Below are 230,686 nucleotides of genomic sequence, written 5' to 3' on the forward strand. Positions count from 1 at the left end.
GAAACGCCCAGCCGCAGCGCCTCCGCTTTGTCCTCGGGTTCATCCGACGTCGTCAGGATAAAAACTTTTATGTCTTTCCATCGCGCATTCGCTCTGATCCAGCGCAGCAACTCGAAGCCGTTCATCTTGGGCATGTTCAGGTCGAGCAAAATAAAATCGGGAATCTCGGGAGAAACACCCGCCGGCTCGCCACTGAGCAGGCGCATGGCCTCTTCACCATTTTTTGCGACCTGCAGCCGGTAGAGGATGTGGCGCTTGTCGAGCGTCCTCTTCACTTCGATCTGGTCGAGCGTATCGTCTTCGACGAGCATGATGTTGATGACTCGTTTCATAGTGATTTTGGCCAGGTGAATGAAAATGTAGAACCCATTCCCGGTTCGGAATACATATGCACCTCCAGTTTCCGGTCGTGGAGGATTTTCTTCACAATGGCCAGCCCAACGCCGGTGCTTTCAAAAGCGTCTTTCTCTTTCAGGGTTTGAAACATCTCAAAAATTTTCTCGTGATACATGACTTCGATACCCGGGCCGTCATCGCTGACAAAAAACTCGTAAAGGTCTCCCCTGCTTTTGCAATACACGTTCACCTCGCCCACCGCTTTGTCGTGATGCCTGAAGGCGTTTCCGATAAGATTGGTGAAGATCTGAAGCAGCGGCAGGCGCTCCGTATATAACAGGGGCAGATCCGGAGCGGTGATCAGCGTGATCCCAAGCCTGGGCGGTATGCTGTATTCCATGACTTCGCTGATCAACTCCCGGATGTTTACGTGCTCCCTGATCTTCTCTTCCTTGCCCACCCGGGCATACGTCAAAATTCCCTTGATCAGATTTTCCGCCCGGGCCACTCTCCCTTTGATGATGGCCAGGTATTCATTCACTTTTGGCGGCAGATCAAAACGGTGATCCTCTTCAATCCAGGTCACCACGTTGTCGATCCCCCGCAGCGGCCCCTTGATATCGTGCGACACCGTGTGTGCAAACTGGTCGAGCTCATCCTTCTGTTTTTTTAACAGCGAAATGTTCAGGTCGAGAATGCCAGCCATCTCGTTCAAAGCCCTGCCGAGCTGGCTCAGTTCACTATTCCCTTCTTCGCTGACATGGACCTGGTAGTCGCCGGCGGCGATGGCGTTGGCCATCGTGACCATCTTCACGATCCGCGAAGAAATATAATACGCGATAAACAAGGCGATCATCGTACCGGCCACCACGGAAATTACCGTGAGATAGAACGAAACGTTCTCGGTATAACGAAGCGAGGCCGTCATGATCTCCTTGCGCGAGTCGCGAAAACCGTATTCGAAATTTGTGAAGTCCGAAAATTTCTTTTGAAGACTCCGCTGCACGTCTTTCTCCAAACCACTGCCCAGCTTGGTGCGATAGATCCGGTCAAAAACATCGCGATCGCTAACCGAGGCCGTGGCTTGTTTTTTCGCATCCAAAAGCGGCATCGCGAACTCATCGATCCAATAGCCCTGAAGCAATTTGATATCATCGAGCAAGATGCGTTGGTCGGACGCTGTATTCACCATAGAAATCAATTCGTTCAAGATCTTTTCATTCTCCAGGATGGCTGAATCATACGTCTGAATAAAAAAAGGATCATCGGTGAGCAGGTAGCCGCGAAGGCCGCTGACCATGTAAAGAAAATTTCGCTGAAACCGGTGACTGTTTCGCAAAATGATGGACGAGCGTGAAAACGCTTCATTGTTTTCGGCGATCAACTTCGACTGCTTGTAGTTGATGTAGGTAGTGATGGAAAACAACAGCAGGATAGAGAAAAAACTGATCAGTATGATATTCGAAATCTTCATGTTGTCAAGGCAAGAATACATGCCGCACCACAGAAGATCCTCGCCTTAGGGCGAATGGATCTCCGGGACGCTGGGCTATGGCAAAGTCTCATGCGGATTGTAAATTAGTTCCATTCAGACTGCCTGCAGACCCTAGACCTTCATTTTAATGTGGATTTAATGTGGTTTTAATCCCGTGGATGCGAGATGGGTGAAGCGTGACACGTGATCGCTAGATATTCTCATGCACCCATTGCACTTCTCCCTTTGCCGAGATGCGATCGAGGGAATAAAAGCGGCTGAAGATTCTTCGTGGTATGTCGTAGGGCATGCTTTCGTCGCCGTAGGGTCCGGCCACGCCGAGCATCCAATTGTTTTCGGTTGCCCAGTGGTTGCCGGTCATCCGGTATTTGAAGACATAGTAGGTTTGGTCTTCCAATTCCTCCAAAGCCACCGTGGTATAGAGTTCTATCTCGTGTGGGGCCTGACCCAGTTCGGTTGGGAATTCCAACCAGGTCACCAAAAAACTTTCGGCACCTTTTTCGATCGTAAAGAATTCCACCGGAAAAAGATCGGATTGGTTATAGGCCTCGAGCACACGATACACCGCATGTCGTAAAGAAGGATCTTTGGCCATGAACAAGATCTCGGTCCGGGTAACAGACTCCCTCGCGGCCAGCTTCCGGATGAGCGGTCCCACCACCGCATATTTCAAGGTGATCATCCGCTGGAGCCTCCACCGCAGATAATAGTAGGCTCCCAACAGAATGGCTCCTGCAAAAAGGATCAACACGAACACACTGATCAGGATCGTTTTCATAAAAAAACCGGATTATACTCGCTACGATGTGATGGTGGAGAAAGCACAAGATCTGCTGTGCGCTCTGAACGATCGTCAACCTGGATAGTACGGTGGGAGTTGAAAAGCTAGAATGCTGAAAAAAAAGAATGGTGTGCAGGACAAGGACATCAAAAAATGATACTGTCAACCCCGACGTGTATCGAACAGTACTGTAAAGATACCGAAACAAAAATCGTTGTTCACCATACTTCAGGATATATTACCCGTCGTTGAACGATTGTAAAGGCGCCTGCTGTGGGAACCCTTTAGATGGGGCAACGTCGTTATTCGCAGAGGTTACAAAGGCACGATGAAAGTCACTAGTTTGGGCTGGTCATTGCGGCACCGGTCGGGAATTGAAGCCTTATCGTAGTTCCTTCGTTGACCTTGCTGCGGGCAAAGATGTGCCCACCTGCGCTTTCCACCTGAACCTTGGCCAGGTAGAGCCCCAGACCTTTGCCGGAAAAACGGGTATTGAGCCTGGAAAATGGTTTGAATAACTTATCACGGTGCGCCTCGGAGTCAAAACCAATGCCGTTGTCGGTGATCTCGAGAATACACTCGGTCTCGTTCACCTCCGAACGCAAGAAGATATGTGGTGTCTTGGACACGTCTTTATACTTAATGCTGTTGCTGATGATGTTGTGCAGGATGGAATGGGCAAAAGCATCGTTCACGGCAATTTCGTGCTGCGGATTTATTTGATTGGAGATAACGATCCCCTGGCTATCCAGATCCTGCTGCAACTGACTCAACACTTTCCGCATAATATCCGACGCCTTTAACTTCTTGTTGTTATCCGCATTTTGATATTTTACCTGGACCACGGAGACGAGATCGCGAATGACCTCATCCAAATCCAGGATAGAACTCCCGATGAGGGTCATCACCTTTTCTTTTTCCAATGGGTCGGTCTCTGGAAACTGAAGCAGCTGAAGCAAGCCGAGGATCCGCGCCACGGGGCCGCGCAAATTGTGTGCAGCCATAAACGCAAATTGTTCCAATTGCAGGTATTGCTTTTCCAATTCCTGGCTCGCCTGGAGAATGTCGGCGGTCTTTTCTTTTACTTTTTTCTCCAGGTCCGACTTGGCCATCTGCAACAAGTGATACTGACTTTCGATGGTCCTTTTCTGTTCCTCCAACTGGTTATTCTGAAGGGAGATGAATTCATTTTGCGCGGAAATTTCTTCCAGCTGACCGAGTATCTCGCGGTTCTTTTCTTCGAGGTCGGCAATGAGGCCTTTGTTGACGTGCTCCTTTTTCCCGACCGATCGCTTCAAAAAAAGTGCACTGCCCGTGATGATGATGAAGCCGATCAACACCCTCATCTTCGTTAAGGCATACCCGCTTTCGCTCAGGCCTTTTTGATGGTAGCCCACGCCAAAGAAATTGTGAACGAGATCAAAACAGGTTAAGGCGAGAAAAGGACCGGCAAGCGAGAACAACATGAGAAAAGTGTCTTCCAATCGGAACAACAGAAAGGGCACCACCGAAGACGCCATGATCGAGAACTGTATGCCGATGTAGTGGGAGGTCTGGAAATCTATTCCCGACGATTTGTTGTAGATCGAAAAGATCAAGGCCTGCAAAGGCATGTTCCAACTGAGCAACACCCGGCTGAACGTTGTGTATCCCAGCCCGTTCACCAGAACGGGAATCAAAAACAAGAACGGCTGCAAAAGTATGGGCAGTGTGATCCGGGACCATCCCTGATCATAGACATTCGCAAAAATGTAGATCAAGGGCAATGTGGACATCAGCATACTCACTTTGTTCGAAAGTATGATATCCTCCTCGTCGTCTGCGTTGTCTAAATGACGCGTTCCTATCCGGGTGATTGCCCTCAATACTTTAAATTCCATTTCCGCTAACCATTAAGTCTCGTTATCCGAATTCAAATCGCTGTTGGCCTTATAATTTACGACTTATTTATTTGCCGATAAATATTAAGTTTTCCGCAAAAAACGGGTGAAAATTAGCAGCGAAACGCGGTCCGCTGCAAACCCGACAGATGCTATGCCTGCGGCGCCCAACCTAAATCAAGCTTGTCTGAAGAACAGCAGCTCCCGGCAGGGCACACTGCACCCCTCCATTTGAACAAAGCATAAAAGTTTTAGAAGCGCTTCACCGCGGCGTCATAGCAACACCGGGTAAGAAGTCTGGTTTGATCAAAGCCCTGCATTGCCTTTGCTCACGCGGCCGAAGAGCCGTTGAACCATTCCCCGCCACATGCCAAAGGCATCGGTGTTTGAATTTCCGGGGCGGCTTGTCGTCTGGTGCACTACAGCATCGGGCATCAACCTGGGGTCCACCAATCCGTTCATGGTGAACATAGATGCCTTCCGTTCGATATCATTTCGGGTTGACATAGAAATCGCGTTTTTGTATGAACAACTATACATGTTGCTGACAAATGTATTACAACCCGGGCTATTGGACAGAGGGATGTACGTTAATCCGCGATTCTGCTGATGCAACGCGTGTCGTCCGCGGATTTCCACAATCGATTGTGTTTGTCGTGGCAATTTGTTCTCCATAAAAAAAGCAGCAGGAAATTCCTGCTGCTTTTTCTATAGCGTTGTGTCGCCGTTAGGCTTTCTTGTCCAATTCGATTTTGATGTTCAGTTCCACTTCGTCGCTCACGACCATCTCTCCTGTGGGAGTGGTGTTGGCCCAGGTCAAGCCGAAGTCTTTGCGGCTGATCGTTCCGGTGAATTTAAAACCCGACTTGAATCCGCGTCCGGTGTTCACCGTGGCGCCGCCGCTAACCTCAAACTCAACCGGCTTTGTCACGCCGTGCATCGTCAGGTCGCCTTTCAGTTTATACTTGGCACCGCTTTTTACGAGGTTGCCTTTGAAGGTGATGTCGGGATATTTGGCAGCGTCAAAAAAATCGGGCGACTTTAAGTGGCCATCGCGGCGTTCATTTTCGGTGTCGATCGAAGCCGTTTTTGCGGAAAAAGTTATTTCGGCGCCGTCGAAGTTTTCATTCCTAGACACCAGGGCTCCGCTGTACTCATTGAATTTCCCCTCTGTCTCGGCAACCGCCATGTGGGTTACGCTGAAACCAATTTTGGAGTGGCCGTTGTCGATCGTCCAGGTGGTCTGGGCAAACATGAACGTTGTGGAAAAAAGCGAAGCAAAAAGAATAATAGATTTTTTCATAGATTGATTTTTAATGTGTAAATGTAACACGAAGACTTCTGAAAGTTTGCGCGGGCAATGATCGTTAACTTTTCGTTAACAAATTCGATGCGCACCTCCGGGAGAATTCCTTTCCAAGTCAGTTTGCTTTTATACACGGTGACTGGCGTGAATTTTTCTTTTGATTTTATTCATGCGTACGACCACGCAACAATCGTTTGATCGCAACACCTTGGGCGCTGTGTGCGCGCACTTCAAAAATTCTAAAAAGCACCGATTCGTCGAATTTTTTCCCGGATCGATCTAATGTCAGCCTCAAACCGGGGCTTCCTTCCATATATTGTGTAAATTCGACACATTGATAAGCGGGCTATGCCCTCACCCCTATGAAACGACTTCTCATACTCCCCGCCCTTTTGTGGGCTTTGGTTTCGGTTGGACAAACCTGGACCGAAAAAAAGAACGACGGATTTTCCCTGGTCACTAACCCGAAAGGACAAACCCTGGGATATGCTTTAAACTCCGGAGTGAAGCTGCTGACCGTCGATGGGTTAGCGTTCAAGGATCTGAATAAAAACAATGTGCTCGACAAATACGAAGACTGGCGGCTACCGGCCGATGTTCGCGCAAAGGACCTTGCTGCAAAAATGTCGGTAGAACAAATCGCCGGGTTGATGCTCTACAGCGGGCACCAGTCCATCCCTGCACAGTCGAGTGGTTTCAGAGCCGGAACGTATAATGGCAAACCCCTCGCCGAGAGCGGGCTGCTGTCGTCCGACATTACGGACCAGCAAAAAACTTTTCTCACCACCGACAACCTAAGGCACATCCTGATCACTTCCGTGGAAAGCCCCGAGGTTGCCGCCAGGTGGAACAACAACGTACAATCCTTCGTCGAGGGCATGGGTCTTGGCATTCCCGCCAACACCAGTTCAGATCCGCGTCACGGCGCCGTGGCCAACACGGAATATAATCTTGGTAGCGGGGGCAAGATCTCCATGTGGCCGATATCGCTTGGGCTGGCAGCCACATTCGATCCCGCACTGGTTCAAAAATTTGGTTCCATCGCCGCCAAAGAATACCGGGCACTGGGCATCGCGACAGCGTTGTCGCCACAAATCGATCTGGGTACCGAACCCCGCTGGAACCGCATCAACGGAACCTTCGGAGAAGACCCTACCCTCTCGGCCGATATGGCGCGAGCCTATGTCGATGGGTTCCAGACCTCTTCGGGAAGTGCAGAAATAAAAGATGGCTGGGGATACCAAAGCGTGAACGCCATGGTGAAACATTGGCCCGGTGGCGGACCGGAAGAAGGTGGACGCGATGGCCATTTTGCCTATGGAAAGTTTGCCGTATATCCCGGAAAGAATTTTGAAACACACCTCGTCCCTTTCGTGAAGGGAGCGTTCAATCTATCGGGTAAAACAAAAATGGCTTCCGCCGTCATGCCCTATTACACGATTTCTTATGATCAGGATCATGTCAACCACGAAAATGTCGGCAACGGATTTTCGAAATACCTGATCACCGATTTGTTGAGAAAGAAATACAACTACGACGGCGTGGTGTGTACCGATTGGCTGATCACGGGCGACGAAGGAAAAACACCCGACATCTTTGCCGGCAAATCCTGGGGTGTTGAGTCGCTCACCGTGGCACAGCGCCATTACAAAGTGATCATGGCCGGTGTGGATCAGTTTGGAGGAAACAACGCCGTTGGCCCGGTGCTGGAAGCTTACCAGATGGGCGTGAAAGAACATGGTGAACCGTTCATGCGCAAACGCTTTGAAGAATCGGCCGTGCGACTGTTGAAGAATATCTTCAACGTTGGGCTCTTTGAAAATCCATACCTGGATCCGCAGCTGTCAAAAAGCGTGGTCGGCAGTCCGGAGTACATGACGGCAGGGTATGAAGCCCAACTGAAATCGCTCATCTTATTGAAAAACAAAGGACACGTCTTGCCTCTGAAAAAGAACACGGCCGTATATATCCCGAAACGTACGGTCCCCGCCGGACGCGATTGGTTTGGGAACGTTACGCCGGAGAAGATCGAATACCCGGTGAGTATGGACATGGCAAAAAAATACTTTACTGTTATCGATGATCCTGCAAAAGCCGACGTCGCCATCGTCTTTGTGAAGAGTCCGGAAGGTGGTGTGGGCTACAACAAAGCTGATCGCGAAAATGGCGGCAATGGCTATGTGCCCATCAGCCTTCAATATGGCCCCTACACTTCCACCGCCTCGCGTGAAAAAAGTATTGCCGCCGGCGACCCGGTGATCGATCCTACCATCACCAATCGTTCCTATAAAGGAAAAGCATCCACGGCCACCAACATCACCGATCTCAAATCCATTCTGGACACGAAGACGGCGATGAACAACAAACCGGTCATCGTTGTGGTGGATGGCAACAAGCCGATGGTGTTTCAGGAATTCGAACCCCAGGTCGATGGTATTGTCTACGGCTTTGGCGTGATGAACCAGGCGATCCTCGACCTGTTGACAGGCGCCGCCGAACCCTCGGGGTTGCTTCCCGTGCAAATGCCGCTGAACATGGAGACGGTGGAACAACAACAGGAAGACGTGCCTCATGACATGAAAGTGCATGTCGATAGCGAAGGAAACGCCTATGACTTTGCGTATGGATTAAACTGGAAAGGTGTGATCGACGACAAGCGCACCGCGCACTACAAAAAGAAAACACTCAAGCCCTAACTCACGACACCGCTTTCCGAACGGTTTTCAAAAGCGACGCATCATTTGATTTTTTGATGACGATGGCATCGCATTGATTGAATTTTGCAAAGGCCTGCAGTGCATCGCACACCTTGGCGACCATCGGTTTGGTGAGCTTGAGCGGTTCGAAGTGCAGGTTGTGGATGGTCAATGTCCGCTGCTTTCGGTCGGCCTTTGAGTCCATGCGGGCCACAAAGGTGTCGCCGATCAAGATCGGCAGCGAAAAGTAGCCATACTTGCGCTTGGGGGCGGGCACAAAGCATTCGACCTGGTAGTCGAAGTCAAAAAAATCTCTCAGGCGATGCCGGAAAACATTTAACACATCGAACGGGGAGAGAATGAACGCTTCGCCGGACACGGTGATCTTCTTCTTTTTATACTCTGGAAGCATGTAGAGGGGTCCTTTCAGACCGGCGATCTCTACGCGGCAAATCTCGCCGGTTTCAACAAGTTTCTCCAATTCCGTCTTGATGGAGTGTTTCACAAACCGGGCGCTCCAGGCGATCTCTTTGGCATAGGCAATGCCCAACGCTTTCAACACACGCAAGATGATGTGGCGGGCAAATTCTTCGGCGGTGGGCAGGGACATGTCCACGTCGGGCGGGAGGATGTTTTCGGGCAGGTCATATACTTTCTGAAAATTATCTTTGCGGGTGGTCACCAGTCGCCCGTCGAGGTGAAGGCGTTCGAGGGCGAGCTTCGAAGGACGCCAATCCCACCAGCCCGAACTTTTGGTGACGCGGTCATTCTCAAAATCGCGCGCCATGAGCGGCCCCTCCCGCGAGATCCGGTCGAGCACTTTCTTCATCAGGTTGACTTCTGTTGTGGTCAACTCTTTTCTCCGGGCCGCAAAACTTTCCTTCACCGGCAGCGAAAAACGGAAGTCGCGCATGGGGATGTAGCCGGTGGCAAACGTCCAGAATTCGAAGATCCGTCCGTCGGCCTGAAGTTGGTCGAGCCACTCCGGTTTGTAGTCGGGCACCCGCGACACAATGCTGTGATGATGGGCCCGCTCAACCACATAGTTGGTGTCGATCTGAACAAAGCCAAGGTGGTCGATAAGCTTAAAGACCGCCTCCTTGCCTTTGCCAAACTGCGCGCGCTTTGATAGTCCCGTGGCGTGAAGAATGATTTTCCGGGCTTGGGATGGGGTGAGGATGACTTTGTCCATGCGATGAATTAACAACTTTTTGGATGGGCGCGACAGGCCGCGACTAATAATTCAAATTTTAATAACGTGTAGGGTGGAAAATAGGATTTACTTTTTACAGAAAATAATATCGCTCCTTATTCCATAGGGATTTTAAAAATACGTGCAGCATCCCTCGTCAGGATTGGGCTTTATAGGGAAAATAGACATAGAAGTTTGCTCCCTTTCCTTGTTCGCTGGTGGCCGTTATGAACCCGCGGTGATTTTCGATGATCTTTTTGCAAAGCGCTAAACCGATGCCCGTGCCGGCATAGTCCTGCGTGTCTTGCAGGCGTTGAAACATGGTGAATATCAAATCCGCATACTTCGGCTCAAATCCGATCCCGTTGTCGGCGACCAGGATCTCCACGTACCGCTCTTCCGGGAGATGATCGGGACCGCCAACGATCTGTTCCTGGTTGACGAATTTGGATTGAATTTGAATAACGGGATCACTATCCGTAAACTTTAACGCATTGCTCACCAGATTCGAGAACAATTGTTCAAGCTGTTGATAATCCCCCTGGATGACCGGCAACTTGCCGACGTGTACGGTGGCATTTTTTTCCGCGATCAGCAGTTCGAAGTCGGCCTGGACTTGCACCATGATCTCGTTCAAGTCCACATCGACAAATCCTGCATTGTCTCTCGACAAACGGCTATAGTTCAGCACGGATTTGATGAGGTTGGTCATCCGCTCGGCCGCCCGGTTTATTTTTTCAAAATAGCGACTCACCACGGCGGAGTCGCCGGCATTTTTTTGAATGATCTCGGTGAAGGTCCTGATCTTTCGCAAAGGCTCCTGCAGATCGTGGGACGTGACATAGGCAAACTGTTCCAGTTCCCGGTTCCGGATCTCCAACTCGTTGGCATAGGCAACCAGCCGGTCCTCTGCCATTTTCTTCTCGGTCAAATCGCGGGTCACTTTCGAAAATCCGATCAATTCACCCGACTTGTTGTGCAGCGCCGTGATCACGGTGTTGCCCCAAAAGGTAGATCCGTTTTTTCTCACACGCCATCCTTCATGGTTTGCCTTGCCGTGTGTTTTAGCATGCTCCAGCAGCGTCTCCGGCAATTTTCGCTTTCGGTCCTCGGGGGTGTAGAATACATTAAAATTCGTTCCAATGATCTCACTGGAATATCCCTTGATGACCTGGGCACCGGTATTCCAATTCACAATGTTACCCGACGGGTCAAGAAAAATGATGGCATAATCCTGAACCTCGGCGATCATTTGGTGATAGCGCTGTTCGCTCAGCGACAATTCAGTATTCAGGGCCCTCAGTTGTTCGGTGACTTGGTTTTGCTGGTCCTCCGCGATTTTTCGTTCCGTCAGGTCGCGTGTCACTTTTGAGTATCCGATCACGACACCGTCATCGTCGTGCAGTGCGGTGATGGTGATGCTTCCCCAAAATCTTGTCCCGTCCTTTCTCTTCCGCCACCCCTCCTGTGCGGCTCGGCCATTTTCCCGGGCAAGCCCCAATAAGGTTTCCGGAAGATTATTCTCGATGTCTTCGGGTAAATAGAAGGTGCTAAAATGTTTTCCGACGATCTCCGCCTCCTTGTATTGTTTGATCTTCTCAGCGCCCCGATTCCAATTTTGAATGATACCGTCCACATCCAGGAGAATGATGGCATAGTCTTCCACTTCGGCGATCATTTTATGATACCGCTCCTCGCTCTTTCTCAACTTCTCGATCACCTGTTCAAGGTTCGTTCCCACAGAAGACGTTTTTGGGGTGCTCATCATCCGGCTCGCTTGCTAAAAACCTGTAACAATTTTTCGGTCAACAGCGTCAACCCGGGGGGTTTGACGATGAAGTCCTTTGCTCCAAGGGCTTTACTCTTCTCAATCATCTTTTCATCCGAGGAGGTGGAGTACATAAACACGTCGGCATGCTTCAAATGGTCTAGCTTTTGGATCTCCTGCAAGCATTCTATACCATTCATCTTCGGCATGTTCACATCGATGAAAATATAGTCGGGGATCAGAGGCTTTTTTGCCTTCAATTTCTCTAATGCTAAAATACCGTTGCTCGCCATGATGCATTGGATGTCGCGGTTTATATCCTCCAAGGCCATGGAAAAAATTTCCTGATCGTCCTGGTCATCATCAATAAGCAAGCAAACTATCATTTTGTTCAACTTGTACGGTTAAGAGTTTAAGTTACGCTATTTTGAAGTACATCGCTTTAACAAATCCTCCTTTCAGGCCCTTCGGCGGATGCCCGGCTAAAAATCCTTTTGAGACCAACCTAATCCAACAGGAGGCAAGACCGAGAACCATCCGCTCCACTGGCAGGGTGGCGTTTTTCTTCTAAAAATCTCGCAACATATTGAAAATAAGCGACTTATAAACAATTCATTTTTCCGTAAAATGGATCAGACATGCCGATCCGGAGGGATCGGCTCGTTTTGTATGATCAGAAATGCGCCGGGCTTTTTTATCTTTATACAGATCTATTTCCCAACCCATCCTCCTATCCCATGAAATGCAAGATGATATCGCTCTTACTCGTTGTGGTCTCCCTCGTCCCGGTTGCCGCCCAAAAGAAGTGGCCCATTAAGCCGACCTACGACGACGCCAGCGCCTTCACCAACGGCGTGGCGCACGTCACGCTGCGCGACAGTTTGTTGTTTATCGACAAGACCGGAAAGATCTTGCGCGGCTATCGCAAGAACGATGTCGGCCGATTTTCCGACGGCCTGGCCGCCATCAAAATGCCCGACAGTAAATATGGCTATCTCGATCTCACCGGCCAACTGGCCATCAAGCCCCGGTTCTCCTACGCCCACGACTTTGTGGATGGCGTGGCCACCGTAGTGGACAAGAACCTGATGGGATTGATCGACAAAACAGGAGCCTATGTTTTCCCCCTCAAATATTTTTCATTGCTCGATGTCTCCGAAGGACTGATCGCCGCCCAGAGCGCCACCACCAAGAAGTGGGGCTACATCGACAAGACCGGGAAAGAAGTCATCCCCTTCCTCTACGACAACCTGAAGAATGCTCCTGGTGCAGAGCCCTTCTCCGACGGCCTCGCCGCGGTGTACCTCCACGACAAGGCAGGCTATATCGACAAGACCGGGAAGACGGTGATCCCCCACACGTTCAACCAGGGAAACCCCTTCGAAGGAGGTTATGCCACCGTGTACGATGGCAGCAGCACACCGAAGACGATCGACAAAACCGGAAAATTTGTAACGTCTCCACCGGCCGCCGACAAACCTGCATCCCAACCCAAGACCGATCCGCGCTTTCCCGGCGCCCAGGAGGTGGGTGAAGCATCGGAAGGATTGATGCCTGCGAAGCGAAATGGGAAGTGGGGGTATGTGAGCGTGGAGTAGTACTCCGCGGTGGCTATTCAAATTTGCTATGGGCCCTTATGACCATCGTTGTCCTTCGTGAAGGTCATGGTTCCCACTTGGACTGGGATGGCGTCGCACTTTTATTTACAGAATCCTTCTGAATTAACGAAATTCCTCGTAACTTGGAGTTGGACTACGCACCTTATGCATTTTTTCGACTCTACTCAAAAGTCCTACACAACAATCACCTTGATGAAAAGAACAATTCTTCTGGTCGATGACGATCCATTTTTTCGGTTCATGCACGAGCGTTTATTGTTGGCGGTTAGACCCGATTTTGAAATCCGCATGGCCGAAGACGGCTCCCAAGCCCTCCAGGACATCCACGCCTGCATCGCGGGCGAACGCAATCTACCCGACTATATTCTCCTGGACTCGGAGATGCCGGGCATGAATGGACAAGAATTTCTGGAAGCTTTCCGGACGCTGATTTTCCCCGGAAAGGAACGCATCCAGATCGTCCTGGTCAGCACCTCGGCCGATCCCATTCCACTGGACGGTTATGAAAAATACAAGATCATGTCTTTCACCAAACCGATCCGCATCGACCAATTGAAGGAAATCATTTTTCCGGAGCCGATGGTTCAAGCGCTGAAAAAACATTAGTAGATCAATTCTCTTGACCGGGCGTGTTCATGCCCGCATATCTTTCCCACCCTTCGTTTGCCAGCACCATCGCTTAAAAAATCACCTCGATAGGATCGCCGAGTTTTTTCTCTGTAGGATCGATCCACCGGTTGGACGTGTAATCGTAGTAGCTGTAGGTGCCACCGGAGTTGGCCTGGGATGAGGCATACAGGGCGACGTAAAGCTTGGTATTTCGGGGAGGAGCTACGGGGTAGGAACTGGCCGATACTTGAAATCCCTTGAGGCTACCGCAGCAACCTTGCGATCCGCCTTGAAAATCGTAGTGCTCATTCGACACATTGGAACTGTCGTTGACATACAGACGGATGAGATAAAAATCAACCGCCGGGTTCAGGGTTCCTGTGGCCGTGACGAAGTACCCGTCGGAAGTGACTTTGATATCGGAGGCTGCTATGGTCGGAAATTGCACCAGCGTAATGCCCGTCACCACGGCAGGCTCGTTGCCGCCGGCGAGGAGTTGGTTGAATTGCTTTTTCACGCTATAGCCTTCGCGTTCAAACGTCATGGTATAGGTCCCAACGGGAACATTTTTCATTTCAAATCTACCCGAAGCTTCCGTGGTCGACGTGGCAACGTTTTCACCCACGGTCACTTTCGCATTGCCGTTGTCGCGCTGCGGATTGCCTTTCTCATCGATCAGTTTTACAAAGCCAATCACATCGCCCCGAAGGGACACCGTCTTTTCTTTTTCACAGCCCGGCATGGCAAACGCGGCAAGGGCCAGAAACAGGACGAAGGGTATGGATATTTTTTTCATGTTGTCAGTCTTCATTTTCTCAGGGAACCAGTATTTTGATAGCAGACGACCCCTTCGGACCGACGCTCGTAAAGATCCTGGTGCCGGTGTCCATGTCGATGTAATTCTGTGCTTCGTCGGCGCAGGGATAGGCTACAACATAGAGGTCTGTGCCCGACGGGAATACATTGGTATTCAATGTAAAACTCGTGCGCGCATAGCCGCTGCTGATATCGAAAGGCGTGGTCATGGTCTCGCGATAGCGGGTTGGCGATACATCGGGCGCGTCGCTGAGATAAAAGCGCATGAACCCTGACCGGATCACCGGGTTATCGGGGGAATCGAACTGCACGGTTGCGTCCAGCCACACGTTATTGTATTTGATGACATTCAGCTTAAAGTCGGTGATCTCCACTGCGGGAAGCTTGTAGAGGACGAACGACGTCACCAGCGGTTCATCGCCCCCGACGAAGGCGAGACCCTGCACCCGACTCGTGCCATAGCCCGCGCGTTCAAAAACCAGGTTGTAGGTACCCATGCGAAGATTGTCGATCTGAAAATTTCCCGCCGCGTCGGTTTGCAGGGTTCGCAACGGTTCGGTTCCCTCCACGGTGATGTTCACAAAGCCGTCGCCGTTACTTCCGTAGTAAGGGCTGTCATAGCACGCCACCGTGCCCTTCAACACGCCTGTACCACCAATCTCGACGATCTCTTTCTCGCGGCAGGCCGCAAACAAAAGAAGGAGGGTAAAAAGAATATAGGAATAGTTCGATTTCATAACGGAGGATTAGGGTACGAGGATTTCGGCCGTGGCCGATGCAGGGCCAAGCGTGGTGTAAGTACGCTTTAGGGTCTGCGCATCGTAAGTGCCGTAGTCGTTGTAGGCCAAGCCATAAACCCGGACATAAATGGTTGAGCCACTGGGAAAGTAAATGGACGAGGGATAATAACTTTGCATAGAGGTTTCGCCACTGTTCACCTGCACGGGAAACGACATGGCTTGCATGTAATTCGTGGAGCTCACATCGGGTGAAGTACTCATAAAGGCAATGCCCTCGATGGGATAGTAATTGCCTCCTAGTATGGGATAAGGATAATCGTGATATACTGTAGCAATCACGGTGAGCTCTCCGCCGAACATCGACAGGGCCACGGCCTCAAAGCGCGTCGTCGACACTTCGCGCAGGTACGTGTACACGGGGTAAGCGTTACTGCCTCCCAGGAGTTGATAGGGTTGCGTTACCACCGTTGCATACCCATTTCTGCTGCATTCGAAATGATAGGTTCCCGTGGTGGCTTGCAAACTGCAAAGGCCGTCGGCATCGGTCACCGCGTCGGCCACGGGGGTGGCGCCTGCCTTCATCGCCACGGATGTTCCACCAAGGGCGTCGGAGCTATAGTTTCCGAATTGATCATATAGCGAAACACTCGCCTTCACGTTGACCGGGAGCTTCACCATACGCTCTTCTCTTTCATCCTTGCACGCGGCCATCCATCCCAATAGACAGATGCCGTATAGTATTTTTCGCTTCATGATGCGACTGGTTTTGGTTCTCTTAAAATGCAATCAAAGACACGCCCGCCGGCAGCGGAAATAGGGCCCGGCGCATAGCAGGCTGGATTAGGTTGGTCGGCAAGGCCGAAAGGGCAGGCGGAGCAATACAAAGCGGGGGCTGCTATGCGCCTTAGTCCCGGAAAAATAAGCTTCTGCATACAAAAACGAACCTCATAGCGCCAAATACAACTTACTGCTATCGATATGGATGGAGAGGACATCCAACAATTCAAATCGCGCCCAAAGGTAGAATTATTTTATAAACTCACAGGCAGGGGGTTTGAATAAATATAAGGTTCTCCAAAAGGCCGGGAATATTTAGCCCGGTTGAGTTGTCTAATGGAAAATGGGCCTTAAATTCTGCGGTCAGGCTACCCAAAGTCACATCGTGGCACTTGCGGCAAAAGACGCCTGGGCATTAAGGGATCATTATTTGAAACGGCGACCATCACAAGAAATAATCAGGCGAGGGCAATATGGTAATTCCACCGCTGGCCGAAAAAATGGAGCAACGCAAAGGAGACATTCAACTGATCGAAGAAGCAAGAAATGGCGACATGACAGCTTTTCGAACCCTCGTTGAACGACACGAAGCCCGTGTGGCCGGTGTCGTGAAAGGGATCCTGGGCGACACCCCCGAGTCGGCCGACGTGGGACAGGAAGTGTTCATCCGGCTTTTTGAATCGCTGGAAAAATTCAGAGGCGACGCATCGCTTTCAACCTACGTCACCCGGATTGCCATCAACTTATCGCTCAACGAAAGCAAGAAGCGAAAGAGGAAATTCAAATTGTTTGGTCCGTTGAAAGAAGGTGAAAACAGCCAAGCGGAAGAATCTGCGACGGACCTGAAGGAAATGCTCTATCACGAACTTCAACAACTGGACCCCGAGTTTCAGGCGGTGGTCACGCTGAGAATGATCGAAGGCTATTCCATCCAGGAAACGGCGGCCGTATTGGAGATCCCGGTCGGTACGGTGATGTCGAGACTTTACCGGGCGCAAAAAAAATTGAAACAAGTCATTGCCAGAAAGGAAGGTTATGAATAAACAAGAAACGGAAGACCTCTATATTTTATCGCTCGACCAGAAGCTGGCTCCCGCCGATGAAGACCGGTTGCTGACCGCCCTTCGGGAACATCCCGATTGGGCCCGTTCGCTGGCGCAATATAAAACCACCCGGGATGTTCTTCGCGCGAGCAGTCCCGCCACGTTCGGGCCATACTTTGCCTCCCGGCTGATGCACAAACTTCAGAACACCGGCGCCGTCATCGACCGGCAGCTCTTTGGCATGTTCAAGAAATTTCAACTCGCCGCCGTCGGTGTGGTGGTGGCGTTGCTCATTTTGAACGTGGCCCTTTCGGAACAGAGCAGCTGGAAATCGGTGCTGGGCATTGAAGAGGAAACCAGCACGCCACCGGAACAACAAGTGCCCTTCGATTTTTATGAAACATTAAATGATCTATAAATGACAACTGAACGTATGAAATCCATTGGCATTTTGATTGCCACCCTCATCATCGGCGTCTTCTTTGGCCTACTTGTGCCGGGCCTCTTCCACAAATTCGACCGGCGACAAGGCATGGGACGCGGTGGCCCCATGCCCGAACGAAAGGGTGATTGGTTTGTCCAAACACTCAACAAGGTTGTGCAACCCACCAGCGAGCAACAAGACAAATTCAAACCCATAGCCGACTGGGCTGCCGCGCGGCTCGACTCTATCGAACAATCGGCAAACGCCGAGGCCAAGCGCGTATTGGACTCTGTGAAAACGCAACTTCATCCCATCGTCACGGAGGAGCAGTGGAGCCGGCTCGAGAAATTCGATGAGCATGCAAAAGAAAGATGGCATGGACACGGCCCCCGCGGTGGAAGAGGAAGGAGAAATTAGAAACCTTTCAGAAATCCTGTGGGCCTATAAATTCCGTTCACTTATGACTCCTTCTCAAAATCCGATCAAGATCCTATTCATCGCGTCGGTTCTCCTGTTGGTGTACACCATCACGTCCCTCATCATCAACACCAACAGAGCGATGGAAAAAACCGCCGACTTTATGAGCCGGAAGTTCAGCGGCGTACTGGTGGAAGTTAAAGGACTGCGCCGGGGGAGCTCTACCTTAGCCATTAAGCAATATCAAACGGGTGAAATTTTTGAATATGAGCTGGACATCGGGAAATTCATCCACGAAAATAACATTGGAGCTCGCGACTCCATCAGCAAAGAAGCGCATAGCGGTGTGGTGACTTTTTATAAAGCGGATGAACACGGAGTATATGCGAAGTGCTGTGAGCTTCAGTATTAGTAAATTATTGCAGCTTTCGTTGTTACTCACGTTGCAGAAGTTTTCTCCACAACGAAGGGCAAGGTAACATGGCTCACCATCCAGCTCTTTCAACCAATCGCTTGCGATAGTTGTCGACTCTAATCCTCTCTTCCACTTCTATCAAGGTCATCAGTGCTAAACTCACGTCTGCCCCCGATATTTTTTCACCTCCTGTTATTCTATTCCCGTCTATGGCAATCGGATCTTCCACCGTCACGAGACCCATTTCCACCAATGACGGAAGGGACGGGATGGCGGTAGTCACCTTATAGCCCTTTAACGCACCGGAAGATGCCAACAACACGGCACCGAGGGAAACCGCCACGACAAATTTTGCGTGTTTGGATTGCTCCTGCAGAAACCCGTTGTAGGCTCCCCTCTCGATGGCCCCGTTGATGCCTTTTCCTCCGGGCACAAAAAGTATGTCGAGTAAGGGGCATTCATCGAATGAAAAATCAGCGTTTACCGATAACCCGCCGGAAGTTCTCAAGCACTGCGTGTTTTCGGAAATCGTATAAATCACAAATTTGCTGGTCCGCCCAAAGATCTCATAAGGCCCGACAATATCCTGCATATTGAAATCAGGAAATAGAACCAATCCTATTGTTGTTTTCTTTTCCACCCTATCGCTATCCATTAGCTTACTTAGAAATCTCATCTCTTCGCTGTTGCATTTCCCTCCATGTCGTGAGAATAAATCCCTCTTTCTCACAAAACGATTTCAATCCAAGGTCCGTCATGGCAAGCAAATCTGCCCGGCGCGTATGACCGGAGTCGCTTATATTTTTGAAGGTATCTTTTGCATCGGAGCAATGCAGCAGTATGACCGTGATGCCCGGTTTTGTCGACTGCAGCAATTCCTTGTATTTGTCGCGTTTGAATTTGCGAAGGTTCTCATCAGTAGGTTCGACGCCGGGCGGGAATTCCCAATCGTAGCTTGAGATATATAGATCGTCGGCCACCGCCAGGCCACCTTGCCAAAGTTTTTCGCCGGCCTTTTGAATCGCCTTTAAGAAAAAGGAGTTGTCCGGTGCCTGAGCATCCCCTGCCGTTAGCTTCTTCAATCCCTGCAGTGGGCCGGAATGGATCTGTTCCAGCAACAAGGTGTTGTGCCCGGCCGGCAACAAAATGGGAATATGTTCTTCGATGCCGATCTTACTGTAACGCTCAAGATATTCCGGCGTAGACCACAATGTTCCCATATGCGTATCCAAGTGCGTAGGCGCAAACCCCATCCTTCTTGCTCTCGACAATTGCGCCCGTATTTCCATCTCGATCTCATCGGCAGAAGCATGCGCCACCACGTCGGGCACGTTATTCCATAGTGCACCTTCCGTATCCACCAGTCCCGGTGTTGCTTTTATTCCGGACAACGGGCTCCAACGATACGTTGTCCATTCCGAGGTGTGGGTCAAGTGCAGTCCCGCATCCCATCCGGGATGTTGTTTGATCTCGCTGACAATGCCGGGCACCCAAGGGCAAGGCATCATCACACTCATCGAAGTTGCCAGGTTCTTCTCCAGCGCTTGCACCGCACCCTGATTCGACTCATACGACATCCCCACATCGTCAACATGAAAAATAATTACCCGGTCATTCTCCTTCCAACCCAACCTCTCCGCATACGTTTGAACAGATTGACCCTGGACACTGGTCACGACCCATGTCAACACGATCATTACGACCTGATGTGATCGGCGCGTCAAAAAGGCACGCGTTATTTTTATTATTTGTTTCATGTAATAAAGCTTAACTTCGATGCAAGTAAACGCCAGTTTCAGACCTTATCAATAAGTCAAAAAAATATGACTACCACCGCGAACAACACCTTGGCCGAATGCCCGAAAGAGTATTTATTAAAATTGCTGACCGGAAAATGGAAGCCTTGTATTTTTCGCTACGCGACAGAAGGCCCCGTGCGGTTCGGACAAATGGTGAAGCTGCTTCCCGAAGCAACCCGCCAAGGATTAACCAACGCGCTTCGCGAGTTGGAGGAGAGCAATATCCTCGAACGAAAAGTGATCAAACTAAAGCCCCTGCACGTCGAATATCACCTGACCGAATTGGGCTTGGAATTTATTCCGATCTTCAAAGCGGTAGAGGCACTGCATCTCTTGCCGGTCAGGAAAAACCAACCGCAGCATTCATAGGCTTGCCGTTTGTCGCGTTTCTCACGAACAAAATTTTTCACACATCGTCCCCACACGCAGAAATCCCACAACATCAGTCGCTATTTTTGTAGGCTTAAAATATAACTACAACATGAAAAAACTCTTAACCTTAACCCTTGTCGCCCTGCTGGGCCTGACGGCACAAGCGCAGAAATTGACCGACGACAAAGTGCCCGCTGCTGTAAAAGCGTCCCTGACCAAGCGTTTCCCCGCAGCCAAGCAAGTGGCTTGGGAAAAAGAAGATGAAAAAGCCTACGAGGCGAAATTCATGGTGGACAACAACAAGCAATCGGCCAACTTCGATGAGAACGGCACTTGGCTCTCCACCGAAACAAACATCAAGAAGACCGACCTCCCCGCCGCCATTCAGTCGTCCCTTTCCAAAAACTTCGCCGGCTACGAGATTGACGATCCTGAAAAAGTCGAGTCGCCCGAGGGCGTGTTATACAAAATGAAATTGAAGAAAGAAGGAAAAAAACTGGAAGTGGTCTTCCTGCCCGATGGCACGGTGAAAAAACAAAAGGAACACAAGTCTGGTGATAAGGATAAGAATAAGGATAAAGACAAAGCTAAGGGGAAAGACAAGGTCGACGATAGCGACTAGACGTACGGCCAACGCAAATGCGATCACTCCCAAACGATTTTGCAAGTTGTCCTGTACAGGTCAACTAAATGACTAGTTTGACAATAGTAGTGATCCTTATTCGCGTATCTGCCACAAATACGATCCACAAATACCAAAAATAGATCTGTTTTAACTCCTTCAATCGGCAAGTTTATAACTTTAGGATCCCCTACGTTTGGATAAATGACTATACTCAACGTATCGATTTGAATCTTCCCTTCGACCATATCTAGATTCCACTTAGACTCCGTAAAACTTTGGATTGAATCACTTTCATAGTACCAACCATTATGTGCTTGGTTGGTGACGCCAATACTCTTCTCCTTATTATTTACCCCAAAAGCCATCGCTTGACCGTATCGAAAGCCCCTTAGATTCTTCGACGCCACGCCCTTCTTAGCTTGGATATATACGGAAGAGTCAAAGCTTGCCTGCACACAAAGATCCACAAGATCATTCATAACTACCTCAAAGAAGAACGGCTGTTTTTTTAGTCTAATAACATTGTTGTCGACCACGCATGTATCACCATCCTGAACGATTGATACCTTAAACCTTATACGGGCATTGGTTTGTGCCAACAAACTGAGGTTAAATAAAAATAGAATGACTATCGCCGTTAACTTAATCATATCCTTTTTAATAGCGTCACAGAGATCAACGAACTAAATGTAGCAAGTGATATTTGTCTCGATCTATTTCTGGCTCCGGCTCATAACTGATCCGGGATGCTTCATAAAAGAAGTTAGGGTAAAAAGTTAAGATGAAAAACCAAAGTCCCCCATTTTTAATTTTTTACTTTTTTCACGATCTTCACTACTGACATCGCCCACCAAAATGACCCTCACTCGACTTACACGGTGTATTTGGCTCCTGACCCCCCTGCTATTCGCCGCCTGCACACCTCTTCGCGAGATCGGTCAACCCATGGCACATGCTACCTATCGCGATACCCCTGCATCCCTTGCCGGCCAATACACAAACAAAACACCCGACATCTACGCACCCTTGCTGTGGGAAATTGTCGCCCCCTATCAAGGTTCACTGCGCAAAGGCGACACGCGGGCGACCGTGACGTGGGACAGTTTATACATCGACGTCAATCCCACCAGCAAGGATGAGATCACGTTTAACCTCTGTGACGAGCGGGGCCCAGTGCGTTCGAAGACGATCCATGGGAAATATAAGCACGGTTATTTTTATTCCCGACAAAAGATGGTCCTCGTTCCGTTTTTTCCTTTGTTCTTTCACTACAACTTCCAGCGGTTCCGTGTCGGGCCGGCCGATAACAGTTTGGTCGTACATGAAAGGCGCAATTCGATTTCGCTGTTCTTTCTTATTCACGTGAGCAAGGATAATTGGAAGGGGCAAATGGAATTTGCGAGTAGGAAGTAGATTACTCTTCACTTTACCCTTTTAAGCGTCGCCTTTGAATACAATTCAAAATCTTTCCCAGGCTCAGCAAGTTCAAATGTTTCGATGAACTCGTTCTCACTTATCACCTGGTACGTTTCCTTTGCCCGAAATCCAGCGGGTATGTTTTCGATGCTCTCCGATAGGAACACTATGGTCTTTCCATCGGGTGAGATGGATTCGTTCTTAAATTGATTCACAAATCCTTCCATGTGAAATTGCCGCAACACGAAGCTCTTTCGGCCCTTATCATAGCTGATGAATCCATGATCTTCATGAACTTCCCCTTTTGGATTATCTTTTGAAGGCGGGTAAGTCGATTTGTTCTTTACTTCAATGAATTTTTTATTAAGCACCAACTCATAACTGCGCTCGTAGGTTCCTTTTCCCGGCTGGCCTTCGGACGTTCCACGCCATTTGCCGATCATGAACTTCAGTGGAAGCCAAACGCTGTCCTGTTTGTTTTGCGCCATCGATAGGATCGGCGCAAAGAATAGAAGTGCGATAAATTTCTTCATACTATTCAATCCGATTTCCATACAATTTCATACTAAGAAAACTCAATTGCAAACAAACCACCGCGCAGCAGCCTTTTGAAGTTCGCTGCCATCAATAGCGTTGTCAGCGGCCCAGGCGATAATCCCATCAGGGCGGATCAATGCTGCGCTTAGCGCAAATCGATCTTTTGCAGTGCCTGCGATATACTTGATCCGGTCGCCATACTCACTCGCCAAATCTTTAAGCGAAGCATTCCCATCAAAATCAAGCAGCACCCCTTGCCCATCGTGCATGAACTCTCCGATGCTTGCACCGTCATCGAACTCAAAGTTGGGAACGCTGTGGCCTACTAATGAGTGGCTGCCACCGAGATCGTAATGTGTGTGAACACCCCACACGCGTCCAGCAAAATAGGTGGCACCATCGCGTGTGTTGATCAGGTCGCGGACAATGGCGTTCAGCGCGCGGGCATGAGGGTCGGGTTTCATGATGGCGACCTGGGCACGGGACCAATCCAGCACTTGCGCGCCAATGGGATACCGTTCGGTATAATAACTGTCCAGCAAACCTTCCGGCGCTTTCTCGTGGATGGTGGCGGCGAGCTTCCAGCCCAGGTTCATGGCATCGCCCAGGCCAAGGTTGAGTCCCTGACCTCCCAAGGGTGCGTGAATGTGTGCAGCATCGCCGGCTAAAAGGATCCGTCCGTTGCGGTAGGTTGTGGCTTGCCGCGAGCGGTCGGTCCAGGTGGTGGCGATATGGAGGGTGTTGATCGTGACGTCGGTGTTCGAGACGCGGCGCAGCACCTGTTGCACGTGTTCACGCGTGATGGGCTTCCCTGAACTGTGAAATGCGCCGCCATCAAAATCCTGGATCATCACGTAGCCGGGTTGGGATTGCAAGTACATGCCGGTAGCCGTCACGTTTCGGCCTGGGTTGAGCTTCTCCGGGTCGGCCATGTCGAGCTGCGTAGTGTAGCCGGTAAATTCCGGTTCTGTGCCGGCAAAATCAAAGCCGGCCACCTTGCGAACCACGCTGCGGCTTCCGTCGCACCCCACGAGCCACTGGCTTTGAAAAGTTTGGTCACTCGTCTGCACCGTTACTCCATTCCCGGTTTGATGAAAGTCCGTGATCGCAACTCCGCGCTTGATCGCTACACCCAAGATTTCTGCACGGCGGGCCAGCACCGTTTCAAGTTCCTCCATTTCAGAAATTAAACTGGCGTCGGTTGAGCTTGGCAGGCGATACGTCCACTGAGATGGGTCAACATGGCCTTCCAGAAAGGGAATGCCGGCGAAGTGCCCTACCTGACGCTGCGCTCCTTGTTTGGCATTTTGGTGTGGGTTTTTAAGACGCTTATGTACTTCCAGTTCTTTTAACAGCCCACGGCGGTAAAGCGCTTCAATCGTCGGCGCCGAAAGTCCCCGGATCCCGAAAGGAAGTCGTTTTAAAGGTGAGTAAGGATCCTCTGCTTTTTCCAGTACCAGGACGGAACAGTTGGCCAAGGCCAGTTCGCAGGCGAGGAACAGTCCGACAGGCCCTGCGCCGGAAATGATTACATCGTGAATAAAATGATCGTGTGTGGATTTTTTGCTTTCAAGTGTCTCTTTCATATCGAATGATTGAAACACAAAATTCCGGAACGCTTTTGCGTTAGGCTTGTACAAACGCGACAAAATCGCTGCTCACCGCCTGTTTCCTTTTCTTTGCTTTTCGCGCGAAGGCTGCCGGCGTGGTGCCGCTGTAACGTTTGAATTCTTTGCTGAGGTGGGACTGATCTGTGTAGCCTAACTCATGCGCTATCCCGGCAAGGCTGGAATCTGGCTCATGCCATAGTCGGTTTCGCACCTGCTCAAAGCGCATGAGAGCAGACACGTCTTTCACCGTATGGCCAGAAGATTGCTTGAACTTCCTTTCTAATGTACGAACCGTTGCATGTGCCGCCGCCGCTACCTGACTCACCGGCAGGGTGCCGTTGGCTTCGCGCATGGCAACGCCCGCTTTGAAGAGCATACTGTCTACAGCCACCTGCGACCGTGCATTCAAGAAATACGCTTTAACCTGTGCCACCGCCTCCTCTATCTTGCCCGCTTCCATCCATGTATTCAACGCGGGTTGAAGCTGCGCGATGGGATGCTCAAAGGTGTGCACGCCGACTTTACCCGACGGCAGTCCGAGCAAATCGAACACGGTCCAAGGGAAGCACCGGATACCGATGATCTCTAAACGGTTTTTTGAGTAAAAGAGAACCGGCTGATCGAGCAGCCCCACCATGAACGGTGATGGCAGGGGCTGCAAGCCTCCCTCGTGCGCAATGCTGCAGGGGCTTCCGAAATGAAAAATAATTTCAGCGTAGCCATCCGGCACTACCTCAAAACTTGATTGCTGTTCTCCATAGTCTCTCCGGTCATACCAAAAGCATTTTATGGTATCCTGTAGCGCTTCGGAAGGTTCAAATTCTTGGTGCATTTTGAAAGATAGCCATTAGGGTTGTATTGCTACTGCTCGGTAGGCGCCTTACCAAACCGCTTCTTAAAAGAATGCGAGAAATGAGAAAGACTTTCAAATCCCAAGTCGAGATAGATGGCCGAGGGTTTCTTGTGCTTTTTCTCTATGAGATGCCGGGCCTCCGTCAACCGTTTTTCTTGCAGCCATTGCCGGGGGGATCCACCGAATGTTTTTTGAAAGTCACGCTTGAACCCGGCGAGGCTTCTTCCCGTGAGCCGCGCAAATTCTTCAACGGGAACATTGAAATGAAAATTGCTGAGCATGAATCTTTCAAGATCCATCTTATGAGGCTCGGAAAAGTCGAACAGTAATTCCTTGAGTTCGGGCTTGGTATACAGAAGCAATTGTACAGCCTCCTTTACTTTTAACAGGCCCAGCGCACGCGTTATCTTTTCTTCCGGATGCCGCACATAGGGAATCACGGATTGAAAAAACGCCCGCAGAAAATCGTTTCCGGGAATGAGGATGTTGGGTGTACCGTTGTATTTCTGTCCGATCTCTATGCGTTCTTCCAGCGCAATCGTCCTGAGCAGGTCGTCTTTCAGGCGAATGACAATGGTCTGGTAATCCTCACCATTGACGGGTGTCTTCGTGATCTCTCCCAATTGATTTTTTCGGATCAGCAACATCTCACCCTGTCCCATGGAGATCCTTTGGCCAGCCGTTTCCAACGTAAAAATACCGGAAACCTGCAAGACCAGGGTATTGTGCTCCAGGAATGCTACTTTCTCCTTTCGCACGGACGAGTGATACGAGAAAAAGATAATCCCCGGAAGTATTTCGTTTGGATTTGTCACTGCGTAAAGGTATGAAAAATGGATTTTCGGCCAAGTCGCACTACCGCTGCAGGTATGTACCGCCGACGATCGCCCCCAACGAAAAATGCGTGTTCAAGGCATTCATCTCTTCCCGCGTGAAGACGATCTCCATGGCCTGTATATTTTCCGGCAGTCGCGATCTCCGGCTCATGCTTACCAAGGGCATGAAATCATCACCCTGTGCATTCACCCATGCGATCGCCAGTTGTGTCGGCGTATGTCCTTTTTTTGTTGCCATTTCTTTTAACACTTCGACTTTCGCCAGGTTCTTTATCAGATTGTCACCTTGAAAACGCGAGAAGTGGTTGTGGTAGTCATTCGCGGCCAGGGGTGCTTTCATCTCACCGGTCAGTAAGCCCTCGGCCGTATTGGCAAAGGCTACAACCCCTATACCCAGTTCTTTGGCAGCAGGAAGCAGGTCGCGCTCTATTTGGCGATCGGCCAACGAATAGCCTATTTCCAATGCCGTTACCGGGTGCACGCTATGCGCCTTGCGAAGTTGATCGGCTGTGATCTCAGACACGCCGAGGTAACGGACCTTTCCTTCTTTGATCAGGTCGGCGACCGTTCCGATCACATCCTCCACCGGAACACTATTATCCAGTCTGCACGGCTGATAAAGATCAATGGTATCTGTACCCAAACGTACCAACGAATAGTTGATGAAGTTCTTGATGGCCATCGGACGGAGGTCCAACCCAAGCCAATGACCGCCGTAGAAGATCGCACCAAACTTGACGCTGATGAAGGCATCGTCTCTTCTGCCTTTGATGGCTTTGCCTACCAGCAATTCGTTATGGCCACTGCCGTAAAAATCTCCGGTATTCAGGAAATTGATGCCGCTGTCCAATGCCATCTGAATGGTCGCAATGCTTTCGCTTTCGTCATTCACCGGGCCTCCCCAAACGGAAGACATGCGCATGCAGCCCAGGCCGAGCTTCGATACGAGCGGACCATTTTTACCGAGAGCTATTTTTGTTATCGTTGTTGTCGTTGTCATAGCAAATATTTTATTGATTAACGACACAAAGATCTGCGTTGTGCTCCGAAGTTCATTTCTCTCATGGCTCAATTTACTTGTCTAGGTGGCTCACCCTTTCCCATCCTAATTTGGACGGCGCAGGCACCTTTGTGAGATTTGATCGTGAGTTGTTGCCCGAACGAATACCTGAATACCTACTGAGACTCGTATCGGTGCCAAGCAACGGTCTTTCCTAGAAGAGAAATGCCCATGAAGCCACGTAAATAAAACTTATCTTTCTCCACCCATGCTTTGCATTCATACGTTTTGCCACTCGGCGGGTCGTAGATATTGCCATCTACATATTCTTTACCATCCCATTTAAGTCCGGTCAAACTTACGATACCGAGGATTTGTCTCGACCGAAGCTTTTCATCTGGATTTTGCAAGTCTTTCTTTGAAGTCTTTCCGTCTGGCTCAACCACTTTGTTCCCCCACAACAGTTTTCCTTTGTACTCCTCCCCCTCTTTGAAAATCTCCATGCGAACGTCCTTTTCATCGGATTCCCAGGTCCCCATAATGGCCTTCTGATTTACTTGTGCGCTCGCACCAATGGCGGCAACAAGCAACAAGAAAAATGTAAGATTTAGTGCTTTCATAGTATCGCGTTTTTGTTTGCACAAAAGTGGAACCGCTGCTGCGCAAACTTTAACACCAAAGGCAGGAGGATAAACACAAATCACAGAAATGTTGCATCATCATGAAAAAGGAGGCCGGGCAAGTCTCCTTAACGCATCGGTTCAATTTATCTCGCGATACTCTTGTGGCGTCATCCCTGTTTTTGATTTGAACAGGCGACTGAAATAATGTGGATAATTGAATCCCAACTTATAGGCTATTCCACTGATCGAATCGTTGTCGCTTAATAAAAGTGTTTTTGCCTTTTCAACGACGAAATTACTGATGTGGTCTTTGGCACTATACCCTGTTTCTTTTTTTAGCAGGTCACTCAGGTAATTTGCCGATAGATGGATATGCTCAGCAAAAAAGTCTATCGAAGGGGTGCCCGTCTCTGTAAACCTTCCGGAATTATAGTATTCCTTCAACAATCGTTCAAACTGACTTACGACATCCTTGTTTTGTGCTGAACGCGTATTGAATTGGCGTTCATAGAACCGCTGACTGTAGTTGAGGAGTAGCTCAAGCGTTGACACAATCACGCGCTGGCTGTGGTTGTCAATCCGTTCCTTGATCTCCTTATCGATCAAATTGATGCAATCCGTAAGGATCTTTTGCTCGGCATCGGAAAGGTGAAGGGCCTCGTGAACATCATACGAAAAGAAATGATAGTGATCGATGTTCTGCCCAAGCGTCGTATTGCGGATCAGGTCTGGATGAAAGAAAAGCATCCATCCATTGACTTCTCCTTGTGATTGTTCCTTGGTTTTCATCAATACCTGATGGGGGGCCGTGAAGATCAACACGCCTTCACCAAAGTCGTAGCTGTTTCGTCCATATTCCAGTCCGCAACTCGCATCCTTTAATGCAATGGAATATAAGTCAGAGGTTGCTTTTACGCCTACCCATTCCTTCCCAATGACCCACTTGGACACATCCAATATTGAAATAAGGGGATGCGTTGGCTTGGCAAGTCCAAAAGCCTGATGCAATTGGGTTATTGAAGTTACTCTCACAATGTCTTTCATCTCTATCCTTTATTTTGGATATGGAAGTCAATTTGGACTAAACTACCAAGTCCTATTCAATTTAATTCTTATATCGACAGATAAAAGTATGCGATCTTGTCAAGCTGGGATAACATAAATCACCCTTATTTGAACACTTTTTACGGCTATGGTATCTTCGGGAAAAGTGTATAAGTATCCCGAATTTGTGTTCATGCAGGCGAATGGATCATGCCAATTTTGGCGTAAGTATTCAAACCAAAAGAAACATGAAAAAGGTCATCTTAATTACAGGAGCAAGCTCCGGAATGGGAAAAGAAACCGCTAAAACCCTTATCCAGGAAGGTCATTCGGTCTACACAGCCGCCAGGAGAATTGATCAAATGCAGGACTTAAAAGCCTTGGGCGGATTTCCGGTGCCAATGGATGTCACGAATATCGAAGACATCCGAAGTGTAGTAGACCTGATCATAAAGAAAGAAGGTAAAATAGATGTGCTCTGGAACAATGCGGGATACGGCCTGTATGGTTCTGTCGAGGATGTCGCACTGGACGAGGCCAGAAGGCAGTTGGAGGTTAACGTGATCGGCATGGCGGCAGTAACACAGGTTGTGGTTCCGTATATGCGTAAAGCGAAGGCAGGCACGATCATCAATACGTCGTCTATGGGTGGTAAAATGTATTTTCCGATGGGCGCATGGTATCATGCCAGCAAGCATGCCGTTGAAGGATTGAGTGACTGCCTGCGGCTGGAATTAAAGCCATTCAATATTAAGGTAGTCGTTCTTGAGCCAGGATTTATCGCCACGGAATTTGGTCATGTTTTGGTAGACGGCATATCAAAATATGCGACAAAAAGCGCTTACTCGGCTATGATCAATAAGATCATTGAAGGCACTAAAAAAGCCGCTGAGAAAGGTGGTTCCTCAAGCCCCTCTGTTATTGCAAACACCGTCTCAAAAATTGTCAGCAGTAAAAAACCAAAGACACGGTACCGGGTCGGAAAATTTGCCAAGCCTATGGTTTGGATGAGAATCTACCTGGGAGACAGACTCTTTGATGGAATTGTCATGAGCCAGATGTAAAAAAGCCACTGCCTACTCAACCGTATGCACTTCACTCACTTGAATGATAGGCTGAATGTTGGTGTAGTTTGGAACATCTGCTCTAAGTTTTTCTGAGTTTGGTCCCACCGCGTTTCGCATCGATGACATCGTCTCAAAATAAAAGTAGCCGATAGCTAAATACGGGGCCGGCGCATCCGGCCCTCCTCCAGCGATTCCTTTGTCGATGGACAATGCCTTTAAGGAATTGCCAAATAAACTTGCAGCCAAGGGCATATGCTTGCTGGCATAATAATCCATGTCGAATGTTTTGCCTTCGCCGTTTGGGTAGAAGATGGCTACCTTGATCATGCCCTTTTTTATTTTGGTGGTCTCCGTCGATTTAGTTTGCTGACAACCCACTAAAAGTCCGAGGACGGCCACGAGGATGCTGATTTTTGCTTTCATGTCAGTTGATTTTTTAAAACGCTTTTGTCATGATGAAAAGCCTTAATTTAGGATTAACAAAAGGACTATGAACTATACGTGGACAGATTTTGATAACGGAAAATCCATTCGCCAAACTGGATCAGAAGGCGGAACCATCCTACGGGACGAAGAAAATACATTTGGCGCTCGCGTGACATTAGAAGGTAAAGGCGATGTTGCCCCATTTTCCATCACGATTGGAATTTATGGGCTGCTGTTCCACACCGAATTCTTTTTGGATCTGGCCCAAGCACAAAAGTGTTTCGATTTGTTCAAGCGCAAAATAGAAGACATCATCCATCACTATTCTATTAGTGAGGACAGACGGGAAGCCGAGTGGAATAAAAAGCATGACAAATTAATAGAGGAAATACTACACGTTGACTAACAACAGATGATGCCTGGACGCATTATCCTTCCCGATAAAAAAAGCCATCAAACCTGAATTTGATGGCTTCATTGATTTTAACATACCGGCTTCACGGTACCATTATTCGAGCCCCTGCCATGCGCACGACCCAACTCATCCCTTCTGATTTTCTGACTTTAACGATTTGTAATAATTCATGGCAGCTATGGCTCCCAGCATAATGACTATCCCGACAACCTGTAACGGGCCTATGGACTCCTTCAGCACCAGGCTTGCACAGATAATGGCCACCGGAAGCTCCACCGTCATGAGAATGGAACTAACGCCTGCCCCAATCTTCGGGATGCTGGCCGCAAACAATGCCGTCGGGATCGTTGTTCCGATCACGGCAAAGAATACTGCCCACAGCAGGAACTCACTGTCAAAATGATTGCCCGCAAGGATGGTCTTGCAGTTTATCAGAAAAATAGTGCAAGCTGAACCTATCATGATCAACGTGCTTTTTGATTGCCATCGCGCGCCGGTATCAATTCTTCCATTCGCTACGATGTAGGAGGCATATGTCAGCGAAGAAAGTAATGCCAGTACAGCGCCTTTTATAGAAAAGGAACGCTCTTCCGGAGAAAAAATATTTCCGGCGATCACCGTACCGATGAGAATAAGGACAACCGTGAACAGTTCGACAGCGGATGGCCGTTTTTTAAATAGGATCCATTCCAACAGCAGGCTGAACCAGGTAAACTGCATCAGGATGATAATGGATAGCGAAGCTGAAATATAGTGTACAGACTCGTAGTAGAGGAAATTTGTCAGCCCAATGGAACTTCCTGTTAACAACAATGAAAAGAGAAGTTTCCGGGTGAGCCTTTCTTTATATTTTTCCCGCGTAACCAACGTGCAAATACCGAGAAGGAGTGCTGCCAGCGCGGCCTGTGCAAAGGATATTTCAGCGGCATTATAGCCTTGGGCGTACGACAGCTTTACAAAGGAGGACATGGTGCCATACAAGGTTGCACCAAACAGTACCATGACGACATGCGTCAAATTCTTCATGTTAAGATTGTTTAATGATGATTAAGAAAATACCTGTGACAGGCTAAACAACCTTAAATGCTAATATTAAAATATGGCGAAGCAGTCCCGCAAGAATGTGGGGACTGACTAATATAAGAATCCGGTTATTTAGCTTTTTAAGCTACCGGAGGAGGGGTGTTTGAAGAAAATCGACGATACATAAAATGCGTATTCTGATTGAATGACCCACGAATTTAGAAAAAATTATAAATGCCCCCTAATTGTCCTTTAAAGATACCCATAAACCCCGCTTGAATCAGGTCAAAACGCCCAAATTATATGCTTTCCAATTTGTAGCGGCTTGGAATGTCTCCCTTTTCGTCACTATCTTTCGCGCATGATGAGAAGGGCCGTCATTCTGGTAATCCTGTGTAGCATGATGCTGCATTGTGCCAGCCGTGTAGGGTTCCTTTCCTATCTCTACAGCCAACGGCACGAGATCGCCTACCGGTTGGGTCTTATTGCAGAGATCCCCATCGCCCTTTGCAGCAGTGACTATGATTTTAACGATGGCCTGACCGTCCACTCCAACGATGAGGATGGGGCCAGCCAGCGTACATTACCCATCGCTTTAGAGATCAAATTATTCTTTGTTTCCCATAGCATTCAAGTTCCCCACTTGAATGAGATCCGCATCGACAGGGCACACGCTCCACGCTGGAGCAAACCGCTCAATGGCTGTCTGCGATCTGTCTTTCATCCCCCGGCACACCTGTCTTAATCCAAGCGAATCTGCTTGCCTGTTTCTCCCGTCGTCTACCGGCAGGGTGATCAGCTGCTAATTGTATTTCAAATTCTACGTTTCATTTCAATCGTACATGAAAAAAATCTATATCATGCTATGGCTTTGCCTATGCTATACCGCTGTCTTCAGCCAACAGATCCTCCAGGGAAAAATCTATGATGCTGAAACCAAAGAGCCCGCCGTGGGCGCTACGGTGCAGCTTGCCAGTGACCTCCATATAGGCACCATCACCAATGCCGAAGGATTCTTTCAACTCAGCAGCGCGGAGCAGCATCCGGTTTTAAAGATCTCGATGGTGGGTTACGAAAGCCAACAGGTGGAAACCACAAACGAACCCCTTCGCATTTCGCTGGTGCCACGGACGGAACAAATGCAGGCGGTAGTGGTGACCGCCAACCGGGAAGCCAGCCTGCGCACCGAAACGCCCGTGGCCATTTCCAAACTCTCTGCCAAACTCATCGACGAAACCAAGCCCACTCAACTTTATGAAGCGCTCAACAAAGTGCCCGGTGTATTGATGGTGAACCTCAACAACGAACAACACTTCATGGCTATACGCCAACCGATGACCACGAATGGCTACTTCCTTTACCTGGAGGACGGCGTACCGATCCGGCCACTGGGCGTATTCAATCACAACGCATTGCTCGAGATCAATCAGTTTGCCCTCAGTTCCGTAGAGGTCGTGAAGGGCCCCGTCTCTTCGATCTATGGGGCCGAGGCTATTGGCGGCGCTGTTAATTTTATCATGCAACGTCCCCCGGTAGTACCTACCGCTAAAGTGGGGATCCAATTCGACAATTTTGGATTTCGTAGAGTACAGTTCGGCGCGGGTGCCCGAACCGGAAAATTCGGATTTTACATCGGGGGCTTGAGAAGTGAGCAGACCAACTCCTGGATGGCAAATTCGGATTATGATAAGACGACGGTGAATGCCCGGCTGGAGTATCACTTTACGCCGACTACTCGGTTGATCGGGAATATTATCTATGGCAAATATTTCTCCAATACGGCCGGAAGTGTAGACAGCGTGGCGTTCTACAGTCGCCAATACGTGAGCACTACAGATTTTACCTATCGCAAATCGGAAGCCTCGCGTTCCCGCCTCACCCTGGAGCACGATTGGCGTAAGGGGTCAAAAACTTTTGTTACCTTATTCAACAGGACCAATGAGCACGGGCAGAATCCTGCCTATGGCATTCGTTGGAATCCTACGCCCAGTGCCACTAACGATCCCACTACTGCAAGAGGCGAGATCAACTCCAATAATTTTACAAGCTATGGGGTCCTGGCCCAGCACAGCCAACAGTTTTCTTTTTTGGATTCCCGTCTGATCGCGGGAGGCATGTATGACTATTCTCCTAACAACTACTGGTCCTATCAGATCGATCTCCATGCACAACTTCGTCCCGATGGAAAATCCGTAGAGAAATACACCATCAACCAGGAGCGACCCGACATCAAGCTGGCCGACTACGACGCCAAGATCCGGAACGCCGCGGGCTACCTGCAATATGATTTTTCGCCGCTGAAAGACCTCCGATTCTCCACGGGTGTTCGCTACGACCGGATGTCGTTCACGTACGACAACTACCTGGATCAGTCCAGCGGCAGCAAGGCCTACAGCAAGTTTACACCCAAGGTTGGGTTGACCTATGACCTTGGCAAAGACAAAGGCCTCTATGCCAACTACGCCCAAGGATTCTCACCGCCGGCATTGACCGCCATCTTTCGCAGGAAGCCCAATAGTGATCCGGCGGAATTCTATTACAATTTGAAACCCGCCCAATTCCAGAACTATGAAATTGGTGGCTGGGCCGCCTTCTGGAAAAACAAAGGCTACCTCGATGTGGCGCTTTACCAAATGTATGGCACCAATGAACTGTTGAGTATTCGTCAGGCAGATAATTCAACCGACTACCAGTCGGCTGGAAAAACGTTACACCGCGGTATCGAATTGGGGTTGACGGTTAAACCCACGCAGGAATTTTTCTTCCGTTTTGGGGGCACCACGGCCTTGCACCGTTTTGAAGATTTTCAGATCAGCAACAAATCGACCGATCAATACCAAAACCTGAGCGGCTTTGACATGCCGGCGGCGCCGCGCTGGACCTGGAACACGGAGTTTTATTATTATCCCCGGTTTGTCAAGAACCTGCGCACCTCTGTGGAGTGGCAACATGTTGGAAGCTATTTTCAGAACCAGATCAACACGGTGCGCTATGAGGCGTATAACGTGATCAACTATCGCATCGGGTATCAGTGGAAGGGAATAGAAGTCTACAGCAACGTACTCAACGTAGCCGACGCGCTCTACTCGGCCAACGCCACGCGGGGGAACAACGCCACCGACCGCACGACCTACACCCCGGCGGCACCGCGCACGTTTGTGTTTGGCATTCAATACAACTTTACTGGCAAAAAATAATCCTGCTCTAACGTGATATGGAAAATAAATCAATAGCAACCTTCCAAACCGTGGAATCAACGGATGTTAAACCGGATGCGGCTGCCGCACCGGGCAAACTTTCCGGAATGCTCAAACGAAACATCTTCAAGTGGCACCGAACCATTGGATTGATCACCCTTGTCCCGGTCATTTTCTGGACGCTCTCCGGGCTTATGCATCCTTTCCTTTCGCATTGGTTCAAACCCGTCATCGCCCGGGAATTCATGGAACCCAAAGTGCTTGACAGAAGTCAGGTTCAGCTTTCCTTGCAAGAGGTGTTGAAGAAAAATGACATCGCCGACTTTAAGAACTTCCGGTTGGTGGTCTTTGATGCGCAGACCTTCTACCAGGTAAAATCAATCGATGGCAGCCTGCGCTATTACAATGCCGCTACCGGCGACCGGTTGAAAGACGGAGACGTGAAGTACGCGGAATTCATGGCACGCTACTTCCTGGACGATCAGAAAAGCAAGATCAAGTCCATTACCCTGCAAACGGAATTTGACCAGCAATACAAATACATCAACCGCTACCTCCCCGTTTGGAAAATCAGTTTTGACCGGCCCGATGCTATGGATGTATACATCGAAACTTCGTCGAGCCGGATGGGAACTTTTAATACCGGTGCGCGCAAGGCGTTTCTATGGGTATTTGATAATTTTCACAACTGGTCCTTTTTGGAACGGATCACGAACAATACGTTACGGATCAGCATCATGGTGTTACTACTCGGCATCATCCTCACTTCGGCCGTCAGCGGGATCGTGATCTATGGCCTTTTCTGGAAGCGGTTCAAAAAGTTGAACAACACAAACGAAAAGAAGGGACTCCGGAAATATCACCGGCAAATTGGGATTGCTACAGCCTTCATTGCGTTGACCTTTACCATGAGCGGGGCGTTTCATGCCACCCGGAAGCTGGAGCCCAACGTGTTGCCTGAAATGGTGTATGAACCCATCATCCGAACCAGCGAGCTAAACACAGCTTCGCTTTCCTTGAATGTCGATTGGGAGCGCTTGTACAATCTCTCTGTCGTGCGAAAAAGCAAGCATGACTACTTCCAGGTATTTTATATCAAGACCGAAGACGAACCGCCCCAAACCCTCTACATCGATGCGGCGGATGGGCATGTTCTGGAAAACGGCGATCTGGTGTATGCCAAGTTCCTAGGCAAGAAATTCCTGGAGGTGCTTAGCCAGAAGACCAGCATGACGGCAGCCTGCTGTGAAGAGATGGGCGCTGGAAACGCAAGTGCTGGTGAAGATGCCACACTTTTAAAGGCCGAACTCGTTCCCAAGTTTGAAAACCGTGAATATGGATTTGTTTTTAAACGTCTTCCGGTGGTAAGACTGGCCTACGATACTCCCGATGATCAGACGCTTTATGTAGAAACGGCTACCTCGCGGTTGGCCGCCACCATCAATGGAACGGACCGGGTGGAAGGCTATTCTTTTGCGATCTTTCACAAATATCTGCTGATGGATTGGGCGGGTAAAAATGTTCGTGATGTTACGATGATGCTATCGGCTTTTGGGCTGCTCACGGTATGCGTTTTGGGGTTGCTTGTCTTTCTGAAAAAAGCATAATGGACTCCATCGATAAAAAAACAAAAAGCATCCCGCTTCTGCGGGATGCTTTTTTCCGTGCATGCGACGAAAAGGCACGGGAGCTAAGAAAGTAAAGTGTTCTTTCCTTACACGCTCTTCACTTGGGGCGAACACACTTCATAAAGCGTATAATGATCAGGCAGGCTAATACCGAGCGCGCGTTCATAAAGCGCCACCATCTCTTTAAAGTCCTTGCAAAGGGTCTCCTTTGTTTTTCTCATGTCTTCCCTCACCCGGGCTCCCTCCGAAACTGACAGCCCTGCTTCCTGGGAAAACAAGTCATTAAGAATATTCCAGTTGGTTTGTATCCGTGCATACAAAGCCTGGTATCGAACGGAGTCCCATTGATCCATTTTTAATTCCGTTGCTTCGATTTTTTGATAAGTCTTTCCCCGGTGGCTTATCTCGAGAGCCGTACCGGATTGCTCTGCTTTTGAACCCGGCGGGGTTACGTCATGGCCCGTTATGCGCAAGGCCATTTCGCGAAATTGATCCACTAGCTTTAATCCTGAGCTAATGAGCGTAATGATACTGATCGGATCCATACATGTAATTGGTTTGTGTTTCGACAATATCTTTTTGTGGCAGGTTATTCAAACGAAAAAACCCATCCAACTGCCATGTAGGCAATACGGATGGGCTCCACATCTAAGTTATGTTATTTTTGCATCTCGGCAATCCATTGACCTGTTTATTTGCAGACTTCGTTGTCGAAGGAATTTAGCCCGACAAGAATTCGCAACATTTGTCACCGTGATAAAAGTTTGAACGCCAATCTTCGGCATTCCCCAACGGTCCTCGCTGAATTTCCTTTGTCAGCGTCTGTAGTATCTCCCCTATTATCGGGATCGCGATAGAAATTATTATAAGTTGATCAATCAAAATCCAGGTAATCGTTGAAGAATGGCAACAGATCGTTTAGCACTCTTCCGTCGCGCGCCCAGATCTTGTTGGTGTGGTCCCCGATGTATTCTTCGGCATAGTGGGTAATCCCCAGGTTCTCCAATCGCTGGCTTAACATTCCAATTTGAACCGGAAACCTCGGTGCGTCATTTCTGCCCCAGTCCATTTTGATGGCGGTGAGTTTGCGCAGGTTGTCGGCGTATTTCTCGATCATGTAGACGGGCATGTTGGCTTCCCATTTTTCGAAGACGGGTTGGTTGATGATCATTTTGTCGCCCTCGTAGGTGAAGGGGAAGTCGCAGTAGAAGGGTGGTTTGTTGGGATTGGGCGACCATGCTCTTCCCACGGCTACCAGCACTTTTGGATAATAGGTCTTCTTTAACTCGTCATGGGTCTTGACGGCCTGGACGTCACGATAAGAAGTGCTATTCGGGCCAAATTCTTTTACCATGGCGAGGAGTCCCGGGCTCATCGCATAGACGCTGCTGAAGACGTCGGGATGCAACATAGCGATCTTAAACGCGCCGTAGCCGCCCATGGAATGTCCGGCAATGCCGCGGCTTTCGCGCCGGGCCATCGTTCTGAAATTCTTGTCGACATAGGCCACCAACTCTTTCGATGTGAATTCGTCCCAGTTGCCGGTCAGGGAGGAGTTGCTGTAGAAGCTGCCTTCGAAAAGCGTGTATTGATCGGGTTGAACCAGGATGAACGGGCGGATCTTTTTGCTGCGGATGCCTTCGTCCAGGATCTCTTTCATGGTGGAGAAAATGCTGTCCTTGCCCATGAAGCCGTGCAAGTAGTAAATGACCGGGTAGCGCTCGCTGCTCCCCTCATAGTTGGGTGGAAGATAAACGGACACCTTCCGATTTGGATTTTCACCGCCTGTGTTTTGTAAGGACTTCGCGTTTATGAAAAAGCTTTTGACCTTTCCGGTGACGGCCTGGCCATTCGAATAATGAAATGCGATAAGGCAAAACGCCAGGAGGATGTACTGCTTCATTTTGAATATTTTTTTTTGGAGTCAAATAAAAAAAGAGGGGAATAGCTTCAAGTTCGACTGTTTAAACAAAATGCGGTACAGCATCGCATTCGATCGAATATGTTGAAATTTATGCAATTCTGCAAGGAGAGTTTGAGGGGCGGTTCCCTCGTCGTTGCTGGTGATCTCAACCACAACATTTCCGGCGACGTCTCGCCGTTGTTGGTGTTCTTCACCAACAACACTTCCGGCGATGTCTCGCCGTTGTTGGTGTTCTTCACTAACAACACTTCCGGCGATGTCTCGCCGTTGCTGGTGTTCTTCACCAACAACACTTCCGGCGATGTCTCGCCGTTGTTGGTGTTCTTCACCAACAACGTTTCCGGCGACGTGCCCTATTTATGTCTGTCCTTACTGACGTTTGGCCAACAATAATACATTCCCTCGCATCACTTGTTGGTGAAGAACACCAACAAGGGCGGCGGGCGAGCCGCATAAATCAATGTGCGTTATCACACACAACACAGTGCTTGAAATTGATATTAATTTAACTTAAACTTGTTATGAAAGCTTCTTAACATGAAAACTGTCCACCACGGTGATGAAGAACTCCTGAAACGATTGCACCTGGGCGATAGTGAGGCTTTTGAAGAAATTTTCTCACGCTTCTGGGAGCGCCTTTATCACGTCGCGCGGGCCCGGATAAATTCAGAAGAAGAGGCCGAAGAAATTGTTCAGGACATTTTTGCAAGCCTTTGGAAGAATCATCGAACGGTGTTGATCGCGGATTTGCCCAGCTATCTTTTTGCTGCCGTCCGCCGGGGTGTGATCAGCAAGATCCGCACCCGGCTGGTTCATCAGAAATACCAGGAATACTATCTGAAATTCTTTCCGTGCTATTCCAGGACCACCGAAGAAGCCCTTGATTTTGAGGAACTGAGTCTTGTCATTGAAAATGCCCTCCAGCAGTTGCCGGAGAAGTCACAACAGGTATTCCGGCTTAATCGCCTCCTCGGCCGCTCCATTGCCGAGATCGCCGAAACTTTGAAAATGCCCCGCAGAACCATCGAGCATCATCTTACCCTTTCCATCCGGGAACTTCGCCTGCGTTTAAAGGACTATATGCCGCTTCTCGTCATGAGCCTGCTCCTGCAGTAGATGTCATTTTCGGCCGCTCCGATTCGCGAGCAAAAAATAATTTCAAAAAACTTCCAAATTCTTTGCGGAAAAACCGGGGCAACGCGTCTTTGTATTGACCTAAATCATACGAACCCATGTCGCCTCAGGAAATTGACAAGATCCTACAACGTTATCTGAACTATGAATCCACGCCAGAGGAGCAGCAACTGGTGGAGCGCTGGTTCGATGCCATAGGAGAAGAAAAAACAGAGCTTGAACCCGCCACCCGGGAGGCCATCCAAAAAAGACTCTGGTCGTCCCTCAATGTTGAGAAGTCAAAGCGGCAAGGTTATACTAAATATGTCCGCGTGGCGGCTTCGATCGTCTTGTTAGCCGTTAGTACATTTTACCTCTACCGATATTTCACCCCTAACCTTCCTCACGAGCAAACGATGGCGGATGCCAACGCACCTGTCGTCGTCACCTCTGGCGACCTCGAGAAACGAGTGGAACTAAGCGATGGCAGCGTGGTGACATTAAAGCCGCGCAGTGAGCTCCGTTTCCCATCTGTGTTTGGGACCCAGCGGGAGGTGAATCTCTCCGGGGAGGCCCTCTTTGAAGTGGCGCGGAATGTGCAACGTCCTTTTTTAGTGCACGCCAATGAAGTGACCACCCGAGTGCTGGGCACGAGCTTCCTCATCAAAGCCTACGCGCTGGAACAAGACATCACCGTGACGGTGAAGACCGGGAAGGTTTCCGTCTACACGGAACATGCCAGCAACAAAACCGACCAGCGGCAGGAGATCATCCTCACGCCAAATCAACAGATCGTTTATCATAGGAATGAAGATCAGACCGTAAAAATGCTGGTGAGCGATCCCCAGGTGATCACACCGCAATCTTCACAGCGAACGAGCTACACCAACGTACCCGTGCCGGAGATCTTTCACGCGCTGGAGGAACGGTATGGCATTCCCATTCAATTTGATCCGAAGGTGTTGTCAGGTTGCACGATCACCTATGCCGATCTGACGGAAGAAGGATTGTATGAACAAATCGAGATCATCTGTAACGCGCTTGGCGCGCGATATGAAAAGTCAGCGTCTTCCATTGTCATTGAGGCGGAAGGCTGTAAATGAAATGATGAACCTAAACCAAGAATCGCCTATGAAGTAAGACCCTTACAAAAAAAATGAGGCCGACGGTGTTACGAGCACCATCAGCCCTTTCCTGCGCCGGGATCGGAATCCCGGAACAGCTTTGTCTTTGCCCTTTTACAAACAAAAACATCCCAATTTATGAATAAACCTAAACCTATTCAACATGGATTGCTTTTTCTTATGAAAGTAACAATGTTCTCCATATTGATCTCATCCTTTTCCCTCGCTATGGCCACGGCCCATACCAGCGCAGGTCAGGAGACGCTGGAGCGCAAAGTGACGATTGATGTGAAGAACTCCGAGTTTCAAGACGTGCTCGTATACCTGGCGAAACAGGCAAGAGTCAAATTTGTCTACAGTCCCCAGATCGTTAAGAAAGAGAAAAAGGTCACGCTGGCTCTCAACGAAGTGTCGCTGGCCGACGCGCTGTCGGCCTTGTTGGGCGGCAGCTATCGCTATCGCGTGATCGGCAAACAGATTGTTTTAGTTCCGCATCCGCCCGCCAGTGCTGAAGAAGAGGATGCTACGAAAAAATTTGCTTATGCCTTCAAGGTCTCCGGTGTGGTCACGGATGGTGTCGGCGCAGTGTTGCCCGGCGTAAACGTCATGATCAAGGGAACCACGGTGGGAACAACGACCGATTCGAAAGGCGCTTACAACATTGACGCCATCAGCGGCGATGCGACCCTGGTCTTTTCTTTTATTGGATTTGCTACCCGGGAAGTACCCGTCAACAATCAAAGTACACTCGATGTCATCCTGAGCGAAGATACCCAATCATTGAATGAAGTTGTGGTCACCGCCTTGGGTCTCACGCGCGACAAGGCAGCGCTGCCTTATGCCGTTACGGAAGTGCCCGGCGAGAACCTGACGAAAGCCAGGGAAAACAACCTCGGTAGCGCACTGTCGGGTCGTATTGCCGGTGTGAATGCGACGAGCACGGCTACAGGCCCCGGCGGTTCAAGCCGTGTCATCATCCGCGGCAATGGTTCGCTTGGGGGAAACAACCAGCCGCTCTATGTGGTCAATGGCATTCCCATTAACAACACTACTTACAGCACCGTCAGCACCTATGGCGGAACCGACAAAGGCGATGGACTGAACAGCATCAACCCCGACGACATCGCATCGATCTCGGTGTTGAAAGGAGGAACGGCCGCAGCCCTGTATGGTTCGCGCGCAGCAAACGGTGTGATCATCATCACCACCAAGTCGGGCAAAGCACAGGAAGGTATCGGCGTTGACTTCAGCTCTACCTACACGATGGAGAGTCCGCTCAAAGCCACCGACTGGCAGTATGCCTATGGCTCGGGCTCGCGTGGACTAAAGCCCACATCGCAAGCCGACGCCATTGCCAATGGAAGAATGTCGTGGGGTGCACCGATGGACGGCACCTCGGTGATCCAGCCCGATGGTGTTTCGCGTCCCTATTCACCTCAAAAAAATAACATCAAGAATTTCTATGATGTGGGAAGCACCTTCTCCAACACGCTTGCGCTGAGCGGAGGAACAGAAGCCGCCAGCTTCAGGTTCTCGGCAGCCAACATGGACAACAAGGGGATCATCCCGAATTCCACCCTCAACCGAAAAACATTCAACCTGAGCGTCAACTCCACGCTTGCCAAGAAGGTTGTGCTTCAAGCCAATGTGCAGTACAGCATCGAGCTCAACAAAAACCGCACGTCGATTTCCGATTTCACCAGCAACCCGAATGCCTCTGTTGGGGTGATGGCCACGAGCCTGGATGTGCGCACGTTGGCCCCGGGCTATGATGCCGATGGCTATGAGACGCCGTGGAACGATTATGTGTTCGTGACCAATCCGTATTTCGCCGTCACCAAAGTAAAAAATCAAGACCAACGTCACCGGCTGATCTCGTCCTTTAGCACGCGCTATAATATCACCGACTGGTTGTATGTGCGCGGCCGGTTGGGAATTGATTACTACAACATCGACGGCTATAGCGTCAACCCAACGGGCTTGCTCTGGAACCCGAAAGGCGATTATGAAACCACGCAGAACCAGGCATCCGAAACCAATGCCGAAGTGTTGATGGGCTTCGACAAAACCTTTGGCAAGTTCTCGGTCACAGCGCTGGCCGGCGGAAATAAAATGCACAACGAGGTATCGTCCGGTGGACTGGAGAGTGGCCAGCTGATCGTTCCGTTCAAATATTTCATCGGCAACGGAAGCAACCAGGTGTTCAAAACACCCGTGTTCAAAGAGTCGGCGATCAACTCCATCTTCGCGTCCGTCGACATCGGGTTCAACCATTACCTCTACCTCAGTCTCACCGGCCGCAAAGATTGGTTCTCTACTTTGTCGATGGCCAACAACAGCAAGTTCTATCCTTCGGCCGGACTTAGCTTTGTGTTCTCCGACGCCTGGACCACCAAGCCCGGCTGGTTGTCGTTGGGAAAAGTACGTGCATCGCTCGCGCAAGTGGGTGGCGGCGCGCCCGATCCCTATGGACTGGGGTTGAGCTATACGGCGCAATCGGTGAACCACCTCGGTCAGCCGTTGATGGCCATCACCGGGACCACGATCCCGAACAAAGACCTCAAGCCTTACACCTCCACCACGGCGGAAGCGGGTATCGAGACGCGGATGTTCAATAACCGCGTAGGCGTAGACCTCACCTTCTACAGAAGAACAACGACCAACGATATCGTGAATGCTTCGGTGGCTACCTCATCCAGTTATGAGAGCGTGTTACTCAACGTGGGCGAAATGCGCAACCAGGGAATTGAATTGTTGCTGACCGGCACACCCGTGACGCTTTCCAACGGGTTCACCTGGGATGTGAGCTTTAACATGGCCTACAACAACAACAAGGTCATCAAGATCGCCGACGGTCTCACCAGCCTGGCCATTCCCGGAGCGATTCCCCGCACAGAGAATGCCTATATCTACCACTACGAAGGACAGTCGTTCGGCATGATCGCCGGCAACAAAATGATGCGCGATGCCCAGGGCAACATTGTTTATAACAATGCCAACGGCATTCCCCTGCAAAGTGACATCACACCCCTCGGCCGCGGCGTGCCGCCCCTCACCATGGGGTTGAACAACAGCGTGAGCTATAAGAATTTCAATCTGAGTTTCCTCTTCGACGGCAAGTTTGGTTCGAAGATCTATTCTTCAGCGAATGCCTACGGTGCATACTTTGGTTTATCAAAGGTCACGGCAGATAATCACATCCGTGAAAACGGAGTTGCTGTACATGGTGTAGATCAGAACGGAGCGGAATATGATGCCGTCGTTCCTGCACAGGAATATTACCAGGGCATTGCTTACTCGATCACGGATCAGTTTGTCTATGATGCCAGCTTTATCAAGCTGCGTCAGCTCACATTCGGTTACTCCGTGCCCCGTCCGTTGCTCGCGAAGACACCTTTCCAGGCGCTGAGCTTATCGTTTGTGGCGCGGAATCTCCTGTTGATCTACAGCAATGTGCCGAACATCGATCCGGAGTCCAACTACAGCAACGGCAACGGACAAGGCCTCGAAAACTTCGGGATACCGACCACCCGGAGCTATGGTTTCAATCTATCGGTAAGATTCTAGCGTATGGAAGTAACCACCTTAATCAGAGAACGAATCATGAAGACTATAAAACAGAAATTAACCCGACTGATCCTCCAAGGCAGCTTGATCATGATCTTACTGGCCTCCGCTTGCGACAGCGGCTTTGAAGAAATGAACCAGAATCCCAACGCGTTTACGGAGCCTGTGATCGGCAGCTTGTTTTCTTACAACCTCATCCGCACCGCCGGTTCCAGCGACGACAACACGTTATACCCGAACGACAAACTCGCAGGAGCCATGATGCAGATCTTTGCTTCGCTGAATCCGTACCAATGGACCGGCGACAAGTACCTGAAAAAAGCAGGCTATACCGACGGCCTTTTCAACGCGGTGTTCGGCGTCGAGCTGAAGGAGAACGTACAGATCCTGACGCTCACGAAAGACGATCCGGAAATGGTGAACTACTACAACATCGCTCGCATCTGGCATGTCTACATCATGCACCGGGCAACCGACATGTATGGCGACGTTCCGTATTTTGAAGCGGGCCAAGGCTACACCGAAGGCAACTACAAGCCAAAGTTCGACAAACAGGAAGACATCTATGCCGACATGTTGAAGGAACTCGACGAAGCGGCGAAGAACCTTAATCCTTCGAAGCCATCTTTCGGATCGGCCGACTATCTCTACAGCGGCGACGTGGGCAAATGGAAGACCTTCGCCTATTCCATGATGCTGCGCCTCGGCCTTCGTCTCACCAAAGTTGATCTTGCCTTGTCCGAAACCTGGGTGAAGAAAGCGATCGCCGGCGGCGTCATGCAAAGCAACGCCGACATTGCCCGGTTGAATCACTCCAGCGGCGGCGAACTGAACTACTATTGGGATGGGCGCGAGCTCCAGGGCGGCGAAGGCGTGCCTCCTTCGGAAGAAGGCCGGGGCTATGGCAAGATGGCGCAAACTTTTGTGTCGCACTTGAAAAATACAGCAGACCCCAGGCTTCCGTTCTACATCACCCTCTGGCCCGGCAATGCTGATCCTTCCCTGCTTCCGACCAGCACCAATCCTGCAGATCAAAAAGGACTGCCCTCCGGCTACGACGCCTCGTCCATTAAATCCATCATCCCCGACTGGACAGACGACTCTTATGCCGAATACTCCGAGATCAATTTGCATACGGTAGCCCACGACGCCACGCCAAGCATTTTCCTCAGCTACAACGAAGTGAAACTATACCTGGCCGAAGCCGCACTCCGCGGCTGGGACAGCGGCGATCCCAAGACGTACTATGAAGAAGCCGTTAACGCGTCGATGAAGATGGGACCGCTTTATCCCGGATCGTTTAGTATTCCACAGGCCGCCATCGATCAATACCTCGCCGACAACCCGTACACCGGCGGCACTTTCGAAGCGCAAATGGAACAGATCCACACGCAATTCTGGGTATCCCAATTCATGAACAACATGGAGATCTTTGCCAACTGGAGACGCACGGGCTATCCCAAGCTGACCCCGACAAATTATCCAGGCAACGAAACCGGCGGAACCATCCCGCGCCGCATCCCCTACCCTCAATCGGAAGCCAGCATCAACACAGAAAACTACAAAGCCGCCATCGACTCTCAAGGCCCGGATCTATGGACCACCCGGATCTGGTGGGATAAGGAATAGCAGGAGCCTCTCTTGCAGTTTAGGGTGAACTGCCCGCCCGATCGATATATCGGAGCGGGCGGTTTTTTTTGTTGATTATGGGAAGCCGCCGTTGTTGGTGTTCTTCACCAACAACATTTCCGGCGATGTCATTTATTTTATGCCTGCCCTTGCTGGCTTCTTTCTACAAACCATGCGCTCCCTCGCGTCGCTTGTTGGTGAAGAACACCAACAAGGGCTAAGGATAAGATCACGGCTTATCCCTATAAACCATCCCATATTTCTTCTCCGTCAACGCATACGCTTCGTCACTTCTTTCTTTGGCCGGCATTCCGGCCGGCGTGCCATTCTCTATAAAATATTCTTCAAATCCCGCGGGTGAATATTGAAAAACCATGCGCAGGTTTTCTGTGCCGGTGTTGTCAAGGCCATGCCAGATACCTCTGGGAACAAATACAACATCTCCGGTCTTTACGGCAATGGTCTCTTCATCCAATGTCAGCGTGCCCTCTCCTTTGTGGATAAAAATAAGTTCATCATTATTCAGATGTTTATGAACACGCATCTTGCGCCCGGGGTCCATGTCTTCAACGCAAAATGAAATACCCTCTATGCCTTGCTTCGCTTTGGATATTTTTATAGTGATCGGCACTTTGCGTCTCGTTAAAATATGGGTTCCTTCGTCTTCCCGTACGACAATACCTTTGTCGCCACTGGACGTTGGCCTTGCAAAACTGAGTTTTGGGAGCTGGGCAAAGAAAGCAGTACAAAATCCTACTACTCCTACCCGGAGAAATTTTCGACGAGGTTGTTGGATGTGGTTCATGGTACGCTTGTTGAATAAACAAGGTAATCAATTATATCGGCAAGTTTACCGGCTCGCTTCTTCACCCACGCCGTTGTTGGCGTTCTCTTCATGCACCACATTGCTCCACGCCGTTGTTGGTGTTCTTCACCAACAACATTTTGGCGATGTCTCTCCAATTTATGTCTGCCCTTGTTGCGCCTCACCTATAAACAACGCATTCCCCCGCATCGCTTGTTGGTGAAGAACACCAACAAGGGCGGCGGGTCGGCAGCGAAATTTAACGACTATGAAAAACACCCAACGCGTATAGATCATTAACATCGGTTCCAAAAAAATCCAGCCAACCTTGTTCAGCCACTTTAATGGTGCATGGCCCATACGTGAAGATCTTGATTTTCCGGTCTCGCGATTCCTTCTCCAAAATCCCCAATACCGTCTGCAGCATCTTACCTTCAAAAGGCGTATACAAAAAAAATACCGTGCCTTCCGAATAGTCAACTTCACGTGCATCTGCATGGATGAAGGTGACGTTTGATAGGTTCAGCTGGCTAGCACATGCGCTGGCATACTGGCAAAACGCGGGCTCAAATTCAACGCCCCTCGCCGGAACGCCGCTGAGAAGATTTACCAGGATGGCTACCTGGCCTAAGCCCGAGCCCAGATCAAAAAAAACATCTTCTTTTGTGAACGTAGATTTTTCCGCCAACTCCAGGATGATCCGGGCGGGTGTCTTTTGATAATGCACCATTTCCGGTTCCAGGTGCTTGGTCGGTTCAGGCATAGGAAGAAACGTCGATAGCCCATTGAGAAAAATATCGAGGTTATCGTAGCCAATCGCCTCCCGTTGTCCCACGGGATTCAAATCAGATTCGACGTATTCGTGAATCAGGTTTCTGAAATCATTTTCAGTATATCTTTTGCTCCGGATGTTTTCGCGGAGCCTTTCAAACAAGGCAACATTCGTTTTCTCCAGGCGAGACCTGACGTTCTCGGCGCCTTGTTTCAGTACAGTCAGTTGATCCGGGTCGTCTGTTTTTTGCAGCATTAATTCAAGCTGACCGAGAACCTGGCACTCGATGAATTCGATCGCGTCCATTCTGTCTTTAAAGTTGTCCTCGCTGAAGAGGGCTGGATTTTTTCCGATGGCCTCCAGGCACGTCTTCATTTCGGAGATGCCCGTGGGGGATGGAAGGCGAAGGTTGCCGAGGTCCAATCCGTTTGTGGCCAACTTATGCGTCGGTTCGATGTTCTGTTTTTCTTTCGCGCTAAGTTTGCCTTTTCCGACGTCCCAGTCAACCCATTGAGATGATTTCATTCCAACGCGGTTATCCCTGCATTGAACATGCCCGCAGGTCCGGGATTGGCAAAGATGCTTATTCCGTTCTCAGGCTTTTGACGGGGTTCATGATCGCGGCTTTGATGGAATGGTACGATACGGTAACGAGCGCGATCAATACGGTGACCGCCCCCGCGGTGGCGAACATCCACCAGTCCAGGTCGATCTTGTAGGCAAAATCCTGCAGCCAGCGGTTCGAGCTCCACCAGGCTATGGGCATCGCCAGCACGATGGCCACGAGGACCAGTTTGATGAAGTCGCTGGAAAGGAGTTGCACGATGCTGGCCATGTTGGCACCGAGCACTTTGCGGATGCCGATCTCTTTTGTGCGTTGCTCGGCCGCGTAGGTGGCCAGACCAAAGAGGCCCAGGCACGATACGATCACGGCCAGCGCGGAGAAGAACAAAATGATGGTGCCGCTGTTTTGTTGCGTGCGATACTGTGCGTCGAGGGCCTGGTCCATGAACTGGTATTGGAGGGCAGCCTGGTCTTCATGTGTTTTGTAGATCTTCTCGACGCTGGCTACGGCCTCATGCGTTTGCCCAGGTTGCGTTCTCACAAAAACGCCAGAATAATCCCGGTTCGCCCAATAGCGGAAAATAAAGGGTTCGATGGCTTCCGTCATGGGGCGGAAATGAAAGTCTTTCACCACGCCCACCACGGTGCCTTCTGTGCCCCAGAGGGTAACCTGTTTGCCGATGGCTTGCGCGGCGGTCCATCCCATCCGGCGTGCAGCCGTCTCGTTGAGCATGTACCCACTCGAATCGGATCTACCCGGCACGAAATTTCTGCCCGTAGCCAGCGTCATGCCCATGGTGCGCAGGAAATCGGCGTCGGTATTGACTTGTGTGATCAGAAACTTATCGTCGGCCGGCTGTCCCTCCCAGGCTATCGACCACGTGGAATTGGTGACATCGACCATGTTGTTGGTTGCCGGAGCCACTGAGACAATGCCGGGTTGATTTTCCAATTCATTCTTAAACGTCAGCGCCTTGCCGTTGAGTTTATTTTTAAGCCGGATGTACAACAATTGTTCGCGGTCAAATCCGAGCTGCTTGTCCTGGATAAAACGGAGTTGTCTGTAGATCACGATCGAGGCGATCACCAGCATCACAGCAAACATAAATTGCCCGACCACGAGCGTGCGCCGGAACGTGATGCCTGAACGGACTTTCAAAAAGCCTTTCAACACCTTGACCGGAGAAAAACTCGAGAGGAAGAAGGCGGGGTAAAGCCCGGCCAATAAACTGATGACTACCGTGGCCAGCAGCACGGCCACCAGGAACCCGGTCTTTTCAAAGGGTACGTAGAGTGATTTACCGGAGATCTCGTTCAGCAAGGGCAAGAAGAGTTGCAGCACGGCCAGTGCCACCACCACGGCCAGCGCGGTGAGCAAGAACGACTCCACCAGAAACTGCGCGACGAGTTGCTTATACATCGCACCGATCACTTTGCGTACGCCCACTTCCTTGGCGCGATGCGTGGCCCGCGCCGTGGACAAGTTCACAAAATTGAACAGCGCGATGAGCAACACCATCAGGCCGACGGCAAAAAAGATGCGCACATACACGATGTCGCTCGTCAGCGCGTCGTCGCTGTTGAAATCAAAGTGGGAGTGCAGGTAGATGTCTTTCATGGGCTGCAGCAAGAGCGTGCGGGCTTCGTCTTTTGAACCGATGTCGGAATAGCGGTCGATATAGGTTTTTAGCTTGTGATCGAATGCTACCGGGTCGGCCGACGGGTATAATAACAGATAGGTATAGTACGAGTTGTTGTCCCATTTGAAATAATCATACTTCTCCACCGTCAACATCGATAGCAACACACCATAACGGATGTGGGAGTTTGCGGGAGGATCGTCAACAATGCCGGTCAGTGTCAGGGTATAGTTCCCGCCGTAGCTGGTCATGCTGATGGTCGTTCCCAGGAGGTTGGGTTTGGTTGGCCAGTCCGGCCCCAGCAATTGGGACGCTACCGACCGGGTGAGCACGATCTCGTCGGGCCGGAGCAATGCCTGGGCGGGGTTGCCCTTTAGCAATTTGAAATCAAACATCGAAAAAAAACTATTGTCCACCAGGCGGATGTCGGCGGGCTCCAGGTGTGTTTGTCCCACCTCCAGTATGCCCATGGTCCTGCCCAGCCGGCAGCTCTGCTGCACTTCTGGAAAATCCGTTTTCATTGCCGGGCCTAGCGGGCCGGGGGTACAGGCCACGTCATAGAGCACGCCCGCTTGTTTTTGTTTTTCGATTACGCGATAGAGATTGGGCAGGTTCCGGTGGAACTTATCAAAACTGAATTCATCATGGATGAAAAGCCCAATGCCCAAACAACAGGCCAAGCCTGTGGCCAATCCCGTGATGTTGATAAGCGAATAGGCTTTACCGTTGACAAGATTTCTCCATCCGTAGCGAAAGTAGCTCTTATACATAAATCCCGGTGTTAGGTGATGCTATGTGACCGCTTTTTTGACATGAAGAATTGTGCCAAGATGTAAAACGCCGAAAGCCGTCTGTCTCCACAGCCGGAGCCACTGCGGGTTGTCCGCGGTCGGACGGAATCGTCTGAATATGATCAGGCGAATGTCTTCCATCCTGCTCCTTCACAAAACGGCTAAGACATTATGTATGGATTTGGGTGGTCGATGAGTATTGTCATCAGCGGATCGCCGGTGCGTGCCGGTCACTCCAACAGCCGGACCACTTTTATGAACCTCGCTTTGTAGTGGGAGCCTAATGTTGTCTCGTTCACACCCCATGACTTCCCGGAAGAAGAATGTATAAACTTGATGGTGTCGGAGGCTTGTATGACGATGCCGACGTGACCTACTTTTCGCACTTTTTTATTGGTGCCTGTAAATAGAATCAGATCGCCGGGCATGGCGTTTTTGAGGTCTACTGTTTTACCCACGTTCGTGAAAGCAATAGAGCTCCGCGGAACGGTAATATTAAAATGATGGAATACATACTGAACAAACCCGGAACAGTCGAATCCTTTTTTCGGGTCGGAGCAGGCGTATTTATAAGGCGTTCCTTTTAAGGTCTGTGCAAAGGTGATAAGTTCCTCCGCCTTGCTCTTTACCATGTCACTTTCAGCAGGCTTACCGAACGGAACTCGCACCGTGTCGGCGATTTTATAGTGATCTCTCGTTGCCAGTGATATGGGGTGATGGAATCGATTCTTTACCGGGGGAAGGAAAGAGAAAACGGGGAGAAAAATATGTATTACCAGAACTTTGAGCATCAACAAATTTAACAGATCATGCTCAATTACACATCATCGCTTGCGAAGCATCATGCGGCCGGCAAAGTGTCATTCAACAAAAAATAACTTTTATCCGCATTAGATGCCGTTTATCGGTCATTCATGAAGGGAAAAGAAATTTCTTTGTCAGACAAATAATTCAGTATCTCCAACATTTTTTTCTACTGGGAGGCATTTTGGTTCGATAACCTGGCTTTCACCCGGTTATTTCGCTTCGTGAAATTCCCCAAAATGCCAGAGCACGCCCGAGGGGTCGTGCATAAAGCATTCTCTTCCCCAGCTTTCTTCCCGGACGGGAGTCAGCTTTACATTTTTATATTTCTGATGGAGCCCCAGGCTTTGCAATTCTTTCCAGTAGCGATGCACATCGTCCACTTCGAGAAACAGCATCAAATTGTTTATCCAGTCTTCGACATAAGCGTTCTGCAAATAGAATCCCAACGTGTCCGTAACCCGGAAGTAAGACATGGTTTTATCGATTGGGGACTCTTCAAATCCCAGTTCTTTATAGAATTGCCTCGACTCCTCGAAGTTCTTTGCGCCGATAAAGGCCCGGATCGATTTTGCTGCGTGTTTCATGTGGTTATGGCTACTTCTTTTTATTCTTACCAGCCAATTTAGGATATTTTCAGTTCCCGCCTGTCGTTGACCTTGCGCTTCCCTGAAAATGTAGACTTCCATCCCTGATTCCCGCCGGGTCTTTCAAGAAAAAGTTGGATATTCGTTCGAAGAAATAAACTTATCCCTACCAAACAGGCCCAGGCCATGGCAGTTAAAGATCAACGGGTGAAATCCTCTTTCCATTATTTTTTTGTCTTTCTTGGGATCATCACCTGTTTCAGTTGCACCTATCATCCCAAACAGAAGCGGCTGGGCGAGTCCAGGAACAGCGACAAACTAATTCTCAGGACCTTCTACAAAAAGCCAAATGATACCATTGCCTTCCGCCGGATCCTGGCCAGCGACACGGAGATCGTGCTGCAAAGCGGACAACTCTACATCGACGAATATGCGTTGACGCATCAACGCTTTGGCTCGATCCTAAAATTCAAAAACAGACCCAACGTCATCGACTCCCTGTCGCTGCTCTATGAAAAAGAAGGATGGGTCCCAAAACTGGGAAAAGAAAGGGATGTCATGTTCATTCAAATCGTTCCAGACTCCACCATGACCAATCTGGAAGCATTCGGATTCGTGGACTTGAGACAAACCGTAGAGGACAAAATTGATGAGGCCTTGAAGCGCGGAAATCTTGGGGAATGGTTTGCGGGAGATATGGGGGCCGGCGGAAATATGTTGTTCTTTATCGACGACTGGGACAGTGCCACTGAACTGGTGCTGGAAGTATTGAATGACGAAGGATTGCTGGGACACGTATTGGTCACAAAACGGATTATGACGGGGGAGAATGATTGGAATTATGAGATCGTTTATCCGGTGGAGTTTGAGGGGGTATTTAATTCGATGTGATGGTCAGGAGCCAGAATCCAGGAGCCAGGAGCCAGAATTCAGTAGCCAGTAGCCAGTAGTCAGTAATCAGTAATCAGTAATCAGTAATCAGTAGCAGTAATTAGTAGCCAATATCCTGATAGTCGGTGGTCTATCGTCTTTCGGGCAATTGATTTGTGTCATCGTGAAAAAAGTTTGGGTAAAAGGTAAAGTCTGTTCTAAAAGTAAATTCTGTTCTATACTTCGTCGTTCCGGGTTTGTAGCATTACGTGGTCAAAAAAAACAAATGCCATGAAATGGATTACGCGTGAACGTCCGAAGATTGATCGCATTGCCTGTCCTTGGCTGATCAAGAATTTTGTTGACCGGGAGGCTGAATTCATTTATGTTCCTAAGGAGCAGGTGTTCAGCAAGGCAAAAGAACTGGAGGCTATCCCGTATGACATTCCTGGCGCGGAATATTCGCATGAGGGGGACTTCTGCACTTTTGATTACATCGTCAAGAAGCATCACCTTGCCGATCCGGCCATCGATCAGTTGGCGGTGATCGTGCGCGGGGCGGATACCGATAGCTTTGAACTGGCGCCACAGGCTGCCGGGCTTTGGGCTATTTCTGCGGGGCTGTCTTATAATGTTAAAGACGACCAGGAGCAACTTGTGATCGGGATGAAAATCTATGACGCGCTGTACAGTTGGGCAAAGTACGTGCAGGGTGAGAAACATAACTGGAGCCCAGCGCTTTAAAGTATGCCATCCCCGCACACGTTAAAGCAAAGCATTGCAAATCCAGTGCGGAACTTGGGCCGTCCCGTTGCTTTACCCAATTGACCGTAGCCGTAAAAAAAAGGATTGTAGCGCCCTGACACCGTGAGAACTTTTACTGAATTGACCTAACTTAGCGAAACCCACCATTTCTCTCCCAAATTGACTTGTATTTTACACAAAAAAACCGATGAAAATATTTTGGTTCGCCATCGGGTTATTGACCGCTACCACCGCAAACAGTCAGACCCTTCATGAGTTATTGAAACAAGCTGAAGCCAACTACCCGTTGCTAAAGGCAAAATCGCTTGAAGTACAAGCCGGTCAAAATAATATCGCCACGGTAAAAAGTTCTGCGCTCCCATCATTGGATGCGGCCTACCAGGTGAACTATGCCACGTATAACAACATCACCGGCATGGCGATGCCGCAGTATTTTGTACCCATCAGTGGGCCGCCGTCATCTGACAATACTTCGAGTGGCGTGTTTGGCAGCGTGGGTAGTCTGCTGTTAAAATGGGAACCCTTTACGTTTGGTCAGCGGAGTTCACGTATCGACTTGGCAAAAACGGGTGTCCAATACAACGAAGCCGATGCACGCAACGAAATATTCAAACATCAGGTAACGGTCATTAACACCTATCTCGATGTGCTCATGGCGCACGAACTCATGAAGGTTTATTCAAAAAACCTGGAGCGTTCAAAAGAGAATCTACGGGCTGTGCGTACCCTTACCGTGAGCGGCTTGCATCCCGGTGTGGATACAGCCCTGTTTCATGGAGAAGTGTCGCGCGCCCGGATCGAGTTGCTCAATCATCAGAAATATCTTGAAACACAACAAGCTACCTTGTCGGAACTACTGGCCAGTGATGCCCCTGGCTATACACCCGACAGCAGTTATTTTCACAAGCTCCCTTCACATTCCGGGGACACGTTGGCTTCAGGTCATCCCTTACTGAGTCTTTCCGAGAGTAAGCTCCAGATCCGGCGTCAGCAACAAACATCCATCCGGCGAACGCTCAATCCCAACCTCTCCGTATGGGCCACCGGCTATGCGCGTGGTTCCGGTATTCGCTACGATGGTGTTGTCAACTCAAGTGATGGCCTGTCTTTTAGCCGGTATAATTATGGTGCCGGTCTCCAGCTTAGTGTGCCGTTGCTCCGCTTTCTTGAAGTCCGGCCCCAGCTTCGTCAGCAAAGCGCTTTGATCAGCGCAGAAGAAGAGCGGCTCAGCCAGGTGAAACTCGAACTGAACAAACAAAACAAAGTCGCAGACCTCACCTTCCGGAACGCGCTGGAAGTGGCAAAGGAAAGCCCGGTGTTTTATCGGTCGGCCGAATTCTCTTTCCGCGCTTTGACCACCCGCTACAACTCGGGACTCACCAACTATGCCGATCTGATCCAGGCGCAATACAGTTTGGTGAAAGCCGAAACAGAGCTGAAACAATCTTACCTGGAAGCCTGGAAGGCACTCTTATACAAAGCAGCGGTTCAGGGTGACATCGCTATATTTTTAAATCAAGTCCAGTAAGCCGTATGAATTTAATCCAAGGTGCTTTACGCAAACCCATCACCGTCATCGTGGCGATCATTGCTATCCTCGTCTTCTCAACCGTCGCCATCCGGAATTCAAAGGTCGATATTTTTCCAACATTGGGGCTGCCCACCATCTACGTAGCCCAAACCTATGGCGGGCTTTCTCCACAACAGATGGAAGGCTTTATTACGTCGTACTATGAATACCACTTTTTATATATCACCGGGATCAAGTATGTGGAGAGCAAATCCGTTCAAGGGGTGGCGTTGATCAAGTTGCAATTTCACGAGGGAACGGATATGGCCACGGCGATGGCGGAGACGGTGTCGTATGTGAACCGTTCCCGTTCGTTCATGCCGCCGGGAACACTCCCGCCTTTTATTATGCGCTATGATGCGGGGTCGGTCCCGGTAGGTCAATTGGTGTTTAGCAGCGAGACAAGATCATTGAATGAAATTCAGGACCTGGCCTTGTTCAAAGTGCGACCGATGTTCGCTTCCCTGCCGGGTGTGTCCGCGCCGCCACCGTTTGGCGGAAACCAGCGAACCGTTTTGATAAAAGCCGACCCGGAAAGAATGAGAAGCTATGGCCTCAGCCCGGACGACCTGGTTACCGCCATTGCCAAAAACAACACCATCTCCCCTGCTGGAAATATTCGCGTGGGCGACTTTGCATTGATCACCCCTTCCAACAGTGTAGTCGACAATTTTAAAGAACTCGAGTCCATCCCGCTCAAACCGGGAACCGGTGCATCGGTCTATGTACGCGATGTGGCCAGTGTCGAGAATGGAGCGGACATCACGTCAGGATATGCGCTCATCAATGGAAAACGTTCCGTCTACATCCCTGTCACCAAAAGAGCGGATGCGTCGACATGGGATGTCGTGCAAAACATAAAGAAGGCTTTGCCCGAAATGCAGGCGGCGGTTCCCGGCGACATCAAAGTATCGTATGAATTGGATCAATCCGGATACGTCATCAATTCTCTCCGAAGCCTTATGTTTGAAGGAGGACTGGGTGCCCTCCTGACGGGGTTAATGGTATTGTTATTTTTAGGCGACCGGCGCAGCGCGATCGTTGTTGTGCTTACCATACCCCTCGCGTTGCTTTCCGCGGTGGTGTTCCTACACCTCTTTAAACAGTCTATCAATATTATGACGCTGGGCGGTCTGGCGCTGGCTGTGGGCATACTGGTTGACGAGGCTACCGTTACGGTTGAGAATATTCATCATCACCAGGAAACTGGAAAGTCCAAGGCCCGGGCCATCATCGATGCCTGTAAAGAGATCGCATGGCCCAAGTTTTTGATCCTGCTCTGTATCCTTGCTGTATTTGTGCCTGCGCTCTTTATGGCAGGTGTTCCGAAGGCGATGTTCCTTCCCCTCTCCATGGCTGTGGGCTTTGCCATGATCGCTTCCTTTCTGCTGTCACAAACTTTTGTTCCCGTAGTTTCCAACTGGCTATTGAAAGCGGGGACCAACTCCAGTAACTCCAGGTTTGAACGGTTTAAGGTATGGTATGTCCGTTTCACCCGCGAGCAATATGAGCGTTCAAAAATTCTGGCGCCCATATTTTTAATCCTGGCGCTGGCAACTGCCTTGGTTTGCTATCAATTTATCGGCACCGAAATATTTCCCAAAGTGGACGCAGGACAATTTCAAGTCCGCCTGCGGTTGCCCACCGGCACGCGCATTGAGCGCACAGAGACGGCCACTAAGCATGTATTGAAAATTATTGACCGGATCGCGGGAAAAGACAACATCGAGATCACTTCTTCCTTTGCCGGGTTACAGCCCCAAACCTATGCCATCAACTCGATTTTCCTGTGGACCAGTGGCCCGCATGAAGCGCTGCTGAAAGTGAAGTTCAAAACCACCTCGGGTATTCGCCTGGAAAAGTTCAAGGAACAACTTCGCGACAGCTTAAAAAAAGAAATACCTGCCGCGCTTATTTCATTTGAGCCGGCCGACCTGGTGGACCAAGTCATGAGCCTGGGCACAACCACGCCAATAGAAATCGCCGTGCAGGGCAAGAACCTTGCAGAGGGCCGCGCCTATGCAGAAAAGGTCAAGAAGGAGTTAGAGAAAATTCCATACCTGCGAGATATACAGTATGGTCTTCCCTTGGATTATCCCAGTCTGCAGATCAACTATGATCGCGTGCGCGCCGGGCAGATGGGCGTGTCGGTAGAGCAGGCTGCCAAATCGGTGCAAGCCGGAACGTCTTCCAGCCGTTTGACCCAACCCATGTACTGGCTCGACAAAGCGGCCGGTAATGCTTACCAGGTACAAGTGGAATATCCTCAATTCAGAATGAACAGCCCTGACCAAGTTGAGCAGATCCCCATCGATAGCAAAGGCGACCAGAACATTTACCTGCGCGACGTGGCCGACTGGAAGAAAACAAACACCATCGGGGAATACGACCGCCTCAATCAGCAACGCTACATTACGGTGACGGCCAACCTAAACCAAAAAGATCTGGGGTCCGCGGTCAAAGATGCCAACCAGGCCATAAAGAATATTGGCGAGATCCCCCAGGGCATGAAGATCTACCTTCGCGGGCAGGCTGAAATGCTGAACCAAACCCTGCGCGAGCTGGGCATCGGATTGCTCCTAGCTGTCGGTATCATCTTCTTATTGCTGGCCACCAACTTTCAATCTTTTGGTCTCTCGTGGTCGATACTCGCCACGGTGCCGGCGGTCATTGCCGGATCATTTCTGCTTTTGCTGGCGACGGGGAAGACGCTCAACATTCAGTCGTTCATGGGAACGATCATGGCGATCGGTGTTGCCGTCGCCAATGCAATACTTCTTATTACAAACGCCGAATCGCTGCGAAGGCAGCCTATGGCCGGCGTGAACGTAGGACTGGAAGCTGCCCGGAATCGCCTGCGTCCGATTCTGATGACCAGCATCGCCATGATCGCCGGGATGATCCCGATGGCCGTCGGCTTGGGAGAAGGAGCAGAACAAACCTCGCCCCTTGGAATTGCCGTGATCGGAGGTTTGCTTTTTTCCACAGTGACCACATTGTTTGTTTTACCCGTCGTGTATAATCAGATCTCAGGAAACAAACCCTACATCAGTGCATCCCTTGATCCGGATGACGAGGCCAGTAAAAATTTCGGACAATAGTTTTAACTTCAATTGAACAGCTACATGAAATCCTTTGTAATCGTTTTGCCCTTTGCTATACTGCTCTCGTCATGCGGAAAACCTCATGGAACGCCATCTACCGCGAGTGAAGTAAAAAAAATAGACACACTCCACGTGTTGTCTTTGAAAAAAGGAAAAGTGGAGCGGCAAACATCCTTGCCTGGTGAACTCCTGGCCTTTGAGCATGTGGAGATCCATCCGAAAGTAAACGGTTATATCAAGCAATTGAAAGTGGACATTGGCTCGACGGTAAAGAAGGGACAGGTATTGGCCATCATCGATGCGCCCGAAATCCAATCGCGACTGGGAGAAGCCAACGGAAAACTTCAGGCGTCGAAAGCAAAGTTTCAAACCAGCCTGGAGACCTACAACCGCATAAAAGATGCCGCAAGAACAGAAGGCGTGGTTTCTCCCAATGAATTGCAAAAAGCAAGAAATCAGATGCTAACCGATAGCGCGGACTATAGCGCCGCCCGCTTTTCGGCGGCATCCTTCCAGCAGGTCGGGAACTACCTGGCCATTACGGCACCTTTCAACGGCATCATCACGCAACGCAATGTCAACGAGGGTGCCTATGTCGGCTCGCCAAATGAAAAACCCATTCTTGTCATTGAGGATAATTCGAAGCTAAGATTGCGCGTGGCCGTGCCGGAGGCGATGACCGGCGTCTTGCTGAAAGACAACCAAGTGAAGTTCTCTGCCAAAAGTAATCCCAACCAGCTCTTTGATGCCACCCTGATGCGGAAGGCAGGAAGCATCGATGCCGCCACGCGAACTGAGATCTGGGAGTTTGAGGCCAAGAATGAAAAGAACCTCCTGAAGCCGGGCTCCTTTACCAACGTGGTCATGAACATTTATCGCGGAGAAGATTCATACCTGGTCCCGTTCTCGGCCGTCGTGACGACGCTGGAGAAAAAGTTTGTGATCAAAGTATCAAAAGACTCTACGCATTGGATAGACGTTTCGCAGGGGTTGAACCTGCCGGACAAAACCGAGATCTTTGGCAATCTCAAAGAAGGTGACACGCTGGTCGTTAAGGGAAATGAAGAGCTGAAGGCAAAAGAGCGGGTGGCTGTGAAATTTGACAAATAAATCCAGTTTCTCTCCAGAATGTCGGCGTAGCTTAACTTCAACAAAGGATCTATGAAAACCGTCGGATTTCTCTGTCTCGGATTTTTCCTCTTCGCCGCAGCACGGGCCCAGGTACAAACCATTGTGTTCGTCTGTGAGCACGGATCGGCCAAGAGTGTCATTGCAGCAACTTATTTTAACAAGCTCGCCAAAGAAAAAAATATACCTTGGCAAGCCGTGTCGCGCGGCACGCATCCGGATTCTGAGATTTCGCCAAAGACGAAAAAACTCCTCCTCGAAGATGATCTGCTGGATACGTCCTTCATTCCTAAAAAGCTGACCCAGGACGATGTAGATACCACCCGGCAAGTCATCCTTTTTTGCAGCCTGCCGCAAACTATTCAAGGGAAGGGAAAGACCAGCCATTGGGAAGTAAATGCCGTGAACGATGACTTTCAAAAACTCCGGAGCGATATCGTCTCCAGGATCGCGCCGCTCGTAGACTCGCTGGCGAAACATTAAGCTATTCGCAGGTGATTTATCCTGTTTTTTTTGAAGATTGTACCCGTGAAGGCATTCTCAATACATATCTTATGCACGCTTTTGGTTCTAACCGTCAGCATCTCGTTGCAAGCCCAAGACTTCGGTTGGATAAAGGGAGTTGTCAAAGAAAACAATAAGCCCGTTGAGTTTGCTAACGTATTCTTAACACTCCCGCGGGACACCACGAAGATTGTCCTCGGCGTTGTGACCGATAGCGACGGAAGGTTCCTTCTGGATAACGTGCCGCCTGAAGACTATACGCTCAACATCCGGATGATCGGCTTCACGCTGAAACAACTCCCCATTTCTATTCGCCCGGGAGCACAAAACATTGATCTCCATGAAATAGCCATCGAAGCCGATGTCCATCAGTTAAATGCTGTTGAAGTGACCGCCATGCGTGATCTCATTCAGCGAACGGAGGAAGGCTATGTGGTAAAGGCCTCCGAAAACATCACACAGATTGGCGGGTCGGCTGCCGACCTGTTAAAAAACATGCCGGGTGTATTGGTGAATTCCGACGGTGACGTGACCATTCGTGGCAAAACTCCGTTGACACTAATCAATGGTCGTATTTCCGGCATCGCCGGGATCGACCGCAGCGCACAGTTGGAAAGAATTCCCGCCAGCAGCATCGAGCGTATCGAGATCATCAACAATCCGTCGGCTAAATATGATGCCGATGCCGAGGGGGGTATCATCAACATTGTCTTAAAGAAAAATGAAGATCGCGGTACGAACGGAGCGTTCGCTGTCGGCATGGGACGGGGCAGCCGCTACCGGCTCAACGCGTCCATGCTTTTAAATCATAAAACCCGAAAATGGAATGTTGGTGCGGCCTATGACAACTGGTATACCACACGCACCCGGCGGGTAACGGGTGATCGCATCAACTATGATTTGTCCGATGAGCATTTTCTTGCCCAAAGAAGGTTTGACGAGCGCCTGATCTTCTATCAAAACGCAAAGACCACCGTCGACTTCACCCCCAACGAGAAAAACAGTTTTAATTTTGAAGCGCTCTGGGCCTTTCCTGGCGAAAACAATAACGAGACATTAAAGAACACCTATACAACTTCCGAAAACGAATTTACAAGCCGAAACCAGCGTCATTCCAACGAGATCCGGAGAAGTCATGCCCTGGAACTCTCTCTCCTCTATACCCGGCATTTTGACAACCCCGCAAAATTGCTTTCTGTCAACGTCAGCAACACGTTCAACATCGAGAAAGAAAACACGGACATCGACACACAGCCGCTTACGGAACAGGACGATGCATCGGGTGACATTTCACTACAACGAACGCACGTGTACCAGAAAACCAACCTCGCCAATATAGCCCTTGACTATGCGCAGCCTATCGCAAAAAATGGCACACTGGAAATGGGTTATAAAAGCATCTTCCGTTATCTGAATTCAGATTTTATAAGAGCAAATTTTACGAACGAGGAATACATCACAGACCCATTGAATAGTAACATCTTTGACTTCCATGAGCAAATCCACGCTGTCTATACACAGTTTACAGGATGGACTGGCGAAAAAGAAGCACCTTTGTGGAAATACAATGCAGGGCTTCGCGCAGAGAAGGTTTGGAACAATGGAAAGACGCGCGATGACTCCGAGGCCTTTAAAAATGAGTACTTCAACTTATTTCCCTCGGCCAATCTTTTTTACTATACACCCCAGCGAAACTACTTCAAGCTGAGCTACACCCGAAGGATTGCACGACCCGGCCTGGGCCAATTGAATCCCTTTACCGATATCACGGATTCCTTAAATCAACATTCCGGGAATTCCAGGTTAAAACCTGAAATCATTCATGCCTTTGAGTTGGGTTATAATTATACGTTGCCGAAAGCATCGCTGTCGCTATCGGCGTTCTATCGACTGAGAAAGAACGCTATATTCTCCTATACGATACTGGACGAAAACGGCGTGGCCCTTTCCTTGCCGATGAATTTTGGCACGGCTTCTACCCTTGGCATGGAAGCGATCGCGTCTTACAATCCATTTTCCTTCTGGAGTATGAATCTCAGTCTCTCCGCCTATCAGACGCATATCGACAATACCGAATCGGGCGCGGAGTTATCCACCAACCTCGTAAGCTGGTATTCAAAACTCATTCAAAATTTCACGCTCTTCAAGGAAAGCAAGCTACAAGTCATTGGGAACTACACGTCACCTTCCGCCGTTCCACAGGGCAAGTCGATCGCAGTCTATTTTGTGGACATTGGATTTCAACAACGCATCATGAAGGGGAAGGGAAGATTGGGGCTCGTCGTCACGGACGTTTTCAACACACAGCAATACGGATTTATCACCTCCGACTACAATTTCGAGTCTAACCGACACGTCAAGATAGATACCCGGGCTGTTTTGATAACCTTTGGATATACGTTTGGCACTTCATTCAAAGAAAATTTAATGGATAATAAATTTGAGAATGATTAGGCGATCCGGCAATCGCGATAGTGGCTGGCAATGGTCACGAAAAATTATAATTTCTAAAAAAGCTTCCGCAATTCCATCATGGCCTGATGCGACGTGTTCAGCCGAATGAGTCCTCGCCGGGGACGGTCGAGGTCCAGGGTGATATAGACGACCACCGAGGTGAGCACACAAAAGCCGACGGCAACAAACCAATCCAAGCGTTCTTTCCCTGCAGACGAATAGCCCAGGTAGAAAGCCGTCGCCAGAGACAGCACGAACAACATCGTTACAATGGAGTCGGGGACTCGGGCAAGCTCCGCCATCAGCCGAGTGGTGCTGATATCGAGCATGTCGTTCAAGGCGGGGATCATTTGCAGGGTGGCGGCATAGCGGTCGGGTTGGTGCGACAATTTTGCGGCGCGGGCCCATAACTGCGTTCCATAGGTGTCGGCTTCGCTTTTGGCTTTCTCTGCTTCTACAATATCCTGGCCGACTTCAAAATAACGTATGCGCGCTTCTAAATAGTGATGGAAGTCGTTCCGGAAAGCGGTGCGCTCCTCTTCCGGATAGAGGTCGGCGCGCAGGATGGCTGTGCCGATAGCGTTGGCTTCGTCAACGATATTTTCTCTCCGGGTATCATACCGGCTCGCGCTCATGCCGAAGGTGAAGGCTAACAGAAACGCCAGCAAGCCGAGCATGGCCGAGATCGTGGTTCCCATTGCACTCCCTTCGCGCTCAGCATTCGTCTTCATGCGTTTCAACCCCACTTTCCAGCCCGCGTAGATGCACACCAACATGAGCACCAGTAGGATTGTTACCAGCACTTCTGCCGCGGTCTCATAGATAAATGATCGGTGGAGCATATCCGTAATATATAAATCTAATAAAATAGCCGACTGAATCCCAATGACAATGGGTTTCACTCCAAGGGAGCGGATACCGCTCACCGGCAGATGACATGGAATATTTCATTCGCAGTTGCATGGAAGTGTAAATTTTCTGCTCTATCTTTCATCACCCCCGCAACTGTAAAATCAGCGGCGCCCACATAGGCGGCGACTGGTATTCAATCTTTTATCAATGAATCTTCGCCTCCAAAATTTTTCTGGCCATTTGTCGGACACTGCCAAATCGTGAACTTATCATAGCTCAGTTCAAACTGAGGTACTGAATAATCAGCACGCATGCGGTCGATCCGATAGCCGGCCAACGTGGATAACCGAATCTTTGTTTACACCTATGACGTTAACATCGCCAAAAAAGAAATTCCTGCTCCTTGTTATTTTGTTCCTCTCCTGCCTGCTTTGCAAGGCGCAGCCCACCAACGGTTATGTGATCTCCTGGCAGGACGACACCCTACAAGTTAAAATCTTTTACATCGATATCCTCAATCTGCAGCAGGTATTGCGGGTTGAGTCTCCCCGGGGTGGCATAGAGCTTCTCTATCCGGAGGACATCAAGGGGTTTGCGTTGTACAAAAATACGAACCTCAAGCTCATCGATTTTTCCAACTACGCGCTCGATAAGATCTATCCGAAGGAGCCTCAAAGGGGACTCCTCGCCGGGGAGCTTTCTTCCTTGAGCCGCCCAAGCAAACTTGATCTGTTTGACTCTTTAAGCGCACAGCGGGGCTATGTAAGTTTTACAAGCCTCGGGATAGACAAAGACTTCTCCTTCTTTGCCAAGGAAGCTTTTGGAGCGCGGGATGGCATTCAGGTTTATGACTACTTTTATTTTGAAGTGCCAACGTCCAATCAAAGTCCCCTACCGATAAAATGGTTACACCGCGATCTCCTCACGTTTAAAGATGGTCGCTATGTACCCTACCCCGTGGGTGCTGGCGCGCGAAAATACAGAAAGTGGCTTGGCAACCTGGTCTCTGATTACGCCTTGTTATCGACGTTGGTGAAACGTAAAGAGTTTCCCCTGTCCTATAAATTCATTATCGATTCCTATCACGAATGGAAGTTCCAAAAATCCGCAACACCGCTTGCCGCCTCCGACACGCTTGTCGCGATGAGAGGGATCTTTGATGCTAAAAAGTATTACAAGCCCCGGAATTTCTTTTGGCCAACCTTCGCCGGTACGGGTTTGATATTGTTCCCAGGGATGATCTATGGGGTGTCGAAAGTGAACAAAGCTTTAAGGCATATAAATGAGATTCCCGTTCCCAATGTAAACCCCACCTATGCGCAGGACGAGCGATACAAATTGGGTTACCGGGTGATGGCCACGACAAAAAATCAGCGGGCGGTTGACCGGGGTGTTGTGCTGGGCACCTTACTTTGCGCGGCGATCTTGGTGCCCCTTGCCCTTTAAAAATTGCCTGCCAACTTGTTCCTGCAAAGGGCCACCGGAATGGTTAACATGTTCTATCGATCATCATTCCTTGATCGCGAATGATAGCCTTAAACCCCGGGTCATGGTTCGAACCATTGCCAGATCCAAATACACCTGCATCCCGCTTCATTCAGCATTTTTCACAACGTTAATTAACGGTTAAATATGCCCTTGCCGCGCTGCAAATCGCGGTGTCGCTCGAAAAGCTTTGTTCAACATCACATTTTCTCTAAATTCATTTGGCTCCACCAGGTTGTTGAAATGCACGCGTAAAAATGTTGTCTCCCGGTCGTATCTGTAAAATCAAACAATCCCCCTATGTCCCCCAAATCGCTAACGCAAGATGTGGAGTCAAGTTATTCGTCGCTGGAAGTTCTCAACCAGTTGAAACTGATCCTCTCTCATGAATTGTTCAACAATTCCGCGGTACTTTCCAATTTTTTAAAGTATATCGTTGAAGAAACGCTGGCCGGCAATCTCAAATCGCTAAAGGAATATACGATTGGCGTGAATGGCCTTGGCAAAAAGGCCGACTTCAATCCACAGATCGATGCCATCGTGCGCATCCACGCCGGTCGCTTACGGCGGCTGCTGGCGGAATACTATAATGGACCGGGCGCTCAGGACAGGATCTTGATCGAGGTGGTCAAAGGTTCCTACGTCCCGGTTTTCAGTCAGCGACATTCCAGGGAAGACTTACCCATGATCCTCTCGCCTTCCTTGAATGAGATCCGGCACATCACCCTTTCGAAAGTCTCTGTAGCGATCCTGCCTTTCCGCAATCTGTGCCCTACCAGCGATCACCAATATTTCGCCGATGCACTGGGTGAAGAATTTACGCGCGTCTTTAGTGCGTCGCAGGAGTTTTCGGTGATCGGCCATCACTCCACCTTGAAACACGCGGAGCTGCATACCGATCTGCATACCATCGGCTTAAAGCTTCATGCGCAATACATCATCACCGGTACGGTGATGAAAGACGAAAACCATTTTCGCATCACGGTCGGGTTGCTGGAGACCGATCTTCGGACACAGTTGTGGTCGAAAGTCTTTGAATATGAAACCAAAGTAGGATTCCTGCAGGTTCAGGATGAAACGATCCAGGATGTTTATACCGCGTTGGGTGGGCCGTTCGGTTTTATTGTCCGCCACAGTGCGCTCACATCAAAAACGATCTCCGAAGACTCCATCGCGTTCGATGCTGCGCTTTACAATTATCAATTTCAAACCAACTTCTCTTTTTTCAGCTATGCCAAGACGCGCAAAGTATTGGAGGTCATCCTGCAAAGCAATCCCCAATTCCCGACAGCCCTCGGCATGCTGTCGGAGCTCTATCTCTGGGGTCACATGTTAGGATACCCCACGGTGGAAGACCCGGTCTCGACAAGCTTGCGCCTGGCACACAAAGCCCGGAATATTGACCCGCTCTCTAAGTACGCCTGCTTTTCTTTTTTATGGGCTTCCTTATATACGAAAGGGAACGAGAGCATTCAACACGAGATCGATCAACTCCTGAATCAAAATCCTCCTGCCACCCTGGACGCCGCCAAGTTCGCCACGCTGTTGGTTTGGGGTGGTCATTACGACGGCGCCGAGACGTTATTGGAACAAGCGATCAGGCTTCACCCCCACTATCCGTGGAGTTTTGACCTGGCCTTGGGCCTGCTCTGCTTCAAGGATGGCCGCTATGCCGAAGCCCTGGAAATCATCGACCGGATCAGCGTCACCGACGTTTACCTGGTAGACTTGTTAGAGATCGTTTTGTTAACCAAATCCGGATCGCCCAAGGAAGCCAAATTTTATCTGAACACCTTGGAAGAAAACTATTCTTTCATTGCCTCACACTTAAAAACATACCTCAGCAACTTCTTGCTCGACAAAGCCCTGGTCGACGAAATCCTCGAGGGCGTCCGCGAAGCCCACGAAGCTATCCGGTAGGTCTCCTCCGCTTAACGGTTAAGTAACCGTATAACCCTTGCCCTACGGATGTTCTGACTATACCTTTAAGTATAATCCTCAAGGTATTGCAAACGCTATATCCATTCCCCCCGGGAGTTCTTAGTCGCCAGGCTAAACTTCGTCTGATCTTCAAAAACATCTGCCTTCTTGTTTTTGCCCTGCTATCGTGGCAGGCGGCTGTCGCCCAATCGAGTGCTACGGCGCAAGACACGGTTTCCAAATTCGACAAGTTCAACAAAAAGGCGGAGGCGCTTTTCAAGATCATTCCCGTGCCCATCATCACGTATTCATCCGAAGCGGGTAACATCTTTGGGTTGGCAAAATTCAATCTCTTTCATCTTTCAAAAAAAGACACGATCTCCCGGCCCTCTAAACTCTCGGAAGTGGTAAGTTTTTCGACCAAGGGAAGAGTGAACGTCTCCATCTCGAACGATTTGATCTTTCGTGAAAACAAATACATGATCTTGAGCTATTTCAACTACAAGAAACAACCCGAATACCTGTTGGGGATCGGCAACGATGTATCCATTCACAACGCCGAACAGGTAACGATCGACCGGATCAAATTTTTTTCAACGGCCATGATCCGGGTAAAGAAATTCGTCTACGCGGGCATTGCCCTGGATGTGGCCGATTATTTCAAAGTCGAGACCGACAGCAACAGCTTTCTGATTCGCGACGAGGTGACGGGCCTTCACGGGGGAACCGATGTTGGTATTGGCGGAGCGTTTGCTTTGGACAGCCGCGATAACCGCTACAATGCCTACAAAGGCGAGCTCCTGTTGGCCACCGTTTTGTTTTATCCCGAATGGCTGGGCAGCTCCTTTCAATTTGCGCGCATAGAAGTAGACGCCCGTAAATATTACAACCCGTGGTTCAGACATGTCATCGCCGTCCAGGCCACGACCCTGTACACCACGGGTGACGTACCTTTTTATGATCTCGCGCAACTGGGCGGCGAAGACAAAATGCGCGGCTACTACAAAGGCGCGCTGCGCGACAAGATCTTGTTCGATGCCCAAATAGAGTATCGCATGCCGGTGTGGAACATCTTTGGTATCACTACCTGGATCGGAACAGGCCGTGTGGCCGATCAATACAAAAACCTCTCGCTCGATGGTTTCAGACTCTCGTTTGGCGGAGGCATACGGGTCCGTGTCGACACGAAGAACAACACCAACCTCAGGTTCGACATGGGTTTTGGCCCCGGGGGCGTGAGCGGTTTCTATTTCAACTTCGCCGAAGCTTTTTAAGATCTGCCACTACCAGGGCGTACGACTTATGTCGGGCTTACGATTTTATTTCGGATGGCATTCACTTTTTCGCTCAGTTCTTTTACCACCGCATCGTTCATGATCTCCAGCCCTTTGTTGGATGCGATCTTCTCTTCGACATTCAATTTTTGATACACCCCTATCAATTCTTCAAACGCATTGGCATAGTAAGGATAGTTCGGATTTTTATCGGGATCGTTCGGGTCGCTGTAGGTTTTCAGGAAATTATAGATATTCTGCACGTTGGCCCGTTGATTCAATGCGACTTTGAACAAAGGAACCAAAATCACCGTCCGGGCATCGCCGGGAAGCATGTCTTTCGGGTAAGACTCCAGTGTACCCAGCACCAGGTGAAGGTTTTCGATCTGATAAGCGGCCATGGCGATGCCGGCCAGCTTTTCCTTGTCCGTTCCCTGCAGCTGGCTTGTCGATTTTTGTAATAGATCGGTGACGACGCTTTTCACAGAGTCATTTTGGGCGATGTTGTCATTGTAGCGTTTCATTAAAAATTCCAGGACCCTCTTTTCGCCACCGATCGCTTTGCTCAATTCGTGAGCTGCCCCGAAGTATTCTTTTGTTGTCTTCGCTTGCTTATAGGCAATGCTATAGTTCAAGTCCGACAGGTATACGCCCAGGTTCGCAGCGGCTTTCACTTCGTTGCCGGTGTACTGCACGAAGCTCTTGGGGTCGCTCATCAGCTTCGGATTGAATTCGGCTGCCGTAAACTGGATTTGGGCAGCGACTTCCGCCGGCGCCATCAGGTTGTTAAAGAACATTTTTCGTTGCGCATCAAACGCCGTTGAGGTTTCGCTCGTGTCGGCGGTCACGGTCGCGCTCTCCGTCGTCTCTGTGCTCTTTTTGCAGGATACAGCTACTGATCCCAGCAGCAGAATAAATATTATCTTTTTCATATTGGGTTGGTTTAATGATTTATTTATATGACACTATTCCTTTTCGCTAAATTTGACGATTTCGGCCAAGTCGGATTTCTCACTGTTCCCATCGTCCATCCACGATTCGTAAAGTTTATATCCCAGCGACAAGATGACCGCGCCCAGAAACAGGCCCAGAAATCCAGTGGCTATAAAACCGCCAATAGCGCCGAGGAACACGACCAGCAAGGGAACGGGTGCTCCACGTCCCAGCAGGATGGGTTTTAAAATATTATCGGAGACCAGCGTCATAACACCCCAGATCGCGAACAGAATGCCCGTGGTCAGGTCGGCCGTATTGAACACATAGATGATCATGGGGATCATCACCGGGCCAACCCCAATTTGAATGACGGCAAAGATCAAACAAAACAACGTCCACAGCCCTGCTGCCGGAATGCCGGCCACTACGAATCCGATTCCCGATAAAAGTGTCTGAATGATCGCCACACCCAAAATGCCTTTCACCACGCTGCGGATAGTGGCTTCCGAGATGGCGACCAGTTCTTCTCCCTGCTTGCCCGCCAGCCTGACAAAGATCCGCTTCAAGGTATGACCGCCCTCCTTCGCATAGGCGAGAAACACACCGGCGATGATAATGGAAATCAAAAACGACAAAATGCCCGCACCTGTTTTCGCAATGAACGAAAGCGCAACGACACCGATCTTTTTGAACCCTTCAGGATGTTTGCTCACCGACGCCTGCAGGTTCTCGGAAGTCTCTTGCCAAACATTGACGAAAGGTTGTGCGAAAGCCGGCATTGCCTTGGCACGCTCACCGGGTGGTGGAATGGGGCTGCGTCCTTCGTTGATCATGGCCTTCAATTCGCGCATGCCGTCGATCAATGATCCCGACAGCAGGATGGTGGGCACGAGCAGGATCGCCAGAAAAACAATCGTGATCAGCGTGCTGGCCAACTTTCCGCGGCCTCCTAACTTCGTTTTCAATTTTGCAAACATGGGATAGACCGTGATGGCGATAATAAGTCCCCAAACGATCGGCATAAGGAAAGGCGACAGGATCCTGACACACCAGCCCAGAATAAACGCGAGCACGCCCAACTGAAGGACGACCTGGACGATGTATTTAATATCCTTTTTTGCTGATGTATTGTCCATTGGATTCGCGATGGTTTATGCCGGTTCTATAGTCATTCCGGAAAAGACGCGGTCAGCGCTCATCCTCAGTTCTTCACCAGCGCAGCCGGCGGGGGTGCTTTCTTATTTGCCTTGGGTTTGTCGGCCAGTGATTTGTAAAAAAACAAACGGATGATTTCGCCGTCAGTTAACGTAACCGATGCGCTCATGCCGTTGCTGATGTCGCGCAACTCTTCCTTTAACACGCCTTCGGAATTCTGATAGGCCGAACTTACTTTTTTGTCGAACTCGTCATAGCTGCCATCCATTTTTTGAACCTGGAGCCGGCCGGTTAATTTTCCACCCGACACATCAACCTTGCCCATAAAACACTGTGAATAGTCAGGGCTTCGAAGCGTGATGATCACATCTTGTGTGCCATCGGGAACAGCATTGGCCCCTCGCTCTTTGAACAGGGTGTACCATTCCTTAAAGCAATCGCCACTCGCGGCAGGTTTAGTGGGTTTGGATTGTGCAAATAAGCCAAGAGAGCAGAGGCTGATAAGAATAGCGAAGATTGATTTCATAACATTTACGTTTAATTGATGTTTGTAAAAATTTGATTTCAAGACAGGGTCTGACTACCAACCTCCACCCAACGCTTTATATAGACGCACAGTAGAGATCAATTGATTTTGCAAAGCGATCGATTTTTCAAGCTGAGCGTTATACAATTCCCGTTCAGAATCCAGCACTTGCAAAAATGATGTGTACCCATTATCGTAAAGCGCTTTTGAAAGCATCAACGACTTCTCGGTGGCAGCCACTTGCGTGAGCCGTGCATTGAATTCGTTGCGATAGGTTCGGATCTGCGCCAGCGAATTCTCCACTTCTGAAAACGCATTGAGGATCGTCTTTTCATAAGCGTAGCTCATTTGCTTTGCTACGGCCCGCTCGGCTTCCACCCGGCGTTTATTTTGTCCGAAGTGGAATATCGGGCCTGTTAATTGTCCCGCTACCGACCCGATAAAAGCATCGGATTGAAACAGGTTAGAGATCTCCGGGCTGGCCACCCCCAGGAATCCCGTTAAGTTCAACGAAGGAAAACGCAACGCCACCGCGACACCAACTTTTTCTGTTTGCGCGATCAATTGTTGTTCGGCCGACCGGATGTCGGGTCTTCGTTCCAGCAATTGCGAAGGGAGCCCGCTGGGGATCTCTGCCGGCAACTGTTGGGCGTCGTTCAACAGGCCGCGTGCAATGGGTGAATACGGTTGTCCCATCAAAACATTGATCGCATTTTCGGTTTCAATCAGGAAACGTTCGATGGCGTATAATTGAGCTTCGGCGGAAGCCGCCAGTTGCTCGGCCTGTAATTTATCCAACTCGGCCACTTCACCGTTTTGAAAACGGAGCGTGATAATATTGAGGTAGGCCCTCCGGCTCTCTACAGTTTTTTGGGTGATGACCAGCCGCTCATCCAATCCCCGCAGTTGAAAATACAATTCAGCAACCTGTGCCACCATGCTGATGTAAAACGATTTCCGGTTTTCATCCGACGCCAACAAATCGGCGAATGCCGCACGGTTGGCATGACGGAGTTTCCCCCATAAATCGATTTCCCACGACACATTGCCCAGCAACGAATAGGAATTCGTATTGAAGATCACACCCGCGCCCTCCGAAAGGTTACCAAAATTATTGACGCGCGCTCTCGCAGAATAATCCAGGAATGGCCAAAGGTTGGCCTTGTTAAAACCGAGTATGGCTTTTGACTGTTCCATACGCGCCACCGCGATCTTCAAATCCAAATTCTGTTCGATGGCCGTTTTGATCAACGATTGAAGAACCGAATCCTGGTACACATCCCACCATTTTAAGTTGGTGATGGAATCCGTCTGCACAGCACTCTGCACATAGGCCGCCGGTTTTTTCGAATCAGGCCTTGTATATTTTGGCCCCACGGCGCAGGCTGCCAAGGTCATCAAGAGAACTGCGATGAAAATATTCTTTTTCATATCAATGCGCAGGTTCCGGGGGTGACACAGACGACTCGGTATCTTTCTTCTTTGCTCCGATGCTTTCGATGAACACAAACAAAGCCGGAACAATGATCACCCCGATGATGGTGGCGAGCAACGTGCCCATGAACACGGCCATGCCCATCACTTTCCGGGCCTCGGCACCTGCACCCGCGGCGGTGAGCAGGGGAACGGTGCCCAACATAAAAGCAAAGGAAGTCATCAGGATCGGACGGAGCCGGAGCTTGGCTGCCTCAAGCGCCGATTCATACAGAGGCTTGCCTTGTTCGTAGAGCATCTTGGCAAACTCCACGATGAGGATGGCATTTTTCGCCGTCAATCCGATCAGCATCACCAACCCGATCTGGGCAAAAACATTGTTCACATAAGTCGGGCTCCAAAGTCCGCCCAACCACAAGCCAAAGAAGGCTCCAAAAATGGCCGCTGGCACGCCCAACAGTACGCTGAACGGCAGCTTCCAACTTTCATACTGCGCCGCCAGGATCAGGAACACAAAGACCAGTGCCATCAGGAACATGGTGCCCCCCGTTCCCTCAGCAGCCTTTTCCTGATAGGACATGTTGCTCCAGGCAATGCCCAGTTCTTTTGGCAAAGTCGCGGCTACTTCCTCCAGGGCATGCAGCGCGTCACCAGAACTGTAGCCTGGCGCAGGCGCGCCGGAAATTTCTGCTGCACGATACATATTGAACCGATTGGTATAAGAAGGTCCGGTGATGTCGACCACACTCGCCAATGTGTTTAAAGGAATGATAGTGCCCGCGCGACTTCGAACATAATAGCGCGCGATGTCCTCGGGCTTGAGCCGGTCCTGGGCTTCGGCCTGTACAAATACTTTATACTGCCGGCCGAACCGGTTGAAGTCATTGATGTAGCTGCTCCCCAGGTAAGTGGAGACGGTGGAATTTATTTCCGCCAGGTCGATATTCAGCTTCTCGGCTTTGTCGTAGTCGATGACGATTTGTTTCTGGGGTACATTCGACCGGAACAACGTATAGACATTTCCAATTTCGGGTCGCTTCCGCACTTCGGTAATAAAGTTCCGGGCTTGCTCATCCAAATACTGCGGCGTGCTGCCCGACCGGTCCAGAAGTTGCAGCGTAAATCCCGACGAAGTTCCCAGACCTTCGATGGCAGGCGGGCCGAACGCAAACACGGTGGCTTCCGAAATCGTATTGCGAACCGCCAGGTTAACGTGTTGGATCATGTCTTTGGCCGTTTCTTTCCGCTCGTCCCAAGGCTCGAGCGAAACAAACACAAAGGCGTTGTTGGGTGAAAAAGAAGACGTGAGCATGCTGTAGCCAATGATCACGGTGGTGTAGCCAACGCCCTCGGTCTCGCTCACGATCTTTTCTACTTTGCGGGCCACGTCATCGGTGCGCTCCAACGACGCCGCATCGGGGAGCTGCACGTTGACCATGAAATAGCCTTCATCCTCCTCGGGCACAAACCCACCTGGTATTCGCTTGCCCAACAGCGCCGTGACGCCGATAATGACGCCGATGATGATGATCGACCGAATAGATTTCCGCGCGACAACGCCGGCCACGCCCGTATAGCCCAGGGTGAACCTATCGAAGACGCGATTGAATCCATCGAAGAACCGCTGCAGCCACCCGGTTGATTTTTTCTTGTGTTTCAAAAGGATCGCGCTCAAGGCGGGACTAAGCGTGAGGGCATTGAAGGCGGAGAACAACACGGAGATGGCGATGGTGATGGCAAACTGTTGGTACAACCTTCCGGTGATACCCCCGGCAAAGGCTACCGGCACAAACACAGCAGCCAAGATCAACGCGATGGCCACGACCGGTCCGCCCACTTCCTTCATAGCTTTTTGTGTGGCTTCCTTCGGGTTCATACCATGTTCAATGTTGTGCATCACGGCCTCCACCACCACGATGGCATCGTCCACCACCAAACCAATGGCCAACACCAAGCCCAACAGCGAAAGCACGTTGACCGAAAACCCCAGCAAGGGAAAAATGATAAACGTTCCGATCAACGACACGGGAACGGTAAGGAGGGGAATGAGCGTGGCGCGCCAGTCTTGCAGGAAGAGGAACACCACCAGGATCACCAGCACGACCGCTTCGAACAGCGTGTGTATAATTTCTTCGATACCCACCGAAACGGCTTCCGTCGTGTTGAGCGAGATATCGTACTTCAAATCTTCCGGAAAACGCTTTTCCAATTCCGCCATGGTCTTCTTCACCAGGTCGGCCACTTCCAGCGCATTGGATCCCGGCATTTGATAGACCGCCAGGGTGCTGGCCGTTTTTCGATTGAGCCGGCTAAAGGAATTATAATTCTCCATGCTCAACTCGATGCGGGCGATGTCTTTCAGCCGGATGATCGAACCCTTCTCATCCGACTTCACAATGATGTTTCCAAATTCCTCCTCGGTGACCAACCGCTCCTGCAGCAGCACGCTGTAGGTGTATTCGACGCCTTTTGGCGTGGGTGGCGCACCAAATTTTCCACCCGGTGCAATGGCATTCTGCTTCTTCACCGCATTCACCACGTCGTTGACAGTGAGGTCGAGTTTGGTCAGTTGGTCGGGTTGAAGCCAGATACGCATGGAGTAGTCCGAACCTCCCAAAAGCATGACATTGCCCACGCCCTTCAAGCGCGCGATCTGATCGAAGATGTTGATGTTGACAAAATTGTTCAGGAACAAACCGTCGTAGGTCGAGTCGGGCGACGACAGCGATACCAGCACGATGGGAAAGCCCGACGATTTTTTTGTGGTCACGCCAAAGGCTTTTACTTCCGTTGGCATCTTGGCGTTGGCCTGCGACACTCGGTTTTGGGTGAGCATGTTGGCATTGTCCAGGTTCGTGCCTACTTCGAACGACACTTGCAGCGTGAGCGATCCGTCGGTGGCGTTGATGGATCGCATGTACAGCATCTCCTCCACACCATTCACTTGCTGCTCGATCGGTGTGGCCACGGCTTGCTCTACGTTCACGGCATTGGCACCATTGAACGTGGTCGTTACCTGAACCATGGGCGGTGTGATTTCGGGGTACTTGGATATGGGAATACTCCCCAGGGTGATCAATCCCATGATGACCATCAGAATGGAGATTACCATTGCTACAATCGGCCTTCGGATAAAAAATTCGCTCATAGAAAAGGGAGGAGTTTAATTTTATAGCTTAACCTATTTTTTAGGAGTGTCCTCCCGCCATTTCATTTCCACTTCTTCAATTTTCGAGTTGGGTGTCAGGCTCATCGTTCCAACCACCGCCACTTTATCGCCCGCCTTTAGTCCCTTCGTGATGATATAGGCGTCGTCGACCTTCTGCCCCACTTCGACGATCCTCGTTTTCAATGCACTCGAGTCCGTCACAACAAACACCTGCGAAAGATTTTGCAATTGAAGCACCGCGCGTTGCGGCACCAGGATCGCTTGTGGGGACGTGCTGAGGAGCACGCGGGCTTTTACAAACAGGCCGGGGCGCAGCAACGCATCGGGATTCGGAAAGACAGCTTCGATGGTGAGCGTTCCGGTTTTCGGATCGATTTCACGGTTGGCAAAATTCACTTCGCCTTTGTGGGGGTAAGGGGAGCCATCGGCCAGGATGAGTTGGACATTTTTTCTGGCGGCAGCCAACTCCTCTTTCGACATTTTGGCGATCCGGAGATATTCGCGTTCGCTGATTTGAAAACGAACGCGAACCGAACCAACGCTCGAGATGGTCGCCAGCACCGAGGTTGATCCCGCACGGCTCACATAGTCGCCCACGCGCACATTCGAAATACCAATAATGCCATCGAAGGGTGCGTATACCCGTGTATAGCCATATTCAATCTTTGCATTGCTCAGCGACGCTTCGGAGGCGCTCACCTGCGCTTGTGCCGCCTCAAACGACGCGGTGGCATTATCAAGGTCTTTCTTGCTGAGGGCGTTGAGCTCGGTGAGCGGCTTCACGCGGCCGAGTTCGTTTTGAGAGCGAACCAACTCGGTTTTCGATCGCGCGAGTTCGCTGGCTTCGCGGTCGACGCGTGTTTTGTATTGAACATCGTCGACGACATAGAGCAGGTCGCCCTTCTTTACGGCCGATCCCTCCTTAAAATTGACCGACGTCACCCACCCCTCGACGCGGGCGCGAATTTCGACGTCGGATAGTCCATACGTCTGCGCCACAAAGTCTTCATACAGCGGCACATCTTCAACAACAGCCTTCACCACGTTCACTTTGATCGGTGGCAAGGTTACCGCCGCTTTTTCCTTGCACCCGGCAAACACAGAAGCCAACAGAAAAAGCCATACTTTCTTCTTCGCGCTCAAGGTGGTTGCGTAAAATTTCATAGACTTAGGGTTTGACACATGGATACGTCTCATAGAATGGGTTCATCCTTTACTCTTTTTTTTCGTTTGACCGGTTTGCTATGCCAAAAATTTTAAGATCTCGTTTTCAAGTTCCCGTTGCAAATCTTCATACTCGCTCAGCCTCGCATCATTTTTATTGCCGTTTTTTATTTCCAGGATTTTGCTCGTGCACAGGATATGTTCTATGCAAACTTCACGGAACGATTCGTTACTCAAGAATAGCGCATGAATCCTGTCCTCACGATCGGGAAATAGTTGAATGATCGAATCTAGTTTTTGAGCCAATCCTTTTTTGATTTTAAATAAAGGTATACCCACCTCTCGGGCACGGCAAGGGTTATACGGTTACTTAACGGTTAAGCGACGCTTCGCAAATCTGGCTTTCGCGATCGTTGCCCCGCCCGCACCAGCGTGCGCGAGATCGACTGTTGGGCGACCCTGCCAACACATCTTCATCAAACGCTATGACGCCTTTGTACCCTTTGATTTTTCCTGTGCTTCATCAATGACCTGGAGAATGCTGTGGGGAGTGTTTAACGGTTAAACGATTCCCTTGTAACCGTTTAACCCTCCATTCTGTAGGTTGAAGGCGGGGAGCAGCCTAGATTTATGATCGTTATAAATCAAAAAAAGCTACCTGTCACCATAGACCATTTTTCCCATGTCAAAAAAATTAATCTTCTTCATACTTGCTCTTTGCGCCTTGCTGCAGGGGCATGCCGCTTATGCTCAAAAAATAAGAGTGAATCTATACGGCGCCTACGTCTTCGACGACAAATTCGATTCCTACTATAGCAGCTCCAGCTACTATGAGGGCAAGATAAAAGGTGGATTTCAGTGGGGCGGTGGCATCGAATATTCGCTGCGGCCGGAATATGGCGTGGAGTTGTTATATCTACGCCAAAGCACACACGCACCGACCTCTTACGCTACCTCCGTCGTAACCTCGAACGAAACTAATTTTGACCTGGGCCTGAACTACATCATGCTGGCCGGCTCGCGTCGCGCACTCAGCAGCAACGACAAGTTCGAAGGTTTTGGTGGGCTGATGTTGGGGATGGTCATTGCAGACCTCAAGGATCCGGACTCGGGCCGCTCAGCTAGCGCGACAAAATTCGCCTGGGGACTGCGTCTGGGTGGCATCGCGTGGGCCTCTGAAGCGGTGGGCATCAAGCTGCAGGCGCAACTTCTTTCGGCCGTGCAATCCGCAGGCGGCGGCTTCTATTTTGGAACCGGTGGCGGCGGCGCAGGGGTTTCCACTTACTCCACCATCTATCAGTTCAGTCTCGGCGGAGGTCTGGTGTTTAAGGTGGGCGCGAAAGAGTAGCAACGTATTCAATATAGATGGACTACAGTCGTAGCCCTGCAGACGTTGTTACGTCTTCAGATTTTATCTGTTCGAAATAGATACTCTATACTCACAATGAAAAAATCAAATCACATGAAAAAGCTCCTGGCGATTGTCGCGCTCATGACGCTCAGTTGTTTTGTATTTGCACAAAGCAACAAAGAAGAAGTTGATCTGTTTCAGTCCGTGTTTGGCATGGAAAAGAAAGCAGTAGTGGCCGAATTTATTAAATTGGAAGGTGCTCAGAAAGACGCCTTTTGGACTGCCTATGACAGCTACGAAGCCGAGCGCAAAGCACTCGGCCAAAAGCGGATTGCGCTCCTGAACAAGTACGCCGCCAACTATGCCACGCTCGACGACGCCGGCACGGATGAAATCGTGAAGGAGATGATCTCCCTGCAAACGCAGACGGACAAGTTGATTGTTGACTACTACAAAAAAATCAAAAAAGATTCCGGCGTAAAGGCAGCTGCCCAGTTCTATCAATTGGAAGGCTATATCCTCAGTAAAATTCGCGCCACCATCATGGAAAATATTCCGCTCATTGGTGAAATGGATAAGAAATGAAGCGATCATCCTTACACATGAGCCGACCGCTAACCCACACGCTTGCTTGCGTGGGACTCTTTATATCCCTCATCGCACCTGCACAGCAACAATTGCCCTCAAACCGTGTTAAGCCGGCAACAATGTACCATGGCGGCGACACCGTGCGTTCGCCGCGACTTGGGTTGCAAACGCAGATCCCTCCAGGATGGAGTGGCGTTTTGCCTCGCGACACGGAAATCTTTCTGCTCATGCCCGAAAGCAACACCGTGGGGGAGATCTATGTGGCCGTGAACGAAAATATGGATCTTGAAAGACAAAAAAAGCGCTGGGAAGCCGGCACGGAACTATCGCCAGGGCTGAGGCTGCAACCGGAGAATGGCATCACCAACCGTGGAACGGACGTCATCACGGTGGTTGGCAAAGTCACGGGAGCCAACGCCAACCAGCAGGCAAGAATTTATGCCGAAGCAAAATGCAGCCCCGTTGGATTCTGCGTGACCTACTTGGCTACTTCAGACGCCGCTCATATTGAAAATGTAAAAATTGCCCTGCAGACCTTTGTCGACAACACGGTATTTCAACAACCGTCCAACGAGTCGCCCTATGCTCGTTTCAACTGGAAGAAATTTTTGGATGGAAAAATATTGCTGGCCATGGGATATGACGCCAACAGCAAACGCATCGATGAAGTGGATTTGTGTGCGGACGGTTCTTTCCGTTCGGATATCACGCGCACCGGAATTTTCAAGGGACAGGCCAAAGGGTATCAGGGTAAAAAACGCGGTTCATGGCATGTAGCCAGCCACGGCGAAAAAGCGGTCATCACCTTTACCTTCGAAAAAAAACTTCCCGACGTCGACATCGAACTGGAGGCCCGAGACGAAGAGATCTACATCAAAGGTACCCGGTATTTTGTGGGTGAAAGCGAGCGATGCAAATAAACGAAACGTCTCGAAAGCGCTAATGACGTCGTGGTCGCCTCGACCAGTTTAGCTGACCCGCTGCCCTGAAAGAATATCACTTCGATCTATTTAAAATTTCCCAATACTGCAATTCCATTTCAGTTTACGGCTCGTAATTGGTCACTCCAATGTTAGCGACCAACGATATCATTATGCGCCAGGAATTTTTAGAGACACTGCTGAACGCACAAAAAATTACTGTAACACCCCTTCGCCTGTACGTGTTACACTGCATTTTGGGATATGCCGGGGCCTTCACCATCGAGCAGGTGAAGACCGATCTGCAGAGAGCCGTTGAAGTCGATCGTGCCACGCTGTCGAATATGCTCATCCTTTTCAGCCGGCGGGGTTTGATCACCAAACTCCGGATGGGAACCGTACCGGGAATGCGAGGTCCCGGAAGGCCGGTTATCAGATACGTAGGACCACAACAGCCATTCTAGGTTTTCCCTGATCTCCTGAATCAAAATCTCACGACTACTTCCTGCGACAATTCAGACCTCACACCCGACGGCATGATCAATTGGATCCTATACACATAGCTATTGTTGATCTTGAGATTCTTATCGGTGTACACTTCTATATTTCCCTCGATCACGGTGTAGAGCTTTAGCGGGTCATCGTTTATTTTACGATAAACAACACACTTGATCGCCGGTTCCTGGTTCTTCCACAACAGCGCTATTGACTTCTTCTCTTTATCCGGCTCAGCCTTCACGGAGACCGCCCGCCGGATACCCGATTCAAAAAATATCTCCTTCGAAAGTGTGCCGTTTTTGTTCCCTGCGCTGTCGTATACGGTCAATCGATACGCGTAGGTTTTACCCTGCTCTAAAGACTCATCTTTGAATTTCTCTATGGAAACGGGAGGCTTCCAGGTTTGAATAACCCGCTCCAGTCGCTCATCCTTTTCCACGCGGCTTAGTTCATGATAGGCCACATCCTCGCTCGCGCTGTTTTGCCACGCCAGCACGATCGAATCCTTGAAAACATCTGTCTTTAAAAATACCGGTGCGGTTGGAGCAATATCGTCCGGACGGTAGAGCAGCACCGGGTTTGAGTAGTTGGAGGTGTTATAGTTCTTGTCTACCGCGATGATGGAGTAGTATATTTTTTTGTTCAGAACATGAATATTGACGGTGTCGATAAAAGCGGATCTACCCAGGATTTGTTGGGTTACTTCCACCCATTCCTCGTGCGCAGCATTGCGACGGAACACGCGGTAACCCAGAAGGTCCTTATCCTTATTGGCAGCCCAGGACAGGCGAACCACTCCGTTGTTATCCATCGTACCGGTAGGCGTAGCCGGAACGAGCGGCGGCGTGTCGTCGGCAATTTGAACGAGGTATGGAAATGAACGTGCCACTTCTGCACCCTTACTGTCCACCGCGCGCAAAATGTAGTAGGTATTATAATGGGGCGTGGTCTCCACGGCTCCCCGGACATTTCTCGCAAAAGGCTTCTTCGCCTGTTCCACAAAAGGCCCTTCAGGACGGCCGGCACTGCTGATCAAAAAGCCTTCGATTTGTTTTTCAAACGCCGGGGGAAATTCCCAGGCGATCCTGACACTATTTCCACCGATAACCTTTCCTTCGCGTATGATCAGCAACCCGGTGAGATCTTCCCTTCCTGTTCCGCTCACCACATTCGAATACGGCCCCGTTTTTGCAAAGGGGCTTACGCCCTTGATCCGATAATGAACCGGCACACCATTCACCGCCAGCGAATCCACATAATAGGCTTCGTGGACATTCTGCTTCTCGCTCATCGAGACATAGGGGATATCCGAAAGCTTTGTAAAATTCTTTCCATCGGACGAACGTTCCACATAGTAGGCAGAATAAACACCCCTATGAAGCAAGGTTGCCCAACGGAGGGTGACTTTCCGGTCGTTGAATTGGGCCTTGAGATCTTTTATCGGGGGCAAAGGCTTCGGTTCGGCAACGCTAACAACGGTCACCGCAGGCTCCACGGGAAAGTTCGCCTGTTGCCCAGCCTGTTTGACTCTATAGATGTATCGCTTTCCCTGCTGTGCTGTTTTATCTTTCCAAAAGAGTCCAGCCGCTTCGGCCACCTCGGTGGAGAGATCGCACATCAGCAAGGAGAGCCCAAAGCGGTTTTCCAGTTCCCTGTTTTTTGACAATATCGCGGACCTATTTCCTGGTGTGGCAGCGGTATTGAATTCAGAGCCATAGATCAGTTCGCTGAGCACGCCCACCTCCTCTACCGTTTCAGCCCGTTTTTCCATGACATCTTGTGGAAGAGGCTTCAGTGGCAAAGGGGTCAAGACCACTTTCGAATTCGATTCCATTTCGCCATCGGCTCGCATCGTGAATCGTTCAATCGTATAGCCACTCAGATTACCCGTTTGCCAGACCGCCACATTGACCGGGGCCCACCTCAGCCAAACGCCGTCCGGCTGGGGTTTCGACAGGACGATGATGGAATTCTTGCGCTGCGCGGAAAGCGTTCCGGTTATCAAAAAACAAATGGCGGCAAGGGATGCAATGGTCTTCATCGGTTCAAAACTTTATAGAAACTTGATTTTGATAAGAAGGTGTCTGTGCGCCGGGTAACGTGTATGACACATTTACGGGATAGTTGCCCTCCAGCAAATCCGTATAACCCGTGGCCGCCAGCAGTCTTTTAACACCCTCGGGTCGCGCACTCCAATTGTCCAGGTATTTAGCCGACGCTGCATCGACCAGGTCCTGATAGTCTCCATAGCAATAGAAGGACAGATAGTAGGCCATTAAGACGGAACTTCGCTTGCCCGGAGCGGTGCCGGCAGCGATGTCGTTGTCGGTGAGGCGGAAGCTTTCAATGCTATTGCTGATGTCCACGCCCTTCAAAGGTTTTATGCCCAGCACCTCAGGTTTTCTCCAGTGAATGCTCACATCGGGATCGTAGGGATAGAGGTCATACAGCAACGGCGAAATGATATTTTTGAACCATTCATTTTCGGGGGAGGCCACAAATTGAACCAGGGCTGGAGAGGTTTCCTTTTCAGTGAGTTCAAATTCGTCGAAAGCCTCTTCCGTGTCCACCCGCTTTCCGATCACGGCCACATGGCCAAGGGCCACATCAAATTGATCTCGCCCCCGACCCAGGCTCTCCCATTTTTCGCCAAACGTTCCAAACTGGCTGGAACGAAATGCCGACGTGTAAATATCCTTGTCTACATTCTGCGAAAGTGTGCCCTCCAGCGCGTTTGAGTTTACGGTCACTTCATTGTCCTTGCCACCATCAAGACGCACTTCACTGCGCTGGACGTTCTGATCGATGGCATTCACGGACTGGGGTCGTTTAATAAATCTGATGGTATAGATGGACTTTTTTTCAAGCTGCGGAAAATCGAAGTCCACCCGGGCATCGGGGGCGTTGTAAATAATCGGAATTTCACTAATGCTGCCGCCGGCTTTTTTGAACTGTGCAACATAATTCCATTGTGTTGTTTCGTCGGCAGCTTTGAAGAGGTATTCCTGTCCTACGTTCAACTTCACATAGCCTTTTCCGGATTCATTCACATGAAGGTTGTACTGGTTCTTGATCGGATAGCTGAACGCCACGTTTTCGTCGGGAATAAAGTTGGGCGCCTCGCCGGTGGTGAAATGGGTCTCCTTGGTTTCGTAAATGATCTGGTCATTGATGTCTTTCATCACCTCCCAAATGCCGCGGTCGTTTTTCTTTTCCCAATGAATTTTCACCCGCGCGTCCAAGGTGCTTAGCGGCGGCAAAATCTCGTGCGTTTTAAGGATGGCCACATCGTTTGCTGCGTTCCACTGAAGTTTGCTATCGACAACGACGCCGTTGCTGGTCAGTGTGAACTCATCGAGTTGGATGCGGTATGCATTCAGGTTGTTGTTGAGGTCCATCATACTGAAATCCGTGTTGATGGCCGTGTTGAATGAAACCTGTGGCGCGGCAAAGACATTGACGTCGATTCCATTGTTGTCGGGTTTAATGTCGGCAATGACCACCACATCTTCAATCTCTGCGCCGGGGTTCACCATCTCACATTGCTCGCCAATGGTGAAATCGAGGTTAAACTTGCCTTTCACCAATCCCCCTAAAACGGAATAGTTACCGGCAAGCATCCCTCGCATCCATGTGGGATTGGGTAATGTGGCTTGCAGCAACGCGGCTACGCCCAGGCTGATGATGTCGAACGATTTTTTCTTAACCCGGATGCCCACTTTTCCAATGAGGAATACATAGGCCTGACCGGAGGCATACCATCCACCGATACCGATGCGGCCATCGTGACCTTCGCATTGCGTATTTCCATAATTGCGCAGCATGATGTCCGCGCCCGCTCCCACAGCGAGCATAACATAGAAAGGCCGGAGCTTGTCTTTTGAATCAAATGCGATCTTGAAATGAAGACCGAATGCAAATCCTTTCCCGCCGGCAGCCGCCAGGTCGTCGCGCATCAGCCGAAGGTCAATATCTTTAAATATTTCGCGTACCTCGGGCGGGGGCAACGGCAGGTTTTCTATTTTCGTGCCCACCATAAAATAGGTCTCCACCGTGGCGATACCCAAAATATTCAGGCCAAACATTTGCGTTGGGCGTCCGATGTACGTGTACCAATCGTGTGGATCGATGTGGATCACGGCCTCCCCTACCAAACCATTTTCACCGACGCCCTGCAAGATGCCAAAGAGATTGATATACGTTCTCATGTTGGCATGAAACACATTGTTGTCGTTGTCGAACAGCATGCTCATGGTGGCCATGACGGGAACCTTGGGAACATTTCCGTCTTTTACCCTTCCGCGACCATTGATCGCCGTGAGAAAAAATGCCGAGCCATTGAACTGAACATACTTCAGGCCGCCCCCCTGATTGAACATCACTTCCAGCATAACATCGGCATTGATGGCATTTTCAATCGCGACTACCAAGGTAACACCCGCCAGAAATCCCAGTCCCGCTGTGCCATCCGGAATATACACCAGTGCTTCTTCCGAATTTCCCGTGCCCAGCGTGCTGGCTTTTTCTTCGCTCATTTTCGAAAAATCCGGAACCATCGGCTGTTGCCGCACCATGTGATAGGAGGCTCCCCCCATGATGCCCGTGAGAAACAACGGCCCAACGATCATGATGCGGCCCAAGGGAACGTAAGCATCAACGTGCCAATAGCGATACGAATCTTTGCTCCCAAAATAGGCGTTCACCTTAACACCATTTTCCAGGATCTTCTTGATCGTGAAGGCCAGATTGCCGTGAAACCCATCGCCATAAACGGGATCGTCGTCGAAGATGCTGAGTTTGCCCTTGAGCGTAAAGGCTTGCGTTTTACAGTCGAGCGAAATTTCACTCACCACAACCTTGTCGAATTTCCAGTGCTCCGATTTTCGGGTCACTACCTGCTCGCCCACCTGGATCGCATCCGAGGTCTCTTCCAATTTGGCGATGACATCGAGATGGGTGGATCCTGCAAAACCTTTGTCATCCGAGTTCATAAAGTTCAGCATCACCGTAAAGCCAAGCGCCACCTGCCCAGGGAGAATTTTGAATGTGATCGTGTTGATCTGTACCGGAAAACCCGAAGACGACGACTGGCCGCTGCCCACCGTTGAAAAATTGCCGCTCACCACATAGGGCTTCCGGGTGATCAATCCCAGATTTTCGAAACGGATCTCCTTCACTTTCATTTTTCCGTCCAAACTGAGCTTTCCGTTTAGCAACGCAGAAGCCGCAATCCCTCCATTGCCTTTTTTCTCAAGACCGATGATGGAGCCTTTACTAAGGGTGATCTCCCCGCCGAACGGCGTACCGAATTTCTTATCCTCCGATGTAGCCACGCTAAAGCGATAGTTCATGCCCTCGTTATCCTGCTCCACCATAGCGCTATAGCCCATGGGATTCTCGCCCAGAAAGGGAAGACTTACCTCGCCCGACATCGCACCACCGGTAAGTCTGTTAAGCTGGATTTTCACCGAAAGCTCCTCAATGGACAGCGGCCATCCCCCGGCGGAGCCTTCCTTGAGGTTGAGGAGATTGGACACAGAAAATAATCCAGACACACCCAGGTCATCGATCAGAAGATTGCGGGCTTCGATCTTCAGGTCCTTTCCCGATGTTGTGCTATCGGAAAAACCTTTGATGCGCACGGCCAGATCCTGCAGGTAAAATCCACGCCAGAGATTGATGTTATCGCCAAACGTTTGCTGGTAGCCTTGTGGAAATATAAAACCACTGGGATTGATCAGGTCGCTGTAGTCCACCACGGCATTTCTCACTTCGAAAGAGACGTCGTCCAATCCCCTGATGGTAAAGGGTGTGATGTTTACCGTCGCCATGATATTATTGAGGTCATGGGTATTGATCTCGAAACTTGCCGTTACGGTGGTGGCACCCTTGGCCAGGTCTTTATCCGGTTTCAGCAGGCCATCCGAAAAAACAAAATTTCCTTTCAGGTTAATGGCTTTGAAACCACTGCAATCAAATTCAACATAATTGTGACCGTCGGCAGGTAGCTCCAGTGTGAGGTTGTCGTTGATGCGAATGCGTTGTGGTGTAACCAGGACGAGTTTGATCTGGGAAGTAGCTTTTAACCCACCCTTGCCAAAGCCGATGTTCTTTGCGGCGAAGGCGAGGGGATCGTTCGTACCGGGAATGATGACGGAGGCATAGGCACTGAAAAACCAGGAGCGGCGGTCTACCCGCTGTGCACTGTCGATCACGATGATGGTAGTGCCCGAACAGCCCTGGGGCGAAATCCCGATAGGTAGGGTTGACAAGGATTGTTGTTCTAACCGGTCGGTGATCTTACAACTATCGGCAACATTCTTACACCGGGAGAGAACATATTTCTGAAAAGGGGAAACTACTTCATACCCGCGGTCAGGGATCTGGCCAAAAGCCACTAGCGATAGCGTTGTAATCGTCAACAGGAGAGCAGTAGTCCTGACGTAGAGATTCTTTTTTGCTAACATGATAATAGACCGGTTTAAGTTCATTAGTCAAAATAGACTTAATACCAGATTATCAGAAACTCAAAACCTCGCCCAAAATTATTTTCCATACATGGGCGCTGTTTATAAAATCGGGCTTCGTTTTCGGTTTCGGAGTGGGGATACTTTTATAGGATGCTTCATTGACCTTCAATGACATGCCTTAAGACGCATGTCGGAAGCGCTGATGGGCTTTACAAAAAACGATATGGTCACTATCAACAAATCTCTAAAGTGTCTCGGGTTATTCATTTCATTTTGTCTGATCTCAGCCAACAGCCGGGCTCAATATGCAGTGGAGATACACGTAGAAAACGCCTTCATAAACAACTATCATGGCGATGGCTACGGTCCTAGAATACGGATCTACCATGATGACTGGAAAGATGATTCGGACCACGCTCCCTGGCTTGAGGACAATTGTATTAAACTACCCAACACGGCGACCGGATTGGTAAGCGTTCAAAAAAACTTTTCTTTTTTTGTGACCTCCAGCGCGTTTGACCTTATCGTGGTCACACATGAAGAGCATCAGGCCGGGCACTATCGCTCAGAAGATTGTACCGCGACCGGTTCCGACGATTTTCAGGCCAGTACTAAGAAGGCGATCAACTTGAACGATTATACCCCCGGAGTCTTTTCTCCCATATTCTATGTCGCCACCCTCAGCGGGCCATCTACCGTGGATACGTACATGCAAATCCGCTATACCCCCGTTAAACCCCAGCGGCCGACAGGAACTTCTCAAGAATGTTCAGATGGTCCTTTTACGTTAACAACTCCCAAGCCCACAACGGGTATGACCAATACCACAGGGCTGTCTTATGAATGGGAATTTAATATACCTGCAAACGACCCAACTAATCCGGGTTACGCTAATTGTGAATCGGACTGTCGCATGGCCTTTCAAGATTGCAATATGCATGGTAGACCGACTTGCGACAGTGACAAACACACTTGCGAGACGAATTGTACCACACAATATCCAACTCCTCCTCCCATCTGGAAGCCCCTCTCTGGAACAATTTCCGGCCAGGACATCACGTTCAACCCCATGTCTGCAATCTTCAAAGGAAGACTTACCAGTACAACGACAGTGAATTTCCGCGTTCGTGCGGTAGGCCCCCAACTGACAGGGGCTTTTAGCGATGCCAGTTCATTTAGTTTTATGCCACCGCCACCAAATGCGAACCCGCCAGTAGCCATAGAGACTTCATGTTCATTGCGTGGGACTGTCTCGGGAAATGGAAATGGAAACGGAGGAACAGGGAAGATCCTAGTAACCGGAGTTACCAGTCAGTTTTCAATCTACAAATTCGTTCTAAAAAAAGGCCCGGACGTTACGTTAGAATGCAATCCCAACGTTAGCAATAGTTGCCTTAAACAAGGTGATGTTTCAGGCACTCATTCAGGAGCCAGCTTTGAAATTTCAGGGTTGACGCCGGCCAGCTATACACTTTTTCTCCTTAATGATGCCGGTACGCAAGGTTTCTGTCCGCGCAAAGTAGGATCGGTAACCGTGGATCCCGTCGAAAACCTTGGGATAAAAAATTTCAACTACACCACGCTTCCTTGTCACAATATCCCCACCGGGAGCGGCACGCTTACGTTGACCGGCGGTCGACCGCCAACATTGACTTACGATCTCCTGGAATTGACAAACAACAAATCGTTTAACTCCAATATAACCTTTGGAAACGCCGGCGTCTCATTTGCTCAACTACCGGCAGGAAGCTATCGCCTGACAGCAGCCGATCAGTGCACGCCATCCGTTGTGAAGCCATTTGTTTTGATCCAGCCCATAGCCATACAGGAAGTTGAATTTCAGCTTTCAGATGCCACCTGCAGCACACCCGCCGACGGCATCGCTTCTATTAAAATCGCGCGGTCAACCGGCGCTTTCGATCAATCGCTATCGCCTCTATTGCATTACCAGCTTTTTAAGAGTGGTGTCCTCTTCGATGAGCAACAGATTGCCGATGACCATTTTATGTGGAGCAATCTTCCACCCGATCCAAATTATAAGCTTTATGTAAAAGAGGCGGGCGGAATGGACTGCAATGCCCTGATCAAGAATTTTGCCATTGGCGGCCCACCATCGCTGGGCTTTTCAACACTCGATATCATCGACGTTACGTGCTTTGGAGCAACAGACGGGATCGTCAACTTAACGGGCGCCGGGGGAAATGGGAGCTACACTTTCCAACTGATTCCTGCAACTGGAGGAACATCATTATCCAGCCTGACAGGAAATTTTACCGACCTGGTGCCAGGAGACTATGACGCAACGGTGATGAACAATTCCACCTGTCGGGATGAATTCGTTCAGCGCATCACCGTGAACAGCCCCACCAGCATCACGGCCCAAATCACCAAGCAAGACATTACCTGTGCCGGCCTGACCGACGGCAAAGTGTTTTCAACCGTCTTGGGAGGCACATCGGGCATTACCGGATATTCCTACATCTGGGAAACCCGAATTGGTAACTCATGGTCACCACTCAGCATAACGCTTCCCACACTGACGCAGCAGCCTCAGGGTGATTACCGGCTAAAAATAAAAGACAATCATCTCTGCGACGGAATCTCAAACGAAGTCACCGTGGTTGAGCCCCTGCCCGTAGACATTGTCTCCGTTCAGATCCACGATGTCGTCTGCTTTGGAGGAACCGGATCGATCGACGTTGTTGCCGAAGGTGGCGTAGCGCCCTATTCTTTTGAATATGCCCAAGACGGCAACGCTTTCTTCTCAGCCACCAGCCTTTCGCCACTGTTGCCGGGCTCCTATGCCGTTCGCGCGAAAGACCATAACGGTTGTAGCGCAGATGATCCGGAGATGCATCTCCTCACCGCCCCACCCGCAAGCCTGACCTTCCAGGAAAAACTCTCTGACTTTAACAGCTTCAACATCTCTTGCTTCGGGGGAAGCAATGGATCGGCATACATCACCGCTACTGGCGGCAACGGCAATCACTATACGGGGTACAGCTATGCAGCAGACAACAACCCTTTCCAGACCGAGCCAACGCTGACGGGAATAAACGCCGGAACACACACCATCAGGGTAAAAGACGGCCGGGGCTGCGTCGTCTCGAAAACCCTTGCCTTCATACAGACTACGGCAAAGCTTTTTGCGACACTCACCTCAAAACAGGATGTGACCTGCATGGGCGACGAAACCGGCATACTCTCCGTAGGCGGATCGGGTGGCCTCCCACCATACCAGTTCAGCCTAAACGGAGGTCCCTTCCAGACGAGCGGCACGTTCACAAAACTACAGGCATCGACGTATAGCATTACCGTGATGGATCAAAATGGGTGCGACAATGCCTCATCCCAAGAGATCACCAGCATCAATCCCGAAATTCAAATCGAAACGATCGTCAAAGAGGTCAGTTGCTTCGGCGGCTCCGATGGGACCATCACAACCCTCGTGCTAGGCGGCGTGCCCCCGTTGCGCTATGGGTGGGTACCGGCGACTGTAAACGCCACATCTTCCGTGCTGGATGGGATCAAAGCCGGCAGTTACACGGTGACGGTATCCGACCAGGCTGGATGTTCACGTGAACACACCGCCACCGTGCAGCAGCCCAACGAAGCACTTGCTATGAAGCTTATCACTATTCCGGTGTGTTACCAAAAAAATAATGGCTCCATTACGGCCCAGGTTTCGGGTGGCACGGCGCCGTACCAATACGCTATCGGTGACCCCTTGCATTATCAGACTGACCCGGGCTTTAAAGAAGACGTGGGAGACTATGTAGTTACCGCGCAAGACAGCAAGGGCTGTCTTATTTCCTTGTCAGCGACCATTACTCAGCGGAACGATAAGCCCGAGGCCAATTTCCTGGTGGCTACAAAACGCAACGCCCTGGATACGCTGGTCGTCACCGAAATCAGCGTGCCCATACCCGATTCCTCGGTGTGGCAATTCGACCCTCAAGCCATTGTGGTGTCCCAGGATCCGAAGTCGCCCGAACTGCGATTCACCGAGCCGGGCACCTACACCGTGAGCATGACCAGCTATTTCACCGGATGCGATTACACCGTCACCAAAACCATCACCGTCAACCCTTACGACCCGGACATCGAAAAAGAAAGAGTGCCCGGATACAAGCCCATTGAAAGTGTGGCGATAGCTCCCAATCCCTCCGGTGGTGAATTCAACGTAGAGGCTAAGCTGAATAAAAAGTATGACCTCGCGGTAAAAGTCTACGACATGCTGGGGATTCTTCATTATGAAAGAACCTGGTCATTAGTCGACAGTCTGTCCGAAAAAATTAGGCTCAATAATCCCGTGGATGGAGTATATGTGGTGAGGCTCATCACGGAGTCTGATGCCAGGGACGTGCGACTGATCATTCATCCTTAGCGTTATTTCCTTTGACCCGATATATTCAAGAATCAAAGTTGGAAACCGTTTTAACGAAGTCCTCATGAAATATTCCAAGGGACAAAAGTCTAACCTACTTTTTGACAGGAGGACGTCCTCCGGAAAAACATCAGTCTTTCCGATAGCAATTTTTATTTTGATGGGACTTGTCACTGCGCTGCCATCCTGGAGTCAGGTCTTTCCCGTGCAGTCCACCACGCAGCTGATCCCACCCTACTCGGTCTATCTTTCCGACTACGCCGAACCAGGGAACGAAAAATTGCGCGTCATCCTGGTGCAACATGATCTTACACAACCTTCCTATGCACTCCGCCTGGTGATGAGCGTCGAGTTGAATGGGCAACTGATCCTGCGCACAGCACGCACCTTCAATCCACCGCCGATTCATTTGAACGCAGGAATACCGACCGTCATTTCCGGCGCCGACCTTTCTCCGTATCTCGACAGCCGCAATATCGACTTCATCGGCTATAACCGAGCGGAATATGAACGGACTCGCGCCTTGCCCGAGGGAAGCTACCAGATCACCTTCACCGCCTATGACTACCGGCGGCAAGACGTGCAGGTGAGCAACGCCGGCACCAGCTTCTATTACCTGGCCAAAAGCGAACCACCCCTGGTCAATTATCCATCCTGTGGCTCGGCCATACCGCTGCGAACACCACAGCAGGTCATCTTCTCCTGGCTCGCCCGCAATACTTCCTCTCCCAACTCCGCCGGCAACACGCAATATGAGTTCGCGCTCTACGAAACACGCCCGCCGGGACGTAACCCCAACGACGTGGTGCTCAGTACGCCGCCGGTCTTTAAGACCACCACAGAACTGACGCAACTTATTTACGGCCCCGGCGAACCTATGTTGCTGGACGGCATGACCTATGTGTGGCGCGTTCGCGCGATCGACCCCAAAGGCACCGATTCCTTTCGGAACAATGGCTACTCAGAGGCGTGCACTTTTACTTATGGCGGCGTCAATCCCGACATCAACATCGGTGTCATAAAGAATCTCCAGGCACAAGGCGAAACCGAGCACCGCGCAAAGATCTGGTGGGAAAAAGCCGGGGTAGACGCCTACCGGGTTCACTATCGAAAATCGAGCGGCGAGTGGGAATGGTTTTATAGCGACGTGACCACGGAGTCGCTAACAGCATCAACGGAAGGCTTTATCAAACTCTTCGACCTGGAAGCCGAAGTCGAATATGAAACCCGCATCCAGGCAAAAAAGGATGGCTTCTTCGGTCCGTATAGCGACGTGGTAAAATTCAAAATGCCGCCGCGACGCATCGCACATTGTGGCGAGGAGAATAACACGACAACTGCTGACCAAAGTCGCCCGCTGCTCTCCGCCATCCCGAACATGGCCATCGACGTCGACGGCATCGACATGATGCTGACCGTCGTGGAACCTCTGGGCAATGGCTGGTTCAAGGGCGTGGGCGAAGTGACCATCCCTTACCTGGGTGGTGCCTACGGAGTGAAGTTCGACAAACTGTTCATCGACGCCGACCGCATTGCCGGCAACGGCCGTGTCGACTTCATCACCCGCGGTGTAGCCCTCATGCTCCAGCAGCAGGCACAGAACCAAAAGAAAAATGAACAAGAGAAAGTGCAGCAACAAAACCGTGCCGCCTGGAACGGCACGGACTTTTATGAAAAAATATTTCAGTACGATGCGCTCGACATCGAAACCATCACCGTCGATAACGCCAGCTATATCAACATCACCGACGCGCAAGGCAACGTAACGGCCAACGCCGAATTGATGCAAGTGCTCAATTCAGCGCCCACAAAAGCCATTATCATAGAAGACAAAAAGGGCGATCAGTGGGTGGTGCAGAAGGATAAGGCCACGGGGCAGACGAAAGTGATGAAGGTGGAAGGAGGCGGTCTGGGCTCCAATGCTATGGTGAGCGGCGAAGCGCTGGATATTTTGAAGAAGGCCTTAAAGGCCCTGAGGCAGACCTATTCCGATGCAGCCATCAACGACCTGAAAGAAAATATCGACGCCTTGAATAAAGACTTGCAGACCGCCATTCAAAAGCACAATGATCAAATTGTCACCAACCTGACCGCGTCAGGTCAGCCGGACGGACCGTCCATATTCTCGAAGTACGATCTTCTCGAAGCGAAAGATGCGTCGGAAAACAGTGCCTTTGAAAATCAATCCGCTGTCCTCAAAGACAAAGAATTGGAATTCAACGAGGCTACGCTCATTCAATTTGTGGCCCGCGACCTCGACACCAAAGACGACTATAAAATGATTGGCCATGAACTGCGCATCGACAACCAATCGGTTTCCGACTATGCGGCTGCGCAAAAAGCGCAAAACACACCCGAGAGCCAGATCACCGACAAAGTGAAAACCGAAATCGTGGCCCTCCTGCGTCAGATCTTCATCACCTATAGCAATTCTCAAAAATGAAAGCACGTGCATTACTCTTCTTGCTTTGGGTGTTCATCCTACCCTGCTTAGCATCTCCGCCCGAAGAAGCCATGGTCAATCAGGCCCTCTTCAAGTACAATGCCCTTGAGAAATACAATGCTTCCAATGAGCGGATCGGACAGGATTCCAAAAATGAATACATCATTTTACTAGATCCCGACTGGCACCTCAGTCCCGACTGGATCGAAGAGCAGGGCAAAACTCAAAAAGTGCTCGCCGGCCGCTACGAGGCGCTCAGCAAGATGCTGAAAGATTTCAATGACCTGCGCAAAGACGATCTGCGATTCTATGTCGTCGTCGTGAACGACTACCAGATGCTGTTGAATGAAACCATCGACATCAGCAAACTGCCCGCACGCGTCACCAACCTCAGTCAACTGGTACAGCTGCCCGACGTGAACGCTCAATACGACCGGTGCAAAAAAGAGATCGCCCGCATTCCGGCCGGTATCGCCAACGCCATGCTCAAGGCTGGGTACACCAACCGCGTCATCTATTTCTTCAGCCTCATCCGTCTCTTCAAGCTGGACAAAAAAGAAAGGACCTACCGCTACGACAATCTGACCCTTCTAGGCGACGACCTCAAGTCGGCAGAGTCCAAGCTGAGGGAGAGCGCCAAGAAAACCTTCACAAAGACCAGCAACTCCGGCGAATTTGTGCAAGGCGCCGTGACCAGCCTCATCAACGCCATTCACGTGGTCGTTGATGAGGCCGACGACAGCCAACCCGCCGTGGACTGCAGCAACAGCACGGAAGATCTGGTAAACAAGACCAAAGACCTTCGCACAAAACACTACGCCACCGCCGTCACCGAAACGGCCACCCTATTGGACGTAAAAGCAACGGCCCATCAAAAAGGATCAAAGTATCTTCTGGTGGACGAACCGGCCGGGTTTGCCGCCGAAGACCTCTTCACCACCACCATCCTCCCCGACAAACTCACCCTGCTGGCCAACGGCAACTCCGACTACAAAGTCTACGTCGTCTTCAAGGCCATCGACTTCCTCATGCCTGGTGCCGACTGGAAAACCTTCGCGCTGGACGTGGCCGCCAAATCCGTCACCACCAAAACGCCGAACACGATCGTGGTCGTGGTGCCCTACTACAAACTTTCTTGTCTCGCCAAAACTTGGATCGTCACCAGCCAGAGCACCGGTCTTTTTATGCCTGGTGTGTTTTGTGCCGACCAAAGTCTGCAGGCCTTAATGAATGCTGCTATGATCGGGCCGGGCAATACTTGGGAAGCGAATTTTAACCAGGCGTTTAGCTACATACCGAAGAAGTATTATCTGTTCAAATACGCCGTCTCCTATGATTTCATCGTCAAGCGTTTTGAGCCAGTCGTAAGCACGGGCGCCGGTCATAAGGAAATATGCGATCTGCAGATCCTAGTGGATAACCGGCTGCGGAAAAACATCGAGGCCAAGGCGGCGATCAAAAAACAGTTCGACGCCAAAGAACAGCTGCCGGATGTGCTGAAAGAAAACTACGCGATCCTCAGAAACCTGCCCTCCGAGCCCGGCACCGCCTACTTGCTGAAACACGGTATAAAAGAGAGTGCACTGATCAAAACACGGGGATCGGGGTCTACTTTGAACAGCATCGCGGGCGAACAATTTGTGAAATGGTTCGTTGCTGGTCAGGCTGCTCAAGCAGAAGGCACCGCGTGGGCCAGCGTAGCCAACAATCTCGACGCCAGTGTAGACTCGCCAGCAGACGCCGTGTTCGTTACGGGCGTCAATCCTGTGAAGCTCGAAAAATACTACGACGCCCTCGACAACCTGGGCATGGCTCTGAACTTCGCGGAGTTGGATTGGATAACGGATGGTGCGGGTTTTCTAGTAGCATCGTACTACCGGGATACCAATACCAAGGTTGTTTATGCCAGCAGCCTAGCCATACCCGTTGGCGCGATAGTCATTCGGACGGTGGCCAAGCGGTTGAAAATTTTAAAGAAGACCACTCAGGGCTGGGAGTTGGTGGAAGATGCCGTTTCCGTTCTCGAGAACTTAAAAAGCCGGTTGCACGCGAAAGGGTGGAGCAACGATTTGGTGAGCGAATTTGAAAAGGACTTTGTAGGAAATGCAGAAATGCTCGCTAAATTTGGTGAGCATGAGGGGTTGGTTGATGCGTGGGAAGTGTTGAATATTAACAATGTCCTCCGGAAAAATCCCTCGGACTTGGAAAAACTCTCTAACTTCATAAAGGAAGCTGGAGCAGAAAAAACAAAGTTAATCGAGAGCTTCAAGAACACGCCCGATGCCCGTAATTGGGTTGACATGAAGATACCTGAACGCGAACTGGATAATATTTATAGTAGTTTCAAGAATGAACCTCCATTTGACCTAGATGCATGGACACCCAAACACAAGGCAGAGCGCTGGGCACAGTACAAAGAAGAAAAAGGCAATACTGGGTTAGACTTCAAATCATGGAGCAATGTTTATGACGGGAATATTAAGAAGGCCTCGGCTGCCAAGAAAGGTGTCGATGACTATTTTGCCTCGGTTGGTTGGGGGAGACGAGAAGTTACAATAGATGTCAATGGACAAATGAGACGTCTTGATATCGCTGACGAAGGTGATTTGAAAGGGATAGAATTTAAGGAATATTCCGAGGGGAAAGTATATGCCACTGAAATGGTTCGAAAAGAAGTTGAACTTGATAGTCTGCTTGTTGACACAGGCGGTTGGGAACTGGAATGGATATTTAAAAACTGCGAACCGAGTGGCCCACTAAAGAAGCTATTAGAAGAAGCTGGCATAAAAGTTACGTTGATCAATTAAAAAATATGGACAGGACAGAAAAAGAAAGACGAAAAGAGGATTTTGAATCGTGGATTACATTTATGCCCGATAAAATTATCGTACTGAAGGAAGCGCTTCCCTTTGAAATTTCTAAGAATCTGGATTATTCATCCTCGTCTCTCGATCTTATTGAAAGATACCTACTTGATAAATATACGAGGGAGGATTTTAGCAAAAATGAAAACAAATATTTTTTGGATCAGTTGGCCAGCTATTTAGGAACAACATGCAAGAGAAATTGGCAAAATTCATTTTGGGATATAGAATTGGACGATGAACAACAGGCATTTTTCGGCGTCCCTATTCTTAAAATAAAAGAGAGTCCACTCCCTCCATTTAGCCCGTATCATACTTTAACAGCTCTATTCAGCAGAAAGCGCGGCAATTTTCTAAGTACGATATTAGAGAGCACTAAGAAAATGCTAGAGAGGGAACGCTAAAATATGGATATACACTCAAACTTAGTCCCCATTCTACAGCAAATCAACTTTGCCTCCCGATACAAGTCATTGTGTGAAAGATACTCTGATTTCAATGCTCGAATGAAAGAATATGATCGCGATAGAATTCAAGCTTTTTATGATGGAAAAGGTCTGAAGGTATCCTTTGTTGAAGGAGAACGATTTTTCAAAGTTTTGGACACCGTTGGGAAGTTTAAAATCCAATTCAATACAATACCCGAAAATGGGTTTCTTCAATTTGTACTGGATGTTAAGAATGGAAAAGAGAGATATAATTTAGGGTGGGGAATGTGGGAGTCCATTACCCGAGAATTGTTAAATATAGAATCCCGGAAACCAAAATTCGGCTCCTATGAAGAACTCAATGAAATTTTAAAAGAAGCATTTTCCATCTACGAAGACTTTAAGCATGGACTTTTAAAACTAGAGGAGAGCCAGACACAACGTTGACTTTAGAAAAACCTGAATCAAATAGAGCTCCTATGACATAGATCGGCATACACATCTCGCCATGAAAAAAAGAGAGAACAATAAAATTTTGACCCCCGCTAGTGTATAAAAAAATTTACAGCTCGGATCATCTGCATGGCACACTCAGGAAAGCATTATATGCTCGATTTTTGAAAGGATACTACACGTCTTCGAAACGGAATAAACGAAATTACTAAAACCTATAGTACATCGCTCACGCATCTAAGAGCGCATTAGCTGATCTCCAGCTGATTAACGATGCATCCCCAAAAAAAGGGATTACTTTATTTCCATCGGTTTTTGCAAACATCTCCGGCCGAGCAAACACGTCTATTTCTCAGGTCATCCGATTCCACAAAAAAATCTATAAAAAATCACCACTGCAATTCTGTTGCAGTAGCAAGAGGCATATTTGTTTATAACGGTTAGCGACAGACAGGCCACCCGTTAAAATTTCTTTTTCATTTCCAACGAAACAACAATAAGCTATGTCATCCATCACCACCAGCTTCCCAGCCAAATCCGTTACGGGTTTGCTCTTTCTCCCTCTTCTCATTTTCGGCTCGTGTAAAAAAGATGATCCGCAACCACAAGACGTCATCTCACCCGAAATCTCCCTAGTCGGTGTCACCGACCAGTCGTCTGTTTGGAATACCGTACCCTTGACGTTAGACGCCGCCGATGCGACAGGCATTGCCAAAGTCGAGATCTATGTCGATGGTGTCCTTGTCTCAACGCTCACGGCACCTCCTTATGCGCTATCCTGGAATTCTAATGACGTCACGGATGGCGCACACAGTATCAGGGGGGTTGCTTACGACAATTCTGGCAACAAATCGGAAAAAGTAGTCTCAGTGACCGTAAAAAATATCCTGGTAAGCATAAACATAGCTGCCGATCAGCTTTCAACTGACATCAAAATAAGGGAACGGGGGTTTGTGTTCCTATCAGACGAAAATGGGAAGGTAATTTCCGTCTCGGAATACAAAAACAGTGACAAGGTGACACTCAAAAATCCGGATTTCAATGGCGAATATTTTTATTTGACGGAGGTATCTAAAGACACGTTTGGCATCTCACTGGCCACCTTTGCCCAAATAGAAAGAGGTAAAAATTGGGTCCTTATCAATCCCCTACCAGATAATTATGCTGAGAGCGCTACATTAAACTTCTTAAATGCAAAACCGAGCCCTACATATTATTACGACGCAGCTCCCAACGGCAATGTAACCTATACTATTGATGAAGATCACATCACCTCGATGGCTTCTCTTCGCAAAAGTCCCACCGATCTTTTCGTGACGCTATACGACCGCGATAAAGGAACCCCTCTCAAGTACTTCTTCTATTCCGGTATCACCGCTGGCGCAAACACAATAGATTTGGCTCAGGTCACGAAGGACTTCTCTACTCAAGATTTCACTTTCTCGGACGAATTTGATTGGTCATCCTTACGCATTTATGGATTACCAGACGCCAATAATTTTGATGAATATTATTCCCTTAGCCGATATTATTATGTCCGGGATCTTCCGAACCAACAGCAATCCCAAAAGCTATATTTTCCAGGCTCCACCTTTCCAACGTATTACTCTGAATATTACGCCAATAGTAAAAATACTTTCTATGAAAAAGGAAGTACTCACGACCTGCTCAAACTGGACCTAATTAAGAACGACATATCGTTTACTTTTAATGAAAATAAACTGACGTATTCAGCCAGCGGGGATTTTGACTTCTTTACCATCTTAGTCGGTCCAACAGACTCACCTTGGCAGTTTGCTCTTCCCGAGCGAAACGGCGTTCTTCCAATGTTCGACATCCCCGCAATTTTAAAAAGCTATCCAATTCCAGCCATCGATATCCCTTTTGCCCACATCGTTCAGGATTATGAGAATATGACTGGTTATGAAGACCTGAAGAGTTTTATCAGAAAGTCGGGCCGAAGTTTATCCGAGTTGTATGGTGTTGGAATAAACCATACATCTATTCTCTATTTGAAGCCCACCACCGGTGGAAGACTCAGACCTCATCGCCCCTTTACCCGGTGGAATTTTGAAAAACACCGTCAGGAGTTGCCTCTATAGCCATGTCCGGCGTCCGCGTTATGTTGCCATTCCGCAGACGCCGGAAATTTCAATTACCCTTTAACTGCATCCCCGCTAGCATCATTCTTACAATCGTTTCATGAGATGAACCATCTATTGCTCACGTTGTCCTTTATTGCACTCCCCTATACCCAGCTCATCGCACAGAATCTGGAAGAACTGGGATTAAAGAAGGGTGTGAAGATCAACGGCTCCGTTAACATCAATACCATTGGCTACATCGCCCGGGGCATCGAACAACGGCGGGACCCGCTTAACTGGTTTGCCGCGGGCAATCTGAACGTAAATTTATTTGGCTACAATGCGCCTTTCTCGTTCAGTTATAGCAACGTGAATAAAAGCTATAGTCAGCCGTTCAACCAATTCAGTTTTACGCCACAATACAAATGGGTCAAAGCCTATGTCGGATACAACGCTATGACCTTTTCGTCCTACACCCTGGCGGGCCATGTGTTTCTGGGAGGTGGGATGGAACTCACCCCTGGCAAGTGGCGAATTGCAGCGATGTATGGAAGATTAAAAAAAGCGGTGCTCTTTAACCCGGAAGACACCTTGCAAAATAGCAACGCCGCCTACAAACGGATGGGATATGGGGTGAAAATAGGATATGAAAGCAACGGCGATGCGATCACCGCGAATATCTTCACAGCAAAAGACGATGTCCACTCTCTACCGTACGTATTGCCCGGCAGCCAGCTTACCCCCAAGCAAAATGTGGCCATGAGCCTGAGCGTTCGAAAGAAATTCCTAAAGCGCTTCTTCGTGGAAAGTGAATATGCCATTTCCGTCCTCAACAACAATACAAAGGCCAACGGCGAAGGCGATACGATCGCCATCACCCCCACGCACAACCTCGTCAAAGGATTGCTTCCCGAAAACGCCATTAGTCGTTATTACGACGCTGTCAGAGCAAGCGCCGGCTATCAGGGGAATTGGTTTGTCATTCAGCTTCGCTACGAGCGGATCGCTCCGGAGTATCAGACATTGGGCGCCTATTATTTTAACAATGATATGCGCAACATCACCATCGCCCCGGCTTTTCGCTTACTGCAAAACAGGCTGAACCTGGGATTCAATGCAGGGGTTCAGGAAAATAACCTGGATAAAAGCAGGGCATCAGTCACCAAGCGCGTTGCAGGAGCCCTCAACGCTACGTACGCACCCTCCGACCAGTGGAATTTTGGGGTGAACTATTCCAACTTCTCATCCTATACCAACCTGAGACCACGGCAAGATCCTTTTTATCAAAATACCATGGACACGCTAAACTTCTACCAGGTTAGTCAAACCATGAGCGGCACAGTGATGCGAAATCTCGGAGACAAGGAAAAACCGCGAAGCGTAACACTCTCCGGCAGCTACCAAAAAGCGAACGACCGGCCAAGCCATGACCATGGGCAGCAATCCGATTTTGTGACGCTGAATGTCGCCTATAACCACTCGATTGTTGCCTCAAACACCATACTGTCGGTAGCCGCCAACGCCTTTGCCAATCGTGTAGCGGGCATGCGGAGCAATTACTTTGGGCCAACGCTAAGCATCACGAAAGCCATGCTGGAGAAAACGCTCAGGGGCTCCTGGGCTTGCGCTTATAATCAAACTTCAGGCAACACCGATATCAGCCCCATTCTCAACAATCGAATCAGTCTGAATTATTCACCCGTCGCGGAGAAGCTGGATAGCAAAAGTGCCCATTCATTTTCGTTGGGCATAAACATCTTGAATCGGTTGAAAAGCGTTGAACAACAGCCCGTGTATGCGGAGTTGACTTGCACCATCAATTATTCGTACTCTTTTTGAAATTGTTCCTTGTTGACCCACTCTGCTTTGACAGCGAGGCCTTGCGCAGGCAACAAATACATCAGACGCAAAAGTCGGCTACTTCTCAAATTCCCGATAGGCGCCGAACGTCGCGAGCCGGTCTTCGCCCAGCGATGCAGGGATCGGCAAACAGGGATCGTGGAGCTTTTCGCATAGTTGGTTCCAAAGATTGGTGCGGGTGTAGGTTTGATGCACCTTTTGAAAGGGAATGGACAACAACAATTCCTTGGCTGTTTTGAACTGGCCCTGGTCGATGAGCAGCTGCACGCGACGTTCAAGTACCCACTCGTCTTGCAGGGCATCCACTTTTGCCAGCCATGCTGCCCGCTCCGACAGCGTTTGTTTTCCGAGGCTGCGCAGCGCCTTGTCGCGTTCGATCACGACCTGCGGATGGAGTTGCAGCCACGGTTCACGAACAGACCGCAACGCTGCCGCCGCACCTTCATTGTCGCCTTCCGATCGCAGTATTCGCGCCAGCAATACGTTGGCCACGCCCAGGCTGCAGGCTGTCAGTTGCTTTTTTGCATTCTGAATGTCGCCGCTACCAGCCAGCCACGCGCCATAGTGAAATTTCCACAACGAGGTTTGCTCACCCTTGCTCTTTGCGATGGCCCACTCGAACGCGGGTTGCATGGCCTCCATGCCCGACGGCGCCCAGATGTTTTCGTCTATGGCGGGCGGCGCAGGAACCTCGCCTTTTTTTGTGAAGGCTTTCGACAATTCCAACCACGGTTTTGTCCCTGCATCTACTCGCCATCCAAACCACGGAATGGACGACAACGCACGGAGTTTATGGCCGGGCACTTTCAACGCATAGATGTCCACCGGCATATTCGTGGGCATCCAGTATTCGGTGTGCGTTCGCGTTTCGCCGGGTTTCAATTCAAGTTTGATGGATTGATCGCCAATGGGTCCACCTTGGATCTCCACATAAGGTTTGGTCGCGGCCGTGCTGAGCGTAGCCCATGCGCTGTCGGCCCCTACACCATAGCTCCACAATTTTATTCCGGGCGCTACGGTCCTGTCGGCAAAGTGATACAATCCCGACTTGAGCGAAGGTGTAAAAACGCCAAATGCGTTCACGTCGCTGGTCTTCCAAAAATATCCGGTCATCTCCCGGATGTCGGCTTCGCGTCGCGGGCCTTGCGTGACCCAGTCGAGGGTATCGACGGTCGATGCATGCGAGAGTACGCGTCCTTTTGGAAAATGATATTCGGTGTCGGGCGCTGAGGGCAGCGCGGCGTTCGACCACGACATCCACGGATAAGGTTTTGTGCCGGGATTTCGAAAGACGACCCGTTGTGTAAGAAAATTATCGTCGGGACCCAGCGAATACTCCACAACCCATTGCATGCCGAACCGGCGCTCGCGTTCACCACACGTTACATAAGTGCGCCCGGCGGCTTTGTCGATCTTGTAGGGTACGAAGTCGTTCTGGGTTGGCGAGTGGGATATGGGGAAACTCACTTCGATCCCTCCGGCCACAAAATAGAAACGGGGCAATATGCGCACCGGTTTTACAACGTTCGGCACATACAACGCTTCAGTTCCGGAAGGTTTATGGATCAACGACATCACTTTGCCGCCCAGGTCGGGACAGATCGTGACTTTGATGTGGCTGTTTTCCAACACCACAAATTGATAGGGCTTCAACACCGGGCGGTTTGATGTCTCGACATAGCTCACGTACGGATAAACGCCGTTTGGATCCAGGGCCGTAGGCACCGAACCGGCGGGCACCAGGCTGTGTGTGAGAATGTAATCCCGGTACGTGACGGTGGTGACGCTGTCCTTCTTTGCGCCCGCGACTTGGGCAGCGGCGAACTGCGCGAAGGTGAGCAGGAAGATCAGCGTCGGTATAAAGGTCTTAAAGTCGAGCATTTTTTGAAGTGTTAATGATTTTTTAGTTGATGAAGGCCGGCGAAGCACGTTGCGCCGAGGAGATGCTCACGCAACGTTGTGGATGACGGGAGCCTGGTTTTCTTCCATGGCGTCCTATTCCAATTGAAGTATCCCAAAGGATGAGGGGATGTGGAAATCGGGCGTGGCCGATGCCGGCGTAACCCAACTGATCCATTGCATCGCCTCTTTCTCCAGATCGATCTCCATACATCTACCACGGTACAAGCCACAATGCAACATGCCATTGGCCAGCAGCCCCAGATCGGCAAGTGATTGCAGACTGATCCTGCCCGTAACCACATAGCCGTCTTCATCCTGGCGGGCACTCGCCCGCAGTTGACCCGAAGGCCACTGCCAGTGACTGTCAAATTTCCGGTAGTAGCTGGCGCGGTAATCGTACACGCGGGCCAGCGCGTCTATTTCGAGGCCATAGTAGGTCGACAACGTGGTGTCGGTGCAGAGAAAAATTTCCACGCGATCACCATGGAGGACTTCCGACTTTTCATTCTTGTTCACATAGGTTTTGATGTCTCGGTCTTGTACTCTGAATTGCCAATACAATCCCTGGTCGTCGTGCAGCGCCCGAAAGGTTATCGCAGCCGGAGGTTTCCCCGGTTCCCACGGAAAGACAAAGTCCTCCAACGCGTTGGCTTGCGCCCACGACGCCGAATCATGTGCGATAACTTCCGCTGGGGTGTAATGCCCCATGCGTCGAACAATATATGTTTTAGGGGTCGTCGATTGCAAAGCAGTTTGTTTTTTGCGCAATTTATTGGAATTCCGACAACAATACGTTGTCTTGCTGTCCCATGCTTTTGAAATATTCATCGTGAAAATGACCGAGACAATAAAAAGGATCCCGGACGAGCTGATGCTCCGTCACTCCTTTTTTTTGAAAGCCAAAAGTGGCCCGCTATTTTGCGTGACGACGATCAGATCGCCGTTTTTTTGTTTCACCTTGCAGATACGCCGGGCGTCATGCTCCACCCAAAACCCACTGCGTTGGGGCGTCAGGGGTTGGAGTCTCCCGTTTCCATCTCCCAATAAGACCAACCCTACACTCGCGTCGTGTTGGCCCTCTACAGGCTCGATGGTGAAATCATTGCCTACGATCAAAAGATCGTCTTGACCATCTTGGTTGATATCGCTCACGAGGATATCCTTCACGGGCGCTTGCTGTACTACGGCCGGCAGTGGTATAAGCTTAAATTCAAAGTTCCCTACGTTCTCCAGGATCAGGCTTTGTTGCTGATAGGCTCGCACGGTTAGTTTCACCTGCTCTTTCACCGGGGCGATCACATCGTCAAGAGATGCCCTGGCAAAGGCCTCGAAGGTTTGGTATCGCTTTTTGAACATCGGCACCTGTCGAACTACATCGAACCAGGATGACGTTGGGTATTCCACTTCGCCTGCATAGTAAGCCGGAAGGGCGTCCCACCGGTTGTTGTTATCAAAGTCGCCTGCGTAAATGGAAAAGGGTTTGTCTTTGGTGAATCGATAGCGGGAATTTAGGCCAACATTTCCAGCAACCAGATCCATGTCGCCGTCGCGATCGATGTCCAATGCTGCCAACGTGTTCCACAGGCCATTAGAAAATGTCAACGACTCGGGTTGTAGCTGCTTTAAATTTCCTTTTTCATTTTTGAAAACCGTGATGGGCATATACTCTCCTAACAGGATCAAGTCGTGCCACCCATCCTGATCCAAATCTACCCATGCCGCATCGGTTACCATGCCGATGCTTTGCAAACCCGGCGCGACTTGATTGGTGACGTCGGAAAATTTTGCATGGTTATTTCGCAGCAGATAGCTCACGCCGGATTTTGGAAATTCCAGCGATATCAGGCGGCCTGCGCGAAAAATATCGAGGTCACCATCTTTGTCAAAATCAAAGGGGACGACACATGATCCGCTGTGGCGCATGGCGGGCAGGCGCGTTGTGTCCGATCTATAGTTGCCCTTGCCATCGTTGAGCATCAATCGGTCTTGAAAAAAGGGCGAGTTGTCGTAATGCTCATTGGAGCCGCTCACGATATACAAGTCATCATCGCCGTCTTGGTCGGCGTCGAAGAAAGCCGCCCCCGTGTCTTCTTCATTTTTATCTTTTGCTGAAGGAACGGGTTTCCCTGTAAACGTCCCATCCGTATGTTGGAGAAAAAGATTCCCTGCAAATTGATAGGAACCGCCCACAAAAAAGTCATCGAGACCATCCTTATTCACATCAGCCACCGCCAGGCAGGGGCCTTGCTGCGATAGCTTGTGTGGAAGCAAAGGCTCCACATCATAGTCCATATAAAATTTTTCGCGGTCGATGTGTTTCAGGTGGCTGGAGCTGTCTGCTCTTTGCAGCAGTGGTTGGATCGTGCTCTCGTTGCGAAATGTCCCCGTTCCGCTTTCAGTATATTTTAATGTCAGCGTCTGGTTTGCCTTCAGGTTTCGCATCACCTGGCTTCTGCCATCGGGCCAAATAATTTCCAGCGAGTCGATGACCGCGTGTTCTCCAAGGCCAAAATGAAGTGTGTAGTCAACAGATGATTGATAGCCACGGGTCACGGACATGTGCTGCCTTTGCAACTGTCCGTTTGTGTAGAGGGTAAGGGTGCTGCCCAGTCCCTTGGTGTTGCCCTGGGAGCCGCTCAATTTAATTTTCAGAAAGTGCGCGTTTTGAATGGTGTTTCGCATAATGAAAGCCGGTGCGTTGATGTTGTTCACCACGATGTCCAAATCTCCATCCAAATCCAAATCACCTAGCGCCGCGCCATTGGAAAGTGACTCATTTGTTCCCAACCACATCGCCGACTTGTCTTCAAACGAGTTGGCTCCGGTATTTTTAAAAAGATAATTGTTCTTTTTTATGGAAGGCATGTTCTTAGCGCCTTCCCGCATGCTGCGGTCTGTTTCCAACGGCGTGCTTTTTGTTGCCGTTTGATTGTTGTGGATAATAAAATCCATATCGGTGATGTCGCGCAGGTAGCCGTTGGTGATGAACAGATCTTGCCATCCATCCTGGTCAAAATCTGCGAACAGCGGCGCCCAACTCCAGTCCGTGCTGTGCACCCCGGCTTGTTGCCCGATCTCTGCAAAGACAGGAGTATTTGACTCATCTTTCCCCAGATTCACCTGCAACATGTTGCGCATATACTGAGGGTGATAGCCCGCGCGGGTCATGGCTTCAAAGGTGTTGGGGTTGGCCGGACCGGCCATCTTTTTCCGCTGCACCGCATCCGCCGGCAGCATGTCTACCACCATCACGTCGGGCAAGCCGTCGTTGTTAAAATCGCTCACATCGTTTCCCATCGAGAACTGGCTGTGGTGTCTGAAATATTTCCGCGCCGATTCGGTGAACGTACCGTCGTGGTTGTTGATGTACAGGTGATCGTTGGCCAGAAAATCGTTCGACACCAATATATCTTCCCAACCATCGCCGTTGAGATCGTGAACGGCCAGTCCCAACCCGAATCCGTCGTGAAGAATACCCGACGCCTGGGAAACATCCACAAATTTACCATCCTGATTTTGCAGCAGCTTATCGACCGACGCTCCTCTGCCGTTGTCGATGACGGGGGTAACCTTGTTGGGATTGCGCACGGTGTTGGTGCTGGTCATGAGATAAGCATCCAGATCACCATCTTTGTCGTAGTCGAAGAACGCTGCTTGATTGGTGTAGGTCGTGTCGGCCAATCCCCACGATTGTGCTTCTTCCCGAAACCTCATATTGCCCTGGTTGATGTAGAGTTGATTGGCCCGTTTGGAGGCTGGATAGTTGCCGGACTTGCAAACATAAATATCCAACAGACCGTCGGCATTGATGTCCACCAGTGTAACACCCGTGCTCCATCCTTGCTTCCGGATGCCGGCAGCTTGCGTAACGTCTTCAAATTTCAGATCGCCTTTGTTCAGATAAAGCCGGTCACCGACCCGGTTGCCCGTGAAATAAAGATCCGGCAGTGAATCGTTGTTGAGATCGCCAATGGCCACACCCCCACCGTTGTAGACATAATAAAAATCCACAATGTTAAAGGTGTCGTCCTCGGCAATTGTGTTATTGAAATCCACTCCGGAGTCAGCAGGGTCCACGAAGGTGAACAACGTTTCTGGTTTGGGTTGGCGGCAGGCCATGAGGGATAAAAGTCCCGCAAATAAATAGAAGGCTTGTGATGCGGAGTATCTCCTGGCGTTTATCATGGACAAAGATCTTAATAAAAAACAAAAGGGCCAGCCTAAACCGGCCGGCCACTTTCATTTGGGTTAAACAATTGTTCTTATTGCCACTGCGGATTCTGCGTCACGTTCTTATTGCCCAGAATTTCCTTCAACGGGATCGGCAACACATAATCTTTTGCCTTGGGTGTACGTCCTACGTTGTAGAGCGTTGAATAATGGGTGATGTAGTCGCCAAGGTAATCGGGTGTACCACCAAAGGTGCTTTTGCGTCGCAGCTCGGGATAAAGTACCTGTTCGAACACAAACTCCTGCATGCGTTCGGCCACGATGGCGTCGCGCATATCACTTTGACTCAGTGCCCCGACCGGCGCCAGCCCCGCGCGATCACGCACGGCGTTGATGCCTGTGGTGGCATCGCCCGTCTGGCTTTCGTTGCACGCTTCAGAGTGCCCCAAGAGCACATCTGCGAGACGCAGATAGATCGTGTTCTTTTCCGTGGTGGTCCACGAACCGCCTACCTTCATCTCGGTGATCTTGCCCGACCATGCTTTTCCAAAAACAAGCTCGGTCGGATTTTCAGGATTTGCGTTGGGATCCACAATGCCACCAAAGCGCGACAGGTTATAGGCCGCAGTCTTGCTCCAGCGCACGATAGGGTAAGCGCCGGCGGCGGTCTTCCCTGTGCGGGCCGTGGGATACGATTCAACGAATGTGCCCGCGATCCGCTTGTCGCCGTCGTCGTATGCTGCTCTGAAATCCTGTGTAGCGCTCAACCAGCTCCAGCCTGCACCACCGTCATCGGTTGGCAAATCTTCGGGATTGAAGTGGGCGGAGTGATTGCTGTATTCGTTGGCGTTTGCCTTCGCAGAAACCTGTCCTTCAAAAATTCGCTCGCCCATGTTCTCGTGATCGGTGTCGAAATTATAGCTGAAGTCGCTGAACAAGGTGAGACCACTGTTTTGGATGATGTCTTCGGCCGTGACTTTGGCCTCTGCCCATTTTTTATCCCACAGCTGGGCCTTCATCAATAAAGTCTTCGCGGCCCATTTGTTGGCTCTTCCCAGGTCGGCGCCGGTGTAGGCGTTGGGCAGCACGGCAATAGCCGCTGCACAATCGGCATAGATCAGATCGATGATGGCGCGTGTGCCCCCGCTGTTGGATGCCAGGTTGCTCAAATCCTTGGTGCCTTCAATGGTGAGCGGTGCGTTGTCGAAATAACTCAACAAACCGTAGTAGTAAAACGCTCTCAGGAAATACGCTTCACCTTTCAGGCGCGCGATAAGCTCAGCGTTGGCCGGATCGACAATGGTTTCTGCCACGGCCAAAATTTCGTTGGCCCGGTTGATCGACCGGTAGCTTTGGCCCCAATAGGCTTCGATCACGTCGTCTTGTGCCGTTACGTTGCCCAGGTTGTATTGCAGGGGTTGTTTTTCCCAACCCACCTGAAAGCCCACGAGGCATTCGAACACATAGCGGTTGTAGAAGTAATTGAACCAGTCCGAATTGCCCATGGTCAAATCATCATAGATGGCATTGACCCCAAGCTTCAATTCGTTGGCCGATTTGTAAAAGCTATTCGGACTGATATAATCCGGCGTCTCGTCCAGGTCCGAGCAGCTCATCCCCACTAGCAACAGGGAGGTCATGATCGAGAGGAGAAGTTTTTTTCTAACTATTTTTTTCATGGTCATTTTCATTTTAAAGTTATTCACTTGCACTCCCATTAAAAACCGACGTTAAGACCCGCGGTGAATTGGCGCGAGCGCGGATAAGCATCGTAGTCATCGCCGCGGTTCAGGTTGTTTTGTCCCTGGTTGTTCACTTCAGGATCAAAGCCCGTGTATTTGGTGATGATGAAGAGGTTTTGTGCACTCACATAAACACGCGCCTTGCGAATAAATTTCGGCACAGGTAAGTTGTAGCCCAGCGAAACATTTTGCAGGCGGATGAAGGATCCGTCTTCAATAAAGAAAGAAGACCGGCGGTAGGACGCGAAGTCACGCTTGGCATCCACAGCGGGACGCGGCGCGTTGGTGTGTTGCGGCGTCCACGAATCGGTGAGGATGTTGGCGATCTCATTGATCTTTTGCGCGCCGTCACCAATCTCGGATTGTTGCAGGTTGCGCACGTCGTTGCCCTGCACACCGCGGAAGAACACGGAAAAGTCAAATCCCTTAAAGCGCACCGTAGAGTTCAGACCCCAGGTGTATTTGGGATTGGGATTGCCCATGATGGAATAGTCGTCGGCCGTGTAGCTGCCGTCTTTGTTTTTGTCTTCATATACCGGAGCTCCCGTTTCGCTCACGCCGATAAATTTATAGCCTTTCCACACGCCAATGGCATTGCCCGCTTCCACCCAGCTTCCGTCCACGCCAAGGTGGCCGCTGGTGCTGGTGGCATAGAAGGGAGCGCTTTCGCCAAGGTCTTCAATTTTGTTTCTCAGGATCGATACGTTGGCAGCGACATCCCAGGTGAGTGCACCCTGGTTGATGACTTTGGTGTCGACCGAAAGTTCAAAGCCTTTGTTGCTGAGGGAACCGGTGTTCTTCAACAAGGTGCTGAAGCCCGTGCTTTGCGGAATGGATACATAGAGCAACAGGTCGGTCGTGAGGTTGTTGAAATAGTCCACGGTCACATTGAGCCGGTTTCCGAGGAAGCTCATGTCGATCCCGGAGTTGAACATGCGGGTTTGTTCCCATTTCAAATCGGCGTTGGGCATGCGGGTGGCCGCATAGCCAGAGACCAGCACGCCGTTGAAGATGTAGTTACGCGGGCTTAGGTCGGACGTTGACTGATAGGCCGGGATTTGCGAATTACCCGTAATACCATAGCTCAACCGAACTTTAAGGTCATCGAAGATGCGGGACAGGCCGGCGCTCTCAAAAAACTTTTCGTTTACCACACGCCATCCCAAAGCAGCCGAAGGGAACGTTGCCCACTTGTTGTTGGGACCGAACTTGGTGGAACCGTCGCGGCGGGCCGTCAACGTCAGCAAAAAGCGGTTCTGGAAATTATAGTTGATTCTTCCCAGGTATGACCGCAGTCCCCAATCTACGCGCGTCGAGTTTCCGATCTGCGGCAAGGTTCCGTTTTGAAAATTCAGCGACTTGAAATCGTCTGAATCAAGTCCGCGAATGGCCTGTGAAGCCGATTGGTTGTCTTCCCGCTGCGTGGTATAACCCAGCGTTACTTCCAGTGAATGACCTTCCGCGATCGTCCGGGAATAGGTGAGGATGTTTTCGTTCAGCAGGTTGACGAGGTTGCGGTCAAAGCGTTGTAGCTCGCGGCCGTTCTGGCGCCCGAGGCGTGTCTTGCTGTTGTAGAACGTATTGCGCGTGGCGTTGAGGATATCCAGACCAAGACTGGTTCTGAACTTGAGGTCTTTCGTGATGTTGAAGGTCAATGCCGTGGTACCAAAGAAGCGATTGGTCGCATCCTTGTCGACACCTTCCTTGGCTTCCGCTACGGGGTTTATGGTGAAGCGACCATCATAGAGCGGGTAGTTGTAGTTCCCGTTGTTGTCGTATACCGGAACCGTTGGATCAAGTCCCAGCGCGGTGATGATGATACCGCCGGGACCACCGCGATCGGTGGGAACGTTGTTGGACGTGGTGCGGGCAAACGACCAGCTGTTGCTCAGCGTAGCCTTGCCGTTGAACAGGTTGTTGTCCAGGTTCAGGCGAAGGCCATAGCGTTTGAAATCGGTGTTGATGATGAGCCCCTCATTGTCCATATAATTACCCGACACGGCATATTTCGCATTGGCATTTCCACCCGAGATCGAGAGCTGGTTGTTCCAGATGCTTCCGGTGCGCGTGATCTCTTTCATCCAGTTGGTGCCGTTGCCAAAGCCCTGGATCTGGGCGTCGGTGTAGCGGGGATTTCCGCCTTGGCTCACATCGAGCGTGTTGAGGTATCTTCCGTAGTCGGAAGCCGGCATCATGTCGATGTTGTGTGAGATGCTTTGTGAGGAAATGGAAGTTTCAAAGTTCACGTTGGTCTGGCCGTCTTTTCCACGCTTGGTGGTGACGAGCACCACGCCGTTGGCTCCGCGTGAACCATAAATGGAGGTCGCCGACGCATCTTTCAAAACTTCGATCGACTCGATGTCGCTGGGGTTAAGCGATGCCAACGCATTCTTGGCCTGGCGGTCGCCGCCAGTGCCATAAGCGGCGTTGTCGGGATAGATCGGGAGGCCGTCAATAACATAGAGTGGCTCGCTGCCGCTGATGAGTGAGTTCGCACCCCGAACACGCACGGACAAACCGCCGCCGGGTGCAGACGAAGCTTGTGTTACCTGAACACCAGCCGCCCGGGCCTGCAGACCCTGCTCCACCGACATAACGGGCATGTCTTTGAACGCGTCGCTCTTCACGGAAGAAACCGATCCGGTGAGATCGCTCTTCTTTACAGTGCCATAGCCCACGATCACCACCTCCTCCAGGCTTTTAATATCCTCTTCCAGATTTACATCGATCGTCGAACGGTTGCCTACGACAACGTCCTGATTTTTGAAACCGATAAAACTGAAGGTGAGAACAACATCCGCCTGATTCACCTCGATTTGGAACACCCCGCGTGAATCAGTAGTTGTTCCTTGCGCAGTCCCCTTAACTAAGACGTTTACGCCAGGAAGGGGGTCGCCTTGCGTTGTCGTTACTTTGCCGGAGAGTTTTGTTTGCGCAAAGGCCTGCGTTGCCAGCAGGATGCCCAAAAAGACCACCAGTAATTTTGTGAGTGACTTGTAGTTGTCTTCCATAGAAGTTTAGGTGAAATTATAAACACACAAATTTTACGGAATCGATTGCAAAATTGATGGACTATACACGGTTAAAACTGGATTATTCTCCTGCTGGGATTCATTGTTGGCACATCAAAGTGGGCTAATCCGCTAAAAAAAGGGGTTATTTTGAATTTTAAGTCTAACCGTCAAACCTCAAATAAGTAAAATTGTCCAGTCCGGAGCGTGCAGGAGCATTCTCTTTCCCGACCACCACTGCACGAGAATGCGGAGTTGAGCCGATCATAATAAAATCCATGAAAAAGACCGGATTCTCCATTCAAACGGTTGCGGCATTGGCATACTTTTGCTGAAATCACATCCCCCATGATGAACCCAAAAAGGAATTTAAGTCTCGCATTTTTCTTATTCGCGGCGGTGGCGACAGCCCTGGCACAAATCGAATCAGAAGCCATTGTCATTCAAACCGCCCACACGAGCCTGGTCTTCCAGGTGAACAAAGAGGGGACCCTCGTACAATCGTATTTCGGAAAAAGACTGCCCGCCGATCAAATCAAAAACATCCAGATCACCCCACAAGAAGCGTACTCCACCTACGGCAAAGCCTTTGTCTTTGAACCTGCTTTTCAGGCGGTGCATGCCGACGGCAACCTCACTACCGAACTGAAGTACGTTAAAAAGGAAATCAGCACGCTGGATAAAAACACCACGCTCACCCGAATCCAACTGAAGGATGCATTCTATGATCTGACGGTTCTCCTTTGTATAAAAGCCTACGCAGCCGAAGACATCGTGGAGCAATGGACCGAGATCACGCACGGTGAAAAGAAAGACATCACACTGAACGATTTTGCTTCGTCACAACTTTCCGTCAAAGCTTCGTCCTATTGGCTTACCAGTTTTTATGGCGGCTGGGCTTCGGAGATGAACATGAACGAAGAAAAGCTTTCCGAGGGTCGCAAAGTCCTCGAATCGAAACTTGGCGTTCGGTCCAACCAATTCTCGCATCCTTGTTTTTTATTGGGTATTGAAGGAGCAGCCACCGAAACCGAGGGGAATGTGATCGGTGGCACGTTGGCGTGGCCGGGAAGCTGGCGGTTATCGTTTGAGGTTGATCCAACAAAAAATTTGCGCATCCTCTCCGGCATTAACCCCTTTGCTTCACCATACACTTTGAAACCCAAGGAAGTATTCAAAACTCCGGGTATGCTTTTCACCTTTAGCGATGCCGGGAAAGGCGAGATCTCGCGGCGCTTTCACGCGTGGGCACGAACCTATGGCATGTATAAGAGCGAAAGACCGCACATGACACTGCTGAACAACTGGGAGGCTACCTACTTTGATTTCAACGAAACGGTATTGAAGCAGATCATCGCCGATGGCGCCGACATGGGCTTTGACCTGTTCCTGCTCGACGATGGATGGTTCGCCAACAAATACCCCCGGAACAACGACGATGCTGGGCTGGGTGATTGGGATGTGAACATCAAGAAATTGCCACACGGCATCGGCGAATTGGTTACCGCCGCCGAAGCGAAGAAAATCAAATTCGGGATCTGGATCGAACCCGAAATGGTCAACCCCAAAAGTGAGTTGTACGAGAAACATCCGGACTGGGTGATCACGGCTCCACACCGTCCGCTAGACCCCAGCCGAAACCAACTCGTGCTGGACCTCTCCAATCCTAAAGTGCAAGATCACGTCTTTTCGGTCGTCGACAGGATATTGACTGAAAATCCCCATGTGGCCTACATGAAGTGGGATTGCAACCGCTACATGACCAACGTCGGGTCGTCGTATCTGCCGCCGGAGAAACAATCGCACCTGTTCATTCAATATACTCAAGGGCTGCTGGACGTTTTGAAACGCGTGCGGCAAAAGTATCCCGAGGTTGTGCTTATGGCGTGTTCCGGTGGTGGCGCCCGAATGGACTATGCGACCCTGCCTTTCTTTGACGAGTACTGGATCAGCGACAATACCGACGCCCTCGACCGCATCTTCATTCAGTGGGGAACGAGCTACTTCTTCCCTCCCATCGGGTTGGCCAGCCATGTGTCGGTGGTTCCAAACCACATTACAAAGCGTATCACGCCGTTGAAGTTCAGATTCGACGTTGCCATGTCGGCAAAGCTCGGAATGGATCTGCAACCGAAAGACATGAGCCCGGAAGAAAAAGAGTTCTCCCAGAACGCCATTCAAATCTACAAAGGCATCAAACACATTGTCCAATTTGGGGATCTGTACCGATTGTTATCGCCCTATGAAAGCAACCGGGTCGCTTTGCAATACGTGACGCCCGATAAAAAGGAAGCACTTGTTTTTTCTTACCTCAAGAAAAAAGAAATCATGGGCGACGACCAGGTCTTGTACCTGCAGGGTCTTGATCCCAACCTGGAATATACGTTCATGGAAGTCAATAAAGCACCAGGCAAAACATCACACGCCACGGGTTTGGAAGGAAAAAAATTTACGGGAGCGTTTTTGATGACCTATGGCGCACGCTACCTCATGTCGGAAGAATTTGAAAGCATCGTATTTCAACTCTCGTCAAAATGACATCGGATTCTCCACGCATGAGTGATCTAAAAAAAAATCGGATCTCCTACAAACCCTGGGGAACGCACGATGACAAAAGCGTTTTCCTTTTCAGGCTGGAAAGTGCCAGCGGTGCATTTGTTGAAATTACAAACTACGGTGCCACGGTGGTTTCGATTGTTGTTCCAGACCGGAACGGGAAGTTGGAGAATGTCGTGATCGGCTTTCCCTCCTTGGAGGGTTATGTGGACGACCGGTGTTATATCGGCTCTACCATCGGGCGCTATGCCAACCGGATCGGCGGTGCCGCTTTCACACTCGATGGAGTGGTGTATGACCTGGATAAAAACGACAATCAAAACAACAATCACGGCGGTCTCAGCGGCTTTCATGCAAAGGTGTTTGATTTTCAGATGGGCACCGATTCCCTTTCGCTTTCGTTGACCAGCGCCGATGGCGAAGGGGGTTTTCCCGGGCGGGTCGATTTCCGGGTCACGTATTCCTGGAGCGATGATCATGAACTGGGCATCCGGTTCAATGCCACGTCGGATAAGAAGACGGTGCTCAACTTTACCAATCATGCCTACTTCAACTTGGCGCCCGGTCATGGCGACATCCTCGAACATGAACTTACCCTTCATGCCGATAAAATGCTGGAGACCGACCGCTACTATATTCCAACCGGTGTTATCGCTCATGTCGCGGGAGAAGATTTCCATCAAACCCGCATCCGCAACCGGGTGAAGTTTTCCGGGCCATCCCAAACCGGCGTGAATCGCTATTTCCTCTTGAAGAATGATGGCCAAACCGGCATGCGACGCGCGGGCCTATTAAAGGAGAACTCTTCCGGCAGGAGTCTCGAGATCTTTACCACCTATCCCGGCGTTCAACTTTACACGGGCGACTACCTGGACTCAAAACACCTCAGCAGTCGGTTCAAGCAAATCCATCCGTTTGATGGTTTATGTCTGGAATGCCAGCACTATCCCGACGCCCCCAATCACGACAATTTTCCCAGTACAATCCTCGAGCCCGGACAGACTTACGACGAGAGGATTGTCTACAAGTTTGGCATCAGGGCGTAGACCGATTTCAAAAAATATTGTACGGCAATCAATGCCGCATCATTTCCATTTCAAATTGTTCGAGCGTTTTTCCTTTTGTTTCAGGAACAAACTTCAAAAGGATAAAAAAGTAGATAAGGCAAACAGAAGAGAACAGGAAGAATGTCTGCGGAGCATCCAGGCGATCGATGAGCACCGGGAACCCGTAGGCCAGCGAAAAGCAAGCAACCCAAAGCATACCGGTGGCGATAGAGACGGCTCGCGTCCGGACCTTGGTGGGGAAAATTTCGGAGATCAGCACCCACGTCACCGGCGCCAGTGTGGCGGCATAGGTGGCGATGAAGGCCAACACAAAGAACGAAAGTAAGTATCCATCCAGTAGCTTATAGTGGAAGCAAATGCCTACCAGGAACAGCCACAATGCCATGAGGAAGGAACCTGCCAACATCAGTTTTTTCCTGCCCAACTTGTCCACTAACATCATGGCCACCACGGTGAAAATTAAATTAATGGCACCGATCATGATTTGTTGAAACAATTGATCCTTCACGTTCATCCCGGCCTTTTCAAAAATGATCGGTGCGTAAAAAAAGACAGCGTTTGCTCCAGAAATTTGTTGAAAGACAGCGAGTGTGATCCCGAGCAAGACAATAAACGCAATGCCAGGGGCCAACAAGTCCGAAAATTTTCCTTTCACTTCCCGCTGCATACGCGATTGAATGAGCGTCACTTCTTCCGTGGTGTCTCCACCGGAAATCTTTGCCAAAATGGTCTTTGCCTTCTCGATATGACCTTTGCTCACCAGCCACCGCGGGCTTTCCGGAACCATAAAAACAAACACAAAAAACAGCAAGGAAGGAATGGCTCCCGAGGCAAACATCCATCGCCAGTTGTTTTCGACGTCGGCCAGAATATAATTGGAGAAGTAGGCCAGCAAAATGCCCAAAACAATAGTGAGTTGATTGATGGAAACCATCCGACCGCGGATGGCGGCGGGACTTACTTCGGCGATATACACCGGCGAAAGCATCGAAGCCGCGCCCACGCCAATGCCGGCAATGATTCGCCATACAATCAGAGCCGAGTGCGTGGAAGACCAGCCCATAAAGATGGAGGATACCATAAAGATGCCCGCGGCAATGATGAGGGGAAGCTTGCGACCGAAACGCTCGGCAAAGGGCCCCGTTAACAAAGTTCCAATGATGCAGCCCACATACAACGAACTGCCGGTCCACCCCAACTGCGCTTTGCTCAAATGATAGTACGGTTCAATAAAGGGAATCGTACCTGAAAAAATAGCGATGTCAAATCCAAAAAGGAGACCTCCGAACGCTGCGACGGAGCTGATAAGAAAAACATACGATCTCTGAGCCATAAACCTGTATCTATACAAAACAAAGGTGCTGTAAAATGAAAATTCAGAAATGGAGAATCGACTGAAAAGAATGGACTATTCCGTTTTCGGAAAGCGCTGGCTGTATCCTCAGCGTTTTTTATGGCGATACTCCACCGGCGACAGCCCCATCACTTTCGTGAACAACCGCGAGAAATAGTAGGGATCTTCAATGCCCAATTTAGAGGAGATCTCGTTGATACGCAGGGAGGTGAACTGAAGGTACTGACAAGCATGCTGGATCTTTAAATGATTAAAATAAATAATGGGCGAATAGCCGGTCTTGCGTTTGAAAATGTTGGAGTAATGTGACAGGGAAAGATTGACCGACGCCGCAAGCGCCTCCAGCTTGATGGGCGTGTCGAGGTGATCTTGCATGTATTCTATGGAGAGGTCCACCACATCCTTCTCCACCGCATGCTGGGCCGACGCGAACTTATCGGAGAAGGTTAGCGTCGTTAAGAAATATTGAAAGCTAGTGCTGGCGAAAAACAAGTTGTCCAGGCTATAGCCAGACTCGAGGTTCCGGTAGATCATGTCAAAGATCTTGATCCGCTCTTCCAGGAAGATATTATCGTTGACAAAACTTTTGAACTGCTTTGTCAACAAGTTCACAAAATAAGCACTCTGAAGTCCCTTGAAGTGCGCCCAATAGATAGTCCACGGATTTTTGTCGTCGGCTCCGTATTTGTGGGGCATCTCGGCGGGAATGATCAGGACCTCGTTGGGGTTGATGTTCACATTTCCGGAAGGCAATTCCACCCACCCTTTTCCTTCCAGGCAATAGATGAGAATGTGCGCCGATATTCCCGAAGGTCGCTCGCGGTAGTGAAACTGGGCCCGCGGGTAAAAGCCAATGTCGGTCAGGTAGAGACTATTGATGGGCAATGTATAGCCACACACCTCCAATATTTTTTTGGGCAGGACAATGGCACGTTGTCCTTCAAAACCTTCGCGTTTTCGTATGGCTTGCATCTTGGCCATAAAAATAGAATAATCCATCAAAAGAGAAAATTAATCCATTAGCAACAATTTGAAGGCAGGTAACTTTGCTAAAACATTCGTTAGAAATGAAAAGCAAAAGCACTGTTGTGGTTTGGGAGGAGAAGGTCTCGATTCCGACCTATGGTATCGGAAAACCAGAAAAAAATCCAATTTTCTCCGAAAAGCGTGTTTATCAGGGAAGCAGCGGTGTCGTCTATCCCAATCCTGTCATTGAAAAGATACTCGACGAAAAGACGGACAAACGCTATCACGCCGTCTTCCTCGAAAATCCATACATCAAAATCATGATCCTTCCCGAGATCGGGGGAAGAGTGCAGATGGCGTATGACAAAATAAGACAGCGGCATTTCGTTTACTACAACCAGGTGATCAAACCAGCGTTGGTGGGTCTGACAGGGCCTTGGATCTCCGGTGGAATTGAATTCAACTGGCCACAACACCACCGCCCCAGCACGTTCGATCCCATCGACTTCACCATCGAAGAACATGACGACGGAAGCAAAACCATTTGGGTGAGTGAAGTAGAAAAAATGTTTCACACCAAAGGGATGGCAGGGTTCAGACTTTACCCCGATAAAGATTACTTAGAGATCAACGTGAAGCTCTATAACCGGACACCGTTTCCCCAGACTTTTCTCTGGTGGGCCAACCCCGCCCTGAAAGTGAACGACGACTATCAATCTGTATTTCCACCGGACGTGCGGGCTGTCTTTGATCATGGAAGAAGAGATGTCTCCGAATTCCCGATTGCCCGAGGTGAGTATTATAAGGTTGATTATTCCGCCGGGGTAGACATCTCGCGCTATAAAAATATTCCTGTGCCCACATCTTACATGGCACAACAGTCCAACTACGATTTTGTAGGAGGCTATGAGCACGACACCCACGCCGGAATTTTACACGTGGCCAATCACCACGTGTCTCCCGGAAAAAAACAATGGACCTGGGGCAATGGCGAGTTCGGCTTTGCGTGGGATCGCAACCTGACCGATGAAGACGGGCCTTATGTTGAAATTATGACCGGTGTCTTCACCGACAATCAACCCGATTTCTCCTGGATACTCCCCGACGAGGAGCGAGCGTTCACACAATACTTCATGCCGTATAGTGAATTGGGCGTAGTCAAAAATGCCACCCGGGACGCACTCGTCAATGTGGAAGTTCAAGGTGATCACGTCAATCTTAAATTCTACGCCACGGCTGCTTATGAAAAAGCGTTGGTGACCCTGCGAACCGATACGACGGAGCTTTATACCGAAGTGATCGACATTTCGCCTGAACGACCGTATCAACATCATGTTCTTCTACCCCACCCGGTTGCCACAGAAGACCTCATCGCTTCCCTGCGCGATGCATCGGGTAAAGTGTTGGTGCACTATCGATCCGAAAAGGAAATTTCAAAACCGATTCCCGAACCGGCGAAGGCTGCTGCTGATCCGGAACGCATTGCCAGCATCGAAGAACTTTTTTTAACGGGTCTTCACATCGAGCAATATCGTCATGCCACGTTCCTGGCGACAGACTATTACCTGGAAGCCCTGCGCCGCGAACCAACGGATATCCGTAACAACCAGGCGATGGGCCTTTGGTTTATGCGGCGGGGACAATTTGTAAAAGCCGAATCACACTTCAGACGCGCCATCGCCACGCTCACCGAACGAAACGCCAATCCTTATGATGGCGAACCTTATTTCAACCTGGGCCTTTGTCTTTTTTTCCAGGATCGCCATGAGGAAGCCTATGCCGCCCTTTTTAAGTCGGCCTGGAATGCACCGGTTCAGGCGGGGGCATATCTTAACCTTGCAAGGATTGCCACGCTAAAGGGAAACTTTGAAGAAGCGCTGGAGTTCATCGACAAATCGCTGAACCGAAATTACACCAGTCAAACGGCCCGTCATCTGAAGGTAATCATCCTTCGCAAACTCAACCGACTGAAGGATGCACAAGTTCTCATCGATCAATCGCTGGCGCTCGATAAATTCAACTTTGGAATTTTATTCGAGTCATTCCTCATTTTAAATACATCGACCTCGAATAAAAACGAAAATCCACTCGATGGCTTGAAGACCTTGGCGCGCGACAATGCGCATACGTACACGGAATATGCCTTCGACTACGCACACGCTGGGCAATACACGGAAGCGATCCAACTCCTGGACGTTTGCAAGATCGACGACGATGCGTACCCCATGATGGACTATTATAAAGGCTATTTTGCCTCTAAAAATAATAAACCGGCCCTTGCCCATCAGTACTACCAGCAAGGTGCGCGCCGGAAACCCGACTATTGTTTTCCGAATCGCGTGGAAGATGTGTTGGTACTACAAGAGGTGATGCACGCGAATCCCATCGACTCCAAAGCGCCGTACTATCTGGGCAATTTCTGGTATGCGCACAAGCAGTACGCGGAGGCGATTCAATGTTGGGAAATCTCTGCAACACTAAATCCTGATTTTCCCACCGTCAACCGGAACCTGGCGCTTGCCTATCACAACAAACAAAACAATCCCGCCAAGGCGTTGCAATTCTTAGAACGGGCGTTTGCCCTGAATACTCAAGACGCTCGTGTCTTCATGGAGCTGGATCAGCTTTACAAAAAATTAAACAAGCCACACGAGGAGCGTCTTTCACGACTCGAAGCGCATCTCACTTTGACCGAGGACCGCGATGATCTCTACCTGGAACGCATCACGTTATACAATCTTTTGAATGATCATGAGAAAGCGTTAAGTCTTTTAGCGTCACGACAGTTTCATCCGTGGGAAGGAGGCGAAGGCAAAGTGGTTGGACAATATCTTATCTCGAATATTGCTCTGGCAAAAAAATTCCTGGACGGGGGTCAACCCCAAAAAGCTCTGAAACATTTGGAAGCCGCCTCGCACTACCCACACTTTCTTGGCGAAGGAAAAATCTACGGCACCCAGGAAAATGACATCAACTATCTCAAGGGTTGCGCCTACGAAGCCTTGAACGATGTCACGCTCGCAAAAGATTACTTTCAAAAAGCCAGCGTAGGACTGAGCGAGCCCGGCCAAGCCATTTACTACAACGACCAACAACCTGACAAGATCTTTTACCAGGGACTGGCACATAAAAAACTCGGCAATCTGACAAGGGCTGAGCAAATCTTTAATAACCTGATCGCGTTTGGATCTTCGCACATGGACGACACCATCAAGTTGGATTATTTCGCCGTGTCACTTCCCGATCTGGCTGTGTTCGACCAGGACCTTGATCTACAGAATAAAATTCATTGCCATTATATTATGGGACTCGGCTATTTGGGCCTAGGGAAGGATACGTTGGCGCGGGAACATTTTGAAGAGGCATTGAGATATAATCGGAATCACGCAGGGGCGATGGTTCATAAGGGGATGATTGTTCGGGAATCAGACGGGCGTCAGGAGCCAGGAGCCAGAAGCCAGGAGCCAGTAGTTAGTAGCCAGTAGCCAGTAGTTAGTATCCAGTAGTACTATTGGATATCGGCTCGTTGTTCCTGATTTTGAATAACCAAGGAAAGTCCTGTATCTTTCTTGCCCCTAACGATATCGCGGGGTAAGTTTATGAAATGGATAACCCGAGAGCGTCCGAAGATCGATCGTATTGCTTGTCCCTGGTTGATCAGACGGTTTGTAGATGTGAACGCAGAAATTATCTACGTTCCTTTTGAGCAGGTTATCGAGAAGGCGAAGGAATTGGATGCAGTGCCATTTGATTTGCCCGGGGTGGAGTATACGCATTATGGGGATCAGTGTACGTTTGATTTTATCATTCAGAAACACAAGCTTGATGACCCTGCTTTGAAGGTATTGGCGGCAATTGTGCGGGGTGCGGATACGGATCGGCATGATCTTGCTGCCCAGGCTTCCGGATTGTGGGCTATTTCGGCCGGGCTCTCATACAACATTACCGATGATCAGCAACTGTTGGAAAAAGGGATGTTGATCTATGATGCCTTGTACAGTTGGGCCAAACATTTGCAAAATGAAAAGCATACACAAGGTCCTATCGAGAACATGCTCCTCGATGTGTATAAAAAATTTCTTACGCAGAAATCCGGCAAAGCTCCCGCGTGGGCGAAGGAGCTTAAAGAAATCATCCAGGATCAGATCGATACCAACCTTGCCCTGAGTCTGAAGGAAATTTCACAAAGCCTGAATGTACATCCCTCCTATTTGTCGCGCGAGTTCTCGAAATATTTTGACGATCTGTCGTTCGGTGATTACATCCGGAAGCTGCGCATTGAAAAAGCGATGACTTTGCTCCAGGATCCCAAGCATTCCCTTGCTGACATCGCGTATCTCACTGGTTTTTCGGATCAAAGCCACTTTGCCCGGATTTTTAAGAAAACTACGGGGCAAAGCCCGCTGTCCTATCGAAAATCGCAGGTCAAAAAGTAAAAATACTCCCAAAAGTAAATTTCGTTCTATACTTCCTTCCGGCGATTGGATAACCTTGCCATGGTGTGATCCTGTCTTTTAATTTTGGTTTATACCGTGGTGCGTCATGCTTTTTTGCTGCACACCAAATTATCTTAAATCCAATAGTTGCTCATGACACCCGCATATTCTTTAAAAGATCTGATTATCTACTTCCTAAAACTTGGAACCTGGGGCTTCGGCGGTCCGGTAGCGTTGGTAGGCTATATGCACCGCGACCTGGTGGAAGATAAAAAATGGATCGGTGAAGACGACTACAAAGAAGGCCTTGCGCTTTCGCAACTGGCTCCCGGTCCATTGGCCGCACAGCTTGCCATATACATTGGCTATGTTCACTATCATCTACTGGGTGCAACGCTTGCCGGATTTGCTTTTGTGTTGCCGTCGTTTCTGATGGTGCTCGGCATTGGGTACGCTTATGTTTCCTTCGGTGGACTGCCCTGGATGCAGGCGATCTTCTATGGCGTAGGTTCCGCTGTGATCGGCATCATTGCCATCGGCAGTTATAAACTCACCACGAAAAGCATCGGGAAAGACAAATTGCTGTGGGTGATATTCATTGTTCTGACGATCATCACGTTTGTTAAGGAAGAAGAAATACTCTGGCTTATGCTGTTGGCCGGTGTTGCCGTTTGGTTTGCCAAAGCGCCGCCGAAGTGGCTTGGGTCAGTTCAAGCCATAACCCCCGTTTTCTTTCTGCAACTACAACCCGTCGTCGTGGAATCCCGGCTTTGGCAGATTGCGTGGTTCTTTACAAAAGCAGGCGCCTTTGTCTTCGGCAGTGGTCTGGCGATCGTTCCCTTTCTGTATGGCGGACTAGTAAAAGAATATCAGTGGCTCTGCGAACAACAATTTCTCGACGCGGTTGCTGTGGCTATGATCACTCCGGGACCCATCGTGATCACCGTAGGATTCATTGGCTACCTTGTCGCCGGCGTTCCCGGTGCAAGCGTTGCCGCGCTGGCTACTTTTGTCCCTTGTTATTTGTTCACCGTCATTCCTGCACCCTACTTCAAGAAGTACGGAAAACATCCTGGCATCAAAGCCTTTGTCGACGGCGTAACGGCGGCGGCCATTGGCGCAATTGCCGGGGCTGTTTTAGTGCTGGGAAAAAGGACGTTGAGCGATTTGCCGACGGTGCTCATCGCTTTGACCGTGGCCGTCGTGTTGTTCCGCTTCAAGAAAATTCCCGAACCCCTTATCATCATCATCGCTGCCGCTATTGGCATCCTTCTAAAAATAGTATTATGAACAGAAAAGATTTCGTGAAGACTTCGGCCATCCTGGGTGGGGCCAGTCTATTGCCCGCAAACAACGCGTTCTCGCAAAGCCTTCAGCAAAGCGGATTGGATAAACTTACCGACAAGGACGGCAACTTTGCCCTGCAACCGCTTCCCTATAACGAAAGCTTCCTCGAACCGCACATGGACCAGGAGACGCTGCACCTGCACTATACTTTCCATCATGGCGATGCGGTGAAGGCTGCGAACAAAGACCTGCAAATGATCAAAAAGTCAATCGATGAGAACAATCTCGATACCGTGGACTATTGGACAAAGAAATTATCGTTTCACTTGTCTTCTCATATTCTGCATACCATTTTCTGGACGAACCTCAACAATAAAAAAACGGACCCGTCCGGCGCCTTGTTGAAGCAGATCGAAAAGGATTTTGGTTCTTATGATAAACTTAAAGTTCTGATCAGCAAAACCGCCAAGGGAGTCGATGGCAACGGGTGGGGCATTCTGGGCTACCAACCCTACACGCAAAAGCTCACCGTGCTCCAATGTGAAAATCATGAAAAACTCACGCAGTGGGGAGTTATTCCCATTCTTGTTATTGATGTGTGGGAGCATTCCTATTATCTGAAATACCGGAACAGGAGAGCAGAATTTGTTGACAATCTGTTTCCCATCATCCATTGGGACAATGCTGCCGAACGATTCAATCTTGCACTTAAACTGGGTTGAGCGGTCGCCGAATTCCCCGTGATCAGAGGGTTAATCAACGGAAACTTGTAAATCTTCAAGAAAAGGTTCGATATTCGAACAGGATCTATTGATCCATCATATCCTATTTTAAAGATTCAGTTTCTATGCTCTTCACTATGCGTTTCAATCGATCCCGGAAACTATTTACAGGGCTTCTCTTTTTTATTTTACCGCTATCAAAAACCCCGGTGTTTGGACAAACTTCTAAACCTCAAATACTGGAGGAGGGTTATATTTTCGATCAGGCTGAATTTAAATCTTGTCATGCGTCAACCCTGGTGCCATTGGCCAATGGAAAATTGGTGGCGGCCTGGTTTGGTGGCACGCAAGAGGGAAGTCCCGATGTGTGCATTTGGATGTCGGTAAAAGAAAACGCAGGCTGGACGAAACCCGTGCGCGTTGCCGAGGGCTTTCAGGCTGACGGCAAACCATCTCCTTGCTGGAATCCCGTGCTCTTTCAAAGCAAAAATGGAAAGCTCTATCTCCACTACAAAGTTGGACCCAATCCCCGCGAATGGTGGGCGATGTATAAAGTCTCCAGCGACCTTGGAAAAACATGGTCGAAGCCAACACCGCTGCCCAAGGGAATGTTAGGGCCAATAAAAAACAAAGCCGTGCCACTAAGCGACGGCAACATTCTTTATCCTTCCAGTACGGAAAGCATCGATGAAAAAAAATGGGCCATTCATCTCGAGCAGTCCGACCCTGCACTGAACCATTGGAAAAAGATCGCCATAGATTGCGATACGTTCAACGCCATCCAACCCTCCCTTCTTTTTTATCCGGGACACAAGATGCAGCTGCTGGCCCGAAGCAAGGAGAATGTGATTGTGCAGAGCTGGTCGGAAGACGATGGAAAAACATGGTCACGCGTTACGGCAACAAATTTGCCCAACCCCAATTCCGGCATCGACGCCGTGAGCAAGCCCGATCGCTCCTTGCAATTGTTGGTTTACAATCCTTTGGCCGCTGGAAAAGAATGGTGGGAAGGTCGTTCCGTATTAACGCTGGCCGCATCGGCTGACGGCGTGCAATGGACAGACCTCTATACGCTGGAAGAACATCAAAAAGGAGAGTACAGTTATCCCGCGATCATTTATGACGATCAAGGCAACATTCACATCACCTATACGGCCGATCGCTCCAAGATCAGGTACGTGAAACTGAAACTGTAGCCTTCTGCCAATCGACAGGAATAAAACTTGCCTGTATGACTAAGCGACAGTCTGTTTCGCCAACGGGAAATCCGGGTGAGTCTTCAGATTTTCGATCTGGCGTTGGTGGCGATTCAAATGAAATCGCAAAAACTCCAGCCGCTGCACCACGTTGAGCGGTCCCGAAATGATATGTGGGTAAATGATTTGCTCCAGGTCATACCCATCCATTTCATCACACAGCGATTCAAGCAGGTTCTGACAATTGGCGAGTGCTTCAATCCAGTAGTCTACCGATCCACCCCACCGGGGTTTGGCTATTTCGGGAACTTGTTCTTTTTCCTTCCAGGTCATTTCAATGATCTTTTCGATGGGAAGACCGTGATGGATCGCTACCCCGGACCAGATGGGTTTCTTCTTTCGAATTCCATCCAGCGTTTTCCACATGCCATTGATCCCTCCCATTTCAGCCCAGACCAAATGTTCGACATTGTCGACAACCGACCAAATGTCGGCCGAGGGTTTGAATTGTGATTGCTCGTAGGTCAGGCCGGATGCGGCCTGGATGAATTGATGGCGAGCGAGAGCCACGGAATTTAGGAGGGATTGACGCTTATCCATTGGGTAGTGATTTAGTCTGGCGTTAAGTGTTCGAGAACCGATCCCATTCCTCCAGCCGTGTCTAAAGCCTCAAAACCTTCGCGCTCCTTTACTGGCGCCCGAACTGCGCTTATGTCAATTTAATAAAAAAAGACTGTAGTCAAAGCCACGAGAGACCCTAGCGAGCATCCTAATCCTGCAAACATTGACGAGACTTGGCCAATCAAGCCCAAGAATTCGTTACACTATCCTCCAATGCTCGTGGACAATTGAAACATGGGCAGGTACATGGCCAGCAAAATGAATCCCACGACACCGCCCAAAAAAATGATCATGGCCGGCTCGAGAAAGGTATTCAACAGGCCGGTTTGATGATCTACTTCCACGCTGTATTGTTTTGCCAGCTTGTCAAAAAATGTATCCAACTTATTCACTTCTTCCCCCACTTTGATCAGGGAGATCATTTTTCTGTTGAAGACCGGGAAATTACTCATCGAAATGTGAAGCGGCGAACCATTCATAACATCGGACGCCAGCGGGCTCAACGTAATTTGCAAGGGATAAAATGTTACCATCTGGCTGATCAAATCCAACGAACGGATTAAAGGGACCTTAGACCCCAACAGCAAGCTCATGGAACTGCAAAACCGGGCGAGCTGAATGGAATAGATGATCTTGCCGATGACGGGAATATGGCGGACCACCCGGGAAGAATTTTTTCGCAGCCACGGTGTATTTCTGCTTCGGTAAAGCATTACGGCTGCAAGAGCACAAACCGACGTTAGCCATATGAAATTAGACTGAACGGCTTCCGAAAATTGGATGATCAAATGCGTCAGGTAGGGAAGCTCTCCCCCAAACCGTTTGAATACATCACTAAACATGGGCACGATAAACAAAAGCATAAATCCCACGGCGCCGATTGACGTGAACAAGATGATGATCGGATAGGAAAGCGCGCCCACAAACTGCCGGCGTTGCTTTAGCTTGTTCGAATAAAAATGATAGAGTTGATCCAACACCAAATGGATCTTTCCCGTCTCTTCTCCTATCTGGACACTGTAATATTCGTAGGGCGTGAAATAAGTTGTTTTCTGTAAGGCTTCCCATAAAGAATCGCCGTTGATCAGGTTTTCGATGATGCTCCGCATGATCTCGGCATGCTTAGGTTTTGTCTGCTCCGCTTCGATCAGCTCCAATGCCGATCGAATGTCGAGACCGGCCACCAACAGTGTGGACAGCTCCAGGTAAAAAGCTTCTTTATCTTTATCCTTGAATTTAACCGGGAACAGCTTGATGTCTTTTTCCAGCAAGGCCTTAAAGTCTATCGAAGAGGATTGCATCTTCTTCTTTTTCCGTTTCTCGATTTCTTCGATGCGAATGCTCATGGTATTGAATCAGGCTTTATAAATCTCACTAAAGACGCCGCGTCATAGCGTTTCAAAATGTGGTAGCGAATCGATTGATTTGCGATTTGTCCTTCCAGCACAACTTCATCCAGCGCCGCGCCACGTTCCGCCTGCACTTTGCCTTGGAACATGAAAGCTTGTTCCGATACACGGTAGTGAAACGTATCGATAACGCTGTTCTGTTGCCGGACAACGTAATTCCGGTAGATCCCATACCTGATGGTCACCTCCGTTTGCAAACATTGCAAGCCTGAGTCGGATTTCAGCACCTCGTCGGCATTACGGATGTCTGCCTCCAGCCTGTCGTTGAGCGCGATGATCTCCTCCAGGGCGCTGTATTTCCGGGTGAGGGACATTTGATAGGTATTGACCGTAAGATAGGCAAAGTAGATGGCCGTTACCACCATGCTGCTGAGGACCATGACCACCAGCATTTCGATGAGCGAAAAGGATGGGATCTTACGGAGCAACATACCTTAGAAATTTACGTTCCGCCAAAAGCCTGCCATCCTCATCCCGAATCTCGAAACGGATCACCCGTAGCTCCTTACTGTCCGCCGCGGGTAACGCCAGGCGGAACAAGGTAAACGTTTCATACGGCCAGGACTTCTCTGTGTAATCGTTCGCTTGTTGCGTTTCCGCCCAACGGTCATCGATCGCCAGGCCGGCTTGCATTTTTCTAAACTGACCATTCGATTTATAAACATTCAAATAGATTGTGACGGCCATGGCGAAAACCATCGAGATGATGATCATGGCCGTGATCGTTTCGATCAGGGAAGAGCCCGCGACTTTATGTTGCCAAAATTTCAATCGAGCCACTTTGCAATGGTTAATGTTTTGGAATCGCCCCACAAAAAGGACGCCGGCAAAGCCGGGTGTCGCTTGGTCGCCAAGATGGAAGCGTTCAACAAATAGTTTGTGTTCTCCTGCGTCTCGAACCGCGCGGTGGTGATGTGTCCCCACAGCGCCCCCTCCAGGTTTGTATTTCCATTGACATAGACAAATCCCGTTACGACGGCCGTTTTATGGATGCGCAATTTGCCGGCGCTGGAAGTGGTGCGATCTAATCCAGGCAGCACGACGATGCCTTCTACCTTGCTAGAATCACCCACGCTGATCAAACTATCGCGTTTATGTCCGACGAGTGACAAACTGCTTGGATAATTGAGTTTGCATTTTTTTCCCACAACAATCAAACGCGTGGCCATCAGTTGCAGGGACCCTATGAATTCATCATCCACACGGATCTCGGGTGCCATGAAGATCGCATTTTCAATCCGGGCGGTGGACCGGATGATGATGCGTTGATCGGATTTTACTACCACATTACCGGAGAGTGAGTCATCGATGACAAGCTCCCCGGCATATTGAAATACGAAAACCGAGTCCATGTGAAAGGGGTAGTGCTTGCGTCTTAAATCCGGAAGGGTCCGGTGGCCGGTCCATTCCGCAACACCCGCGAAATCCTTGAGGGCGGCGGTATCCAATTCGGGCATGAGCTTCCCGCTTTTGAGAATCTTTCCTTCTTTTATTAACTGCTTGCCTTCATACCATTTGCCATCCAGGAACCCCATGGCCAGACCTTTTCCGGGTAAATATACATTTCCTTCGATCCTTGTTTTGCCAGCGAGACTCAGCTGGCCGTTGTCGCCGGGGAGGAATATGGCAGCTTTTCCCAGGGTATCCGGGAGCGCTCCGATCAAGGCAAAGGTCATGTCGTGAAAGCGGCCGCGGTGGGCGTCAACACCTAAATATTCAAAGACGCCCCAGGGTCTTCGAACGATGCGCACCGAGTCGATTCCTTCGCCAAAAAGATCAACGTTTTGAATGGTGTGGAAAGGCATGTCTTCGCGGTGGGCCATTCCGTATTGGATGCCGGAGACGGTGTTGTCGCGGAGGATGGAGAGGAGTTCGGATCTTTTAGTGGTTAGGCGGGTGTAGTAGGCTAGTAGGATGATGGAGGAGCAAAGGATGCTGATTACCAGGGCGATGCCTATGGATAATTGGAGAACGCCTCCGGGGAGGCGGAGGGATGAAAATTTGTGCATATGTCCTCTGAGAATCAAATTGATATAACTGAAACTTATTTATTAGAACCGATAACGCCATCCGATTACACCAATGAGGGTCCGTTATCCGCTTTTGTTAGCAAGCGTTGATTAAGTTGATCCAAAAATTAGGATAATGGTAGGGTAAGGCAAGTAATACTTCATTTTTAACACTCATGTTTGCTATCATCAACTATCCACCTGGCTGTTATTGACTTAAACTGTCTAGATCAATCCACCATGAGCAAGTCAATTTACTGTATCGATCGCCATCAGTGGTCTCCCCTTCGTAAAATCCGTATCCAAAATGGACTTTGTCGAATACTAGCGTATCAAACTTATCGGCGGTTAAAATTCCTCTTTGCAACCAGGGGCTGTCCTTGCAAATAAATTTATTTATAAAAGCCGTTTTCATCGCCTCACTTCTGAACGAATATTTGTATCGTTTGACCATTTTCACGTCAAACCTAGAAAGAGTGCTGTCTGTGTAGAAATAGTAACGCGACAACTCATAGTCATTACCATTGACTTGAACATACTTAGATGATTCACACCACTTGTTGTCGCTATACTCATCTTTTGAACAATACAAATCGCTGAGATGATTCTCACTCCATTTTCCATTGAGAGAAATCATTTCATCAAATGCGCAGATTTCAATGGAAAGTCTGTTTTTATGTGACGCGCCGTTTTTTTTAATGCTCCTTCTTGGCTCGCAACAGACGAGCGCCATAAAAATCAGGCAATAGACATATGCCCTACTCCTTCTTCTTACCTTTTCCATTGATTTCATTGATTCGTCCTGTAACATTCTTAACGAAATCAGGTTCAAATTTCTCAAATGTCAGTTTCTTATAACTTTTGCTAAAATAATCTTGGACGTCTGATAGGAACTTTCCAGTAAGTTCATCGGTCCAAACAGTTTTAGAGTTAACGTTATTTTTTTTCCTCCATGCTTCGCCAAATGATCTTGCCCAGGCATTGTTCACCATATCTATATAAGCATCAACCATTGCCTGCTCTTGTGTAAATATGCCTGCCGATGGATCGATCGCCATATCCTTTGGATCTCCACTAAACAGGCCTTTAGCTTCGACCTCGTGGGCGTTCGCAGCTATTGTCGCCGCAGATGCGCCATAAAGAACAGTCGCGAGGGCTTGCCCAGTAAAGTGCAAAAAGGTGTTCTCATATCTATATCCAAGTTCGGTGCTAGCGTCCCGCTGTTCCTTCTTCAAATTACTAAACATTTTCATGGCTATTGCAAATGTTAACGCGCCACCCGAGCCAGACCAAGCAGGCTCGTGCACAACCTTTTTTATCTTGTCCAGTTCGCCTTTATTGATTGCCGCGTTGGGATAGGATAGGCCGCCTAGGAATTTATCTAGCCATGAACCATCCTTAATCTCCCCGGCTTCTGTCTCTGACAGTTCGTCATTAGAAATGGAGGTTTCGATTGATTGTGTATCACTCCATTTGTGAGCAACCGTCGTTGTAATAACGCCAAAAATATCAGTTGAGCGCGTGACCTTAATTTTTTTGGTTGTCAACAAATCATAATCTATGCTAAACAACGCCTCTAATCCATCAAGGTCAACTGCTGAAATGGGCATATTTGACGCAAATTGGTACGGAGTGAGCCAAGGATACGAAGCTGTCAATGGATCTACGGACAGGAACCTCCCAAAACTAGGATTGTATATTCGGAAGCCATAGTCATACGTGGCACTACCCCACTCCCCATTATCATCTTTCTCCTTACCGTTAAACCCGTACCGATATTTCAAATCAGCACTCCACGTCCGACCTGGCTGATCCATACCAAATGGATAGTAATTTGACACATTCGTCACTTCTGGCTCAAACGCCCCCGGTGTACCCAAATTCACTACGCTCAGCTTTGTGTCCGTGATTACCGCTCGCATGTTATGCAAGTGATCTTTCAGCTCATAGAGACGGCTACTCAACTGCCGTGTGTAGATACCTGCGCCTGGCGACGGCACTCCCCCAGATTCTCCAACACGGACCGTTAGCGGCGTCGCATTTCCATCGGAGCCCACATTGGTGAAGCCTGGGCCTAGCGTGAGCGTCACATTTGAATTCACAAGATAGGATATCCCTTCGTAAGTATTTTTCATCACATCTGCATCAATACGCACTTCTCCTGACTGCAATCCTTCTACGGGTTGCGCCGGGACGGCAATCGGTTTGTTGTATTGTCCGAGACGTTCGCTTCCATAGATCGGCAATTCCAACAGAGTCAACTCGGTGGTCGTGCCACCTTCAGTCCTTTCATACACACCCATAACATTGGTATTAGCGTCACGAACGTAATAAGTCGTCGTTGAAAGTCCCGCTGTGTTTGTCCTGCGTTTGCTCACGCGATTGCCAGAAGCGTCATAGCGGAATTGAGTATGCGTTCCGCCATCGTTATCCACACTTAGTACCTTTCCATATGGACTCCATTTGATGCTATTCTTTTGTTTCTGATCACGAGTCAAATTACCGATCTGGTCATACAGATAGTTCCCGGCCGTCTGGGGTTCAACATCCTGGGTAAAACCGGGCGTTGTTACCAGATCCGGCACATGGCTCAATTGGTTGGTTTTGGCATAGTATACCATCGGTGCAGTCGTCGGAACGTTGTCAACTAACGCCGATCCATCATAGGTCACGACACTGGTGATGTTCCCGTTTGCATCATAAGCATTCGTGCTCTTGTAGGCCGTGGCTGCCGGAGTCCAGGCTCCACTCAGATAACTAAAATTACTTTGCAACAACCGGTTCAGTTCGTCGTATTGGAATTGATAGCCCGTCACGTTGTCTTTGTAATTAAGGTTGGCGCTGGCATAAGCGCTATTGATACTACCACTGTAATAGTTCCTGCTTGCCCAGGCTGCAATGTTGCCGTTGTAAAGGTCCAGGCCATTCGCGGATAAGACATCCGGTGACGAGGCATCCAGTGTCGAACCCGAATGTCTGTAGTCACCGCTGTAATAAGTCAGCGCCATACCAAACGCATCGCGGGCCGTGAGCGAACCCGTATCCCCATCTTTCATGGGATCGCTGGTCTTATCCAGTTTCGGGTTGTTCAATGCCTTAAGCCAGCCATGGATGGTGTAGGTGTAATCCATCCCTTGCAATTGATCTTTGCCGATGACCGTGCGCTTGAGCGGGCCATGCAGGTAATATTTGTAACAAGCTTCTTTCTCCCACAGGTAGCTGTCGCGCGAAGTATATACCGCGATAATGTGATTACTCTCGTCGTACTCGTATTTGTGATAGAACGCATCGACTGCGCCGGGATTGTAGCTTATCTGGGTGATTTTGCCACTGAGTAGATCGTATTGATAGCGAATGCCCACTCCGGTGGCCGGGTGATCAGGGTCCGGAATTTGCATGCCGGGGATCTGTTGTACAATCCAGGTCACGTTGCCGTGTGGGTCGTAGCTGTAGATCGTAACGACCTGATCGTCGCCCTTAGTCAAATCACCATCTTCATCGGTCAAAGCATAACTAACCCGGTTACGCAGGTTGGCCTGTTCGTAGCCGGTGGGAAGTGCATGGCCGGCAGCGAATGTGGCGGGGTCGTATTCCTGCGTGTAAAATGTCTTCGTAACAAAGCGCCCCGTCGAGGGAAAGCTGCTGTTTTGGTTACGCATGCTATAGAGCGTGGCTTCGTCGTAGTTATCGGCTTCACCCACTTCGATGAGGCGGCCCAACTCGTCGTATTTCGAGTAGGCATACTTGTTTTCGGATGCCTGCTTTTGCTTGGCGTTGCGCGAGAAACGGATCTGGCCTTTGTCGTTGTAGATGCTGGTTGCAAAGTAGTCCGAAGCGTTGAAGATGCTTTCGGTTGATGTACTGACCGGGCGTGTCGTGGCTGCAGGGTTTGCATCGGGTGTGTGCTGACGTACCAGTTGGCCTACGCTGTTGTACTGGTATTCCGTTACCAGCGTGTGCGCCGGGTAAAGATTGCTTGACGAAGCAACGGCTGCCGCGGTATTAACGGGAAGCAATACTACGCCTTTGGGCGGCACCGTGCGCATGAGGTGGCCCGCACGGTCGTAATAATACAAGGTGAATTGGTGCAGACCCGTGGCGTAGCTTAGCACCATCTTATCGTTGATGCGGCTGGGTTCGGCGCAGGTCTTGTATACTTCGCGAAAGCTTTCGATGCGGAGGTTGATCGCTTGCTCTACCTGTTGGTTGATCGAGGCGGTTATGGTATTTGCTGTGGCCGCCTCGCAGGTTTGTTTTTGTGGCTTGTTGACTACGTCTTCAAGGCCATCGGGTACTTCCACAGACGTTGGCCCGTCTGTAAATTTGAAGCAGAGGTTGTATCGGCAAGGGATATCTCCGTATCTGGCAATAAATGCGGTGCCTGCCCCGACAATTCCTATCCCTGTAGTATTGAGCTGATTTATCGTAATATCGCCAAAGGGCTTGGCGTAGGTTTGAGTATAGAATCCTATAACCTCTTTTTGACTTCCATAGTCAGTAAATCCATTGAAATATAACGTGCCGGTGCGCACTCCCGATGGAAATTCAAGGATTTCAGAGGTGTGTTGCGAAACAGAATACCTCAACAGTTTCCATGAAGGATCAGATTGAGTACCATATGTATAGTCACCCGAATTGATAAAAGGGAGATTCCATGGGTCAGTCCAGGGAAAAACCCCTTTCCAATTAAATGTTCCATCCGGCTGCATCTCAACAACGTAAAATTGGCTAGCTTGTACATCTCTCGATACCCCATCGATTACGACGTTATAAGTATCAGTTTCAAAATTTCCAAAATCCGCTGACTTACCTATAAAGGACAAAAATCCATTGCCTTTATTCAAATCATCCAAATGATGTATCCCCGCATTTGAATCGAAAAAGCGGGTATATACAAATTTTCCTTCGCTGTTAAATTTCGTGAGGGCAATAGTGATAGAAGCATGAGGCGTCCAGCTTGCTGCAACATTATTATTAATGTAAATACTATTATTACCGTGGGTGTTCGCAACATAACCATTGTGTCTAATATAAAATTCATTATTTATTTCAACAAAATCCGTTCCCGAATAAAACGGAAAGCGAAAACTGTCCGAAACAAATGTAGGATCAATTTCGCCATTGGTCAGATTACGTTTCACAAGTCTATAATTGCCGTTCGTATCGCTGTTTAAGTGAAAAACATATCCATTTTTTACAACAATTTGCCAGGTGGGCACGGGATGTGCCGCATCATAATAGAAATCATAAGGGAAGCCGTTATGATTCTCTTTGATCCATGCTAAATCTCCATTGGCTTTAATTCTTGTTATATATCCTGCATTTAATTGCGAAGGAATTGCTGCGTCTAATGGGCCAAGAACTTTTAGGCCATTTAAATAAATATCAACGACATAAGAGGTATTATTGTAATTGTCCTTTGCCACTGCTTCGAGGATAACGTCGCCATTCAGGTCGATCGCAAACTTCAAACGAGCAGTTTGATTGTTCCGTGATTCACCAGACACGTATCTTGTTTCAAAATGATTTTTCCATAACAAGTTTCCATCTTGATCAAATTTCAAGACAACAAAATCATCTTCTCCATTGTTTTGAATGACTGAATTATCATTCAAACTCACTTTATCACGGCCTGTCGGTGTACTTGACAAAGAAACAAATGCATAATAATTTCCATCGTCATGTCGCACCAATCTCTTGATGGTGCCGCCTGTAGTAAATAGCGCTTTCGAGAAATTCCAGCCAAAGCCAGGAGTTGTTCCCGCAGCTTCAGAGGATTTAAGATTATCCCATCCCGTCTCGCAAGTTTGCGCATCTTCATTGACCTTGACCTCAAAATTATAGACCATGGCTTGCTTCAATCTCAACAACTCCGCATCGGTGCCATATTGCGGCGTGCCATTGACATGGGGGGTGAGCGGTGTATTGCAATAGCTTATACAGTTCTGGATCAACGCATCCACCATGGCGTTAAGCTCGCACTCCGAATAATCAAAACCCGTTGTGTTCACAGTCAAGTCATAGACACCACTCCATCGCTCGTCCCATTCATTCGTGTTCTTGTTAAAAAATGCTCTGGCGGTGGTGGTGTAGTGTTCGATCTTCGCCGCATTGTTATTCGACAGGATGTCGTTGATAAGCGCCTGCCGGAACTCCTCAGATCTTGCCTCACACATTTTGCCGCATCCATTACGCATCAACTGGATGGTCTTGGCTGTGGCCGTCGCTTCATCCGGGTCAACGTTCTGGTTGCCAAACTGGGTCTGCAAACTCAACTGATATTTTTTACAAAAGGTCAAAGGCGTAAACAGGCTCAGGTCTGTCGCCGTGGTGTTGGCCACTCCAGCATAGTAGCGCAGGGCGTCGGCCATCGATTTTACCTGGTCGTCGATGAACACCAACCGGTACGCATGCAACACATCCGGTTGAATGGTCTGTCCGCCAATTTGGCCATACAAATCCGTCTTCCTGATAAAGTAGCCATTGGTGCCATCGCCGTTGCAGACATCGGGCGGCAGATCATTCTCGTTGACAGGCTGTCCTGTATTCATGCCTTCTTTTATCCGGCCGTCCAGTGCCTTCACAAAGTTCTCGTACAAATTATTGTCTGCGTTATTGGGTAACATGTTTGGCCCTAGCAATTCCAGATTGTCGGCCGACTCCTTCGTGTAGTCGATCGCCCCTCTGGCTAAAAACATTTCCGTCTCGCTGGCAAACACATCCCAGGCCAGCTTGCAATCAACCTTCGGGCTATTGTCGGCATACGTGCCATTGTCAGCAATCAAATTGGCGATCATCGTATCGAACTGGCCCGGCAAAAAGTAGATCTTGGTGGCCGGATTGGTGAGCCGGTTGGTGAAGTAGGCATAGCTCAAATGGCCGTCCGCGGTTCGAAGCACAACATCTGGATCCCTCTCCCGCACCTTGCTTTCAAAATAGGACTCATAGCTATGGATTGTTCCGTCGGTACAGTACGTCGTCGATATGTCCGCCGCGCAAAGCGTGATCGCCTGGATGAACACATAGTCGCGGCATCCGTTCGTGCCCGTGCTCACCGGGATCACATACTGCTGGTTATCCGTATCGAAGGTGATCGTCTTGTCGGTTACCTTCCCATCCAGGTAAGTCTTCAAGGCCTGCAGATTCGGTTTCCATTCCGGGTCCGATGGGCTCGGTGGCGCCAGCATATCCTGTACCGTCTTCAGCACACTTCCTGTCGCATACGCCTGGCCTTCATAATAAGTCCGCAGCTGATCTTCATGTTCCTGCAGATAGGTCTTGCTTGGATTGGTCGCGTTCGGGTCCAGGTTGTTGATGGTGATGCGTTTCTCCAACTGATACAACACGCCCGCCTCTAAATCCGCCAGTGTAAAGACCGGAGGATCCCACTTCAACGATGCCTGGTCGGCACATTCGCCCGCGTGGATCAGTTGGGCCGGGGGCAAGCCTGTATTCACATACAATGGATCGCCGTCCTTGTGCAAAAAGAACTCTACCTTATAATCACAGGTCTTGCACAGCGGACCGCTCCGCTGATACAACTGTTTCACTTCGTCGTCGCTCAAGCCCCGGCGGTAGATCGCCAGCTCATCAAAGTAGCCCGCCGTGTTCAGCCCCGCTCCGATCTTGCCAACCCACAACGGCCGGCCCACGTTGTTCACCGGTACGGAATTTACCGTCGTGGAACCTTGCAGTACACCGTTCACAAACAAATAGATCTTGCCAGCCCGGCGAACGCCCACCAGGTGAGCCCATGCCCCCAGCGTGAGGTTGTTTATCGAAGCAACGTTATACATCGTCTGGCCACTCTCGATCTGGAAGATCGCTCTGTTGCTGTTGGGTCCTGTACTCAGGTTTAACGCCCACTCGTTGGTACCCTTCGAGTTGGTGTTCGCCCATTTGTTCACCCCCGGCGTGTTCTCCAGGTTACCCGGCGTGTTCACATTCTTCCTCACCCAATACGATACCGTAAAATCGTCTGCTCCAAAGTCGAAGTCCGCATTGTCCCCCATGTCGATGTAGCCCGTGCTTCCATCGAAGGCGAGCGCCTGCCCGCCAAACGCATCCGAAACTACCGTCGCCCCGCTCGCAATACCGTTGTAGCCCTTCGTGCTGGCGTCCGTCGCATCCCCGTCAAAGGGATAGTAGCTCACTAATCCCGTGCTGTTCACACTCGGCGGACACAACTCCAGCAACTGCGCCGGCGTGATCTCATAGTCTACCGTCACCGAAGTGTTGGCCGCAAATACAAGCGGTTTGCGCGACACGGCCGTGTAGGCATTCTCGCGCGTGTTCAACTTCACTTCGTCAACGATGGTCTTGGTCGCCGCTGCCCGCGAGGCCAATGCCGTCAAGTGAGTCGTCGTGATGTCCGTGGTCACCACCAGCGCTGTCGCGATCACTTTGCCGTCCTTCGTCTTATAAGCTACACTCCCCGTGCCGTTCGCATCGTAGGTCGTAATCTTTTGTACGCTGTTCACATTCGGAGCCTCCTTGCCAAACAATTGGATCAACTCCCCGGCCGCAGGATTGGAATATACCGTCTTCACCGTCTTGCCTCCCGCCAACGAGTGCTTCTGCCCTACGCCCGACTGCTCTTTCACACGGTTCGTGCCATCATTGGTAAAAATGGTCCGCGTATACGGGTACCCTTCCGCATTCGCCACTCCCGCATTTTGTCCATTATCGGTGCCACTGTAATAACCTCCCAGGTCTGTGGCCGTTGAGGGATTGGATACCTTATCTGTGGTAAGATCATTAAAATCAAAATCTCCTGTGCTATACGACGACGCTCCATTGCTGAGTAGATTACTGATGTAGCCCAGCTTGGTCCGGCCGGCTACCGGGATGGGCAAGCTGCTCACCGCATTGCGACCGGCATAGTCTTGCAACATCTGGCTCGCCACCACCTGGTTCACATCCTGGAGACGCGTTTGCTGCTGGTTCACTTGTTGTAAACCGTTCGCATACGTCACTTGCTCGCTCACGTGGTTGCCTTCTGTGAACGTCCGGCTGTAGATCCAGTTCTTATCTTCTTCCGGGTGCGTATATGTAAAATTCTTCAGGTGGGCCTCTGACGACCAGACCGCTTTTAAATTCTCCGGATTGGCCAGACCATCCTCCAAGTTGCCGATCGCACGAACACGCCAATAATATTTGCTGTCATGCCCCCCTTCGGCCATCGACACGGTCACGCTCGGTTCGGCGCTCTCCGTATAGATATTCAATGCCTTGTCCCAGGCCTTATCCCAGTCCGCAATCTCTGCCGCTTCGGTATCCCCATAGATGCGCAGCAACTGAAACTGGTAGTTGGTCACATCCGGGCAACTGGTCCACGTAAAGGTCTGCTCCCACTTCGTGTTGTCGATCGTCGGGTCCGTCGGCAATACCGTGGCACCTGCCGCCGAGATCGCATCTTCGTTTTCCTCAAAGCTCGACACCAGCTGTACAAAACTGCTCGCTACTGCATCGGTTGAGCTGAACCCGCTCACCTTGATGCCGATGAACTTGAGCAACTGGGGGTTCATAGCAAGTTCCTTCAGGTAAAGCTGCTCGGGAGCACCCGTAGTCAGTTTAAAATTTACTTCAAACGTCTGGTTGATCCCCGGAAGATCATAGTACGCTGTGACCGTCGCCTTGAAGCTCACCGTGAAGGGACGTTCTCCAAGATTGTAAAGCTCTCCAAAGTCGGCCTTCATCTTCAGTGTTACCGGGCCGTATTCATCGATGCAGCCCACATAGTGGTTGCTGTGTTTGGGTAAAAACAAAAACTTCTCGCAATCAACGCAGGCTCCGTTCGCCGACGTACACGACAGCGCATCCTGCTTCTGCGGTGGCAACACATCGGGCGTGGCACTCTTGGGGAGTACTTTGAAGGGAAAATTATACGTCGTTCCGGCACATCCATGGTTCATCGGTTGAACCGTCAACGTCTTGCAGTCGTCGCTGCTGCCTTCTGCCCACACATCCCGGCCCGGGATGCCCGTGCCCTGGTTGGTGAAGTTCACGCCACTATTACCATCGTCCCACACAAACGACGTCGCATCCGCAGCCCCTACAGCCTGCAAGTGACTGGGTTCGCCAACAAAATTTACCTTCAGCCCCAGCACGTCCGTCACCGGCGCCGGTGGCGCGCTCACTGTCACCTGCTTGGTCGCCGGCACCGTGCAGCTCGTTGATGCACCATAGCTCGCCGTCACTGTCTGCGCTCCCGCTGTATTCCACGTTACCGTGATGCTCGATGTACCTGCACCCGCGGTGATCGTGCCGCCTGCGGAAACACTCCATTGATAATTGCTCTGACCGCTCTCGGTCGTATACACGTTGTTCGTCGTGCCTACGCATACATCGGTAGCCGTCGTGCTGATCGTGGGGACGAATCCTTGACCTACCGTGACTGAAACACTGGCCACATTAGATGGGCATCCCGAATTAGCATAACTGACACTCACCGTCTGGGTGACCGGCGAGTTCCATGTCAAGGTCAAGGTGTTGTCTGTGCTGGTGCCTCCCGATACCGTTGTGGCTCCCGCTGGAATTTGCCAGAAATAATTACTCATGCCTCCTTGCGTGACAAACATTTGCGTTTGCCCTACGCAGGCCGTCGACGGCGGACTGTTCACAAAGCTCGCTGTCGGCGTGGGTTTCACCGTCACCGTCGCGCTCCCCGTCCCGGTAACCGAACATCCCTTGGAGTCGGATACACTTCCCAAAAAAGAATACGTCGTAGTCGAACTCGGCGCTACCGATATCGAGTTTCCTGAAACGTAATTGTTGATGACCGGGCCATTGTTTAGGCTGAACGAATACGGTGCCGTGCCACCGGAAATGCTAGCAAACAGAGCGGCACTCTGACCCGAACAAATGGTGCTTGTACCCGATAATGTGGCTGAGCTCGGCGCCGGGTTCTCCGTGACGGCTACTGCCGAAGAGGTCTTATAACAACCGTTGCTTCCCGTGAGCTTTACCGAATAGTTATGCGTTCCGGGGCTGCTTGACGGTGTGTAATTAGGCGAGTTGGATCCTACCGCTGTGCTACCATCTTTGTACCATTGATACGTGTAGCCGCTACTGGGACTGGCCGACAGTGTGCCCGCCGTTGTGTTGGAGCAATACACCGTCGATCCTGAAAGCGTCGCCGTTGGCGGCGACGCATTCACCGTCGTGCTCACATAATTGGTATACGTTATCGTCATGGACTGACCACAACGATATACCGCACGGATAGAAAACGTGCCCGCACTATTCCAGGTGATATAATAGTCATCACCACTCGAGTGGGTAACGCTTCCTTGACTCAAACCTTCAAATGCCGCAAAGCTGCAGCCCGACGTCCCAACGATGCTATACGCCTGCGTCGCCTCTACCCCAACACAGGCCGTGCTCGGCCAGTTGTTTATGCTCTGCGCATAACCCGACAGATAGGCCGACAGTAAAAACACAACCGTCAGCAAGCCACTCAACAACCTCCCGGAAGTATGAAAACTTCCCGAGAACATTTTCGCTTTCCTGTTGACCAATTCCAATTTAGCAAACGACGAAATTATTGACATAGAGTATAAAGTTTTTAGTAGCCGGTCTATCGGCTGCCATTGTAGGGTATTATTTATTTTGTATCGTATAAATTAATGAATCGCACAGGAGATCAATCACCAACACAATTCCCAGTTTCTTTCAGGCCTTCCAGCATACTCATGAAATCAATTTTTTGGGAGCGCTGGTTCTTTTGATTTCTTCTTACGCTTTTTCTCCTCGGTGCTGGGGGGCGGCGCTGTAGGCGTTGTTGCAGGTTTCAGCTGTTCATTCTTTTCTTTTTCTGCTTTCTTCAATTTTCGTTTCTCTTTCCTGCTCAGGGTGTCGGGTGGTGCAGCAGGCTGAACGAGCGTTCCGGCCGGTGCGATTACATCTTGTTTTTGTTTTTTCGATGAAGACTTACGCTCTTTTTTATCTGCCGGTTTCACCGTCTGCAGGCTATCTTTTTTATGCTTCCGGCTCCGTTTTTCGCGTGGCATGACGGGCTTACCATCTTTATAGCGTTGTTCTTTTAAAAGCTCGCCATTGAGATTGTAGAATTTTATAGAACCTTTGACCTGATTATTTTTGTAATATCCCGACTGCGCCAAGGTTCCATTCGCATAAAACTCCTGGTACTGCCCGGCGCGCTGACCGTCTTTCCACGACATTTCCTTTCGGATGTTTCCGTTTGGATACCATGTTGTCCACTGCCCAACTTTCAGTCCCGCGTTGTATTCTCCTTTTTCGAGGAGCGTTCCATCGCGGGCAAATTTCTCAAACTCTCCGTGCAGCAATTTACCGGTATGATTCCCCACGGTGCTTCTCAGCTCCCCCTGGTGAAACCAGTAATACCGCTTGTGGTGATCGTGGGAAACATCTTCCTGCTGAGCCTGGATATGAAACGTGCACACCGTGTCGCTGATGGTCTTCGTGATGATGTTCGTGACTTCCAGATCGTTGTACATGCGTTGTGCTTGCACCGTAGAAATGGTCAACGCGAAAATGACACCATAAACTCTCCACATAACTTCCATAATTACACGAACCTCTCTTGCTTCTAAAAATTTACCAGGACTCAGGGAGCCTGCACATTGATCCTTCCATTGTTTTGGAGAATGAGCGACTTGGTTGTCTTGGCATTCGTTTCGCCTTTCAATTGGACGTCGCCCTTCACTATTAAGTTGGCCGCGATGCCGTCTACCTTTAAGACGCCATTCTCATTGAGAGGATATATTCTTACTCCGCCACTGACGATGCCGGAGTTTACCGTTACCGTGTTCGATTTTATAACGGCGATGTCCTGGTCTGCAGGGTACACCGTGGCCGGTGCTCCACCCTCTGCCAGCGACCATGTGGCCGGCGCATTCCAGGCGCCGTCCGCGATGGCGTAGAAGGTTTGCGGCGTCCGGCCGAAGGAGGCCGTGACCGGTGGCAACTTGCCTTTGTAGATCGCTGCGTCTGCAAAAAGTTGGTTCCCAGCGGTGGTGGCCACCGTGCGGACGGCGGTACCATTGATATAGTATTTTATAAAACCACCTTCTCTTGAAATACTATATATGGCTCCTTCTACCTGCGAAGCCGGGTTCGAGATGTTTGTACCTGCTTCAAAAACGTATACGAAACCATTGGTGAAATAGAAGGCATAATCGAGCGACGCATAAGCAGTGACCGTATTGAACTTCGATAACCCCACCATGGCCGTGCTGGTAGCCGGGGGCAGGGTAAATTCAATCCACCCATCGGTGGTCGGCGCCAGCGCGTTGGACGACAATGCTGAAGCATCCCAAAGGCCAGTCCCATCCACCGTCTTGTAAATTGAATTATCGGGATTGACAGTCGCATTTTGCAAATCCGTCCAGCTCACCGGGTAGCCCAAGCGATAGGTCCTTGAAAACGTGTGGGAGGCAGCGTCCGTCATGTTTACCGTATAGGAACCTCGTGGCTTACCGGATATGATGCTGGAGGTTTCTCCCCCCGTCCAGGTCAGGGTGTAGGGCGCATAAGTACCCTGAACACTCAAGGATATGCTCCCATTTTGATTTGCACTATTGGGTTGAGTAATGGTGGGGGCCACGCGGATCTGTTTATCAAAAGACGCGGTGATCTGTGGTATGGGTACAGCGTTACTGCCGATAGAAACATCTACGACCAGGCCAGCAAGGAAGGGCATGGTCGGTGAGGTCCTCCTCAAAACCCCATTCAAATAATATTTTACAACTGTGCTTTCGCGTGAAATGCGTATGACGTCTCCTTTAATCAACGTCGTTGTTGCTGCGTTGCTCCAGTTCGTTCCTAGTTCATAATACGAGAGACTATTATTCACAGCGATATTGTCGGCAAATGCGATCGTAGGATATGTCTCGTCAATATCAATGCGGCTGAGCCCAATCATCGTCATAGCGCCCGGATCTTCGACGACAAATTCCAAGTATCCGTTCACATTGGGTGGCAGATAGTTCAGGGACGAAGCGCCGGCCGTCCAGGACCCTATCGCATCCGCCTTTTGCAATCTATTGTTTCCCGTTATGTTGACATTTTTCAAATTCGTCCACGCCACGGCATAGCCAAGGGTATAGGTTCGTGTAAGCGTTTTTCCAGCGCCATCGGTGACGGTTACGGTATAGGTACCACGGGCTTTGCCGGAAATCGAGGAGGTCGTTTCACCGCTCGACCAACTGTAGGTGACCGGCGCGGTCTGGCCGTCCAGTGTCAGGGAAATGCTGCCGTCGTTGTTCGCGGTCGATGGATTTTGTATCACGGGGCTTGCCAGCAAGGGAACCTGAAAGGAAGTATTAAAAACAGGTGTGGTCGTGCCGGTTGCCATACTGACGTCGACCCGAAAGCCATCACCGGTATTAAACCCTGATGACGCGAAAATCTGGGTGCCGTTTTTATAGACCCTGCAAGTGCTGGTTTCGCGCGACAGGCGGATCACGTCTCCGACCGCAATCGCGATCGCGCTTCCCTGCGATGTGGCGCCTTTGTAAGGAAGCAATGTCGTCGCCTGCATGTACAGACTGATATCGCTCGATGCATAGCTGGGGTCCGTGTTGTATTTGGACAACCCGACCATGTAGGTGCCTCCGGCGAAAACAAATTCGACGTAGCCATCCGTGGCAGGATAGAGCATATTTTTACTGGCTGCTCCAGACGTCCACGATGGGCCTGTGGCCGGGGCTGTGAGGGTGTTGTTGGCGTTTACGGTGAGGTTGTTCACGTCGGTCCAAACGATGGGGTAGGTGGTTTGGGCGATAGACGCTTGAAAGCTTCCAATGAGAAAAACCAGGTAAATAATTCTTCTCATACTCTTTAACTCTAACGTGACTTTTACTTTGCTATTCATTGCTATTCCTTTTTTTTAACTAATTCCATGGCAATCTTGACTTCTTTTGAAAACCTTCAAGCGCCTTAACTAAGCGAGCTCATCTACGATACTCTTCTCCACTAGATTAAAAGCGGATCTCACATTCATCATTCTCGGCATTTATCTTTCGCAATAACCTAAATCGCCCAACATCAGATTTACTTTAGCTCTCAATTGGGCCTTATAGATTAATTTTTCTTGGATGAATCTTTACAGCCGCACTTGCCCCCTCTTTTATCAATTTCTCCTTCACGGTCTCAAAATCTGATGGTCGCAAATCAAACTTTTGTAACTCCGATAAGTATATCCTATCAAAGACGGCAAGCGTGCCTTTCTGACTCTCAAAATATGTCAAGATATTGGTCTTGACAACATTGTCAATATCAGTAAAATCACTAAATAGTTTTAAAGAATCAATGCCGACATATTTATATAAAAATGACAGGCAATATCTAATTCCTAATTCGTGATTGGAGTTTTTGTGCATCAGATCAATCCAATTGTCAAGAGAAAAACCCTCCCAATATTCTTTGGTGGCAAACATTAGGCGATCAAGGTACGATGGGGAATAGAATCCGAAATTGTAAGTCAAAAACTCGCTAAAGTTTACTTTCTCAAGTTCCTTATTGAAACTGAGGAGACTCCCAACTTCACTTTCCTCCAAAACGTTAAATACCTCCTTCGATAAAGTTTCGATGCTTCCTTTCATGGCGAATGGGTGGTTACTACGTCCAATTTTTCAGCCGTAAGACCAGCAGCTTTAAGGGCCTCGGCTTGTTGAATAAGTTCTTGTTTATTTGGCTGATAGTGCCCGGAATAATCATCTATGTAATCAATTTTACCATCACTATCAATATGGATTTGACCAGCTCCCTTAACGCTAGCCGCTTCACCTGACAAAGTGTAATGGCCACGGCCAATTTTAAACTCCCCCTTCTCTGTTATAACGAAATCATAAAGCCCTTTACCGTTATTTTTATCTGCAAATTTTATTTTACCATCTTTAATGGTAAAGGCAAACACCTTACCATTTTGTTTGGCCGTAAGCTTTCTTGTAATACCAAGTGTATTCGTAGTTGAGGTCTTTGGCAATTTTATCGCTCGCTTAAACAATAATGCCAAGGCCGCCTCTTTGACCATATTTCCCAAAATTTCCTGATCAGTACGATACTCTCCGCTGGCAATTGCTTGGATGGGGTCTTCTTTAAATTTCTTAAAGTCCTCTATGTAATTTCCTGTTCCGCATCCAGGACAGTCACCTGCTGCTGCTGTGAAAGTATACGATATATATGAGCCGTTAGGACCCGGAGCCTCTACTGTAACGTAATCTGTTTCGATTGAATTGGGTATGAGCCAGTAGTCAACTGTTTTGTTGAATTTAAGTTTTGGCTCCTTAGAATTCAAATCTATCACATAATACTGACCTTCCAATCCATCAAGATCAATTGCTTGTATCGGAGTATTTGACGCAAACTGATACGGTGTAAGCATTGGATAATCATCCGCCAAGGGATCAATATTCAAGAATCTCCCTATACTAGGATTGTAGATACGAAAGCCATAGTCATAATTAGCAGATCCCCACTCTCCATTACCATCCTTCTCCTTCCCATTGAACGCATACCGGTACTTCAAATCGGCACTCCATGTCCTTCCCGGCTGATCCATTCCAAATGGATAGTAGTTCGAGACATTCGTCACTTTGGGTTCAAATGCTACCGGTGTTCCCGAACTCACAACACTTAGTTTCGTGTCCGTGATCACCGCTCGTATGTTGCCCAAATGATCCTTCAACTCATACAATCGGCTACTCAATTCCCTTGTGTACATACCTGTACCCGGCAACGGCACTCCGCCGGATTCTCCTATTCGGACCGTGAGCGGCGTCGCATTTCCATCCGAACCGACATTGGTAAAGCCTGGACCCAGGGTGAGCGTCACCGTCGAATTTATGAGATACGATATTCCTTCATAAGTATTTTTGTTCGCGTCGGCATCGATACGCACCTCACCTGACTGCAACCCTTCTATGGGTTGCGTCGGAACAGTAATCGGTTTGTTGTATTGCCCGAGGCGATTGCTGCCATAGATCGGCAATTCCAGCAACGTCAACTCTGTAGTCGTACCGCCCTCTGTGCGCTCATAAACACCCATAATGTTGCCGGCGGCGTCACGAACATAGTAGGTCGTCGTTGAGAGCCCCGCTGTATTTGTCCTGCGTTTGCTCACACGATTACCCAACGCATCATAGTGGAATTGGGTATACGTTCCTCCATCGTTATTTACCCTCAGCACCTTTCCATAGGGACTCCACTTGATGCTATTCCCTTGCTTCTGATCACGGGTCAAATTACCGACCTGATCATACAGATAGTTTCCTGCCGCCTGGGGTTCCACATCCTGGCCAAAGCCCGGTGTTGTTACCAGATCCGGCACGTGACTCAATTGATTAGTCTTGGCATAGTACACCATCGGTGCTGTCGTAGGAACGTTGTCCACCAATGCCGATCCGTCATAGGTTACAACGCTGGTGATGTTCCCGTTCGCATCATAAGCATTCGTGCTCTTGTAGGCCGTGCCTGCTGAAGTCCAGGTCCCGCTCAGATAGTTAAAATTACTTTGCAATAATCGGTTCAATTCGTCGTATTGGAATTGATAGCCTGTCACATTGTCTTTGTAATTCACGCTAGCATTGGCATACGGGCTGTTGATACTCCCGCTGTAATAGTTCCTGCTCGCCCAGGCAGCGATGTTGCCATTGTAAAGGTCTAGCCCGTTCGCGGACAGGACATCCGGTGATGAGGCATCCAGTGTCGAGCCCGAATGTCTGTAATCGCCGCTGTAGTAAGTCAGCGCCATTCCAAACGCATCGCGCGCCGTAAGCGAACCCGTATCCCCATCTTTCATGGGATCGCTGGTCTTATCCAATTGCGGGTTGTTCAACGCCTTCAACCAGCCGTGTATAGTGTGGGTGTAGTCCATGCCTTGCACCTGGTCTTCGCCGATGACCGTGCGCTTCATTTGACCATGCAAATAATAGCTGTACTCCGCCTCTTTTTCCCACAGGTAGCTGTCGCGCGAGGTGAACACCGTTGTGATGCGATTATTCTCATCGTATTCGTATTTGTGGTAGAAGGCATCGGCTTGGCCTGGGTTGTAGCTTACCTGGGTTACCTTGCCACTGATGAGATCGTATTGATAACGAATTCCAATACCTGTAGCCAAGTGATTGGGATCCGAAATTTGCATGCCGGGGATCTGTTGCAAGATCCAGTTTATGTTACCGTGCGGATCGTAGCTGTAGATCGTAATGACCTGGTCGTCGTCCATAGTCAAATCACCATCCTCATCGGTCAAGGTATAACTAACACGGTTGCGCAGGTTGTTCTGTTCGTAGCCCGTGGGAAGTGCGTGGCCGGTCGCAAACGTGGCAGGGTCATATTCTTGCGTATAAAATGTTTTCGTTACAAAACGCCCAGTCGACGGGAAGCTGCTGTTTTGGTTGCGCATGCTATAGAGCATGGCTTCGTTGTAGTTATCGACTTCTCCTACCTCAATGATGCGGCCCAACTCGTCGTATTTCGTGTAGGCATACTTGTTTTCGGACGCCTGCTTTTGTTTGGCGTTGCGCGAGAAACGGATTTTGCCCTTATCGTTGTAGATGCTGGTGGCAAAGTAGTCGGAAGCGTTGAAGACACTTTCTGTGGATGTGCTAACTGGGCGTACAGTAGCCGCAGGGTTTGCATCAGGTGTGTGCTGACGGACCAGTTGGCCTAGGCTGTTGTACTGATATTCAGTCACCAGTGTGTGAGCCGGGTAAAGATTGCTCGAGGAAGCAATTGCCGCGGTGGTATTCACAGGGAGCAACACCACGCCCTTAGGTGGCACGGTGCGCATGAGGTTGCCCGCTCGGTCGTAGTAATAGAGCGTGAAGTGATGCAACCCCGTGTTATAGCTCAGCACCATCTTATCGTTGATGCGGCTGGGCTCGGCGCAGGTCTTGTATACTTCGCGGAAGCTCTCGATGCGGAGATTGATCGCCTGCTCCACCTGTTGGTTGATCGAGGCGGTTATGGTATTTGCTGTGGCCGCCTCGCAGGTTTGTTTTTGGGGCTTGTTGACCACGTCTTCAAGGCCATCCGGGATGGTGACTGAGCCTGGAGCGCTGGTGAAGTGAAAGCACAAGTCCTTTGAGCAGGCCCCCGACGTACTGAACTTTTCCAAATTATAAATACAGCCGCTTTTCCCCGCGATGGCATAAAAAACGGTTTCCGAAGCCCTATACAAATCGTAGAAATCATTCAGCTCATAGGTAGCTGGCGAATTTCCATCGGCGCTGTTAACCACGGTTACCGTCGAGGTCGTTGAAGAGGTAACGTGCACTTTTGCATCGTGACTCAGATCGATCGATCGAATATAATAGTAGGCGTCCGCTGCCAGAACTTTTTGAACATTGGAGAGTTGTCCGCTGTTGTCGATATCCGCTGTTAAAATTTGTCCTCCGCTTATACTATTCCCCAGTATGGTTAGGGAACTTGCTCCTGTACCGTTCTTTATAATGACCTTGTTTTGACTGGCATAGTGAATGAATTGCACATCAATTTTGGGCAATCCTGAAACTCCGCCGCCGATGGAGAAGGTAAGTACATTACTAGCCTGATAAATTCCATTGCTATTGTAAACGGACAGCACTAAGGAATACAAACTCGCGGAGGTTTGAAATCTTGATACCCCATCAAAAATGAAATTTATTGCCTTGGGGCTGACCTCGCCTGCTTGAAAGAGGTTGCCATTAAGATCGCGAGATAAGTTTTCAAATCTGAAAGTCGGTATCCCTCCGGTTTGACTGTATGTCGTTGTCAGCGTAGAACCTGTCCCTATGATATTGCCGTTGCTGCCCGAGCGCTTCAACACAGAAAAGCCTAAATCCGTGCTATTCGCTGGATATCTTAAATGCAAAAAGCTATTGTCGTACTCAATATTTTTTACTTCCGGGTAAAACAGGTTTTTGACATTAACGTTGGCTGCGACTTCGTCCCAAAGCAGATTTCCATTGGCATCAAATCGAAAGAGATGATATACTGCTTCTCCGAGATTTATTCCCGTGATCTTTTTTCCATCCAGGACCAAATCGTAATCGGATTGCAGGCTACTAATAGGATTCACAATCGTAAATGCCGGGTCGGAGCTTCCGGAATTCTCCGTGGCAGTATAGACCGGCAAAGAACCCGTCAACGTGCTTCGAATTTCTTCGTATTTGAATTTCCTGTACCATTGCAAAACACCTTCCTGTGAGAACTTGGCCAGAAAGAAATCGGGAATGGTCTGATCAGCGTTCGACAGACGGGTTCCATCGTTCAAATCTACCCACAACCTATATCTTCCCATCACATAGACGTTCCCTGCCTTGTCGATGAAACTCTCCAGATAAGCGTCGGCTGCGGCGGCCGGAATGAGACAGTTTACAGTTTCTGAACTCATGCTCGGCTTGATTTCATCCCAACCGGCTTGGCAGCTTTGTCCGGGCGAACTGATGCTTACTTCAAAGTCATAAAGCATTGCCTTCTTCAGCTTGTCGCGTTCACCTTGTGTGCCGTAGACCGTTACACCGGTGGCAGCGTCTAACCATGGCGTCAGCGGCGTGTTGCAATAGCCCTTGCAGTTTTCTATCAGTGCCTCCACCATCGCGTCGATCTCGCACTCGCTGTAATCAAATCCCGTCGTATTCGCGGTCCCGTCATACAAACCGATCCAACGGTTACCCCACATGTCCTTCCGCGTGCTGTAGTGCTCGATCTTGGCCGCGTTGTTCTTGTTCATGATGTCGTTGATGAGTGCCTGCCGGAACTCTTCCGACCGGGCTTCGCACGCCTTCCCACATTGCTTGCGCATCAAATCTATCGCTTTGGTCAAGGCCGCAGCTTTGGTCTGCTCATCGTTCACGCCTTGATCACCAAATTGGGTCAGTTGGCTCAGTTGATATTTTTTGCAAAACGTCAGCCCCATCAACATGCTCGCGGTCACTGGCGTGGTGTTGCTCACCCCGGCACAATAACGCAACGCATCCGCCAGTCCATTCACGCGATCATCCATGAACACCAGCCGGTAGGCATGCAATAGATCCGGTTGGACAGATGCGCCTTGTATCCAACCATACCAATCCGACTTCTTAACAAAGTAGCCATTGGAACCATCGCCATTGCACACATCGGGCACCGGATCATTCTCGTTGACTGTTTGGCCCGTATTCATCGCTTCTTTTATCCGGCCGTCCAGCGCCTTCACAAAGTTGTCGTACAAATTGTTGTCCGTGTTGGTGGGCAACATGTTCGGCCCCAATATTTCCAGGTTGTCGGGCGACTCCTTGGTATAGTCGATCGCACCCTTGGCTAAAAACATCTCCGTCTCGCTTTGGAAAACATCCCATGCGGTGTTGCAAGTCACTCGCCCGCTGTTGTCGGCAATCAAATTGGCGATCATCGTGTTGAGTTGACCTTGGGCAAAGTAGAGCTTTGTGTTATCCAGACGATTAGTGAAGTAGGCATAGTTCAGATAAACAACCCCACCTTGTGTGGTGGTTAACACAAATTGTGGATCCCTTTTCAGTATCTCGTCCTTAAAATATCTCTCATAATCATTCTCATAACCGGTCCCAAAAGCGCACGCGTCACCCATATTCGTCGCGCAAAGTGTGATCGCCTGAATGAACACATAGTCGCGGCAACCATTGGTACCCGTGCTCACCGGGATCACGTACTGCTGGTTATCCGGATCGAAGGTGATCGTCTTGTCAGTGACCTTGCCGTCCAGGTAAATCTTCAAGGCCTGCAGATTCGGCTTCCAGTTCGGGTCCGAGGGACTCGGCGGCGCCAGCATATCCTGTACCGTCTTCAGCACACTTCCTGTCGCATACGCCTGGCCTTCATAATAAGTCCGTAGCTGATCTTCATGTTCCTGCAGATAGGTCTTGCTCGGATTGGTTGTGTTCGGATCCAAGTTGTTGATGGTGATGCGTTTCTCTAACTGATACAACACGCCCGCTTCTAAATCCGCCAGTGTAAAGACCGGAGGGTCCCACTTCAACGATGTCTGATCGGCACATTCGCCCGCTTGGATCAATTGTGCCGGGGGTAGCCCCGCATTCACATACAATGGATCACCGTCCTTGTGCAAAAAGAACTCTACCTTATAATCACAGGTCTTGCACAGCGGACCGCTCCGCTGATACAACTGTTTCACTTCGTCATCACTCAAGCCCCGGCGATAGATCGCCAGCTCATCAAAGTAGCCCGCCGTGTTCAGTCCCGCTCCGATCTTGCCAACCCACAACGGCCGGCCCACATTGTTCACCGGTACGGAATTTACCGTCGTGGAGCCTTGCAGTACGCCGTTCACAAATAAATAGATCTTGCCAGCCCGGCGAACACCTACCAAGTGAGCCCATGCCCCCAGCGTGAGGTTGTTTATCGAAGCAACGTTATACATCGTTTGCCCGCTCTCGATCTGGAAGATCGCTCTATTGCTATTGGGACCTGTACTCAGGTTTAGCGCCCACTCGTTGGTACCCTTCGAAGCGGTGTTCGCCCATTTGTTCACCCCCGGTGTGTTCTCCAGGTTGCCCGGCGTGTTCACATTCTTCCTCACCCAATACGATACCGTAAAGTCATCCGCTCCAAAGTCGAAGTCCGCATTGTCGCCCATGTCGATGTAGCCCGTGCCACCATCCAAAGCAAGCGCTTGACCACCAAACGCATCCGGAACTACTGACGCCCCGGTCGAAGTGCCGTTGTAGCCTTTCGTGCCGGCGTCTGTCGCATCGCCGTCAAAGGGATAGTAGCTCACCAAGCCTGTGCTGTTCACACTGGGCGGACACAACTCCAGTAACTGCGCCGGAGTGATCTCATAGTCTACCGTCACCGAAGTGTTGGCCGAAAACACAAGCGGTTTGCGCGACACCGCCGTGTAGGCATTCTCGCGCGTGTTTAACTTCACCTCGTCAACGATCGTCTTGGCCGCCGTTGCTCGCGAGGCCAATGCCGTCAGGTGCGTCGTCGTGATATCCGTGGTCACCACCAGCGCCGTCGCGATCACTTTGCCATCCTTCGTTTTATAGGCCACACTCCCCGTGCCGTTCGCATCGTAGGTCGTGATCTTTTGTACGCTGTTCACATTGGGAGCCTCCTTGCCAAACAATTGGATCAACTCCCCCGCCGCCGGATTGGAATACACCGTCTTCGCCGTCTTGCCGCCCGCCAGCGAGTGCTTCTGTCCTACGCCTGACTGTTCTTTCACACGGCCTGTGCCGTCGTTGGTAAAAATGGTCCGTGTATACGGATACCCTTCCGCATTCGCCACGCCCGCATTTTGTCCATTATCCGTACCGCTGTAATAACCTCCCAGGTCAACGGCCGTCGAGGGGTTGGATACCTTATCTGTGGTAAGGTCATTAAAATCAAAATCTCCCGTACTATACGACGACGCTCCATTGCTGAGCAGGTTACTGATGTAGCCCAGTTTGGTCCGACCGGCTACCGGGATGGGCAAGCTGCTCACCGCATTGCGACCGGCATAGTCCTGCAACGTCTGGCTCGCCACCACCTGGTTCACATCCTGGAGGCGCGTTTGCTGCTGGTTCACTTGTTGTAAACCGTTCGCATACGTCAACTGCTCGCTCACGTGGTTGCCTTCCGTGAACGTCCGGCTGTAGATCCAGTTCTTGTTGTCTTCCGGGTGCGTGTAGTTAAAACCCTGCACACCCGAGGTCTCCGACGACCAGATCGCCTTCAAGTTCTCCGGATTGGCCAGCCCATCCTCCAAGTTGCCGATCGCACGCACGCGCCAATAATATTTGCTGTCATTGCCTCCTTCGGCCATCGACACGGTGACGCTCGTTTCGTCGCTCTCCGTATAAATATTCAACGCCTTGTCCCAGGCTTTATTCCAGTCAGCAATCTCCGCCGCTTCGTCCTGTCCGTAGATCCGCAGCAATTGAAATTGATAGTTGGTCACATCCGGGCAACTGGTCCACGTAAAGGTCTGCTCCCACTTGGTGTTGTCGATTGCGGCCGGTGTCGGCAATACCGTGGCCGTGGCCGCCGAGATCGCATCTTCGTTCTCCTCAAAGCTCGACACCAGTTCCACAAAACTGCTCGCTACCGCATCGGTTGAGCTGAACCCGCTCACCTTGATGCCGATGAACTTGAGCAACTGGGGGTTCATCGCCAGTTCTTTCAGGTAAAGCTGCTCGGGAGCGCCCGTCGTCAGTTTAAAATTTACTTCGAACGTCTGGTTGATACCCGGAAGATCATAGTACGCTGTCACCGTCGCCTTGAAGCTCACCGTGAAGGGTCGTTCTCCAAGATTGTAAAGCTCTCCAAAGTCCGCCTTCAACTTCAGCGTTACAAGGCCGTAGTCGTCGATGCAACCTACATAGTGGTTGCTGTGCTTGGGTAAAAACAAAAATTTCTCGCAATCAACGCAGGCTCCGTTCGCCGACGTACACGACAGCGCATCCTGCTTCAGCGGCGGCAACACATCGGGCGTGGAACTCTTGGGGAGTACTCTGAAGGGAAAATTATACGTCGTTCCGGCACATCCATGGTTCATCGGTTGAACCGTCAATGTTTTGCAATTATCGCTACTGCCTTCCGCCCACACATCGCGGCCGGGAATACCCGTGCCCTGGTTGGTGAAATTCACGCCACTATTGCCATCGTCCCACACAAACGACGTCGCATCCGCTGCCCCTACAGCCTGCAGGTGACTGGGTTCTCCAACAAAATTCACCTTCAGCCCCAGCACGTCCGTCACCGGCGCCGGTGGCGCGCTCACTGTCACCTGCTTGGTCGCCGGCACTGTGCAGCTCGTTGATGCACCATAGCTCGCCGTCACTGTCTGCGCTCCGGGTGTATTCCACGTTACCGTGATGCTCGATGTACCTGCGCCCGCGGTGATCGTACCTCCTGCGGAAACACTCCATTGATAATTGCCCTGACCGCTCTCGGTCGTATACACGTTGTTCGTCGTGCCTACGCATACATCGGTAGCCGTCGTGCTGATCGTTGGGACGAATCCCTGACCTACCGTCACCGTTAGACTCGCCTCTGTGGATTGACATCCAAACTCATCTCCGTCTATATAGGAAACCCTGATGGTTTTCGTCCCTGGTGTGGTCCAGGTCACCGTCATGCTGTTGTCTAAGCTCCCTCCTCCACCTACCGTTGCTCCAGGCGGGATACTCCACGAATAACTGACCATACCCCCTTGTGTAGTAAAGGTCTGCGTCTGACCAACGCAACTGCTTGTCGATGGATTATTCTCAAAACTCGCCGTCAACGTCTGCTGCACATAAACGATGCCGCTACCGGTCCCACTCACTGTACAGCCTTTGGCGTCGGTAACACCGCTGGCAAACGTATAGGTGGTCGTCGTATTCGGGTTTACCATAATGGGTTGCGGCGAAAAGTAGTTGTTCACGACCGTCCCATTGCTTAAGGTGAACGAATAGGGCGGCGTGCCTCCCGAAATATTCGAACTCACATACGCGCTCTGGCCACTGCAGATCTTTTGGAATCCCTGATACGCTGACAGCACCGCGCTCGTCGGTGCGGCGTTTTGAGTGACCGTCTTGGGGCTGGAGATCGTATAACAACTATTGCTTCCCGTGAGCTTCACCGTATAGTTATGCGTACCAGGACTATTGGACGTTGCGTAGTTGGGGGAGTTGGATCCTACCGGCGTAGTGACATCCTTGTACCATTGATAGGTGTAGCCGCTGCTGGGAGTGGCCAGAAGAAAAAGCGTTCCATTGGAGCAGATCTCCGCAGCACCAGTCGGTGTTATCACGGCGGCAGGTGAGGCCTTCACTGTAACGTTAATATACGATCCCGGCGTCACTGTCGAACCACATCGCACGATGGGTCGGAAACTATAACTGCCCGGAGCACTCCAGGTGATGGTGACGTTAGCCCCATTGATGCTGATGGACGTGGCTTCATTGGGTTTATCCAGCGCCTGGATAAAACAATTCTGTGTATCGATCCCCGTGTTATAGGTCACCGGTTCTCCCTGGCAGGGGTTGGTGACAGCCGTCGTGCCTCCGCTTGTTTGGGAATAGGCCGATAAAAATGTCGACAACGACAGTATAACGGTCAGTAAACAGCCAAACGCCTTTCCGGAAGCACGCAAACTTCTCGACAGCATTTGCGTTTTCCGACTGACAATTTTGAATTTAGCAAACGGCAAAACCATTGACATAGGTGTATAAAATTTAGTATCCAACCTGGTGTTGTATCAATTATCGCTTATCAATTATCTTATATCGGGCATACTCCGGCTTGGGATTGCTCTTTCCCTTCATCACTTTACTCAACGCAGTTCCATCGAACGGCTGTGATTTATAATCAACGACCATTTCCCGGAAGTCGAAATCCACCCGGGCTAAAGGTTGCTCGCTACGCTTCTTGTAGATGATCTGGACCTTTCGCATGATCCGCGTGCTCTCTTCTATCCAATACGTTACCGCGCTCACGCCCATGCGCTTTTCAATATTTGCCGGTAGCATGAAGTCCATTTTGCGACACGGTTTTCCGTCAGCGATCCTGGAATCGGAAACGTTGCTGCATTTTTTGATGGTCATGTATCGTGCCAGTGAATCCTGCAGTGCCATCATCTCCTGGAGTTTATTTTTGTCCATCCCCGAGGGCTTCGTCACAAAAATCGTTTCAGCCTTGGGTTGGATGACCACCATTGTCTTATCATCCTGATAGAGCGTGAAATCGCCGGACGTAATTTTAAATCTTCCGCCCTTCATCTGTAGATTAATGACATCGGTGTATTGTTCTCCCGTTACGGCCAGAACGTTCACTTCATATTTCATCATCAAACCGTGTGTCGGCTGCAGAGAGGCTTTTTTTAAACTCGCATAAGCTTCCTGGAAGAGCGCCTCGCAATCCTGTGCAACCACGGACGCGACCCAAAAAAGAAATGGTATAAGGACAACAATTCTTTTCATCACTACTTAACAACTTTAGGAACGTTATACTGGGTCTCTTGCACGGTCCTAACGCCCCGTTCTGTTTCAATGATCTTGCGGATCAGTTTTCCTTCGGCGTTGTACTGATAGAATAGTCCGAAGTGCTGATCGTCGAACATTGCCAGTAGCCGCAGCGTGGAGGGGTCATATACATAGGCCGTCATTTCTGAATCGGTGGGTTGAATGCGCAGATCATCGATCCAAATCGAAGATGTTGGCTGACATTTTATGGCAAGCCAAAACGGGGAATCGTCCTGATCGTAAGGCTGCGCGTTTCCGAGCCCTGCCGGCAAAATTCTGGCTTCATACAATGCCCATTCGCCGCTTCGGCTAACGCGCACGAAGGTGGCAGCCTGCTGTTGTTCAACACTCCAACTTAGCAGGCCCGTATAATCCTGTGCTTTGTAGACCTGAAGCTCCAGATTCGGAGCCCCCGATCCTTTTACCCATACCTTCACCTGGAGGCCGTTCCCTTTGATTTGCTTCGAGTAAAGAAAATCCCGTACAGGAATTATTTGTGAACTGTTGATGTGAAGCGATTGAGCGCCCGAGTGATGCGCACTACCATCGATCGTGCCTTGTGTTGACGTATAGTTAAACCCATCTTCCAAGTGTCCCCCGGTACCATATTCAAAGCTCTCGAAAAGCACGGATTTGAAGTCGGCATTCTGTGCCACCAGGTAGGGGACCGCGTTATTGTAGCCAAATTTTGCCGTGCTTGGAACATTGAGCGCATTGCGCTCCTCAACGGGGTCGCCATGGGGCGAATATTTTGTTACTTCATTCACCTTGAGCCAGCCGGGGTTGTTCGACTTCTCGGCTCCTTTCCAGTTGAAGGCCTTATATTTGAACGTACCCCCATTAAAATTCTTGTCCTGACTTTGTTCGACCTTGGTGTTGAAGGTATAGCTTGCTTTGGGCCGCCACTTGCCTCGTTCGCCGGTCTCAAAAGGATTTATCGCCGGCACCGGTGTAGCATATTGAACATTCCAGTTATCGGCGTAAGTCACGGCCGATGCCGAGACCACATTGAATGTCATGGATGGACCAAACGCACAGCTGATTGGAACATCCGTGGGGCAATCGTCGCGTTCGAAGACAATGCCGCCGGTTACTTTATCCAGTTTGAATTTTCCGGACCTTGTAGGAATTTCAGACTCACAAAGCGGCGGGATAAGGATCAATGTGATGTTGTCGCTATAAAACGACAGGCCGGGCAAACAACCATTGAATATTCTGGTCCGATAAACATTTGCCACCGCTTGCGCGATGGGGTAACTCGTAAAGCCCTCGCTGTCTCTCTGCTGTTGCCCTTGCACCTGGGGCCATTGCGAACCGTTTTGACGGTCCCAGGCATACAAATAGTTAAAATTGCTGGACACCGGATCGATCGAGGTCGGCTGTCCAAAAAAAGCCGTGTACTTCAGTGTAACCGACATGTCCTCCGGGGCCTTGATGATTTGCGGCAATCCCATGGGATTGGTCTGGCGTTGCCCGAGGTATTCCAAAGACGCAATTTTTTTGGAACAAGGAGCGCTTGGATTCAGAAGGGGATCAAAATCCACCCAATCAAATGCATTGCTGGTAGCATCCAGGTCCAAATTAGGTATGACGCTGAAATTGGGCATCGCGTCAAAGTTATTGTTGGCGATGTTCAGATACGTCAACTGTGTCAGTTGAACGTAGTCGTCCGGAAGCGTTCCGCTCATGTTGTTGCTAGAAAGATCAACACTTGACAAGGTTCCTTTTAACGCCGTGAAATCGGGCGCAAACTTGAGTTTATCGGAAACAGTCATGTTTGGATTACTCAACGTAACAATCTCGAGTTTCTTCAATGCCTTTATAGGAAATCGTCCGACACTAAAGCGGCCGAGAGGGTTGTTACGGGCATCCAATTGTGTTAAATTGTTAAAAACAGCGGCATTTGGATCGGAAAAAGAATTTGGTAACTGTGTAAATTCATTATTACTGATATCGAGGTATTGAAGGTAAGTATTCATCCCTCCTGTCCCAAAATCGTCTGGAAGGGTTCCCGATCCGGCAATGGCATGGTTGTTCATGAATAGCACAGTTACGTCAAAGTTTGCATCAGATAACAGCGCCTTGACAGCTCCGCTAGAGAGATCGATTTGGTTTTGAAATGCGCCCCCAAAGTCCGACGCCTCATTCTCATTGCCTACATAGAGACTTGTTAAAGATGGCATGCTATTCAGGTGACTTGGAAGCGAGGTCGTGAGCTGACAGCACCTCAACGATAATATCCTAATGGGGGACGATCCTAAATGATCGAGGCTGGAGTTGGTAATCGGGTTAAAAGAAAGGTCTAAAGACTGGAGAACCGCTAGTGTTGGAAAATTATCTGGAACATCATGCATATTATTGCTTCGCATCGACAAAATGCGAAGTACAAGGCAGTTTGAAAGTCTCGTCATGATTGCTTTCTGATCATTATCGGAAAGGTTACCAAATGCATTTGATGAAATATCCAAGTTTGTCATGGCGTCGAATCCATCAAATTCGAGCGGCAAGCTCAAGAGGCCTACACTCCGCATAACCAAATTTCTCACAGTATAGAATCCTTTGAATGCTGGGGGGACAGCTCCTAAAGGATTGCCGCTCACGTCCAACTGGTTTAAATTAGTCATGCCAAAACCTGGGGCGGCGAGCGGGCCGAAAGACGAGGCCGTTAGTCCGCAATAAGAAAGATTTAAAATCGACAGTTGATCCAGATTATTAAAGTCGCCTGTCACAATATTATCCGTTGTACCCGGGGTCGTTGTCAGCGAATTGTAAGAGAGGTTTAAGTAGGTAAGATTTATGAGGTTGGCAAAATAGGCAGTGTAAATGGTCAACCGGTTTGATCCACTATAGCTTGAGATATCCACCGATGTTAATGGACTGTTCCCCGTTGAACTAGTTCCCAGCCAGTCAACCGTTCCTGTACACTCATTGCTACTAAGAATGAGATAATAAAGACTGGTGAGCGCCGACAGGTTTGGCATAGTTCCCGAAATCCGCGTACGATTACTCTTCGTGTAATCCGATGGAATGGACAATCTTTGAAGATATACCAAGTTGTTTAGCGTTGCCGGCAAAGTACCCTGAACATTATCGGCAGTGGAAAAGTCAATTGACGTAACGTGACCACTAGTGAATGTGATGCCTGGCAAATCGGCACTCGAAAAAGCAGACAACGGCACCGCGTCATCGAACAACTTGACCGTGTTCCATCTCGATTGCAATCCCGTAGTGCTATTATAAAAATCGCGCAGCGCCTGAATCTCCGGATCCACCACGACTGCTCCTTCACCCGCGTATAACAAAGACGTTTTCGCGCAAACGGCAACCAGTAACAAGAGAAAATTAATTTTTTTGATCATTGCTTCTAGACGTTAATGTCTTACTTAGTATTCCGTTTTTACTGTTTTAAAACTTCCTCCACCACAATCCACGTCGAAGGTCCCTAACTCAATAGAAGTATTACCTCCCACGATCTTGAACTGGATGGTGACGTTTTTAACGGTGGCATCGCTGAGGTCTGCCGTACAACCTTCAGGCAGGCGATCAACATACTGTGTCAAATTCAAGTGATAGTACGGTCCCGGAAGGATTACTGAATTTCCAGCAAGCTGAACGTTACAGTTTGCATCGGGTTGATTGCCTTGAAAGAGTTGATAGCCACAGTTCATATCCTTCACAAATTGACTGCCATCAAGTCGGCTGTTTAAAATTCCCGTACCCGCGTCGGTTCCCGGGGTAGGCTCGGTGGTATAACGGTCGGCGTCAGATTTGTGCACCGACGTTGCCGTAAGGGAATTCGCTGTAGGATTGTGGAAGGTCACCGAACCGGCGTCTTCCGAGAGTCTATTGTTTCTTCCGGTAGAAACAATGGTGACGTACTCCACGAACGTGGGATCGCCAGTCGTTCCTGTTACCGGCACGAGCTTCACTCTATCCTGGCTATAGTCCAATGCACTGACCTGAAAGTTAAAATTCTCGCCAAGGTATAAAACATCTCCTGTGGTGATTTGGGCAAGCTGCTGGCAACCCACATCTCCTGTGAACTTAAGCCAGGTGTCGGTGCCGGTTTTTGAATAGGTGAAATTCAATGATTGGCCTACCGTCGTACTATGGGCTAGCTTCTTGCCTTCTGTGACATACTTCGCTGTGAAGTTAGGATACTCCCAACTGGCCGGAACCCGATTCGACAAATAGGCTCCCGCGAACTCGTCGTTTGCTTTCACCGCTACAACCTGCCCTGTCCACGCATCGAAGGCGACATTTTCTTCTGTGTGTAGAATACCGTCCTGGGAAGTCACCGTCTTTTTGAGGATGGCCGGATAACGTACCACTTTTGAAGTGGTGTGGCTGGCAATGGTGCCTTCGGTAAAATTGAATGACGGCATACCCGTAGGCCAAACTAAGATGAAAGGAAATGCCGGAGTCAAATCAACATCGATCTCCATGTTTCCGTCATATGATTTTTCATCCACCCTTTTTTGTGAAAACGTAACCTCCACTTCGCGTCCGGGGTTCTTCATTTGGAGTTCTCCAAAAAGAGACGAGACGACGGGAATCTTTTCTTCGGGCTTGAAATACTCATACTGTACAAATGCCACCTTATCGTCGTCGGCTGGCGATGAACTATAAGTACCCCGATAACTTGAACTCGCCTTTATTTTGCCGTGCATGGCATTCAGGATAAAGCTGAACCCTTGCGTGGCAAACGTCCTGTCGGTGATCTTGTTGACCAGAATTCCAAGGATATATTGCTTTTCATGCTCCGCTTTAATTTCCGTCATTGTGCGGGAATTGCCTGGATCTGCAAATCGAACTGGGAAATCTTTGGCCGTGTTGAATTCGGTGACACTATATCCTGGTGAAGTTTTGCCGGAGTGAATGTTACGGACGATTACTTTGGAATACCCCACCGAGGCGCCGGGCAAAATACTTTCGCCCAAAGGCCCTTCCGATTGCTTCCTGTCTTTTCCAGCGATGATCTTGCTAAAGAAACCTTGATGCTTGCGAGCAATAAAATCGACCAGGATATTTTCTTCGCGCATGGCGGGCGGTTCGTTTGTTGCCACACCGGAGCTGATGTCGATACCGCTCTCATCTCGCACTTTGTACATGTATTCGTTTCCGAGCAGCACTTTGTTCCCTTCCATCCCTTGGTCAAAGGTCAACAGTCGCTTCACCCGAACACCACCACCCTTTTTGGCTACCGGTACGGGCACACGCAAATATGAATTTTCAAAACTGATGCGACCGCAGAGAATCTCCGGGTGAGAAATGCCCTGCACCCAAGTATGGAGCTGACGCACCATGGCGAGCGCCTGGTCCGCGCCACCGCCCGTGTTGGAGTCGTTCATCCCGGGGGAGCAATTTCCATCCTGATCGATCATCCCCAAACGCTGGGTCTTCACAAACTCTTCACAAACCTGTTTCGGGTAGCGTGGCTGGCCTGGTTTCAGCCAGATGTAAAAGCCACTGCTATCGTAGGTGCAGGATCCCACCGAAGCATATCCCGTTATAAAATCGGCATTACATTTTGACAGATCCGGGGTGGAGTTTCCTACTAATGTATAGAGCAGCTTGAAATAGATTTTGTTGTCGCCATTCACATATCGCTCATCGATCAAAGCCTTAAGTCTTTTTTTCTGACTGCCCGTGGTCACGTTGATGGCATTGGTGTTAAGTTGGTAAATAATTCCTGTACCAGGATCTCCGCCACCCGGATCGATTAAAGGCGCCATCACATGGGCTTCCTGATCCTGTACATAGGCGTAATCATCCTGCTCATACTGCACGTGTATCTCACCGCCCGAAGGGAGTTTGATCCCCTTCAAGTGCCAGGCCGCCGGATCAAATCCATTTACGTTTGAGGCCATTTGTTGATTCAGCCAATGCCGTCTGGCGGCAAACTGCTCTTCTCCCTTGGCCTGATAATTTCCCCATGCATCGGAACTGAAGACACTATAGGGAGGATTTTGATCAAGCGTCGTCAGACCTTCGTAGTTCTTGGTTACATCCTCCTTGTTGGTAGGGTTGGTGGGATTGGGGTCGGTGTACTTATCAGGATATTTGCTGTAATCAGGATAGTTATAGGTAAAAACATAGGGACTTATTCTGGAAGTCTGTATGCCGTTGTACTCAAAATAAACGCTCTCCAAGGTTAGTTTTCCGGAACTGGAGTTAGGAAGTACGTCATCCGGTCGACTGCCGTCTGGTTTAGCCAGATCATTGTTGTACTTAAAATATACAGTCTTGATCGGCTTTACATCCGTTTTTGGTGTTGGACTGCCATTGGGACTCCTGCCGGGAACATCCGTTTCGCAGTCGCTTAAGGCGTAAAGATCTATTCGGACGAGTTTCTTCAACGCAAAGTTCCGATCGGGTGTCACATTTTTGTCCAACGCAACTGCCGAAGCCTCCTTCGAATCAATGCGGTCGCCATCGACTCCAGTATGGTCTAGCGCCTTGGGATCCGAGGTTGTTGAAAATATGGCTACGTGCGTTTTGGTCTCAATGGACTCCAGGTAATAGATTTCCTTTTGTCCTTCCGTATAGGAAAGTTGATCGTCCTTGTTGTCGGACTGCGAGTTGGCATTAAAATAAAATCCCGAGAAAGGCGCTCTCCAGCGATACCAGTCCTGGCCAGCCGTCTGCGAGCGATAGTTAAAGCGCGTATATCCTCCAAGATCATCCGGCGAGCCACCATCCCCGTTCCGATCGATAAAATCGGGTGTCTGGATTTCGGTTAACAAGTAGGCCGATCCATACGGAGCCATTTGTTCCTGGCCCACCTTAACATCGCCTCCCGTCGGATCCTGGGCTGACCCTGGATAAGCTATATAATTTTTAGAAATGTGGGCCGCATCGACACGTCTCCCGCTAAAGCTTAAATTTTTCTCCTCCTTGTTGAAAACGGGCAAGCCATACACATAGCGATTCCCCGATTCGTTGGTTACCGCCATCTCGCCGATGAGATTCTGGTAGACGGGGTCGACGCCGTGATAGGCCTGATCGGTTATGAATTTACTGCGGTTAAAGGCTTGCCCACTCGGCTTGACCGTCTTCGTACCATTCGGTCCATCCTGTACGAAGAACATATCTTTGTAGAAGTGATAGCCAATATAGGACGAACGACCGCCTCGCTGATTTCCATTGTAGGCAAACCCCTTGTTTTGAAAGGGGATCTGGCTTGGCTGCTTGCCCGAAATGCTAGCTTGTTCAGGAGCGTCCGTAACGGCTGCTCCCCATTCTCCCCCGAGGTCATTGTTAAATCTAAAAAATACGGGTTCATCCTGAGGTACAGCCGAGTTTAGATCGGAGAACGATGACAACCCACGCTTCCAATCGTCCATATCTAAATTATAGGTTCCCACCCCTAAATCCACGCCGGGCCCAAAAGTCCAGCCGGCGGCCATTTCAAAACCTACGTTATAGATAAAGGTGCTGCTAGAGACCTTCCTGGGACTAAAATGTCCAGCGGTTTGGTTCCGCAACCGGAAACCGCCGGCAAGCCCTTCGCCCGTCACCGAAAAATTATCGGCATCGCTAAAAGGCACACCCAGGAAAACATCGCGTTTATTGAAGTCCGTTTCTTTTTCCATATGGTAGTCCATCACGTCCGCGGCTTGCGCGCTGGCAGAATACATGTAGCCGTATCCGTGTGCCGTTTCCGAAGCCTCGTTCGTCTGATACGCATAACTACCAAATAAATTTCCCGTTATACCGGCGGGAAATGGCCCCGGGTCCCCCTGAAATGCAATGGAAACATTGAAGGAAGCCCCGTCATAGTGCGGGACAGTCAACGGTTTAGCAAATTCATTGAACGAAAAAATCCCGTACTGGCTACCAGCGGCATATAGGTCTGGTTGCTTTCCAGCCCTGGTCATAAATTTCATCTTATCTTTTGCAGGGTAACGCGATGCGAAAGTATTAAAAGCGGTCGCGGCGATGTTCGTACTCAGAGAAAAGCTGCCTGTACCATCGGAAAGATTATACCCAAGGTTCACAATCCCCTTGCCCAGGCTTACACCAATCCCCTGGTTATATCCGAATCCCCGGTAATTATTGTATCGCAAGGATGTGTTAAAATTCAGGAAGTCAACGCTGGCGATCTCAAATGAAAACGCCGTACCCACCGTGGCGGTCCAGTTCGTTGGCTGCTTGTTGTGGAAAATAATATCCTGGCCATTAAAATCGTCGGGAACCCCTTGCGTGGCACGGTTAATCGCACCGGCATTTAGCGTAAATCCATATCCAACCCAGCTTGCCTCCTCTTCCGGCGTCACGCCGCTGTGGTAGGACAAGGAAATGGGATAACTGCTGCCCTGGGGGCCAGGAACTTCTAGCACAGGGAGATTGTACGTGAAGTCACCCGTGAACTCGTCCACCATGTTGGTGGTGGCCACAGGTTCGAAGCTGGAGAATTCCGGTTGCCCTGGGCCGGAAGTCAATGCATAACTCACCGTTGGTAGAACGGTTTGCACCACAAACTGCACAACAAGATACACAGCTATGCCTCTGAGAATTTTACGGTTTCTGATCATGATCTATACAAAAATGTTTCTTGAATACTTATTTGATTATACAGAGAAGATGGTTTCTAAATCACTCGCAACTATTAAATTTTTTTTCTATCGCACATCTATTTTGATAACTGTCAACCTCGTGACACTAAAGTAAAAATTAGAATTTCAATTTTGGAATGGAAGTCAAACTATTTTTTTGAAATAAAAATTGATTCACCCCCAAGTTCCAATATGGGTCTTCAAACACCAATGTTACATCATCAAAATCTTTCGTAACATCCCCACAGCCATAGTCTTGCAGTTGAAAAACAACTTGAAAACTTAGGCTGTTAGCGATAGCGTTGTATCCCTCATACTGAGATAAGACCGGTAAGATAGTTTTTGACTTGTACTTGAGGGAGATAAAATTCTGAATATCAAAACTTAATACAGTCGAGCGATTCAGAAAATCACGGTCACCCTGCAGGCCGTACTGTATCAGATTTCCGTACACTTTGTCACTTTTATCGGCCTGGAGGCTCACTTGAAATGACAAACCGCAAGCATAGCTCTTTCGAACCGTATCGAAGCTAACGTTGTCGGAGTTCATGAACTCCCGGTACGCCAAGTAATCCGCCGGCAAAAAACGCGCGCGCATAGTGACATGGTTAACCGCTTTTGTCCTTACCAAACCATTGTCCTCTGCCGCAATCCAGGGCAGGTATTTGGCCGGTTCTAGCGACTCCGGTTTCGTGCACCCCTGTAGCACGAACAACGATAAAATCATAAGCGATGGGCCTATTCTCAAAAAAGTTCGCATATCGGTGTTATTTACCTTGATAATGATCGTTCAATTCGCGCAACAGCGCGTCTGTGATATCCAAATCCTGATCGCCGTAAAGTAAACTACCGGAAAGCGTGGTGCCCATCACGACATTTAGCTTTGCCTCCTTAGCGTACGACTCTACAAAACTATTGACCTGGCTCAGCACGGCCGACATCATTTTATTGTCTTCCTCTTGAATTTTATTTTCAATGGCCTCACTGTATTGCAGGTACTGCTGTTGGAGCGTCTCCAGTTCATGCGCCCTGTTTTGCCGGTCGCGCAGTGGCATCGTCATTCCGTTTTCGCGAAACGACGCAGTTGCCCGCTCCACATTGGCCCGCAGCGAATCGACGTTGGCGGTCATGGTCGATTTTTTCTTTTCAAACTCCGTCCGGGCGTCCAGCGTACCCCGGTAGCCGTTGATCAAGTCGTGGGAACGGACGTAGGCGATGCGAACGTTTTGAGATCGGAATATCAGGAACAGATTAATTGCTACCAGCAAGCTCAACGCTGCCAACAGTGACCATAAAAAAAACTTATTCGTTTGCCCTATCATATATTTTATTTTTCTCGTTTTACATAATGCATATGCCCCGAACAGGAGATCCGGATGGAGTCGTTCGCGATGGCTTCGATCATAAAATCTCCGACGATCTCGCCTTGCCGTACAAAATAATCGCTGTCGTCTACGGTCACGGAAGCCACCGATGTCTTTCGCGACGCGTTATACATCGCTCCTTTGTATTTAAGCCGCTCCCATTTAATTGACGTCACCGGCTTCAAGACCGATGTTTTCTGCGCTACTCTAACTTTTGACGGTGCAGATCCTACCGAGATCCTCCGTACGGGAGTTTTCTTTTTCAGAAAGGGATCGGGGTACGCGAAACTGAAAGCGTAAACTTTCGTCGAATCCTTCGCAGCTTTTCTTTTCATGGGCATCGGCCGGGCCGTTTGTTCTGAATCGCTTTCAAGACCCGAAATGATCTTGAAAGCGATGAACCCCCAGATGCTCAGGGCCAATGTGATTAGCAATATGTTCTTCTTATTTTTATCCACTTATTTCTTGATCGTTACCACCCGGCAGGTATACGCAGTTGTATAAGACGAATTGACCGCCCGTACACACCATTGATACTGGCCATTGGCCAGATCAATCGTGAATTTATCTTTTGTGATCGTCGTGTCTAAAGCAACAAACGCCGGTTGTTGAAGATCGGGCGATACGATCAGCAACTGATAACCGTCCGCCGATTCCACAGGATTCCACCAGAAGGTATACGATGCGCTGTTGAATGTGGCACTGTCTTGCGGCGAAAGCAACACGACTTCCCGATCCGATATATCCTTGACCACGACATCTTCGCAAGCGATCATCGCCAGTGCTGCCACGGTCAATAGCATGACAAGAGAACTACTTCGCTTCATGTTCTTCTGGTTTAGCCGATTGAAAGTATACATTGGCCGTAAGGACAAGGGATTTATTCCGTTCCTCCCGGTTAAATTCTATGGATGCGATCTTAATGAACGACAGATCACGCCCCACTTCATCCAAGCATTTCAACAAGGGAACGAATTCCCCGAGCAATACAATTTTCTGCGTTGCCGTTTCATAGCCCTGGTCGGTAAACAGGATTGGGGCCTGTGCATTTTCGATGGTTACACGATACCGATCCACCACCTTCGCCAACGCACCAAAAGTCTGCTTGTCGAGTTCCACCTTACTTAGCTCGGGTGTTTCCCATTTACTCACATCGGGCATTTCGCGGTAGGGAACGTGTTCCTTTATTTTACCGGAAAGACTCCAGGCCTGTTGCAGCAGTCGAAACGTGGGCGCAACCGAAATGGCTAAACACAATGCCACCACGCCGATCATCCCTGCGTTGATCCAACTTCTTTTTCCGTGAATGATACTGTCTATATTCATTTTACATGAATTGCGAATTCAAAAAGTCCCATCTTCGATTTCCCATCGTATCGATAGGTTTGGCCCTCGACGTGATCGACCCAGGGCAATGTCTCAACCTTAGAAAGCCACGCTGTCACCGCTGCCGCTTCCGAGGAGTATCCCCTGACCAGTATTTGTGCCGACTGAAAAAAATACTGTTTGTCTTTCCGGAGCCTGCCTGCATCGACAACACCAATCTGGAGATTGCTCAACTCGATTTCATTCGTCAGTGTGGACGCCAGTTGATCGGCATACCATATGGGCTGGCTGTTTTCGCTCCACCCCAGACCATTATAGATCTTTTCGATTTGAGCCGCTTCTTTCAACTGTTTATGCTGACCGCTGACCATGACCTCTTGTTGCGATATTTCGCTGGTCATCTCTGAAACGTCGCCTTTGAGTTTAAAGAAAACGAGCGCGTTGCAAAGTAAAACACCCAGTAACAGCAATAGGGCCAGGCGCGCCGTCTTGAAGACGGATTTCTTCGCATCGAAAAGTTCCGTCGCATAGTCCGTTTCCGTGATTCCCGATAACACGAGCTCGCTGGTTCCCAAAAATATACTCAGCGCAGCACCGTATGCCACACCACATTCGCCATCGATCTGTTGTGTTCCCACGAGAATAGACGATGAGGTTGTGGAGATTGCTGAGTCAATCTTTTGAATCTTGTTTTCTGAAATATGAATGGTGGCGTCTGGCAGCGAGACCGTGGGGCCTTTCTCCAGGAACGGAATCAAAGCACCAAAAATGAATTTTCCGAGGGAGATGGAAACAACGCGTTTACCATAGCGCTTATAAAACACATTGCTTTCCAAAAATTCCTTTCTCAGCAAGCTACAGAACTCGGTCTCCGCTCCACTATACCCTTGCGCAATAAAATCCTGTTCTTTAACACCGGGAAAAATTGAGAAAAGGTCCTGCGCTTGTTGGTTCGCTGGCTTGGGGACCTCCTTTGTAAGAACCCCACGACCTTCGACGTTTACATGGATCCTGATGTCTTGCAACAGGTAAGGACCCAGTTCGCTGATAAGCTGCTCAGTCGACTCCAGTTGGGCCTTGCTTTTAACAAGCGTGACTTCACCTTTTTGCTTTTGCAGCACACAATATGAAATAAATGTCTCCGAAGCTCCATACAAGAAATTGACTCCGATGGACGTGTTCGAAGCTTCTTCAAAGTTTATGATGGATCGGATCGACATATTAATAGACCAGGGTTGGTTTAATAAACACGATCAACCGGTTGTCGGTCTTTGCTTTGGTTTTTGAACTGAACAACCATTTCAATACCGGGATACGCGAGAGCAAGGGCGTGCCCGATCCTGTTTCTGATTTGGTTAGTTCCTCAAGTCCACCCAAAATGATCATCTCTTCATTTCGAACACGAATCTTGGATTCGAATTTCCGGGTCTCATTACCTGGCGGCGCATTTTGGATGGTCGACGGGATGAAATCGGAAAATTCCGCTGAAATTTCCAAGGTAATGTGCTCGTTGCCGGAGACCACCGGGCTAATGTTAATCGAGAGATTGGCCTCGACCTTATTGAAACGCTGGGCGGTGGTCGTAATGGGGGTCACGCCGCCTGTAATATTCTGGGTTTGCTCCACGTAGTAAACCGATTTTCCGATCACCAGACTTGCTTTGCTGCCATTTACCGTTGCCAGCTTTGGTGTTGAGCGCAACTGGATGTTGTTGTTTGTTTCGAGCGCTTTCAGCGTGACATAAAAATTGGGAGTAACCTTGCCAAGATTCACAATGCCCTTCGAATCAAGCGAGCTTAATGCATTGTTGATCGATTTGGAGCTCAGCGTCATATCCAATCCCGGGAAGACAGTTCCGGCGGTCTTGGGAACGGAATCACTGAGCACGGCATTGATCCCGGTTGTCAACGAATAGCCCTTGCGGACATCCGCCACGATCACTTCAATCAGAATATTGGGGATCGGTTGGTCAATGAGTTTGATGAACGACGTGAGTTCGTCTATGCGCTGCTTGTTTCCCGAAATGATCAAAGAATTCAATTCCCTAAAAACTTTGATCTCCATGTCCTTGGTCAGTTCAGTGGGAAGCTCTTTATCGATGCCGTCGATCGGACGAAAATTCAACTTCACGATTTCTGAGGTCCTAAAACCTTCCAAATTTCTTTGCCCTAAAAGATAGACGTTTCCTTTTTTCTTATAGGTGAAATTTGTGCCCTGAAAAAGAAACGATAGCAGCTCATCATAGCGCACTTTTTTCACTTTCACGGTGGTGGTTCCTGTGATCTCGGAAAAAAGAATATAGTTTTTACCGAGTTGTGGCGAAACCTGATGAATGATGTCCAAAATAGGAACGTTGGTTACATCCAGATCGATGAGCGAATCTCTAACGGTAATGTCTCCCTGCACGACACGCTTCATGGCGGGAAGTCCGTTTGAAACGTTGTTCGAACTTAAGACCGGGGCGCCTTCAAAAAGAAACACACCATCCTTCGTTTTGCTAAAGGTAAAGCCGTTGATATACGCCAATTTATCCAAAGCGTTTTCAAGCGGCAGGTCCCTGATATACCCACGAACCAGTTTATTTTCCAAGTCATTTCCCGTAGCGATCACGTTCCGATTCGTAATCCTCGTGATCTGCTTGACAAAGGCCCTTAAACTGTCGTTGGAAAGATCGAATGAAACGTTTCCGGTGCCCGGATCATACACAATGTCCAGCTTTTTGGCTGGCGGCGGCAATTCAACCTTGACAGGCTCCTGGTACTTTGAAAAAGACAAAATGGTATTGGTGAAACGAATGTCCAGTCGGTATTCCTCGCAAATAAAATACAGCAGGTCCTTCACTTCCACATTCGTGAAGTTATTGGAGAGCATCAGGTTCAGCGCGGGATCAATTTGGACGTTCAAGCCATGCGCTTCCGCAATCGATCTTAAAAACGACTGGATCGGCAGATTAGACACCGAAAGACTTGCACTCTCCCGGAGGCCAGGCGACAAAGAATCAGACAGCAGACTCAGTTGCTGCTTAATGAAATTCAGCCGCGCTGGAAAACCATCTTGCGCCCTCCCCGAAAGTGTTATCAGGAAAAGCATCAAGAAGATGGGAAATATTTTTTTAATATTGATCATTCAGCAGCAACGGATATATTTCTTCGACACTGGTCTCTCCTTTTATTAAAATTTCGAGCGCGCTTTCCTGCAAATTTTTTACTTCTTTGGATTTGAAATTTGCCGCGACATCCTTCGCGTTACTCACGATGAGATCGGCAACATCTGCATCGATCTGAATCACTTCGTAAATAGCTTTCCTGCCTTTGTACCCGGTGTACAAACATTCCTTGCAGCCTTTAGACACATAGTGCTCCTTTACTAAATGTCGCTTTTTGAAACCGGAAGGGAAGATGGCGTCTTTCGCCTCCATCCTTTCCTTGCACACTGGGCAAAGCAGGCGAATCAGTCGCTGCGCAATGGAAGCATTCAGGGTATTCGATAGCAGGAAGGGAGGCACATTCATGTCGATGAGTCGCGATATCGTACCCCATGCCGAATTGGTGTGAATGGTTGATAAAACCAAATGTCCTGTCAGCGCCGCGCGGATAGCCAAACTTGCCGTTTCCGCGTCTCGAATCTCCCCCACCATAATAATATCAGGGTCCTGTCGCAGAAAGGTTCTTAGCGCTGCAGAAAAGGTAAGACCGATTTCCTCTTTGACTTGCACCTGGTTGATGCCCTCCAGGGTATATTCAATGGGGTCCTCTATGGTCAGGATGTTGTCGGTTTCTTTGTTCAGGACTTTCAACGTGCCGTACAAAGTGGTTGTCTTGCCAGATCCCGTTGGTCCGCTGATCAATATGATCCCATTGGGTTTCCGGATACTTTCCTTGTACCGCGACATGTCCAGTGCCGAAAATCCCAATTGTTCAATATCAACCGATGTGGCGCTGTGCCCCAAAATTCTCAACACTATTTTTTCACCGTACAGGGTAGGCAAAACAGACACCCGGATATCAAATTTCATTTCGCTGTTCTGAAAGAAAATCCGACCATCCTGCGGCAGTCGTTTCTCCGAAATATCCAGACCCGCCATAATCTTAACTTTGTTGATCAGCGCCGGGTAGTCCTTTTTATTGATTCGGATTTTCTCGATGAGCTTGCCGTCGATCCGCAACCTTATCCTGCATTTTTGATCATAAATTTCAATATGGATATCACTGCTTCCCAAGAGCCGCGCTTCCTTCAGCAGTTGATCCAGAAAGTTTCGATCAGAGATTTCAAAGACGCGGCTCTCCCGCGGACGATTGCCGGTCTCGCGCAAATAGAACTTGGTCAACGCCTCTTCTATCTCAGCGGGATTTCTCGGAATAACATTGAGGGCATAGCCGAGCACAATCTCAAGTTCATCCCGGTGCCTTTTTTCAAACACATTCTCGTCGACATAGACCTCCAGTGATTGGTTATCAAACTTGCCCGGCAAGACGCGATAGGTCCAGGCAATTTCCGAAGAAATGTACTTTTTTGTTTGGGGATCAAGTATCAGCTCGCCGGTCATCCTTATTCGTATGCTAGTTGATAAAAAGGACAATCGATCTGAATGCAACACAAAGGCTTAGGTAGCCTGCTAACGGAATCGTCTGGTGGACCCTGTAAAAAGCAAAAAGCCTGTTCATCAAAACATGAAGCAGTAAGGATGCTATCAAGGCAACAACCATAAACACAACAAAATGCGGAAAATCGAACAGGGAGATAATGCAACCTAAAAAGATCAGGTCGCCCAAGCCAATGGCCTGCGACCATTTGAAGTTATGACGTCTAAAAGAAAAGTAGAGATATCCAATGCCCAGTATAAAAGCAACATACAGCGCATTCATCAATCCGTTGATCAAAATCTCTTCCATGCTATACATATGAAGCGATAGATTCACGATGGCCACAAAAAGCAACGGGAACACGATCAGACTAATTTCTCTGAATCTCAAATCCTGATAAAATATAAAACCCAGAATACACAAGGTTACAATAATGGCTGCTGACATGACGGGGGGTGTGGTGCTTTCAATCCTTCACAACTTCATTCAAATTGCTATTCTCATCAATCTCCCAAACATTAAACTCACCGTCTCCATCAAAATCCACCACCGCGGTGGCGCGCACGACGAATGTTTTTGTATCGGCGGTAACCACTTCAAAAGTGTAGTTTGATTTGCCTCCCTCTGAAACTAATTTCTCTTGTTCAAACCCAATTTTGTCCAAGTCATTTGAGAATTTGGAAAATTCGTAGAAGTGCGTTTTCTCCAACGTATAGATATGCTTAAGGCCTTGCTTGGCTTCCACACTCCGCGTTCGTGAAATCAGGGGCATCAACACCGGCAGCGCCATTAAAACAAGAATCCCTATAATGACCAACACCACCAGGAGCTCAGTCAGGGTAAACGCTTTAAGCTTGGGTGATGCAATTCTTTGAACTTCTCGTCGAAAAATTCGAGTGATACACAATTTCATAGTAGCTATAATTCTTTTAACGCTTTGGCTAAGCAGACAACTCACACTACGGAGGTGCAAATATAGACGTCTAATTCAATTTTTTTTAGACGAACGAACACTTTGTAAGTTATCGCTTCAAATTGCACGACGAACCAAGGCCCTCCTGAAGGCGTTTCGCCTGCGCAACAACCGGAAAACGATTTTGCTGCTACCCGATTCCGTAAAACATTGACGCATAGCCACTACGGGGAAGCGTAATTTTTAAACAGATTGTTACACTTTTCAACCTAACATCACCAGCCAACGCAATCTATTTATTGTAAGTTGTTCAAAATCAATTCCCTAATTAAAAAGATCAGAAAGGAAATCCTTGATGTGACGTGACCTCAGTTTAAATTCATCATCTTATTTCACTTTAGTAAAACTTTGCATTTAAATGAAGATAGATATGCCGCTAGCTGTCACGCAATTCCATTAAAATAGGAGCCATCAGCAATCGTTCCCAATGGTTTAAATCAGTTCCTTAGCAGCCGCTACAAAATTCAATCTGCCTCCTGCTAGGCCACTCGTTAGCACTGATCCTTAACTGTTTACATTTTGACAAGCCGCGTCAAATCAATATCTAGGGTCAGCGTTGTTTAACGTTGGATTAGAAAGAATGAACACGACACATGAATTTTGTCAGTCATGAGGTCGACAGCCAACCATTCCCTGCGCATCTTATTTCCATTCGCCTCATGCGTCGGCCGAGCGAGACATGAATTCACCCAGTAAAGGTGGATGCAAAACAGCAAATCGTTCATGAAGTCCACTCTCTGCCTATACTAACGGCAGTGACGCGACGAAATTGTTTAATTTGATTGTTTTATCGGTAAGTGTTCATCCGGGGAAGTAAAAATTTTATGGTGCAAGCTCCAACGCGGGAAACGCGTCAAAGCACAAAGCTCAGCTATGATGCGATGACATGATATGCTACCGGTCCGTCACGCCACGCGACCACTAACCTGTATAAACCTAATGAACCGACAAAAGCGACACATGTGCTGCCACCGCTACCCACCGTTTCTTTCTTTGCATATAAATATCCTGATAGCAAACTCTCCCCGTCTTTAACGTATTAGCTTCCTTGAACACAAAAGTCATGTAGGCCGTGACCACACCGATCTTTTCATCGAGCATGCGCACGTCGGCGCTGTCGATGTTCACAGACAGTATTTCTTGCCGTCGTAAATTGCGAATGACGTCGCGCCGCGTCATCTTGTTGCCATCGGGTGAGATCAATATGAAATCGTTGGCAAAGATCCGTTCGAGCGTGACCGAATCTTTTGACGGATAGGAACGGATCCAGTCTTCGTTCATCCGTTTCAAAGTCTCTACGGATTTGTTTTGTGCATGAAGCTGGCATGTGAAAACCATGACCAAGCTAAAGAGGAGTATTGCTTTCATTGCTAATGCTTCTGTTGGTACGTTTTAAAAATAATTATAAAAGCAATGGGGTAACGTTAACCGAGTGTTAAAATGGTATCTCCACAAGGAAGATATTTTTTACGCTCCAGGAGCAAGTCCGGACAGTTCGTTTCAAAACCGTCGCATCCTTTTCATCCCGTTTACGCTACAACGAAACAAGCTCCACTTTCTCACGATGCATATTCCCCCAATCCGACATCGCTCGCAGCATAGGCCGCATGGTATGACCGAGTGCTGTCAACTTGTACTCCACGCGCGGCGGCACCTCAGGATAGACCACGCGCTCGATGATCTGCGCTTTTTCCAATTCTCTCAGTTGCGCCACCAGCATACGTTCGGAAATGCCTTCGATGGATTTTTTCAATTCGCCATAGCGCATGGTTCCATAGATCAACCGGCAAAGGATGGCAGGCTTCCATCGTCCTCCCACGATGTTCAGAGCATACGCCATACCACAACTGGCCTTCAGTTGTTTTTCGTTGAAAGCGTTCGTTGAGCTGTTTTTTCTCATTTTTTACTTTTTTGTTAGTACCTAACAATGCACACAGTACCTGCAAATATAAATGCCGCTGCCCTACTTTTGGTTCATCCAACAACGAAGAATAACAGATGAAAAAATTTGCAAACAAAACTGTTTTGGTCACTGGCGGCAGTCGCGGCATTGGCGCCGCCATCACACAACGCCTCGCCCGGGAAGGCGCAAACGTAGCCTTCACGTATCATCGCTCCGGCGAAAAAGCGCAAGCCGTTGCCGCTGCGATAACCAAAGACGGTGGCAAAGCCTTGGCCATCCAAGCGAACAGCGGCGTTCCGGGCGACGTATCGGATGCTGTGAACCAAACCGTGAAAGCCTTTGGCGGTATCGATATCCTTGTTAGCAACGCAGGTATTTACATCGGCAAGACCTTTGAAGACCACACGCTGGAAGAATACGAGGAGATCATGTCGGTGAATGTGCGGGCGGTCTACGTTGCCGCCCTGGCCGCGGTGAAACACATGGGCGCCGGTGGACGGATCATCACCATTGGCAGCAACATGGCCGACAACTCGACAGGGCCACAAACCACTTTATATACTATGAGCAAATCCGCACTGCAAGGCTTTACGCGCGGACTGGCCAGAGACCTGGGACCAAAAAAGATCACCGTCAACCTGGTCCAACCCGGCCCCGTGGATACCGACATGAATCCGGCGCACACGGAACTCGCCGACTTCCTAAGAAGTCGCATGGCCCTGGCCGACTACGGCACAGGCGACGATGTTGCCGGGCTGGTCTCTTTTTTGGCGGGCGATGAAGGGAAGTTCATTACGGGCTCATCGCTCACCATCGATGGTGGCTTTAACGCCTGACAAGAATAGTAGTCCGTTGCATAGCTCGACCGAACACCTTGGTCGTCGACGGACGTTTATTTTATGGTCACGATCTCAAAATCACTCGACGGAGCGGGCACAATAACTATGACGTGCTCGCTCCGTCCTTGTGGATACTATGTGATCTGAATCGCGCAAAACCTTAACCCACCCTGCACGTTTATGCTAAAGATTCGACTGGCAAATTTTTAACATCTTCGTCCATGGACTTATCCGGAATGCAATATCAACAGATACCGCCTCCCGCCTATCTGAAGAATTATGTCCGGTATTTCTATGCCTTGGAAACGAAAGATCAAAAGCCTTCCGTATATACCTTCCGAACCATTGCCGACGGTGGGCCTGGGTTGCTCTTTCAGCCACACGAGCAGGGCACCTACACGCAGAGTGATAAACTGCTTCCCGAGCTTTTTCTATACGGCCAATCCACTACCCACGTGGAGACGTGTCTGAACGGAACATTCACCACTCTTGGTGTTTTATTTTATCCGCATGCGCTGAAATCGGTTTTTGGATTGGATGCACACGAGCTCACCGACCTTTGTCTCGATCTGAATGCCGAGGCCGTCAAACAAGGCCACCGTCTTTCGGAACAACTGGCTGCTGCCGCAACCCTGGAAGCACGGGTGGAGGCGCTCTCCGCGTATTTGTTTTTTCTCGTCCAAAAAAACAGCGTCCTTACCGATCGCAAAATGGAGCATGCGATTACGCAGATCGTGCAGTCGGGTGGTAGCGTGTCGCTGAAAGCGCTTCATAAAGAGCTGGGTCTTTCCGAGCGAAGTGTGGAGCGCAAGTTCAAACAATACGTGGGCCTGTCGCCCAAACTGTTTGCACGCATCTGCCAGTTTCAATCTTCACTCAATCAAATCCGAAACCTCAAGCACGACAAGCTGTCCGACATTGCCTATGAAAACGAGTATGCCGACCAGTCGCACCTGATCCGTACGTTTCGCGAATTCTCGGGCATGTCACCAAACGAATACCAAAAACAATTCAGTACCCTTGCCAAAAATCTCCCCATCTTTCCCAACGAGGATCCACTCGTAGGCTTGGTGCTATCTTACGGATTGCAGCGCCCATAAAACCCACCAGCTTTGCTTACCGCTAGGGCATGTGACTGAACCTCTCTGCCAAACATTCTTCAATTCGATTGACTTTCCAAAGGCATTCTCGACAACATCTCGGCTTCTGCATCCGAGGTAACGGGCCGATAAAGATTTGGCAGCCTTAGAAAAAAATTTGTTCCCACACCCGGTTGTGACTCCACGCGCACGTCGCCGTTGAGGCGTTTAATCGTTTCCCTGAAAATAAAAAGCCCCAGACCCGTACCCTTCGAATTGTAGTCAGCGCGGTAGAACATGTCGAATATTTTATCGAGGTGTTCGGGTTGTATGCCAATGCCGTTGTCGCCAAAGACGATGGCAATTTCCGTGGGAGAAATGCGCGCGTTGATCTCGATAAAGGAGTTCTCCTTGGTGACGTCCGCATAGCGGATGGCGTTCGAGATGAGGTTGTTGAACAGGATGGTGACGCGGTTTTTATCGGAATAGAAAACGTGGTTGTGATTGATGTTCACCCTCCGTTCGATACGGTCGAATCCTTCCACAAAACTGCTTTGTTCAAAGATCTCCTCGATCAAAACATCGAGGTGGATGGGCTCGGGCGCGATCTTCATGCGTTTGTTCTTGGAGAAGTTCACGATCTGGCTGATAAAATATTCGGAGCGGTGAATGCTCTTCTCCATCATGGCCAGGTATTCTTTCAAGCTACCATCCTTGTTCTCGTAGCGCATCAGGTTGATGAGCCCGAGCAACGACGAGAGGGGCGAACGCAAATCGTGAGCAGTGGAGTATAAAAAATTGTCAAGCTCGCGGTTCAGTGCGCGCAGTTGCTTGTTTTTCGTTTTGAGCTCTTTCGATTTACCGCGAATGTCTTTCATCTGGTCGCGGGCCTGATCCATCAACAGGATGAACGAGCTGGTGAGCGTATTGATCTCGTTAGCGGCGTTGCGCATGGTGAAATCGGTTCGTTTCTCGCTGCGGGAGTTGAGCGCGTCGTCTACCAACCGCGACAAACGGGCAATGGGTTCTGACAGCCGCTTGGATATCCAATACCCCGACAACAAAGAAAAAAATATGGCGCCCACTAGTGTGATGAAATAAAAAATTCTCCCATTGTCCTGTGCGCTCAGGGATTTGTCATAAGAATAATTGGAGAGCCGATAATACTGGTCGCTGAGCGACGACGTGAGCGTATTCAGTTCGCTACGCACACCATCGTAGCCGCTCAAACCGATCGCCTTTTGAATGGCCGCAAGCTGGAGGAAGATGCGGCGGTATTCATCGAGGTGGTTGATCGCCTCGGCGTTGGTTCTGCCCATTTGCAGCACCGCATGTAATGCGGCATACCGCCCCTGGAATGCATCGATGTAGGTCGTGTCGTGGCGAAGGAAAAAATCTTTCTCGTGCCGACGCAGGTTTAGGATGTTCACAATGTTGTGGTTGTCGACATCCGACTCCTCCAGCGCGTGGGCATGCAGCCGCATGTCCCCTTCCAAGCCATAGTTCTTGAATCCTTTTTGATAGACAAGGCCTTCCAACCGGTCGAACTTCCGGTTGTAGAGCGTCAGCGTGCTATCGAGAGAGAGCAGATTGCTTTGGATGCTGTAGTCGTTGCGGCGGATGTCTTGCAGCAAGCCCGACAACTCGACTTTAATAAAGGCATTCAGGCTGTCGCGAACTTTCAGGTAATGACTTTTCCGGGTCTTGAAATAGTCCTCGTTGATTGCCTCGAGGTCAAAAAAATCATTGTCCGATTTGATGAGGCTTAGCGTATAGATCTCGAGTTGACTGATCTTGCTGTGAATGCCGGCCACACGGCTCGTGTTTTCCATGATGTAGATCGAAACCAGGGAGAGCACGAGGATGAGGAACGTTAAAAAAAGAAAGCCCGAAACCATACGGCTGCGTATGGAATTGAGTTCGAAGAATTTCAGCATTGCTTGCCTAAAAAATTGATAAAGTGCAGACAAAAATGAGATTTTCTCCCCGGGGCAACGCTGCCAAAGGGGTTAAGATATTATTAATAATTTTATCCCTATATGACCAAAACACAAGCGGGCCGCCGGGAGGGTTTCCCGCGGCCCGCTGGGCGTATTTTTTTTGCTATTGAATCAGTTGCGTAAAATGCGCACCTGGTAAGCTTCGTCGTCTATGCGCAGGGTTAGGACGTACACACCCCGCTGGCCGTTTTGCATTCGGGTCGACAACGCCTGATTCAAGCCCGAGAGCGTTCCCGATCCTTTGTACACAACCTCCGCCTGGGGGCTTCTCAGTTCCGCCTGCATCACTTCGCTGTCCGCTATATCGTCCGACCGCAGTGCCAATGGCCCGGACGAAGGATTGGGATAGACCTGGAATTGGATCGGGCGATGGGCATCCAGTATGGTGAAAATGCTGAGTTGGGGTGCTCCGCTTTGCAGGCCTGGGGTGACCTCCGAAATATAGAACGGCACCGCTTCCAGCACTTCGCGTTTGTTGTCGGCCAGGGGCGTGAGTGTAAACGAAACGCGCTGGCTTCCGGCCGGCACATCCACCACCATTTTATTTTGAACTACCTGCGGCGCGGTCGTGTAGTCAACGTTATACTGCGCGCCAAGCGCCTCAGGCACGAAAAGGGTGACCTTTTGATTCGTGACCGGTACGATGGACAATTTTAAAAAGACTTGCTGGTCACCCGATCCTTCCTGCGCGCTTTGTACCAGTTGCACGAATGAAATCACCGGAACGTCATCGTCCTGCACGGTGAGTGTAAACACACCCCGTGCGCCCCCGTCTACTCCTCCGGCATTCAATACCGTGAACACCGCCGTTTCATCCAATTCGTCTTCGCGATCATTGACGACCGTGATCTTAAATGTGGCCTGCGTCGTATGAGCGGGTACCTGTACCGTGAGCTTTCCTTGTGAGGAGGCGGGCTGCGTTGTGAAATCTTTGCCATAGACGGCCGTGCCGCCAAGTGCAAGGGTGATGGCTTGCGGCGCTGGCAGGGGTTCGCTCAGGGTCAAAGAAACGGTATACGTTGCTGCCGTTTTCTCGGAAGCAGAAAGGCTCTGCTGTACGAAATTTACTTCCGGCAATTTGAACAAGTAACGGGTTTTCACAGGAAGGTGGTCGCTGGTGGTCGTGGCATATCCCGGGATCAGCCGGAAAGGAGCGATCACCTGCGCGGAAGCTTTCAGATAGTCATCCTTCAACGGCTTCGAAAGAATCTGGTGATCGATAACATCCTGGAAGCTCACGGTGGAACGTGCACCGGCATCGCTCAGGGCTTTTGTCACGGCCACATAACGTGCCGTGTCGTTCACGATGGCCGCATAGGGCGTGGCCTCTCCTACCACGATGGATTGATCGAGATCGTCGTTAAGGTCACCCAGTATAATAAATTTCTCACCCGTGTGGTGGGCATCGAGACTGTCTTTCAGCACCGTGGCATCGTAGAGCCGGCGGTTGCGATCTTCCGGAGCATCGCCCGACTTGGCGTGGATGTCGATGAGCGTGATCTTTTCGATCGCTCCATTGATCGTGGCGTTTATCGTGACCGCAAAGGGTAGTCTTCCGCTGGAGTAAAAGCTCGAAGGATCACCGGAAGGATAACCGGGCAACAGCGACGGGTCTATCAGGCGCGCAGAGTCATAGCGCGATTCGAACAAAACACGGGAAGAAATTACCTTGACGGTGGCGGTGTCATAGATAAAACAAACTTTCTGCGGAGGAAAGGTATTGTCGGGGCCATTGAAAGAATACGAATACCGATCGGAACAGACATAGCTACGGCCGAGCTGTGACACCAGCACGCGGAACAGCGTATCGTTCGAAACCTCTTGCACCGCGATGATGTCGGCGTTTAACGATTGTATCACGGTCTTAACGTTCTGCAACTGCAGGGCTTCATCTTCAGGACCAAATTCCTGGTTTCCGTAGTCCTCTTTGCGCGCACCAAAAAATTCAAGGTTCCAGTCCACGACATCGAAGGTCTTGGATGACGGAATGCTGTCGGTGGTGGGTGTGGGTTCCTGGAGACCGGGGATGTCTGCACTGAACCGGGGCAACAACTGGATGCTGGTGCGGAAACGTCCCACCACGGCGGTCACTTCAAAGCTGCCCTCGGGTTTTTCAAGACCTGGAATATCGGTGTCGCCATCGATGCGCAAGTCAACTTGTGCGCCGTCGCTTTGCAACGTCTCTGTGCTTTGCGGATAAAACACAAAATCGCTATTCACCAGCGACACGTCGACTACTTTCACCAACTCACCTTCGTGGGCCGCCAGGTCGGCGATGGCGATAGTTTGCGGGGCCAGGATGCGCGGGGTGGCGTTTACCTTGGTAAAAAATATTCCGCTTCCACTGATTTGCTTTTGATCGTTGAATACGCCCAGCGGTCCCGTTACAATAACAGAATCTCCGATCGTCACGCCATGCGCAAAGTTAAAATCAAACACGGGAATCCCTCCCGAGGCATCTTGAACATACGCCGGGTTGCCCAACTCATTGGCAACGGTTACGCGTCCGGCGATGGTGACCCGGTCGCCCAGCGCATGAGCCCGTGCGCTGGCGATCGGAATAATAGAGGCTACCTGGTCGAAGCCATTGCCGGTCAACGCCAGAAGCTTTGATGTGCTTCCGCTTTGATGAAGAACCGAACCGGAACTTGTTCCGCCAGCTACCGGTGCAAATTTCACAAAGACCGTGTCGCCTGTGTTGGCCAGCGATAGGGACGAAGCAAATGTGTTGCCGTCTGTCGAAAGTGTGTAGTAAGCATTGTCGCTACTCACCGCGATAGGATCCGTGAGGTTGGAACCCGTGACGACATACGTCAGCGTATCGGACGTTCCCACGTTCACATCGCCAAAATTTAATTGCGCGGGCGCCAGTGCAATGATGGGTGTGCCGGCGGCAATTCCGCTGGCGGTCAGTGCGAAATCATCGATCGCCAAACCGTCGTCGGCGCCGGCGGCGTTGAAGTCGAGCCACCGGATATAAAAAGTCGCTCCCGGCGCGAGGTTGAGACCCGTGATGGTGAAGGTGAGTGTAGTGCTGTTTAGCGGGTTGTTTCCGTCAAGCGCGCCCGTCGTGCCGGTGGTGATGGGGGATGAAAAATCCAGTGCATCCGCATCCGTCCACGATCCATCGGAGAGTGAGCTCGCATCCACACTGTACTGAAAATCCAGGCGGTCTGCCCGGCCGGTGGCGCCGAGTCGCCATTGCTCGCCGTGATACGAAATGAGGAGGTCGGTGATGGTTCCACCCGTGTTGTTGGCAAATCCAGCGCCTATGGTGGGCGTTACGGAACCCGAAAGCAGGCTGCCCGCCGCGCGATCTGCCGGGGTGGTGCCAAAGCTATAGGTGTTGCCTGTGTTCGACGATCCCGTGCCGGCGGCATAGGTGGTGTTGGCACTGGTGCCGGTCTCGACGAATGTCCAGCCGTGTGGAAAAGTTTCCACAGGATTTGTCGTACCGCTCGATGCGAGGCTGTCGAAGTTTTGTTGATACGGTGTGTTCAGGGTTGGCAACGCGATCTGTGCCATGACGTTGACTTGCAGTGCACACAAGACAACCAGAAGAAAGACAGTAAATTTTCCTTTCATAACGGAGATGGGTTTGTTTGACACGAAACTATCCGTTGTGTATGAAATGAGTATGACCTCAAAATTATTTATCGGCGATGGTGTTGTATCGCCGGCTAACGTCGATGTTTTTTCAGTTCAACCAACGGGATTTACGACGAATGTAATTTTCTTCACGCGGGCAAAGTGAAATAGAACGCGGCGCCTTCATTCACTTTTCCCTCGGCCCACACCCTGCCGCCGTGGCGGTTGATGATGCGCTGCACCAGGGCAAGGCCTACGCCGGTGCCGGGAAATTCTGCATATTTGTGCAGCCGCTGAAAGGCGCCAAAGAGTTTATCGGCGTAGCGGGTATCAAAACCCGCGCCGTTGTCTTTCACCACGAACGTGATCTCATTTCCACTTTTGTAGGACCCGATCTCGATGACCGGATGCTCCTTCTTGGAAGAATATTTGATGGCGTTGCCAATAAGGTTGATCCATACCTGCTTCAGCAACGATATGTCGGCCTCGATCGGATACATTTCAGAAACGGAGATGCTGGCTTTGGCCGTGAGCGCCGGGTCCATTTCTTCGATGATGTGCCGCACCAGTTTTTGATTGTTCACCTGGCTTTTCTCCAGGGGCTTTTTGCCCAGCTTCGAGAATTGCAGGAGGTCCTCGATGAGGGTGTTCATCTTCCGCGCATTTTGTTGCACGGTGTTCAGGATCTGTTTTCCGGATTCGTTGAGCTGATCGAAGTTATCTTCCCTCAGGATGTCGGAATACCCGAGGATGGAGCGCAACGGTGCGCGCAGGTCATGAGAAACAGAATAGGAAAATGCTTCCAGCTCTTTGTTGGCCGCTTCCAATTGCGCCGTGCGGTCCGCTACGCGCTGCTCGAGCTCGGCATAGACGTTCACGTTTTCGATGGTCACGGCCGTGATGTCGGCAAGCGACTGCAAGAGGCTCACTTCTTCCGCCGTGGGCCTGTGGGGAGTGGCCCAATAATTTCCGATGGCGCCAATGGGCGCTATCGTCCGGATGGGCACCATGGCCAAACTTTTTACGAACGTGGGCCGGTAGGCATCGTGGGGAATGCGGTCGTCTTTGTAGATATCTTCGATGACTGCCGCAGTCTTGTTGAGCATCGCCCAGCCGCTGATGCACCGGCTCATGGGAAAACGGCTCCCCTTCCACAACGGGCTGATCGCATCTTCGTCCGCATAGAAGCAAAGATCACCTTCGCGCAGAATAAACGTCGCGCCGTCCGCCCCCGTGAGTTGGCGTGCGGCGGTGCGCACGATTTTCATCACGGTTTCAAGGTTTCGTGCCAAAGACAATTCCTGTACAGTGATGACAAGAAGTTTTAGCGTGCTGCTGTCGGAGGTCTGGATCATAGCGGTGTCCTGGTGGAACAACGAACAAAAGATACGAAAACCTCCAATGAAAGTAAAATATCTGTAGGGCTATCGGTTGGCTTGGAAGTCCAGCGCTTCCGTTGCTGTAAATTTTCTTTTAAAACTGAAAGCATACGGTGTTTCGCCGTGGGCCTGCAAATGATCCAACCGTTCGACAGCCTCCTTCGGGGAAGGGACAACACCGCTGGGCACGTACCACAGGGTCGTATGCGGCCGCGTCATTTTTTCAAACCATTCTTCCCGCCGCCGGAAAATGGCGGCATGGTCCGACCGGTAAACATACGCCACCAAGTCATCAATGGTTTTCCAGACCGACAGGTTGATGATGATGAGTGCATCGTCATACACTTTGAACGATGTGGCATTGTTGCCTTCGTCTTTCAACCGCCACACAAAGCCCGGGCTGCTTTCGGCAAGGGCGTTGATACGGTCCAGGTTGGCCACAAAATCGGCCATGACCGGGGTGTCGATCGGGCCGAGCATTTTTGCTATATTGACTTGTGCCAGATGGTGCTCCATAAACATTCGGATTATTTTACAGGTAATACTAAACGATCGGCCATGACCAAACAAGAAGTAACAAAAAGGTTACCGCTTTCCCAGTCCAAAAGCGTATACGAGAACGAACAGTGCTCGGTGATCGCCGCCCTGAAATTATTTGCCACAAAATGGAAGCCCTGCATTATTTGTTTCCTCGCCGAACATCCCTTGCGCTACAACGCCCTGTATCGCGCCATTCCCAACATCAGCCGCAAAATGCTCTCGCTCCACCTGGACGAAATGGAACGGGATGGTCTTTTAACGCGGGTGTTGTTCGACAGCAAGCTACAGCGGGTAGAATACAGGTTGTCGCCGAAAGGATTATCCCTGCTTCCGTTGATGGAACAGCTCCAGGATTGGGGTCTGGAAAACGTGCCCGGCTCGCTTTCCATTCGCGAAATGCTGGACGCTACCCGGACAGGCGATCTTTGATGGGTGATTACTATTCTAAAAAGGGCTTAAGACAACAAGATCTCCGTCAGGCAAACTTCCCGTTCCTTTCCCTTGAGCTTGATCGGGCCGATGCTGCGCACGGTATAGTGTTGATCGAAATTCAATTCCCCCAACAGCGCCGAAGAAGAAACGATGCCCGCCCCGATCTCCTTAGCTTTGCTCAAGATCCTCGACGCGGTGTTGAGCACATCGCCCGAATAGGTGATCTCGCGTTTCAAAACACCCACTTCACCCGCCACCACCTTGCCACTGTGCATCCCGGCGCGGAATTCCGGAACCACACCATAGCGACGGATATATTTCTCTTTGTTGGATTGAATGTTTTGAAGGATATCAAAGTAGCAACGCACACACCGGTTGTTGGCAACGCCCGCCTCATGGTCCCACGCCACGACCACTTCATCGCCCACGTACTGGTAAATCTCCCCTTTCGCGTTCAGGATGGGATCGGTGATGTCGGCAAAGAAGTCGCGAAGCAATTGGTGATACAATTCATCGCCTAGTTTTTCGGCCAAGGTCGTGGATGCATTCAAGTCAAGAAACATGAAGATCCGGTTTTCTTCCTGCGGGGTGTGATATTTCCCGCGCAAAATATGGCCCAGTCCTTTCTGTCCGACTTTGCTGCTGACCTGGAGGAGGAATTGGGTGAGCGCCACGACGATGAACCACACCAAAATATTCTTTACACGGGTAGTATCCTGGAGAAAATACGCCAGCGATCGCGTGGGGCTATGGTGCGAAAACATCACGCCCTTTACCAGGATGATGATCAGTATGATCAAGGCAAAAGAAAGGATCACGATCATGATGGTATGTCCATAGGGTCGGTTTTGAAAACGCACATTAACATAGAATACCAAAAGGCTTCCCCCCAGCACACCACCGATCAGGGCCGAGATCAGGTTTTGCTTCAGCGATGCAAAAAAGGTATAGTCAGCGGAAAGACCCTGCGAACTGTGGGTCAGCAACACCAGGTGATCGTAGATCGAGATGACAACGCCGATCAGTAACCATGCCGTAAGAATGGTGAAAAGCTGACTGAACCGTATGCGTTTTGACCTGCTCATAAAAGTTTGGTGTTCCTGATTTACATAACGTAAAAGTACAGCCGGGGCTGCATTTCGAACGGGGGTGAGCAAGTCATTTAGCGGGGGTTTTGCGACTTTCTGAAGATCATCAACGACGTTTACTGCCATCCTCCCCCAAAAGGGTCGCTTATTTTTTTATATTTTGCTCCCACAACGTGATGCATGTGGCAATCGTTTTTACTCCAACCTAAACTTTATCGCATGGAACAAAATCCGACCCGAGACCTCCGCCTGTTAAAATGGTATGCCGCTGTTTCCACCGTGGCCATTCTTTTTCTGCTGTATCAATCCCTCCAACCTAAATCAACCCGGCTGCAGTTGGAAGAGCTCGATGTGGAGCGCGTCAACGTCGTGGAGAAAGACGGCACCCTGAAAATGGTGATCAGCAATAAGCAACGTCAGCATCCCGGTCTCGCTAATTTCAAACCCATGCCCGCGCGCGAACGCGAAGCCGGTATGATCTTTTTCAACTCGTCGGGCGATGAATGCGGCGGTCTCATCTACGACGGCACCCGCGATGAGGCGGGCATGGTGCTCTCGCTCGACCAGTTCCGGAACGATCAACTCATGCAACTTCAATATGGACAGCGCACCCAAGGCGACAGCATTCGACGCAACTACGGTCTCAGACTCTGGGATCGCTCCGACGATTTTACGTTGGCCCAACAACTGGCGCTCGTGGATTCACTGCAACGGCTGAAACAGGAAGATGAACTGAACAAGCAATTCAAGGCTTTACGCGAGAAAGGATTGTTGGGGGTGGAGCGTATGTTTGCCGGTAAGAACGACAAGGGCGAAGTGGGGCTTTTTATTCGTGATGACAAGGGAAGGATCCGGATTAAAATTTATTGTGATCGGCAGAACAATCCGAGGGTGATGGTGGTAGATGAGGAGGGGGTTGAGAAGGGGATTTAGAGTCAGGAGTCAGGAGTCAGGAGCCAGAAGCCAGGAGCCAGGAGCCAGGAGTCGGTTTTCAGGTGCCAGTCTTCAGGAGCCAGTATTACTGTTCTGCCGTGAGGAGCTTGGGGTCGTGATTTTTTTTGTATGATTTCTAAACTCGAATTTTATGAATATGAAAGATGATCGGCAAGAAATGAGGGCGGTGGCTTTTAGGGGGCTTCATGCCCGGGAGGGAATTTTTGTGGTGCCTAATCCTTGGGACGCGGGGTCGGCGAAGATGTTGGCTAGTTTAGGGTTTGAGGCGTTGGCGACGACGAGTGCAGGGTTGGCGTTTTCGTTGGGGAAACCGGATGGGCAAGGTCTGCTCACGCGGCAAGAGACCATAAAAAATGTGGGGGATATTGCGGAGGCGGTATCGCTGCCGGTGTCGGCGGATCTGGAGAATGGGTATGGGGATGATCCGCAGGCGTGCGCAGAAACTATTTTGCTGGCTGCGAAGGCGGGGGCGGTCGGTGGTTCGATTGAAGACGCCACCGGTCGTGATAGCGATCCCATTTATGGCTTCGATCTTTCGGTGCAACGCATTAAGGCGGCTGTGAAAGCGGCGCGGTCACTACCCTTCCCTTTCACGTTGACGGCACGTGCTGAAAATTTGATTCATGGTCGCATCGACTTCGACGATACCGTGAAAAGATTGGTGGCCTATGCCGAAGCTGGGGCGGACGTACTCTTTGCTCCGGGACTGACAACCCGTCAGGAGATCGAAGCCGTGGTGAAGGCCGTTGCACCCCGCCCGGTGAATGTGGTGATGGGCTTGAACAACGCCAATTTCTCATTGGATGAACTTCAGGCCTTGGGCGTGAAGCGGGTAAGCGTGGGGTCGTCGCTGGCACGAACGGCCTATAGCGGTTTTATCTACGGATCGGAAGAGATCTTGAAAACGGGAACATTTGGTTTTGCGAAGGGCACCCGGACGTATGCTCAAATCAATGCGATGCTGGCGGGTACGCGATAAGTTAGTCGTTAGTCCTGAGTATCTGGTACCAATTACTCAGGACTAATAACTAACGACTAAAGAACGCCTACTCCGACCGAAGCCGGTTCGCCGGATTTGCCAGGGCAGCGCGGATCGATTGATAGCTGACCGTGATCAAAGCGATAAACACCGAGATCACACCCGCCACCACAAAGACATCCCAGGTTACGTTGATCCTATAGGTGTAATCCTCCAGCCAACGCTGCATGAGATACCACGACAGCGGTGCGGCAATGACGAGTGCAATGAGCACGAGCTTTACAAAATTTCCAGTTAGCAGTTGAAAGATGCTGCCGGTGGTGGCACCCATCACCAGGCGAATACTGATCTCCTTGCCGCGTTGTTCTACCATGAACGAAGAAAGTGCAAACAACCCCAAACAGGCTACGATAATGGCCAGTGAGGCAAAGCACGTGAGGATCTTCCCTGTTCGCGAAACATCTTCATACATGCGGGCGTAGCTTTCGTCGAGGAAGGAGTAGCGGAAGGGTTGATGGGGCATGAATTTGTTCCACACCTTTGTCAACGACACCAGGGCACCACCCATGTTGCGCGAGTTTACTTTTACGGCCGCGATGGATCCTCCTTTGCCCAGCGTCAGGCAAATAGGTCCGATCGCTCCTTTCATGGATTCAAAGTTAAAATCCTCCACTACCCCGATAACCGTAAACACCGTATAACTGTTGGTGATCCGCTCGCCAACCGGCTTTTTAAGTCCAAGACTTTTCACCATGGCTTGGTTGATGACCACGGCTTGTGAATCGGAAGCCAGTTGTTTATCGAAGTCGCGACCTTCGAAAACTTTCATGCCTAGGGTGCGGATGTAGTCGGTGTCGACGAACCAGAATTGTCCGGGGACTCCCCTGTCTTCCCGTGTCTTTCCTTCCTTCCAAAAAGTATTCTGATCGCGGTTTGTGCCCATCACGGGCAAATAATCGGTCAGCGTCACATCTTCGACTTCCGAAAGTTGCAATAACTCGTCCTTGAATGTAGTCCGTTGTTCACCAAGCGTGTTTGCGCCTCGGATCATCACCACCTGGTCTTTGTCAAATCCCACCTTCGTATGCAAGATGAAATTCATTTGTTTGTAAATAATGAAGGTACCAATGATCAAGACGATGGACGTGGCAAATTGAAACACCACCAGTGCGCTGCGCAGGCCTGAACTTCTGCTGCCTTTGCTAACGGTTCCCTTCAGTACCTCGGCCGGTTTGAACGACGACAGGTAGAAGGCGGGATATAGCCCAGCGAATATACCGATCACCAAAGCCGCCACCGCCAGCGATGGAGCGAACCACACCGTGCGCCAAGGTATCGACAGCTCCGTGCCCGCTAAAGAATTGAAAAACGGTATGGCCAGGGTCACGATCAAAACACCAAATACAAAAGACACCACACTATACACCAGCGACTCGGTCAGAAATTGCCGGATCAAATACCCGCGCACCGATCCCACCACTTTGCGCAGACCTACCTCCTTGGCACGGTTGGCCGACTTGGCCGTGGAGAGGTTGATAAAGTTGATGCACGCCAACAACAGGATGAACACGGCAATGCTCCCGAAAAGCCAGATGTAGCGCACGTCGCCGCGGTGCATATCGTCGGACACTTTTTCGGGGTCGAGGTGGATGTTCTTCACAGGCTGCAGGCCGATGAAGTAACGTGTTTTGGCTTCGGCTGCTCCCGGATCGCCGGTTTCCTTGAGATAGTTCATCATGTAGGTATCGCGGATCGTCAGCAGCTTTTTCTCCAGTGCGACCGGATCGGTACCGGGCTTGAGCCGGACATAGGTGTCGTAGTTCCAGCAACACCAACTGGTTTGTTCGCCAGGCCAGAATTCAACGCCGGTGAGCGTGAGCAGGAAATCATAGTGAAGGTGCGTGTTGGAGGGGAAGTTGGCCATCACACCGCCGATGACATAAGGCGTCGTTTTATTTTCGTTGAGGATGACGGTCTTCCCTACGGCGTCTTCGCCCGGAAAATATTTATCGGCCATGCGTTTGGACAGCACGATGCTGTTGGGCTTGGCCAGCGCCGTTTCCCGGCTGCCGCTCACAAACGGTATCTCCAGGATATCGAGCAGTTCGTTGTCGGCATAGACAAATCCTTCTTCATACAGGTTCTCCGCCTGGTCTTCGCGACGGAACAAATTACTCCCGGCTTGCTGCCATTTCTGCGGCACGAGCCGGCCGGCTTTCTCTACCTCCGGATAGTCGGTCTTCATGATCTGGGCGACCATCGGCGGCATCGACGTCCACCGGCTGCCATCGGGACCGCGGTAGTCGTTAAATACTCTGTAGATCCGTTCGCCCTGCGTGTAGCTTTTGTCAAAGCTCAATTCATGGCGGATGTAAAGAAAGATCACCAGGCAGGTGGCCAGTCCCAACGCGAAGCCTCCAACCATTATGCTGCTGTACATCTTTTGACGCGCCATGGTTCTCCAGGCGATCTTAAAATAATTTTCAAACATGGCTAGTTCGTTTAAACCGTATGATTTTCTTTTTCTTCGAAGTGCAAACGGCTGGAGAAAGGCCAGCACGTTCCCTATAAATAAGAGGTCGGCTTTGCGTTTGCCGAGCGAAACACGCCGCCGGTCGTAGAGCTCAATAAAATCACCCAGCGCTGCTTCCGACAAATAATCGTTGCAGTACCAGCGAAAGAATCGCACGGCCCATCGCGGTGGACCGTCGTTTTGAGGTTTGTTGTTTTTCATAGTGCACCTGCCTCCCACACGATCTTCGGAACTTCTCTCCACATACTATTGCGCAACTCGCGCGATTGGCTGAGCACTTTCTTGCCCGCCGCCGTGAGCGTATACAACCGCTTGTCGCGCCCACCCCGAACCTGCGTGGCACCGCCCATCCTGGACTTGAGATAGCCCTTGTCCTCCAGCCGCACCAGCACCTTGTGTACGGCACTCATCATGATGGGTCGTTCGGTTTTTCTTTCCAGTTCGTCTACAATGGCCAGACCGTACGCATCGTCGAACAAAATGCCCACCGCCAACAATACCAGTTCTTCGAACTCTCCAAGGTATGTTCCTTTCATATTTGTTTCACCTTTGTCTAAAGATAGTGGAAAGGGTGAAATGGTTGCATCGATTATCGAAAAAAAATATTCGCGGTATGGCAAACACGTTTTTACGCCGTGTCAGCAGGTTTTCGATTTGTCGGGAATGCCCCGAAGATTGTCGTTTTAGTATACTTTCCGTTTCCCCGAAAGTCCTGAATTTTGAATCAATAATAATCCTAACCCCTATCGCTATGATCCGTCTCATCCTTTCCATCCTGGCCGGTTTTGTGGTCACCGCCATTCTTTCCACCGGCACTGATTTCGCTTTTGAATCGGCGGGCATCCTGCCGCCTTATGGACAACCGCTCATGGATACCGGTCTTTTACTATTGGCTACGAGTTACCGCGCCATCTACCAGGTCATCGGCAGCTACCTGGCCGCACTCCTCGCCAGGGACCGCGCCAACACCGCAGTATGGACACTGGGAATTCTCGGTGCTGCCATCTGGCTGGTAGGTGGATTGACCATGAAAGGTTACGCACCGTTTTGGTATAGTCTGCTCGGTGCTGTGCTCTCCCTGCCAACGACACTGCTGGGTGGAAAACTGTATGCCCTGAAGATGGAAAAAACGGCGGCGGCAAAATGATGTGATAGCGGCATCATCTACGATCGGTCTCTCGTCGTCATGCGGTGTATCATTTAAGATTTATCGTCATGCTTCGGTTTGACAAGCCGGGGAAAAAGTATGACCACAAAGCTTATCGCCGTCATCCACGCACGCAACCGGCCGCGATCCCCGCACCCCAACCCAGTCCATCGACAAAAAGCGCAAACGCCGCGACACAAAAGACTATCCCAACCCAACGCGCGACCCGGCGATGCTGCTGCAACCATACGCTGAGTTTGTCAGCGGGCAACACCGCGCGTTGGGAAGTTGTATAGAGTGCATAGCATCCGAGCAATTGCGTCCATGCGGCCGTCAAGATCATGGGTAGGCGACGTTAGATCCATTTGTGTTTGACATCAGAACTTGTAGGAGAGGCTAATGACAGCGTTTCTTGGTTTCTGAGGATTCACGGTAGAATAACCCGTGTAATACGCCTTGTCGGTGATATTGTTTACATTCAGGGCGATGCGCACGCCGTTCACATTGTAAAAAACAGACCCATTCAGAACGGTATAGCCCGGCAACACGAATTTTCCCGTCACATCACTGTCCAGAACGGACATGTCGCTGACGCGGTTGCCGCCAAAGCCAAACCCTAAACCTTTCAAATCGCCACCGTTAAACGTGTAGGTAGCCCAAGCGTTGACAAGGTCTTTGGGGCCTGAATAGATCGGGCGCTTGCCGGTTTCCAACCATACATTGGCTTTGTCGCCGTCCAACACTTCGCTTTCGTTGTGGCTATACCCGGCAATGATGTTCAAGCCTTCCACCGGGTTTGCGTTCAGGTCGATCTCGAAACCTTTGCTTTCCACTTTGCCGCCCTGAAGACTGTTGTTGATGTTGGCCGGATCGCCCGTTACGAGGTTGTCTACTTTAATATCATAGTAACTTACCGTCGCATTCAGCCGGTCGGACAAAAAGTTTGTTTTCACCCCAAACTCCATTTGGTTGGCATGCTCAGGTTGAAACGCCTTGATGTGCGGATTGCTTCCGTCGGCATCGGCTACTTGCATGGGGGCCACGTTCTTGAAACCATTCATGTAGTTGGCAAACACCGAAAGGCGGTCGACAATGGGCTGATACAACAACCCGAACTTGGGCGACAATGCTGTTTGGTTGTAGTCGTCCTGGTCGGTGCCAATGTCGCCTTCGGTATCAAAATAATCGAGGCGCAAGCTGGCCATGGCGAGCAGCTCCGGGGTGAGGTTGATCACGTCGGAAATATAGGTGCTGTAGGTTGCGTCTTTGGAATTGCTGGTGCTCGTCCCGGAGGGAGCAAGAATTGAGTCGATAGACGGCCGCGTTAAATAGCGGGGTGCAGCCTCAACACCCGTATAGGGATCAACATAATTGACGACACCTTGTGGGGTAACGTTGTACACCCACGCATACCCTGATCCATCGTTGATGATATTCCGATCGAAATAGTCCAAGCCGAATACCAGGCGGTTGCGCAGCCCCCCGATGGTAAAGTCGCCGACAAAATTTTGCTGAATGTCGGTCGTGATCGTCTGGGCTTGTTGTTTGCTGATCCAAAAGCCGAATTCACCCTTGCCATTCTCGTTGTCATACAAATAGGAATAATATCCCTCCGATTTTGCTACGCCGCGGGAGAGCACGGTTTGCGAGGTCCATTTATCAGAAAGCCTGTAATTCATTTGCGCCTGCAAATTGTAGCGCGGATTTTTCATCGAAAGGTCGTTGCTGGTCAGGGAAAGATTCCGGTTATAGTTCAGCGCTTGCAGGTTGGCAAACTGAAGCGGTGTGTCTCTTCCCAGGAACAACATGGTTGGATTGGTCTTTTCTTCTTGCATGAACTCGGTGACAATGAGAAACGACAAGCGGTCGCTGGCCTTATACGACAACGTGGGGCCTACGAAAAATGATTTGTGAAAGCCTGCGTCCTGGAAGCTGTTCTCCGATTGATAGGCCGTGTTCACTCTCAGGATGGCGTTGCCCTCTTCCGTTAGGGGCGTGTTGATGTCGGCCGTCACCCGGTTCAGTCCAAAACTTCCGGCGGTGTAACCCACCTCGCCACCAAAGCCTGCATACGGTCTTTTCGTAACGGTATTGATCAACCCCCCATACGAAATGAGGCTGCTACCAAAAAGTGTTCCCGAAGGACCTTTGATCACTTCGATGCGCTCGATGTTCGCCGGATCCAGGCTGCCGTTGGTCAAGCCGGGCAAACCGTTGACCATCGTCGCCTGCGCCTCGAAGCCGCGCAAGGCATAAAACGATGCCCCGTCACCAACGCCTCGGCCCGTAGATTCCCACAGTTTGTGAATGCCCGGCACGTTCCTCAACGCGTCGTCAAAGTTGGTGATGGCCTGTTGTCTTAAAATATCGGAAGACACCGCGTTATACACTTGCGGATTCTCGATATTCTTCAGCGGCATCTTGGAAACATAGACGCTCTCCTGCTTGGGCCTGCCCGAGATCACGACCTCCTGCAATTGATGCGCGTTTTCCTTCAAAATAAAATCAACGCGTGTTGCCTCGCCCGCTTTCACCTCAATGGACGACTCCTGACTTTCTAGCCCCACAAACGAAGCGATCACTGTATAACTTCCCGGCGCAATGTGAGAGATCTCATAACCGCCCTTCCGGTCTGCCACAGCGCCCTTCGCCGTACCCTTCAAACTCACGTTCACGTGCTCCGCAGGATTGCCATCCGAAGTTTTTATGGTCCCCTGCACCGAGCCTGTCGATTGGCTCCAGGTGCTGAGTGCACATGTCATAAAAAAGAAAAAGAGATAAACAGATTTCATATCGATAGATTGATTTACCATGTTGATTTCGTTCCACAAATTTCTTACTCATCCCGTGATCAAAAGAAGGGACTCCGCGACCAACGGAGCCCCTAGTCTAACCTTATGGGAAAATCTACTGTCCATCCCAACCTGACGCAATTGGGACAACGGCTCAAAGATGATAGAGCGAATCGGGATAAATTGGAATATTTCTAAATAACATTTAAAAATACCCTGTAGAGGGGATGCCGCTAACTTCGCATAGCTAGGCGGACAACACGCAGAGGCTAGCTTGGGATGGTTAGTATCTGCTGGTTTGTGTTAAACTAGGCATTCAGATGTAGTCCATCATCGGTTGTAGATTGCTTTTCTCTATAAAATAACGGTGCCTCTACTGGCGGAATAACGTGCAGTCTTAAATTTTCAGTTCATCCACAGGCCAAAAAAAGACGCAAGATCAACGCCCTTCATGGCGCTCACCTTGCGTCTTCCAACTTCTATTTGAATTTATTTTTCGCTCGCCAGCATCGCTGCAACGGCACCCAGCGTGTTGATGCCCCAATGCTCAAAATACTGCCCATCTTTTACGTGCACAATATCAATGACATTGATGACAACCTCCTTCTGCGTCGCCGACACCCCCATGAAGGTACCGGTGTGCTTTCCACTAATCGTTTTACGCGTCGTCACTTTGTTGCCTTCGGCAATCTGGTCATAGATCGTGACCTTGATGTTGGAGAGCCCGGCGTGCAACACCTTCTCGAAGGTGTACCAAATACCGGCAACACCTTTATCGACGCCCGGCGCGGCTGTGTGATTGATAAAGTCCGGGTGCATGATGGTCTTAAACGTTTCGGCGTTGAGTTGCTCGATGAGCTCGGTGTTGAAGCGCCGTACGACGGCTTTGTTTTGTTCCAGTAAGTCCAAATTCATAGTTTCTTATGCTGTCATTATTTTTTTAGCCAAACCAGTTGGCCCAGGTGATAGGCCACGTGGTTGGTGCGGCTGATGATCACATTCAATTTATTACGGTGCGGCTCTTTCACAAAATCCTCGGCCGACACTTGCGTGTGGCGCTGCAACCAGTCGGAAGGCAGCAGTTTGGCGATGTGATCGTTCAGTTTTGTGTTCACGTCGGTCCAGTATTGCTTCAGCTCGGCAACGGGAGGGACGGGCAGACCGGACTTGTCGGGATTGGAGAGGAAGGCGGCGTCCAATTCGGGATGGAGTCTGGTGCTCAGGCCCAGCAATTCGAAGAGGCGGTCGTGGGTGGCTGTGAGGTGGCCCAGCAGATAGAAGCCGGAGTTTTTGCCGGGCGCGATGTCGCTCTGCAGTTGTTCGTCGGTGAAGCTTTGAAAGAGTTGGTCGGCGCGTTTCAATTGTGCCTTCCAGGCGGTGAGCGTCAGTTCCAGAATCAGTTGTTCGGAGGTCATGTGTAAAGGTGGTTAAGTAGATGTTAACGGCCGGCGAAAACACAAAGCAGGTTGCCGGTCCTGGTGATGGCAACCGGTTTTACCTCAAAAAAGTTTGGCCATTCACTGCAGGAAGGCACATTTTTTTGCCAGGCGATTTCAATTTCTCATCAGCAATGGATAAAACTCCAATCCGTGGGCGATGACATCTAACGGGTAACGTAGCGGGCGGGTATGTGCGTGTGCGATGGGCCGGGATCGACTACACGGCGACCAGCGTTTGTTTTTTACCCTTTCGGGTGATCTTTAGGAAATACGCCCGGTTGTCGTAAGGAAGCTTGGTGGTGCGGATCAGATCACGCGCTTCGAGGTCGAGCTTCACCTGCAACACGTACCAGCTTTTCATGTCTTGCGACTCACATGGAAGATCGTGCTGGGCATACTCCAGCAATTGGGGCATGGTCAAATTTTCGTGTGCTTTTATCTTGCCCAGGATGTAGGCCGACAACGATTCGTAGTAATGTTGTTTCATGGTAAACCCCTTCTTGCCATCCGGCCTCAAAGTAGTTATAGTCCGCTCCAGTTCCGCTTCCATATTCGGTGGTAAAATTAGAGAGTTATACGTAGAACGCATAACCACCGGCATAAATTATCGCCCAACACAGCGCCTTAGAAAACGATTACGATATAATCGGGATAATTATATACCAATAATCTTAACTCGGAGACGTAAGTGAAATTCTTTTTTCTGCGGTAAAGGTTTCGTTTGGGTGATACCGTGCGTGTCCGCTCATCGGCGTATAGGGTACCGTTAGGTTATCTTAACGATACCTCCAGGTTATCTGTATATGAATTCTGTTTATTCGATGTCGATCTGACCTATCAAATACGGCTTGGCAAATCCGCCGATCTCAACGCGATGGCCGGCCAGGCGACACTGCAAATCACCTTGCCGCGCCGACAGTTGGCGCGCTGTCAAGGTGGTCTTGCCCAGCTTTCCAGCCCAGTACGGTGTCAAGGTCGTGTGTGCCGAGCCGGTGACCGGATCTTCGTTCACACCGGCCTGCGGCGCAAAGAACCGTGACACAAAATCCACGGTGTCGCCTTTCGCCGTAACGATCACGCCCCTTCCCGGCAAGGTCGCTATCTTTTGAAAATCCGGCTTCACGTTTCTCACCTGCTCCTCCGAATCGAACACAACCATAAAATCCGTTTTGCCTTTGAAGGCTTCTCGGGGGCGGATGCTGAGTCCGTCCGTCAGTTGGGGCGTCAAAGCCACCGGTGCGTAAACATCGGCTGGAAAATCCAGGGTTAACAGCGCGCCTTTCCGGGTAACCTTCAACGGTCCGCTGCGCGGGGAATGAAAACGGATCTCATCGCCGGCGTGCCCCTCATAGTGAAATAAAGCATAGGCCGACGCCAACGTGGCGTGACCACAGAGATCAACCTCAACCGAAGGCGTAAACCAACGTATGGCATACTGGCCATTCTCCGGCACAAGGAAGGCGGTCTCTGCCAGGTTATTCTCCATGGCGATCTTTTGCATCAAGTCCTCCGGAAGCCACTGTGGCAGGGGACAAACGGCTGCGGGGTTGCCGCCAAAGACCTTGTCGGTAAAGGCGTCGATCTGGTATAGCTTCAATTTCATGGCAGTAGGTTTAGGATGGTCATAGGGGGCCTGTAAAGAACGAGAGCTCGATCGCATAGTGGCCATCGTCTATTTTCTGTATGCGATCGAGGGTGGCGGCACTGCGGATCGATCCTTCCTGGAAAACAATTTCTTCGGTCAGTTCAGCGGTTTTCTTTTCTTTTAACAAACGAGCGATGGCCTCCGTGCCATTGTCTGTGTCAACGCCGGCGTCCAGGCCTTTGCGGATATCCCGCATAAAGCCCACAGCCTTGTCCATCCAGTAGGGAACGTCCGTCGTGTCGGCTTGAAAGCGTGAGGTCTCAAAGCGGAACGTGAGCCAGTAATATTCACATCCTTTGTGATAGATGATGAGGCGATCGTTGTTTGCCAGGTCGGTTGCTTCTATAGCGTTGCCGTTGGGTTGTCGCTGAAAAGTTTCATTTGGGTAAACGGCTTTCTTTAATACAGGCTCCGGTTCGCTGCGGACGCAATCGTTCGCAGTGGTATCATTTTCAACGAGCTCGGCAATATCCGCTTCTGTCATCGCCGTGTCGTTGGCGAGTGTATCGGTCGTAGCCGTTGAAGTTTCTGTTTGTTTTACCTGACAGGCAAAGCAAATCAGGGTCAGCCCCGAAAGGCCGGCGATCGCGGAAAGAATTTTCATAAGAGAGTTTGTGGGGTTTACGCGCTAAATATAATCAATCGCGCGCTATTCCGTTCGCAAGGCTTCGGTTGGATTGCGTTTGGCCGCCTGGAAGATATGCCCACCCAGCGCCACGATCATGACGAACAGAGCCAACGCACCGGCCGCCACGAAGACCCACCACTGTAGGGGTGTGTGATAAGCAAAATTGCTAAGCCATTGTTGAATCAAATAAAACGACAACGCCGACCCCAACAAAGTGGCCGCCACCAGCCAGCGCATGAAATCGCGCGAAAGCAGGGCAGCAATGCTCAGGATAGATGCGCCCACCACTTTGCGGATGCCGATCTCTTTTGTGCGCCGCGCCGTGAAAAAAGAAGCCAGACCCAGTAAGCCGATGGAGGCAATAACGATGGCGATCACCGAGAAGGCCGTATAGATATGGGCGGTCGTTTGCTCGCGGGCAAACAATTTATTGAAGTCTTCGTCGAGGAAGGAATATTCAAAAAGATAGCCGTTCGACAATTGCTTCCAGGTCCTTTCAATGCTTTGCAACGTGGCGTTCAAGTCGGTGCCTTTGACCTTCACCAAAATATAATTGGCGTCGTTCTCCGTTTTGCGCAGATCGCCGTTGCGGAAAAAGATCACCATGGGTTCGATGGCATGGTGGAAGGATTGAAAGTGGAAGTCTTTCACCACACCCACAATGTTAACGTCCATGTCACCGAGTGTCCCGTGGTCGATCGTTTCTTGCAGCGGTTCTTTCATGCCCAAGACTTTTACAGCAGCCTCGTTGAGGATGGCCTGTGGTTTTTCGCCGGCCGTAAAGGTCTTCCCCTGGACCATTTTCAGGGAGAGCGTTTCCAGGACGTCGGCGTCGGCCACCAGCGGGAACACCGTCGGGGTCTCATCTTTCGGCGTGCCTGCGAAATGCTGGCCGTGTCCATCGAAGTGGCGGCCGGGTGTGGTATTCACATAGCTGACGTTTAGCACACCGGGTTGTTTTAGCAATTCATTTTTGAATGCCGACCGGTTGTCGCCCAGACCGCCGGGACGTTTCAATACCACCAGGTGATCTTTTGCGAATCCCAGGTTTCGGCTGGTCATATACTGCAGTTGTTTATACGCCACGATGGTGCACACGATCATGACGATGCAAATGGTGAACTGGGAAATAACGAGCCCGCTGCGCAGCCATTCGCGATTGCCCTTGATCATGGCACGCCCCTTCAAAGCGCGAACCGGGTTGAACGAAGCAAACGAAAGCGCCGGGTAGAAACCCGACAAAATCCCCAGCATCGCAGCAAACCCAACCAAGGCCAGCAGCATCAGCGGATTGCCGTAGTTCACGTGCAGGCTTTTCCCCGAAAGGGCATTGAAGAAAGGCAAGCTCACTTCCAGTATCGCGATCCCCAGCAGCAACCCGATGAACGCGATCAGCACCGACTCCAAAAGAAACTGAATGAACAATGCACCGCTGCGACTTCCCGTCACCTTGCGAATGCCTACTTCTTTTGTGCGCTGGAGCGAAAGCGCCGTAGCGAGGTTGGTATAGTTGATGCTTACCAGCACCAGGATGATCACGGCAATGGCCACCAACGCATAGGTGAGCATCTGTTTTCCTTCCTGGTTCTCGAAGATCATCGTGCTGAGATGAACATCCTTCAACGGCATCAGGAAAAGATCGTAGTGATCGTTGCCCCGGTATATTTCGCTCAAGGTCTTGCCATAGCGCTTCACCAGGTAAGGCTCATAATACGCTTTTATAAATTGGGGCATCCGGCTTTCAACATGCTGCCGGTTGGCATTTTTATTCAACACGACATAGGTGCTGAAGGTATGATTGGTCCAGCTGTCGGTAAAATCGAAGCCGATGCTCTTGAAGGAGCTGAGAGAAATCAGGAAGTCGAACGTGAAGTGGCTGTTAGTCGGGTAGTCTTTTACTACGCCGGTCACTTTGCATTCATGGAAGAATTGATCGAACAGAATGGTTTGGCCGATTGGATTTTCGTTCCCAAAATATTTCTTCGCGGTTTTCTCGGTGATGACAACCGTGTTGGGTTCCCGCAGTGCGGTCTTCGGGTTGCCTTGCAGGAATGGGATGGTGAACACGTCGAACACGGTGGAGTCTGCTCCCAGGATATGATCTTCGGCATGCTTTTGATCGCCGCGGGTAACAACCACGTCGTCAAACCAAAAGCAAAGTCGGGTAACGACTTCTACTTCGGGGAAGAATTCTTTTAGGGCCGGTCCGGTCGGAGGTGTGGTCCATCCTGATCTCCCTTCGTCGCTTCCCTCCTTGCTGTCGACGCCTACCAGGAAAAGCCGGTCCTTCTTTTCGTGGAAGTTGTCGTAGGTCAACTCGTCGTACGCATACATACCCAACATCAGCGATGAAGCAATGCCCACCGCCAGGCCCATGATGAGGATGACGGAGTAAAACCGGTTCCGGACAATGTTCCGCCAGGAGATGAGAAGATAATGTTTCAGCATAGGACAGCAGGTTTAGGATGGACGGAGACAAAAGTATGCCAAGATAAGAAAACGGCTTTTCAGCCAAATTCACCCGCCCCGCTGCGCACTACCGGCCAGGAACGTCCGCTGCCGGGCAACGTTCAGGACAGCTCTACGTCGATGCTAACAAACCTGCCGTAGTGTTTGAGGGCCTTCTTCAGGGTCTCTTGTTTTGCTTTGGGAAACGGCGGTGTGATGTCGGTCTCTACGGTGAATAGATTTTTGCTCCGGGTGCGCTTCCAGGTTCCCACCACGCGTTGGCCCGAGATCACCACCGGGCGAAAGATCCCATTGCCGGTCGACGCCGCCTGAGCATCTTCCAACACAACACTCCGGTCCTTGTAAGCAACAGTATATTCGTCATAGGGCGGCAACAAGAATACAGCACCCGTCGCCGATTTCAATTTTCCTTCCACGGGTTTGAACCAATAGGTTTGTCCCTCCACGGTGGCTTCTTCGAATTCCTTTTTTACGGCATCCAAATATTTCCGTGCGTCGGTGCCGGTGAGACCCGACCACCAGGCGAAGTCCTGCACGGTAGCGGGACCGTGGCTGGAAAAATACCGTCTTGCCAGCGAAGCCAGCGCCTCCTCCCGATCCGGCATTTTCGTAGCCGGCAGCCATTCGTCCAATAGCGCAAAGGTGGGTTGTTTACCCCGGCGAGGCGCCACGCAGATCAGACCTTTAAGCGCGCTGTAGACCAGGATGTGAAGACCGCGTTGCTCGCCCGTGTTGATCTTTGCACGACCCAAAGCGTCGTATAATTCCGGACGGGTCAGTGGCGCCGAACCTTCCAGCGCCTTGGCAAACACCTTCATGCCTTTAGTAAGCGTCTTAGCGTCCAACCCAACCTGGCGGTGCACGGTGCCATACCGCGTGATGACGCGGGGCGCAAGGTACTTCAGCATCCAGCGCACGTCTTCGGGAGACGTATAATGAATCGTTCCCCGTAACGGCCACGTCCGTACGATAGTCTTGTCGACAAGAGCTTGTTCGATGTCCTGATCCCGCGCATTTTTTAACCGCAGTCCCACGGCCCACAGCGAGTTGAGATAGTCCTGCGCCTGCACGGCAACCAGCCAGCGGACAACGTCTTGCGGCTTGGTGAAAGATTGTTGGGAGATCTGTTGATGATGAAGACGCAAGCGAGCGATGTCAGTGAGCTTCATGGGATGGGGGTTGCTTGGACGAAGATACGAGGATGTTGGGAAAGTTGGGAGGCGGTATTCAGGAGTCAGGAGTCAGGAGCCAGGAGCCAGTAGTTAGTAGCCAGTAATCAGTAGTCAGAATCCAGTAGTCAGAGATCAAAAGTTGAAAGCACAGTAGTTCGAAGTTGAAAAATGTTTTAAATAAAAACTCCTGGATTCTGACTCCTGGATTCTGGCTCCTGGTTCACTTCTTTTTCTTGGCCGCTTTCGCTTCCTTGTTGAAAGCCAGCGCCAGGTTTACCCAATAGTCGAACTTCTTTTTTGTGCGGAATCCTTCATCGCCTACAAATACGAATCCCTTCATCGTGCGGGTGCCGTGGACCATGGGGCGGCATCCGGGTTGATCCAGGGCTTCTTCGTAGGCGTCCGGGCCAACGCGGCACATCAATTCATCTTCGCTTACGCAAATGCACATCTTTCCGTTTACCATAAAGCAAACGCCGCGGAACATTACTTTTTCTTCGATCTTCTTTTGATCGGCCAGGGCTTCCCGTACTTTATCCGCAAGTTTTTCATTGTAGGCCATAGAGGTTCTTTTGTCGCAACCAAAGATAGACGTTGTCCGGAATTTTTTGTAGCATTCAACGTCAAGAAATCGTGACTATCGATGGCTCCTATTCCGGGGCCGGTGTTTATTAAAATATTCTATGCTAATTTCGTCCACATGAAAAAGTCTTTTTTCAAACTCCTCGCCCGCATCAACAAGGCGATCCTTCCCCGGTATAGCCAGCGGGATATTACCCGGTTGTCGAAACTCGATAAGGCTTTGGTGGCATTCCGGTATTGGGTGACGCTGAATTCGTTGGATTGAGGTGGAGAATCTATGCCGGAAAAGCTGACAAACGGATAGCATTTTTCACCGCCCCGCTTTCGCCAAAGCTTCAACGGGTACAGAAAGGTGCCGCAAAGGCTGTTCTTGTATTTCCCTTGCATTCTTTGGCGCCTTTCTTTACTCGCCGACTTGCCCGTCGCAGCTTTAGCGAAGACGGGAACTTTAGCGAAGGTGGGCGGTTCAAACCTTCACGCGCTACTTCTTCAAAACCAGATACCCGTAGCCACCGAGGGTCACCTTAGTTGTGAGCGTAACGGAAGAGTTATCCAGGACGTTGGTCCAGGTTGAGTTTTGAAGGCTGGCGTCGAGGACATATTCTTTCGATTCTCCCCGGACGTTGGCAAGTATGAGATATTCTTCGGTGCCGCTGGTGCGTTTGAACGCGGCGATGTTGTCGTCGCTATAATATTGCAGTGCACCCGAAGTGAAAGCCGTTGTGCTATTGTATATCCCCAGAAGCTTTTCATAGGCTGCCAGCATGGCGGGGTTCATCGTCCAGTTGATCGGGTCACGGGTAAAGAACGGCAACTTTTCAGCCTGCCCTACTTCCTGGCTGCCATAGAGCATGGGCACGGCGCTGGTAAAGATCGTTACCACGGAAGCGGACAATGCTCCACCGGTTCCGCCGAATAATTCCACAGGGGTACCATCGTAGGCAGATTGATCGTGATTGGTAGTATAACGCAGCTTGCGCCCGCCAGCAGGAATGCTGTTGTATTCGGCAAGGTGTGTCGCAAAAATGGAGGAGGCCGATTTGTTCGCTTCATACACCTGCTTTAGATTGTTGTAGAAGTCCCACGCATAGTTCATCTGGAAGCCGGCCGTAAAATTATCCGCCTTGCCCCCCTCGGCTAAGAGGATCAGGTTTCTTTTCGGGATGGCCTTCAACTCATCCAAGGCCTGCTTCCAAAAATCGGTCGGCACAAAATCTACGGCGTCGCAGCGAAAGCCATCCACGTTGGCCTCGAGTACCCAGTACTTCATAGCCGCGATCATCGCTTTGCGCATGTCGCTATTGTCGTAGTTCAGCTCGGCAACATCCTGCCAGTTGGTTCCAGGCGGAATGATAATGTTGCCGGAGGCATCTTGCGTATACCACGTTTTGTTCTTCATCCACACATTGTCCCACGAGGTGTGGTTGGCCACCCAATCCAGGATCACGGCGATGTTGCGGTCGTGCGCTTTCTGCACGAGCTCCCGCAGTTTGTCGAGGTTTCCAAATTCCGTATTTACCTCAAGATAATTTTGCACCGCGTATAGCGACCCCAATCCACCCGCGGAACGCACTTGTCCCACGGGATAGATCGGCATGAGCCATATCGTGTTCACACCAAGAGCCTTGATGTTGTCGAGCCGGTCGATGATGCCTTGAAAATTTCCCGCCGTGCTGTATGCGCGCGGGTTCACTTCATACATCACGATGTTTTGTGTGGTGGGTACGTTGGCGAAAGGAACGCCGTATTGTTTGGGCGAGTCGTCAACAGGCGGTGTTACCGGCGCGGGATCGGTTTTGTCCGTGCTGCACGAGAACATCATCAACACGATAACACACAGTTTCTTCATCATGATAAAAGCAGAAATAAAGTTAAGCATTTTACAAAGTCATTGTAACGAACAAAAAGCACATGAGCCTTCACGCGGACGTTTACCTTCCGCAGGCCTTCACTCAGTTCGTTTATGGAAGGGGGCGATCGCCTTCGTCAGCAACAAACGCGATCGCTCTCCCCGAATTAATTTTTCTTTACGGTATAGGTGTACGCGTATGGCGCCTTCGACTTGCTGAGATCGATCGTCACCGTATAGTTACCCTCCTCCGGTATGCTGATGGCAGCGTCGGTCTGGATCAACGTTCCCGCAAAATCATTGCTGTTGGCCGGGCCGTAGTTTATATCCCAACCGTCGTTGGCCCTGAATTTCAGCGCACCGTTCTTCAGATTCAGGGTGACGCTCCAGGTGTCTTTCGCCTGGTTGTAGGTCATGGCGGTAGAGCTCGCCCATGCACCCGGTGTGGCGTCACCGACTACACCCCATGTCTGGATGAGGTCGATCTGATAGGTGAGCTGGTCCGTGTCGACTTTAAATTTATAATAGCCGGGCACGGGCAGCGACAAGCCGTCGGCAAGACCGTCGGTGGTGAGTTTGCCCGGGGTTTTCGAGTCGCCATAATTAATATGGTCCCAATCCGGTGAAGAGGTGAACTTGAAAGCCGTGCCACTGCCGATGTACACATAACCTTCAAACACAAAGTCGCTCACCGCTACAATCACCGGCGCATTTCCGGGGTTCCATCCCTGGTAACCACCGGGTAGCCATAACGTGGCGGGCTTGGCTGCTTTCCACGGCGTGATCTTGATCTTCACCACCGGCGACACCGCCGGAAACTTGCTGTTCACGGACGCCCGAACGCGAAGCTCCAGGGACGACGCCACGTTGGGCGTCACCTTCAATTGATCGATCAGCTTCGTGTTGATATCGCCCAGGATCAAACCCACGGAATCAAGCGCCGTGGTGGCCAGCACGATGGGCGCGGCAAAGTTGCGACCAGCCGAATCCAACTCCAGCACATAGCTCACTTCCGTGCTCACCCCGTAGTCGACTTTGTTCCATTCGAAAACTAACGTGTCGGTAGTCGTTTCTTCCGTAATCACACCGACATAGCCTTCTTTCACCTCCGTGATCTGGGGTGGTGTGGCATTCGGATTCAATACGGCTTTCGTTTCATCTTTTTCGCATCCCATCACCAGGAGAAATGCGAGTACCAGTATAGATATGGGTTTCATCTTGTTCTTCATTAGTATCCAGGATTTTGTACCAGGTTAGTATTCACGGCACGATCCGATGCCGGTATCGGGAAGATGGCATAGTGCGTTTGCGTGCTGGCACCATCTTTTACGTTTCCTTTCCAATCCCACAGGTACACGTCGCCGCTAAACACGCCAAAGCGGATCAGGTCGGTGCGGCGTTGTGCTTCCCAATACAACTCGCGGCCGCGTTCATCCAAAATAAAGGGCAGGGTTAGGTCGGCCGATACAATGTTACCGTCGGTGTTTCCATAAGCGCGCGTGCGGAGTTGGTTGACGTAGTCGACGGCGGTGTTCAGGTCGCCACCGCTGCCGCCGCGTTTCACCGCCTCGGCATACATGAGGTAGACGTCGGCCAGGCGGAACAACGGGAAGTCGGTGTCCACGAATGTGGGGTTCTGGCCTTTTGCCCCGGTCGAGGTCAGGTTCTTGAACTTTGCGCACAGATAGCCTTCGGTGAATACCGTGGGATGATCGATCTCCAGCGTTTGTCCATTGGTGTAAAAAATAGCGCGGTGATCAGTGTCGCCGGAAGGATCTGCAAACTTGTCGACAAATGCATTGGTCATGCGGTTGCCTGACCATCCACCGGAAGCTATCCCAAAGCCGCCGTCAGCATCCATCGAGCCGCCTACCGCTGCGTGAATAATGAACGTCACACCACCATAACCCCGGCCGCTGTTCCCATCTTCCGCGATCGGAAAAATGACTTCGTTGCGCAGCCTGTCGTTGTCGGCGAGGAACAAGTCTTTGTATTGACCGGTCAGCGAATACTTACCGGTGCTGATGATCTTGTTGCAATAGGTGAGACATTCGGTGTACCGGGTATTGCCTGCACCCCGGTATACTTCAGCGTTCAGGTTTAGTTTGGCCAGTAGCATCCAGGCAGCCGCCTGGTCGGCACGGGCATATTCGTTCATGCCCGGCGCAGCCAACGCGGGTTCAATGGCCTCCAACTCCTTTTGAATGTAGTCGAAGAGGTCGGCGCGCGAAATTTGTTTTGGCAGGAATGCGCCTGGCGCGTCCGCTTCCGTTACAAATGGCACATTGCCCCACAGGTCAAGTGCGAAATAATAATACAAGGCGCGTAAGAAGCGGGCTTCGGCTACAAACATCTTCACCTCGGCCTGTTCACTTGACGAAAGCCCATCGATGCGGGGTGTCACTTCGCGAATGAACTCGTTGCAATATGCAATGTTGATGAACACGCGTTGATAGAGCAGTTGCACATAGCCATTCTGCTCCGACCAGTTCTGACCATGAAACTCGGTGAGACCCGGATCGCCCCAAGCGCTGATGCATTCATCGGTCGTGATCTCTTGCGCACTCCAATACGTACGCAAGAAAGATGTGGTCCCTTCATCCGGCGCGTTGATCTCGGGCTGACCATATTCGCCGCGCTGTCCGGTCAGCGTCATCGCGCCGTAAAGCTTGGCCAGAAATTGTTTGAAAGACGCGGGATCTTTGTACACCGACGCCGAAGTTGTAATGCGTTTGTTCAAGGGCTCCGTGTCCAGGTCGCTGAAGCAAGAAGTTAGCACACTTCCCACGAGCAGCGCAGCAAAGGTTGATGTTGTATAGCGATTCATAATCGTATTGTCTTTAGATTAAAAGGTAGCATTCAGACTCAGGAAGAAGGAACGCGTGCGCGGGAAGAAGTTGTTATCCAGGCCGCCGGAGATTTCGGGGTCAAGACCTTTGTACTTCGTGATCACAAACACATTCTGTACGCCGGCGCCGATGCGCACGTTCAACTTCTCTTTATACAATTCCCTGAAACTGTAACCGAAGTTGATGTTGTCCATGCGGAAGAACGAGGCGTTCTCGACGTAATAGTCGCTGAAGCGTGTGTTCAGGGCGGTGGTGAACTTTGTTTCGTTGGCCAGTTTGCTCACGTTGCTGAGGTATTCCATAGAATTGTATAGCGTGCGGTACGTGCTGTTCGCGGCCACGTTGTTGTACACATAGTTGCCAAAACTGGCTCGCCCGGAGAAAGCAAAGTCCCAGTTCTTGTAATTCAATCGCGAGTTGATACCCATGTAGACAGTGGCATCCGGTTTCTTGTACACATACAGATCGCTGGTATTGATCACGCCATCCTTGTTGCGATCGACATAGGCATCTTCGATAGGCTTACCGTTGGAATCATAGATCTGTTGATAGGTGTAGAACGAAGCGCGTGAGTACCCGACCTTCTGCACTTGAATGGTTCCCGAAGTTGTACCGCCAACGCCCCCGAGTGGAATGATGAAGTTGGGATCGTTGCTCAGGTTGAGCCGCGTGATCTCATTTTTATTGTAGGTCACATTGCAGCCCAACGTCCACTGCAGGTTATCGGTGGAAATAATGTCGGCGCTCAAATTCAATTCGATACCGCGGTTCTTCATGCTGCCCACGTTGGTGGTAAGCGAGCTGGTGAAGTTAGTGCCCACAGGAATGGGAATGTAGGCAATGAGGTTATCGGATTTCTTTTCATACACATCCAACGAACCCGTGAGCCTGTTCTGGAAGAACCCAAAATCCAACCCCGCATTGATGGTGGTGGTCTCTTCCCACTTGATGTTCTGATCGTATCCATCGGGACGCAAGGTGTTGTAGAATGAACTGCCAAAGGGATAACGGGCGGCATTGTCGCTTCGGGTATAGGTGGCAATGTAAGGATAGTCGTTACCGTAGATATCCTGTTGACCGGTGACTCCATAGCCCAGTCGCAGCTTCAGATCGGAAAACGTTTTGTTCTCCTTCATGAAGTCTTCTTCATTGATCTTCCACGCCAGGGCAAAGGCGGGGAACAATCCCCAACGGTTCTTTGGTGCAAAACGCGATGTGGCGTCGTCGCGCAAGGTTCCCGTGAGGATGTATTTTCCTTTGTAGGTATAGTTCAGTCTTCCGAAGAAAGAAAGCAGGTAGTATTCCGTTTCATATATGTTGACGCGCGTAGCGGCTTCACTCTTCTGATTCATTGTTGAATCGGCACCGGAGCTATAGAAGTGTGACCACGAATATCCACCCATCACATCGATCTTGCTGTTGATGCTGGGAAGTTCTTTGGAGTAGTTCAGGTAAAAATCCAGCAGTTGGTTTTTGGCGGTCGCGGTGTAAGGATTGATCTGTCCTCCGGCAACCGTGGGCAAATAGATCCATTGCGTGCTGTCGCGCACGTTGTTGTGGCCTTTGGTTTCGGAGTAGTCGTAGCCCAGGTTTAGGTTGGCGTGCAGGTCTTTCAGGAACGGAAGCGCATAGTCGAACTTCACGTTGCCAATGCTGCGCTTCACCGTCGACGTGTTGTCGGTCATGTCGAGCCGGGCCACGGGGTTGCCGGGCGCCAGGTTGATGCTGTTGCCTTCAGGACCGCCTGTGGTCCATGTGGTGTAGCCGCGCCAGCGCTTGTTGCCGTTGTAAACGGGTTGCGTTGGATCATAGGCGATGGCGTTGCCGATGGCAGCCTGGTCGGCAAAGTTGTTCTGGTTGTACATCCCCTTCACGTTGATGTTCATCTTGAGATTACCGTTGAGGAGCGTGGGGTCGAGACCGATGGAGGCTGTCGTGCGTTTGAAGTTGTAGGTGTTGAGGATGCCGTCGGTATTGTTGTAGCCAACCGAAACACGATACGGCGTTTTCTTGGCGGTACCGGAGAGATTGAGGTTGTGATCTTGCCCATAGGCGGTGCTGAAGATCTCTTTCTGCCAATCGGTGTTGGCCGTTCCCAAAAGTTTCAGAACGGCGTTGTTGCCGGCAAATTGCTCATTCATCAGGGCGCGGTATTCGTCGCCCGAGAACACATCTACTTTCTTCGGCGCGGTATACATCGTGCCGGTTACACTATAGTTTACTTTGAAGTCTTTGCCACCGCGTTTGGTGGTGATGATAATGACCCCATTGGAAGCGCGTGAGCCATAGATGGCCGTGGCCGAGGCGTCTTTCAGCACGGTGAAGTTTTCAATATCGTTCGGGTTTAGGGTGGCCAGTATATTGGGTGACCCGCCCAGGTTGGTGTTGCTCACCGGCACGCCGTCGATCACAATGAGGGGATCGTTGCTGGCACTCAGCGAAGAGCCACCCCGGATGCGGATGGTCGATGTATTGCCGGGCGCACCGCTGTTGGTGGTGACCGACACGCCGGCGGTCTTCCCCATGATCAATTCCTGGGGTGAGTTCACCACGCCTTTGTTAAACGTCTCGGAGTTGACCACGGCAAGCGATCCACTGGCATCGGTCTTTTTCACCGTACCATAGCCTACGACCACAACTTCTTCCAATGTGGAAACGTCCGGCGACAAAGTCACCGCGATCGTGGTCTGGTTGCCGACGGGCACCTCCGTCGAAGCATAGCCTACAAAAGAAAAAACGAGCGTCGCGTTTTCCTTTACCAGGATGGAATAGTTACCCTGGGCGTCGGTCACCGTGCCGTTGCTGGTACCCTTTTCCAGAATGTTTACACCGGGAAGAAAGTTTTCGTCGTCTGCCGACTTCACCGATCCCGTGATGGTGCGGCTTTGCGCCCAGGCCGTCGTGGCCAGGAAACAGAGCAAGACCATACCCCTTGCGATTGAATAGAGTTTCATCATATGCTGTTGGTTTGAGCTGTTAAAATCTGCCGCCACAATGTCTGTGAAAGAAGGCTCCTTCAAACGTTTGCGGGCATAACAAAGGAAAGCAGGTGCCAACGGCACGATCAATTTGTCCCGTGAAAATCTAGAAAATCTTATGGCTGTTTCGGCGTCAACAAATTGACCGACAACGGATTGGCTGGATTGGGATGGTCGGAAAATCTCAACGGTTTCTCAGCTTTTCAACCGTTAACCAATCCGTTGAGATCACTAAATGGCCCGGATGGCCATGATCTTCTTCTCGAATTCTTCGTTGGGAAGGATCGATTTGTTGCGGATGCGGGTCTTGTAGGTATAGATGGTGGTAACGGAATAGTCCAGGATCTTCGCAATCTTTTCATTGTCGTGGATCCCCATGCGGATGAGGGCAAAGATCCGCAACTCGGTATTCAGCAGCTGGTCCTCCTTCAAATGAATGCGATCCTCCTCGTTAAAAAAGGAATTGAAGATGGTCACAAAATCGGGGAACAGTTTCAAAAACACCATGTCGAAGTTGTGGTACAATTCCTCCCGCTCTTTTTTGATGTTGATGCTTTCGACCGTAAAGCGAAGGTCTTCGAGCTTTTTGGTCATCAGTTTCATCTCCAGGGATTTCTTCAACACATCGATCTTGGTGATGTATTCGGCCGTGGTGGTGAAATAATACCAAATGTATTCCTCCTTGATCTTGTTGGCATCGCCCAGTTGATGGTTGGTTTCCGTCAACACGTCGTTGGCTTCGGTGATGGTTTTTTTGGCCACCTGCAAGCGCTGGAATTGCTTGTAGATAATGACGGCAAACGCAATGGTCATCAGCGTGAGCACGGTAATCGCCGTAGAATATAAAAAGAGCATCCTTCGTCTCGACTCGATGATGTTGAGCTGCTTGCCCTCGATGATGGGGTACACCGCCGCGATCTGCACCTTGCGGTGGCGGGCGCCGTAGAAGTTGGCGTCTTCCATGGCCACCTTCACATATTTGTAGGCGCCTTCGATGTCACCCTCCTTATATAACATGTCGGCCAGGTTTAGGGTGGCCAGTGTTTCCTTGGTGCTGGCCCGGATGTCGGCAATGGCGGCACGAATCAGCATTTCCTTGGATTTCTGGAGCTGATCGGAGTAGAAGTAAATAAAACTGAGCGTGCTGGCCGCCACGGCAAAATCGGTGTCGGAGACTTTGTAGCGGCCGATCATCTCTTCGAACGCCTGCTGCGCCTGACGCATGTCGCGGAGCCGTGTACTTTTCAATCCCTGCAACAATTTGTAGTGGGCGGAATTGGGAGGTGTCAGCAACAGCGCGGAGTCCATAAACCGGTTACCGCGGTCGGTGTATTGACGGCTGTAAAAATCATCGCGGTCAAAATCCGACAGATCATAACACGTGCGGGCCATCAGGTAATTGTATTCCTGGCGCGTACTATCCGGCAGACCACGCGAGCGTATGCTCCGCAAAGTATCCAAGGCCTCCAGAAAGAGCCCGGACGAAACCAGCACAAAACCCGACTTCAGTTTGGCCTGGGTGATGCGAATGGGGTCTTTTGTTCGATAAGCGATGTCCTGGAGCTTGCGGGCGTAGGTAAAGGCTGAGTCATAAATGAAGGACTTGTACTCTTCATAGATCTTCAGGTAAAGATCAAACAACGCCGCATCCTTCGCCTGATGTGTCGCCGCGGTGTAGCGGGCAATGCGTTCCTGCTTTTCTTTCAGATATCCCTCCCGTCTGGCAATGGTGGCGTTGAGTTCGTGCAATAAACTATCCGTCCGCGATTCCGCCCCCGCTGCCAACAGCACCAGGCAGAACCCGATGGTAAGAAGTGCTCTCATGATCTTCACGTAAAAGGAACAAGGTAAGGAGTTGGGCGTAAGAAGCCAACACTGCTGGCCGGCAGCCAACCTCGAAATCAAAGCTCCCCCAATGCAGACCTGGGATGGGCGCCTCAGTAATACCGCCCGATCAACGCATTCTCCACAATCCGTTTTTTCATTTTCAACGGGTCGATGGGTCCCTGCTGGCTGTAGATGATCTTGCCTCCCGGTTCTACCAACACCGTATAGGGCAACGCACCCTGCCATTTCGGATCCACGGCTTCGATCAGGTCGTAAATGTTATCCTTATTAAAAATGTAGTTCGTGTTGGCGGCTTGCTTCAATTTCAAAAATTTGAGGGCCTTCTCCTTGCTGGCGATCTTGTCGGCACTGATGGAGATGAATTCAAAATCACGCCCGCGATACATGCGGTCGATGGTGATGAAGTCGGGAAACTCCTGCACACACGGTCCGCACCAGGTCGCCCAAATGTTGATGAGACGCAGCTTGTCGCCTTTGTTCTTCAAAAGCTCTTGTACACCGGCAACGTCGATCTCGTTGAGCGAAACCGGCATGGCCGCCCATTCTTTTAGCAGCTTTTCGGTGTATTCATTTTTCCACGACCACTTCATGCTGCAGCCAAACACTTTGGTGGTGGCCGGCTCCGGTTTTCGACCCGCTAACACCGCATCGATGGCGTTGCGAAGGTCTTCGCCATTGCCCGTTCCTGGCTTTTCGTGCTGATCGAGCCTGCCGGTGTATTGAAGCTTGCGGTCTTTGTCAAAGACAAAAGCATGCGGCGTGGCCACCGGGCCGTAGGCCAGCGCCACTTTCTGATCGTCGCCGTCGTAGAGGTAGGGGAAATTAAACGATTTGTCTTTTGCGCGAATGATCATTTCGTCATAGGTGTCTCCAAACTCCGTGTATCCTAACTCCGCCAGGTTCAGCGCCGGGGGATTGTTGGACGAGATCACCACCACGTCGACACCTTTACTTTTATAATCGCGCGTGATGGCCATGATGCGGTCTTCATAGGCTTGCGCGGTAGGGCAATGGTTGGCATTGAAGACGATGACCAACGCTTTAGCGGCCGTGTATTCCTGGAGCGCGTGGAATTTTCCGTCGATGCCTTTCAGGTTGAAATCCGGGGCTGCCGCGCCGATGGCCAAGGTCGGGGGATCGTCGTGGTGGCTTTCCTGCGCCTGGATCAGGGTGGCCATTAAAAGCAGGGCGATGCAGAGAATAGGTTTGGTCATATGTTCTTCAGGTTTAAAGATCAAACAAAAGCCATACGCAACAGGTCAGCACAAACCGGGATCACACAAGGATGCACCTAAAATAACATTTATAATCTTTCCGCCGAAACGATGCTGTACAAACCCGTCGCCGAATTCCATGAAGGGCTTGATAAATTGACGGGTTATGCTAAACTTGATCATCGCTGCCTTTGTAGCATTCAACGATCACCCAAAACCGTCTTTATGAGAACATTGAATTTTTGCGCCCTGCTCGTTTTCCTCACCGGATCGGCTCTCGCCAATGTGACACTTCCCCGGATCTTCAGCAACAACATGGTCCTGCAACGCAACCATGCCATCACGGTATGGGGTTGGGCCGATGCCAAAGAGAAGATCACCGTTCAATTCAATCACCAAACCAAGACCATCACGACCGGAAAAAACGGCCAATGGAAAGTGGTCCTCGCCAATGAGCCCGCCGGTGGCCCCTACGACCTTACGGTAAAGGGAAAGAATAACATCACCCTCAGCAATGTGCTCGTAGGCGATGTGTGGATCTGCTCCGGGCAATCGAACATGGAATGGGTCGTGCGCAACACCAACAATGCCGCCTCCGAAATTGCGCAAGCCGATTTCCCGCAGATCCGTCACTTCAAAGTACCGCTCACCATCGCCACAACCCCCAGCGACGACGTGACCGGTGGTGAATGGAATGTCTGCGATCCCGCGCACGTGGGCGACTTCACGGCCGTTGGTTATTTCTTTGCACGCGACTTGTATAAGGAACTGAACATCCCCATCGGCCTGATCAACACATCCTGGGGTGGCACACATTCCGAAACCTGGACCAGCCGCAGTGCCTTCGAAGGCAGCGACGAATTCCGGTCGATGATCCAATCCATGCCCCACCTAAACCTGGACAGCGTCGCCAATGCAAAAGCGGCCGCCACCCAAGCGCGCATCGAGAAACTTCAAGGTAGCCTCAATGTGTCCACAGCCGTTCTCATCACCTGGAAAGACGTCAACTTCAACGATGCCTCCTGGCTCACCATGAACCTCCCCACGATGTGGGAAACGCAAGCGCTTGGCGACGTCGATGGCTATGTGTGGTTTCGCAAAACCATTACCCTCAACGCCGAACAGGCCGGCAAAGCCGCTACACTATCATTGGGTGCTATAGACGATGCCGATCAAACTTACGTGAACGGCCTCCTGGTGGGGAGCACCAACTCCTACAGTGCCAAGCGGGTGTATAACATCGCTCCAAATATTTTAAGAGAAGGAAAAAATGTGATTGCCATCCGGGTACAGGACACGGGCGGTGGAGGCGGTGTGAATGGAAATCCTGAGGACATGCACCTCTCCCTCTCCAACGCAGCGTTCCCGTTGACGGGTCCCTGGTCCTATCGCGTAGAGTCGTTGATGACAGGGAATGGTGTGGGACCAAACAGTTACCCCACACTCTTATACAACGCCATGATTCACCCGCTGCTGCAATACACCATCACGGGCGCCATCTGGTACCAGGGCGAATCCAACGCGGGACGGTCGTATCAATATCGAAAAGCTTTTCCACTGATGATCACCGACTGGCGCAAACATTGGGGACAAGGCGACTTCCCGTTCTATTTCGTCCAGCTTGCCAGCTATGATGCCAACCACGGCAACAGTCAAAACGGTAGCGGCTGGGCCGAGCTGCGCGAAGCACAGACGCTCACCCTAAGTCTGCCCCGCACAGGCATGGCCGTGACCACCGACATCGGCGAGTCGCATGACATCCATCCGCGGAACAAGCAGGATGTCGGAAAACGATTAGCCGCGATTGCGTTGCACGACACGTATGGAAAGAACGTCGTGTACACCGGGCCCGTGTGCAAAACTGTGCTCTTGGGGACGGGAAAAGTCGAGCTCGCGTTTAATTCGATGGGCAGTGGGTTGATGGTGAAAGACCGGTATGGTTATGTAAAAGGCTTTGAGGTAGCGGGAGAAGATCATGTATTTCACTATGCCAAGGCGTACATCGAAGGGGATCATGTAGTGGTGTCTAGCGATGACGTGAGAGCGCCCATCGCTGTGCGATATGGATGGGCGGATGATGCGGGCGATGATAATCTGTATAATAAGGAAGGATTTCCGGCGGGTCCGTTCCGGACCGATACTTGGAAAGGTGTGACGGAGGAGGCGAAGTTTGATTTTGAAAGGTAGCGCGAGGCGGCTCAAGATTTGAGGCGCAGAGACGCAAGAAGAACGCAAAGAGAAGCACTGCCTTTGCGCCTTTCTTTGCGTCCTTTGCTCGCCGAAGCTCTAGCGAAGATGATCTGACGACCTACACCACCTTCGGAGGAATAAGTTTATATACGACGGGCGTCACAATCCGCGACAACAGTGTGGAGCTGATCAACCCACCAATCAACACGATCGCCAATGGAGAGATCAAAGGATTCACCGACAATGCAATCGGCATCAAGCCACCAATCGCCGTCAAAGAAGTAAGCACGATTGGCAAAAACCGGACCTCCCCTGCTTCCCGTATCGCTTCGTCGATCGATTTCCCTTGCGCCCGCAATTGATTTGTGAAATCCACCAACAAGATCGAGTTCTTCACCTCCACACCCGCCAGCGCTATCAACCCAATGATGGCAACAAAAGACAACGAGTTACCCGTCAGGAACAACGCGATCACCGCGCCCACAACCCCCAGCGGAATAACGCTCAACACGATCAGCGTGCTCTTAAACGTTTTGAACATGAGCACTAACACCGCCACAAACATGAAGACCGTCACAATGATCACCGTTCCCAATCCGCCAAACGATTCGTTGCCGGCCTCCACATCGCCACCCATCATAAAGCTGTAGCCGGCAGGTAATTTGGTCGACTCCATCTTGCTCACCACTTCGCGGATCACTTTATCGTTGAGGTAACCTTTTTTCACAAAGGCCGAAACAGACACCATGCGATTTTTATTGTAGTGATCGATCCGGAGCGGCGATGTCTCCAACTGCAACCCGGCGATCTGCGCCAACGGCACAGCGGCGCCTTGACGATTATTCACAAAAAGATTTTCGAGCGATGCCAACGTGGCGCGTTCCTGTTTTGGAGTGGTCAGATGAATGCTGTAGTCCTCTCCCTCTGCGTCGGAGAAACTTCCCATATCCAGGCCGGCCACGGCAAGCCGAACGGTGCGATCGATATCCACTGTATTAATACCCGTCATCCGGGCTTTGTCCTGGTTGATGACCACGCGCATGTCGCTCTTCAAATTGCTGACGGGGTTGTTCACGTACAACGTGCCTTCGGTTTGTTTCAGCATGTGTTCGACGCGACCCGCCAATGCTCGGAGTGTATCCAGGTTGTCGCCAATCAGGCGAATTTCTATCGGCGCAGCCACGGGCGGGCCTTGTTCAAAGTTCTTCACCTCGATCTTTGCACCAGGATACTGGTTGAACTGATCGCGCAACGCATTGATGATCTCCAATTTTTTCTCGGGGGAAGCATGTTCGTCCAACTGCACAAAGGTCTGTGCAAAATCCGTGTGCTCGTTTTCCTGCGACACATTGTAATAGATCCGGGGATTACCCTTGCCTACGTTGGTAGCAAAGAACGACACTTCAGGAATGGCCGAAACCACCCTCTCCACATAGCGGGAAACCGTATCCGTTCTTTCCAAATTGGTTTGCAAAGGGGTGATGGTATTGATGATGAACTGTGGTTTTTCCGATGCGGGGAAAAGCCCGAAGCCGATGATGGGGAAAAGCTGCAACGAAGCAAAGAAAATGATACCGGCAGCCACCAGCGTGATCACGGGTTTCTGCAAAGCCTTGTCCAACAGTCGCGAATAGCTGCCGTGGATCAATCGTTGCAAACCGCGCAGGAAAATGTTGCCGTGATCATCGCCCTTGTCTTTCAAAATACGGCTCGACAAAAACGGGATGATCGTCAACGACACCAGCATGGAGGCCAGCACGGCCATGATCACCGCCAGGGGCAACCCGCGGATAAAGTCTCCCGCGCCTTCCGGCAAAAACACCAGGGGCATGAAGGCGATGATCAGCGTCACCGTACAGCCCACAACGGCCAACCCAATCTGGCGTGTTGCCTTGATGGTGGCGTCCAGTCGCGAATGACCTTCGCGCATCCATCGTTCGATGTTTTCCACCACCACAATACTATCGTCCACCAGTAAGCCCAGCGCCACTACCAACCCCACGATGCTCAACTGATTCAAACTGATCCCGAGCAAGTTCAACAACACCAATCCAATGGCCAGCGACAAGGGGATAGAGATCATCACGATCGTGGCAGCGCGTCCACCCAAGGGCAGAAGGGTGATCGACACGAGGAGGATCGCGATGAGAAAGTCCTTACCCAATCCCGCCAAACGTCCATTCACGTTGTCAGCCTGATCGAAGTGGTTCACCATGGCAATGTTCGACGGCAGTGTCGCCTCAAATTGCTTCAACACCGGTTTGTACACTTTTTGCGTTTGTGTGATGTTGAGTCCAGGCTTTTGAGCTGCCACCACAAACACACAACGGTGACCGTTGAGGCGCGTAATGTGCGTAGCTTCTTCAAAAGTAATGGATGCGTCGGCGACATCGCTCAACAAAATATTTTTACCGTTTGCGGTATAGACAATCGTATTCCGGATCTCATCCAGGTTCGTATAGTTCCCGCTCGTTTTGATGTTGAACGATTTGGAACCGGCGATGACACTGCCCCCGGGAATGTTGGCCATCTCGCTTTGCAAACTGCCAATGATGGCGTCCATCGGAATGTGCATCTGCGCGATCTTTTCCAAACGCAACTCAATGCGAACGATCTGTTCCGGCAAGCCCTGGATCTCCACGTTCTTCAACATCGGAATTTTCTCCAACTCGTCTTGCAAGGCTTCCGCTTGTTTCTTCAACACGGTACGCGAAGCGTTTTCCGAAATGAGGGCGATCTGCAGGATGTTCACATCCGAAGGCTGGAATTTATTCACCTCCATTGAATATATGTCCTTGGGCAATTCCGATCGAAGGCTGTTCAATTCACGGATCAGCTCCTGGTATTTTTCATCCGGGTCGCTCTCATATTTAAACTCCACACGAAACACGGCCAGACCATCGCTGATGGTGGTGCGGATCCGTTTGATGTCTTCCAACTCGTTCACTTTATCCTCGATGGGATCGACCACCAACTCTTCCATATCCTTGGGGCTTGTGCCCGGATACACAATGATCATCGCAAACTGCGGCGACTCCACATCCGGGTCTTCGCTGCGCGGCATGGTGAGCAGCGTGGTGATGCCCACGGCGGCGGCCATCAAAAACATGATGAGCGTGAACTGATAATTTTTTACCGCATATTCAGAAATTTTCATAACCGCTTATTTAAGGATTTGGATGGGCGAACGATCGGAGAGATAGGCGCTGCCGGCAATGACCAGCGCAGTGGCATTTTCGAGACCCGCGCTGATGCGAATGGTGGCCCCATCAAATGAAGCAATGGTGACGGGCTGTTTGCGGGCGGTGCGTGAATCGTCGGTCACAAACACAAAGCCTTCGTTTCCGTTGGCGTCCAGCACGGCTTCATAGGGAACACTCCACGAAGTGACCGATACACCGGAGTGGATCACAGCCGAACCAAACATGCCGGCCGCCAGCTTCACGCCATCGTTATCCACTTTCAATTCCAGTGTAAAGGCGCCGGTCTGCGGATCGGAGGTTTCCGATCTTCTCAGTACAGTGCCTTTAAATGTCTTTTCCGGGAAGGCGTCGATCTGCACACTGGTCTTGTCGCCGTTCTTCACGGTTGCCCACTGTTTATCGCTCACCCCAACCTTAAGGATCCAGTCACCTTTCGCTGCACCGTTTGTCTCCAACACGGGGTTGCCCGTGCTCACCACCTGGCCGGCGTTCACAAACTTGCGCAACACAAAGCCGTTGGCCGGTGCATGGATCTCGGCAAAGGTCCGGTTGAATGTCACAGCTTCCAGTTGTTGCTTGGCGATGTCGAGGCCGGTCTGCACGTTTTGCAGTTGCTCCAGGGTGGCCACGCTGTCGCGATACAAGTTGGTGACGCGTTGGAGATCGCGTTGTGCTTTTTCATAGCTAAAGCGGGCTTGGGCCACTTGTGCATTCAATTCCGTGAGGTCGAGCGTGGCGAGGAGTTGTCCTTTTTTTACGGCTTCACCTTCTTTCACCAACACGGCGCCGACCACGCCGCCGCTCTTAAAACTCAAGGTCGTTTCATCGTCGGTGGTGAGTTGGCCGCTAGCCTTGATGTCGGTGAGGCTGGTCGATTTTTCCAGTGACATGACTTTCACCGGCACGGGCTCGGCGGCGTTGGGAATCGCCTTGCGTTCGCCCTTGCTGTCGGTGCAGGCTTGGAGCGCCACAGTCGTCAACAGGATGGCACCGGCAAACAGAAAATTCTTTTGGATAGTGTTCATATGGATTCGGATTGATATTTTTTTTAGAAAGTATAAGAAGCGGTCTCGCGCTCCAGCCGGGCTTCGGCCGTGAGCATTTCAAACAATCTCAGGTTTTGTTGGAGCTGTGAAGAGGTAAGCTGGTTGCGTGCATCCAGAAATTCGATCAGCGTGTTGATACCTTGCTGATAGCCCTTTTCCACCAGGTTGAAGTAGCTCTGCGCCGATTTCAATTGCTCGCGCGCTGCGGCATAGTTTTGTATGGTGGTTTGCAAATCGTTCTTGGCCACATCCGCAGCAAGCTGAAGCTGTTCCGTGGTGCGCGTCAGGTTCAACTCTGTTTTGCGCATCTCCAATGTGTTCTGACGGATGCTGATGTTGTTTCGAAAACCTTGAAACAACGGGAGCGAAAGTTGCACACCGACGAGATAGTACTTCGACTTGTCGTTGAACTTCCAATCGGATGCTTGCGAACCCAGGTCGAGGAAGGCATTCACTTTTGGCACGCGGGTGAGTTTGTTCAGGCGAATGGAAGCGGCATTGATGTCGCGCGAGGTTTTGATCATTTTCAGTTCCTCGCGGGAAGCGATGTCGGTTGACGCCGTATCCAAAGCCGTGGCGTCCGAGAAAGTATAAGAGACTTCAATCTCCCGGTCCAAGGGCTTGTTCAATAAAAAATTAAAATACTTGCGGGCATTGACTACGCGGTTCTCCGCACTGTTCAAGTCGGCCTTCACGCGTTCGGCTTCGCTCTTGCTGCGCAGGTAGTTCGCGGGCAAGCTCTTGCCATTGCGCAGCAGCGACTCATTCACTTCCACGTTCTTATTGACCAACCCAAGCCCGCTCTCATAGATCTTCACCGCCGCCACCGCCGCCAGGTAACTAAAGTAGGCCGACTTGATATCCAGCACCAGCTGTCTTTTATACAGCTCGACCTCGTATTGCTTGAGCACAATCTGCTGGCTTTGGATGGACCGGTTCACATACAGGTCGGTGTTCACCAACGGCAGCGACGTGCGCACCCGTGCATCATAGAAATTGTGCGGAAAAAAATTCTGGTTCACGTTCTCGATCTGCGGAAACTTGTCGCCTTGGGTGAGTTGATTGAGGGAGGCATACACCGGGTTGAGCAAGTCGCCTACCGGAATGGCAATACTTCTTCCCCCCTCGCCCGACGTGTAGTCACCCAGGAGATTTACAGAGGGAAAAAAGTAACTGCGGGCAATCTGCAGGGACTGTTGTGCCTGCTGCAGCGTGATGTCTTTTTGCTGCAGCACCAGGTTGTCCTTCAACCCTTCGGAGACATAGCCATCCAAAACGGTTTGCGCCGTTAAGGCTGCCGAAAGCGTGGTCAGCACGATCGCAAGGCCATATCGGATCAGTTGGTAAGGTAGATTAGTTTTCATTGAACATTTAGTTTACACTGTTAATTACTATGGCAAAATTTTTTAAGCAGGCGACGTGTTGTGCATACGGTTCAGGATCTCGTTGACCATGTCACAGGCTCTCATGGCCAAATTGGGCTGGTTCAACTCGCTGACGACGGAACAGCGGTTCCGGATCTCGAGCGAACAAATGCCATGCACCATCGACCACGTTGTGAAGGCCAGCACCTCGGCGTTCATGTCTTTGAAATAACCTTTGGCGATACACTCTTCTATAGTATTCACCAAAAAGCCAAAGGCGCGGTCTCCCTCCTCCCAATCCAACTCATCCTTTTTTTCTTTCTCAAGGGCATTCATGGGCGACCGGATAATGAACATTAGATCATAGAATTCCCCATTTTCCAGGGCAAACGTCACATAAGCCTTGCTGATGGCCTTCAGGCGCTCAAACGGATCCTCCACATGCCCCAGGGCGCGGAAATATTGGTTGAGCAACACAAAACCCTCACGGTGCAGGGCGTAGAAAATGTCATCCTTATCCTTAAAATAGAGATAGATCGTGGTGGGCGAATACTCGATGCGCTCGGCAATGTTGCGGATGGACGTTTCCTCATAGCCACGCTCCATGAACAACGCCTTGGCGGTTTGCAGGATCTTGGCTTTCAATTCCTCTTTTTGGCGCTCTTTACGGGTTGATATGGTCATTGCATTGCTGATATTTTACTTAACGGTGTTAAGTTACAGAATGTTTTAGATTTCCTGAAATTTTTTTTGATGCAAAAACTTGAGGGAGGTACGCCGAAAGTGGCTAAATGGCTAACTGACGCGCATTTTGAGCTTTTTGCCCAGGTCGTCTACAGTAGCCTTGAAATTGGGATCGGTTTTCATCATGTCCTCAACAGATTCCAGGGCGTGGATCACCGTGCTGTGGTCGCGACCGCCAAAGTTCTCGCCGATGAGGGCCAGGGTGAGCTGGGTATAGCGCTTGCAGAAATACATGGCCACCTGGCGGGGGATCACGATCTCGCGCTTCTTCACTTTGCCTTTCATGGCGTCCAGGTCCACCTTAAATGACTCGGCTACAGTCTTTTGTATAAAATCTACGCTAACGTCGGATTGGATTTCCTTAATGATGTTCTTCAACACTTCCTTTGCCAATTCCAGGTCGATCTCCTTCTTGAGCAGGGTGGCGTGGAAAATGAGCGAGTTCAGCACCCCTTCCATGTCGCGCAAGTTGGTGTCTACGCTGTAGGCCAGGTATTCCGACACTTCCGTGGGAATTTGAATGCCGTCGGCCTGCATCTTGCGGTTGATGATGGCCAGCTTGGTTTCAAAATCGGGTTCCTGGAGGTCAGCCGTCAATCCCCATTTGAAACGGGAGAGCAGGCGTTCCTGGAAGCCTTTCATGTCGCGGGGCGGGCAATCGCTGGTCATGATGATCTGCTTGCCCGACTGGTGCAACTGGTTGAAAATATGGAAGAACATCTCCTGTGTCTTCTCACGGCCGGCAAGGAATTGCACGTCATCGAGAATGAGAAGGTCTACTTGCTGATAGAAGTTCTGGAAATCCTGCAGCTTGTGATTTTGCAGCGCGTTGAGAAACTGGTTGGTGAAATCGCTTTGATCGACATACAACACCACCTTGTTGGGCATGTTGTTTTTGATCTCGTTTCCGATGGCTTGCACCAAGTGTGTCTTTCCCACACCGACACCGCCATACAACATCAACGGGTTGAATGATGTGATACCGGGTTTCTTTGCTACTGCGACCCCAGCCGAACGCGCCAGGCGGTTACAATCACCTTCTACAAAATTATCGAAGCTATAGGCCGCGTTGAGTCGCGAGTTGACGGTGTGCGGATTTAAGGCTTTAATGGAGAAAGGTGAATAGTCGTCGGAACCAAAACCGTTCACAGCACTGCGGCGGTTGCCTGCACCATTGGCGGGATAGTTAACCGATACGGCAGGCGCTTGCTGATTGCCACTGTCGACCACCACGGAATACTCCAGCCGGCCGGTAGGTCCCAGCACGGTGTGTATGGCACGCTTCAGCACGGGCACATAGTTATCTTCCAGCCATTCGTAGAAAAATTGAGAAGGAACTTGTATCGTCAGCACGTCGCCGTCTACCCGCAAAGGAGCAATCGGCCTGAACCAGGTATTAAAGTTCTCCTCTCCTACATTTTCCCGAATCACTTCAAGACAATCGTTCCATACTGTACTGCAGCTAACTTCCATGGTTGATCTCCAAATTCAGTGTGATTTCAGACTCTGTTTGAGAAAGGGAGACAAAGATGTAAAAAAAGAGATAAACAAAACAAGCCGACCTATCCTTGATTTTTCAGAAAAATATGTGATTAGAAAAATTTGAAAATTAAACACCACCAGTTCGGAAAACTTGACTAAAATTGGATTATAATAAAGAACCCGCATGTCTGAATCCGCTATCCACAGCCTGCTACGGCAATCTTTCCCCATTTCGAATAAAGCCGATTGGTTGCGGACCGCTGCTGCGGAGATCGAGGGAAAAGATCCCGCCGAAATATTGGCCTGGAAGCTTGACGGCCTAACTTTTTCTCCGTATTACGACCGCGCCGATGTCGCGCCACTACAGTATCTCAAAAATTTTGAACTATCCCCTTCACCGCACGCGCATGCTGGTGCACGCTTTTGGGAAAACCTGCCACAGCTTGTCGTAACGGATGAAAAAAAAGACAATGCTACACTCCTGCATCAACTAAACAATGGCGCCGACGGCATCCTACTGGATCTTCGAAATCGCCAAACGGTTGATATAGCCGCCCTGTTGAATCAAGTGGAGTGGCCCTATTGCAACGTCTCTTTTTTCGTGACGGATGCATTCCTGGAAAACTTGTTGGCGACCCATGTTCAGAAAAAAAATTATGAGCCACATTCCCTTTCCGGGACGATATGGTGGAATAATCTCCCTGAAAAAAATATTCCCAAACTTTCATCGCTCGCACACCTCACCCATTTCAGGCGCTGGGGCATCGTAGGCGAAGCTTCATCACCCATAGAGGAACTCGCGAACGTCTTAACAAAAGCAGCCCGGTTGATGGATGCGCTCACGGAAGAAGGCGTTGAAAAAGAAATGGCTTGGCGCAACCTCGCATTGTCCATACCGGTCGATACCGATTTTTTTTGTTCAATTGCAAAACTAAAAGCCTTGCGTCTACTCTGGTCTCAGCTGGCGCATGCGTTTGGTATACCCCCCATCGATAGCATGGCCCTGCATCTTCACGTGCGCTCTGCGCCGTGGATCAACGAAAAATTTCAACCGCATGGTAATCTGTTGAAGGCAACGACGGCCGCTATGGCCGCCGTGATGGGCGGCTGCAACGCGCTGACCATCCACGCCGAAGATGCAAACAACATGACGATGACGCGCATGGCTCGCAATGTGTCTTCCATTTTACGCGAAGAATCGCACCTCGACAAAGTGGCCGATCCGTTGGCCGGTACCTATGCCGTGCAAGAAATGACGCATGCCCTGGCGCATGCGGCGTGGACGTTGCTTCAACAAAATCTGCAACAGCCATGAAGCCCGATTTCTCACGCATCCCCGCGAGCGCCTTTGTGCTCCCGCCCGCACCGGACAACACGCGCACGGGTTCATGGAACAGCCCTGAAAAAATTGCTATCCCTGCACGCTACACGTCAGCCGATCTCAACGGTGCAGGACACCTCGATTTCTCGGCGGGCATTCCCCCCTTTCTTCGCGGGCCGTATGCCACGATGTATACGACCAAGCCGTGGACCATCCGTCAATACGCCGGCTTCTCCACCGCGAAAGACTCCAACGCATTTTACCGGCGCAACATCGCCGCCGGGCAACGCGGCCTTTCGGTGGCGTTTGATCTTGCCACACACCGCGGCTATGATTCCGATCACCCGCGTGTGTCGGGCGACGTGGGCAAAGCTGGGGTGGCCATTGATTCGGTGCTGGACATGAAGATCCTTTTCGATCAGATCCCGCTCGATAAAATGTCGGTATCGATGACCATGAACGGTGCGGTCATTCCGATCATGGCCTTTTACATTGTCGCCGCAGAAGAACAAGGTGTGAAGCCTGCGCAGCTGAGCGGCACCATTCAGAACGACATCCTGAAAGAGTTCATGGTGCGCAACACCTACATCTATCCGCCGGCCCACTCCATGCGCATCGTGGCCGACATCTTCCGGTATACTTCACAGCGCATGCCAAAGTTCAATTCCATCAGCATCAGCGGCTACCACATGCACGAAGCCGGTGCCCCGGCCGATGTGGAGCTGGCGTATACGCTGGCCGATGGATTGGAATACATTCGCGCCGGTTTAGCCGCCGGGATTGCCATTGACGATTTTGCACCGCGTCTTTCATTCTTCTGGGGCATCGGCATGAACTTCTTTATGGAGGTCGCCAAGATGCGTGCCGCCCGTCTTTTGTGGTCGAAGCTGGTGCAACAATTCCATCCCAAAAATTCCAAGTCGATGGCCTTGCGCACGCACTGCCAAACTTCGGGATGGAGCCTGACCGAACAAGATCCTTACAACAACGTGACGCGCACGTGCATCGAGGCGATGGCCGCGGTGATGGGGGGCACACAATCGCTGCACACCAATTCGCTGGACGAAGCCATTGCACTGCCCACCGATTTCTCGGCACGCATTGCACGCAACACACAACTGTACCTGGAAAAAGAAACCGGGATCACCCACCTCGTCGACCCGCTGGCCGGCTCGTACTACGTGGAGAGTCTCACGGCGCAACTGACCACTCATGCCTGGCAATTAATGGAGGAAGTGGAGCGACTCGGCGGCATGACGAAAGCCATCGAGAGCGGTGTTCCGAAAATGCGCATCGAACAAGCGGCCGCCGCCAAGCAAGCCCGTATCGATTCGGGCAAAGATGTGATCGTGGGCGTGAACAAATATGCCACCGACGAAAAACCCGACTTCGATATTTTGGAAGTGGATAATACGGCCGTGCGGCAAGAACAACTTGAGCGATTGATCCAACTGAAAGCCGAGCGAAACACCGCCGCAGTAGAGATGGCGCTGCAAGCATTATCAGACGCCGCGGCCAACGGCACGGGTAATCTGCTGGCTCTGGCCGTGGATGCCGCGCGGCTGCGTGCCACGCTGGGAGAGATTTCGGCGGCTATGGAAAAATCGTTTGGCCGCTACAAAGCCACCATCCGTTCAATTTCGGGTGTATATTCGGGAGAGATGAAGGATCAAAAGATTTTTGAAGAAGTGCGCGAACTCGCCGACCGCTTTGCCGAACGCGATGGCCGGCGCCCCCGTATCCTGGTAGCCAAGATGGGTCAGGATGGTCACGATCGCGGGGCCAAAGTGATCGCCACCAGTTTTGCCGACCTCGGCTTTGACGTGGACATCGGCCCGTTGTTTCAAACACCGGAAGAAGTGGCCATGCAAGCTGCGGAAAATGACGTGCATGTCGTAGGCGCTTCCAGCCTTGCCGGGGGCCACAAAACACTCGTTCCGGCACTGATCACAGCCCTAAAAAAAATCGGACGACCCGACATCATGGTCATCGCCGGTGGGGTTATTCCCGCGCAAGACCATCCGTTCCTCCACGACGCGGGCGTCTCGTTTGTCTTTGGCCCGGGAACCGTGATCACGACGGCCGCCCGCGACATCCTGGAACGCCTCATGCCGGAATAGAACGACCAGCCTAGCTTTGGTTCGCTGCCGAAAAGCGGCCTTCCCTCGCTGTTTAAAATTCATTACATTAGTAGTCCAATTCAAATACTTGCTCCATGAAACTTGCCAGGTTGCTCCTGTTAGTGGTGATGTGTGTGACCGCCGCTGAGCCCTTGTTTTCCCAAAACAAAAAGTTTGACAAAAGCCTCAAAAAGGTCGATGCCAGCTACGCTTCCGGAAGTTTTGCGAAGGCTTCTAGCGGGCTTGAAAAACTAAAGAAATCCGTCGTGGCAAAAATGGGGCAACAAAATGCCTACATGCCCGGCTTGCTGCTGCGCGAAGCCCGCATCAACCTGGCTTCGGGCATGCTCACCGACTTTGACAAAACGCTGGCGGATGCCCTGGCCAACAGCCAGACCATGTATGGCGACAACAGCGCAACCTATGCCGGCAACCTCATCGACGTGGCCGAGATCTACAACGAATACGGCAACTTTCGGGTAAGCCGCGAATACCTGGAAAAAGCTAAGGAACTGCTCACAAAGACCAATCAGTATTCGGATGCGCTAAAAGGACGCGTGGCATTGGCCGAAGCCGAAGCCATGACAGGCCAGGGCTTTTGCAACGACGCGGTGGCTACACTGCGCAGCGTGGAGAGCTATTTCGCAGGTCGCGCGGTAGAGAAAGAGACCAAGGTGGATGGCGCAACCATCAAAACCGTGCGGGTACCCGACGAAGAATTATTGTTCCGCTACACCAGCTATGCACGCCTGCTCACCCTGACCGCCAACGCCTACGCCAAAAAAGGAAACCTCCTTTCGGCCGACTCCGCTTTTAAAGCAGCGCAAGTGTGGATCCGAAAAAACCAACGCTTCATGGGCGAGACCAGCCTGTATTTGGTGCAAAACAATTTCCTCTACGCCCGCATGCTGGTGGACAACGGCAACGAGCATCGCGAGAATGACCTCGAATTCGACAACCTGTTGAACGATCTGAAACGCCGCGCCAATCCCACCTACACCCTGGGCCACGACATTTATCTCGCCTATCTCCACCAAATGCTGGAAGAAGAAAATCGCGCCCGCTACCTGAACGTGAAGCTCGAGTACGAGAAGATGATCGACAAGTATTTTCCGAAAACAAGCCTCGTGCGCATCAACCTGAAAGCGGTAGAGTTTGATTCAAAATTTCAGCGCGACAAAACCAAAGACCTGGAAACAGACGCCATCGCCCTCATCAAATCGAAATCGCTTCCCAAAAATTATCGCACCACCGAACGCACGTTGAATTTTTTGTATGAAGTGGCGCTGCGCGAGAAACGCTACACCAACGCCGAGAGCTACCTCACACAGATCTCAGAAATTCAGAAAGAACTTTATGGCGAAACGTCGCCGGAATATCATCTCTCCCTGATCCGGCTGGCCGGTTTCTATCTCGACTATACCAACAAGATCGACGAAGCCTCCAAGATCTATGAAGAAAGCTATGCCAAGATCGTCTCGAAGGAAATCGGCCCCTGGCACAAAGACAACCTCAACATCCTGAACCACCTGGCAACGTTGTATGAATACGCCGACAAGTACGCACTCGCCAGCGCCACGCTCGACAAGGCTTCGGACGTAGCGCGCTCCAAGTTCGACGACAAAGATCCTGACTACGGCGTGGAACTCGACCGTATCGCCGGATTGCAGATCAAACTCGGACAGTACGAAAAAGCCGAAGGGAACCTGGCAAAAGCACTGACCATCCTGGAAGAATATCGCAAAGACGACGCGCGCATCGGCGACTATGTGCACGTGATCGAAACGCAAGCCAAGCTCTTCGGGATCAAAGGCCTCTTCGACGAAGCCGAAGATAACCTGGAGCGGTCGCGACGACTCATCGAGAAAGCGAAAGTGGCCGTGGGTAGCGAGCTGAGCACTGCGGAAGAGTTGACGGCACTGTTCATCCAACTGGGACGCTATTCGGAAGCCGACCGTTTGCTGAACACGCAAATCCCCGAATACGAACTGCTTTATGGTAACACCTCCTTGCGCCTCATCGAGCCCCTGGTGAACAAAGGACGCCTCGCCCTGGCCAAAGGCGACTACACCGAGGCCGAACGCATTGCCCTGCGCGCCAACCAACTCGCCACGAAATCCTATGGCGAGATCTCGACCAAGACCGCCCCGACACAAAAATTGCTCAGTGACATTTATTATACGCTGGGCGACTACGACAAAGCCGAAAAGAATGTGATCAAGGCCGTCGCCAGCCAGGAAAAACAATTTGGAAGAAATCACGTGGAGGTGGCCAAATCGCTCTCGCAACTGGCCCTCATCAAGTTCTACAAAGGCGACAAGCCGAAGGAAGTTGAAAAGCTCATGCTGGAGTCGCGCGACATCATGGCGGCCAAGCTGGGCAAGGACAACCCCCAGTATGCCGAGATCCTGAAGAACGTTGCCGTCCTCTACATCTCCGAAAAGAAATTCGATCTCGCCTTCAACTCGCTCACGGTGGCCGAAGGCATTTGGCGCACAAAGACGGGCACCAAGAACAACATCAACGCCGCCGGGATCTATACGCTGACCGGCGATGTTTACTATCAATTGAAGAACTATAAGAAGGCGGAAGAATTCTACAACCAATCGAAAAACCTGTACGAGAAATTCTTCAGCATTACCCACCCCGAGTATGTGAAGGTGATGTCGAAATTGAGCAAGGTGGCCTACATGCAGAAGGATTACAAGCGCTCAAAACGCCTCATCGAAGAATCGCTCACCAACTACGAAAGCTTTATCAAACAATACTTCCCCGCCCTGAGTGAACGCGAAAAGGCAAAGTACTGGAACACCATCAAAGGCGACTTCGAATTCTACAACACGCTTGCGCTGAGCAACCTCGACGACTTCAAAGACCTGTCGGGGAAAGTATACAACTATCAATTGCTCACGAAGGCCCTACTGCTCAGTTCGTCTATCAAAATACGCGAACGCATCCTCAACAGCACCGACGACCAGTTGAAGATGCAATACAGCACGTGGGTACAAAAGAAGGAACTCCTCACCCTGGCATTGTCCATGAGCGCCACGCAACTGGTAGAGAACGGCATCGACCCCGCGGCGCTGCAACAGGAAGTGGAGCGGCTGGAGAAAGACCTCAGCCAGCGTTCGGAGTTGTTCGGCCAGAGTTTTGAGAACAAGCGCGTCACCTACGATGATGTGAAGAAAGCGCTGAAGCCCAATGAAGCGGCCATCGAAATGGTGCGCTACCGTTATTTTAATCACGACTTCACCGACTCGGTTATTTATGCGGCGTTATACCTGAAACCCGACTTCTCCCGACCTAAGGCCATCCTGATCAAAGACGGCAAAAAGCTGGAGACGCGCTATTTCAAATTCTATCGCAACGCCATCACCGGCAAAGTGCCCGACGAAGTTTCGTATGGCGTGTTCTGGAAACCCATTCAGGATGAGGTCGGCCAATCGGCCACCATCTATCTTTCTGCCGATGGCATCTACAACCAGATCAACCTCGAAGCCATTCCCACACCCGATGGCAAATACGTGATCGACAACGCCAACATCGTGCTGGTGAGCAACACGAAAGATCTTTACATCCGGAAGATAAAATCAAAACAAAGCCCCTCCGAAAACACCGCCTCCATGTTTGGCAACCCCACCTTCTACGCAGCAGCCACGGGCGACCAATCCATTTCATCGCTACCCGGCACGGAAAAAGAAGTGACGCAGTTGCAATTCATCCTGAAACAAAAAGGCTGGATCACCGCCGAATATGTGGAACAAACCGCGTCGGAAGAAAATGTAAAGGAGATGAACAGCCCCAAGATCTTTCACATTGCCACACACGGATTTTACCGTCCTACCGTGCAGGCAACATTGGAGGATGAACTACAAGGCAGCGAAGCCGCCCTAAATCAAAACCCGCTGATGCGCACCGGCCTCTTGCTGCGCGGTGCCGGCGACTTGATGGAGAAGACAGAATACAACTACAACATGGAAAACGGCATCCTCACCGCCTATGAAGCCATGAGCCTGAACCTCGACAAGACCGACCTGGTGGTGCTGAGCGCCTGCGAAACCGGTTTAGGTGATCTCGAGGCGGGCGAAGGTGTATATGGCCTGCAACGCGCTTTCCTCGTGGCCGGCGCCAAGGTACTTATCATGAGCATGTTCAAAGTAGACGATGACGCCACCCAAAAGCTGATGCTAAAGTTCTACCAAAAATGGCTCAACTCCGCCAACCTCCGTCAAAGCTTTATTGATGCAAAAAAAGAGATCCGGGTCGAGTATCCCGAGCCTATCTATTGGGGTGCCTTCATGATGATCGGGCTGGATTGACAAGGCAAGTCGCGGAACTCGAAAG

At 50.3% G+C, this 230,686-nt stretch carries 160 protein-coding genes (1 of these 160 running past the window's edge); 59 read left to right on the plus strand and 101 right to left on the minus strand.

Features of this window, described 5'->3' with window-relative positions:
* The 6 genes from D4L85_RS00200 to D4L85_RS00225 all read right to left on the minus strand — a co-directional run.
* Nucleotides 1-332: the 5' portion of a response regulator gene (locus D4L85_RS00200; protein ID WP_119752419.1), read on the minus strand. Its footprint begins 85 nt before the window's first position; the window shows 332 of its 417 coding nt (coding positions 1-332); its start codon is at nt 330-332; its stop codon lies beyond the left edge, outside the window.
* Nucleotides 329-1,810 (minus strand): sensor histidine kinase, encoded by a 1,482-nt coding sequence (locus D4L85_RS00205; RefSeq protein WP_160143434.1) that lies wholly within the window; start codon nt 1,808-1,810, stop codon nt 329-331. The genes D4L85_RS00200 and D4L85_RS00205 overlap by 4 nt, the downstream gene beginning before the upstream one ends.
* Before the next feature lie 211 nt (nt 1,811-2,021).
* Nucleotides 2,022-2,609 (minus strand): hypothetical protein, encoded by a 588-nt coding sequence (locus D4L85_RS00210; RefSeq protein ID WP_119752421.1) that lies wholly within the window; start codon nt 2,607-2,609, stop codon nt 2,022-2,024.
* A gap of 341 nt (nt 2,610-2,950) precedes the next feature.
* Nucleotides 2,951-4,492, minus strand: coding sequence for a sensor histidine kinase (locus D4L85_RS00215; RefSeq protein ID WP_119752422.1), 1,542 nt, complete (start codon nt 4,490-4,492; stop codon nt 2,951-2,953).
* A gap of 306 nt (nt 4,493-4,798) precedes the next feature.
* Entirely contained in the window at nt 4,799-4,999 is a 201-nt protein-coding gene (locus tag D4L85_RS00220) for a hypothetical protein (RefSeq protein WP_119752423.1), read from the minus strand.
* Between the two features lie 220 nt (nt 5,000-5,219).
* Nucleotides 5,220-5,795, minus strand: a complete 576-nt coding sequence (locus D4L85_RS00225; RefSeq protein ID WP_119752424.1) for a YceI family protein — start codon at nt 5,793-5,795, stop codon at nt 5,220-5,222.
* Between the two features lie 365 nt (nt 5,796-6,160).
* Between D4L85_RS00225 and D4L85_RS00230 the strand changes: the two genes are divergently transcribed.
* A complete protein-coding gene (locus tag D4L85_RS00230; RefSeq protein WP_119752425.1) occupies nt 6,161-8,494 on the plus strand; it encodes a glycoside hydrolase family 3 protein in 2,334 nt (777 codons plus the stop codon).
* 1 nt (nt 8,495) lies between these two features.
* Here D4L85_RS00230 and D4L85_RS00235 read toward each other — a convergent pair whose 3' ends face one another.
* The 3 genes from D4L85_RS00235 to D4L85_RS00245 form a co-directional block, all read right to left on the minus strand.
* The gene (locus D4L85_RS00235) at nt 8,496-9,686 is read right to left on the minus strand and encodes a winged helix-turn-helix domain-containing protein (RefSeq protein ID WP_119752426.1); all 1,191 of its coding nucleotides are present in this window, start codon (nt 9,684-9,686) and stop codon (nt 8,496-8,498) included.
* A gap of 157 nt (nt 9,687-9,843) precedes the next feature.
* Nucleotides 9,844-11,427 carry a sensor histidine kinase gene (locus D4L85_RS00240; protein WP_160143435.1) on the minus strand — a complete coding sequence of 528 codons (1,584 nt, stop codon included), beginning with the start codon at nt 11,425-11,427 and terminating at the stop codon, nt 9,844-9,846.
* A 23-nt stretch (nt 11,428-11,450) separates the two neighbouring features.
* Nucleotides 11,451-11,840: a response regulator gene (locus D4L85_RS00245; RefSeq protein ID WP_119752428.1), complete on the minus strand. Its 390-nt coding sequence runs from the start codon at nt 11,838-11,840 to the stop codon at nt 11,451-11,453.
* 363 nt (nt 11,841-12,203) lie between these two features.
* Between D4L85_RS00245 and D4L85_RS00250 the strand changes: the two genes are divergently transcribed.
* Together D4L85_RS00250 and D4L85_RS00255 are read left to right on the plus strand one after the other, a co-directional pair.
* The gene (locus tag D4L85_RS00250) at nt 12,204-13,052 is read left to right on the plus strand and encodes a WG repeat-containing protein (protein WP_160143436.1); all 849 of its coding nucleotides are present in this window, start codon (nt 12,204-12,206) and stop codon (nt 13,050-13,052) included.
* A gap of 213 nt (nt 13,053-13,265) precedes the next feature.
* Entirely contained in the window at nt 13,266-13,679 is a 414-nt protein-coding gene (locus tag D4L85_RS00255) for a response regulator (RefSeq protein WP_160143437.1), read from the plus strand.
* 73 nt (nt 13,680-13,752) lie between these two features.
* Here D4L85_RS00255 and D4L85_RS00260 read toward each other — a convergent pair whose 3' ends face one another.
* Genes D4L85_RS00260 through D4L85_RS00270 form a run of 3 tightly spaced genes read right to left on the minus strand, consistent with a single transcriptional unit; the run spans nt 13,753 to nt 15,991 of the window.
* Nucleotides 13,753-14,478, minus strand: a complete 726-nt coding sequence (locus D4L85_RS00260; protein ID WP_160143438.1) for a carboxypeptidase-like regulatory domain-containing protein — start codon at nt 14,476-14,478, stop codon at nt 13,753-13,755.
* A gap of 19 nt (nt 14,479-14,497) precedes the next feature.
* A complete protein-coding gene (locus D4L85_RS00265; protein ID WP_119752432.1) occupies nt 14,498-15,235 on the minus strand; it encodes a carboxypeptidase-like regulatory domain-containing protein in 738 nt (245 codons plus the stop codon).
* A 9-nt stretch (nt 15,236-15,244) separates the two neighbouring features.
* Nucleotides 15,245-15,991 (minus strand): hypothetical protein, encoded by a 747-nt coding sequence (locus D4L85_RS00270; protein ID WP_119752433.1) that lies wholly within the window; start codon nt 15,989-15,991, stop codon nt 15,245-15,247.
* A gap of 497 nt (nt 15,992-16,488) precedes the next feature.
* On the opposite strand from D4L85_RS00270, the gene D4L85_RS00275 reads away from it, so the two are divergent.
* The 4 genes from D4L85_RS00275 to D4L85_RS00290 are packed head-to-tail and all read left to right on the plus strand — an operon-like array spanning nt 16,489 to nt 18,311.
* Nucleotides 16,489-17,058 (plus strand): RNA polymerase sigma factor, encoded by a 570-nt coding sequence (locus D4L85_RS00275; protein ID WP_119752434.1) that lies wholly within the window; start codon nt 16,489-16,491, stop codon nt 17,056-17,058.
* A complete protein-coding gene (locus D4L85_RS00280; protein ID WP_119752435.1) occupies nt 17,051-17,476 on the plus strand; it encodes a hypothetical protein in 426 nt (141 codons plus the stop codon). The genes D4L85_RS00275 and D4L85_RS00280 overlap by 8 nt, the downstream gene beginning before the upstream one ends.
* Nucleotides 17,477-17,899 (plus strand): hypothetical protein, encoded by a 423-nt coding sequence (locus tag D4L85_RS00285; RefSeq protein ID WP_119752436.1) that lies wholly within the window; start codon nt 17,477-17,479, stop codon nt 17,897-17,899. It begins immediately after the preceding gene.
* Nucleotides 17,841-18,311 (plus strand): hypothetical protein, encoded by a 471-nt coding sequence (locus D4L85_RS00290; protein ID WP_160143439.1) that lies wholly within the window; start codon nt 17,841-17,843, stop codon nt 18,309-18,311. Before D4L85_RS00285 ends, D4L85_RS00290 begins: the two co-directional genes overlap by 59 nt.
* A 73-nt stretch (nt 18,312-18,384) precedes the next feature.
* Here the strand turns inward: D4L85_RS00290 and D4L85_RS00295 are convergent, their stop codons facing one another.
* Nucleotides 18,385-18,990 carry a DJ-1/PfpI family protein gene (locus D4L85_RS00295; RefSeq protein WP_119752438.1) on the minus strand — a complete coding sequence of 202 codons (606 nt, stop codon included), beginning with the start codon at nt 18,988-18,990 and terminating at the stop codon, nt 18,385-18,387.
* Nucleotides 18,974-20,071, minus strand: coding sequence for a polysaccharide deacetylase family protein (locus D4L85_RS00300; RefSeq protein WP_228450727.1), 1,098 nt, complete (start codon nt 20,069-20,071; stop codon nt 18,974-18,976). The genes D4L85_RS00295 and D4L85_RS00300 overlap by 17 nt, the downstream gene beginning before the upstream one ends.
* Before the next feature lie 66 nt (nt 20,072-20,137).
* Between D4L85_RS00300 and D4L85_RS00305 the strand changes: the two genes are divergently transcribed.
* A complete protein-coding gene (locus D4L85_RS00305) occupies nt 20,138-20,482 on the plus strand; it encodes a winged helix-turn-helix transcriptional regulator (RefSeq protein ID WP_119752440.1) in 345 nt (114 codons plus the stop codon).
* A 112-nt stretch (nt 20,483-20,594) separates the two neighbouring features.
* Nucleotides 20,595-21,107: a PepSY-like domain-containing protein gene (locus D4L85_RS00310; protein ID WP_119752441.1), complete on the plus strand. Its 513-nt coding sequence runs from the start codon at nt 20,595-20,597 to the stop codon at nt 21,105-21,107.
* Between the two features lie 23 nt (nt 21,108-21,130).
* On the opposite strand, the gene D4L85_RS00315 is transcribed toward D4L85_RS00310, so the two are convergent.
* Nucleotides 21,131-21,760, minus strand: coding sequence for a hypothetical protein (locus D4L85_RS00315; protein WP_119752442.1), 630 nt, complete (start codon nt 21,758-21,760; stop codon nt 21,131-21,133).
* A gap of 205 nt (nt 21,761-21,965) precedes the next feature.
* Between D4L85_RS00315 and D4L85_RS00320 the strand changes: the two genes are divergently transcribed.
* Entirely contained in the window at nt 21,966-22,523 is a 558-nt protein-coding gene (locus tag D4L85_RS00320) for a hypothetical protein (protein WP_160143441.1), read from the plus strand.
* Nucleotides 22,524-22,531: 8 nt separating this feature from the next.
* Here the strand turns inward: D4L85_RS00320 and D4L85_RS00325 are convergent, their stop codons facing one another.
* From D4L85_RS00325 to D4L85_RS00355, 7 genes are all read right to left on the minus strand, one after another.
* The gene (locus D4L85_RS00325) at nt 22,532-23,059 is read right to left on the minus strand and encodes a heme-binding beta-barrel domain-containing protein (protein ID WP_160143442.1); all 528 of its coding nucleotides are present in this window, start codon (nt 23,057-23,059) and stop codon (nt 22,532-22,534) included.
* A gap of 42 nt (nt 23,060-23,101) precedes the next feature.
* A complete protein-coding gene (locus tag D4L85_RS00330; RefSeq protein WP_119758594.1) occupies nt 23,102-24,649 on the minus strand; it encodes an FAD-dependent monooxygenase in 1,548 nt (515 codons plus the stop codon).
* Between the two features lie 40 nt (nt 24,650-24,689).
* Nucleotides 24,690-25,505, minus strand: a complete 816-nt coding sequence (locus D4L85_RS00335) for an AraC family transcriptional regulator (RefSeq protein WP_119752445.1) — start codon at nt 25,503-25,505, stop codon at nt 24,690-24,692.
* 29 nt (nt 25,506-25,534) lie between these two features.
* A complete protein-coding gene (locus D4L85_RS00340; protein ID WP_119752446.1) occupies nt 25,535-26,341 on the minus strand; it encodes a helix-turn-helix domain-containing protein in 807 nt (268 codons plus the stop codon).
* A 40-nt stretch (nt 26,342-26,381) separates the two neighbouring features.
* On the minus strand, nt 26,382-27,362 hold the full coding sequence (locus D4L85_RS00345; protein ID WP_119752447.1) for an aldo/keto reductase: 981 nt from the start codon (nt 27,360-27,362) through the stop codon (nt 26,382-26,384).
* Between the two features lie 176 nt (nt 27,363-27,538).
* The gene (locus D4L85_RS00350) at nt 27,539-27,982 is read right to left on the minus strand and encodes a DUF2147 domain-containing protein (RefSeq protein ID WP_119752448.1); all 444 of its coding nucleotides are present in this window, start codon (nt 27,980-27,982) and stop codon (nt 27,539-27,541) included.
* Nucleotides 27,983-28,123: 141 nt separating this feature from the next.
* The gene (locus tag D4L85_RS00355; protein WP_119752449.1) at nt 28,124-29,029 is read right to left on the minus strand and encodes a helix-turn-helix domain-containing protein; all 906 of its coding nucleotides are present in this window, start codon (nt 29,027-29,029) and stop codon (nt 28,124-28,126) included.
* A 248-nt stretch (nt 29,030-29,277) separates the two neighbouring features.
* Between D4L85_RS00355 and D4L85_RS00360 the strand changes: the two genes are divergently transcribed.
* Nucleotides 29,278-30,093, plus strand: a complete 816-nt coding sequence (locus tag D4L85_RS00360) for an oxidoreductase (RefSeq protein WP_119758595.1) — start codon at nt 29,278-29,280, stop codon at nt 30,091-30,093.
* A 12-nt stretch (nt 30,094-30,105) separates the two neighbouring features.
* Here the strand turns inward: D4L85_RS00360 and D4L85_RS00365 are convergent, their stop codons facing one another.
* Nucleotides 30,106-30,519, minus strand: a complete 414-nt coding sequence (locus tag D4L85_RS00365; RefSeq protein WP_119752450.1) for an EthD family reductase — start codon at nt 30,517-30,519, stop codon at nt 30,106-30,108.
* A gap of 67 nt (nt 30,520-30,586) precedes the next feature.
* On the opposite strand from D4L85_RS00365, the gene D4L85_RS00370 reads away from it, so the two are divergent.
* Entirely contained in the window at nt 30,587-30,928 is a 342-nt protein-coding gene (locus D4L85_RS00370; protein WP_119752451.1) for a hypothetical protein, read from the plus strand.
* 135 nt (nt 30,929-31,063) lie between these two features.
* On the opposite strand, the gene D4L85_RS00375 is transcribed toward D4L85_RS00370, so the two are convergent.
* The gene (locus tag D4L85_RS00375) at nt 31,064-31,963 is read right to left on the minus strand and encodes an EamA family transporter (protein ID WP_119752452.1); all 900 of its coding nucleotides are present in this window, start codon (nt 31,961-31,963) and stop codon (nt 31,064-31,066) included.
* A 397-nt stretch (nt 31,964-32,360) separates the two neighbouring features.
* Here D4L85_RS00375 and D4L85_RS00380 point away from each other — a divergent pair, with 397 nt between their 5' ends.
* From D4L85_RS00380 to D4L85_RS00390, 3 genes are all read left to right on the plus strand, one after another.
* Nucleotides 32,361-32,705, plus strand: a complete 345-nt coding sequence (locus D4L85_RS00380) for a hypothetical protein (RefSeq protein ID WP_160143443.1) — start codon at nt 32,361-32,363, stop codon at nt 32,703-32,705.
* 97 nt (nt 32,706-32,802) lie between these two features.
* Complete coding sequence (locus tag D4L85_RS00385; protein ID WP_119752454.1) at nt 32,803-35,157, plus strand: TonB-dependent receptor; 2,355 nt, start codon at nt 32,803-32,805, stop codon at nt 35,155-35,157.
* A 17-nt stretch (nt 35,158-35,174) separates the two neighbouring features.
* Complete coding sequence (locus D4L85_RS00390) at nt 35,175-36,764, plus strand: PepSY domain-containing protein (RefSeq protein WP_228450728.1); 1,590 nt, start codon at nt 35,175-35,177, stop codon at nt 36,762-36,764.
* A gap of 107 nt (nt 36,765-36,871) precedes the next feature.
* On the opposite strand, the gene D4L85_RS00395 is transcribed toward D4L85_RS00390, so the two are convergent.
* Both D4L85_RS00395 and D4L85_RS00400 read right to left on the minus strand, forming a co-directional pair.
* Nucleotides 36,872-37,330: a hypothetical protein gene (locus D4L85_RS00395; protein ID WP_119752455.1), complete on the minus strand. Its 459-nt coding sequence runs from the start codon at nt 37,328-37,330 to the stop codon at nt 36,872-36,874.
* 329 nt (nt 37,331-37,659) lie between these two features.
* Nucleotides 37,660-38,688 carry an alpha/beta hydrolase gene (locus tag D4L85_RS00400; protein ID WP_119752456.1) on the minus strand — a complete coding sequence of 343 codons (1,029 nt, stop codon included), beginning with the start codon at nt 38,686-38,688 and terminating at the stop codon, nt 37,660-37,662.
* Between the two features lie 111 nt (nt 38,689-38,799).
* On the opposite strand from D4L85_RS00400, the gene D4L85_RS00405 reads away from it, so the two are divergent.
* The 5 genes from D4L85_RS00405 (at nt 38,800) to D4L85_RS00425 (ending at nt 46,142) form a co-directional block, all read left to right on the plus strand.
* Nucleotides 38,800-39,102, plus strand: coding sequence for a hypothetical protein (locus D4L85_RS00405; RefSeq protein WP_160143444.1), 303 nt, complete (start codon nt 38,800-38,802; stop codon nt 39,100-39,102).
* A 144-nt stretch (nt 39,103-39,246) separates the two neighbouring features.
* A complete protein-coding gene (locus D4L85_RS00410; protein ID WP_119752458.1) occupies nt 39,247-39,825 on the plus strand; it encodes an RNA polymerase sigma-70 factor in 579 nt (192 codons plus the stop codon).
* A gap of 116 nt (nt 39,826-39,941) precedes the next feature.
* The gene (locus D4L85_RS00415; protein ID WP_119752459.1) at nt 39,942-40,925 is read left to right on the plus strand and encodes a FecR family protein; all 984 of its coding nucleotides are present in this window, start codon (nt 39,942-39,944) and stop codon (nt 40,923-40,925) included.
* A gap of 159 nt (nt 40,926-41,084) precedes the next feature.
* Nucleotides 41,085-44,513, plus strand: a complete 3,429-nt coding sequence (locus D4L85_RS00420) for a SusC/RagA family TonB-linked outer membrane protein (protein ID WP_228450729.1) — start codon at nt 41,085-41,087, stop codon at nt 44,511-44,513.
* A gap of 36 nt (nt 44,514-44,549) precedes the next feature.
* Complete coding sequence (locus tag D4L85_RS00425) at nt 44,550-46,142, plus strand: SusD/RagB family nutrient-binding outer membrane lipoprotein (RefSeq protein ID WP_119752461.1); 1,593 nt, start codon at nt 44,550-44,552, stop codon at nt 46,140-46,142.
* 229 nt (nt 46,143-46,371) lie between these two features.
* Here D4L85_RS00425 and D4L85_RS00430 read toward each other — a convergent pair whose 3' ends face one another.
* The 5 genes from D4L85_RS00430 to D4L85_RS00450 all read right to left on the minus strand — a co-directional run bounded on the left by D4L85_RS00430 (nt 46,372) and on the right by D4L85_RS00450 (nt 52,105).
* Complete coding sequence (locus D4L85_RS00430) at nt 46,372-46,947, minus strand: cupin domain-containing protein (protein ID WP_119752462.1); 576 nt, start codon at nt 46,945-46,947, stop codon at nt 46,372-46,374.
* A gap of 259 nt (nt 46,948-47,206) precedes the next feature.
* The gene (locus tag D4L85_RS00435; protein WP_119752463.1) at nt 47,207-48,244 is read right to left on the minus strand and encodes a class I SAM-dependent methyltransferase; all 1,038 of its coding nucleotides are present in this window, start codon (nt 48,242-48,244) and stop codon (nt 47,207-47,209) included.
* Between the two features lie 58 nt (nt 48,245-48,302).
* Nucleotides 48,303-50,693, minus strand: a complete 2,391-nt coding sequence (locus D4L85_RS00440; protein WP_119752464.1) for an ABC transporter permease — start codon at nt 50,691-50,693, stop codon at nt 48,303-48,305.
* A 251-nt stretch (nt 50,694-50,944) separates the two neighbouring features.
* Nucleotides 50,945-51,346, minus strand: a complete 402-nt coding sequence (locus tag D4L85_RS00445) for a C40 family peptidase (protein ID WP_160143445.1) — start codon at nt 51,344-51,346, stop codon at nt 50,945-50,947.
* 384 nt (nt 51,347-51,730) lie between these two features.
* Entirely contained in the window at nt 51,731-52,105 is a 375-nt protein-coding gene (locus D4L85_RS00450; RefSeq protein WP_119752466.1) for a VOC family protein, read from the minus strand.
* A 186-nt stretch (nt 52,106-52,291) separates the two neighbouring features.
* On the opposite strand from D4L85_RS00450, the gene D4L85_RS00455 reads away from it, so the two are divergent.
* The 7 genes from D4L85_RS00455 (at nt 52,292) to D4L85_RS00485 (ending at nt 62,500) form a co-directional block, all read left to right on the plus strand.
* On the plus strand, nt 52,292-52,996 hold the full coding sequence (locus D4L85_RS00455) for a hypothetical protein (RefSeq protein WP_119752467.1): 705 nt from the start codon (nt 52,292-52,294) through the stop codon (nt 52,994-52,996).
* A gap of 270 nt (nt 52,997-53,266) precedes the next feature.
* Nucleotides 53,267-53,719 carry a chromate resistance protein ChrB domain-containing protein gene (locus D4L85_RS00460; protein ID WP_119752468.1) on the plus strand — a complete coding sequence of 151 codons (453 nt, stop codon included), beginning with the start codon at nt 53,267-53,269 and terminating at the stop codon, nt 53,717-53,719.
* 208 nt (nt 53,720-53,927) lie between these two features.
* Nucleotides 53,928-55,268 (plus strand): TolC family protein, encoded by a 1,341-nt coding sequence (locus D4L85_RS00465; protein ID WP_119752469.1) that lies wholly within the window; start codon nt 53,928-53,930, stop codon nt 55,266-55,268.
* Between the two features lie 5 nt (nt 55,269-55,273).
* Nucleotides 55,274-58,411: an efflux RND transporter permease subunit gene (locus D4L85_RS00470; protein ID WP_119752470.1), complete on the plus strand. Its 3,138-nt coding sequence runs from the start codon at nt 55,274-55,276 to the stop codon at nt 58,409-58,411.
* 24 nt (nt 58,412-58,435) lie between these two features.
* A complete protein-coding gene (locus tag D4L85_RS00475; RefSeq protein ID WP_119752471.1) occupies nt 58,436-59,524 on the plus strand; it encodes an efflux RND transporter periplasmic adaptor subunit in 1,089 nt (362 codons plus the stop codon).
* 51 nt (nt 59,525-59,575) lie between these two features.
* Nucleotides 59,576-60,025 (plus strand): arsenate reductase/protein-tyrosine-phosphatase family protein, encoded by a 450-nt coding sequence (locus D4L85_RS00480; protein WP_119752472.1) that lies wholly within the window; start codon nt 59,576-59,578, stop codon nt 60,023-60,025.
* A 30-nt stretch (nt 60,026-60,055) separates the two neighbouring features.
* Complete coding sequence (locus D4L85_RS00485) at nt 60,056-62,500, plus strand: TonB-dependent receptor (RefSeq protein WP_119752473.1); 2,445 nt, start codon at nt 60,056-60,058, stop codon at nt 62,498-62,500.
* A gap of 53 nt (nt 62,501-62,553) precedes the next feature.
* Here the strand turns inward: D4L85_RS00485 and D4L85_RS00490 are convergent, their stop codons facing one another.
* Nucleotides 62,554-63,342: a bestrophin-like domain gene (locus D4L85_RS00490; RefSeq protein ID WP_119752474.1), complete on the minus strand. Its 789-nt coding sequence runs from the start codon at nt 63,340-63,342 to the stop codon at nt 62,554-62,556.
* A gap of 376 nt (nt 63,343-63,718) precedes the next feature.
* On the opposite strand from D4L85_RS00490, the gene D4L85_RS00495 reads away from it, so the two are divergent.
* The 3 genes from D4L85_RS00495 to D4L85_RS00505 all read left to right on the plus strand — a co-directional run bounded on the left by D4L85_RS00495 (nt 63,719) and on the right by D4L85_RS00505 (nt 68,031).
* Nucleotides 63,719-64,798, plus strand: a complete 1,080-nt coding sequence (locus D4L85_RS00495; RefSeq protein ID WP_119752475.1) for a hypothetical protein — start codon at nt 63,719-63,721, stop codon at nt 64,796-64,798.
* A 339-nt stretch (nt 64,799-65,137) separates the two neighbouring features.
* Nucleotides 65,138-66,757, plus strand: a complete 1,620-nt coding sequence (locus D4L85_RS00500) for a hypothetical protein (protein WP_119752476.1) — start codon at nt 65,138-65,140, stop codon at nt 66,755-66,757.
* 86 nt (nt 66,758-66,843) lie between these two features.
* On the plus strand, nt 66,844-68,031 hold the full coding sequence (locus D4L85_RS00505) for a BamA/TamA family outer membrane protein (protein WP_119752477.1): 1,188 nt from the start codon (nt 66,844-66,846) through the stop codon (nt 68,029-68,031).
* Nucleotides 68,032-68,057: 26 nt separating this feature from the next.
* On the opposite strand, the gene D4L85_RS00510 is transcribed toward D4L85_RS00505, so the two are convergent.
* The 6 genes from D4L85_RS00510 to D4L85_RS00535 form a co-directional block, all read right to left on the minus strand.
* The gene (locus tag D4L85_RS00510; protein WP_119752478.1) at nt 68,058-68,963 is read right to left on the minus strand and encodes a hypothetical protein; all 906 of its coding nucleotides are present in this window, start codon (nt 68,961-68,963) and stop codon (nt 68,058-68,060) included.
* Between the two features lie 33 nt (nt 68,964-68,996).
* On the minus strand, nt 68,997-70,103 hold the full coding sequence (locus D4L85_RS00515) for an AI-2E family transporter (RefSeq protein WP_119752479.1): 1,107 nt from the start codon (nt 70,101-70,103) through the stop codon (nt 68,997-68,999).
* Nucleotides 70,104-70,168: 65 nt separating this feature from the next.
* Nucleotides 70,169-70,648: a hypothetical protein gene (locus D4L85_RS00520; RefSeq protein ID WP_119752480.1), complete on the minus strand. Its 480-nt coding sequence runs from the start codon at nt 70,646-70,648 to the stop codon at nt 70,169-70,171.
* A gap of 54 nt (nt 70,649-70,702) precedes the next feature.
* Nucleotides 70,703-72,079: an efflux transporter outer membrane subunit gene (locus D4L85_RS00525; RefSeq protein ID WP_119752481.1), complete on the minus strand. Its 1,377-nt coding sequence runs from the start codon at nt 72,077-72,079 to the stop codon at nt 70,703-70,705.
* Nucleotide 72,080: 1 nt separating this feature from the next.
* Entirely contained in the window at nt 72,081-75,230 is a 3,150-nt protein-coding gene (locus tag D4L85_RS00530) for an efflux RND transporter permease subunit (protein WP_119752482.1), read from the minus strand.
* Between the two features lie 33 nt (nt 75,231-75,263).
* A complete protein-coding gene (locus tag D4L85_RS00535) occupies nt 75,264-76,415 on the minus strand; it encodes an efflux RND transporter periplasmic adaptor subunit (RefSeq protein ID WP_119752483.1) in 1,152 nt (383 codons plus the stop codon).
* Between the two features lie 682 nt (nt 76,416-77,097).
* On the opposite strand from D4L85_RS00535, the gene D4L85_RS00545 reads away from it, so the two are divergent.
* From D4L85_RS00545 to D4L85_RS00560, 4 genes are all read left to right on the plus strand, one after another.
* Nucleotides 77,098-77,763, plus strand: coding sequence for a hypothetical protein (locus D4L85_RS00545; RefSeq protein WP_119752485.1), 666 nt, complete (start codon nt 77,098-77,100; stop codon nt 77,761-77,763).
* A 114-nt stretch (nt 77,764-77,877) separates the two neighbouring features.
* Nucleotides 77,878-78,351 (plus strand): hypothetical protein, encoded by a 474-nt coding sequence (locus D4L85_RS00550; protein ID WP_160143446.1) that lies wholly within the window; start codon nt 77,878-77,880, stop codon nt 78,349-78,351.
* A 17-nt stretch (nt 78,352-78,368) separates the two neighbouring features.
* On the plus strand, nt 78,369-79,274 hold the full coding sequence (locus D4L85_RS00555; protein ID WP_160143447.1) for a hypothetical protein: 906 nt from the start codon (nt 78,369-78,371) through the stop codon (nt 79,272-79,274).
* A 149-nt stretch (nt 79,275-79,423) separates the two neighbouring features.
* Complete coding sequence (locus tag D4L85_RS00560) at nt 79,424-79,738, plus strand: hypothetical protein (protein WP_119752488.1); 315 nt, start codon at nt 79,424-79,426, stop codon at nt 79,736-79,738.
* A gap of 20 nt (nt 79,739-79,758) precedes the next feature.
* Here the strand turns inward: D4L85_RS00560 and D4L85_RS00565 are convergent, their stop codons facing one another.
* Nucleotides 79,759-81,813 (minus strand): fibronectin type III domain-containing protein, encoded by a 2,055-nt coding sequence (locus D4L85_RS00565; RefSeq protein WP_119752489.1) that lies wholly within the window; start codon nt 81,811-81,813, stop codon nt 79,759-79,761.
* Nucleotides 81,814-81,817: 4 nt separating this feature from the next.
* The gene (locus D4L85_RS00570; RefSeq protein WP_119752490.1) at nt 81,818-86,239 is read right to left on the minus strand and encodes a hypothetical protein; all 4,422 of its coding nucleotides are present in this window, start codon (nt 86,237-86,239) and stop codon (nt 81,818-81,820) included.
* Between the two features lie 1,537 nt (nt 86,240-87,776).
* Here D4L85_RS00570 and D4L85_RS00575 point away from each other — a divergent pair.
* From D4L85_RS00575 to D4L85_RS00605, 7 genes are all read left to right on the plus strand, one after another.
* A complete protein-coding gene (locus D4L85_RS00575; RefSeq protein ID WP_160143448.1) occupies nt 87,777-90,629 on the plus strand; it encodes a T9SS type A sorting domain-containing protein in 2,853 nt (950 codons plus the stop codon).
* A 160-nt stretch (nt 90,630-90,789) separates the two neighbouring features.
* A complete protein-coding gene (locus tag D4L85_RS00580; RefSeq protein WP_160143449.1) occupies nt 90,790-93,072 on the plus strand; it encodes a fibronectin type III domain-containing protein in 2,283 nt (760 codons plus the stop codon).
* Nucleotides 93,069-95,879 (plus strand): hypothetical protein, encoded by a 2,811-nt coding sequence (locus tag D4L85_RS00585; RefSeq protein ID WP_119752493.1) that lies wholly within the window; start codon nt 93,069-93,071, stop codon nt 95,877-95,879. The genes D4L85_RS00580 and D4L85_RS00585 overlap by 4 nt, the downstream gene beginning before the upstream one ends.
* Nucleotides 95,880-95,884: 5 nt before the next feature.
* The gene (locus D4L85_RS00590) at nt 95,885-96,340 is read left to right on the plus strand and encodes a hypothetical protein (RefSeq protein WP_119752494.1); all 456 of its coding nucleotides are present in this window, start codon (nt 95,885-95,887) and stop codon (nt 96,338-96,340) included.
* A gap of 102 nt (nt 96,341-96,442) precedes the next feature.
* The gene (locus tag D4L85_RS00595) at nt 96,443-96,811 is read left to right on the plus strand and encodes a hypothetical protein (RefSeq protein ID WP_119752495.1); all 369 of its coding nucleotides are present in this window, start codon (nt 96,443-96,445) and stop codon (nt 96,809-96,811) included.
* 509 nt (nt 96,812-97,320) lie between these two features.
* Complete coding sequence (locus tag D4L85_RS00600; protein ID WP_119752496.1) at nt 97,321-98,919, plus strand: Ig-like domain-containing protein; 1,599 nt, start codon at nt 97,321-97,323, stop codon at nt 98,917-98,919.
* 105 nt (nt 98,920-99,024) lie between these two features.
* Entirely contained in the window at nt 99,025-100,740 is a 1,716-nt protein-coding gene (locus D4L85_RS00605) for a hypothetical protein (protein ID WP_119752497.1), read from the plus strand.
* Nucleotides 100,741-100,818: 78 nt separating this feature from the next.
* On the opposite strand, the gene D4L85_RS00610 is transcribed toward D4L85_RS00605, so the two are convergent.
* The 5 genes from D4L85_RS00610 to D4L85_RS00630 form a co-directional block, all read right to left on the minus strand.
* Nucleotides 100,819-102,642 carry a DUF5107 domain-containing protein gene (locus D4L85_RS00610; RefSeq protein ID WP_119752498.1) on the minus strand — a complete coding sequence of 608 codons (1,824 nt, stop codon included), beginning with the start codon at nt 102,640-102,642 and terminating at the stop codon, nt 100,819-100,821.
* A gap of 114 nt (nt 102,643-102,756) precedes the next feature.
* Complete coding sequence (locus D4L85_RS00615) at nt 102,757-103,371, minus strand: carbohydrate-binding family 9-like protein (RefSeq protein ID WP_160143450.1); 615 nt, start codon at nt 103,369-103,371, stop codon at nt 102,757-102,759.
* A gap of 171 nt (nt 103,372-103,542) precedes the next feature.
* Nucleotides 103,543-106,848, minus strand: coding sequence for a VCBS repeat-containing protein (locus tag D4L85_RS00620; protein ID WP_119752500.1), 3,306 nt, complete (start codon nt 106,846-106,848; stop codon nt 103,543-103,545).
* A 77-nt stretch (nt 106,849-106,925) separates the two neighbouring features.
* Nucleotides 106,926-108,512: a RagB/SusD family nutrient uptake outer membrane protein gene (locus D4L85_RS00625; RefSeq protein ID WP_119758597.1), complete on the minus strand. Its 1,587-nt coding sequence runs from the start codon at nt 108,510-108,512 to the stop codon at nt 106,926-106,928.
* Nucleotides 108,513-108,550: 38 nt separating this feature from the next.
* The gene (locus D4L85_RS00630; RefSeq protein WP_119752501.1) at nt 108,551-111,586 is read right to left on the minus strand and encodes a SusC/RagA family TonB-linked outer membrane protein; all 3,036 of its coding nucleotides are present in this window, start codon (nt 111,584-111,586) and stop codon (nt 108,551-108,553) included.
* A 348-nt stretch (nt 111,587-111,934) separates the two neighbouring features.
* Here D4L85_RS00630 and D4L85_RS00635 point away from each other — a divergent pair, with 348 nt between their 5' ends.
* Together D4L85_RS00635 and D4L85_RS00640 are read left to right on the plus strand one after the other, a co-directional pair.
* Nucleotides 111,935-114,124, plus strand: coding sequence for an alpha-galactosidase (locus D4L85_RS00635; RefSeq protein WP_228450730.1), 2,190 nt, complete (start codon nt 111,935-111,937; stop codon nt 114,122-114,124).
* A gap of 17 nt (nt 114,125-114,141) precedes the next feature.
* On the plus strand, nt 114,142-115,188 hold the full coding sequence (locus D4L85_RS00640; RefSeq protein ID WP_119758599.1) for an aldose epimerase family protein: 1,047 nt from the start codon (nt 114,142-114,144) through the stop codon (nt 115,186-115,188).
* Nucleotides 115,189-115,216: 28 nt separating this feature from the next.
* Here D4L85_RS00640 and D4L85_RS00645 read toward each other — a convergent pair whose 3' ends face one another.
* Both D4L85_RS00645 and D4L85_RS00650 read right to left on the minus strand, forming a co-directional pair.
* Entirely contained in the window at nt 115,217-116,542 is a 1,326-nt protein-coding gene (locus D4L85_RS00645; RefSeq protein WP_119752502.1) for a sugar porter family MFS transporter, read from the minus strand.
* Between the two features lie 108 nt (nt 116,543-116,650).
* Nucleotides 116,651-117,562, minus strand: a complete 912-nt coding sequence (locus D4L85_RS00650) for an AraC family transcriptional regulator (protein ID WP_119752503.1) — start codon at nt 117,560-117,562, stop codon at nt 116,651-116,653.
* Between the two features lie 68 nt (nt 117,563-117,630).
* Here D4L85_RS00650 and D4L85_RS00655 point away from each other — a divergent pair, with 68 nt between their 5' ends.
* From D4L85_RS00655 to D4L85_RS00675, 5 genes are all read left to right on the plus strand, one after another.
* Complete coding sequence (locus D4L85_RS00655; RefSeq protein WP_119752504.1) at nt 117,631-121,014, plus strand: DUF5107 domain-containing protein; 3,384 nt, start codon at nt 117,631-117,633, stop codon at nt 121,012-121,014.
* A 114-nt stretch (nt 121,015-121,128) separates the two neighbouring features.
* Nucleotides 121,129-121,965, plus strand: a complete 837-nt coding sequence (locus D4L85_RS00660) for a chromate resistance protein ChrB domain-containing protein (protein ID WP_119752505.1) — start codon at nt 121,129-121,131, stop codon at nt 121,963-121,965.
* A gap of 153 nt (nt 121,966-122,118) precedes the next feature.
* Nucleotides 122,119-123,255 (plus strand): chromate transporter, encoded by a 1,137-nt coding sequence (locus D4L85_RS00665; protein WP_119758600.1) that lies wholly within the window; start codon nt 122,119-122,121, stop codon nt 123,253-123,255.
* Complete coding sequence (locus tag D4L85_RS00670; protein ID WP_119752506.1) at nt 123,252-123,974, plus strand: superoxide dismutase; 723 nt, start codon at nt 123,252-123,254, stop codon at nt 123,972-123,974. Before D4L85_RS00665 ends, D4L85_RS00670 begins: the two co-directional genes overlap by 4 nt.
* Before the next feature lie 305 nt (nt 123,975-124,279).
* A complete protein-coding gene (locus D4L85_RS00675; protein WP_228450731.1) occupies nt 124,280-125,170 on the plus strand; it encodes a sialidase family protein in 891 nt (296 codons plus the stop codon).
* A 39-nt stretch (nt 125,171-125,209) separates the two neighbouring features.
* Here the strand turns inward: D4L85_RS00675 and D4L85_RS00680 are convergent, their stop codons facing one another.
* From D4L85_RS00680 to D4L85_RS00805, 26 genes are all read right to left on the minus strand, one after another.
* Nucleotides 125,210-125,770, minus strand: a complete 561-nt coding sequence (locus D4L85_RS00680; RefSeq protein ID WP_119752508.1) for a DinB family protein — start codon at nt 125,768-125,770, stop codon at nt 125,210-125,212.
* 224 nt (nt 125,771-125,994) lie between these two features.
* On the minus strand, nt 125,995-127,137 hold the full coding sequence (locus D4L85_RS00685) for a type II secretion system F family protein (protein WP_119752509.1): 1,143 nt from the start codon (nt 127,135-127,137) through the stop codon (nt 125,995-125,997).
* Nucleotides 127,134-127,631 carry a prepilin-type N-terminal cleavage/methylation domain-containing protein gene (locus D4L85_RS00690; protein ID WP_119752510.1) on the minus strand — a complete coding sequence of 166 codons (498 nt, stop codon included), beginning with the start codon at nt 127,629-127,631 and terminating at the stop codon, nt 127,134-127,136. The genes D4L85_RS00685 and D4L85_RS00690 overlap by 4 nt, the downstream gene beginning before the upstream one ends.
* Nucleotides 127,618-127,914, minus strand: coding sequence for a hypothetical protein (locus tag D4L85_RS00695; RefSeq protein ID WP_160143451.1), 297 nt, complete (start codon nt 127,912-127,914; stop codon nt 127,618-127,620). The genes D4L85_RS00690 and D4L85_RS00695 overlap by 14 nt, the downstream gene beginning before the upstream one ends.
* 53 nt (nt 127,915-127,967) lie before the next feature.
* Complete coding sequence (locus D4L85_RS00700; RefSeq protein ID WP_119752512.1) at nt 127,968-129,209, minus strand: polymer-forming cytoskeletal protein; 1,242 nt, start codon at nt 129,207-129,209, stop codon at nt 127,968-127,970.
* 208 nt (nt 129,210-129,417) lie between these two features.
* Nucleotides 129,418-129,993 carry a hypothetical protein gene (locus tag D4L85_RS00705; RefSeq protein ID WP_160143452.1) on the minus strand — a complete coding sequence of 192 codons (576 nt, stop codon included), beginning with the start codon at nt 129,991-129,993 and terminating at the stop codon, nt 129,418-129,420.
* Nucleotides 129,968-140,761: a LamG-like jellyroll fold domain-containing protein gene (locus D4L85_RS00710; RefSeq protein ID WP_119752514.1), complete on the minus strand. Its 10,794-nt coding sequence runs from the start codon at nt 140,759-140,761 to the stop codon at nt 129,968-129,970. Before D4L85_RS00710 ends, D4L85_RS00705 begins: the two co-directional genes overlap by 26 nt.
* Before the next feature lie 147 nt (nt 140,762-140,908).
* Nucleotides 140,909-141,748 (minus strand): toxin-antitoxin system YwqK family antitoxin, encoded by an 840-nt coding sequence (locus D4L85_RS00715; RefSeq protein WP_160143453.1) that lies wholly within the window; start codon nt 141,746-141,748, stop codon nt 140,909-140,911.
* Nucleotides 141,749-141,798: 50 nt separating this feature from the next.
* Entirely contained in the window at nt 141,799-144,027 is a 2,229-nt protein-coding gene (locus D4L85_RS00720; protein WP_160143454.1) for a hypothetical protein, read from the minus strand.
* Between the two features lie 241 nt (nt 144,028-144,268).
* Entirely contained in the window at nt 144,269-144,796 is a 528-nt protein-coding gene (locus D4L85_RS00725) for a hypothetical protein (protein ID WP_119752517.1), read from the minus strand.
* Nucleotides 144,793-155,289, minus strand: a complete 10,497-nt coding sequence (locus D4L85_RS00730; RefSeq protein WP_160143455.1) for a LamG-like jellyroll fold domain-containing protein — start codon at nt 155,287-155,289, stop codon at nt 144,793-144,795. The genes D4L85_RS00725 and D4L85_RS00730 overlap by 4 nt, the downstream gene beginning before the upstream one ends.
* Nucleotides 155,290-155,383: 94 nt before the next feature.
* Nucleotides 155,384-156,100 (minus strand): hypothetical protein, encoded by a 717-nt coding sequence (locus tag D4L85_RS00735; protein WP_119752519.1) that lies wholly within the window; start codon nt 156,098-156,100, stop codon nt 155,384-155,386.
* Nucleotides 156,101-156,102: 2 nt separating this feature from the next.
* On the minus strand, nt 156,103-159,501 hold the full coding sequence (locus D4L85_RS00740) for a leucine-rich repeat domain-containing protein (RefSeq protein ID WP_119752520.1): 3,399 nt from the start codon (nt 159,499-159,501) through the stop codon (nt 156,103-156,105).
* A gap of 24 nt (nt 159,502-159,525) precedes the next feature.
* A complete protein-coding gene (locus D4L85_RS00745) occupies nt 159,526-164,679 on the minus strand; it encodes a hypothetical protein (RefSeq protein WP_119752521.1) in 5,154 nt (1,717 codons plus the stop codon).
* A 139-nt stretch (nt 164,680-164,818) separates the two neighbouring features.
* A complete protein-coding gene (locus D4L85_RS00750; protein ID WP_160143456.1) occupies nt 164,819-165,460 on the minus strand; it encodes a hypothetical protein in 642 nt (213 codons plus the stop codon).
* Nucleotides 165,461-165,467: 7 nt separating this feature from the next.
* Nucleotides 165,468-166,022, minus strand: coding sequence for an OmpH/Skp family outer membrane protein (locus tag D4L85_RS00755; RefSeq protein WP_119752523.1), 555 nt, complete (start codon nt 166,020-166,022; stop codon nt 165,468-165,470).
* A 5-nt stretch (nt 166,023-166,027) separates the two neighbouring features.
* Nucleotides 166,028-166,498 carry a hypothetical protein gene (locus tag D4L85_RS00760; protein ID WP_160143457.1) on the minus strand — a complete coding sequence of 157 codons (471 nt, stop codon included), beginning with the start codon at nt 166,496-166,498 and terminating at the stop codon, nt 166,028-166,030.
* 24 nt (nt 166,499-166,522) lie between these two features.
* Nucleotides 166,523-166,891, minus strand: coding sequence for a hypothetical protein (locus tag D4L85_RS00765; protein WP_160143458.1), 369 nt, complete (start codon nt 166,889-166,891; stop codon nt 166,523-166,525).
* Nucleotides 166,878-167,390 carry a hypothetical protein gene (locus D4L85_RS00770; RefSeq protein WP_119752526.1) on the minus strand — a complete coding sequence of 171 codons (513 nt, stop codon included), beginning with the start codon at nt 167,388-167,390 and terminating at the stop codon, nt 166,878-166,880. The genes D4L85_RS00765 and D4L85_RS00770 overlap by 14 nt, the downstream gene beginning before the upstream one ends.
* A complete protein-coding gene (locus tag D4L85_RS00775) occupies nt 167,387-168,610 on the minus strand; it encodes a hypothetical protein (RefSeq protein WP_119752527.1) in 1,224 nt (407 codons plus the stop codon). Before D4L85_RS00775 ends, D4L85_RS00770 begins: the two co-directional genes overlap by 4 nt.
* A gap of 1 nt (nt 168,611) precedes the next feature.
* Nucleotides 168,612-170,516 (minus strand): type II secretion system protein GspD, encoded by a 1,905-nt coding sequence (locus D4L85_RS00780; protein ID WP_119752528.1) that lies wholly within the window; start codon nt 170,514-170,516, stop codon nt 168,612-168,614.
* A complete protein-coding gene (locus D4L85_RS00785) occupies nt 170,503-171,936 on the minus strand; it encodes a GspE/PulE family protein (protein ID WP_119752529.1) in 1,434 nt (477 codons plus the stop codon). The genes D4L85_RS00780 and D4L85_RS00785 overlap by 14 nt, the downstream gene beginning before the upstream one ends.
* A gap of 13 nt (nt 171,937-171,949) precedes the next feature.
* Nucleotides 171,950-172,282, minus strand: a complete 333-nt coding sequence (locus D4L85_RS00790; RefSeq protein ID WP_160143459.1) for a hypothetical protein — start codon at nt 172,280-172,282, stop codon at nt 171,950-171,952.
* Between the two features lie 157 nt (nt 172,283-172,439).
* Entirely contained in the window at nt 172,440-172,886 is a 447-nt protein-coding gene (locus D4L85_RS00795; RefSeq protein ID WP_119752531.1) for a type IV pilin protein, read from the minus strand.
* Nucleotides 172,887-173,882: 996 nt separating this feature from the next.
* Nucleotides 173,883-174,314: a nuclear transport factor 2 family protein gene (locus D4L85_RS00800; protein ID WP_119752532.1), complete on the minus strand. Its 432-nt coding sequence runs from the start codon at nt 174,312-174,314 to the stop codon at nt 173,883-173,885.
* Between the two features lie 166 nt (nt 174,315-174,480).
* Nucleotides 174,481-174,846, minus strand: a complete 366-nt coding sequence (locus tag D4L85_RS00805; RefSeq protein ID WP_119752533.1) for a winged helix-turn-helix transcriptional regulator — start codon at nt 174,844-174,846, stop codon at nt 174,481-174,483.
* A gap of 98 nt (nt 174,847-174,944) precedes the next feature.
* On the opposite strand from D4L85_RS00805, the gene D4L85_RS00810 reads away from it, so the two are divergent.
* Nucleotides 174,945-175,685: an SDR family NAD(P)-dependent oxidoreductase gene (locus tag D4L85_RS00810; protein WP_119752534.1), complete on the plus strand. Its 741-nt coding sequence runs from the start codon at nt 174,945-174,947 to the stop codon at nt 175,683-175,685.
* A gap of 224 nt (nt 175,686-175,909) precedes the next feature.
* Nucleotides 175,910-176,788 carry a helix-turn-helix domain-containing protein gene (locus tag D4L85_RS00815; RefSeq protein WP_228450732.1) on the plus strand — a complete coding sequence of 293 codons (879 nt, stop codon included), beginning with the start codon at nt 175,910-175,912 and terminating at the stop codon, nt 176,786-176,788.
* 59 nt (nt 176,789-176,847) lie between these two features.
* Here D4L85_RS00815 and D4L85_RS00820 read toward each other — a convergent pair whose 3' ends face one another.
* The 4 genes from D4L85_RS00820 to D4L85_RS00835 all read right to left on the minus strand — a co-directional run bounded on the left by D4L85_RS00820 (nt 176,848) and on the right by D4L85_RS00835 (nt 184,250).
* Nucleotides 176,848-178,704, minus strand: coding sequence for a sensor histidine kinase (locus D4L85_RS00820; RefSeq protein WP_119752536.1), 1,857 nt, complete (start codon nt 178,702-178,704; stop codon nt 176,848-176,850).
* A 174-nt stretch (nt 178,705-178,878) separates the two neighbouring features.
* The gene (locus D4L85_RS00825) at nt 178,879-182,352 is read right to left on the minus strand and encodes a DUF5689 domain-containing protein (RefSeq protein ID WP_119752537.1); all 3,474 of its coding nucleotides are present in this window, start codon (nt 182,350-182,352) and stop codon (nt 178,879-178,881) included.
* Nucleotides 182,353-182,504: 152 nt separating this feature from the next.
* Nucleotides 182,505-183,710, minus strand: a complete 1,206-nt coding sequence (locus D4L85_RS00830) for a sensor histidine kinase (protein ID WP_119752538.1) — start codon at nt 183,708-183,710, stop codon at nt 182,505-182,507.
* A gap of 69 nt (nt 183,711-183,779) precedes the next feature.
* On the minus strand, nt 183,780-184,250 hold the full coding sequence (locus tag D4L85_RS00835; protein WP_228450733.1) for a DUF3291 domain-containing protein: 471 nt from the start codon (nt 184,248-184,250) through the stop codon (nt 183,780-183,782).
* A 42-nt stretch (nt 184,251-184,292) separates the two neighbouring features.
* On the opposite strand from D4L85_RS00835, the gene D4L85_RS00840 reads away from it, so the two are divergent.
* Nucleotides 184,293-184,703 carry a winged helix-turn-helix transcriptional regulator gene (locus D4L85_RS00840; protein WP_160143460.1) on the plus strand — a complete coding sequence of 137 codons (411 nt, stop codon included), beginning with the start codon at nt 184,293-184,295 and terminating at the stop codon, nt 184,701-184,703.
* Nucleotides 184,704-184,729: 26 nt separating this feature from the next.
* On the opposite strand, the gene D4L85_RS00845 is transcribed toward D4L85_RS00840, so the two are convergent.
* A complete protein-coding gene (locus D4L85_RS00845) occupies nt 184,730-185,791 on the minus strand; it encodes an adenylate/guanylate cyclase domain-containing protein (protein WP_119752541.1) in 1,062 nt (353 codons plus the stop codon).
* A 222-nt stretch (nt 185,792-186,013) separates the two neighbouring features.
* On the opposite strand from D4L85_RS00845, the gene D4L85_RS00850 reads away from it, so the two are divergent.
* Complete coding sequence (locus D4L85_RS00850) at nt 186,014-186,727, plus strand: hypothetical protein (protein ID WP_119758601.1); 714 nt, start codon at nt 186,014-186,016, stop codon at nt 186,725-186,727.
* A gap of 151 nt (nt 186,728-186,878) precedes the next feature.
* Nucleotides 186,879-187,727, plus strand: a complete 849-nt coding sequence (locus D4L85_RS00855) for an isocitrate lyase/PEP mutase family protein (RefSeq protein ID WP_228450734.1) — start codon at nt 186,879-186,881, stop codon at nt 187,725-187,727.
* Nucleotides 187,728-187,794: 67 nt separating this feature from the next.
* Here D4L85_RS00855 and D4L85_RS00860 read toward each other — a convergent pair whose 3' ends face one another.
* Both D4L85_RS00860 and D4L85_RS00865 read right to left on the minus strand, forming a co-directional pair.
* Nucleotides 187,795-190,461 carry an ABC transporter permease gene (locus D4L85_RS00860; RefSeq protein WP_228450735.1) on the minus strand — a complete coding sequence of 889 codons (2,667 nt, stop codon included), beginning with the start codon at nt 190,459-190,461 and terminating at the stop codon, nt 187,795-187,797.
* The gene (locus tag D4L85_RS00865) at nt 190,458-190,796 is read right to left on the minus strand and encodes a PadR family transcriptional regulator (RefSeq protein WP_119752542.1); all 339 of its coding nucleotides are present in this window, start codon (nt 190,794-190,796) and stop codon (nt 190,458-190,460) included. Before D4L85_RS00865 ends, D4L85_RS00860 begins: the two co-directional genes overlap by 4 nt.
* A 215-nt stretch (nt 190,797-191,011) precedes the next feature.
* Between D4L85_RS00865 and D4L85_RS00870 the strand changes: the two genes are divergently transcribed.
* Nucleotides 191,012-191,407: a hypothetical protein gene (locus D4L85_RS00870; protein ID WP_119752543.1), complete on the plus strand. Its 396-nt coding sequence runs from the start codon at nt 191,012-191,014 to the stop codon at nt 191,405-191,407.
* Between the two features lie 121 nt (nt 191,408-191,528).
* On the opposite strand, the gene D4L85_RS34290 is transcribed toward D4L85_RS00870, so the two are convergent.
* The 10 genes from D4L85_RS34290 to D4L85_RS00915 form a co-directional block, all read right to left on the minus strand.
* Nucleotides 191,529-191,750, minus strand: coding sequence for a hypothetical protein (locus D4L85_RS34290; RefSeq protein ID WP_160143461.1), 222 nt, complete (start codon nt 191,748-191,750; stop codon nt 191,529-191,531).
* Between the two features lie 34 nt (nt 191,751-191,784).
* Nucleotides 191,785-194,199: a TonB-dependent receptor gene (locus tag D4L85_RS00875; RefSeq protein WP_119758604.1), complete on the minus strand. Its 2,415-nt coding sequence runs from the start codon at nt 194,197-194,199 to the stop codon at nt 191,785-191,787.
* A gap of 489 nt (nt 194,200-194,688) precedes the next feature.
* Entirely contained in the window at nt 194,689-195,114 is a 426-nt protein-coding gene (locus tag D4L85_RS00880; RefSeq protein ID WP_119752544.1) for an ester cyclase, read from the minus strand.
* A gap of 17 nt (nt 195,115-195,131) precedes the next feature.
* Nucleotides 195,132-195,614, minus strand: a complete 483-nt coding sequence (locus D4L85_RS00885) for a DinB family protein (protein WP_119752545.1) — start codon at nt 195,612-195,614, stop codon at nt 195,132-195,134.
* A gap of 241 nt (nt 195,615-195,855) precedes the next feature.
* Nucleotides 195,856-196,125, minus strand: a complete 270-nt coding sequence (locus tag D4L85_RS00890) for a DUF6958 family protein (protein ID WP_160143462.1) — start codon at nt 196,123-196,125, stop codon at nt 195,856-195,858.
* A 327-nt stretch (nt 196,126-196,452) separates the two neighbouring features.
* Entirely contained in the window at nt 196,453-197,241 is a 789-nt protein-coding gene (locus D4L85_RS00895) for a PhzF family phenazine biosynthesis protein (protein ID WP_119752547.1), read from the minus strand.
* A gap of 19 nt (nt 197,242-197,260) precedes the next feature.
* Entirely contained in the window at nt 197,261-197,887 is a 627-nt protein-coding gene (locus D4L85_RS00900; protein ID WP_119752548.1) for a hypothetical protein, read from the minus strand.
* A gap of 45 nt (nt 197,888-197,932) precedes the next feature.
* Nucleotides 197,933-200,359 carry an ABC transporter permease gene (locus D4L85_RS00905; RefSeq protein WP_119752549.1) on the minus strand — a complete coding sequence of 809 codons (2,427 nt, stop codon included), beginning with the start codon at nt 200,357-200,359 and terminating at the stop codon, nt 197,933-197,935.
* A 122-nt stretch (nt 200,360-200,481) separates the two neighbouring features.
* Nucleotides 200,482-201,549, minus strand: coding sequence for a winged helix DNA-binding domain-containing protein (locus tag D4L85_RS00910; protein WP_119752550.1), 1,068 nt, complete (start codon nt 201,547-201,549; stop codon nt 200,482-200,484).
* A 223-nt stretch (nt 201,550-201,772) separates the two neighbouring features.
* Entirely contained in the window at nt 201,773-202,114 is a 342-nt protein-coding gene (locus D4L85_RS00915; RefSeq protein ID WP_119752551.1) for a TfoX/Sxy family protein, read from the minus strand.
* Nucleotides 202,115-202,252: 138 nt separating this feature from the next.
* Between D4L85_RS00915 and D4L85_RS34625 the strand changes: the two genes are divergently transcribed.
* On the plus strand, nt 202,253-202,399 hold the full coding sequence (locus D4L85_RS34625; RefSeq protein ID WP_174236138.1) for a hypothetical protein: 147 nt from the start codon (nt 202,253-202,255) through the stop codon (nt 202,397-202,399).
* A 216-nt stretch (nt 202,400-202,615) separates the two neighbouring features.
* Here the strand turns inward: D4L85_RS34625 and D4L85_RS00925 are convergent, their stop codons facing one another.
* From D4L85_RS00925 to D4L85_RS00950, 6 genes are all read right to left on the minus strand, one after another.
* Entirely contained in the window at nt 202,616-203,986 is a 1,371-nt protein-coding gene (locus D4L85_RS00925; RefSeq protein WP_160143463.1) for an alpha-amylase family glycosyl hydrolase, read from the minus strand.
* Between the two features lie 164 nt (nt 203,987-204,150).
* Complete coding sequence (locus tag D4L85_RS00930) at nt 204,151-205,212, minus strand: SusE domain-containing protein (protein WP_119752554.1); 1,062 nt, start codon at nt 205,210-205,212, stop codon at nt 204,151-204,153.
* Nucleotides 205,212-206,810 (minus strand): RagB/SusD family nutrient uptake outer membrane protein, encoded by a 1,599-nt coding sequence (locus tag D4L85_RS00935; protein ID WP_119752555.1) that lies wholly within the window; start codon nt 206,808-206,810, stop codon nt 205,212-205,214. Before D4L85_RS00935 ends, D4L85_RS00930 begins: the two co-directional genes overlap by 1 nt.
* A gap of 18 nt (nt 206,811-206,828) precedes the next feature.
* On the minus strand, nt 206,829-209,789 hold the full coding sequence (locus tag D4L85_RS00940) for a SusC/RagA family TonB-linked outer membrane protein (RefSeq protein ID WP_119758605.1): 2,961 nt from the start codon (nt 209,787-209,789) through the stop codon (nt 206,829-206,831).
* Between the two features lie 252 nt (nt 209,790-210,041).
* Complete coding sequence (locus D4L85_RS00945) at nt 210,042-211,634, minus strand: DUF6377 domain-containing protein (RefSeq protein WP_119752556.1); 1,593 nt, start codon at nt 211,632-211,634, stop codon at nt 210,042-210,044.
* A gap of 113 nt (nt 211,635-211,747) precedes the next feature.
* Nucleotides 211,748-212,872, minus strand: a complete 1,125-nt coding sequence (locus tag D4L85_RS00950; protein ID WP_174236139.1) for a redoxin family protein — start codon at nt 212,870-212,872, stop codon at nt 211,748-211,750.
* A gap of 225 nt (nt 212,873-213,097) precedes the next feature.
* On the opposite strand from D4L85_RS00950, the gene D4L85_RS00955 reads away from it, so the two are divergent.
* On the plus strand, nt 213,098-215,059 hold the full coding sequence (locus tag D4L85_RS00955) for a sialate O-acetylesterase (protein ID WP_119758607.1): 1,962 nt from the start codon (nt 213,098-213,100) through the stop codon (nt 215,057-215,059).
* 121 nt (nt 215,060-215,180) lie between these two features.
* On the opposite strand, the gene D4L85_RS00960 is transcribed toward D4L85_RS00955, so the two are convergent.
* From D4L85_RS00960 to dnaA, 5 genes are all read right to left on the minus strand, one after another.
* Nucleotides 215,181-218,219, minus strand: coding sequence for an efflux RND transporter permease subunit (locus D4L85_RS00960; RefSeq protein ID WP_119752557.1), 3,039 nt, complete (start codon nt 218,217-218,219; stop codon nt 215,181-215,183).
* Between the two features lie 6 nt (nt 218,220-218,225).
* Nucleotides 218,226-219,290, minus strand: coding sequence for an efflux RND transporter periplasmic adaptor subunit (locus tag D4L85_RS00965; RefSeq protein ID WP_119752558.1), 1,065 nt, complete (start codon nt 219,288-219,290; stop codon nt 218,226-218,228).
* A gap of 23 nt (nt 219,291-219,313) precedes the next feature.
* On the minus strand, nt 219,314-220,675 hold the full coding sequence (locus D4L85_RS00970; protein WP_119752559.1) for a TolC family protein: 1,362 nt from the start codon (nt 220,673-220,675) through the stop codon (nt 219,314-219,316).
* 42 nt (nt 220,676-220,717) lie between these two features.
* Entirely contained in the window at nt 220,718-221,359 is a 642-nt protein-coding gene (locus D4L85_RS00975; RefSeq protein ID WP_119752560.1) for a TetR/AcrR family transcriptional regulator, read from the minus strand.
* 111 nt (nt 221,360-221,470) lie between these two features.
* Nucleotides 221,471-222,892 (minus strand): chromosomal replication initiator protein DnaA, encoded by a 1,422-nt coding sequence (gene dnaA, locus D4L85_RS00980; RefSeq protein ID WP_119752561.1) that lies wholly within the window; start codon nt 222,890-222,892, stop codon nt 221,471-221,473.
* 193 nt (nt 222,893-223,085) lie between these two features.
* On the opposite strand from dnaA, the gene D4L85_RS00985 reads away from it, so the two are divergent.
* The 3 genes from D4L85_RS00985 to D4L85_RS00995 all read left to right on the plus strand — a co-directional run bounded on the left by D4L85_RS00985 (nt 223,086) and on the right by D4L85_RS00995 (nt 230,661).
* Entirely contained in the window at nt 223,086-224,216 is a 1,131-nt protein-coding gene (locus D4L85_RS00985) for a methylmalonyl-CoA mutase family protein (RefSeq protein WP_119752562.1), read from the plus strand.
* The gene (gene scpA / locus D4L85_RS00990) at nt 224,213-226,342 is read left to right on the plus strand and encodes a methylmalonyl-CoA mutase (RefSeq protein ID WP_119752563.1); all 2,130 of its coding nucleotides are present in this window, start codon (nt 224,213-224,215) and stop codon (nt 226,340-226,342) included. The genes D4L85_RS00985 and scpA overlap by 4 nt, the downstream gene beginning before the upstream one ends.
* Nucleotides 226,343-226,437: 95 nt before the next feature.
* A complete protein-coding gene (locus D4L85_RS00995) occupies nt 226,438-230,661 on the plus strand; it encodes a CHAT domain-containing protein (RefSeq protein WP_119752564.1) in 4,224 nt (1,407 codons plus the stop codon).
* Nucleotides 230,662-230,686: the final 25 nt, after the last annotated feature.

The organism is Chryseolinea soli, from assembly GCF_003589925.1.
Taxonomy (GTDB): domain Bacteria; phylum Bacteroidota; class Bacteroidia; order Cytophagales; family Cyclobacteriaceae; genus Chryseolinea; species Chryseolinea soli.

Excerpts from the sequence above, each read along its gene's own strand:
- D4L85_RS00910 (WP_119752550.1), bottom strand. The coding sequence starts at position 201,549 with ATGAAGCTCACTGACATCGCTCGCTTGCGTCTTCATCATCAACAGATC.
- D4L85_RS00665 (WP_119758600.1), top strand. The coding sequence starts at position 122,119 with ATGACACCCGCATATTCTTTAAAAGATCTGATTATCTACTTCCTAAAA.
- D4L85_RS00835 (WP_228450733.1), bottom strand. The coding sequence starts at position 184,250 with ATGGAGCACCATCTGGCACAAGTCAATATAGCAAAAATGCTCGGCCCG.
- D4L85_RS00940 (WP_119758605.1), bottom strand. The coding sequence starts at position 209,789 with ATGATGAAACTCTATTCAATCGCAAGGGGTATGGTCTTGCTCTGTTTC.
- D4L85_RS00765 (WP_160143458.1), bottom strand. The coding sequence starts at position 166,891 with ATGAAGCGAAGTAGTTCTCTTGTCATGCTATTGACCGTGGCAGCACTG.
- D4L85_RS00970 (WP_119752559.1), bottom strand. The coding sequence starts at position 220,675 with ATGAAAACTAATCTACCTTACCAACTGATCCGATATGGCCTTGCGATC.
- D4L85_RS00610 (WP_119752498.1), bottom strand. The coding sequence starts at position 102,642 with ATGCTCGACTTTAAGACCTTTATACCGACGCTGATCTTCCTGCTCACC.
- D4L85_RS00320 (WP_160143441.1), top strand. The coding sequence starts at position 21,966 with ATGACCCTCACTCGACTTACACGGTGTATTTGGCTCCTGACCCCCCTG.
- D4L85_RS00395 (WP_119752455.1), bottom strand. The coding sequence starts at position 37,330 with ATGGATCCGATCAGTATCATTACGCTCATTAGCTCAGGATTAAAGCTA.
- D4L85_RS00210 (WP_119752421.1), bottom strand. The coding sequence starts at position 2,609 with ATGAAAACGATCCTGATCAGTGTGTTCGTGTTGATCCTTTTTGCAGGA.
- D4L85_RS00605 (WP_119752497.1), top strand. The coding sequence starts at position 99,025 with ATGAACCATCTATTGCTCACGTTGTCCTTTATTGCACTCCCCTATACC.
- D4L85_RS00790 (WP_160143459.1), bottom strand. The coding sequence starts at position 172,282 with ATGGAAGAGATTTTGATCAACGGATTGATGAATGCGCTGTATGTTGCT.
- D4L85_RS00230 (WP_119752425.1), top strand. The coding sequence starts at position 6,161 with ATGAAACGACTTCTCATACTCCCCGCCCTTTTGTGGGCTTTGGTTTCG.
- D4L85_RS00795 (WP_119752531.1), bottom strand. The coding sequence starts at position 172,886 with ATGAAATTGTGTATCACTCGAATTTTTCGACGAGAAGTTCAAAGAATT.
- D4L85_RS00810 (WP_119752534.1), top strand. The coding sequence starts at position 174,945 with ATGAAAAAATTTGCAAACAAAACTGTTTTGGTCACTGGCGGCAGTCGC.
- D4L85_RS00365 (WP_119752450.1), bottom strand. The coding sequence starts at position 30,519 with ATGAAAGCAAAAATCAGCATCCTCGTGGCCGTCCTCGGACTTTTAGTG.
- D4L85_RS00550 (WP_160143446.1), top strand. The coding sequence starts at position 77,878 with ATGAAAAAGCTCCTGGCGATTGTCGCGCTCATGACGCTCAGTTGTTTT.
- D4L85_RS00305 (WP_119752440.1), top strand. The coding sequence starts at position 20,138 with ATGACTACCACCGCGAACAACACCTTGGCCGAATGCCCGAAAGAGTAT.
- D4L85_RS00705 (WP_160143452.1), bottom strand. The coding sequence starts at position 129,993 with ATGGAAAAGGTAAGAAGAAGGAGTAGGGCATATGTCTATTGCCTGATT.
- D4L85_RS00415 (WP_119752459.1), top strand. The coding sequence starts at position 39,942 with ATGTCGCCTCAGGAAATTGACAAGATCCTACAACGTTATCTGAACTAT.
- D4L85_RS00960 (WP_119752557.1), bottom strand. The coding sequence starts at position 218,219 with ATGAAAATTTCTGAATATGCGGTAAAAAATTATCAGTTCACGCTCATC.
- D4L85_RS00520 (WP_119752480.1), bottom strand. The coding sequence starts at position 70,648 with ATGAAATCAATCTTCGCTATTCTTATCAGCCTCTGCTCTCTTGGCTTA.
- D4L85_RS00740 (WP_119752520.1), bottom strand. The coding sequence starts at position 159,501 with ATGATCAAAAAAATTAATTTTCTCTTGTTACTGGTTGCCGTTTGCGCG.
- D4L85_RS00515 (WP_119752479.1), bottom strand. The coding sequence starts at position 70,103 with ATGGACAATACATCAGCAAAAAAGGATATTAAATACATCGTCCAGGTC.
- D4L85_RS00500 (WP_119752476.1), top strand. The coding sequence starts at position 65,138 with ATGTCCCCCAAATCGCTAACGCAAGATGTGGAGTCAAGTTATTCGTCG.
- D4L85_RS00475 (WP_119752471.1), top strand. The coding sequence starts at position 58,436 with ATGAAATCCTTTGTAATCGTTTTGCCCTTTGCTATACTGCTCTCGTCA.
- D4L85_RS00410 (WP_119752458.1), top strand. The coding sequence starts at position 39,247 with ATGAAAACTGTCCACCACGGTGATGAAGAACTCCTGAAACGATTGCAC.
- D4L85_RS00755 (WP_119752523.1), bottom strand. The coding sequence starts at position 166,022 with ATGATAGGGCAAACGAATAAGTTTTTTTTATGGTCACTGTTGGCAGCG.
- D4L85_RS00570 (WP_119752490.1), bottom strand. The coding sequence starts at position 86,239 with ATGTTAGCAAAAAAGAATCTCTACGTCAGGACTACTGCTCTCCTGTTG.
- D4L85_RS00865 (WP_119752542.1), bottom strand. The coding sequence starts at position 190,796 with ATGAAAGGAACATACCTTGGAGAGTTCGAAGAACTGGTATTGTTGGCG.
- D4L85_RS00655 (WP_119752504.1), top strand. The coding sequence starts at position 117,631 with ATGAAAAGCAAAAGCACTGTTGTGGTTTGGGAGGAGAAGGTCTCGATT.
- D4L85_RS00295 (WP_119752438.1), bottom strand. The coding sequence starts at position 18,990 with ATGAGATTTCTAAGTAAGCTAATGGATAGCGATAGGGTGGAAAAGAAA.
- D4L85_RS00785 (WP_119752529.1), bottom strand. The coding sequence starts at position 171,936 with ATGACCGGCGAGCTGATACTTGATCCCCAAACAAAAAAGTACATTTCT.
- D4L85_RS00700 (WP_119752512.1), bottom strand. The coding sequence starts at position 129,209 with ATGCACAAATTTTCATCCCTCCGCCTCCCCGGAGGCGTTCTCCAATTA.
- D4L85_RS00720 (WP_160143454.1), bottom strand. The coding sequence starts at position 144,027 with ATGAGAAGAATTATTTACCTGGTTTTTCTCATTGGAAGCTTTCAAGCG.
- D4L85_RS00420 (WP_228450729.1), top strand. The coding sequence starts at position 41,085 with ATGAATAAACCTAAACCTATTCAACATGGATTGCTTTTTCTTATGAAA.
- D4L85_RS00215 (WP_119752422.1), bottom strand. The coding sequence starts at position 4,492 with ATGGAATTTAAAGTATTGAGGGCAATCACCCGGATAGGAACGCGTCAT.
- D4L85_RS00645 (WP_119752502.1), bottom strand. The coding sequence starts at position 116,542 with ATGGCTCAGAGATCGTATGTTTTTCTTATCAGCTCCGTCGCAGCGTTC.
- D4L85_RS00820 (WP_119752536.1), bottom strand. The coding sequence starts at position 178,704 with ATGCTGAAATTCTTCGAACTCAATTCCATACGCAGCCGTATGGTTTCG.
- D4L85_RS00525 (WP_119752481.1), bottom strand. The coding sequence starts at position 72,079 with ATGAAAAAGAATATTTTCATCGCAGTTCTCTTGATGACCTTGGCAGCC.
- D4L85_RS00545 (WP_119752485.1), top strand. The coding sequence starts at position 77,098 with ATGTCAAAAAAATTAATCTTCTTCATACTTGCTCTTTGCGCCTTGCTG.
- D4L85_RS00270 (WP_119752433.1), bottom strand. The coding sequence starts at position 15,991 with ATGAAGCGAAAAATACTATACGGCATCTGTCTATTGGGATGGATGGCC.
- D4L85_RS00265 (WP_119752432.1), bottom strand. The coding sequence starts at position 15,235 with ATGAAATCGAACTATTCCTATATTCTTTTTACCCTCCTTCTTTTGTTT.
- D4L85_RS00245 (WP_119752428.1), bottom strand. The coding sequence starts at position 11,840 with ATGATAGTTTGCTTGCTTATTGATGATGACCAGGACGATCAGGAAATT.
- D4L85_RS00250 (WP_160143436.1), top strand. The coding sequence starts at position 12,204 with ATGATATCGCTCTTACTCGTTGTGGTCTCCCTCGTCCCGGTTGCCGCC.
- D4L85_RS00370 (WP_119752451.1), top strand. The coding sequence starts at position 30,587 with ATGAACTATACGTGGACAGATTTTGATAACGGAAAATCCATTCGCCAA.
- D4L85_RS00985 (WP_119752562.1), top strand. The coding sequence starts at position 223,086 with ATGTCTGAATCCGCTATCCACAGCCTGCTACGGCAATCTTTCCCCATT.
- D4L85_RS00600 (WP_119752496.1), top strand. The coding sequence starts at position 97,321 with ATGTCATCCATCACCACCAGCTTCCCAGCCAAATCCGTTACGGGTTTG.
- D4L85_RS00435 (WP_119752463.1), bottom strand. The coding sequence starts at position 48,244 with ATGAAATCATCTCAATGGGTTGACTGGGACGTCGGAAAAGGCAAACTT.
- D4L85_RS00390 (WP_228450728.1), top strand. The coding sequence starts at position 35,175 with ATGGAAAATAAATCAATAGCAACCTTCCAAACCGTGGAATCAACGGAT.
- D4L85_RS00930 (WP_119752554.1), bottom strand. The coding sequence starts at position 205,212 with ATGAAGAACAAGATGAAACCCATATCTATACTGGTACTCGCATTTCTC.
- D4L85_RS00770 (WP_119752526.1), bottom strand. The coding sequence starts at position 167,390 with ATGAATATAGACAGTATCATTCACGGAAAAAGAAGTTGGATCAACGCA.
- D4L85_RS00235 (WP_119752426.1), bottom strand. The coding sequence starts at position 9,686 with ATGGACAAAGTCATCCTCACCCCATCCCAAGCCCGGAAAATCATTCTT.
- D4L85_RS00335 (WP_119752445.1), bottom strand. The coding sequence starts at position 25,505 with ATGCACCAAGAATTTGAACCTTCCGAAGCGCTACAGGATACCATAAAA.
- D4L85_RS00225 (WP_119752424.1), bottom strand. The coding sequence starts at position 5,795 with ATGAAAAAATCTATTATTCTTTTTGCTTCGCTTTTTTCCACAACGTTC.
- D4L85_RS00535 (WP_119752483.1), bottom strand. The coding sequence starts at position 76,415 with ATGAAATTTTACGCAACCACCTTGAGCGCGAAGAAGAAAGTATGGCTT.
- D4L85_RS00860 (WP_228450735.1), bottom strand. The coding sequence starts at position 190,461 with ATGAAAAACAACAAACCTCAAAACGACGGTCCACCGCGATGGGCCGTG.
- D4L85_RS00285 (WP_119752436.1), top strand. The coding sequence starts at position 17,477 with ATGACAACTGAACGTATGAAATCCATTGGCATTTTGATTGCCACCCTC.
- D4L85_RS00290 (WP_160143439.1), top strand. The coding sequence starts at position 17,841 with ATGCAAAAGAAAGATGGCATGGACACGGCCCCCGCGGTGGAAGAGGAA.
- D4L85_RS00870 (WP_119752543.1), top strand. The coding sequence starts at position 191,012 with ATGATCCGTCTCATCCTTTCCATCCTGGCCGGTTTTGTGGTCACCGCC.
- D4L85_RS00805 (WP_119752533.1), bottom strand. The coding sequence starts at position 174,846 with ATGAGAAAAAACAGCTCAACGAACGCTTTCAACGAAAAACAACTGAAG.
- D4L85_RS00935 (WP_119752555.1), bottom strand. The coding sequence starts at position 206,810 with ATGAATCGCTATACAACATCAACCTTTGCTGCGCTGCTCGTGGGAAGT.
- D4L85_RS00445 (WP_160143445.1), bottom strand. The coding sequence starts at position 51,346 with ATGGTAAAGAGCAAGGCGGAGGAACTTATCACCTTTGCACAGACCTTA.
- D4L85_RS00555 (WP_160143447.1), top strand. The coding sequence starts at position 78,369 with ATGAGCCGACCGCTAACCCACACGCTTGCTTGCGTGGGACTCTTTATA.
- D4L85_RS00895 (WP_119752547.1), bottom strand. The coding sequence starts at position 197,241 with ATGAAATTGAAGCTATACCAGATCGACGCCTTTACCGACAAGGTCTTT.
- D4L85_RS00530 (WP_119752482.1), bottom strand. The coding sequence starts at position 75,230 with ATGAGCGAATTTTTTATCCGAAGGCCGATTGTAGCAATGGTAATCTCC.
- D4L85_RS00630 (WP_119752501.1), bottom strand. The coding sequence starts at position 111,586 with ATGGAAGACAACTACAAGTCACTCACAAAATTACTGGTGGTCTTTTTG.
- D4L85_RS00875 (WP_119758604.1), bottom strand. The coding sequence starts at position 194,199 with ATGAAATCTGTTTATCTCTTTTTCTTTTTTATGACATGTGCACTCAGC.
- D4L85_RS00480 (WP_119752472.1), top strand. The coding sequence starts at position 59,576 with ATGAAAACCGTCGGATTTCTCTGTCTCGGATTTTTCCTCTTCGCCGCA.
- D4L85_RS00360 (WP_119758595.1), top strand. The coding sequence starts at position 29,278 with ATGAAAAAGGTCATCTTAATTACAGGAGCAAGCTCCGGAATGGGAAAA.
- D4L85_RS00310 (WP_119752441.1), top strand. The coding sequence starts at position 20,595 with ATGAAAAAACTCTTAACCTTAACCCTTGTCGCCCTGCTGGGCCTGACG.
- D4L85_RS00355 (WP_119752449.1), bottom strand. The coding sequence starts at position 29,029 with ATGAAAGACATTGTGAGAGTAACTTCAATAACCCAATTGCATCAGGCT.
- D4L85_RS00465 (WP_119752469.1), top strand. The coding sequence starts at position 53,928 with ATGAAAATATTTTGGTTCGCCATCGGGTTATTGACCGCTACCACCGCA.
- D4L85_RS00565 (WP_119752489.1), bottom strand. The coding sequence starts at position 81,813 with ATGAAGACCATTGCATCCCTTGCCGCCATTTGTTTTTTGATAACCGGA.
- D4L85_RS00315 (WP_119752442.1), bottom strand. The coding sequence starts at position 21,760 with ATGATTAAGTTAACGGCGATAGTCATTCTATTTTTATTTAACCTCAGT.
- D4L85_RS00730 (WP_160143455.1), bottom strand. The coding sequence starts at position 155,289 with ATGCTGTCGAGAAGTTTGCGTGCTTCCGGAAAGGCGTTTGGCTGTTTA.
- scpA (WP_119752563.1), top strand. The coding sequence starts at position 224,213 with ATGAAGCCCGATTTCTCACGCATCCCCGCGAGCGCCTTTGTGCTCCCG.
- D4L85_RS00905 (WP_119752549.1), bottom strand. The coding sequence starts at position 200,359 with ATGCTGAAACATTATCTTCTCATCTCCTGGCGGAACATTGTCCGGAAC.
- D4L85_RS00595 (WP_119752495.1), top strand. The coding sequence starts at position 96,443 with ATGAAAGAATATGATCGCGATAGAATTCAAGCTTTTTATGATGGAAAA.
- D4L85_RS00405 (WP_160143444.1), top strand. The coding sequence starts at position 38,800 with ATGCAATTCTGCAAGGAGAGTTTGAGGGGCGGTTCCCTCGTCGTTGCT.
- D4L85_RS00745 (WP_119752521.1), bottom strand. The coding sequence starts at position 164,679 with ATGATCAGAAACCGTAAAATTCTCAGAGGCATAGCTGTGTATCTTGTT.
- D4L85_RS00650 (WP_119752503.1), bottom strand. The coding sequence starts at position 117,562 with ATGGATTATTCTATTTTTATGGCCAAGATGCAAGCCATACGAAAACGC.
- D4L85_RS00975 (WP_119752560.1), bottom strand. The coding sequence starts at position 221,359 with ATGACCATATCAACCCGTAAAGAGCGCCAAAAAGAGGAATTGAAAGCC.
- D4L85_RS00850 (WP_119758601.1), top strand. The coding sequence starts at position 186,014 with ATGGAACAAAATCCGACCCGAGACCTCCGCCTGTTAAAATGGTATGCC.
- D4L85_RS00300 (WP_228450727.1), bottom strand. The coding sequence starts at position 20,071 with ATGAAACAAATAATAAAAATAACGCGTGCCTTTTTGACGCGCCGATCA.
- D4L85_RS00995 (WP_119752564.1), top strand. The coding sequence starts at position 226,438 with ATGAAACTTGCCAGGTTGCTCCTGTTAGTGGTGATGTGTGTGACCGCC.
- D4L85_RS00660 (WP_119752505.1), top strand. The coding sequence starts at position 121,129 with ATGAAATGGATAACCCGAGAGCGTCCGAAGATCGATCGTATTGCTTGT.
- D4L85_RS00710 (WP_119752514.1), bottom strand. The coding sequence starts at position 140,761 with ATGTCAATAATTTCGTCGTTTGCTAAATTGGAATTGGTCAACAGGAAA.
- D4L85_RS00690 (WP_119752510.1), bottom strand. The coding sequence starts at position 127,631 with ATGTTGCTCCGTAAGATCCCATCCTTTTCGCTCATCGAAATGCTGGTG.
- D4L85_RS00470 (WP_119752470.1), top strand. The coding sequence starts at position 55,274 with ATGAATTTAATCCAAGGTGCTTTACGCAAACCCATCACCGTCATCGTG.
- D4L85_RS00670 (WP_119752506.1), top strand. The coding sequence starts at position 123,252 with ATGAACAGAAAAGATTTCGTGAAGACTTCGGCCATCCTGGGTGGGGCC.
- D4L85_RS00725 (WP_119752517.1), bottom strand. The coding sequence starts at position 144,796 with ATGAAAGGAAGCATCGAAACTTTATCGAAGGAGGTATTTAACGTTTTG.
- D4L85_RS00750 (WP_160143456.1), bottom strand. The coding sequence starts at position 165,460 with ATGCGAACTTTTTTGAGAATAGGCCCATCGCTTATGATTTTATCGTTG.
- D4L85_RS00880 (WP_119752544.1), bottom strand. The coding sequence starts at position 195,114 with ATGAATTTGGACTTACTGGAACAAAACAAAGCCGTCGTACGGCGCTTC.
- D4L85_RS00345 (WP_119752447.1), bottom strand. The coding sequence starts at position 27,362 with ATGACAACGACAACAACGATAACAAAAATAGCTCTCGGTAAAAATGGT.
- D4L85_RS00680 (WP_119752508.1), bottom strand. The coding sequence starts at position 125,770 with ATGGATAAGCGTCAATCCCTCCTAAATTCCGTGGCTCTCGCTCGCCAT.
- D4L85_RS00845 (WP_119752541.1), bottom strand. The coding sequence starts at position 185,791 with ATGAGCAGGTCAAAACGCATACGGTTCAGTCAGCTTTTCACCATTCTT.
- D4L85_RS00590 (WP_119752494.1), top strand. The coding sequence starts at position 95,885 with ATGGACAGGACAGAAAAAGAAAGACGAAAAGAGGATTTTGAATCGTGG.
- D4L85_RS00620 (WP_119752500.1), bottom strand. The coding sequence starts at position 106,848 with ATGATAAACGCCAGGAGATACTCCGCATCACAAGCCTTCTATTTATTT.
- D4L85_RS00885 (WP_119752545.1), bottom strand. The coding sequence starts at position 195,614 with ATGACCTCCGAACAACTGATTCTGGAACTGACGCTCACCGCCTGGAAG.
- D4L85_RS00890 (WP_160143462.1), bottom strand. The coding sequence starts at position 196,125 with ATGAAACAACATTACTACGAATCGTTGTCGGCCTACATCCTGGGCAAG.
- D4L85_RS00830 (WP_119752538.1), bottom strand. The coding sequence starts at position 183,710 with ATGATCCAGACCTCCGACAGCAGCACGCTAAAACTTCTTGTCATCACT.
- D4L85_RS00780 (WP_119752528.1), bottom strand. The coding sequence starts at position 170,516 with ATGATCAATATTAAAAAAATATTTCCCATCTTCTTGATGCTTTTCCTG.
- D4L85_RS00945 (WP_119752556.1), bottom strand. The coding sequence starts at position 211,634 with ATGAGAGCACTTCTTACCATCGGGTTCTGCCTGGTGCTGTTGGCAGCG.
- D4L85_RS00400 (WP_119752456.1), bottom strand. The coding sequence starts at position 38,688 with ATGAAGCAGTACATCCTCCTGGCGTTTTGCCTTATCGCATTTCATTAT.
- D4L85_RS00815 (WP_228450732.1), top strand. The coding sequence starts at position 175,910 with ATGGACTTATCCGGAATGCAATATCAACAGATACCGCCTCCCGCCTAT.
- D4L85_RS00490 (WP_119752474.1), bottom strand. The coding sequence starts at position 63,342 with ATGCTCCACCGATCATTTATCTATGAGACCGCGGCAGAAGTGCTGGTA.
- D4L85_RS00255 (WP_160143437.1), top strand. The coding sequence starts at position 13,266 with ATGAAAAGAACAATTCTTCTGGTCGATGACGATCCATTTTTTCGGTTC.
- D4L85_RS00330 (WP_119758594.1), bottom strand. The coding sequence starts at position 24,649 with ATGAAAGAGACACTTGAAAGCAAAAAATCCACACACGATCATTTTATT.
- D4L85_RS00825 (WP_119752537.1), bottom strand. The coding sequence starts at position 182,352 with ATGAAAGGAAAATTTACTGTCTTTCTTCTGGTTGTCTTGTGTGCACTG.
- D4L85_RS00840 (WP_160143460.1), top strand. The coding sequence starts at position 184,293 with ATGACCAAACAAGAAGTAACAAAAAGGTTACCGCTTTCCCAGTCCAAA.
- D4L85_RS00900 (WP_119752548.1), bottom strand. The coding sequence starts at position 197,887 with ATGAAAATTCTTTCCGCGATCGCCGGCCTTTCGGGGCTGACCCTGATT.
- D4L85_RS00510 (WP_119752478.1), bottom strand. The coding sequence starts at position 68,963 with ATGAAAAAGATAATATTTATTCTGCTGCTGGGATCAGTAGCTGTATCC.
- D4L85_RS00275 (WP_119752434.1), top strand. The coding sequence starts at position 16,489 with ATGGTAATTCCACCGCTGGCCGAAAAAATGGAGCAACGCAAAGGAGAC.
- D4L85_RS00430 (WP_119752462.1), bottom strand. The coding sequence starts at position 46,947 with ATGAACCACATCCAACAACCTCGTCGAAAATTTCTCCGGGTAGGAGTA.
- D4L85_RS00800 (WP_119752532.1), bottom strand. The coding sequence starts at position 174,314 with ATGAAAGCAATACTCCTCTTTAGCTTGGTCATGGTTTTCACATGCCAG.
- D4L85_RS00955 (WP_119758607.1), top strand. The coding sequence starts at position 213,098 with ATGAGAACATTGAATTTTTGCGCCCTGCTCGTTTTCCTCACCGGATCG.
- D4L85_RS00585 (WP_119752493.1), top strand. The coding sequence starts at position 93,069 with ATGAAAGCACGTGCATTACTCTTCTTGCTTTGGGTGTTCATCCTACCC.
- D4L85_RS34625 (WP_174236138.1), top strand. The coding sequence starts at position 202,253 with ATGAAAAAGTCTTTTTTCAAACTCCTCGCCCGCATCAACAAGGCGATC.
- D4L85_RS00380 (WP_160143443.1), top strand. The coding sequence starts at position 32,361 with ATGATGCTGCATTGTGCCAGCCGTGTAGGGTTCCTTTCCTATCTCTAC.
- D4L85_RS00350 (WP_119752448.1), bottom strand. The coding sequence starts at position 27,982 with ATGAAAGCACTAAATCTTACATTTTTCTTGTTGCTTGTTGCCGCCATT.
- D4L85_RS00775 (WP_119752527.1), bottom strand. The coding sequence starts at position 168,610 with ATGTCGATCCGATCCATCATAAACTTTGAAGAAGCTTCGAACACGTCC.
- D4L85_RS00460 (WP_119752468.1), top strand. The coding sequence starts at position 53,267 with ATGAAATGGATTACGCGTGAACGTCCGAAGATTGATCGCATTGCCTGT.
- D4L85_RS00220 (WP_119752423.1), bottom strand. The coding sequence starts at position 4,999 with ATGTCAACCCGAAATGATATCGAACGGAAGGCATCTATGTTCACCATG.
- D4L85_RS00925 (WP_160143463.1), bottom strand. The coding sequence starts at position 203,986 with ATGATGAAGAAACTGTGTGTTATCGTGTTGATGATGTTCTCGTGCAGC.
- D4L85_RS00385 (WP_119752454.1), top strand. The coding sequence starts at position 32,803 with ATGAAAAAAATCTATATCATGCTATGGCTTTGCCTATGCTATACCGCT.
- D4L85_RS00855 (WP_228450734.1), top strand. The coding sequence starts at position 186,879 with ATGAATATGAAAGATGATCGGCAAGAAATGAGGGCGGTGGCTTTTAGG.
- D4L85_RS00615 (WP_160143450.1), bottom strand. The coding sequence starts at position 103,371 with ATGGGGCATTACACCCCAGCGGAAGTTATCGCACATGATTCGGCGTCG.
- D4L85_RS00635 (WP_228450730.1), top strand. The coding sequence starts at position 111,935 with ATGATGAACCCAAAAAGGAATTTAAGTCTCGCATTTTTCTTATTCGCG.
- D4L85_RS00560 (WP_119752488.1), top strand. The coding sequence starts at position 79,424 with ATGTTAGCGACCAACGATATCATTATGCGCCAGGAATTTTTAGAGACA.
- D4L85_RS00440 (WP_119752464.1), bottom strand. The coding sequence starts at position 50,693 with ATGTATAAGAGCTACTTTCGCTACGGATGGAGAAATCTTGTCAACGGT.
- dnaA (WP_119752561.1), bottom strand. The coding sequence starts at position 222,892 with ATGGAAGTTAGCTGCAGTACAGTATGGAACGATTGTCTTGAAGTGATT.
- D4L85_RS00965 (WP_119752558.1), bottom strand. The coding sequence starts at position 219,290 with ATGAACACTATCCAAAAGAATTTTCTGTTTGCCGGTGCCATCCTGTTG.
- D4L85_RS00455 (WP_119752467.1), top strand. The coding sequence starts at position 52,292 with ATGGCAGTTAAAGATCAACGGGTGAAATCCTCTTTCCATTATTTTTTT.
- D4L85_RS00280 (WP_119752435.1), top strand. The coding sequence starts at position 17,051 with ATGAATAAACAAGAAACGGAAGACCTCTATATTTTATCGCTCGACCAG.
- D4L85_RS00685 (WP_119752509.1), bottom strand. The coding sequence starts at position 127,137 with ATGAGCATTCGCATCGAAGAAATCGAGAAACGGAAAAAGAAGAAGATG.
- D4L85_RS00695 (WP_160143451.1), bottom strand. The coding sequence starts at position 127,914 with ATGATCATCATCTCGATGGTTTTCGCCATGGCCGTCACAATCTATTTG.
- D4L85_RS34290 (WP_160143461.1), bottom strand. The coding sequence starts at position 191,750 with ATGATCTTGACGGCCGCATGGACGCAATTGCTCGGATGCTATGCACTC.
- D4L85_RS00425 (WP_119752461.1), top strand. The coding sequence starts at position 44,550 with ATGAAGACTATAAAACAGAAATTAACCCGACTGATCCTCCAAGGCAGC.
- D4L85_RS00325 (WP_160143442.1), bottom strand. The coding sequence starts at position 23,059 with ATGAAGAAATTTATCGCACTTCTATTCTTTGCGCCGATCCTATCGATG.
- D4L85_RS00375 (WP_119752452.1), bottom strand. The coding sequence starts at position 31,963 with ATGAAGAATTTGACGCATGTCGTCATGGTACTGTTTGGTGCAACCTTG.
- D4L85_RS00715 (WP_160143453.1), bottom strand. The coding sequence starts at position 141,748 with ATGTGGAGAGTTTATGGTGTCATTTTCGCGTTGACCATTTCTACGGTG.
- D4L85_RS00625 (WP_119758597.1), bottom strand. The coding sequence starts at position 108,512 with ATGAAAAAAATAGTTAGAAAAAAACTTCTCCTCTCGATCATGACCTCC.
- D4L85_RS00640 (WP_119758599.1), top strand. The coding sequence starts at position 114,142 with ATGAGTGATCTAAAAAAAAATCGGATCTCCTACAAACCCTGGGGAACG.
- D4L85_RS00580 (WP_160143449.1), top strand. The coding sequence starts at position 90,790 with ATGGGACTTGTCACTGCGCTGCCATCCTGGAGTCAGGTCTTTCCCGTG.
- D4L85_RS00950 (WP_174236139.1), bottom strand. The coding sequence starts at position 212,872 with ATGACCAAACCTATTCTCTGCATCGCCCTGCTTTTAATGGCCACCCTG.
- D4L85_RS00205 (WP_160143434.1), bottom strand. The coding sequence starts at position 1,810 with ATGAAGATTTCGAATATCATACTGATCAGTTTTTTCTCTATCCTGCTG.
- D4L85_RS00450 (WP_119752466.1), bottom strand. The coding sequence starts at position 52,105 with ATGAAACACGCAGCAAAATCGATCCGGGCCTTTATCGGCGCAAAGAAC.
- D4L85_RS00260 (WP_160143438.1), bottom strand. The coding sequence starts at position 14,478 with ATGAAAAAAATATCCATACCCTTCGTCCTGTTTCTGGCCCTTGCCGCG.
- D4L85_RS00735 (WP_119752519.1), bottom strand. The coding sequence starts at position 156,100 with ATGAAAAGAATTGTTGTCCTTATACCATTTCTTTTTTGGGTCGCGTCC.
- D4L85_RS00915 (WP_119752551.1), bottom strand. The coding sequence starts at position 202,114 with ATGGCCTACAATGAAAAACTTGCGGATAAAGTACGGGAAGCCCTGGCC.
- D4L85_RS00495 (WP_119752475.1), top strand. The coding sequence starts at position 63,719 with ATGACGTTAACATCGCCAAAAAAGAAATTCCTGCTCCTTGTTATTTTG.